At 70.8% G+C, this 227,601-nt stretch carries 204 protein-coding genes, 2 tRNA genes, 1 pseudogene and 1 riboswitch (1 of these 208 cut by a window edge); of the genes and pseudogenes, 131 read left to right on the top strand and 76 right to left on the bottom strand.

Annotated elements, in window-relative coordinates; translation table 11 throughout:
• Positions 1-2,394, top strand: partial view of a glycosyltransferase gene (locus J2Y46_RS09690; RefSeq protein ID WP_310241957.1) — the 3' portion only. It extends 483 nt beyond the left edge of the window; 2,394 of the gene's 2,877 nt are visible here — the last part of the coding sequence; its start codon lies off the left edge, out of view; the stop codon is at positions 2,392-2,394.
• Positions 2,391-3,797, top strand: a complete 1,407-nt coding sequence (locus tag J2Y46_RS09695) for a DUF5719 family protein (RefSeq protein ID WP_310241960.1) — start codon at positions 2,391-2,393, stop codon at positions 3,795-3,797. The genes J2Y46_RS09690 and J2Y46_RS09695 overlap by 4 nt, the downstream gene beginning before the upstream one ends.
• Before the next feature lie 15 nt (positions 3,798-3,812).
• Here J2Y46_RS09695 and J2Y46_RS09700 read toward each other — a convergent pair whose 3' ends face one another.
• Positions 3,813-4,253 carry a metallopeptidase family protein gene (locus tag J2Y46_RS09700; RefSeq protein WP_310241961.1) on the bottom strand — a complete coding sequence of 147 codons (441 nt, stop codon included), beginning with the start codon at positions 4,251-4,253 and terminating at the stop codon, positions 3,813-3,815.
• 190 nt (positions 4,254-4,443) lie between these two features.
• Between J2Y46_RS09700 and J2Y46_RS09705 the strand changes: the two genes are divergently transcribed.
• Together J2Y46_RS09705 and ahcY are read left to right on the top strand one after the other, a co-directional pair.
• Positions 4,444-4,650, top strand: coding sequence for a DUF3499 family protein (locus J2Y46_RS09705; RefSeq protein WP_045301176.1), 207 nt, complete (start codon positions 4,444-4,446; stop codon positions 4,648-4,650).
• Between the two features lie 46 nt (positions 4,651-4,696).
• A complete protein-coding gene (gene ahcY / locus J2Y46_RS09710; protein WP_045301078.1) occupies positions 4,697-6,196 on the top strand; it encodes an adenosylhomocysteinase in 1,500 nt (499 codons plus the stop codon).
• 16 nt (positions 6,197-6,212) lie between these two features.
• Here the strand turns inward: ahcY and J2Y46_RS09715 are convergent, their stop codons facing one another.
• Positions 6,213-7,058, bottom strand: a complete 846-nt coding sequence (locus tag J2Y46_RS09715) for an RDD family protein (protein ID WP_310241967.1) — start codon at positions 7,056-7,058, stop codon at positions 6,213-6,215.
• A 16-nt stretch (positions 7,059-7,074) separates the two neighbouring features.
• On the opposite strand from J2Y46_RS09715, the gene J2Y46_RS09720 reads away from it, so the two are divergent.
• From J2Y46_RS09720 to katG, 3 genes are all read left to right on the top strand, one after another.
• Positions 7,075-8,070 carry a stage II sporulation protein M gene (locus tag J2Y46_RS09720; RefSeq protein WP_045301081.1) on the top strand — a complete coding sequence of 332 codons (996 nt, stop codon included), beginning with the start codon at positions 7,075-7,077 and terminating at the stop codon, positions 8,068-8,070.
• Positions 8,071-8,133: 63 nt separating this feature from the next.
• Positions 8,134-8,622, top strand: coding sequence for a Fur family transcriptional regulator (locus J2Y46_RS09725; protein WP_310241968.1), 489 nt, complete (start codon positions 8,134-8,136; stop codon positions 8,620-8,622).
• A gap of 44 nt (positions 8,623-8,666) precedes the next feature.
• Positions 8,667-10,976: a catalase/peroxidase HPI gene (katG, locus tag J2Y46_RS09730; RefSeq protein WP_045301084.1), complete on the top strand. Its 2,310-nt coding sequence runs from the start codon at positions 8,667-8,669 to the stop codon at positions 10,974-10,976.
• A gap of 70 nt (positions 10,977-11,046) precedes the next feature.
• Here the strand turns inward: katG and aqpZ are convergent, their stop codons facing one another.
• From aqpZ to J2Y46_RS09760, 6 genes are all read right to left on the bottom strand, one after another.
• Positions 11,047-11,844 (bottom strand): aquaporin Z, encoded by a 798-nt coding sequence (gene aqpZ, locus J2Y46_RS09735; protein ID WP_045301086.1) that lies wholly within the window; start codon positions 11,842-11,844, stop codon positions 11,047-11,049.
• Positions 11,845-12,154: 310 nt separating this feature from the next.
• Positions 12,155-13,456, bottom strand: a complete 1,302-nt coding sequence (locus J2Y46_RS09740) for a DUF58 domain-containing protein (protein ID WP_310241972.1) — start codon at positions 13,454-13,456, stop codon at positions 12,155-12,157.
• Between the two features lie 5 nt (positions 13,457-13,461).
• The gene (locus J2Y46_RS09745; protein ID WP_310241974.1) at positions 13,462-14,478 is read right to left on the bottom strand and encodes a MoxR family ATPase; all 1,017 of its coding nucleotides are present in this window, start codon (positions 14,476-14,478) and stop codon (positions 13,462-13,464) included.
• Positions 14,475-15,719, bottom strand: coding sequence for a DUF4350 domain-containing protein (locus J2Y46_RS09750; protein WP_310241976.1), 1,245 nt, complete (start codon positions 15,717-15,719; stop codon positions 14,475-14,477). Before J2Y46_RS09750 ends, J2Y46_RS09745 begins: the two co-directional genes overlap by 4 nt.
• Before the next feature lie 118 nt (positions 15,720-15,837).
• Complete coding sequence (locus tag J2Y46_RS09755) at positions 15,838-16,524, bottom strand: DUF4129 domain-containing protein (protein ID WP_310241978.1); 687 nt, start codon at positions 16,522-16,524, stop codon at positions 15,838-15,840.
• Positions 16,515-18,188, bottom strand: coding sequence for a glycerophosphoryl diester phosphodiesterase membrane domain-containing protein (locus J2Y46_RS09760; RefSeq protein ID WP_310241979.1), 1,674 nt, complete (start codon positions 18,186-18,188; stop codon positions 16,515-16,517). The genes J2Y46_RS09755 and J2Y46_RS09760 overlap by 10 nt, the downstream gene beginning before the upstream one ends.
• A 243-nt stretch (positions 18,189-18,431) precedes the next feature.
• Here J2Y46_RS09760 and mtrA point away from each other — a divergent pair, with 243 nt between their 5' ends.
• From mtrA to J2Y46_RS09790, 6 genes are all read left to right on the top strand, one after another.
• Entirely contained in the window at positions 18,432-19,112 is a 681-nt protein-coding gene (gene mtrA, locus J2Y46_RS09765) for an MtrAB system response regulator MtrA (protein WP_045297395.1), read from the top strand.
• Positions 19,113-19,118: 6 nt separating this feature from the next.
• Positions 19,119-20,831 carry an MtrAB system histidine kinase MtrB gene (gene mtrB / locus J2Y46_RS09770; protein WP_045297396.1) on the top strand — a complete coding sequence of 571 codons (1,713 nt, stop codon included), beginning with the start codon at positions 19,119-19,121 and terminating at the stop codon, positions 20,829-20,831.
• Positions 20,828-22,537, top strand: coding sequence for a GerMN domain-containing protein (locus J2Y46_RS09775; protein WP_045297398.1), 1,710 nt, complete (start codon positions 20,828-20,830; stop codon positions 22,535-22,537). The genes mtrB and J2Y46_RS09775 overlap by 4 nt, the downstream gene beginning before the upstream one ends.
• Positions 22,538-22,629: 92 nt before the next feature.
• Entirely contained in the window at positions 22,630-23,292 is a 663-nt protein-coding gene (locus J2Y46_RS09780) for a phosphoribosyltransferase family protein (protein ID WP_310241982.1), read from the top strand.
• A 122-nt stretch (positions 23,293-23,414) separates the two neighbouring features.
• Positions 23,415-24,074: a ribosome hibernation-promoting factor, HPF/YfiA family gene (gene hpf, locus J2Y46_RS09785; RefSeq protein WP_045297400.1), complete on the top strand. Its 660-nt coding sequence runs from the start codon at positions 23,415-23,417 to the stop codon at positions 24,072-24,074.
• Positions 24,075-24,288: 214 nt separating this feature from the next.
• Positions 24,289-25,500: an amidohydrolase family protein gene (locus tag J2Y46_RS09790; RefSeq protein WP_045297402.1), complete on the top strand. Its 1,212-nt coding sequence runs from the start codon at positions 24,289-24,291 to the stop codon at positions 25,498-25,500.
• Positions 25,501-25,638: 138 nt separating this feature from the next.
• Here the strand turns inward: J2Y46_RS09790 and J2Y46_RS09795 are convergent, their stop codons facing one another.
• Entirely contained in the window at positions 25,639-27,012 is a 1,374-nt protein-coding gene (locus tag J2Y46_RS09795; RefSeq protein ID WP_045297403.1) for a hypothetical protein, read from the bottom strand.
• 205 nt (positions 27,013-27,217) lie between these two features.
• Between J2Y46_RS09795 and J2Y46_RS09800 the strand changes: the two genes are divergently transcribed.
• Complete coding sequence (locus J2Y46_RS09800) at positions 27,218-28,912, top strand: SulP family inorganic anion transporter (RefSeq protein WP_310241987.1); 1,695 nt, start codon at positions 27,218-27,220, stop codon at positions 28,910-28,912.
• Positions 28,913-29,020: 108 nt separating this feature from the next.
• Here J2Y46_RS09800 and J2Y46_RS09805 read toward each other — a convergent pair whose 3' ends face one another.
• The 7 genes from J2Y46_RS09805 to J2Y46_RS09835 all read right to left on the bottom strand — a co-directional run bounded on the left by J2Y46_RS09805 (position 29,021) and on the right by J2Y46_RS09835 (position 38,206).
• Positions 29,021-30,832, bottom strand: a complete 1,812-nt coding sequence (locus J2Y46_RS09805) for a DEAD/DEAH box helicase (protein WP_310242347.1) — start codon at positions 30,830-30,832, stop codon at positions 29,021-29,023.
• Between the two features lie 141 nt (positions 30,833-30,973).
• A complete protein-coding gene (locus J2Y46_RS09810) occupies positions 30,974-33,838 on the bottom strand; it encodes an ABC transporter permease (RefSeq protein WP_310241989.1) in 2,865 nt (954 codons plus the stop codon).
• A complete protein-coding gene (locus J2Y46_RS09815) occupies positions 33,835-34,551 on the bottom strand; it encodes an ABC transporter ATP-binding protein (RefSeq protein WP_045297408.1) in 717 nt (238 codons plus the stop codon). The genes J2Y46_RS09810 and J2Y46_RS09815 overlap by 4 nt, the downstream gene beginning before the upstream one ends.
• On the bottom strand, positions 34,548-35,165 hold the full coding sequence (locus tag J2Y46_RS09820; protein WP_045297409.1) for a PadR family transcriptional regulator: 618 nt from the start codon (positions 35,163-35,165) through the stop codon (positions 34,548-34,550). The genes J2Y46_RS09815 and J2Y46_RS09820 overlap by 4 nt, the downstream gene beginning before the upstream one ends.
• Before the next feature lie 22 nt (positions 35,166-35,187).
• Positions 35,188-36,396, bottom strand: coding sequence for an ABC transporter permease (locus tag J2Y46_RS09825; RefSeq protein ID WP_045297410.1), 1,209 nt, complete (start codon positions 36,394-36,396; stop codon positions 35,188-35,190).
• A complete protein-coding gene (locus J2Y46_RS09830; RefSeq protein WP_310241993.1) occupies positions 36,393-37,280 on the bottom strand; it encodes an ABC transporter ATP-binding protein in 888 nt (295 codons plus the stop codon). Before J2Y46_RS09830 ends, J2Y46_RS09825 begins: the two co-directional genes overlap by 4 nt.
• Positions 37,277-38,206, bottom strand: coding sequence for an HlyD family efflux transporter periplasmic adaptor subunit (locus J2Y46_RS09835; RefSeq protein ID WP_310241994.1), 930 nt, complete (start codon positions 38,204-38,206; stop codon positions 37,277-37,279). Before J2Y46_RS09835 ends, J2Y46_RS09830 begins: the two co-directional genes overlap by 4 nt.
• A gap of 299 nt (positions 38,207-38,505) precedes the next feature.
• Here J2Y46_RS09835 and secA point away from each other — a divergent pair, with 299 nt between their 5' ends.
• From secA to J2Y46_RS09850, 3 genes are all read left to right on the top strand, one after another.
• On the top strand, positions 38,506-41,340 hold the full coding sequence (gene secA / locus J2Y46_RS09840) for a preprotein translocase subunit SecA (RefSeq protein ID WP_045297412.1): 2,835 nt from the start codon (positions 38,506-38,508) through the stop codon (positions 41,338-41,340).
• Positions 41,341-41,423: 83 nt separating this feature from the next.
• Entirely contained in the window at positions 41,424-42,650 is a 1,227-nt protein-coding gene (locus J2Y46_RS09845; protein WP_045297413.1) for a pyridoxal phosphate-dependent aminotransferase, read from the top strand.
• Positions 42,651-42,723: 73 nt separating this feature from the next.
• Positions 42,724-43,080, top strand: coding sequence for a hypothetical protein (locus J2Y46_RS09850; protein WP_310241999.1), 357 nt, complete (start codon positions 42,724-42,726; stop codon positions 43,078-43,080).
• A 105-nt stretch (positions 43,081-43,185) separates the two neighbouring features.
• Here the strand turns inward: J2Y46_RS09850 and J2Y46_RS09855 are convergent, their stop codons facing one another.
• Positions 43,186-43,626, bottom strand: a complete 441-nt coding sequence (locus J2Y46_RS09855) for an Rv3235 family protein (protein WP_045297416.1) — start codon at positions 43,624-43,626, stop codon at positions 43,186-43,188.
• Positions 43,627-43,755: 129 nt separating this feature from the next.
• Between J2Y46_RS09855 and J2Y46_RS09860 the strand changes: the two genes are divergently transcribed.
• Complete coding sequence (locus tag J2Y46_RS09860; RefSeq protein ID WP_310242003.1) at positions 43,756-44,364, top strand: hypothetical protein; 609 nt, start codon at positions 43,756-43,758, stop codon at positions 44,362-44,364.
• A gap of 37 nt (positions 44,365-44,401) precedes the next feature.
• Here the strand turns inward: J2Y46_RS09860 and J2Y46_RS09865 are convergent, their stop codons facing one another.
• The gene (locus tag J2Y46_RS09865; protein WP_045297419.1) at positions 44,402-44,683 is read right to left on the bottom strand and encodes an excisionase family DNA-binding protein; all 282 of its coding nucleotides are present in this window, start codon (positions 44,681-44,683) and stop codon (positions 44,402-44,404) included.
• Positions 44,684-44,781: 98 nt separating this feature from the next.
• On the opposite strand from J2Y46_RS09865, the gene J2Y46_RS09870 reads away from it, so the two are divergent.
• From J2Y46_RS09870 to J2Y46_RS09880, 3 genes are read left to right on the top strand one after another with little or no spacing between them, the layout of a single operon-like run.
• On the top strand, positions 44,782-45,414 hold the full coding sequence (locus tag J2Y46_RS09870) for an SAF domain-containing protein (RefSeq protein ID WP_045297421.1): 633 nt from the start codon (positions 44,782-44,784) through the stop codon (positions 45,412-45,414).
• Entirely contained in the window at positions 45,411-46,724 is a 1,314-nt protein-coding gene (locus J2Y46_RS09875; RefSeq protein ID WP_310242006.1) for a P-loop NTPase, read from the top strand. Before J2Y46_RS09870 ends, J2Y46_RS09875 begins: the two co-directional genes overlap by 4 nt.
• A gap of 23 nt (positions 46,725-46,747) precedes the next feature.
• Positions 46,748-48,232, top strand: a complete 1,485-nt coding sequence (locus J2Y46_RS09880; protein ID WP_045297424.1) for a sensor histidine kinase — start codon at positions 46,748-46,750, stop codon at positions 48,230-48,232.
• 125 nt (positions 48,233-48,357) lie between these two features.
• On the opposite strand, the gene J2Y46_RS09885 is transcribed toward J2Y46_RS09880, so the two are convergent.
• Positions 48,358-48,606 (bottom strand): WhiB family transcriptional regulator, encoded by a 249-nt coding sequence (locus J2Y46_RS09885; protein WP_018171995.1) that lies wholly within the window; start codon positions 48,604-48,606, stop codon positions 48,358-48,360.
• 247 nt (positions 48,607-48,853) lie between these two features.
• On the opposite strand from J2Y46_RS09885, the gene J2Y46_RS09890 reads away from it, so the two are divergent.
• Complete coding sequence (locus J2Y46_RS09890; protein WP_045297428.1) at positions 48,854-49,273, top strand: hypothetical protein; 420 nt, start codon at positions 48,854-48,856, stop codon at positions 49,271-49,273.
• Here the strand turns inward: J2Y46_RS09890 and bcp are convergent.
• The 3 genes from bcp to aroA all read right to left on the bottom strand — a co-directional run bounded on the left by bcp (position 49,270) and on the right by aroA (position 52,265).
• The gene (gene bcp / locus J2Y46_RS09895; RefSeq protein WP_045297429.1) at positions 49,270-49,740 is read right to left on the bottom strand and encodes a thioredoxin-dependent thiol peroxidase; all 471 of its coding nucleotides are present in this window, start codon (positions 49,738-49,740) and stop codon (positions 49,270-49,272) included. The two genes, J2Y46_RS09890 and bcp, sit on opposite strands and share 4 nt — an antisense overlap.
• 9 nt (positions 49,741-49,749) lie before the next feature.
• Complete coding sequence (gene rsgA / locus J2Y46_RS09900) at positions 49,750-50,808, bottom strand: ribosome small subunit-dependent GTPase A (RefSeq protein ID WP_045297430.1); 1,059 nt, start codon at positions 50,806-50,808, stop codon at positions 49,750-49,752.
• 83 nt (positions 50,809-50,891) lie between these two features.
• Positions 50,892-52,265, bottom strand: coding sequence for a 3-phosphoshikimate 1-carboxyvinyltransferase (gene aroA, locus J2Y46_RS09905; RefSeq protein ID WP_310242017.1), 1,374 nt, complete (start codon positions 52,263-52,265; stop codon positions 50,892-50,894).
• A 62-nt stretch (positions 52,266-52,327) separates the two neighbouring features.
• Here aroA and J2Y46_RS09910 point away from each other — a divergent pair, with 62 nt between their 5' ends.
• Together J2Y46_RS09910 and J2Y46_RS09915 are read left to right on the top strand one after the other, a co-directional pair.
• Entirely contained in the window at positions 52,328-53,050 is a 723-nt protein-coding gene (locus J2Y46_RS09910) for a sigma-70 family RNA polymerase sigma factor (RefSeq protein ID WP_211255863.1), read from the top strand.
• On the top strand, positions 53,047-53,289 hold the full coding sequence (locus J2Y46_RS09915) for a zf-HC2 domain-containing protein (protein ID WP_045297433.1): 243 nt from the start codon (positions 53,047-53,049) through the stop codon (positions 53,287-53,289). The genes J2Y46_RS09910 and J2Y46_RS09915 overlap by 4 nt, the downstream gene beginning before the upstream one ends.
• A gap of 13 nt (positions 53,290-53,302) precedes the next feature.
• Here J2Y46_RS09915 and J2Y46_RS09920 read toward each other — a convergent pair whose 3' ends face one another.
• Together J2Y46_RS09920 and J2Y46_RS09925 are read right to left on the bottom strand one after the other, a co-directional pair.
• Positions 53,303-54,208: a diacylglycerol kinase gene (locus tag J2Y46_RS09920; protein ID WP_310242018.1), complete on the bottom strand. Its 906-nt coding sequence runs from the start codon at positions 54,206-54,208 to the stop codon at positions 53,303-53,305.
• Positions 54,205-55,869, bottom strand: a complete 1,665-nt coding sequence (locus J2Y46_RS09925) for an FAD-binding oxidoreductase (RefSeq protein WP_045297435.1) — start codon at positions 55,867-55,869, stop codon at positions 54,205-54,207. Before J2Y46_RS09925 ends, J2Y46_RS09920 begins: the two co-directional genes overlap by 4 nt.
• 34 nt (positions 55,870-55,903) lie before the next feature.
• Between J2Y46_RS09925 and J2Y46_RS09930 the strand changes: the two genes are divergently transcribed.
• The 3 genes from J2Y46_RS09930 to J2Y46_RS09940 all read left to right on the top strand — a co-directional run bounded on the left by J2Y46_RS09930 (position 55,904) and on the right by J2Y46_RS09940 (position 59,616).
• A complete protein-coding gene (locus J2Y46_RS09930; RefSeq protein WP_045297436.1) occupies positions 55,904-56,491 on the top strand; it encodes a TetR/AcrR family transcriptional regulator in 588 nt (195 codons plus the stop codon).
• Positions 56,488-58,047: a glycerol-3-phosphate dehydrogenase/oxidase gene (locus tag J2Y46_RS09935; protein WP_045297438.1), complete on the top strand. Its 1,560-nt coding sequence runs from the start codon at positions 56,488-56,490 to the stop codon at positions 58,045-58,047. Before J2Y46_RS09930 ends, J2Y46_RS09935 begins: the two co-directional genes overlap by 4 nt.
• A gap of 189 nt (positions 58,048-58,236) precedes the next feature.
• A complete protein-coding gene (locus J2Y46_RS09940; RefSeq protein ID WP_045297439.1) occupies positions 58,237-59,616 on the top strand; it encodes an APC family permease in 1,380 nt (459 codons plus the stop codon).
• 33 nt (positions 59,617-59,649) lie between these two features.
• Here the strand turns inward: J2Y46_RS09940 and J2Y46_RS09945 are convergent, their stop codons facing one another.
• Complete coding sequence (locus J2Y46_RS09945) at positions 59,650-63,384, bottom strand: multifunctional oxoglutarate decarboxylase/oxoglutarate dehydrogenase thiamine pyrophosphate-binding subunit/dihydrolipoyllysine-residue succinyltransferase subunit (protein WP_310242023.1); 3,735 nt, start codon at positions 63,382-63,384, stop codon at positions 59,650-59,652.
• Positions 63,385-63,561: 177 nt separating this feature from the next.
• On the opposite strand from J2Y46_RS09945, the gene J2Y46_RS09950 reads away from it, so the two are divergent.
• A complete protein-coding gene (locus tag J2Y46_RS09950) occupies positions 63,562-65,019 on the top strand; it encodes a GuaB1 family IMP dehydrogenase-related protein (RefSeq protein ID WP_045297440.1) in 1,458 nt (485 codons plus the stop codon).
• Between the two features lie 50 nt (positions 65,020-65,069).
• Here the strand turns inward: J2Y46_RS09950 and J2Y46_RS09955 are convergent, their stop codons facing one another.
• Complete coding sequence (locus J2Y46_RS09955; protein WP_310242026.1) at positions 65,070-65,945, bottom strand: LLM class flavin-dependent oxidoreductase; 876 nt, start codon at positions 65,943-65,945, stop codon at positions 65,070-65,072.
• A 135-nt stretch (positions 65,946-66,080) separates the two neighbouring features.
• Here J2Y46_RS09955 and J2Y46_RS09960 point away from each other — a divergent pair, with 135 nt between their 5' ends.
• Positions 66,081-67,409 carry a hemolysin family protein gene (locus J2Y46_RS09960; RefSeq protein ID WP_045297443.1) on the top strand — a complete coding sequence of 443 codons (1,329 nt, stop codon included), beginning with the start codon at positions 66,081-66,083 and terminating at the stop codon, positions 67,407-67,409.
• The gene (locus J2Y46_RS09965) at positions 67,406-68,464 is read left to right on the top strand and encodes a hemolysin family protein (RefSeq protein ID WP_045297445.1); all 1,059 of its coding nucleotides are present in this window, start codon (positions 67,406-67,408) and stop codon (positions 68,462-68,464) included. The genes J2Y46_RS09960 and J2Y46_RS09965 overlap by 4 nt, the downstream gene beginning before the upstream one ends.
• A 60-nt stretch (positions 68,465-68,524) precedes the next feature.
• Here J2Y46_RS09965 and J2Y46_RS09970 read toward each other — a convergent pair whose 3' ends face one another.
• Positions 68,525-69,589 (bottom strand): NADH:flavin oxidoreductase/NADH oxidase, encoded by a 1,065-nt coding sequence (locus J2Y46_RS09970; RefSeq protein ID WP_310242030.1) that lies wholly within the window; start codon positions 69,587-69,589, stop codon positions 68,525-68,527.
• A gap of 41 nt (positions 69,590-69,630) precedes the next feature.
• Between J2Y46_RS09970 and J2Y46_RS09975 the strand changes: the two genes are divergently transcribed.
• The 5 genes from J2Y46_RS09975 to J2Y46_RS09995 all read left to right on the top strand — a co-directional run bounded on the left by J2Y46_RS09975 (position 69,631) and on the right by J2Y46_RS09995 (position 74,321).
• Positions 69,631-70,497: an ADP/ATP-dependent (S)-NAD(P)H-hydrate dehydratase gene (locus J2Y46_RS09975; protein WP_310242032.1), complete on the top strand. Its 867-nt coding sequence runs from the start codon at positions 69,631-69,633 to the stop codon at positions 70,495-70,497.
• Between the two features lie 138 nt (positions 70,498-70,635).
• Positions 70,636-71,847 (top strand): glycosyltransferase 87 family protein, encoded by a 1,212-nt coding sequence (locus J2Y46_RS09980; protein WP_310242033.1) that lies wholly within the window; start codon positions 70,636-70,638, stop codon positions 71,845-71,847.
• 40 nt (positions 71,848-71,887) lie between these two features.
• The gene (locus J2Y46_RS09985; protein ID WP_310242035.1) at positions 71,888-72,214 is read left to right on the top strand and encodes a thiamine-binding protein; all 327 of its coding nucleotides are present in this window, start codon (positions 71,888-71,890) and stop codon (positions 72,212-72,214) included.
• A gap of 90 nt (positions 72,215-72,304) precedes the next feature.
• Positions 72,305-73,522, top strand: coding sequence for an MFS transporter (locus J2Y46_RS09990; protein WP_310242037.1), 1,218 nt, complete (start codon positions 72,305-72,307; stop codon positions 73,520-73,522).
• A 40-nt stretch (positions 73,523-73,562) separates the two neighbouring features.
• Positions 73,563-74,321: an NUDIX domain-containing protein gene (locus tag J2Y46_RS09995; protein ID WP_052676696.1), complete on the top strand. Its 759-nt coding sequence runs from the start codon at positions 73,563-73,565 to the stop codon at positions 74,319-74,321.
• A gap of 13 nt (positions 74,322-74,334) precedes the next feature.
• Here the strand turns inward: J2Y46_RS09995 and J2Y46_RS10000 are convergent, their stop codons facing one another.
• A complete protein-coding gene (locus J2Y46_RS10000) occupies positions 74,335-75,540 on the bottom strand; it encodes a homoserine O-acetyltransferase (RefSeq protein WP_045297452.1) in 1,206 nt (401 codons plus the stop codon).
• Positions 75,541-75,718: 178 nt separating this feature from the next.
• Entirely contained in the window at positions 75,719-77,041 is a 1,323-nt protein-coding gene (locus J2Y46_RS10005) for a bifunctional o-acetylhomoserine/o-acetylserine sulfhydrylase (RefSeq protein ID WP_045297454.1), read from the bottom strand.
• Between the two features lie 169 nt (positions 77,042-77,210).
• Between J2Y46_RS10005 and J2Y46_RS10010 the strand changes: the two genes are divergently transcribed.
• Genes J2Y46_RS10010 through J2Y46_RS10025 form a run of 4 tightly spaced genes read left to right on the top strand, consistent with a single transcriptional unit; the run spans position 77,211 to position 80,206 of the window.
• Positions 77,211-77,999, top strand: a complete 789-nt coding sequence (locus J2Y46_RS10010) for an SDR family oxidoreductase (protein ID WP_045297455.1) — start codon at positions 77,211-77,213, stop codon at positions 77,997-77,999.
• Positions 77,996-78,865, top strand: a complete 870-nt coding sequence (locus J2Y46_RS10015; RefSeq protein ID WP_310242040.1) for a metal-dependent hydrolase — start codon at positions 77,996-77,998, stop codon at positions 78,863-78,865. Before J2Y46_RS10010 ends, J2Y46_RS10015 begins: the two co-directional genes overlap by 4 nt.
• A gap of 1 nt (position 78,866) precedes the next feature.
• On the top strand, positions 78,867-79,559 hold the full coding sequence (locus J2Y46_RS10020) for a uracil-DNA glycosylase (protein WP_310242042.1): 693 nt from the start codon (positions 78,867-78,869) through the stop codon (positions 79,557-79,559).
• Between the two features lie 35 nt (positions 79,560-79,594).
• Positions 79,595-80,206, top strand: coding sequence for a GNAT family N-acetyltransferase (locus J2Y46_RS10025; RefSeq protein ID WP_045297460.1), 612 nt, complete (start codon positions 79,595-79,597; stop codon positions 80,204-80,206).
• A gap of 3 nt (positions 80,207-80,209) precedes the next feature.
• Here the strand turns inward: J2Y46_RS10025 and J2Y46_RS10030 are convergent, their stop codons facing one another.
• The 9 genes from J2Y46_RS10030 to J2Y46_RS10070 form a co-directional block, all read right to left on the bottom strand.
• Positions 80,210-80,632: a protealysin inhibitor emfourin gene (locus tag J2Y46_RS10030; protein WP_045297461.1), complete on the bottom strand. Its 423-nt coding sequence runs from the start codon at positions 80,630-80,632 to the stop codon at positions 80,210-80,212.
• Entirely contained in the window at positions 80,610-81,680 is a 1,071-nt protein-coding gene (locus J2Y46_RS10035) for a M4 family metallopeptidase (protein ID WP_045297463.1), read from the bottom strand. Before J2Y46_RS10035 ends, J2Y46_RS10030 begins: the two co-directional genes overlap by 23 nt.
• Positions 81,681-81,699: 19 nt before the next feature.
• A complete protein-coding gene (locus J2Y46_RS10040; RefSeq protein WP_052676697.1) occupies positions 81,700-82,143 on the bottom strand; it encodes a hypothetical protein in 444 nt (147 codons plus the stop codon).
• A 233-nt stretch (positions 82,144-82,376) separates the two neighbouring features.
• A complete protein-coding gene (locus J2Y46_RS10045; protein ID WP_045297555.1) occupies positions 82,377-83,126 on the bottom strand; it encodes an ABC transporter ATP-binding protein in 750 nt (249 codons plus the stop codon).
• A gap of 41 nt (positions 83,127-83,167) precedes the next feature.
• The gene (locus J2Y46_RS10050) at positions 83,168-83,956 is read right to left on the bottom strand and encodes an ABC transporter ATP-binding protein (RefSeq protein WP_045297464.1); all 789 of its coding nucleotides are present in this window, start codon (positions 83,954-83,956) and stop codon (positions 83,168-83,170) included.
• Positions 83,953-84,855 (bottom strand): ABC transporter permease, encoded by a 903-nt coding sequence (locus tag J2Y46_RS10055; protein ID WP_045297465.1) that lies wholly within the window; start codon positions 84,853-84,855, stop codon positions 83,953-83,955. The genes J2Y46_RS10050 and J2Y46_RS10055 overlap by 4 nt, the downstream gene beginning before the upstream one ends.
• Entirely contained in the window at positions 84,852-85,802 is a 951-nt protein-coding gene (locus J2Y46_RS10060; protein WP_045297466.1) for an ABC transporter permease, read from the bottom strand. The genes J2Y46_RS10055 and J2Y46_RS10060 overlap by 4 nt, the downstream gene beginning before the upstream one ends.
• A complete protein-coding gene (locus tag J2Y46_RS10065; RefSeq protein WP_045297468.1) occupies positions 85,799-87,313 on the bottom strand; it encodes an ABC transporter substrate-binding protein in 1,515 nt (504 codons plus the stop codon). The genes J2Y46_RS10060 and J2Y46_RS10065 overlap by 4 nt, the downstream gene beginning before the upstream one ends.
• 167 nt (positions 87,314-87,480) lie before the next feature.
• Positions 87,481-88,431: an alpha/beta fold hydrolase gene (locus tag J2Y46_RS10070; protein ID WP_245619520.1), complete on the bottom strand. Its 951-nt coding sequence runs from the start codon at positions 88,429-88,431 to the stop codon at positions 87,481-87,483.
• Positions 88,432-88,498: 67 nt separating this feature from the next.
• Between J2Y46_RS10070 and J2Y46_RS10075 the strand changes: the two genes are divergently transcribed.
• From J2Y46_RS10075 to J2Y46_RS10085, 3 genes are all read left to right on the top strand, one after another.
• Complete coding sequence (locus J2Y46_RS10075; RefSeq protein WP_045297469.1) at positions 88,499-89,008, top strand: carboxymuconolactone decarboxylase family protein; 510 nt, start codon at positions 88,499-88,501, stop codon at positions 89,006-89,008.
• Complete coding sequence (locus tag J2Y46_RS10080; RefSeq protein WP_045297471.1) at positions 89,005-89,760, top strand: tyrosine-protein phosphatase; 756 nt, start codon at positions 89,005-89,007, stop codon at positions 89,758-89,760. The genes J2Y46_RS10075 and J2Y46_RS10080 overlap by 4 nt, the downstream gene beginning before the upstream one ends.
• Before the next feature lie 73 nt (positions 89,761-89,833).
• Positions 89,834-90,310, top strand: a complete 477-nt coding sequence (locus J2Y46_RS10085) for an SIP domain-containing protein (protein ID WP_045297472.1) — start codon at positions 89,834-89,836, stop codon at positions 90,308-90,310.
• A gap of 145 nt (positions 90,311-90,455) precedes the next feature.
• Here J2Y46_RS10085 and J2Y46_RS10090 read toward each other — a convergent pair whose 3' ends face one another.
• From J2Y46_RS10090 to J2Y46_RS10105, 4 genes are all read right to left on the bottom strand, one after another.
• Positions 90,456-90,914, bottom strand: coding sequence for a Fe-S oxidoreductase (locus tag J2Y46_RS10090; protein WP_211255865.1), 459 nt, complete (start codon positions 90,912-90,914; stop codon positions 90,456-90,458).
• Complete coding sequence (locus J2Y46_RS10095; protein WP_045297473.1) at positions 90,911-91,747, bottom strand: arginase family protein; 837 nt, start codon at positions 91,745-91,747, stop codon at positions 90,911-90,913. The genes J2Y46_RS10090 and J2Y46_RS10095 overlap by 4 nt, the downstream gene beginning before the upstream one ends.
• Positions 91,748-91,901: 154 nt before the next feature.
• Positions 91,902-92,639, bottom strand: a complete 738-nt coding sequence (locus J2Y46_RS10100) for a PspA/IM30 family protein (RefSeq protein WP_045297474.1) — start codon at positions 92,637-92,639, stop codon at positions 91,902-91,904.
• Between the two features lie 99 nt (positions 92,640-92,738).
• The gene (locus J2Y46_RS10105) at positions 92,739-94,766 is read right to left on the bottom strand and encodes a TPM domain-containing protein (protein ID WP_310242051.1); all 2,028 of its coding nucleotides are present in this window, start codon (positions 94,764-94,766) and stop codon (positions 92,739-92,741) included.
• A gap of 184 nt (positions 94,767-94,950) precedes the next feature.
• Here J2Y46_RS10105 and J2Y46_RS10110 point away from each other — a divergent pair, with 184 nt between their 5' ends.
• From J2Y46_RS10110 to J2Y46_RS10160, 11 genes are all read left to right on the top strand, one after another.
• Positions 94,951-95,793 (top strand): DUF3097 family protein, encoded by an 843-nt coding sequence (locus J2Y46_RS10110; protein WP_310242053.1) that lies wholly within the window; start codon positions 94,951-94,953, stop codon positions 95,791-95,793.
• Positions 95,794-95,910: 117 nt separating this feature from the next.
• Positions 95,911-96,576 (top strand): tRNA (guanosine(46)-N7)-methyltransferase TrmB, encoded by a 666-nt coding sequence (gene trmB, locus J2Y46_RS10115; protein ID WP_396653173.1) that lies wholly within the window; start codon positions 95,911-95,913, stop codon positions 96,574-96,576.
• 155 nt (positions 96,577-96,731) lie between these two features.
• Positions 96,732-97,946, top strand: coding sequence for an MFS transporter (locus J2Y46_RS10120; protein ID WP_396653174.1), 1,215 nt, complete (start codon positions 96,732-96,734; stop codon positions 97,944-97,946).
• 35 nt (positions 97,947-97,981) lie between these two features.
• Positions 97,982-98,863 (top strand): CPBP family intramembrane glutamic endopeptidase, encoded by an 882-nt coding sequence (locus J2Y46_RS10125; protein WP_045297480.1) that lies wholly within the window; start codon positions 97,982-97,984, stop codon positions 98,861-98,863.
• Positions 98,864-98,920: 57 nt separating this feature from the next.
• Positions 98,921-98,985: riboswitch (guanidine-III (ykkC-III) riboswitch) on the top strand.
• A gap of 9 nt (positions 98,986-98,994) precedes the next feature.
• Complete coding sequence (locus tag J2Y46_RS10130) at positions 98,995-99,315, top strand: multidrug efflux SMR transporter (protein WP_310242055.1); 321 nt, start codon at positions 98,995-98,997, stop codon at positions 99,313-99,315.
• A 183-nt stretch (positions 99,316-99,498) separates the two neighbouring features.
• Entirely contained in the window at positions 99,499-101,040 is a 1,542-nt protein-coding gene (locus tag J2Y46_RS10135) for a M20/M25/M40 family metallo-hydrolase (protein ID WP_310242058.1), read from the top strand.
• Between the two features lie 320 nt (positions 101,041-101,360).
• Complete coding sequence (locus J2Y46_RS10140) at positions 101,361-102,197, top strand: mechanosensitive ion channel family protein (RefSeq protein ID WP_310242060.1); 837 nt, start codon at positions 101,361-101,363, stop codon at positions 102,195-102,197.
• 57 nt (positions 102,198-102,254) lie between these two features.
• The gene (locus J2Y46_RS10145; RefSeq protein WP_310242062.1) at positions 102,255-103,913 is read left to right on the top strand and encodes a SulP family inorganic anion transporter; all 1,659 of its coding nucleotides are present in this window, start codon (positions 102,255-102,257) and stop codon (positions 103,911-103,913) included.
• 39 nt (positions 103,914-103,952) lie between these two features.
• Positions 103,953-105,824 carry an alkyl/aryl-sulfatase gene (locus J2Y46_RS10150; RefSeq protein ID WP_045297487.1) on the top strand — a complete coding sequence of 624 codons (1,872 nt, stop codon included), beginning with the start codon at positions 103,953-103,955 and terminating at the stop codon, positions 105,822-105,824.
• Positions 105,825-105,956: 132 nt separating this feature from the next.
• Entirely contained in the window at positions 105,957-106,427 is a 471-nt protein-coding gene (locus J2Y46_RS10155) for a hypothetical protein (RefSeq protein WP_310242065.1), read from the top strand.
• A gap of 5 nt (positions 106,428-106,432) precedes the next feature.
• Complete coding sequence (locus J2Y46_RS10160; RefSeq protein WP_045297560.1) at positions 106,433-107,413, top strand: cation diffusion facilitator family transporter; 981 nt, start codon at positions 106,433-106,435, stop codon at positions 107,411-107,413.
• Between the two features lie 40 nt (positions 107,414-107,453).
• Here J2Y46_RS10160 and J2Y46_RS10165 read toward each other — a convergent pair whose 3' ends face one another.
• Complete coding sequence (locus J2Y46_RS10165) at positions 107,454-107,729, bottom strand: hypothetical protein (protein WP_310242067.1); 276 nt, start codon at positions 107,727-107,729, stop codon at positions 107,454-107,456.
• An 81-nt stretch (positions 107,730-107,810) separates the two neighbouring features.
• On the bottom strand, positions 107,811-108,149 hold the full coding sequence (locus J2Y46_RS10170; RefSeq protein WP_045297490.1) for a hypothetical protein: 339 nt from the start codon (positions 108,147-108,149) through the stop codon (positions 107,811-107,813).
• Positions 108,150-108,460: 311 nt separating this feature from the next.
• On the opposite strand from J2Y46_RS10170, the gene J2Y46_RS10175 reads away from it, so the two are divergent.
• Positions 108,461-108,766 (top strand): NIPSNAP family protein, encoded by a 306-nt coding sequence (locus tag J2Y46_RS10175; RefSeq protein WP_045297491.1) that lies wholly within the window; start codon positions 108,461-108,463, stop codon positions 108,764-108,766.
• Between the two features lie 43 nt (positions 108,767-108,809).
• On the opposite strand, the gene J2Y46_RS10180 is transcribed toward J2Y46_RS10175, so the two are convergent.
• Complete coding sequence (locus J2Y46_RS10180; RefSeq protein ID WP_310242069.1) at positions 108,810-110,405, bottom strand: carboxylesterase/lipase family protein; 1,596 nt, start codon at positions 110,403-110,405, stop codon at positions 108,810-108,812.
• A gap of 159 nt (positions 110,406-110,564) precedes the next feature.
• Positions 110,565-110,631: transfer RNA gene (locus tag J2Y46_RS10185), tRNA-Thr, on the bottom strand.
• A gap of 291 nt (positions 110,632-110,922) precedes the next feature.
• On the opposite strand from J2Y46_RS10185, the gene J2Y46_RS10190 reads away from it, so the two are divergent.
• The 11 genes and pseudogenes from J2Y46_RS10190 to J2Y46_RS10240 all read left to right on the top strand — a co-directional run bounded on the left by J2Y46_RS10190 (position 110,923) and on the right by J2Y46_RS10240 (position 122,514).
• Positions 110,923-111,858 carry a hypothetical protein gene (locus tag J2Y46_RS10190; protein ID WP_310242070.1) on the top strand — a complete coding sequence of 312 codons (936 nt, stop codon included), beginning with the start codon at positions 110,923-110,925 and terminating at the stop codon, positions 111,856-111,858.
• Between the two features lie 144 nt (positions 111,859-112,002).
• Complete coding sequence (locus J2Y46_RS10195; protein ID WP_310242071.1) at positions 112,003-112,848, top strand: MEDS domain-containing protein; 846 nt, start codon at positions 112,003-112,005, stop codon at positions 112,846-112,848.
• A 98-nt stretch (positions 112,849-112,946) separates the two neighbouring features.
• Positions 112,947-114,839: a molecular chaperone DnaK gene (gene dnaK, locus J2Y46_RS10200; RefSeq protein ID WP_310242352.1), complete on the top strand. Its 1,893-nt coding sequence runs from the start codon at positions 112,947-112,949 to the stop codon at positions 114,837-114,839.
• 32 nt (positions 114,840-114,871) lie between these two features.
• Complete coding sequence (locus tag J2Y46_RS10205; protein WP_310242072.1) at positions 114,872-115,354, top strand: nucleotide exchange factor GrpE; 483 nt, start codon at positions 114,872-114,874, stop codon at positions 115,352-115,354.
• Positions 115,355-116,320: a DnaJ C-terminal domain-containing protein gene (locus J2Y46_RS10210; RefSeq protein WP_310242074.1), complete on the top strand. Its 966-nt coding sequence runs from the start codon at positions 115,355-115,357 to the stop codon at positions 116,318-116,320. It abuts the gene before it with no gap.
• Positions 116,317-116,646, top strand: coding sequence for a chaperone modulator CbpM (locus tag J2Y46_RS10215; RefSeq protein ID WP_310242076.1), 330 nt, complete (start codon positions 116,317-116,319; stop codon positions 116,644-116,646). The genes J2Y46_RS10210 and J2Y46_RS10215 overlap by 4 nt, the downstream gene beginning before the upstream one ends.
• Positions 116,637-119,270 (top strand): ATP-dependent chaperone ClpB, encoded by a 2,634-nt coding sequence (clpB, locus tag J2Y46_RS10220; RefSeq protein ID WP_310242078.1) that lies wholly within the window; start codon positions 116,637-116,639, stop codon positions 119,268-119,270. Before J2Y46_RS10215 ends, clpB begins: the two co-directional genes overlap by 10 nt.
• A pseudogene (gene trxA / locus J2Y46_RS10225) lies at positions 119,267-119,763 on the top strand (thioredoxin). The gene clpB and the pseudogene trxA overlap by 4 nt, the downstream one beginning before the upstream one ends.
• Positions 119,764-119,783: 20 nt before the next feature.
• On the top strand, positions 119,784-120,038 hold the full coding sequence (locus J2Y46_RS10230; protein WP_310242082.1) for a UBP-type zinc finger domain-containing protein: 255 nt from the start codon (positions 119,784-119,786) through the stop codon (positions 120,036-120,038).
• The gene (locus J2Y46_RS10235) at positions 120,016-121,683 is read left to right on the top strand and encodes an FAD-dependent oxidoreductase (RefSeq protein ID WP_310242085.1); all 1,668 of its coding nucleotides are present in this window, start codon (positions 120,016-120,018) and stop codon (positions 121,681-121,683) included. Before J2Y46_RS10230 ends, J2Y46_RS10235 begins: the two co-directional genes overlap by 23 nt.
• A 192-nt stretch (positions 121,684-121,875) precedes the next feature.
• On the top strand, positions 121,876-122,514 hold the full coding sequence (locus tag J2Y46_RS10240) for a TMEM175 family protein (RefSeq protein ID WP_310242087.1): 639 nt from the start codon (positions 121,876-121,878) through the stop codon (positions 122,512-122,514).
• Between the two features lie 1,177 nt (positions 122,515-123,691).
• Here the strand turns inward: J2Y46_RS10240 and J2Y46_RS10245 are convergent.
• Genes J2Y46_RS10245 through J2Y46_RS10255 form a run of 3 tightly spaced genes read right to left on the bottom strand, consistent with a single transcriptional unit; the run spans position 123,692 to position 124,986 of the window.
• Entirely contained in the window at positions 123,692-124,141 is a 450-nt protein-coding gene (locus J2Y46_RS10245; protein WP_245619521.1) for a DUF6325 family protein, read from the bottom strand.
• A gap of 11 nt (positions 124,142-124,152) precedes the next feature.
• Positions 124,153-124,566 (bottom strand): hypothetical protein, encoded by a 414-nt coding sequence (locus J2Y46_RS10250; protein ID WP_045297495.1) that lies wholly within the window; start codon positions 124,564-124,566, stop codon positions 124,153-124,155.
• Positions 124,567-124,599: 33 nt separating this feature from the next.
• Positions 124,600-124,986: an SHOCT domain-containing protein gene (locus tag J2Y46_RS10255; RefSeq protein ID WP_310242090.1), complete on the bottom strand. Its 387-nt coding sequence runs from the start codon at positions 124,984-124,986 to the stop codon at positions 124,600-124,602.
• A 192-nt stretch (positions 124,987-125,178) separates the two neighbouring features.
• On the opposite strand from J2Y46_RS10255, the gene J2Y46_RS10260 reads away from it, so the two are divergent.
• Entirely contained in the window at positions 125,179-125,505 is a 327-nt protein-coding gene (locus tag J2Y46_RS10260) for a carboxymuconolactone decarboxylase family protein (RefSeq protein WP_045297497.1), read from the top strand.
• 7 nt (positions 125,506-125,512) lie between these two features.
• Here the strand turns inward: J2Y46_RS10260 and J2Y46_RS10265 are convergent, their stop codons facing one another.
• The 3 genes from J2Y46_RS10265 to J2Y46_RS10275 form a co-directional block, all read right to left on the bottom strand.
• Positions 125,513-128,008: a LuxR C-terminal-related transcriptional regulator gene (locus J2Y46_RS10265; protein WP_310242092.1), complete on the bottom strand. Its 2,496-nt coding sequence runs from the start codon at positions 128,006-128,008 to the stop codon at positions 125,513-125,515.
• A gap of 220 nt (positions 128,009-128,228) precedes the next feature.
• A tRNA-Arg gene (locus J2Y46_RS10270) sits at positions 128,229-128,304 on the bottom strand.
• Positions 128,305-128,348: 44 nt separating this feature from the next.
• Positions 128,349-129,173, bottom strand: a complete 825-nt coding sequence (locus tag J2Y46_RS10275; protein ID WP_045297505.1) for an SGNH/GDSL hydrolase family protein — start codon at positions 129,171-129,173, stop codon at positions 128,349-128,351.
• A 161-nt stretch (positions 129,174-129,334) separates the two neighbouring features.
• Between J2Y46_RS10275 and J2Y46_RS10280 the strand changes: the two genes are divergently transcribed.
• The 11 genes from J2Y46_RS10280 (at position 129,335) to J2Y46_RS10330 (ending at position 144,743) form a co-directional block, all read left to right on the top strand.
• Positions 129,335-130,189, top strand: a complete 855-nt coding sequence (locus J2Y46_RS10280; RefSeq protein ID WP_045297506.1) for a transglutaminase family protein — start codon at positions 129,335-129,337, stop codon at positions 130,187-130,189.
• Positions 130,190-130,235: 46 nt separating this feature from the next.
• The gene (locus tag J2Y46_RS10285) at positions 130,236-131,903 is read left to right on the top strand and encodes an arginine--tRNA ligase (RefSeq protein WP_310242095.1); all 1,668 of its coding nucleotides are present in this window, start codon (positions 130,236-130,238) and stop codon (positions 131,901-131,903) included.
• Positions 131,904-131,905: 2 nt separating this feature from the next.
• Positions 131,906-132,724, top strand: a complete 819-nt coding sequence (locus J2Y46_RS10290) for a DUF2993 domain-containing protein (protein ID WP_045297509.1) — start codon at positions 131,906-131,908, stop codon at positions 132,722-132,724.
• 149 nt (positions 132,725-132,873) lie between these two features.
• A complete protein-coding gene (gene lysA / locus J2Y46_RS10295) occupies positions 132,874-134,358 on the top strand; it encodes a diaminopimelate decarboxylase (protein WP_310242354.1) in 1,485 nt (494 codons plus the stop codon).
• A complete protein-coding gene (locus J2Y46_RS10300) occupies positions 134,355-135,668 on the top strand; it encodes a homoserine dehydrogenase (protein WP_310242098.1) in 1,314 nt (437 codons plus the stop codon). Before lysA ends, J2Y46_RS10300 begins: the two co-directional genes overlap by 4 nt.
• A 24-nt stretch (positions 135,669-135,692) precedes the next feature.
• Complete coding sequence (gene thrC, locus J2Y46_RS10305) at positions 135,693-136,781, top strand: threonine synthase (RefSeq protein WP_310242100.1); 1,089 nt, start codon at positions 135,693-135,695, stop codon at positions 136,779-136,781.
• Positions 136,778-137,725: a homoserine kinase gene (thrB, locus tag J2Y46_RS10310; RefSeq protein WP_045297514.1), complete on the top strand. Its 948-nt coding sequence runs from the start codon at positions 136,778-136,780 to the stop codon at positions 137,723-137,725. Before thrC ends, thrB begins: the two co-directional genes overlap by 4 nt.
• Positions 137,726-137,928: 203 nt before the next feature.
• Positions 137,929-140,205: a transcription termination factor Rho gene (rho, locus tag J2Y46_RS10315; RefSeq protein WP_310242102.1), complete on the top strand. Its 2,277-nt coding sequence runs from the start codon at positions 137,929-137,931 to the stop codon at positions 140,203-140,205.
• A 21-nt stretch (positions 140,206-140,226) separates the two neighbouring features.
• The gene (prfA, locus tag J2Y46_RS10320; protein WP_045297568.1) at positions 140,227-141,309 is read left to right on the top strand and encodes a peptide chain release factor 1; all 1,083 of its coding nucleotides are present in this window, start codon (positions 140,227-140,229) and stop codon (positions 141,307-141,309) included.
• Positions 141,310-141,481: 172 nt separating this feature from the next.
• A complete protein-coding gene (locus J2Y46_RS10325; protein WP_045297517.1) occupies positions 141,482-141,880 on the top strand; it encodes a phage holin family protein in 399 nt (132 codons plus the stop codon).
• 73 nt (positions 141,881-141,953) lie between these two features.
• Positions 141,954-144,743, top strand: coding sequence for an AAA family ATPase (locus tag J2Y46_RS10330; protein ID WP_310242103.1), 2,790 nt, complete (start codon positions 141,954-141,956; stop codon positions 144,741-144,743).
• Positions 144,744-144,806: 63 nt separating this feature from the next.
• Here J2Y46_RS10330 and epsC read toward each other — a convergent pair whose 3' ends face one another.
• The 3 genes from epsC to cysK (J2Y46_RS10345) all read right to left on the bottom strand — a co-directional run bounded on the left by epsC (position 144,807) and on the right by cysK (J2Y46_RS10345) (position 147,366).
• Entirely contained in the window at positions 144,807-145,391 is a 585-nt protein-coding gene (gene epsC, locus J2Y46_RS10335) for a serine O-acetyltransferase EpsC (protein WP_045297519.1), read from the bottom strand.
• On the bottom strand, positions 145,388-146,341 hold the full coding sequence (gene cysK, locus J2Y46_RS10340) for a cysteine synthase A (RefSeq protein ID WP_045297521.1): 954 nt from the start codon (positions 146,339-146,341) through the stop codon (positions 145,388-145,390). The genes epsC and cysK (J2Y46_RS10340) overlap by 4 nt, the downstream gene beginning before the upstream one ends.
• An 86-nt stretch (positions 146,342-146,427) precedes the next feature.
• The gene (cysK, locus tag J2Y46_RS10345; RefSeq protein ID WP_045297522.1) at positions 146,428-147,366 is read right to left on the bottom strand and encodes a cysteine synthase A; all 939 of its coding nucleotides are present in this window, start codon (positions 147,364-147,366) and stop codon (positions 146,428-146,430) included.
• Positions 147,367-147,514: 148 nt separating this feature from the next.
• Between cysK (J2Y46_RS10345) and prmC the strand changes: the two genes are divergently transcribed.
• The 13 genes from prmC to J2Y46_RS10410 all read left to right on the top strand — a co-directional run bounded on the left by prmC (position 147,515) and on the right by J2Y46_RS10410 (position 158,743).
• The gene (gene prmC / locus J2Y46_RS10350) at positions 147,515-148,393 is read left to right on the top strand and encodes a peptide chain release factor N(5)-glutamine methyltransferase (RefSeq protein ID WP_310242106.1); all 879 of its coding nucleotides are present in this window, start codon (positions 147,515-147,517) and stop codon (positions 148,391-148,393) included.
• Positions 148,394-148,451: 58 nt separating this feature from the next.
• Positions 148,452-149,213, top strand: a complete 762-nt coding sequence (locus J2Y46_RS10355; protein WP_310242107.1) for an L-threonylcarbamoyladenylate synthase — start codon at positions 148,452-148,454, stop codon at positions 149,211-149,213.
• Positions 149,210-150,418, top strand: a complete 1,209-nt coding sequence (locus tag J2Y46_RS10360) for an MraY family glycosyltransferase (protein WP_045297526.1) — start codon at positions 149,210-149,212, stop codon at positions 150,416-150,418. The genes J2Y46_RS10355 and J2Y46_RS10360 overlap by 4 nt, the downstream gene beginning before the upstream one ends.
• Positions 150,415-150,918: a hypothetical protein gene (locus J2Y46_RS10365; protein ID WP_045297527.1), complete on the top strand. Its 504-nt coding sequence runs from the start codon at positions 150,415-150,417 to the stop codon at positions 150,916-150,918. The genes J2Y46_RS10360 and J2Y46_RS10365 overlap by 4 nt, the downstream gene beginning before the upstream one ends.
• Positions 150,919-151,085: 167 nt before the next feature.
• On the top strand, positions 151,086-151,877 hold the full coding sequence (gene atpB / locus J2Y46_RS10370; RefSeq protein WP_245619524.1) for a F0F1 ATP synthase subunit A: 792 nt from the start codon (positions 151,086-151,088) through the stop codon (positions 151,875-151,877).
• Between the two features lie 46 nt (positions 151,878-151,923).
• Entirely contained in the window at positions 151,924-152,160 is a 237-nt protein-coding gene (atpE, locus tag J2Y46_RS10375; protein ID WP_045297529.1) for an ATP synthase F0 subunit C, read from the top strand.
• Between the two features lie 29 nt (positions 152,161-152,189).
• Entirely contained in the window at positions 152,190-152,747 is a 558-nt protein-coding gene (locus J2Y46_RS10380) for a F0F1 ATP synthase subunit B (protein WP_045297530.1), read from the top strand.
• Positions 152,747-153,538, top strand: coding sequence for a F0F1 ATP synthase subunit delta (locus J2Y46_RS10385; protein ID WP_045297532.1), 792 nt, complete (start codon positions 152,747-152,749; stop codon positions 153,536-153,538). Before J2Y46_RS10380 ends, J2Y46_RS10385 begins: the two co-directional genes overlap by 1 nt.
• A 60-nt stretch (positions 153,539-153,598) precedes the next feature.
• Complete coding sequence (atpA, locus tag J2Y46_RS10390) at positions 153,599-155,236, top strand: F0F1 ATP synthase subunit alpha (RefSeq protein WP_045297533.1); 1,638 nt, start codon at positions 153,599-153,601, stop codon at positions 155,234-155,236.
• Positions 155,237-155,257: 21 nt separating this feature from the next.
• The gene (locus J2Y46_RS10395; protein ID WP_045297535.1) at positions 155,258-156,154 is read left to right on the top strand and encodes a F0F1 ATP synthase subunit gamma; all 897 of its coding nucleotides are present in this window, start codon (positions 155,258-155,260) and stop codon (positions 156,152-156,154) included.
• A 36-nt stretch (positions 156,155-156,190) separates the two neighbouring features.
• Positions 156,191-157,639, top strand: coding sequence for a F0F1 ATP synthase subunit beta (gene atpD, locus J2Y46_RS10400; RefSeq protein WP_045297536.1), 1,449 nt, complete (start codon positions 156,191-156,193; stop codon positions 157,637-157,639).
• Positions 157,640-157,641: 2 nt separating this feature from the next.
• A complete protein-coding gene (locus J2Y46_RS10405) occupies positions 157,642-157,902 on the top strand; it encodes a F0F1 ATP synthase subunit epsilon (RefSeq protein WP_045297537.1) in 261 nt (86 codons plus the stop codon).
• A gap of 91 nt (positions 157,903-157,993) precedes the next feature.
• Positions 157,994-158,743: a peroxide stress protein YaaA gene (locus J2Y46_RS10410; protein ID WP_310242111.1), complete on the top strand. Its 750-nt coding sequence runs from the start codon at positions 157,994-157,996 to the stop codon at positions 158,741-158,743.
• Between the two features lie 3 nt (positions 158,744-158,746).
• Here the strand turns inward: J2Y46_RS10410 and J2Y46_RS10415 are convergent, their stop codons facing one another.
• Together J2Y46_RS10415 and J2Y46_RS10420 are read right to left on the bottom strand one after the other, a co-directional pair.
• Positions 158,747-159,475 (bottom strand): GNAT family N-acetyltransferase, encoded by a 729-nt coding sequence (locus J2Y46_RS10415; RefSeq protein WP_045297541.1) that lies wholly within the window; start codon positions 159,473-159,475, stop codon positions 158,747-158,749.
• A gap of 80 nt (positions 159,476-159,555) precedes the next feature.
• Positions 159,556-160,008, bottom strand: a complete 453-nt coding sequence (locus tag J2Y46_RS10420; RefSeq protein WP_310242112.1) for a DUF4282 domain-containing protein — start codon at positions 160,006-160,008, stop codon at positions 159,556-159,558.
• A gap of 186 nt (positions 160,009-160,194) precedes the next feature.
• On the opposite strand from J2Y46_RS10420, the gene J2Y46_RS10425 reads away from it, so the two are divergent.
• The 7 genes from J2Y46_RS10425 to J2Y46_RS10455 all read left to right on the top strand — a co-directional run bounded on the left by J2Y46_RS10425 (position 160,195) and on the right by J2Y46_RS10455 (position 171,362).
• Positions 160,195-161,001: a DUF5684 domain-containing protein gene (locus tag J2Y46_RS10425; protein WP_310242113.1), complete on the top strand. Its 807-nt coding sequence runs from the start codon at positions 160,195-160,197 to the stop codon at positions 160,999-161,001.
• An 87-nt stretch (positions 161,002-161,088) separates the two neighbouring features.
• Entirely contained in the window at positions 161,089-162,072 is a 984-nt protein-coding gene (locus J2Y46_RS10430; protein ID WP_310242114.1) for an aldo/keto reductase, read from the top strand.
• Positions 162,073-162,209: 137 nt separating this feature from the next.
• Entirely contained in the window at positions 162,210-163,943 is a 1,734-nt protein-coding gene (locus tag J2Y46_RS10435; RefSeq protein ID WP_045296395.1) for an ABC transporter ATP-binding protein, read from the top strand.
• Complete coding sequence (locus J2Y46_RS10440) at positions 163,940-165,985, top strand: ABC transporter ATP-binding protein (protein ID WP_396653164.1); 2,046 nt, start codon at positions 163,940-163,942, stop codon at positions 165,983-165,985. The genes J2Y46_RS10435 and J2Y46_RS10440 overlap by 4 nt, the downstream gene beginning before the upstream one ends.
• A 64-nt stretch (positions 165,986-166,049) precedes the next feature.
• On the top strand, positions 166,050-166,847 hold the full coding sequence (locus J2Y46_RS10445; protein WP_045296393.1) for a PP2C family serine/threonine-protein phosphatase: 798 nt from the start codon (positions 166,050-166,052) through the stop codon (positions 166,845-166,847).
• A gap of 66 nt (positions 166,848-166,913) precedes the next feature.
• Entirely contained in the window at positions 166,914-169,730 is a 2,817-nt protein-coding gene (locus J2Y46_RS10450) for an FtsK/SpoIIIE domain-containing protein (protein ID WP_310242118.1), read from the top strand.
• Positions 169,731-169,796: 66 nt separating this feature from the next.
• Complete coding sequence (locus J2Y46_RS10455; RefSeq protein WP_310242120.1) at positions 169,797-171,362, top strand: APC family permease; 1,566 nt, start codon at positions 169,797-169,799, stop codon at positions 171,360-171,362.
• An 18-nt stretch (positions 171,363-171,380) separates the two neighbouring features.
• Here the strand turns inward: J2Y46_RS10455 and J2Y46_RS10460 are convergent, their stop codons facing one another.
• The 3 genes from J2Y46_RS10460 to J2Y46_RS10470 all read right to left on the bottom strand — a co-directional run bounded on the left by J2Y46_RS10460 (position 171,381) and on the right by J2Y46_RS10470 (position 174,026).
• Entirely contained in the window at positions 171,381-171,761 is a 381-nt protein-coding gene (locus J2Y46_RS10460) for a DUF5655 domain-containing protein (RefSeq protein WP_310242122.1), read from the bottom strand.
• Positions 171,762-171,864: 103 nt separating this feature from the next.
• Positions 171,865-172,980 (bottom strand): alanine dehydrogenase, encoded by a 1,116-nt coding sequence (gene ald, locus J2Y46_RS10465; RefSeq protein ID WP_045296385.1) that lies wholly within the window; start codon positions 172,978-172,980, stop codon positions 171,865-171,867.
• Positions 172,981-173,036: 56 nt separating this feature from the next.
• Positions 173,037-174,026 carry an asparaginase gene (locus J2Y46_RS10470; RefSeq protein ID WP_310242125.1) on the bottom strand — a complete coding sequence of 330 codons (990 nt, stop codon included), beginning with the start codon at positions 174,024-174,026 and terminating at the stop codon, positions 173,037-173,039.
• Positions 174,027-174,078: 52 nt separating this feature from the next.
• Between J2Y46_RS10470 and J2Y46_RS10475 the strand changes: the two genes are divergently transcribed.
• On the top strand, positions 174,079-174,561 hold the full coding sequence (locus J2Y46_RS10475) for an OsmC family protein (RefSeq protein ID WP_310242127.1): 483 nt from the start codon (positions 174,079-174,081) through the stop codon (positions 174,559-174,561).
• A gap of 24 nt (positions 174,562-174,585) precedes the next feature.
• Here J2Y46_RS10475 and J2Y46_RS10480 read toward each other — a convergent pair whose 3' ends face one another.
• A complete protein-coding gene (locus tag J2Y46_RS10480) occupies positions 174,586-175,287 on the bottom strand; it encodes a 1-acyl-sn-glycerol-3-phosphate acyltransferase (RefSeq protein WP_157005271.1) in 702 nt (233 codons plus the stop codon).
• Between the two features lie 200 nt (positions 175,288-175,487).
• On the opposite strand from J2Y46_RS10480, the gene J2Y46_RS10485 reads away from it, so the two are divergent.
• The gene (locus J2Y46_RS10485; protein WP_045296380.1) at positions 175,488-176,453 is read left to right on the top strand and encodes an FKBP-type peptidyl-prolyl cis-trans isomerase; all 966 of its coding nucleotides are present in this window, start codon (positions 175,488-175,490) and stop codon (positions 176,451-176,453) included.
• Positions 176,454-176,493: 40 nt separating this feature from the next.
• Positions 176,494-177,579: a 1-deoxy-D-xylulose-5-phosphate reductoisomerase gene (dxr, locus tag J2Y46_RS10490; RefSeq protein ID WP_045296378.1), complete on the top strand. Its 1,086-nt coding sequence runs from the start codon at positions 176,494-176,496 to the stop codon at positions 177,577-177,579.
• 25 nt (positions 177,580-177,604) lie between these two features.
• Here dxr and J2Y46_RS10495 read toward each other — a convergent pair whose 3' ends face one another.
• The 3 genes from J2Y46_RS10495 to J2Y46_RS10505 form a co-directional block, all read right to left on the bottom strand.
• Positions 177,605-179,269, bottom strand: coding sequence for a Mur ligase family protein (locus J2Y46_RS10495; RefSeq protein WP_045296376.1), 1,665 nt, complete (start codon positions 179,267-179,269; stop codon positions 177,605-177,607).
• A 77-nt stretch (positions 179,270-179,346) separates the two neighbouring features.
• Entirely contained in the window at positions 179,347-180,066 is a 720-nt protein-coding gene (locus tag J2Y46_RS10500) for a YcnI family protein (RefSeq protein ID WP_045296375.1), read from the bottom strand.
• A gap of 134 nt (positions 180,067-180,200) precedes the next feature.
• Positions 180,201-180,764, bottom strand: a complete 564-nt coding sequence (locus J2Y46_RS10505) for a hypothetical protein (RefSeq protein ID WP_052676637.1) — start codon at positions 180,762-180,764, stop codon at positions 180,201-180,203.
• Between the two features lie 107 nt (positions 180,765-180,871).
• Between J2Y46_RS10505 and J2Y46_RS10510 the strand changes: the two genes are divergently transcribed.
• From J2Y46_RS10510 to J2Y46_RS10520, 3 genes are all read left to right on the top strand, one after another.
• Positions 180,872-182,167, top strand: coding sequence for a site-2 protease family protein (locus J2Y46_RS10510; protein ID WP_310242132.1), 1,296 nt, complete (start codon positions 180,872-180,874; stop codon positions 182,165-182,167).
• 103 nt (positions 182,168-182,270) lie between these two features.
• On the top strand, positions 182,271-182,636 hold the full coding sequence (locus tag J2Y46_RS10515) for a YciI family protein (RefSeq protein ID WP_045296370.1): 366 nt from the start codon (positions 182,271-182,273) through the stop codon (positions 182,634-182,636).
• Positions 182,636-183,889, top strand: a complete 1,254-nt coding sequence (locus tag J2Y46_RS10520; protein ID WP_310242359.1) for a DUF6596 domain-containing protein — start codon at positions 182,636-182,638, stop codon at positions 183,887-183,889. Before J2Y46_RS10515 ends, J2Y46_RS10520 begins: the two co-directional genes overlap by 1 nt.
• A 121-nt stretch (positions 183,890-184,010) precedes the next feature.
• Here the strand turns inward: J2Y46_RS10520 and J2Y46_RS10525 are convergent, their stop codons facing one another.
• Complete coding sequence (locus J2Y46_RS10525; RefSeq protein WP_310242134.1) at positions 184,011-185,963, bottom strand: chorismate-binding protein; 1,953 nt, start codon at positions 185,961-185,963, stop codon at positions 184,011-184,013.
• A 235-nt stretch (positions 185,964-186,198) separates the two neighbouring features.
• Here J2Y46_RS10525 and nhaA point away from each other — a divergent pair, with 235 nt between their 5' ends.
• Positions 186,199-188,100 (top strand): Na+/H+ antiporter NhaA, encoded by a 1,902-nt coding sequence (gene nhaA / locus J2Y46_RS10530; RefSeq protein ID WP_045296366.1) that lies wholly within the window; start codon positions 186,199-186,201, stop codon positions 188,098-188,100.
• A gap of 84 nt (positions 188,101-188,184) precedes the next feature.
• Entirely contained in the window at positions 188,185-189,336 is a 1,152-nt protein-coding gene (ispG, locus tag J2Y46_RS10535) for a flavodoxin-dependent (E)-4-hydroxy-3-methylbut-2-enyl-diphosphate synthase (RefSeq protein ID WP_211255836.1), read from the top strand.
• Between the two features lie 11 nt (positions 189,337-189,347).
• Here the strand turns inward: ispG and J2Y46_RS10540 are convergent, their stop codons facing one another.
• Complete coding sequence (locus J2Y46_RS10540; RefSeq protein ID WP_310242136.1) at positions 189,348-189,953, bottom strand: YdcF family protein; 606 nt, start codon at positions 189,951-189,953, stop codon at positions 189,348-189,350.
• A 48-nt stretch (positions 189,954-190,001) separates the two neighbouring features.
• Between J2Y46_RS10540 and J2Y46_RS10545 the strand changes: the two genes are divergently transcribed.
• From J2Y46_RS10545 to J2Y46_RS10555, 3 genes are read left to right on the top strand one after another with little or no spacing between them, the layout of a single operon-like run.
• A complete protein-coding gene (locus J2Y46_RS10545; RefSeq protein WP_310242138.1) occupies positions 190,002-190,886 on the top strand; it encodes an aminoglycoside phosphotransferase family protein in 885 nt (294 codons plus the stop codon).
• A gap of 45 nt (positions 190,887-190,931) precedes the next feature.
• Positions 190,932-191,552 carry a hypothetical protein gene (locus J2Y46_RS10550; RefSeq protein ID WP_045296365.1) on the top strand — a complete coding sequence of 207 codons (621 nt, stop codon included), beginning with the start codon at positions 190,932-190,934 and terminating at the stop codon, positions 191,550-191,552.
• A 31-nt stretch (positions 191,553-191,583) separates the two neighbouring features.
• Positions 191,584-192,813 (top strand): benzoate/H(+) symporter BenE family transporter, encoded by a 1,230-nt coding sequence (locus J2Y46_RS10555; protein WP_045296364.1) that lies wholly within the window; start codon positions 191,584-191,586, stop codon positions 192,811-192,813.
• A 33-nt stretch (positions 192,814-192,846) separates the two neighbouring features.
• Here the strand turns inward: J2Y46_RS10555 and J2Y46_RS10560 are convergent, their stop codons facing one another.
• Positions 192,847-193,122, bottom strand: a complete 276-nt coding sequence (locus J2Y46_RS10560) for a hypothetical protein (RefSeq protein ID WP_045296363.1) — start codon at positions 193,120-193,122, stop codon at positions 192,847-192,849.
• 114 nt (positions 193,123-193,236) lie between these two features.
• Here J2Y46_RS10560 and J2Y46_RS10565 point away from each other — a divergent pair, with 114 nt between their 5' ends.
• Positions 193,237-193,848 (top strand): TetR/AcrR family transcriptional regulator, encoded by a 612-nt coding sequence (locus J2Y46_RS10565; protein WP_045296362.1) that lies wholly within the window; start codon positions 193,237-193,239, stop codon positions 193,846-193,848.
• 13 nt (positions 193,849-193,861) lie between these two features.
• Here J2Y46_RS10565 and pcp read toward each other — a convergent pair whose 3' ends face one another.
• On the bottom strand, positions 193,862-194,497 hold the full coding sequence (gene pcp / locus J2Y46_RS10570; protein ID WP_045296361.1) for a pyroglutamyl-peptidase I: 636 nt from the start codon (positions 194,495-194,497) through the stop codon (positions 193,862-193,864).
• 9 nt (positions 194,498-194,506) lie between these two features.
• Positions 194,507-195,949 carry an RNB domain-containing ribonuclease gene (locus J2Y46_RS10575; protein WP_157005266.1) on the bottom strand — a complete coding sequence of 481 codons (1,443 nt, stop codon included), beginning with the start codon at positions 195,947-195,949 and terminating at the stop codon, positions 194,507-194,509.
• 90 nt (positions 195,950-196,039) lie between these two features.
• Here J2Y46_RS10575 and J2Y46_RS10580 point away from each other — a divergent pair, with 90 nt between their 5' ends.
• A complete protein-coding gene (locus J2Y46_RS10580) occupies positions 196,040-197,839 on the top strand; it encodes a proline--tRNA ligase (RefSeq protein WP_045296403.1) in 1,800 nt (599 codons plus the stop codon).
• Here the strand turns inward: J2Y46_RS10580 and J2Y46_RS10585 are convergent.
• Together J2Y46_RS10585 and J2Y46_RS10590 are read right to left on the bottom strand one after the other, a co-directional pair.
• Positions 197,826-198,458 (bottom strand): hypothetical protein, encoded by a 633-nt coding sequence (locus tag J2Y46_RS10585; RefSeq protein ID WP_310242143.1) that lies wholly within the window; start codon positions 198,456-198,458, stop codon positions 197,826-197,828. The genes J2Y46_RS10580 and J2Y46_RS10585 overlap by 14 nt on opposite strands.
• Positions 198,458-199,468 (bottom strand): hypothetical protein, encoded by a 1,011-nt coding sequence (locus tag J2Y46_RS10590; protein WP_310242145.1) that lies wholly within the window; start codon positions 199,466-199,468, stop codon positions 198,458-198,460. Before J2Y46_RS10590 ends, J2Y46_RS10585 begins: the two co-directional genes overlap by 1 nt.
• 184 nt (positions 199,469-199,652) lie before the next feature.
• On the opposite strand from J2Y46_RS10590, the gene J2Y46_RS10595 reads away from it, so the two are divergent.
• Together J2Y46_RS10595 and J2Y46_RS10600 are read left to right on the top strand one after the other, a co-directional pair.
• The gene (locus J2Y46_RS10595; protein ID WP_045296357.1) at positions 199,653-200,702 is read left to right on the top strand and encodes a TIGR00730 family Rossman fold protein; all 1,050 of its coding nucleotides are present in this window, start codon (positions 199,653-199,655) and stop codon (positions 200,700-200,702) included.
• Positions 200,703-200,904: 202 nt separating this feature from the next.
• Positions 200,905-202,932 carry a PhoX family phosphatase gene (locus J2Y46_RS10600; protein WP_310242361.1) on the top strand — a complete coding sequence of 676 codons (2,028 nt, stop codon included), beginning with the start codon at positions 200,905-200,907 and terminating at the stop codon, positions 202,930-202,932.
• 65 nt (positions 202,933-202,997) lie between these two features.
• Here J2Y46_RS10600 and J2Y46_RS10605 read toward each other — a convergent pair whose 3' ends face one another.
• The 3 genes from J2Y46_RS10605 to J2Y46_RS10615 all read right to left on the bottom strand — a co-directional run bounded on the left by J2Y46_RS10605 (position 202,998) and on the right by J2Y46_RS10615 (position 205,206).
• Positions 202,998-203,639 carry a GPR1/FUN34/YaaH family transporter gene (locus tag J2Y46_RS10605; RefSeq protein WP_310242148.1) on the bottom strand — a complete coding sequence of 214 codons (642 nt, stop codon included), beginning with the start codon at positions 203,637-203,639 and terminating at the stop codon, positions 202,998-203,000.
• Positions 203,640-203,762: 123 nt separating this feature from the next.
• On the bottom strand, positions 203,763-204,284 hold the full coding sequence (locus tag J2Y46_RS10610; protein WP_310242149.1) for a pyridoxamine 5'-phosphate oxidase family protein: 522 nt from the start codon (positions 204,282-204,284) through the stop codon (positions 203,763-203,765).
• 85 nt (positions 204,285-204,369) lie between these two features.
• Positions 204,370-205,206: a DUF1206 domain-containing protein gene (locus J2Y46_RS10615; protein WP_310242151.1), complete on the bottom strand. Its 837-nt coding sequence runs from the start codon at positions 205,204-205,206 to the stop codon at positions 204,370-204,372.
• 117 nt (positions 205,207-205,323) lie between these two features.
• On the opposite strand from J2Y46_RS10615, the gene J2Y46_RS10620 reads away from it, so the two are divergent.
• The 5 genes from J2Y46_RS10620 (at position 205,324) to rbfA (ending at position 212,027) form a co-directional block, all read left to right on the top strand.
• Positions 205,324-207,183: a lipase family protein gene (locus tag J2Y46_RS10620; protein ID WP_310242154.1), complete on the top strand. Its 1,860-nt coding sequence runs from the start codon at positions 205,324-205,326 to the stop codon at positions 207,181-207,183.
• Between the two features lie 132 nt (positions 207,184-207,315).
• Positions 207,316-208,305 (top strand): transcription termination factor NusA, encoded by a 990-nt coding sequence (nusA, locus tag J2Y46_RS10625; RefSeq protein WP_310242156.1) that lies wholly within the window; start codon positions 207,316-207,318, stop codon positions 208,303-208,305.
• Positions 208,306-208,339: 34 nt separating this feature from the next.
• A complete protein-coding gene (locus J2Y46_RS10630) occupies positions 208,340-208,591 on the top strand; it encodes a YlxR family protein (RefSeq protein WP_084695389.1) in 252 nt (83 codons plus the stop codon).
• A 91-nt stretch (positions 208,592-208,682) separates the two neighbouring features.
• Positions 208,683-211,526, top strand: a complete 2,844-nt coding sequence (gene infB / locus J2Y46_RS10635; protein WP_310242159.1) for a translation initiation factor IF-2 — start codon at positions 208,683-208,685, stop codon at positions 211,524-211,526.
• Positions 211,527-211,592: 66 nt separating this feature from the next.
• Positions 211,593-212,027, top strand: a complete 435-nt coding sequence (gene rbfA / locus J2Y46_RS10640; protein WP_045296353.1) for a 30S ribosome-binding factor RbfA — start codon at positions 211,593-211,595, stop codon at positions 212,025-212,027.
• A gap of 74 nt (positions 212,028-212,101) precedes the next feature.
• Here the strand turns inward: rbfA and J2Y46_RS10645 are convergent, their stop codons facing one another.
• The gene (locus J2Y46_RS10645) at positions 212,102-212,968 is read right to left on the bottom strand and encodes an A/G-specific adenine glycosylase (protein ID WP_045296351.1); all 867 of its coding nucleotides are present in this window, start codon (positions 212,966-212,968) and stop codon (positions 212,102-212,104) included.
• 58 nt (positions 212,969-213,026) lie between these two features.
• On the opposite strand from J2Y46_RS10645, the gene J2Y46_RS10650 reads away from it, so the two are divergent.
• The 10 genes from J2Y46_RS10650 (at position 213,027) to J2Y46_RS10695 (ending at position 221,384) form a co-directional block, all read left to right on the top strand.
• The gene (locus J2Y46_RS10650; protein WP_310242162.1) at positions 213,027-213,707 is read left to right on the top strand and encodes a uridine kinase; all 681 of its coding nucleotides are present in this window, start codon (positions 213,027-213,029) and stop codon (positions 213,705-213,707) included.
• Positions 213,707-214,594 carry a tRNA pseudouridine(55) synthase TruB gene (truB, locus tag J2Y46_RS10655; RefSeq protein ID WP_045296348.1) on the top strand — a complete coding sequence of 296 codons (888 nt, stop codon included), beginning with the start codon at positions 213,707-213,709 and terminating at the stop codon, positions 214,592-214,594. Before J2Y46_RS10650 ends, truB begins: the two co-directional genes overlap by 1 nt.
• On the top strand, positions 214,591-214,959 hold the full coding sequence (locus tag J2Y46_RS10660; RefSeq protein WP_045296346.1) for a hypothetical protein: 369 nt from the start codon (positions 214,591-214,593) through the stop codon (positions 214,957-214,959). The genes truB and J2Y46_RS10660 overlap by 4 nt, the downstream gene beginning before the upstream one ends.
• A gap of 68 nt (positions 214,960-215,027) precedes the next feature.
• Positions 215,028-215,447, top strand: a complete 420-nt coding sequence (locus J2Y46_RS10665) for a hypothetical protein (RefSeq protein ID WP_211255837.1) — start codon at positions 215,028-215,030, stop codon at positions 215,445-215,447.
• Entirely contained in the window at positions 215,444-216,415 is a 972-nt protein-coding gene (locus tag J2Y46_RS10670) for a bifunctional riboflavin kinase/FAD synthetase (RefSeq protein WP_045296343.1), read from the top strand. The genes J2Y46_RS10665 and J2Y46_RS10670 overlap by 4 nt, the downstream gene beginning before the upstream one ends.
• Positions 216,416-216,494: 79 nt before the next feature.
• Positions 216,495-216,887 (top strand): hypothetical protein, encoded by a 393-nt coding sequence (locus J2Y46_RS10675; protein WP_310242165.1) that lies wholly within the window; start codon positions 216,495-216,497, stop codon positions 216,885-216,887.
• 95 nt (positions 216,888-216,982) lie between these two features.
• A complete protein-coding gene (locus tag J2Y46_RS10680) occupies positions 216,983-217,927 on the top strand; it encodes a sugar-binding transcriptional regulator (protein WP_045297363.1) in 945 nt (314 codons plus the stop codon).
• A gap of 55 nt (positions 217,928-217,982) precedes the next feature.
• A complete protein-coding gene (deoC, locus tag J2Y46_RS10685) occupies positions 217,983-218,990 on the top strand; it encodes a deoxyribose-phosphate aldolase (protein ID WP_310242168.1) in 1,008 nt (335 codons plus the stop codon).
• Between the two features lie 37 nt (positions 218,991-219,027).
• Complete coding sequence (locus tag J2Y46_RS10690) at positions 219,028-220,524, top strand: aldehyde dehydrogenase family protein (protein ID WP_310242169.1); 1,497 nt, start codon at positions 219,028-219,030, stop codon at positions 220,522-220,524.
• Positions 220,521-221,384, top strand: coding sequence for an aldehyde dehydrogenase family protein (locus tag J2Y46_RS10695; RefSeq protein ID WP_310242170.1), 864 nt, complete (start codon positions 220,521-220,523; stop codon positions 221,382-221,384). Before J2Y46_RS10690 ends, J2Y46_RS10695 begins: the two co-directional genes overlap by 4 nt.
• Positions 221,385-221,407: 23 nt before the next feature.
• Here the strand turns inward: J2Y46_RS10695 and J2Y46_RS10700 are convergent, their stop codons facing one another.
• A complete protein-coding gene (locus J2Y46_RS10700) occupies positions 221,408-222,124 on the bottom strand; it encodes an NRDE family protein (protein WP_310242172.1) in 717 nt (238 codons plus the stop codon).
• 70 nt (positions 222,125-222,194) lie between these two features.
• On the opposite strand from J2Y46_RS10700, the gene coaBC reads away from it, so the two are divergent.
• The 4 genes from coaBC to J2Y46_RS10720 all read left to right on the top strand — a co-directional run bounded on the left by coaBC (position 222,195) and on the right by J2Y46_RS10720 (position 227,547).
• Positions 222,195-223,430, top strand: a complete 1,236-nt coding sequence (coaBC, locus tag J2Y46_RS10705) for a bifunctional phosphopantothenoylcysteine decarboxylase/phosphopantothenate--cysteine ligase CoaBC (protein WP_310242174.1) — start codon at positions 222,195-222,197, stop codon at positions 223,428-223,430.
• Between the two features lie 136 nt (positions 223,431-223,566).
• Entirely contained in the window at positions 223,567-224,406 is an 840-nt protein-coding gene (locus tag J2Y46_RS10710; protein ID WP_310242176.1) for a glycerophosphodiester phosphodiesterase family protein, read from the top strand.
• Between the two features lie 111 nt (positions 224,407-224,517).
• Complete coding sequence (locus J2Y46_RS10715; RefSeq protein WP_045297354.1) at positions 224,518-225,156, top strand: hypothetical protein; 639 nt, start codon at positions 224,518-224,520, stop codon at positions 225,154-225,156.
• Between the two features lie 237 nt (positions 225,157-225,393).
• Complete coding sequence (locus J2Y46_RS10720; RefSeq protein ID WP_045297353.1) at positions 225,394-227,547, top strand: DEAD/DEAH box helicase; 2,154 nt, start codon at positions 225,394-225,396, stop codon at positions 227,545-227,547.
• Positions 227,548-227,601: the final 54 nt, after the last annotated feature.

The following is a 227,601-nucleotide window of genomic DNA, read 5'->3' on the forward strand; positions in this document are numbered from 1 at the left end:
GACCAGGGTCAGCACGACGCGCGGGAGGACGTCCTCGGCGCCGACGTCCGCGGCATCCTGGTCCGCGCCGACGCCTGGAAACAGCTCGGCGGCCTCGATCGGGGACTCTCCGGCGCCGACGAGGGATTGGATCTCGGGGTGAGGGCCCGCCTGGCGGGCGGGCGCGTCTCGCTCGTGCCGAGTGCACTTGTCGCGACGGCGGGCGACGGCGTCGCGGGTCTGCCGACACCGCTCACCCCTCAGCGGCAGCGCCGTGCCGTGTATGCGGAGCGCGTCGCGCAGCTGCATCGGCGGCTCGTGTACGCGCCGGCGGTCGTCGCTCCGCTTCACTGGCTCACGATCCTTCCGCTCGCGCTGTGGCGCTCGATCGTGGATCTGGCCCGCAAGCAGCCCGGACGCATCGCCGCGGAGTGGGCGGCGGCCGCGGTCGCACTCGTGCGCCTCGTGCCGGTATGGCGTGGGCGCCGTCGCCTCGCACGCGCCCGCACCGCGTCCTGGGCGCAGATCGCGCCGCTGCGCACGACGCGGAGCGAATTGCGCGAACGGCTCGACGACGACCCTGAGGTCGCTCTCGGCGGCCACCGTCGGAGCGATCTGAAGTTCTTCGCGGGCGGCGGAGCATGGCTCGTCCTCGCAGCGCTCGCCGTCTCGGTCGCGACGTTCCCGGCCCTGCTGGCGTGGCCGGTCCTCGGTGGGGGAGCGCTCCAGCCGCTGGCCACCACGGTCGGCCAACTCTGGGACGACGCGATGTACGGCCAGCGGGCCCTCGGCATCGACACGATCGGTCCTGCCGATCCGTTCGCCGCCTTGGTCGCCCTGCTCGGCTCGCTCTGGGCCTGGGCGCCGTCTCGCGGGCTGGTGCTGCTCTGGGTGCTGGCGCTGCCCCTCGCCGCGCTCGGCGGATGGTTCGCGTCGACGCGGGTGACCGAACGGGCGAGCCTTCGACTTCTCGGCGGAGCGGTCTGGGCGTTGGCGCCCACGTTCCTCGTCGCCCTGACGCAGGAGCGACCGACCGGCGTGATCCTGCACCTGCTGCTGCCCTGGCTGTTCTACGCCGGCGCCGTCGCGCACCGCTCGTGGGCGGGCGCCGGTGCGGCGTCGATCCTCCTGGCGGGGGTGGTCGCCACCGCTCCTTCCCTCGCACCGGCGATGCTGGTCACATGGGTGGGCGCGGTGCTCGCCGCCGTCATCCTGCGCGCGGGCCGTGGTGTGGCCCGTCTGATCTGGACGCTCATCCCGTCTGCGGCGCTGGCGCTCCCGCTCGTCTGGAACGCGCTCGCGAACGGCCAGGCGTGGGGCCTCGTCGCCGACCCCGGCGTGCCGTGGGCAGGTCCGCAGGTGGCTGCGGACGCCGCCGGGCGCGCGCTGCTGGCGGCCGGCATCCCGACCCCCGATCTCGCCGGGTGGACGACGATCCTGCCCGACGGGCCGACGTGGTGGGTGCCGCTGCTCACCGTGCCGCTCGCGCTCCTCGCCCTCGCCGCACCCCTCACCCAGCGCTGGGCGGCCGGGATCGTGCTGCTCGTCGTCACGGCGCTCGGCCTCGGTACGGCGTTCGCCGCCGTGGGGATCTCGGTCGCGTTCGCGCAGTCGATCACCGTGCCGCTCTGGCCGGGCGCTGGGCTGAGCCTCGCGTGGCTCGGCGGCCTCGGCGGTGCGCTCGTGGCGCTCGACGCCGGGCTGGCCCCCCGCGTCGCCCTGATGCGAGGTGTGGCGGCGGCCCTCGTGTTCGCGGCCACGGTGGTGCTCGCGGTTCCCTCGCTCACCGCGTTCACGCGGGGAACAGCGACCGTCGCCGACGGGCCGGCGAGCACGCTTCCCGCCTTCGTCGCCGCGGAGGGGCGCGACGACCCCGATGTCGGGACGATCGTGCTCACTCCACAGGCGGACGCCGGTGTCGCCGCACAGGTGGTGTGGGGCGCGAGCGAGACCATCGGCGGGCAGACGACCCTGCTGTCGACGCGCACGGAGCCGACCCCGCAGGACACAGAGCTCGCAGGGCTCGCCGCCGACCTCGTCACTCCTTCATCGGAGGACGTCGTGGGGCAGCTTGCGGCCAGAGGCATCGGTTTCATCCTGCTCGCACCGAGCACGCAGCCGGAGACGGATGCCGCGCGCACGATGCGGCTCTCGGCCATGACGGCGCTCGGCCAGCGCGACACGCTCGTCGTGGTGGGCGACACCGCCAAGGGCGAGCTGTGGCGGGTCGTCGACGAGATCGCGCCGCGACCGGAGGAGGCGGCATCCGTGTCGATTCTGGGCCGTTGGATCGCGTTCGGACAGCTCGCGATCTTCGGCATCGCACTCCTGCTCGCCGTGCCGACTGCCGCTTCGATCCGCGAGGCGCGGCGCACCCCGCGCGTCGTGGGACCCCACTGGCAGGAGGGCCGATGAGCGACCGACGCGTGTTCCGGTGGGCGACGACGAGCGCCCGCCTGCTGATCGGCACGGCTGTCTCGGTCGCTGCGGTGGTCACGGTGGTGACCGCGGTCTCGGTGCCGTGGCCGACCGTCGTGCGCGAACCCCTCAGCATTCCCGCGACTCCGGCCCCGGCCGCTTCGGTGATCGCCTGCGACGGCGGGCTGCTGTCGATCGGGCGCAACCCCACCGCGGCGTCCACGGTGACCCTCGCGGCCCCGCAGTCCGTCATCGGCGGCACCGCCGACGGCGAAGGAGCTGCGGAACAGCAGCTGCAGACGACAGGTGTCGGGCCCGGCCCGCTCGCGTACACGGCTGAGCCGCGGGACGGCCACGCGGTCGACATCGCCGCGATCGGTGCGGCGACGGCGAACGCCGACGATCTCTCGGGGTTCGCGGTCTCCGCCTGCCGCCCGCCGCTGCTCGACTCGTGGCTGGTCGGCGGCTCGGGCGCCACCGGCGCGGCGGATCTGGTGCTTCTCGCCAACCCGGGCGCGGTCCCCGCCACCGTGCAGCTGACGGTCTACGGCGTGGACGGACCGGCGACGCCGCCGGGCGGCGCCGACCTCGTGATCGCGCCGGGAACGCAGCGCGTGGTGCCGCTCGCCGGCCTCGCGCTCGGCGAAGAGACGCCGGTCGTGCGCGTGTCGGCGGTCGGGGCACCCATCCACGCGTCGCTCCAGGCGAGCATCACCCGCACCCTGACCCCCGGTGGGGTCGATCAGGTCGGGCCCATCGCCCACACCGAGAACACGCAGGTGATCACGGGGATCACGGTCACGCGTCCGACCGACGCGGACGGCGCGACGAACGAGACGACGGTGCTGCGGATGCTGTCGCCCACGCTTCCCGCGACGGCACGGGTGTCGGTCAACTCCGCCGGCCGCACCGAGCCGGTCGGTGAGCCGCAGGAGCTGGCCCTCGAGGCCGGCAAGCCGCTCGAGCTCGCCTTGAACGCACTGCCCCCCGGTGCCTACACGGTCACGGTCGAGGCGGACGCCCCCGTGGTCGCAGCCGTGTGGCAGGCGACCGGCATCTCGGCCGGCGACGACTTCGCCTGGTACACGCCGGCGCCCGAGGTGACGGTGCCGTCGCTGTTCGCGACGCCCGGAGGCCCGACACCCTCGCTCACGGTGGTGAACCCTTCCGGCGACCCGGTGACGGTCGACGTGACCCCGGTCGACGGCGGGTCGGCCATCAATCTGACCGTTCCGGCGAACGGGTCGGTCGCGATACGCCTGGCGACGCGAACGCTGTACCTGTTCGATCCTGCGGCTCCGGTCCGCGCAGGGCTGTCGTTCGCGGGCGACGGTGCGCTCGCGGGCGTGCCCGTGTGGCCCGCGGACGTCGCGACGCCGGAGATCGTCGTCTACCCCTGACCCCGACCGGGGGTGTCAGAAGTATCTGAAGCGCTCCGGGCCGAGGTCCCACGGGTCGCGATCGAGATACTCCGCCGCCGCACGGAACACGGCGCCCTCCACGAGCATGCGCCGGTGCAGATCGTCGTCGCGATGCATGTGGCTGAGGCGCTCGATCGGCAGGCGGTAGAGGATGATGCGGCCCGCGTCCGGCAGCACCGTCCAGCGCGGGATCCCGTCGTCGTCGGTCGCGGCGGGCATGTCGGCGACCTCGAAGCGGACGTCGCGCAGTTCCGGCCAGGCCGACCGCAGGAACTCCGCCGCGGTGCCGACCGCCAGGTCGAACCGGTCGACCCGGGTGTCGAGCGGTGGCAGGGGCGGGCGGACGACGGAACTCCGCCCCTCGCGCCCGTGGCGTCCGTGACGGGACGCGCGCCGCGGCGCGCGCTCGCTGGTCTTGCTCCGACGCCACGCCATGTTCCCATCCTAGGTCTGCGAGGGGCGTCCTCAGCCGAGGGTCAGAGCCGAAATGAGGGGCGGCCCGCCGTGATCGGCTCCTCAGCTCGGCTCTCGTCCTCAGCTGAGGATCCGGCGACGCAGAACGCCCGCGACGTCGTGCGGCGCGGCATCCGTTCCCATGTCGGCCGCGCGCGATAGCGTCTACCCGATGCGCGAGAGAGTCTGCTCCAAGGTCGGATGCGCCCGCGAGGCGGTGTCCACGCTCACCTACGACTACGGCGACCAGATGGCGGCTCTCGGTCCGCTCGGCGCCGCCGGCGATCCGCACGCCCACGATCTCTGCGCGATCCATACCGACCGCCTGTCCGTGCCCAAGGGCTGGGTCGTCGTCAGACACGAGACCCTCCGCGCCTGATCCTGCTCTTCTCGTGGGCCCGCGGCGGGCGTGGGAGAATGGGCGGATGCCGACCCACACGCCCGTCGCCACGCCTGCTGCCACCGAGGTCACCGAGTCCCGCGAGGGCTTCGAGTACGAGGTCGCCGACCTCTCGCTCGCGGAAGCGGGGCGCCATCAGCTGCGCCTCGCCGAGAACGAGATGCCGGGGCTCATGGCGCTGCGCGAGGAGTTCGGCGCGTCGCAGCCGCTGAAGGGCGCACGCATCGCGGGGTCGCTCCACATGACGGTGCAGACCGCCGTGCTCATCGAGACTCTGGTTGCCCTGGGCGCGCAGGTGCGCTGGGCGAGCTGCAACATCTTCTCCACGCAGGACGAAGCAGCCGCCGCCGTCGTGGTCGGCCCGACCGGCACCGTCGACGCCCCCGCCGGAGTCCCCGTCTTCGCCTGGAAGGGCGAGACCCTCGAGGAGTACTGGCGTCTCGCTGACCGCATCTTCGACTGGACCGCCGAGGGCTTCGACGGCCCCAACATGATCCTCGACGACGGCGGCGATGCGACCCTCCTCGTCCACAAGGGCGTCGAGTTCGAGAAGGAGGGTTCGGTTCCGGATGCTGCGGCCGACGACTCCGCCGAGTACCGCATCGTGCTCGAGACCCTGCGCGCCAGCCTCGCGCGCGACCCGCAGCGCTTCACGCGCATGGCCGAAGGTCTCCTCGGCGTCACCGAGGAGACCACCACGGGCGTCCACCGTCTGTATGAGCTCGCGGCATCCGGCGATCTGCTGTTCCCCGCGATCAACGTCAACGACTCGGTGACGAAGTCGAAGTTCGACAACAAGTACGGCATCCGCCACTCGCTGCCCGACGGCATCAACCGCGCCACCGATGTGCTGATGGGCGGCAAGGTCGCGTTCGTGTGCGGCTACGGCGACGTGGGCAAGGGGGCCGCCGAGGCGCTGCGCGGGCAGGGCGCGCGCGTCATCGTCAGCGAGGTCGACCCGATCTGCGCGCTGCAGGCAGCGATGGACGGCTACCAGGTGGCGCGGCTCGCCGACGTGGCAGGGCAGGTCGACATCGTCATCACCGGCACAGGCAACAAGGACGTCGTCACCGCCGACGACCTGCTGAAGCTCAAGCACCTCGCGATCGTCGGCAACGTGGGTCACTTCGACAACGAGATCGACATGGCGGCCCTGGAGGCGATCGACGGCGTCGAGAAGGTCGAGATCAAGCCCCAGGTGCACGAGTGGCGCCTGCCGAACGGGCGCAGCGTGCTGGTGCTCAGCGAAGGCCGGCTGCTCAATCTGGGCAATGCCACGGGGCATCCGTCGTTCGTCATGAGCGCATCCTTCACGAATCAGGTGCTCGCGCAGCTCGAGCTGTTCACGAAGCGCGAGGAGTACCCGACGGCCGTCTACGTGCTGCCCAAGCACCTCGACGAGAAGGTTGCGCGCCTGCACCTCGACGCGCTCGGCGTGCAGCTCACCGAGCTCACCCCCGAGCAGGCGTCGTACATCGGCGTGCCGGTCGAGGGCCCCTACAAGCTGGAGCACTACCGCTACTGACCGCGGCGCCCCGGGCTCAGCGCTCGGGGAAGCCGCGCGGCGGCGCCGACACCGGACCCGCGAGCGAGTCCGCGCGTGCGGTCTCGAGCCGCAGCGCCCGCAGTTCGCGCTCGCGGCGGACGGCGACGACCCCGATGAGGAACGTCTCGGGGTCGGCGGACGGTACCGGTGAGACGTGCTCGGCGGCTTCACGGGCGAGGGATGCCGCAACCCGCGCGCGTGCGGACGGCTCCATGCTCGCCGCCGACCGGGCGAACTGCGCCAAGCGCCGCGAGAGGCGTTCGGGCAGTCGTGCGACGTCCGCGACGGCGGCCCACTCCGCGAGCTGCGGCGGGATCCCCAGCTGCGGGTCGGACAGGCGCGGTGTGCGCGTGCGCTCCGAGTAGGTCCCGGCGAGCAGGTCCCCGAGACGCTGCGACCGGGGAGTGAAGGCGCCCACGAGCGCGGCGACGGCGCCCACCGTGAACCACAGCTCGAACACGCCGACGAGGGCGCGGATGAAGGCGTGACGGAAGCCCGAGGCGCCGCCGTCGGCCCGCACGATGCGGCCGCCGACGGCCAGCTTGCCGAGGCTGCGCCCATGGCTGGTGGTCTCGACGACGGTCGGGATCACCACCATGACGAGCACGAGCAGGACGATCGTGAGGATCGGCATCACCGCCTCGTCCACGACACCGATCCCCGCGAGCCAGGTGATGCCCCACGCCAGCAGCAGGAACACCACGACGCCGAGGATCATGTCGATGATCACCCCGAGTGCGCGCATGAAGAAGCCGAGCGGCTGCACGTCGAGCGCGACGGCCTCGCCGGTGAGCACCTCGTCCTGGTGGATGTCGACGATCGCGGGCTGGTCGGCGGGCATGGCTACAGTAAAGCGCATGGACCTCGACGCGCTGACGGCGGCTCGGCGCGAGGAATGGGCGCGCCTCGACGAGCTCAGCCGCGCCCGTCGCCTGTCGGGCGCCGAGGTGGACGAGCTCGTCACCCGGTATCGCGCGGCCTCCGCCGACCTGGCCGATGCGAAGACGTCGGCGGGCCGCAGTGTCCAGGGCGATCACATCTCGACCATGCTGGGCCGCGCACGGCTGCGACTGACCGGGGCGCCCGAGAATGTCATGCGCCAGATCCCGCGCTTCTTCGCGCTGCAGCTGCCCGCCGCGCTCTACCGCGTGCGCTGGCCCACGCTCGCGATCGCTGTCGGCTTCGTCATCGTGATGGTCGTCGTCGCGCTGTGGGTCTCCGGTGACCCTGCGCTGATCGCGAGCCTCGGCAGTCAGGCCGAGCTCGAGAAGTACGCCGAGAACCAGTTCACGGACTACTACAGCGAGAATCCCGCGGCGGTCTTCGCCGGCACCGTGTGGACCAACAACGCCTGGATCGCCGCGCAGTGCGTGCTGTTCGGCATCACCGGCATCTGGCCGATCATGGTGCTCGTGCAGAACGCGGTCGGCGTGGGCACCGCAGCGGCGATCATGGCGGCGTTCGACCGTGGCGACGTGTTCGTGCTGTACATCCTCCCCCACGGCCTGCTGGAGCTCACGTGCATCTTCGTGGCCGGGGCGGCGGGGCTGCGGATCTTCTGGGCCTGGGTCGCTCCCGGACCGCGCTCGCGCGGCGAAGCCCTCGCCGAGGCGGGCCGTTCCCTCGCGACGATCGCGATAGGCCTCGTGATCGCGCTGGGCGTCTCGGGCGTCATCGAGGGCTTCGTGACGGCACAGCCCTGGCCATGGCCGGTCAAGATCGGCATCGGCGCGGCCGCGCTCGCCCTGTTCCTCGTCTACATGCTCGTGGTCGGCCGGCGTGCGCACCGGCTGGGGGAGACCGGCGATCTCACCGAGTACGAGGCAGGCACGCCGACGCTCGTCGCGGGCTGATTCCCGAGACGGATGCCGCATACCACTGTTTTGAACAACTCAAAACAACGCTAAGCTCAGGGTATGGCCCCGCACACCGACGTCGAAGCGCGAGCCGTCGACACGGCGGCCCGACTGCGTGCCGCTGGACTGCGGGTCACCGATTCGCGGCGCGCCGTCGTCGATGCGCTCATCGAGCGTCCTCACGCGAGCGCCGACGAGCTGTTCGCCGTCGTCGCCCGGACGCTCCCCGCCACGAGCCTGCAGTCGGTCTACAACGCCCTCGGCGACTTCGTCGATGCCGGCCTCGCGCGCCGCATCGAGCCTGCGGGCCGCCCCGGCCTGTTCGAGCTGCGCGTCGACGACAACCATCACCACCTGATCTGCTCGCGGTGCGGCGCCGTAGAAGACGTCGACTGCGTCGTCGGCGAGGCACCGTGCCTGACGCCCTCCGACGCGCACGGCTACGCCGTGCAAGTGGCCGAGGTGACCTTCTGGGGCGTGTGCCCGGCATGCGCGCAGGCGGCACCGGGCGACGACGAGCCTGCCGTCGCGGGGCTCGCGCGCTTCTGACGTCCTGTCCGACTTCGATAGCCCATCCCGATTGGAAGGAAGCCATGACCGACACCAACGACACGATCCCGGAGATCGGTGAGAACCCGACCGACGCCGATCAGGCGGTCACCCCGATCGACACCCCGGTCGACGAGCGCGAGGACGGCGAGACCCGCCCGCGCCCGAACGAGACGGAGGGCTGCCCGGTCATCCACGGCGGTCAGCCGCACCCGACCACCGGAAACGCCAACAGCGTCTGGTGGCCGAACCAGCTGAACCTCAAGATCCTCGCCAAGAACCCGGCGGTCGCCAACCCGCTCGGCGAGGACTTCGACTACAAGGCGGCCTTCGAGTCGCTCGACCTGGCCGCGGTCAAGGCCGACATCGCCGAGACGCTCACCACGTCGCAGGACTGGTGGCCCGCCGACTTCGGCAACTACGGCCCGCTCATGATCCGCATGGCGTGGCACAGCGCGGGCACGTACCGTGTGACCGACGGCCGCGGCGGCGGCGGTGCAGGCCAGCAGCGCTTCGCGCCGCTGAACAGCTGGCCCGACAACGTCAACCTCGACAAGGCGCGCCGCCTGCTCTGGCCGGTGAAGAAGAAGTACGGTCAGTCGCTGTCGTGGGCCGACCTCATGATCCTCGCCGGCAACGTGGCGCTCGAGTCGATGGGCTTCGAGACCTTCGGCTACGCGGGTGGCCGCGCCGACGTGTGGGAGCCGGACGCCGACGTGTACTGGGGTCCCGAGACCACGTGGCTCGCCGATGAGCGCTACTCGGGCGACCGTGACCTCGAGCGGCCGCTCGCGGCTGTGCAGATGGGGCTCATCTACGTGAACCCGGAGGGCCCGAACGGCGAGCCCGACCCCCTGAAGTCCGCGCGCGACATCCGTGAGACGTTCGGCCGCATGGCGATGGACGACGAGGAGACCGTAGCGCTGATCGCGGGTGGCCACACCTTCGGCAAGACACACGGCGCGGCACCCGACACGAACGTCGGTGACAACCCCGAGGCCGCCGGCCTCGAGGAGCAGGGCCTCGGCTGGAAGAACGGCTACGGCACCGGCCACGGCGACGACACCATCACGTCGGGCCTCGAGGTGACGTGGACGTACCACCCCACGCGCTGGGACAACGAGTTCTTCCACATCCTCTACGCCTACGAGTGGGAGCTCATGCGCAGTCCGGGCGGCGGCCACCAGTGGCGCCCGATCAACGGCGGCGGCGCCGACATGGTGCCCATGGCGCACTCGAACGGCCGTCGCGAGCCCCGCATGCTCACGAGCGACCTCGCCCTGCGCACCGACCCCGCGTACGACGCGATCTCGCGGAAGTTCAAGGACGACCCCGAGGCCTTCGCCGATGCGTTCGCGCGCGCCTGGTTCAAGCTCACGCACCGCGACATGGGTCCGATCGAGCGCTACCTCGGCTCCGAGGTCCCGTCGGAGGAGCTCCTCTGGCAGGACCGCGTCCCCGCGGTCGACCACGCGCTCATCGACGCGGCGGACGCGGCGGCGCTCAAGGCGCAGATCCTCGACAGCGGTCTGAGCGTGACCGAGCTCGTCGAGACGACGTGGGCGGCAGCATCCTCGTTCCGCGGCAGCGACAAGCGCGGCGGCGTCAACGGCGCCCGCATCCGCCTCGCTCCGCAGAAGGACTGGGAGGTCAACAAGCCCGCCCAGCTCGCCACGGTGCTCGCGAAGCTCGAGCAGATCCAGGCCTCCTTCAACGACGGCCGCACCGACGGCAAGAAGGTGTCGCTGGCCGACCTCATCGTGCTCGCGGGCAACGCGGCGGTCGAGAAGGCGGCGAAGGACGCCGGCGTCGACGCCGAGGTCGTCTTCCACCCGGGCCGCACCGACGCCACGCAGGAGCAGACCGATGTGACGTCGTTCGCGTTCCTCGAGCCGACCACCGACGGATTCCGCAACTACTACGGCCCGCAAGCGTTCATGCCCGAAGAGCACCACCTCATCGACCGCGCCAACCTGCTCACGCTGAGCGCGCCGGAGCTGACGGTGCTCGTCGGCGGCCTGCGCGTCCTCGGGGCGAACTGGGACGGCTCGGAGTACGGCGTGTTCACCGACCGCAAGGGCGTGCTCACGAACGACTTCTTCGTGAACCTGCTCGACCTGGGCACCACCTGGAAGCCGCTCGACCCGGGCGCCCACGCTTTCGCGGGCGTCAAGGACGGGTCGGGCGCGCCGGTGGGCATCGGCACGCGCGTCGACCTGCTGTTCTCGTCGAACTCCGAGCTGCGTGCCGTCGCCGAGGTGTACGCCTCGGACGACGCGAACGAGAAGTTCGTGCGCGACTTCGTGAAGGCATGGGGCAAGGTCACCGAGCTCGACCGGTTCGACCTCGTCTGACCTGCGCAGACGCAGAAGAGCGGCCCGTCCCCGGAAGGGGGCGGGCCGCTCGTCGTGGTGCGTGCGGTGACTACTTGACGCGTGCCTCGGCCTGGACCGGGGGCAGCGTGCCCTTGGGCTCGAAGAGCGCGCGGTGCAGGACGCCGGCGATGAGGCCGCCGACGATCGGGAACACGATGAACACCCACAGCTGCGACAGCGGCCCGGGGCCGCCGTAGATGGCCGCGGCGATCGAACGGGCGGGGTTCACCGACGTGTTGTCGATCGGGATCGAGATCAGGTGGATGAGGGTCAGCGTGAGGCCGATCGCGAGCGGTGCGAGCGCCGCCGTGCCTCGGGTCGAGTGCGTGACGCCGAGGATGATGAGCACGAAGATCGCCGTCAGCAGCACCTCGGCGATGATGGCGGCGCCGAGCTCGAAGCCGCCGGGCGAGCCGAAGTCGCCGGTGCCGTAGCCGTTGGACGCGAAACCGCTGTCCTGTGCGTTGGCGAGCCAGTTGTCGGTGCCGAAGATGCCGATCAGGACGATGAGCGTCGTGCCCAGGGCGCCGCCGATCACCTGGGCGATGATGTAGCCGATCGTGTTCTTCCACTCGAAGCGGCCCGCCGCCGCGAGTCCGAGCGTGATGGCGGGGTTGAAGTGGCCGCCCGAGATCGGTCCCCATGCGTAGGCGCCCGCGACGACGGTCAGTCCGAACGCCAGCGAGACGCCGACGAACGCGATGCCGAGCGGGTTGCCCTCGTCTCCGGCCGGGAAGTTGGCTGCGAACAGCGCCGCGCCGACACCGCCGAAGACGAGCAGAAACGTTCCCAGAGCCTCCGCGACGAGCCTGTTCACCGTGGTGGGCGGGATGGTGGTATCCGACATGGCGGACTCCTTTCCTCGCCGCGAGGCTAGCGGCATTTTCAGCGGTTTCCCAGGAACCGCACGCGGAGTGTCTGCGTATAACGCCTGATCTCCGCAAGTTTCCCCCGTGGTTCAGGCGATGGTTGCCACCCGTTTGCGGTGTCGGATGCTGTCGCCCGCGGCATCCGTCCCCTCCGCTGGTCCGCTCGGCGTGGCGTCGCCCGCGGTTTGGGGCGCACAGGCTGCGCTCGGGGCGCATCCGGTGCGCCCCGAACGCGCGGGGCGCGCCCCAAACCCGGAGACGCGGCTCAGGTGTGGCGAGTGCGGGGCCTCACAGGCGACCGGCCGCCTTCAGCGCGAGGTAGCGATCTGCGATGCGCGGCGGAAGGTCCTCGGGCGTCGCCGCGATCGCCTCGCCGCCGGCCCGGCCGATGGCGGCGGCGACGACCGCGGCGTCATGGGTGCTCTGCTCGACCGCGGCGGCACGGTAGACGTCAGCGGCATCCGGGCGCTCGGGGAGGGGTTCCTGCTCGTCGGTGACGGCGCCGACCAGCACGTGCGCGCCCCGCGCGAGCGCCGGGAGCGACCCGAGGAACCCTCGCGCCGCCTCGGCGGCGTCCTGCGCCGTCAGCAGCACGACCAGCGACGGGCGGGAGGTGAGAGCGCGCACCTGCGCGAAGGCGGCGTCCCAGTCGGTGTCGATCAGCTGCGGCTCGACCGGGGCCATCGCGTCGACCAGCGCGGGCAGCAGTCCGGGTCCGTCCACGCGCGTGACGCGGGCGCGGATCGTCCGGTCGAACATCAGGAGGTGGACGTGGTCGCCCGCCCGTGACGCGAGTGCCGCGAGCAGCAGCGCCGCCTCCATCGCGGCATCCATCCGCACGCCGTCGCCGACGCGTGCGGCGGCCGTGCGTCCGGTGTCGATCACGATCACGACGTGCCGGTCGCGCTCGGGGCGCCACGTGCGCAGCATCGTCGTGCTCGCGCGCGCCGTGGCGCGCCAGTCGATCGAGCGAACGTCGTCACCGCGCACGTATTCGCGCAGGCTGTCGAACTCCGTGCCCTGACCGCGCACCTGCACGCTGGTGTTGCCGTCGAGCTCGCGCAGCCGGGCGAGCCTCGAGGGCAGGTGACGTCGGGCGGTGAACGGCGGCAGCACGCGAAGCGCGCCGGGTTCGTCGAGACGAGCCTGGCGTCCGGCGAGACGAAGCGGTCCGTCGGCGCGCACGACGATGAAGCGTGAGCGCAGTTCGCCGCGGCGGCGGGGGAGCAGCGGGACGCCGACGGTCCGGGCCTCGCCGGGTGGGATGACGACGGCCGGCCGCTCCGGCGGAGCCCCCGCCGTCGGCTGCCACGCGTCGCGGATCCGGCCCCGCAGCGTGCGCTCGCCGAGGTTGCGCAGCACCAGTTCGGCGACCACGCGCTGGCCGAGGAGCACGCGCCCCGGAATCCTCCGCATGACCGCGATCCTGCGGGGGTCCGGTGCCGCCGCGGCGTCGCCGAGCATCGCGGCGAGGCAGAGCAGCACCCACCCCGCGGCCGCGATCCACGCGTCGACGCCTGCCGCGGAGAGCAGCAAGACGGGCAGCGCTCCGACGGCGAGCAGCAGCGGCAGACGACCGGTGACGTACATGCGGCTCAGATCGGGACGCGGGTCTGCTGCAGCACCGAGCCCAGCACGGCGTCGACGGACACGCCCTCGAGCTCCGCATCGGGACGCAGCCGGATCCGATGGCGCCACGTGGGCAGCAGCATCGTCTGCACGTGGTCGGGCGTGATCGCGGGGTACCCGCCGAGCCACGCCCACGCCTTCGATGCCGCCAGCAGGGCGGTCGCCGCGCGCGGGCTGACGCCGAGCTGCACCGAAGGGCTCCGGCGCGTGGCCTGCGCGAGATCGACCACGTAGCCGAGCACGTCGTCAGAGACGGTGACGGATGCCGCGGCCCGCTGCGCCGCGCGGATCTCGTCGGCGCTCGCGGCACGGCGCAGGCCTGCACCCGCGAGGTCGCGCGGGTCGAAGCCGCTCGCGTGTCGGCGCAGCACGGCCAGTTCGGCATCCCGTGCCGGTATCTCGACGATGAGCTTCAGCAGGAACCGGTCGAGTTGGGCCTCGGGCAGCGTGTAGGTGCCCTCGTGCTCGATGGGGTTCTGGGTGGCCGCGACGAGGAACGGGTCGGGCAGAGGCCGTGTCACGCCGTCGGTCGAGACCTGGCGCTCCTCCATCGCCTCGAGCAGAGCCGCTTGCGTCTTGGGCGGCGTGCGGTTGATCTCGTCGGCGAGCACGACGTTCGTGAAGACCGGGCCCTCACGGAACTCGAACTCGCCCGTCTTCGCGTCGTACACGAGCGACCCCGATACATCGCCGGGCATCAGGTCGGGCGTGAACTGGATCCGCTTCGTGTCGAGACCCAGCGCCGTCGAGAACGCCCGCACGAGGAGGGTCTTCGCGACGCCGGGAACCCCCTCGAGGAGCACGTGGCCGCGAGACAGCAGGGCGATCAGCAGGCCCGTCACCGTGCCGTCCTGCCCGACCACCGCCTTGCCCACCTCCAGGCGCACGCGGTTCATCGCCTCGCGCAGCGTGGCGTCGTCGAGGGGTGGGCGATCCGTCGCGGCGGGCGCCTCGGTGCTCGCGGTGGCGGGGGTGTCCGTCATCGGGGACTCCTTTCGGGGCGGACGGCCGTGCGAACGGCGTCCTCGAGGTCTCTCAAGCGGGTGCTCAGGGCGACGAGGTCCGCATCGCTGCGCGGGACGTCGTCGATCAGGATGCCGCGCACGGCCCTCCGGTCGAGCCCTGTGCGGCCGGCGGCGGCATCGGCGATGTCGGGAGCGGCCGCGTTCGCGGCGAGGCCGAGAAGCGCGGCGATGCGCCGCAGTGCGCCGATCCGGAGCCGGTCCGCGGCGTGCAGCGGATCGCCGGCGCGCGCGTAGAGGCGGGCGCGACCCTCGGTCGTCTCGGAGGCGCGCACCGTCACGGGCAGGCGCTCCGCGACGAGCGGACCGAACCTGCGGCCCCGCCAGACGCCCGCCGCGATGCCGGCGACAAGGAGGAGGACGATGACCGCGCTCACCCAGGGCGGTGTGAGGTCGCCGAGCGACGGGTTCGCGTTCGCGAGGTCGGTGTCGCCGGGGTTCGGCACGTACCAGACGACGAGCGGATGCCGCCCCAGCAGGTTCACCGCGAGCGCCGCGTTGCCGTTCTCGGCGAGGTGCTCGTTGGCGAAGAGCGGCCGGGCGTCGACCGCGGCGATGCGGCCGCCATCGGCGGAACGGACGAGGAGACCGTACCGGGCGTCCGCCGGGTAGCACGCCTCGGCATCACCTGCGCTGTAGACGGCCCCCGGGGCGAGGGCGCCGGCGCGGAGTGCGGCGTCGAGGTCGCAGTCGGGCCCGATCGCCGCGTCGGGGGCGACCCCGGCGGGGGCGGAGCCCGGGAGCAGCAGGTCGAGCGTGCGGGCGCGGGGCTCGACGAGCACGACGTCGGTCGCCCCGGAGGCGAGGTCGGCGATCGCGTCGTCCGAGAGCGCCGGCGCGTCCGGGAGGACGAGGGTTGCGGGCGCTGTGCCCAGAATCTCTGCGGCGGCCGCACGATCACGCACCACCCGCACATCGACGCCGTGGCCCCGCAGGATCTCGGCCAGCGCGCGGGTGCCGCCGGGGCCGGTCGAGTCCGGGTCGAGCGCGTCGCGCTGGGCCCACTGGTTCGCCGCCGACACCGCACCGCCGATCCCGCCGATCACGAGCAGGGCGAGGCCGATCGAGACCCACGCCGCCCACCGGCGGCCGCGCCGGGGACCAGCTGGACCCACGCGTCCGGAGGATCCGCCCGGCGCGCCGGCGCCGGGCGGAGGGGACGCGGGGACCGGAGTCGACGTGTCGAGCGCCGCCGCCGTCATGCGGTGCCTCGGCAGCTGGTGGCGGGTGCACAGAATCGGAGGCATTCGGCGACACGCCGCCCGGTGGTCGCGCCACACGGGGTGTCGACCAGAATCTCCGATTCTGTGTGCGGGAGTCTCATGCGGGGACCTGCTCCCGGGCGACCGGGCGGGCGGCGGCGACGGAGTCGTCAGCGGACTCGACGAGACGGTAGAGGTCTTCGCTCCCTGGACGGCGCAGGTAGCGGACGTCGTCGAACGCGGTGGCCGCCGCCTCGAGCCGAGGCTCGAGCGCGGGGAAGGCCGCGCCCGCGGCTCGAGCGAACGCATGCACGGTCGCGCCCGGCGGGGGGTCGACGACACCGCGTTCGAGGCAGCCGCGGGCGAGGGCGCGGAAGCGCAGCACGATCGCTGCGTCCCAGTCCGACGCGCGGGCGCGCTCGGCGGCGGCCGCGCGCAGTTCGGCGGCCGAGCGGTGCTCGGCCTCGCCGAACAGCAGCGGAGTCCGCGGCGCGGCACGCCGGGTCACCCGCGGCACGCCCCACAGCAGGAACGCCGCGATGATGACGACGGCGACGACGATCGCGGCGACGAGCGCGAACGTCGAGCCCCATCCGCCGGAGAGGTCGGGGTTCAGGAGCGTCGCGATGAAGTCGCCGACGGCGCGGGCGATGCGGTCGAACGGCGTCGGTTCGGCCACGTCGTACGCCGGGTCCGACAGTTCCTGCTCCGCCCACCGCCGTGCTTCGTCACCGTCCGGCGTGAGCGGCGGGACGGCGTCGGACGCGCGCGCGAGCGCGCGCACAGCGGCGCGGATCAGGCCCACGGCGACTCGCGGTCGGCGCCGTCGGGTGCGGCGCCGGGGGCGGTCCAGCGGGTGGGGGAGGGCTCGTCCGCGGGCGTGGGCGGTGCGGGGGCTGCGGCGGGCGTGGCCGCGGGCGGCTGCGCGGGCGCCGGGGCCGCGGGGCGGTCGGCGGGCGCACCGTAGGCGGGTTGCGCGGGCGCACCATACGCCGGCTGCGCGGGCGCACCGTAGGCAGGCTGTGCCGGGGCACCGTACGCCGGCTGCGCCGGCGCTCCGTACGCAGGCTGCGCCGGCGCTCCGTACGCAGGCTGGGCCGGCGCTCCGTACGCAGGCTGGGCCGGCGCGCCGTAGGCAGGCTGGGCCGGCGCACCGTAGGCAGGCTGTGCCGGGGCACCGTACGCAGGCTGGGCCGGCGCGCCGTACCCGGGCGGCACGCCGTAGCCCGGCTGGGCGGGGGCTCCGTACCCGGGCGGCACGCCGTAGCCCGGCTGCGGACCGTACCCCGCCGGCGGACCGTAGCCCGGCTGCGCCGGCGTCGTGGAGAACACCGCGCCGGCCGGCGTTGGGTACGCCGGGGTCGCATATCCGGCCGGGTACGGCGTGTAGCCGGGCACCGGGTATGCCCCGGGAACGCCCCGCGGCGCGATCTCGCGCCCGATGTGCTCGCGATACGGGTCGGCGAGGGCGCCGGCTCCGGCGTCGCGTCGCTCCACGTATGCGAGGAGGTCGAGGTCGAGCCCTTCGCGGCGCATGCGGCAGTCGATGTAGATGAGAGCGGTCGCGGTGGACTGCACGACGACGGCGACCGACTGCAGGAGCAGCGTGAGCACCTGCGTGAGGAGCGTCGCGGCGATGAAGCCGATGATGGCGGTCGGCTCGGGATCGCCCGTCGGCGCGATGATCGTCGTCAGCCCCATCGAGAGGAAGCTCATGGGCAGGCTCACGACCTGCGCGACGGCGGCGAAGATGACGCTGATCACCAGGATGATGCCGAGGGCCGGCCAGAAGCGCCGGCGCGTGAGGGTCCACGAACGCGACAGCGCCTGGAGGATCGTGGCGTGCTCGACGATGATGGCGGCCGGCACCAGCAGGAGCTTGATCATCAGCCACCACGTGAGGGGGATGGCCGCGAGGATGACGAGGATCGTGAGCAGGATCGCCGCCGGCGGGGCCGCGATCGCGATGCCGATGATCCCGAGCACGACCACAGCGACGACCGCGACGATCGCCAGGACGACGAGCAGCGAGTAGCCGATGAGGCGCCATGCGATCGGCTTGACCTGACGCCAGAGCGCGCCGAGGGTCTGCTTCTCGGCGACGGCGGCGTGCGTCACCTCGACGACGACGATGCCCTGCACGATGACGCTGAGCGCGCCCGCCGCGAGGGAGAGCACGATGCCGGCGACGGCGGTGAGCGCGATCGAGCCCGCCATGACGGTGTCGTACTCCTCGGTGCCGGGCCGCAGCGTGTCGAGGCGCGAGAACGACGCCCACCCGATGGCGAGCACACCGCCGAGGACGACGATGTACGCGAGCGTCTGCACGACGAGCGCGAAGCCCAGCAGCACGCGCGGGTTCTGCCGCAGCGCCGAGAACGAGCGGGCCAGGATCGTGCCGAACGACAGCGGGTGCAGCGGGATGATCCCGGGGCGTGACGCCGGCGTCCAGGCCGGGTATGCGGACACGATTCCCCTCTCGGTCGGCGGCGCGTCGCGGGGTGTGCGGCGCGTCGGCCGCGCCCTCAGGACGGCGCTTGCCCCTATCGTTCCATATCGAACGGATGCTGCAGCCGCCGTGTGGATGAGCCTCTCGGTGTCCGTTCGGGCGAGCTTCGGCCGGTCCACAGCCCCGGTCGACTACTCTGTGGGAAGCGCATGGGGACGCGCACGTCATCCTCTGCGCCTGGACAGAAGGAACGAACGCGCGCGATGACTTCACGCATCCTGGTGGTCGACGATGACACCGCCCTTGCCGAGATGATCGGGATCGTGCTGCGCACGGAGGGATTCGAGACGGTCTTCTGCGCGGACGGTGCCGAGGCCGTCGACGCGTGGCGCACCGAGCGTCCCGACCTCATCCTCCTCGACCTGATGCTGCCCGGCATGGACGGCATCGAGATCTGCACCCGGATCCGCGCCGAGTCCGGCATCCCGATCATCATGCTCACCGCCCGCACCGACACCGCCGACGTCGTGAAGGGCCTCGAGTCGGGCGCCGACGACTACATCGTCAAGCCGTTCAACCCGAAGGAGCTGGTCGCCCGCATCCGCACCCGGCTGCGCCCGGCGAGCCAGCCGGCGAACGACTCGCTGCGGATCGGCGATCTCACCGTCGACGTCGCCGCGCACGAGGTGCGCCGCGGCGACGGGCCGATCGCCCTGACCCCCCTCGAATTCGAGCTGCTCGTCGCCCTGGCATCCAAGCCCCAGCAGGTGTTCTCGCGCGAGATGCTGCTCGAGCAGGTGTGGGGCTACCACTACAAGGCCGACACGCGCCTGGTGAACGTGCACGTGCAGCGGTTGCGGGCCAAGGTCGAGAAGGACCCCGACAACCCCAAGATCGTGACGACCGTGCGCGGTGTCGGATACCGCGCCGGCGCCGTCGTCTAGACGGCCATGACGGCGCCCATCACGGCCGTGACGCCGGCGCGCGCCCGCGTCCGGTGGTGGCGCCTCTGGCGGGCTTGGCCGGGGGACATCGCGGGCCTCTGGCGGCGCTCCCTCCGGTTCCGCACGATCCTCGTCACGATCGGCCTCACGGCGCTGGCCGTCGTGGTCGCCTGCGTGTGGATGGCCCTCGCCATCCAGAACGACCTGTTCGCCTCTCGCAAGGATCAGGTGCTGATGGACGCCGAGCAGGCGCGCGCCGCGGCGCAGCGGACCCTCGACGCCTCGGTGCAGAACGACTCCATCCAGTTGCAGAACGTCATGACCCTGGCGTTCACGGCGCTGCGCGATCAGTCGTCCGCCGTGATCGTGGGCGCCTACCGCATCGGGCCCCTCGTGCCCAACGCGCCGCAGGACTTCAGCACCAACGAGGAGGTGATGAACGAGCTGCTCACGACGCCGATGCGGGCGCTCGTGCGCACCAACCCCGACCAGCAGATCTGGCAGCCGGTGGCCCTTCCCGACGGCGACGACACGACGGTCCCGGGAATCCTGGTCGGGCAGCAGCTCACCATCGATCGCGTCGCGTCGTACGAGCTGTACCTCGCGTACGACCTCGCGAACGCGCCCGAGACGCTCACCTTCGTTCAGCGGACGCTGTGGGTCGTCGGCATCGGCCTCGTGCTCCTGATCAGCGGCATCGCCTGGTTCGTCCTGCGATCCGTGACCACCCCGATCAGCGAGGCGGCCGACACGAGCGCGAAGCTCGCGGCCGGGCGTCTCGACGTGCGCCTGGAGGTGCGCGGCGAGGACGAGCTGGCGACCCTCGGCCGGTCGTTCAACGCGATGGCCGACAGCATGGAGTCGCAGATCAAAGAGCTCGCCGACCTTTCGCTGGTGCAGCAGCGCTTCGTCTCCGACGTGTCGCACGAGCTGCGCACCCCGATGACGACGATCCGCCTCGCCGCCGACATGATCAACGACCAGCGGGAGGACTTCGATCCGGCCACCGCGCGCGCGGCCGAGCTGCTGAACGCGCAGGTGCAGCGCTTCGAGACCCTGCTCACCGACCTGCTCGAGATCAGCCGGTACGACGCGGGCTCGGTGCAGCTCGAACTCGAGCCGACGAGCCTGGCCCACCTCGCCGAAGACGTGATCGGGTCGATGCAGCAGCTCGCCGAACAGCACGGCACGGACGTGCGCCTCGTGGCTCCCGGGGGATATTCCCCCGTGGACATGGACCCGCGCCGCGTGCGGCGCGTGGTGCGCAACCTGCTCGGCAACGCGATCGAGCACGGCGAGGGGCGTCCTATCGTCGTCAGCGTCGACAGCAACCAGCAGGCCGTCGCCATCGGCGTCCGCGACTACGGCATGGGGATGAAGCCCGAGGACGTCGAGCACGTCTTCGACCGCTTCTGGCGAGCGGACCCCTCGCGCAAGCGCACGATCGGCGGCACCGGCCTCGGCCTGTCGATCGCGCTGGGCGACGCGAAGCTCCACGGCGGCGAACTGGCGGTGTGGTCGGAGGTCGGCCGGGGCACGAACTTCGTCCTGACCCTCCCGCGGCAGGCGATGCCGCTCGGGGGGGAGTCGCCGATCCCGGTCGATCCGGGCGATGACGCGGTCGCCGCCCTCGACGACCTCGGCCTCACCGCGCCGATCGAGCTGCCCCGAGACGGCGCGAGCGACACGGATGCCGGCACCCGGGGAGGATCCGCATGACCCGGGTACGCGGCATCCTGGCCCTCATCCTCGCGCTGTGCGCGGTCGTCGTCACCGGCTGCGCCGGCTTTCCCACGAGCGGCCCGCCGGAGTACGGGCTCGAGAACGGCAACACCGGCAACGGCTCGCAGAACGTGGTGTTCATCCCGAACCGGCCGCAGCCGGGCGCCACGCCGCAGCAGATCGTCGAAGGGTTCATCGACGCCGGGTCGGGTCCCGGCGTGCGTGGCAACTGGGCCGTCGCCCGCGAGTTCCTGGCACCTTCGCTCGCCGAGACATGGAATCCGGATGCGGGGGTGATCGTCGACGAGCGAGCCGAGCGGGACTACGTCGAAACTGGCGAGGGCCTCGTCGATTTCGCCTCGGAGGTGGCAGGGACGGTCGACGACAGCGGCGCCTACCAGCGGGCGGACCTGTCTCCCGGGAACTGGACGTTCGAACTCGCACAGCAGGACGATGGCGAGTGGCGCATCACCGAGGCGCCTGACGGGGTCTGGCTCGACGAGGCCCAGTTCCCGCAGGTGTTCCACCGCTACCCGCTCATGTACTTCGACCCGTCCTGGCAGTATCTTGTGCCCGACGTGCGCTGGTTCCCGGTCACCAAGGCGGCGGGAAGCATCGCTCTGGCGCTGGTCAACAAGCCGAAGAGCGAGTGGCTGGCCGAATCGGTCGAGACAGCGTTCCCCGATGGAGTGTCAGCGGTCACAGTCGTGCCTACCGCCGACGAGGGCGTGTCCGACGTCGCGCTCACAGGCGAAGCGATGCTGGCCGCGAGCAGTGAAGCCCGCAACCGCATGCTGACGCAGCTCGAAGAGAGCCTGCGCGCCGCCGGCGTGGCCGAGGTCGTGATGACCGTGGACTCCGCCCCGATCGACGCGCAGCCCGTCGCGGTGCGCTCCACTCGCGTGCCGGCCACGCCCCTGGTGCTGACGGAGGCCGGGTTCGGATTCCTCACGGGCGATGAGATCGACAAGATCCCCGGCCTCTCGGCTGCGGTCGAAGCCGCGTCGCCGCTGAGCGTGCAGGTCGGGGCCGAGCGCGATCTCGCCGCGGCGCGCCTCGCCTCAGGGGCGGTGGTGAGGCTGAACTCGGCCGGGACCGAGCCCGAGGTGCTGGACACCCGGCCCGGATTGGTCGATCCCGTGATCGACCCATACGGAGTCGTGTGGAGCGTCCCTCAGGACGACCCGGCCGCGCTGCGGGCCTATCTGCCCAACGGCGATGTGATCGAGGTCGCCGAGGCGTGGGGCGAAGGGACGGCCATCGCCGGCATGGCGCTGTCGCGCGACGGGACGCGCCTGGCCGCGCTCGTGAGCGCCGGCGGCCGCTCGGTGGTGTCGGTGGCCGGAGTCATCCGTGACGACATCGCGCCTGTGCGCCTCGGGCAGCCGATGCAGCTCGCCGTCGCGGGCGGTGCGGTGATCGGCGTCACGCGCATCGGAGTCACGTGGATCGACGACGTCTCGGTCGGCGTGCTGACCAGCGGCGCCGACGCCGACTCGACGGTCATCGAGCAGGTGGTCGGCGCGCCGACCTCCACCTCGACGGCGCCTTCGGGCATGGCCTCGATCGCGGGCGGAAGCGGCATCTCGAGTCTGCGGCTTCGGGCCGAGGACGGCACGCTCTACGTCAAGCGCGGCACCAGCTGGCAGCCCACCGCGACGGGCGTCGGGGTCCTCGCGACCCAGCAGGGCGCGCCGCAGTAGGAGGTTCCTCCCCAGGCCGCCCACCGCGATGGCCGTCCACCGATGCGGGATGCCGGCACCGAGACCACCGCGCGCGCCGGGATGCTGAGGCGGTGATACCGGAGATCCTCGTCGCTGTGCGCGAGGCGTGCGCCGATGCGCTGGCGCTGCTGCTTCCCGTCTCGTGCGCGGGGTGCGACGAGCCCGACGTCGCCCTGTGCGAGCGCTGCGCGCTCGCCCTGGCTCCCGACCCCCGAACGCGGTTCATCGAGGCTCCGGGCGGCGTCGTCGCGGTGTGGAGCGGCCTCGCCTTCGAGGGGGTCGCGGCGCGGGTCCTGCGCGCGATCAAGGAGGAAGGGCGCACGAGCCTCGCCGAAGCGCTCGCTCCCGCCCTCGCGGCGGCGCTGGCCCACGCGGGCGCCGGAGACGCCGTGCTGGTGCCCCTGCCGACCTCGCGACAGTCGTATCGCCGGCGCGGCTACCGAGTGCCCGATCTGCTCGTGCGCCGCATCGGCCGGCGGCCGAGCCGCCTGCTCCGGTACGCCCGGCGCACCGCGGACCAGCGCGGGCTCGACCGCGACGCCCGGGCGCGCAACGTCGCGCGGAGCCTCGTGGCCACGGGCGGCGCGGGGCGGCGGGTCGTGGTCGTCGACGACGTCGTGACGACCGGTGCGAGCCTCGCCGAAGCGGTCCGCGCACTGCGTGCGGAGGGTGCCGACGTGGTGGCCGCGATCACCGTCGCGGCCACTCCGCGAAGGCGTCCCACGGGTCGGTGAACGGCTTCCCGACGCAATCGAAACTCACAGGTGACAGAGTCCGAACGCCCGGCTAGCGTGGGGGAGACAAGGCGACTGATGGTCCGCCCTTGGCCGGGCGGACCGGAACAAGGAGGTCAAGGATGGAAACCAGCATCGTCGGCGTGGGAGTGGGGATCACAGATCGCTTCCGCGGTGTCGTCGAGGAGAAGGCCCTCCGCATCGAGAACCTCGCGCCCCGCGCTCAACGCGTGGAGGTCAAGGTCACGCACCGTGCGTATCACAACGGTCGCATGGAGGATGAGACCGTCGAACTCACCGTCAACGGCAAAGGCCCCGTCATCCGGGCCGAGGCGACGGACGGCGACAAGTTCACCGCTCTCGACCTCGCGGTCGACAAGCTGTGCGAACAGCTGCGCCGCGCGAAGGACAAGCGCGTCGACGCGCGCAACCACCCCCGCGGCGCCAAGTTCGAGAAGGGCAGCGGAGCGCTCCAGGGGATCGATCTGCAGCCCGCATCCGTCGACGTGCTCCGCGCCGTCGCCACCGGCGAGATCCCGATCATCACGGGCAACGAGGAGGAAGAGGGCTACACGCCCGTCGTCATCCGCACGAAGGAATTCCACCCCGAATGGATGTCGGTGGAGGAGGCCGTCGACCGCATGGAGCTGGTCGGCCATGACTTCTTCCTGTTCATCGACGCCCGCACCGACCACCCCAGCGTCGTGTACCGCCGCAAGGGCTGGGACTACGGAGTGATCTCGCTGACCACGCAGGCTCAGCCGGACGAACTGGCATCCTGACAGATACTCCGAGGGGTGGGGGGGGGGGGGGGGGGCCCCCCCCCCCCCCCGGGGGGGGGGGGGGGGCGCCCCCCCCCCCCCCCCCACCCCTCGTGCATCTGCGGACGAGAACGGATGCCGCGGCCCGGCCGAACGTCGATGGTATTCGGTATACCATCGACGGGTCGCGCCGGTCTGGCCGCGGCATCCGCTCATCCGTCGAGAGGCACCACCCGTGATCATCCGCAACGCGCGCCCGTGGGGCGCCGGGCCCGCCGACATCGTTATCGAGGGCGACCGCATCGCCGAGATCCGCGCCCACGACGCGTCCGCTCCGACGGGCCCGGACGACGTCGACGGCCGCGGCCGGCTTCTGCTGCCGTCGTTCAGCGACGTGCACGTGCACCTCGACTCCTCGCGCATCGGGCTGCCGTTCCGCCCTCACACGGGTGCCCCCGGCGTGTGGGGCATGATGCTCAACGATCGCGACAACTGGCGTGACACCGACGTGCCGCACGCCGCGATCGTGGCGGGCACCCTCGAGCAGATGATCGCGAAGGGCACGACGCGCGTGCGCACCTACGCGCAGGTCGACGTCGACTGCAAGCTCGAGAAGTTCGACTCCGTGCTCGCCGCGAAGGAGAGGTTCCGCGAGCACGCGGACGTGCAGATCATGACGTTCCCGCAGGCCGGCATCCTGCGCGAGGCGGGCACGGTCGAGTACCTCGAGGAATCGCTGAAGCAGGGCGCCGACGTGATGGGCGGGATCGACCCGAGCCAGCTCGACCGCGATCCGGTCAGGCACCTCGACATCGTGTTCGGCCTCGCCGAGAAGTACCAGGTCGAGATCGACATCCACCTGCACGAGCCCGGCGCCCTGGGCGTGTTCAGCACCGAGCTCGTGCTGGAGCGCACGCGCGCGCTGGGCATGCAGGGCAAGGTCACCTTGTCGCACGCGTACGATCTCGGCTCGGTGTCGGAGTCCGTGAGCCGCCGCCTCATCGACGAGTTCGCCGAGCTCGACATCGCGATGGCCACGGTCGCGCCGTCGACCAGCGGGCATCTGCGACTCGTCGATCTCGTCGACGCCGGCGTGCGCGTCGGGCTCGGTGAAGACGGACAGCGCGACTACTGGAGCCCGTACGGCAACTGCGACATGCTCGACCGCACGTGGCAGCTCGCGTTCGTCAACGGCTTCCGCCGCGACGACCACATCGAGCTTGCGCTCGCCGTCGCCACGGTGGGCGGAGCCTCGATCATGAGTCACGCGTCGCCGCGCATCGCGGGCGTCGGCGATCGGCCGGGCGTCGCCGCCGGAGACCGTGCCGACCTCGTGCTCGTGGACGGCGAGACGCCGACGAGCGCGGTCATGGACCGCGGTGTCGATCGCACGGTGATCCACGACGGCCGGGTTGTGGCCGACGCGCTCCAGGTTCTCACCGTCTGAGACCTCGATTCCTCTGCCGAAGCACGGGTCGGCGAAACGACACGCCGGGAACGGATGCTGCGCCCCGGCGTGTCGTCGTGACCAGCCCGTGTTTCGGCAATCAGGCCTGGGTCAGAACCCGAACCGGTGGCGCCGCGGTCAGTCGAAGATGCCGTCGAGGATGCTGCCGATCACGAGGCCGCCGAGGATGCCGCCCATGACGTCCGAGCCGCCGCCGCGGCGACCGCCGCCCCAGCCGGGCTGTCCGTACCCCTGCTGACCGTATCCGGGCCCGCCCCACTGGTCGGGCTGCGGGCGGGCGGCGTCGATGTCGCGCTGTGCCAGCTGCAGCGCCTCGCTCGCGAGGAACGCGGCACGGCGGGCCATCGCGAACGCCTGCTCGCGGTGGTCCTCGTCGATCGCGGTGACCGCGGCGGCCGACGAGCCGAGGTATCGGTCGAGGTCGAGGCGCACGCGCTCGGCCTCGGCGAATCGCGTGCGCGCGTCGGCGCCGATCCAGCCGCGGTGCCCGGCGATCACGTCGCGCGAGACGGCGAGCTGGCGGTCGGCGTCGTCGATGGCGTGGCACACGTGCTCGAGGGGCGGGATGGGTCGGGCCGCGCGATCGCGCGCGGCCGCGATCGCGGCATCCAGTCCCGCGTTCGCCTCGCGCAGTCGAGAGAGCTGCTCGAAGGGGTCGGTGTTCACGCCGGCCGCGGGAAGAGCCGCCAAGGCCGCCTGCAGCTCCTCGATCGCGGTCTGCACCGCGGGGGAGTGCGGCTCCTTGAGAGCGACGACGAGGTCGCCGCGGGAGTCCTCGACGATCGCGGCGAGCGTCGACTCGGCGCGCAGCGCCTCGACCTCGAACGTCTCGACGGCGTCGATCAGCGTCTCGGCGCGGCGCACGGACTCGGTCGAGGCCTCGAGCGCCATGTTCGCCTGCTCGCGCTGGCCCGCCTCGCGGCGGCGCTCGGCGACGCCGGCGCTGTGCTCAGCGAAGCCCAGGAGCTGCTCCGCCTCAGCCGGGTTCGCCTCGATCTGCGACAGCGCGTGCGACGAGTAACGGATGGCCAGCCGGTCGACGGTGGAGCGGGCGTCGGGCAGGCGCAGGCGTAGGCGCGCGGCATCCGCCCGCACCTTCGCGATGATCTCGGGAGCGCGCCGCGCGCGCTCGATCGGCGCCGCGAGGGCCTCGGTGCGGTCGTCGAGGAGGTCTTCGGCCCACTCGCACAGCTGCACGATGCGGGCGTTCCGGGTCCGCAGCTCCTCGGGGGTGTCGGGAATCTCGTCGTGGTTGAGCTGGTGGAGGTGGAAGGCCTCCTGCAGGTGCGTCCGCACCGACGCGAGCGCTTCGCGCAGCTCGTTGGTGGGGCCGGGGCCCAGCTCGGCGTCGGCGAACGCCAGCTCGTCGGTCGTGAGTCGGATGCGCTCGTCGGCCGCCACCAGCGCCTGCTGCGCGCGACGCGCCAGGTCGGCGTCCTGCGTGTTCAGTTCTTCCTGCTCGCGCTTGCGTCTGCCCCAGAATCCGGCCATGAATCGATCCTACGGGGGCCGCTGGGAGCAGGCTGAGGCGAGCGGGCGCCACCGTGGATTGTTCGCGCAGAGCGTGGCTCTCGCGCACGCGTGCCCCGGTGCCCCAGAATGAGCGCACACGTCGCGTGACCGGGTGCCTGGGGCCCTCGCGGCACCTCTCGCCGACGCGAAGGGGCCGGCGCGATCCTCGCCCAAGGGAGTCGACATGGCCCTGCCCACGTTCCTCGTTCCGGTCTCGCTGCGCGGCTACAAGATGTCGTGGCTCTCCCGCGACGTCATCGCGGGCGTGACGCTCGCCGCCGTCGCGATCCCTGAGGTCATGGGGTACACCTCCATCGCGCAGACCCCGATCGTCACCGGTCTGTACACGATCCTGCTGCCGCTGCTCGCGTTCGCCCTGCTGGGGTCGTCGAAGCTGCTCGTGGTCGGGGGCGATTCCGCGACGGCGGCGATCATGGCGGGAGGCCTGCTGACCGCCGGCATCGCCGGACTCGATCCGGGCTCACCCCAATGGGTGGCGCTATGCGGGTTGACGGCACTCGTCTGCGGCCTGCTGCTCATCCTCGCCCGGGTGCTGCGGCTGGGCTTCATCGGCGACTTCCTGTCGGCCTCGGTGCTCATCGGCTTCCTCACCGGCGTCGGCATCCAGGTCGCGACGAGCCAGATCCCCGACATCCTCGGCGTGCCGAAGGGATCGGGCGACTGGTTCCAGCAGCAGTGGGCGTGGATCAGCGAACTCGGCCGGCTGTCGTGGCCGACGCTCGCCTACGGGGCGGCGACCATCGGCATCATCTTCGCCTTCAAGATCTTCCTGCCGAAGGTGCCCGGCGCGATCATCGCGGTGGTGGGCCTCCTGATCCTCGCCACGTTCACGAACGCATCGAGCTACGGCGTCGAGGTCATCGGCGCGATCCAGGGTGGTTTCCCGCCGATCGGCTTCCCGTCCGGAGTGTCATGGGGCGATGTGCCCGCGGTGCTCTCGACCGCGTTCGCCTGCTTCATCATCATCATCGCCCAGAGCGCGGCGACCTCGCGCAGCTTCGCGGCCAAGCACGGGGACCGCGCGGATGTGAATCGCGACATCGTCGGGCTCGCCGCATCCAATCTCGCCGCGGGCTTCAGCGGCACGTTCGTCGTGAACGGGTCGCCCACCAAGACGCAGATCCTCGACGGGCAGAAGGGGCGCACGCAGGTCGCCAACCTCACGGTCGTGGCGGTGACGCTCATAGTGCTGCTGTTCCTCACGAACCTGCTCACCGACCTCCCGAAGGCGGTGCTCGGCGGCGTGGTCTTCGTGATCGGCCTCGAGCTCATCGACATCCGCGGCCTCAGGCGCGTGTCGCGCGTGCGCCGGGGCGAGTTCTTCATCGCGCTCGCGACGGCCCTCACCGTGTTCATCGTCGGCGTCGGTGCGGGTGTGATCCTCGCGCTCGCGCTGTCGCTGCTCGACGTCGTGCGCCGGCAGTACCGCCCGCGCGACTTCGTGCTCGGCGTGCGCGGCAAGCAAGGGTACGAGTACACGACCGCGGCCGCCGGCGAGCAGACGGCGCCGGGACTCGTGGTGTTCCGATATGACGCCGACCTCTTCTACGCGAACGCGTCGCGGTTCGTCGACGACGTGCAGCAGGTCGTGCAGAACGCGCCCGACCCGGTGAAGTGGCTGGTGCTCGACTGCGCCGGCATCTCCGACATCGACTATTCCGCCGGGGTGGCGTTCTCGGGCCTCGTGGATTGGCTCGATGCCCGCGGCGTCCGACTCGTGCTCGCGCGTCCCGAGACCGCGGTCCTGGACGAGTTCACGGCTTACGGCATGGCGAAGCGGATCCCCGCCGACCGCATCTACAACGACCTCGAGGATGCGGTGCGGGCCTTCCCCGCGCAGCAGGGCACGTCCGGTTGACCCTCCTGAACCGCGGGGACGGGCCCCCACGCCACCACCCGGGGCCGGCGCGCCGCGCGGAGCCTCCGGGCGCGTGGGCCCGGCTGCGACCCCGGCGGCGCGGCCGGGTCAGCCGTCGCTGCGCTTGTGCCGGGGCTTGCGCGCCGGACGGTCGTCGCCGTAGGAGCCGCGCGAACCCGAGTCGCGGTACGAGCCGCGGCTCTCCGAATGGTCGCCGTAGGCGCGGTTGTCGCGGTACGACCCGCCCGTGGCGTCCTTGCGTCGCTGCGGACGCCCGCTGTCGGGACGCAGCTCGATGAGCTGACCCGAGATGCGCGTGTCGGCGAGGCGGTCCAGCGCGCCGGCGGGGAGGTTCGCCGGCAGCTCGACGAGCGAGAAGTCAGGCATGATCTTGATCGCGCCGAAGTCGTCGCGACGGAGGCCCCCCTCGTTCGCGAGCGCACCGACGATCTGACGCGGCTCGACGCGCTGACGCTTGCCCACGTTGATGCGGTAGGTGGCGAAGCCCTCGCGGGGCGTGCGGCGCTCGCCGCGCTCGGGACGATCGCCGAAGGCGGGGCGATCGCCGCGGTCGGTCCGCTCCGTGCGCTCGCGCCGCGGAGCCGGCTCGGGGTCGGCCTCCAGGAGGAGAGGGGTGTCGCCCTGCGCGACGACGGCGAGGGCCGCCGCCACATCCGCCTCGGGCACGTCGTGGTTGCGCACGTAGTGGGCCACGATGTCGCGGAAGGCTTCGATGCGCTCGGCTTCGCCGAGGGCCGCGGTGATGCGGTCGTCGAAGCGCGACAGGCGGGTCACGTTGACCTCGTCGACGCTCGGCAGCGGGATCTCGGTGAGCTCCTGGCGGGTGGCGCGCTCGATCATCTTGACGAGACCGCGTTCGCGGGGCGTCACGAAGCTGATGGCGTCGCCCGAACGCCCCGCGCGACCGGTGCGGCCGATGCGGTGGACGTAGGACTCGGCATCCGTCGGGATGTCGTAGTTGACGACGTGCGAGACGCGCTCGACGTCGAGACCTCGCGCGGCGACGTCGGTCGCCACGAGGATGTCGAGCTTGCCCGACTTCAGCTGGTTGACCGTCTTCTCGCGCTGCGGCTGGGCGATGTCGCCGTTGATCGCGGCGGCGGAGTAGCCGCGGGCGCGGAGCTTCTCGGCGATCTCCTCGGTGATCGAGCGGGTGCGGCCGAACACGATCATGCCGTCGAAGTTCTCGACCTCGAGGATGCGGGTGAGCGCGTCCATCTTCTGCTGCCATGCGGTGATGAGATAGCGCTGCGAGATGTTGGCCGAGGTCTGCGTCTTCGACTTGACCGTGATCTCTTCGGGGTCGTGCAGGTACTGCTGGGACATCCGGCGGATCGTGGCCGGCATGGTGGCCGAGAACAGCGCGACCTGCTTGGTGTCGGGCGTCTCGGCGAGGATGGTCTCGACGTCTTCGGCGAAGCCCATCTTGAGCATCTCGTCGGCCTCGTCGAGCACGAGGTACTGCAGCCCCGAGAGATCGAGCGTGCCCTTCTCGAGGTGGTCGATGATGCGGCCGGGGGTTCCGACGACGATGTGCACGCCGCGTCGGAGGGCCGACAGCTGCACGCCGTAGCCCTGTCCGCCGTAGACGGGAAGGACGTGCACGTCCTTCAGGTGGCCCGCGTACTTCTCGAACGCCTCGCACACCTGCAGGGCGAGCTCGCGCGTCGGAGCCAGCACGAGGGCCTGCGGGGTCTTCTGCGACAGGTCGAGCCGGTCGATGATCGGCAGCGCGAACGCGGCGGTCTTGCCGGTTCCGGTCTGCGCCATGCCCACGACGTCACGGCCGCCGAGCAGCGTCGGGATGGTGGCCGCCTGGATCGCCGACGGGGTCTCGTAGCCGATGTCCTTCAGCGCCTTGAGGACGGGCTGGCTGAGCCCGAGGTCGGAGAAAGTCATCGCTGCGGGCTCGGTCTGAGCCTCGGCTTCGATCTGGTCGGCGTTCGTGTGCACAGTTAAGCGTAGCGGGGTGCGCCTGTGAGGCGACAGGATGCCGCTTCTCTGCGCTCGTCCGGGTGCCGTCGCACGACGAGAGGCAGGTCAGGTGATCGCGGTGCGACGTGTGAGTTCGGGGCGCCGCGGCGGCGCCAGCCAGTTGGTCACCGCGATCGCAAGAGGAAGCGCCACGACCACCGCGGCGATCAGCCACCACGGGATGTCCGAGATCTGCAGCGCGCCCTCCGACTGGATCGAGAAGCCGATCGGCGCAAGCACGCCGACGGCCGCCCCGGCGAGGGCGCCGAGGCCGGCGATGATGAGCCCCTGCCAGAAGCCGATTCCGCGTCGGAGCGACCTCGTGCCGCCGACGGCGGCGATGGTCGCGTCGTCGGGGCGGCGCTCGAAGCGGGCAAGGCCCAGGGCGACCGCGCTCACTCCGAGTACGAGAACGGCCACCGCGGCCAGGAGCGGCACCATCCATGCCGCATCGCTCGGGGGCCCTTCCTCGACGCCCGGAGCGAGCGTGAAAGCGGCCCCGCTCAGGAGCTCCGCCTGCGCCTGCATGCGGTCCCGCTCGGCCCATGCCAGCGGTGCCGGAGTCGTCGCAACCACCCGTTCCGGCACGAGCACCATGCCCAGACGCTCTGCGGTGCTCGGGGCGACGGCGATCGCCACCGGCTGCAGCGGGGCATCGACGACGATCGCGTCCATCCGCGCGACGCGCACCGGATCGGCCGGCGGGGGAGAGCTGGACCGACGCTCCCAGATGTTGTCGGGGGTGCGCCCCTCGTAGACGTCGGCGCCCGCGAACGTCGCGACGTCGATCGCTCCGCCCGAGACGAACCGACCGTCGGCGACGAGTGCGGCACCGTCGCGGTACGCGGCGAGGGCGGATGCCGGCAGCTCCAGACCCATCACGACCCTCACGTCCTCGGCGGCCACGACGGAGATCGGATTGCTCGGGTCCTGGCCGAACGACGAGGAGTAGTCCTGCGCCTCGGGGTCGAGCAGGTGCTGTTCGCCGAGAAGCGCGATCGTGAAGGTCACGTCATCGGGCACCTCCTCGGCGGACGGGTACTCCCACACGGTGTTCAGCTGGCGGGACACGACCGCCGCCCGGTCTGCGCCCGCGTCGTGCGCGATCTGGAGGGCGGCGGTGGTGCCGGCCTCGGCGTCTTCGGGATCGAGCACGCCGGGAGAAGACGAGCCGGGCCAGATCGGGACGGCGATGCTCCCGGGCGGTGCGTCGTAGTACCACAGCCGGGCGGTCTGGGCCGTCTGCATCGAGGACTGGGCGAGCGCGAAGACTCCGATGAACACCGTCGCGGCGATCGCGGCGAACGCCGGAACCGTCCGTGAGGCGTTGGCTGCGGCATCCCTCGAGGCGAGCCTCGCCGCCATGCCGGCGTGAGAGAGCCCGCGCGAGGCGGTCCAGAGGAGCCACCGTCCCGAGAGCAGGATGCCGAACTGCGCGACGATCGGCCCGACAACGATCCCGTAAGCGGGCACATAGCGCATGAGCGAGTCGTAGCCGAAGAAGTCGGTGGCGTTGATGGCGGCGACCGCGAACGCGCACAGCAGGGTGATCGCGACCCCGGTCACGATCAGCACCGACCCCCAGATGGGGCGCGCGACGACGGGTCTCTGCGGGCGGCGCGCGCCGCGCAGCGCGCGGAGCGCATCTGTGCGACCGACCGCGCGGGCTGGCATCCATGCCGACACGGTGCCGACGATCACCGCGAAGACGAGCACCGCGGCGATGAGCTCCCACGGCACGTGGAAGCCCCAGAACATCGTCGTGCCGGCGCCGGAACCCAGAGCGATCACGAGGGCCGCGATGCCGATCCCTCCGGCGATTCCGATGGCGCCGCCCACGAGGCCGAGTGCGGTCCCCTGCAGCAGCACCACCCGCGAGAGATCCCGGCGATTCGCCCCCACGCTCGCGGCGACCGCGAGCGCTCGCTGCTGACGGCGCGCCGCGACGGCGAAGGCGGCACCGGCGAGCATCACCACCACATAGCCGGCGAACAGCGCCGCAACCGACAGCATGAGCACGAGCGGCCACATCTTCGCCCACCGCTCGGTCGAGGCCGACGAGTAGTAGCGGTTCGAGAACTCCGGCGGGTCGAACGCCACGGTGCGCGAATAGGCGACGACACCGCCTTCGTCGTTGAGCCGCTGCACGTCGGCCCACGAGAGCTCGAGCTCCGGGAGATACCACTTCTGGGTGCCCCCGACGGCTCTGCGTGCGTGCTCGGGAAGGAACACCGCCGCGACGCCGTCGGCGATGGCTGCGGCGTCGAGAGTGCCGGTCACCGTGAAGGCCGGGCCGTCCGACAGCCGGAGCGTGTCGCCGAGCTCGAGCCCGAGCCGTTCCAGCGCGGCGGGCGTGACCATCGCATCGCGAGCCTTGGCCGGGCGATCGCCCGCCACCAGGACGAACGCCTCCGCGAAGCGCGGATCCCATGTCGTCCCGGCCCACGCCGGGAGCACGGCCGCGCCGTCATCGGTGGCGACCGAGACCATGCCTCTCGAGACGGGGAGGACCTCGGTGCCGGCGGCCAGCAGACCGGTCGGATCGTCCAGCGGCTCGCCGTCCGGCATCGTCATGACCCCGTCCGCGTCGATCGGGTACCCGTTCCACTCCGGCTCTGTCGGCACCTGCCAGAACCCCGCGCCGGGGACGCCGGACGGCGCGATCCACGCCTCCATGTCGCCGAGCTCCGCGGCCGTGCGCTCCTCAGGGCTCGCGATGGCGCTCGCGGTGAAGATGAGGAATCCGGTCATCCCCGCGATGGGAAGCGCCACCAGCGTCGTGACGAGCACGCTCGACACCCACGCGCGTCGCAGCTGCCGCTGCGCCATCCGGACGGCGACCCGCCAGCGGGCAGCCCGCGAGACCGGACCGGGGCCGTGCGGGGCCGGGGGAGCGGACGCGTCGACCGTCCGCTCGAGGGTGCTGGTCATCGCGCCGCCAGCAGCGAGTCCGCCCCCGCGCGCCGGGACTCGTCGACGATGCGGCCGTCGCGCAGGAACACGATGCGGTCGGCGAAGGCGGCGTGGCGGGCCTCGTGCGTGACGAGGATGCCGGCGGCTCCGGCATCCACCCGCGCGCGCAGCATCTTCAGCACCATCTCTCCCGTCACCGAGTCCAGCGCGCCGGTGGGCTCGTCGGCGAGGATCAGCCGGCGCCCGCCGACGACGGCGCGGGCGATCGCGACGCGTTGCTGCTGCCCGCCCGACAGGTCGTCGGGGTACGAGCCGGCCTTGTCTTCCAGGCCGACCGACGCGAGGGCATCGCGTCCGGCGCGTCGCGCCACTCGGGATCGGAAGCCGTCGAGTTCGAGCGGCAGGGTGACGTTCTCGAGCGCGGTGAGCGTCGGGATGAGGTTGAAGTCCTGGAACACGAAGCCGAGCGAGCGTCGGCGGAGCCGTGCGAGCTGCGCCGGCGTCTGCTCGCTGAGGTACTGCCCCTCGACGATCACCTCGCCGGAGGTCGGGATCGCGAGACCACCGGCGATCGACAGCAGCGTCGACTTGCCCGAGCCCGACGGACCCATCACCGCGACCAGCTCGCCCTGGCTCACCTCGAAGTCGACGCCCGACAGCGCCGAGACCGCCGTCGCTCCGGTGCCGTACTGCTGCGTCACACCGATGAGACGCAGCACCGTGTCGGTCATCGCGCCTTCTCGGAGGCGACGGATGCCTCGGCTCTGGCCGGACGCCCGCGCTTGGGCTTGTCGGTCGAGAGTTCGAGCGCCATGGCGTGATGCGGGTGCAGCGCCAGGCGCTGCTCGGAGTGGTCGAGCCAGCGCACCTCGGCTTCGGCCGAGAAGATCATGGAGTCGACGACGAGCGACCACGCGAGCTCCTCCGGGCCGTCGGGGCTCGCGCCGGCGTATTTCGCCCGATTGAGCTCCTGCAGCTGTGCGAGCGAGGAGCGACGCTGCGTCTGGATGATGTCCGACACGTCCACGCCTGGCAGGGTCGCGGCGACCGCGAGCTTGATCGCGAGCTCGTCGCGGGTGCCCTGCGCACGCTGCACCGGCGAGGCCAGCCAGTCGCGCACCTCGGCGGCTCCGGCATCCGTGATCTCCCAGTAGACGTGACCGTGCTCGTCCACATCGCCCTTCTCGACGAGTCCGTCGCGTTCGAGGCGGTCGAGCGTGTTGTAGATCTGGCCCACGTTGAGCGGCCAGGTCGACCCCGTGCGCCGGTCGAACTCGGCGCGCAGCTGATAGCCGTAGCACGGGCCCTGATCGAGGATCGCGAGCAGACTCTGACGAACGGACATGGGATCTCCTTCGGGTGGAGGGTCAGAAGCGCAATGCGTCGATGACGTTGGAGCGCACCGCCATGAGCGCCGGGATGAAGCCGGCCAGCGCGCCGATCGCGACGGCTGCGACGAGCCCGGTGACGGCGGCGCGCACCGGGAAGGGCGGGATGTCCTGCATGCCGGAGAACATGTCCATGACGAACGGCGCCTTGAGCACCGCCACCGCGATCGCGATGCCGATCACGCCGGCGACCGCCGTCGCCACGACGCTCTCGAGCAGCACCGACGTGAAGATGCGGCCCTGCGTCGCGCCGAAGCTGCGGCGCACCCCGATCTCGCGGATGCGCTGGCGCATCGCCACGAGCTGGATGTTGACGAGCCCGAGACCGCCCAGCAGCAGCACCAGCCCGGCGATGCCTCCGGTGATCACCTCGAACGCGGCCATCGAGCTCTGCGCGTCCGGCCGCGAGGCCCAGTCCGTGCGGTTCACGCTGACCTGGATGTCGTCCTGTCCCGCGCGCAGATCCGCCGCGAGCGCGGGCCCGAGGTCGGCGACGCCGTCCTCCGGCACCCACGTCTCCCATGCGATCATGGCGTCGGCGGGGAGCGCGTCACGCCGCGCGGCGTACGAGTCGTACATGAGCGTCACGCGCTTCTCCTCGTCGCCGGCGTACTGGCGCGGCGTCACGCCGACGACCGTGTACCGGCCGGCGAGATCGCCCTGCAGACTCAGTGCGAAGCCCGGGCCGAGGGCGGGGCGGCCGTAGACGTCCCAGAGGGCCTCGGTGATCACCGCCGGGGGAGCGAGCAGCTCGGCGTCGGCGTCCTGGAACCAGCGGCCCTCGAGGACGGCGGACCGGTGGATCACGGCGTAGGCGGGGTCGACCAGACGCGCCATCACCGGTCGCACCTGCTCGGGCGTCTGCAGCTGCAGCTGCACCGGGTCGACGATGCGCGTGAGGTGCGAGAACGAGTAGCGCTCCGAGACACGGGCGAGGTGGGCGTCGAACGACTCCCAGTCCATCGGCGCGCCGTCGGTGCGCGACGCCGTGATCGACAGCGTCGCCGGCCGGCCGCCACTCTGGTCGGACTGCTCGGCCATCTGCTGACGCTGGTATTCGCTGAGGGCGACGACCGCCGTCAGCGCACCGACCGAGACCGCGATGCCGATGAGGCTCAGCAGCACCCGCAGCTTGTGATGGCGCAGCTCCGACCACGCCTCGCCCAGCGCTCCGACAAGACCGCTCACGGCGCCACCTCCGCGCGCTCCGGTTCGTCTTCGCGCCAGGCGGCCTCGACGGCCCCCACGCCCCCTCCGCCCTCCGCCGGCACGCCGGACGGAGCCTCCGGGCGCGTGGGCCCGGCCCCGGCCTCGACATCCGGCTCCTCCACGCTCGCGGCGAGTTCGGGTGCCGACGGGTTCGCCTCCGCCGGCGTCGGTGCGCCGCCGAGGTCGAACCGCGTGAGCACACCGGCGTCGAGGCGGTAATGCCGTCGGGCGCGGGCGGCGACGTGGAGGTCGTGCGTGATGGTCACGAGCGCGGCGTCGGCCTCCGAGGCGATGTCGTCGAGGAGCTCCATGACCGTCGCGCCGGTCTCGACGTCGAGGGCGCCCGTGGGCTCGTCGGCGAGGATCAGCGCCGGCCGGCGCACGAGCGCACGGGCGATCGCCACGCGCTGCTGCTCGCCCCCCGACATCTGCTCGGGCGTCGACTCGAGGCGGTGACCGAGGCCGACGCGCTCGAGCATCTCGGTCGCCGTGCGCCGGCGGCGCCAGAACTCGCGGCCGCTCGCGTAGCCGAGCGGCATCTCCACGTTCTCCAGCGCCGTGCGCCCGGCGAGCAGGTTGAACTGCTGGAAGACGAATCCGACGTTGCGGCCGCGGAGGCGATCGAGCTTGCCGCGCCGCATCTTGCGCACCGGGTCGCCGCGGAACCACACCGCGCCCTCGGAGGGGCGGTCCAGCATGCCCATGAGGTTCAGGAGCGTCGACTTGCCCGACCCGCTGCGTCCGACGATCGCGACGTGGTCTCCGGCGGCGACGGCGAGGTCGATGCCGCGGAGGATGTCGAGGCGGCTGTCGTCGGGGAGCAGGACGTGCTTGGCGACGCCCTCGAGGCGGACGAGGCTCACCAGCTCCACCCCGCGGGCTCGCAGTACTCGCCGCCCATGCCGTCGTCATAGCAGACCGGGTCGTCTCCGGCGAGGACGCCGGGCACGTACTGGCGCACCTGCTCGCCCTCCTCGAGGCCCGCGGTCACCTCGACGAAGGCGCCGTCGCTCACGCCGAGCGAGACGTCCCGCTCCTCGAGCTCGCCGGTGCCGGCGTCCACCCAGACGACGCCCGTGCCCGACCCGCCCTTGACCGCCGTGGTCGGCACGACGAGCACGTCGGACACCGTGCCGAGGTCGATGTCGAGCTGCGCCTGCAGCCCTGCGAACACGACCTGATCGGCCGGCACCGCGCACGTGACCGTCGTGGTGCCGTCCTCGGCGACCGACACCTTCAGCCCGGTGCAGGTGAACGGCGCGGGGCCGCCCTGGATGGTGACGGATCCCTCGGACGGGGCTCCCTGCAGTCGGTACAGCTGCACCGGATCGACCGTGGCCTGCACGTGGAACCGAGCGGGCGTCAGCGACGCCAGCTCGCCGCCGATCGATGCGGGCTGCCCCTTCACCACCGCGATCTCGGTCACCTCGCCCGCCTCCGGGGCCAGGACGTCGATGCTCTTGACCGGATCGGTCTGCTTGATGGTGAACAGCTTCTGCCCCGCCGTGACGGCCTGGCCCTCGCCCACGTGGACCGCGGTGACGGTGCCGTCGACCTCGGAGCGGACCGGGTAGGCGGCGTCCCGGGCGATGGTGCCCGGCAGGCTGAGCGCGTTGGTGACGGCGCTGCGCTCGACGGGGATGACCGGATCGGCGATCTGCGCCGACGGCTGCGCGGCGGCGGTGGGCGCCGTGTCGGGGAAGAAGGCGATCTTCACCAGAGCGGCCGCGGCGATTCCCATCACGAGCACCAGCAGGATCGGGAAGACCCATCGACGCCAGACAACCATGTGACACCTCTCCGTTGGGGGCATACCGAGTATGTAGTCACCGAGTATATGCATACCCGGCATGCATCCCAACGGATGCTCCGCCCCTGCGCGTGTCGCGCTCGTACGCCGCGCGGGCGGCGGTTTCACCCGCTCGTCGCGGAGTAGTCGGCGGTGCCGCAGTCGCCATGGACGAATGCACACCCAGCGCACACCAAGGTCACGGGTGGATAACATAGGCAGGTATGTCTGGGGTCATGCACCCCGGCGGCACTGGCGCCGTTGCGCCGCTCCCGAAAGCCTGAAGATGGAGACACTCCGTGGCCAACCCCCTCGAGAAACTGCTTCGCGCCGGTGAGGGTCGCATCCTCCGGCGGCTCCAGCAGGTGGTGAAGGCCGTCGGCGCGCTGGAAGAGGACTACGAGCACCTCACCGACGAAGAGCTTCGGGGTGAGACCGCGGAGCTCCGTGCCCGCTACCAGGCCGGCGAGACCCTCGACCACCTCATGCCCGAGGCGTTCGCGGCTGTCCGCGAAGCCGCGAAGCGCACCCTCGGGCAGCGCGCCTACGACGTCCAGATCATGGGCGGCGCGGCGCTGCACCTCGGCAACATCGCCGAGATGAAGACCGGTGAGGGCAAGACGCTCACCGGCGCCTTCCCCGTCTACCTCAACGCGATCGCCGGCGAGGGCGTGCACGTCGTCACGGTCAACGACTTCCTCGCGTCGTACCAGTCCGAGCTCATGGGCCGCATCTACCGCGCGCTCGGCATGACCACCGGCACGATCGTCGCGGGCCAGACGCCCGAGGTCCGTCGCGAGCAGTACAACGCCGACATCACGTACGGCACGAACAACGAGTTCGGTTTCGACTACCTGCGCGACAACATGGCGTGGCGCAAGGAGGATCTCGTCCAGCGCGGTCACTTCTACGCGATCGTCGACGAGGTCGACTCGATCCTCATCGACGAGGCGCGCACGCCGCTCATCATCTCGGGGCCGTCGTCGGGGGAGGCGAACCGCTGGTTCGTCGAGTTCGCGAAGATCGCGAAGACCCTCGAGCCCGGCGTCGACTACGAGGTCGACGAGAAGAAGCGCACCATCGGCGTGCTCGAGCCCGGCATCGAGAAGGTCGAGGACTACCTCGGCATCGACAACCTGTACGAGTCCGCGAACACGCCGCTCATCTCGTTCCTCAACAACTCGATCAAGGCGCTGGCGCTGTTCAAGCGCGACACCGACTACGTCGTGATGAACGACGAGGTCATGATCGTCGACGAGCACACCGGCCGCATCCTGGTCGGGCGCCGCTACAACGAGGGCATCCACCAGGCCATCGAGGCCAAGGAGGCCGTGCCGGTCAAGGCCGAGAACCAGACGCTGGCCACCGTCACGCTGCAGAACTACTTCCGCCTGTACGAGAAGCTCGCCGGCATGACCGGTACCGCCGAGACCGAGGCGGCGGAGTTCATGTCGACGTATCAGCTCGGCGTCGTCCCGATCCCGACGAACAAGCCCATGATCCGCAAGGACCAGGCCGACCTCGTCTACAAGAACGAGACGGCGAAGTTCGCTCAGGTCGTCGAAGACATCGCCAAGCGCCACGAGGTCGGCCAGCCGGTGCTCGTCGGCACCGTGAGCGTCGAGAAGAGCGAGTACCTGTCGCGCCTGCTCGCGAAGAAGGGCATCAAGCACGAGGTCCTCAACGCGAAGAACCACGCCCGCGAGGCCGAGATCGTCGCGCGGGCCGGTCGGCTGGGCGCCGTGACCGTCGCGACGAACATGGCAGGTCGAGGCACCGACATCATGCTCGGCGGCAACGCCGAGTTCCTCGCGGTGCAGGAGATGAAGACCAAGGGCCTCGACCCGGTCGAGACGCCCGACGAGTACGAGGCCGAATGGGACGCGGTCTACGAGTCGATGCGCGACCGCGTCGCGCAGGAGAGCACGAAGGTCGTCGAGGCCGGCGGCCTGTACGTGCTCGGCACCGAGCGCCACGAGTCGCGCCGCATCGACAACCAGCTGCGCGGTCGCTCCGGCCGTCAGGGCGACCCGGGCGAGAGCCGGTTCTACCTGTCGCTCACCGACGACCTCATGCGTCTCTTCCAGTCGGGCGCGGCCGAGGCCATCATCGCGCGGACGAACTTCCCCGACGACGTCGCGATCGAGTCGGGCATGGTCACGCGCGCGATCAAGTCGGCGCAGAGCCAGGTCGAGGCGCGCAACGCCGAGATCCGCAAGAACGTCCTCAAGTACGACGACGTCCTCAACCGCCAGCGCGAGGCGATTTACTCCGATCGCCGGCACATGCTGCAGGGCGACGACATCGCCGACCGCGTGCAGCACTTCATCGAAGACGCGATCAACGCCGTGATCGACGACCACACCGGCTCGGGCCACAGCGAGAACTGGGACTTCGACGCGCTGTGGACGGAGCTCAAGACCCTCTACCCGGTGGGTGTCACCATCGACGAGGTCGTGGCCGAGGCGGCGGGCCGCAAGGGCGGCATCACCGCCGAAGGACTCAAGCGCGAGATCCTCTCCGACGCCCGCATCGCCTACGACAAGCGCCAGGACACCCTCGGCGAGGCCGCGACGCGCGAGCTCGAGCGCCGCGTCGTGCTCCAGGTGCTCGACCGCCGCTGGCGCGACCACCTCTACGAGATGGACTACCTCAAGGACGGCATCGGCCTGCGTGCCATGGCCCAGCGCGACCCGCTCATCGAGTACCAGCGCGAGGGCTACCAGATGTTCCAGGCGATGATGGGGCAGATCAAGGAGGAGTCGGTCGGCTACCTCTACAACCTCGAGGTCGAGGTGCGCCGCCAGGGCGAGGCCGGTGCCGAGCAGGTCACCCAGGTCGAGGCCAAGGGCCTCGGCGCCCAGCCCGTCGAGGCCCAGCGCCTGCAGTACACCGCGGCGAACGACGCCGGGGAGGTCGAGGTGCGCAACGATCGCGGGCAGGTGCAGCAGGCGGCCACTCGTCTTCGCCAGGCGGCTGCCGCGGCCGCCGCGGCTCCCGCCCCGCAGCAGGCGCCCGTCGCCGAGCAGCAGCGCGGAGCCTTCGGCCAGCGGACGGATGCCGAGGCCCCGGCCGCGCCGGCGGCTCCGCTGAACCGCGCGCAGCGTCGCGCGGCCGAGCAGCGCAAGAAGTAGGACTCGCTCGCCAGGTGGCCCGCGCGCGAGCGCGGGCCACCTGGCGTCCATTGGCCCTCCTCGTCCGCCGATATCCTGAAGCGATGAGTCCCCTCCGCCCCCTCGATCAGTCGAGCAAGCTCCAGAACGTTCTCTACGAGATCCGCGGGCAGGCACTGGCAGAGGCCGACCGGCTGGAGGACGACGGGCACACGATCCTCAAGCTGAACACGGGCAACCCCGCCGTGTTCGGGTTCGAGGCGCCGTTCCAGATCGTGCGCGACATGATCGAGGCCGTCCCGCACGCCCACGGTTACAGCGACAGCAAGGGCATCATGTCGGCGCGGCGCGCGGTCGTGTCGCGCTACGAGCAGGTGCCCGGCTTCCCGCAGTTCGACCCCGACGACGTCTATCTCGGCAACGGCGTGTCCGAGCTCATCACGATGACGATGCAGGCCCTCCTCGACGAGGGCGACGAGGTGCTCATCCCCGCACCCGACTATCCGCTGTGGACCGCGATGACGAGCCTCGCCGGTGGCACACCCGTGCACTACCGCTGCGACCCCGATGCCGATTGGCAGCCCTCGCTGGAAGACATCCGCGAGAAGGTCACGCCGCGCACCAAGGCGATCGTCGTCATCAACCCCAACAACCCGACCGGCGCCGTCTACAGCCGGGAGGTTCTCCAGGGGATCGTCGAGATCGCGCGCGAGAATTCGCTGCTGCTGCTCTCGGACGAGATCTACGACCGCATCCTGTTCGACGAGGCGCAGCACATCCCGCTCGCGACGCTCGCGCCCGACCTGCTGTGCCTCACATTCAACGGCCTGTCGAAGACGTACCGCGTTGCGGGCTATCGCTCCGGCTGGCTCGTGATCACCGGTCCGAAGAAGCACGCGGCGGGCTTCCTGGAGGGCATCCAGCTCCTCGCGTCCACACGGCTGTGCCCCAACGTGCCGGCGCAGTACGCCGTCCAGGCCGCGCTGTCGGGCGTCCAGTCGATCGACGCGCTCATCGCGCCCGAGGGGCGCCTCCATGAGCAGCGGGATGCGGCGTGGGAGGGCCTCGAGCGCATCCCCGGCGTGACGTGCCTCAAGCCGAGGGGCGCGCTCTACGCGTTCCCGCGGCTCGACCCGAACGTGTACGAGATCCGCGACGACGCCAAGCTCGTCTACGACTTCCTCGTCGCCGAGCACGTGCTGCTGGTGCAGGGCACCGGCTTCAACTGGCCGACCCCCGACCACCTGCGCATCGTCACGCTGCCCGAGGCCCGCGTCCTCGCGGAGGCCGTCGAGCGGCTCGGCAACTTCCTCTCCTCGTACAAGCAGTAGCAGACGTCGGCTGCGAGTCGCGGCGTGCGTCAACCCCCTCGCGTGACGCGGCCGCGCGTCGTACTTTCGCGGCATGTCCATCGAACTGAACCAGCCGGCGCTGCGCCATGCGCGGGCGCTCATCCGGGACGGCAAGGTCGTGCGCGATGAACGCGACGATTGGTCGGAAGCCGCGCCGACAGCCGACGAGGAGAACTCGTACATCGAGCGAGAAGGATGGACGGAGTACTCCCACTGGCACATCGGCATCGACCATCGCGAGAACGAGGAGACGAAGCAGGCGTACTCGTTCCCCATGGGCGACTTCAAGAAGGTCCACCGGTCCGGGGTGATCTCGGCTGAGAGCCGCGCCGGACAGCATGGCCACTACGAGATCCGCGACGCGCTGCGGTCGCTGCTCGAGCTCATCGACGACCACGACAAGAGCTGACGACGGGACCGGCCGCATCGTCGGGGCCGGCTCCGTCGCCGGATCGTGGACGCCGTCGCCTCCCACGGCACCGTCAGCCGGGCGCGGGTGACGGCGGCGCGTGCGTCAGAGCAGAGCGAGCGAGGTCGCGCGCCAGCGGCCGTCCATGCCCTCCAGGCGCACGGCGAGGGCGCGCGTGCGCGCAGGCCCCCGCACGACGATGACCGCCTCGATGATGCCGTCGGCGGGGGAGGACTCGTGCACCGACATGATCGTGTGCACGGGGCGCCTCGCCGCCACACCCCGCGCGCTGCGCGCCCGCGTCGCGAGGTTCGCGCGCGTGACGAGCTTGCGGTAGGCGTCCTCGGTGAGCCAGCGAGCGAGCTGGTCGACTTCGCGGACGCCCGCGAAGACCTCGAGCACGCCGACCGTGAGGTTGCGCAGGAACGGCTCCGGAGCGGGGAGCGCGGTGGACGGCGTCCGCTGCGGCGCGAAGAACTCTGCGACCTGCGCGCTGCTGCGGGACGCATAGGGTACGCGGGCGGTGCCCGCGGGCGTCGTTGCCATGGGTGCCAATCTCGACAGGGGGATGTCTTCCCGGACAGTAGATCACACAGCGAACTCTCAGGAAAATCATGCCCGGTCGGCTGTGGATAACTCGTCGGCCGATCGGCCGCGGTGCCCTACTCTCGCTGAGTGCGCTGGGACCGCTTCTTCGACGACCTCGAGGATCAGCTCGCCTCCGAATGGGAGGCGGAGCGTGCCGCGCTCGACACCGAGGCCGAGCGCCTGCGGCTCTCCCGGGTGCAGCTGTCCGAGCGCCTCATGCTGCTCGCGGCCCGCGAGGGGGCCTCGCCGATCGTCGCGTCGTTCGACCTCGGCGATGGCGCCACGGTGCGGGCATCGGTGACCGGCGTCGGCGCTGACTGGGTCGCCCTGGCCCTCGCCGACGGACCGGGCGGCGCGGTGCTCGTGCCGTTCGCCTCGATCGGGGCCATCGGCCTGCCGCACGCCGACCTCCTGCGCACGGCGCGCCCTGCGCCGCCGCGGTCGTCCCTGGCCGACCGGCTCACCTTCGGCTTCGTGCTGCGCGACCTCGTCCGCCGCCGGGCGGGGGTCGCGGTGCACCTGGTGTCGGGGCGGGTCCTCACCGGCACGATCGATCGCGCCGGTGCCGACCACCTCGACCTCGCCGTGCACGACCAAGGCTCGCCGCGGCGCGCCGATGCGGTGTCGGGATACCGGCTGGTGCCGTTCGGGGCCATCGCCTGGATCCGAGCGGACGAGGCGCCGGCGATCCCCTGACCGCCGGGCCGATGCATCCGCGTGAGGGATGCCGCGCTCAGTCCGGGTGGCGTACGATGCTGCCGCCCCACAGCTCGGGGAAGCTGGCGGTCTGGGACTGACGCCACAGCGCCATGCGCCGCGCCTCCTCGGCCTGGTCGTCGAGGTAGTCCCCGACGCTCGCGGCGTCGATCCGCCAGCGTGCGGGCGCGCCGACACGCAGTCCACGAAGCCGCCCTTCGTGGACCAGAGCCATGACCTCGTCGACCGACACGCCGAGCACTTCGCCCACCTGGGCGGGTGCGAGCAGACGCACGTCGGACGTCGGGTCATCTGACATGCCCCCATTATGGACCTGCCTCCCCAGTGCGGGCTGGGCCCCCTCACCCCTGTGGATAACGCCCGACGGCCTCGCGCCGAGTCGGCGACGATGGACGCATGACCGCCGCCCACGACCCCCTCCGAACCCCGCGCCGAGCCTTCTGGGCAGACGCCCGGTTCTTCCTCGGCGTGCTCCTCGTGGCGGCATCCGTCGTCGGCGTGTGGCTCGTCGTGTCGGCCGCGCGCCAGACTGTCCCGGTCTACGCCGCAGCCCACACGATCGTCCCCGGCGAGGCGATCGGGACCGGCGACCTGAAGGTCGTCGACGTCGCGCTCGGGACCCTCTCCGGCACGTACCTCACGGCGGACGACCTCGACCGACCCGTCGTCGCGACACGCACGATCGAGGCGGGCGAACTGGTGCCCGCGGCATCCGTCGGCGATCCCTCCTCCGCACGCACCACAAGTGTCGTCGTGCGCAGCGCCGTCGATGTGCCGGCATCGGTCGAGGCGGGCAGCGTCGTCGAGGTCTGGTCGGCCCCGCTGCGGGAGCAGGGCGCGTACGACGAGCCGCGCATCCTGGTCGCCGACGCCACCGTGGTCTCGGTGACGCGCGACGACTCCATGATCGGCGGCGGTGCGGCCGCCCTCGAACTCGTGATCCCGCGCGCGGACGTGCCGGCCACGCTCGCCGCGATGGCCGACGAGTCCGCGCTCTCGATCGTCCCGACGACGGGCTCCGGCTCGTGAGGGTCGTCGTCGCCGTCGACGAGGCCCGCCTCCTCGTCGAGGGACTGCGGCGCGAGGGGATCGACGTGATCGCCGAGGTCGCGGCATCCGCTCCCGCCCTCGCGGCGGCGGATGGGATGCTGGGCGCCGACGCCGAGACGATGCTCCGGGCCCTCGCCGACGCCGACGCGCTGGTGGTCGCGGTGTCGCGCGCCACGATGTCGCCGACCGTCGTCGCACTCTGCGACCGTGCCGGCACGCGCGTCGTGCCGCTCGTCGAGGACGCGGCGGGGGAGCGGATCGCCGCATCCTGCGGACTCGAGACCCCGCTGAAGCTGCACACCGAGCCATGGCGCATCGCCGAAGCCCTCTCGGCGACGCCGCAGCCGCCGACCGCTGCCTCGCACGCGCGCCCGCAGCCGCGCGTGATCGCGGTGTGGGGTCCCGCCGGCGCTCCCGGACGCTCCACCGTCGCGGCAGAGCTCGCCGTCGAACTCGCGCGCGGCGGACGCCACGTCGCGCTGGTCGACGCCGACACGCACGCCCCGTCGCTCGCGCTGACGCTCGGGCTCGCCGACGAGGGCCCCGGATTCGCCGCCGCGTGCCGGCAGGCCGAGCTCGGCGGCCTCGACGCGCGCGAGCTCACCCGCATCGCGGTGCCGCTCGGCCGCACCGGCGTCGACGTGCTCACGGGCATCAACAGGCCCTCCCGCTGGCCCGAGCTGAGCGACCGGCGCGTGGGCGCCGCGCTCGCCGCCTGCCGCGAGTGGGCCGACTACACGGTGGTCGACGTCTCCTCGTCGCTCGAGCGCGACGAAGAGATCATGAGCGACCTCGACGGGCCACGCCGCAATGCCGCCACCCTCGCCGCGCTGCGCGCCGCGGACCTCGTGGTCGCGGTGGTGGCGGCCGATCCGGTGGGCGTCGCACGGTTCCTGCGCGGGCACGCCGACCTGCGCGCCACCGTCGGCGCGACCCCGGTGGCCGTCGTCGCGAACCGGCTCCGCCCTGGAACCCTCGGCATCGACGCCCGTGGGCAGGTGCGTCGCACGCTCGACCGCTTCGGCGGCATCGAGGACGTCTGGTTCGTGCCCCAGGACCCGAGATCGGCGGATGCCGCGATCCTCGCGTCGCAGCCGATCGCCGACGTGGCGCCCCGATCGCCCGTCACACTCGCGATGCGCCGGTTCGTGGGCGAGGCGATCGTGCCCGCTCCCGCGCCGCAGCGCGCCGTGAAGCAGCGGCGGCGGGGCGTCCACCGCTCCGGTTCCGGGCGACCCGCGCACGCCGACGCCGACGACATGCCACGTCTCGGCGAACGAGTCGTGTGATCAGCGCGCTCTAGGCTAGGTCCGTGTCGACCCTCAGCGATCTCGTTTACGCCCAGGGCCGCTCCAGTGAAGAAGACGTGGAGTGGCTGCACCGTCTCGCAGGAGACGGCCAGCTCCTCGCCGATCTGGCGTTCGCCGACATCGTGCTCTGGGTGCCGACCTCCGACGACTCCTTCGTCGCCGTCGCCCACACTCGTCCCGGCGGCGCGGCGACGCTCTTCTACCGCGACATCGTGGGCGACCGCGTGCGGCCGCAGTGGCGCACGCAGGTGCGCGAGGCGTTCCAGACGGGCCGCATCGTCGACTCGGCGTCGCCCGACTGGTTCGAAGAGACCCCCACCCGCGTGAGGGCGGTGCCGGTGGCCCGCAAGAGCGGGAAGGAGGCGACGGTGATCGGCGTGATCAGCCGCCACACGAACCTCGGCGAGGCCCGCACGCCCTCGCGGCAGCAGATCACGTTCAACGACTGCGCCGACGACCTCTTCGGCATGATCGCGTCCGGCGACTTCCCCGACCTGTCCGCGCCGACGTCGCCGCGCCGCGGCGCGCCGCGTGCGTCCGACGGCCTGGTCCGGCTCGACGTCGACGGCATCACGACCTTCGCGAGCCCCAATGCGCTGTCGGCGTTCAACCGCCTCGGCTTCGACGACGAGCTCGAGGGCGAGTCGCTCGTCGAGGTGGTGACCGGCATCCTGCCGACGAAGCGCCAGTTCGACGAGTCGCTCCCGGTCGTGGTCACCGGCCGTGCCCCATGGCGCGCCGATCTCGAGGCGCGCGGGGTGACGGTGTCGCTGCGCACCATTCCGCTGCGCGATCACGGCACGCGGATCGGCGCGATCGTGCTCTGCCGCGACGTGACCGAGATCCGCCACCAGGAGCAGGAGCTCATCACCAAGGACGCGACGATCCGCGAGATCCACCACCGCGTCAAGAACAACCTGCAGACGGTCGCGTCGCTGCTGCGGATCCAGGCACGTCGTTCCCACACCGAAGAGGCCCGCGAGGCCCTCACCCAGGCAATGCGCCGGGTGTCGGCGATCGCCGTGGTGCACGACACCCTCTCGGAGGGGCTCGCGCAGAACGTCGACTTCGACGAGGTGTTCGCGCGTGTGCTCAAGCTCGTCGCCGAGGTCGCCGCCGCCCCCAACACCCGCGCGAAGACGCACTCCACGGGTCGCTTCGGCACCCTGCCCAGCGAATACGCGACGCCCCTCGCGCTCGCCCTCACCGAACTCGTCACGAACGCCGTCGAGCACGGGCTCGCCGGTCAGGAGGGCGACGTCGAGATCATCGCCGAGCGCAGTGACGACCGACTCGAGGTGCGCGTGCGCGACACCGGCTCCGGCCTCCCCGAGGGTCAGGTCGGTCGCGGGCTCGGCACGCAGATCGTGCGCACCCTCATCCAGGGCGAGCTCGGCGGCACCATCGACTGGCACACCATCATGGGCAGCGGCACGGAGGTCACGATCGACATCCCGCTGCGCTACATCGAGCGCACCAAGAACTGACAGCGATGAGCGGTCCCCGCTCCTGCTCCGCGCGGCGCCGGCGCGCTGCGCGGAGCCTCTCGGGGCGGGGGTCCAGCCGCGGGTCGCGGCATCCGCTCATCGAATGCTGTGTGGCGTCCTGAGGATCAGGAGGCGCGGCGCGCGCGGGCGGCGCGGCGCTTGAGCGCGCGGCGCTCGTCCTCGGAGAGACCGCCCCACACGCCCGAGTCCTGACCGGTCTCGAGGGCGTACTGCAGGCAGATCTCGGTGACGGTGCAGCGTGCGCACACCGACTTGGCCTTCTCGATCTGATCGACGGCCGGGCCCGTGTTCCCGACGGGGAAGAACAGTTCGGGGTCGACGGTCAGGCAGGCGGCCTTGTCGCGCCAGTCCATGGTGGTGCTCCTTGTGACAGAGGGGTGGGGAGTAAGGGCCCGGTTCGGGTCCGGTACCCTGTGGGATGTGCGAGAAGAATCTCGCCCCACGTCGCTGTGGGAGCACACGGCTTCACCAATCGTCCCATAGCGGTTTACCTGAATCAAGGGTTCATCGGCGGGTTTGTGTAGGACTTGCTGAGTGTTCCCCAGCGGGTATGGAGAGTTCGCACAAACCGCTGTCGGTGGAAGAAGGAGTCGACGGAGAATGCGGACAAACCTGTCCGGAAGGATCGCCGCCGTGCTGGTGGGGCTCGAGGGACTCGGGCTCGCGGCGCTCACGGTGCGCGAGATCGTCGCGATCGCCTCGGGCGACACCGGCTCGATCGAGAGCGCGATCGCGCTGGCGGTGCTGACCCTCGTCGGTGCGGCCGCGGTCATCGCCTTCGCGTTCGCGATCTGGCGCGGCCAGTCGTGGGGGCGTTCGGGCGGCATCGTCACGCAGCTGCTGATCCTCGCGGTGGCCCTCGGAGCGGCGACGGGCGCGTTCGCCGATCCCGCGGCCGCGCTTGCGCTCGCCGCCCCGGCCGTGGTCGTCCTGGTGCTCCTGGTGCTCGCCGTGCGCGACGCCGGCAGGGCCGGGCGCGGGGAGCGCGACGAAGAGGCCGGCGGGCGGGCGGGCTCCTAGACGCCGAGGAGCGCGCGCACGCGCGCGACGTGGCCCGTCGCACGCACGTTGTACAGCGCGTGCGTGATGCGGCCCTTCTCGTCGAGGACGAACGTCGAACGGATGACGCCCATGAAGGTCTTGCCGTAGTTCACCTTCTCGCCCCATGCGGCGTACTTCTCGAGCACCTTGTGGCCGGGGTCGCTCAGCAGGTCGTACGTGAGGCCGTCGCGCTCCCGGAACCGGCGGAGCTTCTCAGGCTCGTCGGGGGAGATGCCGAGCACCGTGTAGCCGGCGGCCTGGAGCGGGGCGAGGCTGTCGCGGAAGTCGCACGCCTCTTTGGTGCACCCGGGAGTCATCGCCGCGGGATAGAAGAAGAGGATCACGCGTCCGCCCCGCAGATCTTTCAGCGTCACGGCCTGCTCGTCCTGGTCGACGAGCGTGAAGGCGGGGGCGAGGGAACCGGGTTCGAGGCGCGTCGTGGTCACCGTCCCACTCTAGGCGCCGGGCTCCTGGCCCTTCTTGGCGAACGTCTCGAGCAGTCGCTGCAGCGAGTCGAGGCGGGCGGCGCCGCCCGGGCCCAGGCGGCCCTCCTCGACGGCCTCGACGATGGCGCAGTCCGGCGCATCGGCGAGGTGCGTGCATCCGCGGGGGCACTCCTGGGCGATCGCGTCGAGGTCGGTGAAGGCCCGCAGGATGTTCGCGGGGTCGACGTGGCCGAGGCCGAACGAGCGCACGCCGGGGGTGTCGATGACCCAGCCGTTGCCTCCTTCGCCGCGGTAGCGCAGCGACACGGTCGAGCTGGAAGTGTGCCGCCCGCGACCGGTCACGACGTTGACGTGCCCGGTCGCGCGCTTGGCATCGGGAACGAGCGCGTTGACGAGCGTCGACTTGCCGACGCCCGAGTGGCCGACGAACACCGTCGAGTGGCCGACGAGCGCCGCCCCGATGCGCTCGAGCGGCATCTCCTCCCGCCCGCTCGTGAACACCTCGAGGTCGAGGCCGTCGAAGTGCGCGAGGAACTCCGCCGGGTCGGCGAGGTCGGTCTTGGTCACGACGAGGAGAGGACGGATGCCGGCGTCCAGCGCCGCGACGAGGTAGCGGTCGACGAGCCGCGGGCGCGGCTCGGGGTCCGCGGCGGCGACCACGACGAGCATCTGATCGGCGTTGGCGACGACGACGCGCTCGACCTGGTCGGTGTCATCGGCGCTGCGTCTGAGCAGCGAGGTGCGCTCCTCGATGCCGACGATGCGCCCGAGTGTGCCGTCGTCGCCGGACGCATCACCGACGACGCGGGCGCGGTCGCCGGTCACGATCGGCGTCTTGCGCAGCTCGCGCGCCCGGACCGCGAGCGCCGTGCGCTCTGTCGGCAAGTCCTCGTCGACGAGCACGGTGTACCGGCCGCGGTCGACGCCGAGCACGCGCGCGATCTCGGCGTCGCTGTGCGCCGGACGGCGTTTGGTCCGGGGGCGGTTGGCCTTCGGATTCGGCCGCACGCGCACGTCGGCCTCATCGAACTCCGGTTCGTCGTCGTCGAGGTCGTCGAGCCAGCTCACGGTGTCGTCCCGCTCATCGAGTCATCCCGGATCGGTTCACGCTGGTCATCCCGATCGCTCCGCGAACGTGTCCACGCGCCGCCTCACGAGGCGCGCATCGTCTCCTCGGGGAGCCCGCCATCGGCGTGCTCGCCGTCGAGCATCCGCTGCCAGATCTGCGGGAACTCCGGCATCGTCTTGGCGGTCGTGCCGATGTCGTCGACCTCGACTCCGGGCACCGCCAAGCCGATCAGGGCGCCCGTGGTCGCCATGCGGTGATCGTGGTACGCATGCCAGGTTCCGCCGTGGAGCGGGCGGGGGACGATGCGGATGCCGTCGGGCAGCTCTTCGGCCTCGCCTCCGAGGCCGCGCAGCTCCGCGACGAGTGCCGCGATGCGGTCGGTCTCGTGGCCGCGGATATGACCGATGCCGTGCAGGGTCGACGGGGAGTCGGCGAAGGCGGCCAACGCGAAGATCGTGGGGGTCAGCTCGCCGGCGGCCGACAGGTCGAGATCGACGCCCTGGATGCCCGCCCCTGCGGTGACGGTGAGCGCTCCTCCGCGGCGCACCACGCGGGCGCCCATGAGCGACAGGATCTCGGTGAGCATCGCACCGGGCTGGGTGGAGTGCGCGGGCCAGCCGGTGACCGACACCGAGCCGCCGGCCACCATGGCCGCCGCCAGGAACGGCGCCGCGTTCGACAGGTCGGGCTCGATCGCGACGTCCTTGCCGCGGATGGGGCCGGCAGGCACGATCCACTCGCCGATGCCCGGACGCTCGACGTGAACGCCGCGGTGCCCGAGGGCTTCGACGGTCATGTCGATGTGGGGAATGCTCGGCAGTCGCGCCCCGGAGTGACGCAGCTGCAGCCCGACGTCGAACCGCGGCGCCGCGAGCAGGAGCCCCGAGACGAACTGGCTCGACGCGCTGGCGTCGATCGTCACCTCCCCGCCGCGAACGTGGCCATGGCCGCGGATGATGAAGGGGAGCGCCCAGTGGCCGCCGTCGTCGATGTCGACGCCGACGTCGCGCAGCGCCGTGATCATCGCGCCCATCGGGCGGTGAAGCGCGCTCTCGTGCGCCGTGAGGGTGACGTCGCCGCGTGCGAAGCCGCCGAGACCGGCCACGAACCGCATGACGGTGCCCGCCTGCCCGCAGTCCACGACGGTGTCGCCGCGCAGCGGCCACACCGGTGTCACCTCGATGTCGTCGCCGTACGGCCCGGTGCCCTCGACGCGCTCGATGCCGACGCCGAGGGAGCGCAGCGCGTCGATCATGCGGGCGGAGTCGTCGGAGTGCAACGGCGCGATCAGGCGGCTGGGGGCGTCGGCGAGGGCAGCCAGGATCAGCTCACGGTTCGTCAGCGATTTCGAGCCGGGAACGGTCACCGTGGCGTGCAGCGCGCCGTCCGCGACGGGCGCGGGCCAGTGGCCGCGCTCGATCGGCGCGGAGGGCGGGGAATACGCGTCGGCTGTCATCGGGTTCTACCCTACTGAACCCGGTGGGCACGAGCCGGGAGCAACCTACCGAGCGGAGCCGGATGTTCGCCACCCTCGAGCGCCTCGATCACGACGCGCCCCTCCTCGCCGAGCGCGACCCGGGCGTCCCAGGCAGCCTGCAACCTGCCGCCGTAGACTGGCGCGTGATGAGCGAGTCGACCGACCAGGCTGCCGAGGCGGACCTCGAACAGGATCCCCGTGCGCAGTTCGAAGAGCAGGCGCTGCCTTTCATGGACCAGCTGTACGCCGCGGCCATGCGCATGACCCGCAACCCCGCCGATGCGGCGGATCTCGTGCAGGAGACATTCGTCAAGGCGTTCGCCTCGTGGAAGACCTTCACGCAGGGCACGAACCTCAAGGCGTGGCTGTACCGCATCCTGACGAACACCTATATCAACACGTATCGCAAGAAGCAGCGCGAGCCGTACCAGGGCACGATCGACGACCTCGAGGACTGGCAGCTCGGCGGTGCCGAGTCGACCACGGCGACGAGCACCCGCTCGGCCGAGGCCGAGGCGATCGACCACATGCCCGCGTCGGTCGTGAAGGACGCGCTGCAGTCCATCCCGGAGGACTTCCGGCTGGCGGTGTACCTCGCCGACGTCGAGGGCTTCGCCTATCAGGAGATCGCCGACATCATGAAGACCCCCATCGGCACGGTCATGAGCCGTCTGCATCGTGGCAGGCGCATGCTGCGTGAACTGCTGGCCGACTACGCAAAAGAGCGCGGCATCACCCCCGCCGCCACAAGGAGCACGAAATGACCGACTGCGGCTGTGAGAAGGCGCGGCGCGACCTGGAGGAGTACCTGCGCCACGAGGTCTGCAAGACCGAGCAGAGCGACATCGCCGAGCACCTGGCCAACTGTGAGGGCTGCCGAGACGAAGCACTCGTCGCCACCACGCTGACCGAGGTGCTTGCGCGGGCGTGCAAGGAGAGCGCGCCCGAAGAGCTGCGCGATCAGGTGCTCGCCAAGCTCCGGGCGGTCCAGGCGGCGCACTGACGCCTGCGCCGGATCAGCCGGCGGGCGTGAAGATCGTGAGCGCGCCGGGCACCACGTCGACTCTCAGCGGGAGCGCGCCGATCGGGTCGCCGTCCGCGTAGGCGGTGACCCCCGGTGAGGACAGGCGCACCGAGCGCACACGTCGCATCGCGACCTCGGGCACGCCCGCGTGCGTGCCCCGGTACACCCGGGGGAGCAGGCGGAGCAGGCGGAGCCTGCCGGCGGGACGCACGAGCACGAGGTCGAGCAGGCCGTCGGCCGGGTCGGCATCGGGACAGATCGGGATGCCGCCGCCGTACGTGCGCCCGTTGCCGACCGTCGCCATCACGAGGTCGCCGACCACGTGTTCGCGCGTGCCGTCGGCGAGCTCCAGCTCCACCTCGTACGGGATGCCGGCGAGCGTCAGGAACTCGACCAGGATCGCGATGTTGTATCGCGATCCGCCGCGCGGCCACCGCATCGCGTTGGCGCGGTCGTTGACCTTCGAGTCGAACCCGCTCGCGAGCACCGATCCGAAGTACCTCGTCGATCCGTCCGCGCGGGTGACGCGGGCCAGGTCGATCGCCCGGGTGACGCCCCCCGCGATCGCGTCGGCCGCCGCCGTGACGTCGAGCTCGCGCAGGCCGAGCGTCGCCGCGAAGTCGTTGCCGGTGCCTGACGGCACGATGCCGAGCGGGACGCCGGTGCCCCCGACCTCCTGGATCGCGAGGTTGACGGTGCCGTCGCCGCCGGCGACGACGACCGCGTCCACGCCGACCTCGATCGCGGTGCGCAGCAGCGCGGAGGACTCGGCCGCACTGCCGCCGCTCAGGATCGACGTCTGCACCCCGTGTGCGCGCAGGCGCTCGGCTGCATGGGTCGCGGCACCGGTGTGGGCGCCGGCACGCGCCGCGGGGTTGACGAGCAGGGCGACCCTCATGTCCGCTCCGACGTGTCGCCGACCTGCTCGACCAGAGCGCCCGGGTTCATGATCCCGCGCGGGTCCAGCACGTTCTTCACCGCGCGCAGGACCTGCACGCCGAGCGGTCCGATCTCCTCCTCGAGATAGGGCCGATGATCGCGCCCCACGGCGTGGTGATGGGTGATCGTGCCGTGGGCGTCGCCGATCGCGCGGGACGCCGCATCCTTCGCCCTCATCCACTGGGTCTGCGGATCGTCGGTGAGCGCGGCGACCACCGTGAAGTAGAGCGACGCGCCCGCCGGGTACACGTGCGAGATGTGGCACAGCACGATGGGCTTCGTGCCTGCGGCGGCGAGGCTCTCGGTGAGCGCCGCGGTGACGGCGGCTTTGAGGGCGGACAGGTTCGCCCACGTCGTCGCGGTCTCGAGGGTCTCGGCGAGGACGCCGATGTCCATGAGGGTGTCGCGCAGCGCGGGCGAGGCGAAGCGGCTGCGCTCCCAGGAGCGTGCCGGATCCTCACCGCGCGACGATGCGCCGTGCGCGCGGAAGACCGTGTCGAGCGCATCTCGTGTCGCCTCGGCATCGGCGGACGTCGCGCCCTCGAAGGTGGCGACGGCGAGGCATCCGCGCAGCCGCGTCAGGTGTCCGCCCATCGCCGCGTTCACCCGCGTCTCCGTCTCGTCGCTCAGCCGCAGGACGGTGGGACGGATGCCGCGCTGCGTGGCTTCGCGCAACGCCGACGCCCCCGCGGCGAAATCGGGGAACGACCACGCGCGGTACGCGGTCGCCGCTGGGACGGGGCGGATGCGCACGGTCACCTCGGTGAGGACGCCGAAGGCGCCCTCCGAGCCGAGGAACAGCTGGCGCAGGTCGGGGCCGGCCGCGCTCGCGGGGGAGCGCCCGAGGTCGAGATCTCCCGCCGGAGTGGACACGCGCAGCGCATGGACGAGATGGTCGAAGCGGCCGTAGCCGCGCGAGGCCTGGCCGCTCGACCGCGTCGCCGCGTATCCGCCGAGGGAGGCGTACGGGAAGCTCTGCGGGAAGTGGCCGAGCGTGTAGCCGCGTGCGCCGAGCAGCTCTTCGGCCTGGGGCCCGGTCGTGCCGGCGCCGAAGGTCGCGAGGAGCGATACCTCGTCGAGCGCGAGCAGTGCCGCGGCCCGGCTGAGATCGAGGGTGATCACGGCGCGCTGGGCGCCGCGCACGGGGTCGACGCCGCCCACGACCGAGGTGCCCCCGCCGAAGGGCACCACGGCGATCCCGCGGTCGGCGCACACGCGCAGCACGGCGGCGACCTCGGCGTGGTCGGCGGGGGAGACCACCGCGTCGGGCGCGGCCTGCAGGTCGTCGAGCCGCCGCCGCAGCAGGTCGGGAGTGCTCTTGCCGCCGAGGTGCAGCATGCGCACCGCATCGTCACGCGTCGCCGCGTCGGCCCCGACCACGGCCGCGAGCGCCGATAGGTCGTCGTCGGGGAGGAGCGACGGCGTCAGGACGGGCGCGGGTCGGTGCGGCACGGGGTGCGCCTTGCCTGGCAGCAGCGTCGCGACGATCGTCTTCGCGGCGGCCGGAAGGCGCGCGGGTTCGGACCCCCAGGCGTCCCAGTCGCCGCGCGGTCGGGGCGTCGGGACGGCGAGCGGACGCCCGGGGTCGGTCGGGGGATCGATGGGCACCGTCGCAGCCATGGCGACAGTATGACACATTCTGTATTGTTGTCACATGGCCGATGGAGTGCCCGACACCGAGACCGCGATCCTCGACGCCGCGCTCGCCGAGGTGCTGGCGCACGGCATCCGCCGGACGACGGCGTCCGACATCGCCCGGCGCTGTGGGATCGCCCGCCAGACGCTCTATCGCTACTGGCCCGACGCGCAGGCGGTCTTCGCCGCGCTCGTGACGCGCGAGCTCGTCGCGGCGCTTCCCGCCGAGGCGGGGGAGTCGGCCGACCTCGACGGGCTCGTCGCACTGCTCGTCGAGACCGCAGACCGCGTGCGGCGTCTGCCCCTGGTCGATCGGCTCCGCGACACCGACCCCGAGCTGTTCGCCCGGTACATCCTCGATCGGCTCGGGACGAGCCAGCGGGCGATCCACGCCGAGACCGCCCGGCGCATCGCCGCCGGCCAGCGCGCCGGCTTCGTGCGCACGGGCGGTCCGCTGCAGCTCGCGGCCATGGTGCTGCTCATCGTGCAGTCGGCGGTGCAGTCGGCGCCGCTCGTCGCCGAGTGGCTCCCCGAAGACGCGTGGCGCACCGAGCTCGCGCACGCGCTGCGCGGCTACCTCGCACCGGCCGCCGAGGAGCAGCGATGACGACGCGCGTCGTGGGGCGCACGCCCGGGCCGTCGGCGCTCTCTGCGGCCCGGCGCGCCCGCGAGCTCGACGCGCTCGCCGGAGGGGACGAGATCGACGTGCTCGTCATCGGCGGCGGCATCACCGGAGCCGGGATCGCGTTGGATGCTGCGAGCCGGGGCCTGCGCACCGTCCTGGTCGAACGGCACGACCTCGCGCACGGCACGAGTCGCTTCAGCTCCAAGCTCGTGCACGGCGGCCTGCGATACCTCGCGTCGGGTCAGATCGGGATCGCGCACGAGAGCGCGACGGAGCGGCACATCCTCCTCACCCGGACTGCGCCGCACCTCACGCGCGCGCTGGCGCAGGTCGTGCCGCTGCACGAGCCCGGCCACGTCGCACGCGGCGCGTACATCGGCATGGGGTACGAGCTCGGCGACGGCCTGCGTCGCGCGGTCGGAACGCCCGGATCGCTGCTGCGGTCACCAGGCCCGATCGGACGCGATGCCACCCTCGCCCTCGCTCCCGCCGTACGCGCCGAGGGTCTTCGCGGCGGCGTCCGCGGCTGGGATGGACAGCTCTTCGACGACGCCCGGCTCGTCGTCGCCGTCGCGCGGACGGCCGCCGGGTACGGGGCATCCGTCCTCACCCGTGTCGAGGCCGTCTCGGTCACCGGACGCGAGGCGACCCTCCGCGACCTCGTGACAGGCCGGACGATCCACGTGCACGCGCGCGCGGTCGTGAGCGCGACGGGCGTGTGGGCGGGGGAGCTCGACCATGACGTCCGGCTGCGGCCGAGCCGCGGCACGCACCTCGTCGTGTCGACGGCCCGCCTCGCCGGTTCGGACGTGTCGCTCACCGTGCCGATCCCCGGCTCGTCGAGCCGCTTCGTCTTCACACTGCCGGCGCAGCACGGTCGCACCTACATCGGCCTCACGGATGTGCCCGACGACGGGCCGATCCCCGACGTCGCGCACGCGACCGAGGCCGAGATCGACATGCTCCTCAGCACGGTCAACACCGTGCTGGAGGAGCCCCTCGTCCGCACCGACGTGCTCTCGACCTTCGCCGGCCTGCGGCCGCTCCTCGCGGGCGCCGACGACCACGACACCAGCGACCTGTCGCGCCGTCACGCGATCATCGAGTCCTCCAGCGGCGTGCTCAGCATCGTCGGCGGAAAGCTCACCACCTACCGGCGGATGGCGGAGGACGCCGTCGACGCCGTGATCCGGCGCGACCCCGGGTTCGCGTCCCGCCCGTCGGGAACGCGCTCCATCCCCCTCGTCGGCGCGTGGCCCCGGCACCGCCTCGGCGAGATCGCCGCGGCGCCGCGCCTGGTGCGCCGGTTCGGCGCAGAGGCGCCCTACGCGGCCGCCCTCCCGACAGGGCCGGCCGCCGCATGCGGCGTGACGGCCCAGGAGTTCCAGTGGGGGGTCGCGGTCGAGGGCGCCCTGAGCATCGCCGACCTCCTCGACCGGCGCACCCGCCTCGGTCTCGTCGAGACCGACCGCGAGCAGTCGACGGATGCCGCCGCCGCCGCCTTCGCCCGTGTCGGCGTCGACCCGATCGAGGGGTGAGCGGCCGTCGCGGCGAGGCTCCTGATCCGAGGATCTGAGCCGGGATGAGGGGCGAGACGCCGGATGCGCTCCGCATCTCGGCTCGCATCCTCGGATGAGGGGGAAACGGAGAGCGGGTTGGCAGGAATCCGCTCCAGGACGGCGGCGCAGACGGGTCGGGGTGTCGCACGTCCCCGTCACACTGGAACGGTGACTCGCAGCGCAACCCACGGCGGACTCGGCGTCGTGCAGGGCACGGCGCTGTACATCGCGTCGGTGCTCGGAACCGGGCTCCTCGTGCTCCCCGGCCTCGCGGCCGACGTGGCGGGTCCGGCGTCCATCGTCTCGGTGCTGGCCGTCATCGTGCTCGCCGTGCCGCTCGCAGGCACCTTCGCCGCCCTGGCCGCGCGCTACCCCGATCCGGGCGGCGTCGCCAGCTACGTGCGCCGCGCGCTCGGTCGCACGGCCGCCCGCGCGACCGGCTACTGGTTCTACTTCGGGGTGGCCGCCGGCTTCCCGGTGCTCGCGGTCCTCGGCGCCGAGTACCTGACCGCGATCCTCCATATCGACCGCGTCGCCGTGCCCATCCTCGTCTTCGCCATACTCATCCCGCCGTTCGCCGTCAACATGCTCGGCGTGCGCGTCGCCGGGTGGGTGCAGTTCGTCCTCACCGGCCTCCTCGTCGGGATCGTCGTCTTCGTCGTGGCCGCGGCCTTCCCCGCGGTCGAGGCGTCGAGCTTCACGCCGTTCCTGCCCCACGGCTGGGCGGGCGTCGGCACGGCGATCAGCCTCTTCGTGTGGGCGTTCGCGGGCTGGGAGGTCGGCACGCACATCTCGGGGGAGTTCCGCGACCCGCGCCGCAGCATCCCGATCGCCACCGCCATCGCGCTGGTCGTGACCGGCCTCGCGTACCTGCTGCTGCAGGTCGTGACCGTGGGCGTGCTCGGCGAGGACGCCGGCGCCGGCGCCGTGCCGTTGCTCTCGCTCGCTGAGGCGGTGGCGCCCGGGTTCGGTCCGACCGCGATCGGCGCCATCGCGGCCATCGTGGTGCTGGGCGTCATGAACGCCTATCTCGCCGCGTTCGGCAAGCTCGGGGCATCGCTCGCGTCGTCGGGCGATCTGCCCCGCGTGCTCGCGCCCGGTGCCGAGCCGGGCGGAATGCCTCGCCGCGCCCTGCTGCTGACGTTCGTGATCGCGATGGTCTACTGCACGATCGCGCTCGCGACCGGAGGCGACCTGCAGACGTTCATCCTGATCCACACCAGCAACATGGTGTCGATCTACGCCGCCGGCATGATCGCGGCGACGCTCATCCTGCCCCGCTTCACGGCCGGCTGGTTCATGGCAGTTGTCGCGGCCGTGCTGTCGGTCGGCCTGCTGCTCCTGGCCGGAGCGAATCTGCTTCCCGCCGCTGCACTCGCGCTCGCCGCGATCCTCGTGACGGTCTGGAAGCGGCTGCGGCGCCCGTCGCGGCGCGCGGACGCGCCTGACGGAGGAATCGTGGCCGCGGAGGCCGGGTCCAACGTCGAGGTGAAGACGACGGCGGTTCCGGCTGAACGCAGTTCGGCCCTGGACTCAGCGCGAAGCTGAGTTCTCCAGGGCCGAACCTGCGGAAAGCTCCGCCTACAGCGTGAGCGCCTGCTGCATGATCGCGGCCTGCTCGGCCGCGTGCACCTTCGGCGAACCGGTCGCGGTCGAAGCCGCCGACGCGCGCGAGACGCGACTGATGGTGCGACCATTGAGGTTCTTCACGACCTCGAGGGCGATGAAGGGCCACGCACCCTGGTTCTCGGGCTCGTCCTGCACCCACACCAGCTCGGCGTTCGGGTACGAGTCGATGACCGCATTGAGCTCGTCGATCGGGGCCGGGTAGTACTGCTCCAGGCGCACCAGCGCGATCTCGGGGTTCGGGTTCTTGTCGAGCTCGGCGCGCAGATCCCAGTGGATCTTGCCGGCGTGCAGCAGCACGCGCTTGACGGCCGACTTGTCGAGGCCGCGGTTGTCGTCGATCACCGGCTCGAACCGGCCGGTGAGGAAGTCCTCGACCGGGCTCGTCGCGCCGCGCAGGCGCAGCATCGCCTTCGGGGTGAAGACGATCAGCGGGCGGCGCGGACGCGCGTACGCCTGGCGGCGCAGCAGGTGGAAGTACGACGCCGGGGTCGACGGGCGCGCGACGGTCATGTTGTCCTGCGCGCACATCTGCAGGTACCGCTCGATGCGTGCCGACGAGTGGTCGGGTCCCTGGCCCTCGTAGCCGTGGGGGAGCAGCAGCACGACGCTCGACTGCTGGCCCCACTTCTGGTCGGCCGCCGAGATGTACTCGTCGATGACCGACTGGGCGCCGTTGGCGAAGTCGCCGAACTGGGCCTCCCACAGCACGAGCGAGTCGGCGCGCTCGACCGAGTAGCCGTACTCGAACGCCATGGCCGCGTACTCGCTCAGCAGCGAGTCGTAGACGTAGAAGCGGCCCTGGTCCTCGCTGAGGTTCGTGAGCGGGATCCACTCCTGGCCGTTCGCGCGATCGTGCAGGACGGCGTGGCGCTGCACGAAGGTGCCGCGACGCGAGTCCTGGCCCGCGAGGCGCACATCGGTCTTCTCGAGCAGCAGCGAGCCGAAGGCCAGCAGTTCGCCGAAGCCCCAGTCGATCGAGCCGTTGCGGCTCATGTCGAGCCGCTTGTCGAGCAGCTGCTGCAGCTTGGCGTGGACCGTGAAGCCGTTGGGCTTGTTCACGAACGTGTCGCCGATCAGGCTCACCATCTCGCGCGAGACGCCCGTGGTCGCCGGCTCGCCGGCGGCCGGCTGGATGTCTGCGTCGGGCACGAGGATGGGCGAGGAGCCGGTCTCGGCCGCGTGCGTCTCGGCGAACGCGATCTCGAGACGGTTCTGGAAGTCCTGCTTCGCCTTCTCGTACTCTTCCTCGGTGATGTCGCCGCGACCGACGAGAGCCTCGGTGTAGAGGCGGCGCACGGAGCGCTTCGCCTCGATGAGGTTCGTCATGAGGGGCTGCGTCATCGACGGGTCGTCGCCCTCGTTGTGACCGCGACGGCGGTAGCAGACGATGTCGACCACGACATCGCGGTGGAAGCGCTCGCGGTAGGCGAAGGCCAGCTGCGCCACGCGCGTGACGGCTTCGGGGTCGTCGCCGTTCACGTGGAAGATCGGCGCCTGGATCGTCTTGGCGACGTCGGTCGCGTACACCGAGGTGCGCGCATCGGTCGGCGTCGTGGTGAAACCCACCTGGTTGTTGACGACCACATGGACCGTGCCGCCGGTGCGGTAGCCGCGCAGCTGCGACATCTGCAGGGTCTCGACCACGACGCCCTGGCCGGAGAAGGCCGCGTCGCCGTGGACGAGGATCGGCAGCCACGTGAACGTGCCGATGGGCTTGCGGTCCTGCTTCGCGCGGACGATGCCCTCGAGCACGCCGTCGACGGTCTCGAGGTGCGACGGGTTCGCGGCGAGGTAGACGGGCAGCTCGGACTCGTTGTCGGCGACGAACGTGCCTTCGGTGCCCAGGTGGTACTTGACGTCGCCCGACCCGCTCTTCGAGCCGATCGCGACGGACCCCTCGAACTCGCGGAAAACCTGGCCGTACGTCTTGCCGGCGATGTTCGTCAGCACGTTGAGGCGCCCGCGGTGCGCCATGCCGATCGCGGCGCCGTCGAGGCCCGCCTGGGCCGCACCCTGCAGGATCTCGTCGAGGAGGGGGATCAGCGACTCGCCGCCCTCGAGGCTGAAGCGCTTCTGACCGACGTACTTGGTCTGCAGGAACGTCTCGAAGGCCTCGGCCTGGTTCAGCTTGTCGAGGATGCGCAGCTGCTCGTCGTGGCCGGGCTTCTGGTACTTGACCTCGACGTTCTCCTGGAACCACGCGCGCTGCGTCGGGTCCTGGATGTGCATGTACTCGATGCCGATCGTGCGGCAGTACGAGTCGCGCAGCACGCCGAGGATGTCGCGGAGCTTCATCTGGCGCTTGCCGCCGAAACCACCGGTGACGAACTCGCGGTCGAGGTCCCAGAACGTCAGTCCGTGCTGTTCGATCTCGAGGTCGGGGTGCGTGCGCTGCACGTACTGGAGCGGGTCGATGTCGGCCATCAGGTGACCGCGGACGCGGAACGAGTTGATGAGCTCCTGCACGCGAGCGGTCTTGTCGACGCGCTCGGCGAGGTCGACGTTGATGTCGGCCGCCCAGTGGATGGGCGCGTACGGGATGCGCAGCGCCGCGAAGATGTCGTCGTAGAAGCTGCGCTGGCCGATGAGCAGCTCGTGCACCTTCTTGAGGAACTCGCCCGACCCGGCACCCTGGATGACGCGGTGGTCGTACGTGCTCGTGAGCGTGATCGTCTTGCCGATCGCGAGCTCGTTGAGCGTCTTCTCGCTCGCGCCCTGGAACTCGGCGGGGTACTCGAGGGCACCGGCGCCGACGATGCAGCCTTGGCCCTTCATGAGGCGCGGCACCGAGTGGACGGTGCCGATGCCGCCGGGGTTGGTCAGCGAGATCGTCGTGCCCTGGAAGTCGGCCGCGGTGAGCTTGTTGTTGCGCGCGCGGGTGACGAGGTCTTCGTACGTCGTGAGGTACTCGTTGAACGTGAGCTGCTCGGCGCGCTTGATGCTCGGCACGAGCAGGGCCCGGGTGCCGTCGGGCTTCGGCAGGTCGATCGCGATGCCGAGGTTGATGTGCGCCGGCGCCACGAGCGACGGCTTGCCGTCGATCTCGGCGTAGAACACGTTCTGGCTCGGGAACTCCTTGAGCGCCTGGATGATCGCCCACCCGATGAGGTGCGTGAAGCTCACCTTGCCGCCGCGGGTGCGCGCCATGTGGTTGTTGATGACGATGCGGTTGTCGATCATCAGCTTCGCCGGCACCGTGCGCACGCTGGTCGCCGTGGGGACGGTCAGCGACTCGTCCATGTTGGCGGCGAGGGTCTTCGGCATGCCGCGCAGCGTCGTGACGACGTCGGCGTCGGCCTCGCCGTCGGCGGCCGACGGCTGTGCCTTCGGCGCCTGCGCCGGGATCGGCTGCGGGGCGGCGGGGCGCGCGGTGGTGCGCGCCACCGGCTGCGAGCCGATCACCGGGATCGGCGCCGTCACCGGACGGGGCTCGGAGGCCGCCGGCTGGGTCGTCGCCGCAGTCGCGGCCGCCGGGGCCGCGGCCGCCGGGGGCGCGGACGCCGCGGGGGCGGCCTGGGTGGGTGCTGCTCCGTCTGCGGGGTGGTAGGCCTCGAGAACGGGCCACCACGCCTTGTCGACGGAGTTCCGGTCGATCTTGAACTGTTCGTACAGCTCCTCGACGAGCCACTCGTTGGCTCCGAACTCTCCCTCGTTCGAAACCCCGACGCCCGTCACCTGGCTCGACACGCTGAATCGCCTGCTTTCATCGGTGAAGTTCTGGGATGCGCGCGGGGCTCGATCGCCCGCACACGCGACGGTTAAGCCTAGCCCAGTCTGCGCAGGCAGTTCCGGCCTCAGGCGGCTGCGAACCTGAAAGAACCCGCATGATTATCCGCACAGGAACTGTCACTAACCTTGGCGGTCATGGAGTTCTACGGCGAAACACCCGACGTCGACCTGACCTACTCTGACGTCTTCCTCGTTCCGCGGCGCTCGGCGATCACGAGCCGCCTCGATGTCGACCTCGCGCCCGGAGACGGCACGACGGCCACCCTCCCGCTCGTCTCGGCGAACATGAACTCCGTCACGGGTGCGCGCCTCGCGGCCACCCTAGCCCGTCGCGGCGGGCTCGGCGTCCTCCCTCAGGACATGCCGCTGCAGGAGCTCGACGCCGCGATCCGCTGGGTCAAGGCGCAGCCCACCGCGTGGGACACCCCGCTCGTGCTGCCACCGGATGCGACGGTCGCCGACGCGGCGCGACTGCTCCCCGCCACCGAGGGGCACGGCATCGTGGTCGCGGACGCCTCGTCCGGTCACGTCGACGCGGACGACATCCTCGGCATCGTCCCGGCGACCCGGCTGGGCACGGCCCTTCCCGACGCGCGCCTGGGCGACCTCGCGCGCGGGCGCGCCGCATCCGTCGATGCCGATGACATCGAAAGCGCGCGCCACGCGTTCGACGTGCTCGTCGCCGCCGAAGCCGAGACCGTGTGCGTGCTGCACCACGGGCACCTCGTCGGCACCCTCTCGCGCCGCAGCGCGCTGCGCTCGACGCTGTACCGCCCCGCCGTCGACGCGTCGGGCCGGCTCATCGTCGCCGCGGCCGTCGGCATCAACGGCGACGTCGCCTCGAAGGCGAAGGCGCTCGCGGGGGCGGGCGTGGACGTGCTCGTCGTCGACACCGCCCACGGCCACCAGGAGGGCATGCTCCGGGCCCTCCGGGCCGTCGCCGACCTCGACCTCGGGATCCCGATCGCCGCGGGCAACATCGTGAGCGCCGAGGGGGTGCACGATCTCGTCACCGCCGGTGCCACGATCCTCAAGGTCGGCGTCGGCCCCGGCGCCATGTGCACGACGCGCATGATGACCGCCGTCGGCCGTCCGCAGTTCTCCGCCGTCCTCGAGACCGCCGAGGCCGCCCGCATCATGGGTGCGCACGTGTGGGCCGACGGCGGAGTGCGCTATCCGCGCGACGTCGCGCTCGCGCTGGCGGCGGGTGCGGCATCCGTCATGATCGGCTCGTGGTTCGCGGGGACCATCGAGGCGCCCGGCGAGCTGCAGGTCGACGACGCCGGCCGGGCCTACAAGGAGTCGTGGGGCATGGCCTCGACGAAGGCCGTGCACGAGCGGTTCGGGCGTCTCGATCCGTACGAGCTCGCCCGCAAGGAGCTCTTCGCCGAGGGCATCTCGTCGTCGAAGATCTACCTCGACCCGCTCCGCCCCGGCCTCGAGGACCTGCTCGACATGATCACGTCGGGCGTGCGGTCCTCCTTCACCTACGCGGGCGCCTCGACGGTCGCCGAGTTCCACGACCGCGCGCGGGTCGGGCTGCAGTCGGCGGCCGGGTACGAAGAGGGCAAGGCGCTGCCGGTCAGCTGGTGAGGATGTTGCGGATGCTGCGGCCCGCGGCATCCGTGATGCCGAAGGCTCCGTCAGCGCAGGCGGGCGAGCGCGCGCTCGTGCACGGCCGGGTCGGAGTCCATTCCCGCCGGTGACTCCGGCGCGTACACGACGAGCTCGGTGAACCCGAGTGCCGCGGCGCGCTCGGCGGCGGTGAGGTACTCGTCGACGCTCGTCGTGGGGCGCACGCGGCCGAACCCCAGCAGCAGCGAGCGGCGCACCGCCGCCGGGTCGCGGTCAGCGGCCCGGCACGCCTCGTCGAATCCCCGCGCCTGCTGGGCCAGCAGCGCCCAGTACTCCTCGGCCTCGAGCTGCGTCGATCCGGGGCCGCCGTACGAGTTCCAGGTGTCCGCGTACGCGGCGGCGAGCGCGAGCGCGCGGGGTCCGTGGGCGGCGAGCAGGAGCTCCGGGCGGGCGACGCCCCCGGGTGCCGGCAGGGTCTCCAGACCGCGGAACGACGTCGTGCGACCCTCCCACTCGGTCGTCCCGCCGAGCACCGCCCGGTAGCCTCGCACCACGTCTGCGAAGCGAGCCGACATCTCGGCAGGGCTCTCGCGGGTGCCGTGGTCGGCCAGCGCGCACGTCGGCGCACCCATGCCGAGCCCGAGGACGAGCCGGCCGCCAGAGACGTCCTGCACGGTCATCGCGACGCGCGCGAGGGTGACCGGCGTACGGAAGACGGCCGATGCCACGAGCGTGCCGAGGCGGATGCGCTCGGTGACGGCCGCCGCCGCCGTGAGCGTGGTGAACGCCTCGCTCAGCCACAGCCCCGGCGCCGTCGCGTGCGTGAGGTGGTCGTAGGTGTAGACGACGTCGTAGCCGACCTGCTCGGCCCACCGGTACCACCGCTGCTGGTCGCGCCACGGTCCGACCGGGGGGATCACGAGGCTGATCCTGTCCAGTGTCATAGCGCCATGCTGGCACCTGAGCCCAGGATCGTGCGGGGATGCCTGCCGTAGACTTGTCGGCACGATGGACGACCCTCCTAGTTGCAGACAATCGCCCCACCGACCCGCCACCCCGATGAATGGGGGTGATGCGTGATGGATTACGTCATGTTGGGCGTGGGGCTTCTTCTCACAATCGGCACCGGCCTGTTCGTCGCCAGCGAGTTCGCGCTCGTGAACCTCGACCGAGCGGACCTCGAGGCCCGCGAGGCTGCCGGTGAAACCCGGCTCTCGCTGACGATCAGCGCGCTGCGCATCACCTCGACCCACCTCTCGAGCGCGCAGCTCGGCATCACCCTGACCACCCTGCTCACCGGTTACACGATGGAGCCGGCGATCTCGAACCTGCTCGCGCCGGTCTTCGACGCGTGGGGCATCCCGAGCGGGGTGTCCCGACCCCTCGCCGCCATCATCGGCGTCTCGATCGCGACCGTCTTCTCGATGATCATCGGCGAGCTCGTGCCCAAGAACTTCGCACTCGCGGTCCCACGTCAGACCGCCAAGCTCGTCATGCCGTTCCAGGTGGCGTTCACGACGGTGTTCCGTCCCGCGATCGTCGTGCTCAACGGCAGCGCCAACGGCGTGCTGCGCTCGGTCGGCATCGAGCCGAAGGAGGAGCTCTCCGGTGCCCGGACTGCGGAGGAGCTCTCGAGCCTCGTCCGCCGCTCGGCGAGCGCCGGTGTGCTCGAGGAGGACACCGCGTCGCTGCTGGACCGCAGCCTCACCTTCGCGCGGCTCTCGGCGGCCGACGTCATGACGCCGCGCCCGAGCATCCACGCCCTCGCGGCCGACGACTCCGCGGAGGACGTCATCCAGCTCGCCCGGCGCACCGGCCACAGCCGGTTCCCCGTCTACGGCGAGGACATGGACGACATCACCGGCATCGTTCACCTGAAGGCCGCGGTCGGCGTTCCCCGTGAGCGCCGGGCCGACGTGCCCGCCGCCGCGCTCGCGACCGAACCGCTGCGCTTCCCCGAGGCGGTCCACCTCGACGTGCTGGTCGCAGAGCTGCGTGCACGCGGGTATCAGATGGCCGTCGTCGTCGACGAGTACGGCGGCACGGCCGGCGTCGTCACCCTCGAGGACCTCGTCGAGGAGATCGTCGGCGAGGTGCTCGACGAGCACGACCGCCGCCGCGCGGGCATCGTCCGAGTGCAGGACACGGTCATCTTCCCCGGCGAGCTGCGGCCCGACGAGGTGCGCGACCGCACCGGCATCCGCATCCCCGAGGGCGATGTCTACGACACCGTCGGCGGGTACATCATGAGCGTGCTCGAGCGCATCCCCGTCGTCGGCGACAGCGTCGAGATCGAGGACGGCGCCATCGAGGTGCAGCGCATGGAGGGCCGCCGCGTCGACCGCGTGAGGTTCACACCCACGCCGATGCCCCACGAAGACGCGAACGAGGGAGGTGATCGCCGATGAGCGACTGGGCAGGAATCGCCTGGCTGGTGGTGCTCCTCATCGCCAACGCCTTCTTCGTCGGCGCCGAGTTCGCCGTCATCTCCGCACGCCGCTCCCAGATCGAGCCTCTGGCCGAGAAGGGCTCACGCGCGGCCAAGACCGCGCTGTACGCGATGGAGCACGCGACGCTCATGCTGGCGACGAGCCAGCTCGGAATCACGATCTGCTCGCTGCTGATCCTGAACGTCTCCGAGCCCGCCATCCACCACCTGCTGGCCGAGCCGCTGGGGCTCACCGGCTGGTCGGAGGCCGTCGTCGACGGCGTCGCCTTCGCCGTCGCGCTGATCGTCGTGTCGTACCTGCACGTGGTGTTCGGCGAGATGGTGCCGAAGAACCTCGCGTTCTCGGTGCCCGACCGTGCGGTGCTGATGCTGGCGACGCCCCTGGTGTGGGTGTCGAAGATCTTCCACCCGGTGATCGTGAGCCTCAACTGGACCGCGAACCACATCGTGCGACTCTTCCGCGTGGAGCCGAAGGACGAGGCCGCCTCGACCTTCACCCTCGAAGAGGTGGCGACGATCGTCAACCAGTCCCGCATCGAGGGCGTGCTCGACGACGCATCGGGCACGGTCGCCGCGGCCGTCGAGTTCACCGACAAGAAGGCGGCCGACGTCGCGGTGCCGCTCTCGCAGCTGGTGACGCTCCCGGTGGTCACGACGCCCGACGAGATCGAACGCGCCGTCGCAAAGCACGGCTTCTCGCGCTACGTGATCGTCGATCAGGCGGGCGTGCCGGTCGGCTATGTGCACCTGAAGGACATCCTCCGGGCGGCCGAGGGGCCGGATGCCGCGACCGACGTGGCCCTCCCGATCGCGACGAAGCGCATCCACCACATGGTGCCGGTGCTCGAGTCGACGGACCTGGAGGACGCGCTGGCCGTGATGCGGCGTGCCGGCCGCCACCTCGCACAGGTGCGCGACGAGTCCGGTCAGATCACCGCGGTGCTGTTCCTCGAGGACATCATCGAGGAGCTCATCGGCGAGGTGCAGGACGCCACGCGCCGTCGCGGCTTCTGACGAACGAGATGAGCGGATGCCGCGGCCCGGGGCCGCGGCATCCGCTCATCGCTTCTCGTGTCAGAGGCGGGCGCGGAGGTACTGCGCCGGCCAGTAGTCGATGTCGACGCCCAGCTCGGTTGCGGCGCGCAGGCCGTAGTGAGGGTCGCGCAGCCACTCGCGGCCGGCCATGACCGCGTCGGCGAGGTCTTCGGCGAGCACGCGCTCGGCGTGGGCGGCGTCGTCGATCATGCCGACCGCGTTCACCGGAACGCCCGCCTCGCGCCGCACGCGCGCCGCGAGCTCCACCTGGTACCCCGGCCCCGTCGTGAGCTTCTGGTGGGCGACGAGTCCGCCGCTGGAGATGTCGAAGAAGTCCGCTCCGCGCTCCGCCGCCCAGCGAGCGACAGTCGCGGTCTCGTCGGGGTTCCAGCCGCCGTCGGCCCAGTCGGTGGCGGAGAACCGCACGATGACCCCAACGCCGGGGGCGGCATTCGTCACCGCGTCCAGCACGCGCAGCAGCAGGCGCGCCCGATTCTCGAGCGAACCGCCGTACTCGTCGTCGCGCAGGTTCGACAGCGGCGACAGGAACTGGTGCAGCAGGTACCCGTGGGCGCCGTGCAGCTCGAGCACCTGGAAGCCGGCCCCGACGGCGCGGCGCGCGGCCGCCGCGAAGTCGGCCACGATGCGGTCGATGCCCGCGCGGTCGAGGGCGACGGGCTCGGCGTAGCCGTCGAATGCGATCGCCGACGGGGCGACGGTGGCCCATCCGCCATCCGCTGCGGCCACCGAGCCGCGGCGGCCGGAGAACGGCGACCAGGTGGAGGCCTTGCGGCCCGCGTGGGCGAGCTGCACGCCCGCGACGGCTCCGCGGCTGCGGATCGCCGCGACGATCGGCGCCCACGCGCCCTGCTGCGCGTCGTTCCACAGCCCGGTGTCCTCGGGCGAGATCCGGCCCTCGGGCGACACGGCCGTCGCCTCCGCCATGACCAGCCCCGCGCCGCCCGACGCGAACTGCGCGAGATGCGTGTGGTGCCACTCCTGCGGCACCCCGTCGACCGCGCTGTACTGGCACATCGGCGAGACCCAGAGGCGGTTGCGCACGGTGACGTCGCGCAGGGTGAGAGGGGTGAAGAGGCGGCTCATCGGGTCTCCGGATCGGATCGGGTGCGCGGTACTGTGGCCGCATGGTGAGGACGTGGACGCGCGCCGATGCCGCTCGCGCCCTGCGGAGGCCAACCGCCGACGACGACAAGTATTCCCGAGGCGTGCTCGGCATGCGGACGGGCTCCGACGCCTATCCGGGGGCGGCGGTCCTCGGTGTGGAGGCGGCGTGGCGCACCGGCCTCGGCATGGTGCGCTACCTCGGACCCGAGCGTCCCGCCGACCTGGTGCTCGCACGCCGGCCCGAGACGGTGACCGCCGACGGGCGCGTGCAGGCGTGGGTGATCGGGTCGGGAACGGATGCCTCGGCCCGCACGCCGTCCGACACCGCCGCGCTGCGCGCGCTGCTGTCCGACACCGACCCGGTCGTGGTCGACGCCGGGGCGCTGGACCTCGCCGCCGAGGCCACGGCCCCCCGCATCCTCACACCGCACGACCGCGAGCACGCGCGCCTGCGTGCGGCGCTCGGCCTCGGGCACACGCCGGCCGACCGCGTCGCCGCCGCCCGCGAGACCGCCGAGGCCACCGGCGCCGTCGTCCTGCTCAAAGGCGGCGTCACCGTGGTGGTGGCGCCAGACGGATGGGTCGCGACGGTCGAGTCCGGCACGCCCTGGCTCGCCACCGCGGGGACGGGTGATGTGCTCGCCGGTGTCATCGGAGCCCTCGTCGCCGGGGCGATGGCGCAAGAAGGACGCGCGGATGCCGCGACCCTCGCCTCCCTCGCCGCCTCCGGCGCGTGGCTGCACGGGCGGGCGGGCGCGATCGCCGCGCAGAGCGCGAGCATCGCGCGGGCGTCGAGCTCCCCGCCGTTCGGCGACGGGCCGATCACAGCTCTGGATGTCGCGGACGCCCTGCCTCGCGCCGTCGCCGAGGCTCTCGCGCACTCCTGAACCAGCCCCACTGCGGGCACAGAATCGGAGGTCGCGCGCGAAGCGCCGTGTCGCGGCATCCGTTTCCGGCGTGGCGGGCATCATTTCCGATTCTGTGCGCGTCCAGGACGTTCCGCGGGCGCTCCCTAGGATGAAGGGGTGTTGCGGCGGATGTGGGTGTGGATCGCGTTCGTCCTCGTCCATGCGGTCGTCATCTGGCTCGGCTTCGCCGGCGACCACGCCGCCTCGTGGGACGTCGATCAGCTGTACCGCTGGTGGGCCGGGCTCACGCTCGGCGGCGATGTCGTGCCGGGCATCACCGAGGACTGGATCTATCCGCCGCTGGCGCACCTGCCGATCCTTCTCGTCGGGGCGCTGCGCGGTGTCGTGGACTACACCCTGGGCTGGGGATTGCTCGTGACGGCGCTCGATGCCGCGGCCTTCGCAGTGCTCGTCGGCAACGGGCGCTCGCGCGGCCGCATGATCGCGGCGTGGTTCTGGCTGGCGGCGATCCTCGCGCTCGGCGGCGTGGGCATGTTCCGGCTCGACGGCGTGACGGTGCCGATCGCGGTCGCCGGTTCGCTGTTTCTCGTCGGCCGACCGTGGCTGGGCTCCGTGCTCCTCGCCGTGGCCACGTGGATCAAGGTGTGGCCGGCGGCACTGCTCGCCGCGGCGGTGATCGCGGTGCGTCGCCGGCTCGCGGTCGTCGGCGGCGCTGCCGCCGTCTCAGCGGTGGTCGTGGCGGTCGTCCTGCTCGCCGGCGGCGGCGCGCACCTGCTCGGCTTCGTGGGCGATCAGACCTCGCGGGGCCTGCAGATCGAAGCGCCGGTGAGCAGCGTGTATCTGCTGCTCGCTCTGGCGGATGTCCCCGGTGCGCGGATCTTCTACGACCCCGACCTGATCACGTTCCAGATCACCGGCCCGTCGGTCGACACCGTCATCATGCTGATGACCCCGGTCCTCATGCTCGGGATGCTCGCCATCGCGGTGATCGGCGCCGTCAAGGCCTGGCGGGGTGCGTCCTTCGTCGCGCTCTTCCCGCCACTGGCATTCGCGCTGGTGCTCGGCTTCATCGTCCTCAACAAGGTGGGGTCGCCGCAGTACATGACGTGGCTGATCGCACCGATGGTCGTGGGTCTCGCGATAAATCGGCGCCGGTGGCTGCGCCCCGCAGCGCTCACGGTGGTGATCCTCGCCCTCACCCAGTGGCTCTTCCCGTTCGCCTACGACTGGCTTCTCGTGCTGTGGCCCGCCGCCGTCTGGCTCGTCGTCCTGCGCAACGCCATGCTCGTCGCGCTGTTCGCGTGGGTCGTGGTGCGCCTGGTGCGGCTCCCGGTGCGCCAGCCGGTGCGGCTGCGCGTGCCAGAGTAGTGCTGGCCCTGCTCGTCCCCCTCGAGAACCGGAGGTTCCCATGCTCGTCGCCTTCTCTGTCGCCCCCAGCGGGACCGGCCGCGCCGACGGCTCGGTGCACGACGCCGTGGCCGCCGCCGTGCGGGTCGTGCGCGACAGCGGCCTGCCGCACCGGACGACCTCGATGTTCACCGAGATCGAGGGGGAGTGGGACGAGGTCTTCGACGTCGTCAAGCGCGCGACCGACGCCGTCGCACCATACGGCTCCCGTGTCTCGCTCGTACTCAAGGCCGACATCCGCCCCGGCTACTCGGGCGAGCTCGACGGCAAGATCGAGCGCCTCGAGGCCGCGATCGACCGCCAGGACGGCGACGCCGCCGCCGAGTGAGGCTCCGGGTCCCGGTGCGTTCATGACGCTCCGCGTCGACGCCCCCGAATCGATTCGACAGGATGCTGCGACCGCCGCTAGCATGACCGCGTGACCTCCTCGAATCTGACGAGGGGGGCGGCGACGTGGGCGCTCCTTTCCCTCGCCGTCGGCAGCTTCGGCATCGGCATGACCGAGTTCGTCGTCATGGGCCTGCTGCCGAACATCGGCTCCGACCTCCTTCCGTCGCTCTGGCAGCTCCGCCAGGAGGATGCGATCTATCAGGCCGGCTGGCTCATCTCGCTGTATGCCCTCGGTGTGGTCGTCGGTGCTCCGACGATCGCCGGCGCGGTCGCGAAGTATCCGCGCCACCGCGTGATGATCGGGCTCGCGCTCGCCCTCACGGTCTTCAACGCGCTCACGTTCCTGGCGCCGACGTTCGAGTGGGTCGCCGCATCCCGGTTCCTTTCGGGGCTTCCGCACGGCGCCTATTTCGGCATCGGTGCGCTCGTCGCCGCCGACGTCCTCGGGCCGGGCAAGCGGGCGAAGGGCGTCGCGTTCGTGCTGACCGGCCTCACTGTCGCGAACGTCGTCGGTGTGCCGCTGGGCACCTACCTCGGCCAGCAGCTGGGCTGGCGGGCGGCGTTCATGGTCGTCGCAGCCATCTTCGCGACCGCCACGGTGCTCATCGCGTTCTTCGTGCCGGAGCATCCGGGGGATCCCTCGCGCACGCTGCGGGCGGAGCTCAAGGTGTTCCGCATCGGTCAGGTCTGGCTGGCGCTCGGCGTCGGCGCGATCGGCTTCGGCGGGTTCTTCGCGGTGTACAGCTACGTCGCGCCACTCGTGACCGAAGTCGCGGGCTCGCCGGAGTGGGTCGTGCCGATCGTCCTCGTGCTCATCGGGCTCGGCATGACCGTCGGCAACCTCGTCGGCGGCCACCTCGCCGACGTCGACCTCAAGCGGACGCTCATCGGGGGTCTCGTGGGGCTCGCCGCGGTGCTCGCTCTGCTCGCGCTGACTGCGACCTGGATCTGGGCGCTCGCGTTCTTCGTGTTCGCGGTGGGGTTCGTGGCGTCCGCGCTCAGCCCCACCATCCAGACGCGGCTGATGGATGTCGCCGAGGACAACCAGTCGATCGCCGCGGCGCTGAACCACTCGGCCCTCAACATCGGCAACAGCCTGGGCGCCTTCCTCGGCGGCGTCGTCATCGCGGCCGGATGGGGCTTCGGCGCACCCGCGTGGGTGGGTGTGGGCCTGGCCCTCGCCGGGCTCGTGCTCGCGTCGGCGAGCCTCGTGCTCGAGCGGCGCCGGGCGCCCGTCGCGGTCTGAGCCCCGCGCCGCGGGCCGCCGCGATGGATAGAGTGTGCGGATGCCGGAACCGACGCCGTCCGCCGACCGTGCCCTACGGGCGCTGAGCGACTCGATCGGCGGCGCCCGGACGCGCCGCCCCGAGGACGCTACCGACCCGGCGATCCCCGTCGCCGCGACGGTCGTGCTGCTGCGCGACGCCGGCGACGGGCTCGAGGTGCTGATGATCGAACGGCCGGACCGCGGGTCGTTCGCCGGTGCGTGGGTGTTTCCCGGCGGCAAGCTCGAAGACGCCGACCGCTCCGCCGACGGCGAACCCGAGGAGGTCGTCGCCCGCCGCGCCGGCGTGCGCGAGACGCACGAGGAGACCGGACTCGCGCTGGACGCCGACGCTCTCGTGACGCTGTCGTGCTGGGACCCGCCGCCCGGTCTCGCGCTGCGCATCCGCACGTGGTTCTTCGTGGCGCCGGCCGCAGCAGGCGCACTCGCCCTGTCGGCCGACGAGGCCGTCGCCGCCGAGTGGCTGCGCCCCGCCGACGCGCTCGCGCGGCACGGGCGCGGCGGGTTCACGCTTTATCCGCCGACGTGGGTGACCCTGCACGGCCTGGCCGAGCACGCGGATCTGGATTCCGCGGTCGGAGCCGCGCGCCTCGGCGGCGTCGAGCGCTTCGAGACGGTCGCCCGCCGCGGCGGCGATGGCCCCGTCCTCATGTGGCAGGGAGACGATGAGTGGGAGGCCGACGCCGAGGGCGCAGCATCCGGGTCCCGTCATCGTCTCGAGATCGGCGCCCTCCCGTGGCGCTACGAGCGCACGGACTGAGACCTCCGGGGGTTCAGGCCTCGAGCAGCCGCCGCAGGTGCGAGCCGACGGCGTTCGTCTCGATGAGGAACCCGTCGTGGCCGAAGTCGCTCGACAGCACGACGGCGCGATCGCCGTCGAGCGTGTTGCGGATCCCGCGCGCGATGCGGTGCTGGCCGTCGATGGGGAAGAGCCGGTCGCTGTCGATGCCGAGCACGAGAGCCTTGGCGGTGATGAGGGCGAGGGCGTCCTCGACGCCGCCCCGGTCGCGGCCGACGTCGTGCGAGTTCATCGCCTCGACCAGCGTGATGTACGAGTTCGCGTCGAAGCGGCGCGTGAACTTGTTGCCGTGGAAGTCCAGGTAGGACTCGACGGCGAAGCGCCCGCCGTGCCCGAGCGGGCTCACGCCGGACTGCCACGTGCGCTGGAAGCGCTGGTTGAGCTCCGTGGGGGAGCGGTAGTTGAGCAGCGCCATCCGCCGGGCGAGCGCGAGCCCGCGGTTCGGTCCGTCGCCGTCGCCCGCGTCGTAGTACTCGCCGCCCTGGTACCTCGGGTCGATGCGGATCGCCTCGAGCTGCACCGAATTGAGCGCGACCTGGTCGGCCGTGTTCACCGGCGGCGACGAGAGGATGCCGACCCGCTCGACGCGATCGGGGAGCAGGATGGACCATTCGAGGGCGTGCATGCCGCCCATCGATCCACCGACGACGGCGGCCCATACGTCGATGCCGAGGGCGTCGGCCAGGCGCACCTGGGCCGCGACCTGGTCGCGGATCGTCAGGTACGGGAAGCGCGACGCCCACTCGTAGCCGTCGGGGCCGATGGATGCCGGACCCGTCGACCCCTGGCAGCCGCCCAGCATGTTCGGGGCGACGACGAACCAGCGATCGGTGTCGATGGGCGCGCCGGGGCCGACGATGTCGTCCCACCAGCCCGACGTCGGGTGCCCCGCGCCTGCCGGCCCGCGCACGTGGCTGTCGCCGGTGAGCGCGTGCAGGACGAGCACGGCGTTGTCGCGCGCGGCGTTGAGCTCGCCCCACGTCTCGTAGGCGAGGCGATAGGCGGGCAGCTCGCGGCCGCCCTCGGTGCGGAACGCCCCGAACGCCGCGAAGTGACGGGCGCCCACGGGATCGCCGTCGCGCCACGCACCGGTCGCCGGAGGGCGGCCCAGCAGCAGGCGCGCGTCGGCCTCCGTCACGGGCGCGCTCGGCACCGTGTCTTCGGAGGTCTGCCAGTCCATTCGTCCATTCTCGCCTGAGCATGCGTGGTGGTGCGGTCTGTTACACCGGGCGGGTGGCACGGGTGGGGAGCTGGCGGCCGACTTCGTGGCGGACGAGCCCGACACCGACCAGGAATGAAGGATGCCTCGTCCCGGCGCGGTGCGCCGGGACGAGGCATCCGTGTCCCGAGGAGGGGGATCAGGCGCGAGCGGCCTCCGACACCCGGCGGGCCGCCGCGAGCGCCTGCTCGAGGTCGGCCTTGAGGTCGTCGATGTTCTCGAGGCCCACCGAGAGGCGCACGAGGCCCGGCGTGACCCCGGTCGTGAGCTGCTGCTCGGGCGTGAGCTGCGAGTGCGTGGTCGACGCGGGGTGGATCACGAGCGAGCGCACGTCGCCGATGTTGGCGAGGTGGCTGAAGAGCGTCAGCGAGTTGACGAACTCGCGGCCGGCCTCGACGCCGCCCTTCAGCTCGAACGACAGCACCGCGCCGACGCCCTTCGGGGCGTAGGCGTTGGCGGCGGCGTACCACGGCGACGTGGGCAGGCCCGAGTAGTTGACCGAGGCGACGTCGGAGTGGTTCTCGAGCCACTCGGCGATCTCCTGCGCGTTCTGCACGTGGCGCTCGACGCGCAGCGAGAGCGTCTCGATGCCCTGGATCAGCAGCCACGCGCTGTTCGGCGAGATGGCCGAACCGAGGTCGCGCAGCAGCTGCACGCGCGCCTTGATGATGTAGGCGAGGCCGTCGCCGACCGCTGCCGTGTAGGAGGCGCCGTGGTACGAGGGGTCCGGGACGGTGAGGCCGGGGAACTTGTCGACGTTCTTGGACCACTCGAACGTGCCGCCGTCGACGATCACGCCGCCGATGGTGGTGCCGTGGCCGCCCAGGAACTTCGTCGCCGAGTGGACGATGATGTCGGCGCCGTGCTCGAACGGCTTGATGAGGTACGGGGTCGCGATCGTGTTGTCGACGATGAGCGGCACGCCGTTCTCGTGGGCGACATCGGCGACGCCGCGGATGTCGAGCACGTTGATCTTCGGGTTGCCGATGGTCTCGGCGAAGAACAGCTTCGTGTTCGGGCGGACCGCGCGGCGCCACTCCTCGAGGTCGTCCTGGTTCTCGACGAACGTGACCTCGATGCCGAGCTTCGCGAGCGTGTACTTGAAGAGGTTGTAGGTGCCGCCGTAGATCGAGCTCGACGACACGATGTGGTCGCCCGCCTCGGCGATGTTGAGCACCGCGAAGGTCGCGGCGGCCTGGCCGCTCGCGAGCAGCAGGGCGCCGGTGCCCCCCTCGAGCGCGGCGAGGCGCTCCTCGACGACGGCCTGCGTGGGGTTCTGGATGCGCGTGTAGATGTTGCCGAACTCGGCGAGCGCGAAGAGGTTGGCGGCGTGGTCCGCATTGTCGAAGACGTACGACGTGGTCTGGTAGATCGGCGTGGCGCGAGCCTTGGTCACCGGGTCGGGCTGGGCCCCCGAGTGGATCTGCTTGGTCTCGAAACGCCAGTTCTCGGGTGCGGACATGGCCTGCTCCTGCGGGATCGGATGCCGGGAGCGTGCCCCCCAGCCGGGTTCGAGAGTACGGAGAACCCGGGGTTGTCAACAACGTGGGGGAAATGTGACGTAACGCGATCGGGCCCCGGAATCCCGGTCGGGGAGTGCCGCCGGGCGCGACGTGGGTAGCGTTGTGGTCATGGCGAACAGACGTGCAGTGGTGACCGGGGCGAGCTCGGGGATCGGCGAAGCGGCGGTGCGTGCGCTGCGCGAGACCGGATGGGACGTGGTCGGCGTCGCGCGACGCGCCGATCGGCTCGCCGCCCTGGAGGCCGAGACGGGCGCCGTCGCGTTCGCGGCGGACCTCACGACCGACGCCGACGTCGAGGCGCTCGCCGCGTTCCTGGCGGACTCCGGCCCGGTGCACGCCCTCGTCCACGTGGCCGGCGGCGCACGCGGCACCGACCGCGTCGAGGCCGGCCGCGTCGAGGACTGGCAGTGGATGTTCGACGTCAACGTGCTGTCGGCACAGCGGCTGGTCGCGGCGCTGCTGCCTCAGCTGCGCCGGGCCGCGGCATCCGACGGTCACGCCGACACGCTCTTCCTCACCTCCACCGCCGCGCAGACCGCCTACGCCGGCGGCGCCGGCTACAACGCCGCCAAAGCCGGTGAGGCGATGATCGCGCATGCGCTGCGGCTCGAACTGAACGGCGAGCCGATTCGCGTGATCGAGGTCGCTCCGGGCATGGTGCACACGCCGGAGTTCACCCTCAACCGCCTCGGCGGCGACAGCGCGGCGGCCGAGCGGGTGTACGACGGCGTCGAGAACCCGCTGACCGCCCACGACGTGGCCGACGTCATCGCCTACGCGCTCAATGCGCCCGGTCACGTCAACCTCGACCTCATCACCATGCGCCCGGTCGCGCAGTCGGCGCAGTTCCTCCTCGCGCGCGGCCCGCTGCGCCCGCGCGGCGCGGAGGAACTGTGACCCCCGCCGACGGCACCGTCGTCACCTATCCGGCCGGCGCCACCTCCTCCCGCGGCACGGTCGTCCACGTCGCCGACGCCGGCGACGGGCGAACGGCCGTCGTCCTCGACGAGACTGCGTTCCATCCCGTCGACACCGCGTGGCCAGACCAGCCCGCCGACCGCGGCACACTGGGCGTGGGCGGCACCGAGATCGTCGTGGTCGACGCCGTCGTCGGCGCGACGCAGGGCGACACCTTGCTGCTCGGCCCCGACGTTCCCGTGCGCACCGGCACCGAGGGCTGGACGTTCGTCGTCGCGCACCTCGTCGACGACGGCGCCGCGGTCGCGGCGGGCGACGCGGTGATCGTGACGGTGGACGCCGCCTACCGCGCCGCGCTCTCGGCAGGGCACACCGCCTGCCACCTGGCCTCCCTGGCCCTCGACGCGGCACTCGCCGGCGCGTGGCGCAAGGACGCGCCGACCGATGCTCTCGGCGCCCCGGCGTTCGACGCGCTCGCGATCCAGGAGTCGCGGATCCTGCCCGACGGCTCGCGCGACGTGTACCGCATCGGCAAGTCGCTCCGGCGCAAGGGCTTCGATCCCGATGCGCTGGCCGACCTCGACGCACTGGCGGCCCAGGTCGACGCGCAGCTCGCGGAGTGGATCGCGGCGGGCGGCGCGGTGCGCATCGAGCGCGATGGCGACACGCTCGCGGACCGCCGCACGTGGGTGTGCGGGCTGCCGGGCGCCGAGGCGAGGATCCCGTGCGGCGGCACGCACGTCGCGTCCCTCCGCGAACTGTCGGCGGCGACCGTGGCGTTCACGTCCGCGACGGTCGAGGGCGGCCTCGAGCTCGTCATGACCACCACGGCGGAGCGCGTCTGAGATGGCGATGACCCTGCCCGAACTCGCCGACGCCGGACTCATCGACCCGGAGTGGTCGGCGGCGCTCGCACCTGTCGCTGTGGACATCGCCGCGCTCGGCGAGCGGCTTCGCGCCGAGGTCGCCGCCGGACGCCACTATCTGCCGGCCGGCGACCGCGTGCTGCGGGCGTTCCAGCGGCCGCTTCCCGACGTCAAGGTGCTCATCGTCGGGCAGGACCCGTACCCCACGCCGGGGCATCCGATCGGGCTCTCGTTCGCGGTCGACGCGCACGTGCGGCCGCTGCCACGCAGCCTCGGGAACATCTACCAGGAGCTGGAGTCCGACCTCGGCATTGCGCGCGCCCCGCACGGCGACCTGTCGGCGTGGAGCGACCAGGGGGTCATGCTGCTGAACCGCGTGCTCACGGTCGCACCAGGGGCGCCGGCATCCCATCGCGGCTGGGGATGGGAGAAGGTGACCGAGCATGCCATCCGCACGCTCGTCGCGCGCGACCGGCCGCTCGTGGCGATCCTGTGGGGCCGGGATGCCGCGAACCTGAGACCGCTCCTGGGCACCACGCCGATCATCGAATCGCCGCACCCGTCGCCACTGTCGGCGAGCCGGGGGTTCTTCGGCTCACGACCGTTCTCGCGCGCCAATGAGCTGCTCGCCCGACAGGGCGCCGACCCCGTCGACTGGCGGCTGCCCGCGTAGAGTCGCCGGCCGACCGCAGACATCCAGGAGAAGCCATGCTCGAAGAGGAATACGAGAAGGACCGCCGCAAGCTGCCGCGCCATCTGCAACGGCAGCCCGAGCCCGAGCGGCCCTTCACATTCACGATCCGGCCCGTCGAGGACCGCGACATCCCCGACATCCGCGAGATCTACAACTACTACGTCACCAACTCGGTCGTCACCTTCGACGAGGATGTGTGGTCGGTGGCGCAGTGGCGCAAGAAGCGCGCCGGCCTCGCGAAGCAGGGCCTCCCGTTCCTCGTCGCCGAGTCGCCGTCGGGTCAGATCCTCGGGTACGCGCTCGTCCAGCCGATGTCGAGCAAGTCCGCGTACCGGTTCTCGGTCGAGAACTCGATCTACCTCGGCCAGGCCGCCACGGGCAAGGGGCTCGGGCGCGCGCTGCTCGAAGCCCTCATCGAGGCGTGCGAGGCGGCCGGGATCCGGCAGATGGTCGCGGTGATCAGCGACAAGGGCGCCGAGGGGTCGGTCGCCCTGCACGAGAAGATGGGCTTCGTCGAGGTCGGCCGCATGGGCCGCGTCGGCTTCAAGTTCGGCCGGTGGCTCGGCACGATCTACATGCAGAAGGCTCTCAAACCCGTGAAGAAGAAGGGCCTCTTCACGCGCTGAGCGTCAGCCGCTCGACCGACCGGGGTCGACGCTCTGCCGGCTCCAGTCGCGCACGGCGTCGACGAGCTCGCGCCAGGCGCCCACGACCTCGTCGTCGGGCAGCTCGGCCTCGAGGGGGCCGGTCCCCGACCACGTCGCGCGGATCGACCACACGAAGCCATCGGGCATCGGCTCGCGGCGTCGCGTCGCCCGGTGCTGGGCAGCGGCTTCGACCTCGTCGTCGGGGTCCTCGCCTGCGGCGGCGCTCGCCTCACTCCACGGGCAGCGGTCGATGAGCGTGATCCACTCGGATGCCTCCGCCTCGGGCGGCTGCGCCGACCACCGTCGCGTCATGCCGGCGATGCCGCCGGTGCGCGCGACATCGACCTCGACCGCGGGCGGCCTCGCGGGCGGTGCGGTCGGGTCAGGACTCGGCGTCTCGGTCATCCGGGATCACGCCGACGCCCGTCCACCCGGTGCGGACGGCGTCGACCTCCTCCGACTCCTCACCGTACTCCGCGGCCGCCGCTGCGAGGGTGGCGCGTGCGAAGGTGGTGAAGTCGGCCGTCGACGGAAGCGTCCCCGACGTCAGGGCGCGGTACCAGATGAGCCCGGCGCGCTCCCAGGCGTGGCCGCCGAGCGCCTGCGCCGTGAGGTAGAACGCGTGGTTGGGGATGCCGGAGTTGATGTGCACGCCGCCGTTGTCGTCGCGGGTCTCGACGAAGTCGCGCATATGTGCGGGTTGCGGGTCCTTGCCGAGCACGTCGTCGTCGTAGGCTGTGCCGGGGGCCTTGAGCGATCGCAGCGCCACGCCCTGCACGGCGTCGGTGAAGATCCCCTCGCCGATGAGCCACGTCGCCTCGTCGACCGTCTGCCCATCGCGGTGCTGCTCGGCCAGAGCGCCGAAGACGTCGGCGATCGACTCGTTGAGTGCTCCGGACTGGCCGCGGTACAGCAGGCCGCCCTCGTCCTCGATCACGCCGTGCGCAAGCTCGTGCGCGATCACGCTGAGCGACCTGGTGAACCCGCGGAACACCTCGTCGTCGCCGTCGCCGAAGACCATGCGCTCGCCGTTCCAGAACGCGTTGTCGTAGTCGCGGCCGTAGTGCACGGTCGCCAGCAGCGAGCTGCCGGAGCCGTCGATGCTGTCGCGGGCGTACGCGTCCCACCAGAAGTCGTACGTCGCGCCGAGCCCGTCGAACGCCTCGTCGACGGACGCGTCGCCCGTCGCCGGGTCGTCCTCGCCGCGCACCCGGGTTCCGGGCAGCACTTCGCGGTGCTTCGCATCGGAGATCTCGCGGTCGGGTGCGGGCGTCGCCTCGGCGACGAGCGTTCCCGGCTCCTGGATCGACAGGCGCAGGCGGGAGAGCACCGGACGGTACTCTCGCGGCGCCGCGAGGGTGCGGTGCGCCGCGTCGGCGGCCCGAGCCCAGTTCTCCTCCTGCACGGCGGCGATGCGGGCGAGCAGGTACGGCGGGACGATTCCGGGGCTCATCCTCCGAACCTACTGGCCGTCACCGACAGGGTGGAGTGCCGACGCACGTGCGCGCGACGCGCCACGCAGCGGCGATGTCGACCGTGGCACGGTCGCCTGACGAGGGGCGGCGAGTCCAATGAACCTTCACTGCCGAGGGGTCGCCGGCGCCGGGGCGCCGCACAGCGTGGGCGGGAAGCTCGATGTGCAGGCGACCGTCGTCGCCCACGGGCGCACCACGGTGGCGCAGGGCGCTGAGACAAGCGAGCCGTCCGCCGAGACGCACCGCCTCCCGGACCGCAGCGTCGACACCCGGCGTGACGTACCAGCCGACCCGCACCCGCACCAGCAGCCCGTAGGACACGAACATCCGCACGTCGACGTCCGAGAGTCCGATGCGGCGCAGGTCACGGGTGGACGCGACGTGACCTGCGCGCCCCATCGCCATCTGCCAGGACATCACGACGCCATGATCGCGGCTCACGCGCGCGGTTTGCTCTGCCGGAGATGTTCCTGGGGATAAGGACGACCCGTCACACCCCGGGGAGGAAGCGGCCGCGGCATCACGGGGCGGTCTCCGCGATGGTCGCGGCATCCGTCTCTCGAGCAGCTCTCGCGGGTCCCGACCGGGCGTCCTTATCGGCAGGACTGTTTCTCCACGGACTCGTCGCGCGCAACACCAGCGGGGAGCGGCCGTACGAGGGGAGGCCTCCCCGACTACGTGCCGTTCTCGATGACAGGGATGGAGGCCAGCAGCCGCCGTGTGTACGAGACCTGGGGCTGCAGCAGCACCTTCTCGGTCGGGCCCTCCTCGACGATGCGGCCATCCTTCATGACGACCACTTCGTCGCACAGGTTCTGCACGACGCCGATGTCGTGCGACACCATCAGGAGCGTCAGGCCGTCGCGCACGCGCAGCTCGCCGAGCAGTTCGAGGATCTGCGCCCGGACCGTGACGTCGAGCGCCGACAGCGGCTCGTCGCCCACGAGCAGGCGGGGCCGGTGCACGATCGCGCGGGCGAGGGCGATGCGCTGCCGCTGGCCGCCCGAGAACTCGTGCGGGAAGCGGTCGGCCATGTCCGCCTCGAGGCCGACGTCCTCGAGCACCTCGCGCACACGCGCGCGACGGTCGCCGTCGATCCCGAGCGCCCACAGCGGCTCGCCGACGATGCGTCCGACGCTCATGCGCGGGTCGAGCGACGCATACGGGTCCTGGAACACGATTCCCGTCTGCTTGCGCAGCCAGTGCAGCGACCGTGCCGAGGCGCTCGCGTCGACCGGTCGCCCGTCGAACTCGAGGGCGCCGGCGGAAGGCGTGTCGAGCGCCAGCAGGAGGCGGACGAGCGTCGACTTGCCCGAGCCCGATTCGCCGATGAGGCCGACCGCAGAGCCTTCGCGCACGTCGATGTCCGCGTCCTCGAGTCCCGTCGTGAACGCCTGCTTCTCGAACAGGTGCGTCTTCGGCATGGGGTAGCGCCGGGTGAGCCCGCGGCCGCGGATCAGCACGCTCACTCCGCGCCCCCTGGCCGCCACAGCGTCGCCGTCGCGTCGCGCAGCAGCTCTTGAGTGACGACGGATGCCGGAGCCGACAGCAGCTGAGACAGCGGAGCCTCCTCGACGACACGTCCCTGCTCGAGCACGACACCGTGCGTCGCGATCTGCGACAGCACCGCGAGGTCGTGCGTGATGAAGACGAGGGACATGCCGTCGTCGCGCGCGAGCGACAGCAGCAGCTCGAGGATCTCGGCCTGGATGGTCACGTCGAGAGCCGTCGTCGGCTCGTCGGCGATCAGCAGTCGCGGCCGGCAGGCGAGTGACATCGCGATCGCGACGCGCTGACGCTGGCCGCCCGACAGCTGATGAGGGTAGCGGGCCACGATCCGGTCCGGATCGGGGAGGGCGACACGGGATGCCTCGGCGACCGCGCGGGCCGCAGCATCCCGTTTCGAGAGTCCCTCGTGGATGCGTATCGACTCGGCGATCTGGCGTCCGACGGTGCGGATCGGGTTGAGCGCGGTGCGCGGCTCCTGGAAGACGATGCCGATCTCGTCGCCGCGGATCTCTGCGAGCTCGCGGTCGGGCAGGCCGAGGATCTCGCGGCCGTTCCATCGCACGCTCCCCGACGCCGCCGCACCGTCGGGCAGGAGGCCCAGGATCGCGAGGGCGGTGAGCGACTTGCCCGACCCCGACTCGCCGATGAGTCCCACGCGGGCGCCGTCGGGCACGGCGAACGACACGCCGTCCACGACACGGCGGTCGCCGATGTCGATCGTCAGGCCCCGCACCTCCAGGCTCACGAGACCACCTCCGGGATGTGCAGCCGTGCGCGCCGGGTCGCAAAGGGACTGCGCGAGAGTGTCGGGTCGGTCGCTTCTCGCAGGGCGTCGCCGAGCAGGTTCAGCCCCAGCACGGTGATCGTGATGGCGAGACCGGGCCACACCACCGACAGCGGGTGCACGCCGATGAACTGCTGCAGTTGCGCGAGGAGCAGACCCCAGGACGGCTCGGTCACCGGCGCGCCGAATCCGAGGTACGACAAGCCCGCCTCCGCGAGCACCGCGACCGCCATGCCCCACGAGAGCTGCACGATGAACACCGGCGCGACGTTGGGGAGGAGGTGCCGCCACAGGTTCTGCGCCGGCGTGAGGCCGGAGGCGCGTCCGGCCAGCACGAAGTCGCTCTGCAGCACACGGCGCAGCTCGGGCCGCGTGACGCGGGCGATGTTCACGCCGAAGCCGATGCCGACCGCCCAGATCACGACCCAGAGCGACCCGCCCCACACCGCCGAGATCATCATCGCGATGATGAGCACCGGGAACGCGATCAGGATGTCGACGAACACCGCCACGGATTCGCGCACCCAGCGCGCGGTGAGGGCGCCGAGGGCCGCGAGCGAGATGCCGATCACGGTTGCGACGAGGCCGGCGCCGATCGCGACGAACACCGTGGTGCGGGCGCCCGCCATCAGGAGGCTCAGGATGTCGCGCCCCGATCCGTCGGTGCCGAGCAGGTGCGGCCAGCCCGGAAGGGCCCAGCGGTCGGCGATGTCGACCTTCTGCGGGTCGAACGGCGTCCAGAACCGCGCGACGATCGCGGTGACCGCCACGACGGCGACCACGATGAGCCCGAAGCGTCCTGTCGACAGCGCCCACAGTCGGCTGAGCCACGCCCAGCGCGAACGACGTCGCGTGCTCACGATGCCTCCCGCTGCCGGGGGTCGATGAGACGGTGCACGAGGTCCACGACGAAGCCGACGATGAGCACGAACCCGGTGAGGGCGAGGAGCTCGCCCTGGACCTTCGGCAGGTCGCGCGCGGCGACGTCGGCCACGAGCATGCGGCCGATGCCCGGGAGGGAGAAGAGCTGCTCGATGACGACGGCGCCGACGATGATGCCGGCGACCTGCAGGCCCAGCACCGTGATGACCGACAGCCCGACGACCGGCAGGCCGTGGCGGATCAGCGCCTGGTCGCGGGTGAGTCCCTTCGCGGCCGCGGTGCGCACGAAGTCCTGACCGACCGCCTGCAGCGTGGCGCTGCGCACGAACCGCAGCAGCATGGCGCCTTCGACGATGCCGATCGTGAGGGCGGGGAGGATGAGCGCGCGCAGCGCAGCCCACGGGTCGCTCCACCCCGACCTCGGGAAGCCCTGCGCGGGCAGCCACCCGAGCCACACTGCGAAGACGACGACGAGCATCATGCCCGCCCACACCACGGGCACCGCGGCGAGGGTCTGCGCGCCGACGCTGAGTCCCGTGCCCGATGCCCGCCCGCGCCGCATGGCCGAGAGGACACCGAGCGGCACGCTGATCACGACGGCGATCAGAAGGGACAGGATGCCGAGGGGCACGGTCACCTCCGCCTTCTGGGCGAGCTCGTCCACGACGCTCGTGCCCGTGAGCAGGGAGGTGCCGAGGTCGCCGCGGAACAGTCCGCCGATCCAAGTCAGGTACTGCTCCGGGAGGGGGCGGTCGAGTCCCAGCCGCTCCCGGATGGCGTCCTGCTGCTCGGGGGTGGATCCCACACCGGCGATGAGGTGCGCGATGTCACCGGGGAGCACCCGGAGCGTGAGGAAGATCAGCACGCTGGCGACGAGAAGCCCGAGCAGGAGCAGGGCGAATCGGGTCAGCGTGTATCGGATCACCCGTTGCTCTTGGCGATCTCGGCGACGTTGAGGCGCTCGTTCACGTTGATCGAGGGCATACCGGCGATGTTAGTGCCGACGGCGACGACGGAGGCCCCGTTGTAGAGCCAGTCGGCGGCGGCGTCCTCCGACACGATGCGGGCGGCCTGCTTCAGCAGGTCGGCGGCCTCGGCCTCGTCGGTGGCGGCCAGCGACTGGGCGTACAGGTCCTGAACCTCGGGGTTGTCGTAGGTGAAGTAGTAGTCGGGGTTCGCCCAGTTCTCGAAGTCGCGGGCCTCCGTGTGGAGCACGAAGCTCAGGTCGTAGTCGTGGTTCGTGTAGACATCGGTGAGCCACGTGGTGAAGTCGACCGAGTCCACGTCGAGGGTGATGCCGACCTCGTCGAGATCCGACACGAGGATCTGCGGGATCGTCGTCGAGTAGAAGCTCGGGATGGTCAGCGTGAGCTCGAGGTCTTCCTCGTACCCGGCCTCCTTGAGGAGCTTCTTCGCGGCCTCCGGGTCATACGGCGCGACGTCCGACAGGTCCTCGTAGCCGGGGTCGAGTTCGGGGATCGGACCGTACTGGGTCTGCCCCGACGCGAGGGCTTCGATGATGGCGTCGTGGTCGATCGCCTGGCGGATCGCCTGGCGCACGCGCTTGTCGGACAGCGGACCGGAGGTCTGGTTGAACGCGAGCGTGCCCTTGTCGGTCGACTTGCCGAGCACGAGCGCGAAGTCGCCGCTCTGCTCGACCTGCTCCTTCAGGTTCGCGTCGAAGCCGGTCAGCACGTCCACCTCGCCCGCGAGCGCCGCGTTGAGGGCGGCCTGATTGTCGGGGATGTATTCGAACACGACCTCGGCGGCGCCGGATGCGTCGCCCCAGTAGGCGTCGTTGCGCTCGAAGGTGATGCTGTCGCCCTGGCGCCATTCCGTCAGCACGAACGGACCCGTGCCGTTGGCCTTGGTCTTGTAGTCGACGGTGTCGCCCTCCTTGAGGACGATGCCGGCGCGGCCGGTGAGGTTCCACAGCAGGCTCGAGTCGGGCTCGGTGAGGGTCAGCGTGATGTCCTGCCCTTCCGCCGTGATCGAGGTGACGTTCGCCAGACGCGCCGCGTCGCGCCATGCCGGGGTGTCGCGACGCGTGGTGAGCGACCACACGACGTCCTGCGGGGTGAGCTCCTGGCCGTCGTGGAACGTCACACCCTCGCGGAGCGTGAAGGTGTAGGTGAGGCCGTCGGGCGAAACGGTCCAGTCGCGCGCGAGCGCGGGGACGATGTCCTGCTCGGGCGTGCGGGCGACGAGGCCCTGGTAGATGTTGTCGACGAGGATCTGGTCCAGCGCCGACCCTGCGGTCTCGCGGATGTCGAGGTTGCCGGGCTCGAGCACCAGCCGGACCGCGACCGACGCGTCGGGGTCGGGCTCCCCGGGCGAGGTGGGCGCGGCGACGCCCCCGCCACCGCTGCAGGCGGTGAGGACGAGCAGACCGGCGGCCAGCAGCGACGCTGCGGCGAGAGCGGTGCGACGGAGCATGAAGGTCCTTTCGGGGGGTCCCGGGTGTGCTGTGCGGGGCTCCGGGGCTGCCCAGGGGGTCGGGCTGCCGGATAGGTATCAGCCTAGGGATATCGCCGAGGCGGGCGGCGACTGCGTACTCGGAACGCAACAGAAGTGTTAATGCTTCCCGAGCGGTGCCGCAACGGTCACACGGCGGCCATGGCGCGCAGGCGCGCCCCCAGCTCCAGCGGGATCTCCTCCTGCACGTTGTGCCCCGATGCGACGACGGCGACGGATGCTGCGGGCACGCGTCGTGCGAACTCCGCTGCATCGTCGTCGGTGACGTAGCCGCGCTCGCCGCGCAGGAGGGTCGTCGGGGCCGCGACGGCGGCGAGATCCTCCCAGCCGGACTCGCCGAGCACCGAGGCGACGGCGTCCTGTCCTTCCACAGGCTCAGGGACCGTCGGCCCGGCGGATGCCGCGTTCGCGAGGCGCGCGAAGTGGTGCTTCCACTCCACCCGGCCGTCGGGGCGGATGCGGGAGTTGAAGTACACGCCGCGCTCGGCCTTGCGACGGGTGCCGCCGCCGAGTCCGAAGGCCAGCGCGCGCTCGACGAGTTCGTCGCGCGAGGCCCAGTCGGCGGGGCCGGCGAAGAAGTCCCGGATCTGCTGCGCCCCGGCGTTCGGGTCGAGGCCCGGCGTGATGTCGATGACCACCAGCTCGCGCACGAGATCGGGTCGGGATGCCGCCACCGCGGCGGCGGTCAGCCCGCCGAGCGACTGGCCGACGAGGAGCTGCGGAGCGTCCGTCCACGCGTCGACGCCGGCGGCGACGTCGGGGGCGAGCACACGCGCGACGTAGAGGGCGTCGTCGCGCCACGACGAATCCCCGTGGCCGGGCAGATCGACCGCGAGAGCGGGGAGCCCGAGCGCGAGGATCGTGGTGTCCCAGGTGTGCGCGTTGAGGCCCGCGCCGTGGAGGAATGTCACCACGGGGGCGGCGCCAGGCGAGTCCTCCGGGGTGTACCGCAGCGCGCTCAGCGTGCGTCCGTCGGCGAGCGTCAGCGACAGGCGCTCGCCGCGGGGCACGAGAGCCTGGATGCCGGCCTCCGCGGCCTGCTCGGGAAGGAACGAGAACTCGTCGATGGGGTCGCTCACCCGCTCATCATGCCGCACCGCGGCGGCGCCCGGCCCTGCCCGAGCCGGCCCTGGGTAGTCTGGCGTCATGACGGCAGAACACCGCGTGCATCTCTCGCGAGCGGCGCGACCCGCCTATCAGGCGCTCTCGGCCTTCTCGAAGACCGTGGGCGGCATCGCCGCCGAGAACGGCATCGACGACCGGCTCAAGGAACTCGTGCAGATCCACGCGTCGCAGCGCAACGGCTGCGCCTACTGCGTGCGGGTGCATGTCGAGCGGGCGCTCGCCGCCGGCGTCACGGCGGACGACATCGCGCAGCTGCCGGTGTGGCGCGAGTCGGGCGTCTTCTCCGACCGCGAGCGGGCAGGCCTCGAGCTCGCCGAGGCGTATGTCTACATCCACGAGGACGGGATCCCCGACGACGTCTACAACCGCATCGGCGGCGTGCTCAGCGAGAAGGAGTACGTCGCCCTCAGCTGGATCCTCGTGTCGATCAACGCGTTCAACCGGATCGCCATCGCGGGCCGGTACAGCACGCCGCCCCGCGACGACCTCGTCGGCGAAGACAAGGACGCCGCCGCGGGTGCCGCCTGGTGACCGTCCCCACACCCCCTCTCGATCCGGCACCGGCCGACCCCGTCGTACCGGGGGCGGTCAACCTGCGCGACGTGGGCGGCCTGCGCGCGGGCGACGCGGCCACGCGGTTCGGCGTGCTGTTCCGCTCGGGCAACCTCGCCCGGCTCGATCGGGCCGGCACGCGCGCACTCGCGGATCTTCACCTGCGGCGCATCATCGACCTCCGCGCCGACGACGAGGTCGCGCGCGAACCGAGCCGCATCGCCGGTCTCGACGTCGTCACGCAGCGGGTGCCCCTGTTCCTCGGATCGGTGGAGTCCTTCTTCCGCGACGACATCAGCCTCGACGAGATGTATCGCCGACTCGTCGACGACTCCTCCGAGGGCGTCACCGCGGTGGTCCGGGGCATCCTCGCCGACCAGCCGGTGCTCGTGCACTGCACCGTCGGCAAGGACCGCACGGGCGTGACGATCGCGCTCACCCTCGCGGCGGCCGGTGTCGACCCCGATGCCGTGGTCGCCGACTACGCCCGCACCGAGGGTCTGCTCCCGCCGCGGCGCAATCGCAAGATCGTCGAGATGCTGCGCGCGATGCATCCCGACGCCGTCCACCTCGAGGACCTCGCGACCAGGTCTCCGGCGCCGGTCATGCGCGCGCTGCTCGACGACGTCGCCCGGCGGTACGGGTCGGCGGGGGAGTACCTGCGCGCGCACGGCCTGGCCGACGACGAGATCGCCGAGTTGCGCCGCGTGCTGCTGCGCCGCAGCGCATAAAGACGAGGCGTCCATTCTCGCGGTCGGTGATGAGGTAAGGCAACCCTTCGTCAGCGGCTATAGTGGAAGGGTCATGGTCCAGAACATCCAGCCTCAGAGTGCCGCGCACAACGCGTCGGCGTGCCGTGCGTCGCGTCACACGCGCGTCCAGCACCTGATCACGGCCGACGAGTCGTCGCTGGCCGAGCTCGAGGCCGTGCTCGCGACCCTCCCGATCTGCTCGACGGGCCGGGTGTTCATCGAGATTCCGGATGCCTCGTGGCTGGCCGAGATCACCGCGCCGAGTCGCATGGTCGTGACGTGGCTCGACCGCTCGCAGCGATCGGGTGCGCCCGGCACCGGCCGTGGCTGCGCCTCGGGTGAGGCGCTCACGCGCGCCGTCACCGCGTGGGCCGACGAGATGCTGTGCGCTGAAGACGACGAGACCCGCATCCACCTGCTGGGCGGCTACCTCGGAACGGCCGACATCGTCGACCACCTGGTGGGGCTCGGCATCCGCACGGACGCGATCCACACTCCCGCGCAGTACGGCCTCGCCACCGCGCGCTGACGCCTCCCGCCGTCGTGGTCGGCCTCCGCCGCCGGATCTACCGCGTCTTCCGCGCCGCGGCGCCCGCGGCCTAGGGTATTGCGCCGGTACTCACCCTGCGGACGCGGCCGGGCCATCTCGGCCGCGTCCTCGTCGTCTCGTGCGATCAGGCCGCGCCGCGCGGCACGTAGTTGCCGTCGGCGAGGCCTGCCTCGATCTCGAACCGGTTGCGCAACGGGTTGCGGCCGGCCAGCAGGTAGAGCAGCGGCATGAGCAGCCCGTAGCGCTGCCACTGGCGCTTGTGCACGGCCTCGTGCCGCAGCAGCGCGTCCGTGATGCGCCCCTCGCCGGTGAGGAAGCACCCGCCGACGCATGAGCCGCCCCGCGGGAACGTCCAGCGGGGCATGCCGCGGAATACCCACAGGCCCTCGCGCTTCTCGACGCGGCCGGTGCTCCAGAGGGTGCCCCAGACCCATCCCACCGCGCAGCCGTACCAGTACCCGACGCGACTGATGGGCGAGTCCAGGAGGAACGCCGGAATCGCCTCGTCGATGCGCCGCCCCCGGATCACGGCGCGCTCGGCTGCGGCGCGCCACCCGGCGGGCGGCGTGGGGATGGGGCTCACGCGAGCGCCCCGATCACGCGCAGGATCGCGCCGAGGTCGTCGGTCGCCGCCGCGAGCGAGGCGGGTGAGTAGCCGGCAAGGGACGCGCCGACGAGCGGCACGCGTTCGCGAAGGCGCCCGACGGCGGCGGTGAGCTCGGCCACGCTGATGCCGAACGGCTCGGGATGGGCGTTCCCGCTGATCTCCGAGGGGTCGAGCGCGTCGATGTCGACGTGGATGTACACCGCCTCGGCGCCGGTCGCGAGCACCGCGTCGGCGAGCGCGTCGCCCGCCGCGAACTGGTCGACGGTGAGCGAGGTGATGCCGAGGTCGGCGACGACCTGGAGTTCGGAGTCGTCGAACGAGCGCGTGCCGCCCAGGACGACCCGCTCGGCGGCGACCGTGCCCGCCGGCAGCGACAGACCCGGGTCGCCGTCGCCGATGACGGCGCGCAGCACCATGCCGGCGAAGGCGCCCGACGGCGAGGAGTCGGGCGAGTTGAGATCGGGGTGCGCGTCGATCCAGACCACAGCGAGTCCGGGGGCGCGGCGGGCGGCGTGCGCGATCGGGGCGAGCGCGATGCCGCAGTCGCCGCCGATCGTGAGCACCGCCTCCTCCGGAGCGGTGACGTCGTGTGCGTCCAGGGCCTGCGCGACCATCCCGCGCACGCGCTGCAGAGCGCTGAGGCGATGGATGCCCGTATCCAGCGACTCGCCGGCCTCCATCGGCACGTCCAGCACCGTGGTCGAGGCCCGGGGCAGGTCTCCGGCGATCGCCTGGGCGCCATCGATGAGCTGCATCGCGCGGGAGGAGGGGCTTCCCTGCCATTGCGGGACAACCAGGTATCGCGTCATCCCTTCATCTTCGCCTAGACCGCGGCCCGTGGCATCCGTCACCGCCGATACAGAGCAGGTGCCGGAGAAGCCGGGATCAGGAAGCGCCGCCGCAGACACGGCGAAGGGCGCCGGATCCTCGCGGACCCGGCGCCCTTCGCGGTGAGCGGTGAGCTCAGTTCTCGATCGCGGCCTGCGTCGGCGCGCCGATCTTGAGGGCCGCGAGGCGAGCCTCGACCTCGGTCAGCTCGCCGACGTCCTCGAGGGCGTTGAACTGGGCGTCGAGGCTCGACGCGGCCAGCTCCTGCTTGCCGGCGGCGAGGGCCTCCTGGCGGCGGACCTTGTCTTCGAACCGGCCGAGCTCGCTCGTCGGGTCGAGCACGTCGATCGACTTGACGGCGTCGTGGACCTTGTTCTGGGCCTCGGCGGTCTTGGCACGCGCGAGAAGCTCGGAGCGCTTGGACCGCAGCTGCTCCAGCTTCTGCTTCATGCCATTGAGGCCCTCCTTCAGCTTGTCGACGACCTCGTTCTGCGTCGCGATGGTCGGCGCGATCGCCTTGGCCTCGTTCTCCTCGCTGATCTGACGCTGCAGCGCGATCTTGGCGAGGTTGTCGAACTTGTCGGCGTCGGCGGTGTTGCCGGTCCTGCGCAGCTCGTCGGCCTTGCGGCTGGCAGCGAGGGCCTTGTTGCCCCACTCGGCGGCCGCCTGAACGTCCTCCTGGTGGTCGCGCTCGAGCAGGCGCAGGTTGCCGATGGTCTCGGCGATGGCCGACTCGGCGTCGGCGATCGAGTTGGTGTAGTCGCGCACGAGCTGGTCGAGCATCTTCTGCGGGTCCTCAGCGGAGTCGAGGAGTGCGTTGATGTTCGCCTTCATGAGGGTCGAGATGCGACCGAAGATGGACTGCTTCGCCATCGGATTTCCTTCCTATCGGACTTCAGTTCTGAGTCGGTGAGTCTGGTCTGGAGACGGATGCCGCGGCCTGCTGCCCTCGGGCGGCCGGGCGATTTCGGGTCAGAAGCGGCCACCTCCTCGGCGCGCGCGCGTGCCCCCGCCTCCGAAGCTACCGGGTCGCATGCCGCCCGACGAGCGGCCAGGGCCACCGCCGCCCAGCATGCCGCCGAGTCCGCCGCCCATGCCTCCCGAGGAGCGGCCGCCGCTCAGCACGGAGTTCAGCACGATGCCGCCGAGGACGGCGCCGAGCATGCCCCCGCCGGACTGGCCGCCCTGCTGGCCTCCGCCGAACATGCCGCCCGAGCCGGCGTCGAACGCGCCGACGTCGTTCTGCGCGAGCTGGATCGCCTGCCCGGCGAGCTGGTCGGCACGCTGCGCCTGCTGCATCGCCTGCTGCGGGTCGCTCGCCTGCAGCGCCTGGGCGCGGGCGAGGGAGGCTCCGGCCTCGGCGAGGCGGGTGCGCGCCTGGGCGCCGACCGCGCCGCGTCGCGCGGTGATGTAGTCCTCGGCCGCCGAGACCTGCGCCTGCGCCTGCATCATCACCTGGCCGACCATCTGGCGTGCGCGCTCAGCCTGGGCCGCGGCATCACGGACGCCCTGCACGAGCGTGTCGATCTGCGTGTTGGCCGATTCGAGGCTCTGGAGCGCCGCGAGCGGGCGCTTGGCGGTGCCGCTGAGCTGGGCGCGCGCGGCGTCGAGCTGCTGGCGCGTCGACGCGATGACGCCCGCGATCCGCCCGTCGGCGTCGGGGAGGGCCGATGCTGCCGCGATGTCGGATTCGAGCTCGGCGACGAGGGCGGTGGCGTTGCGCTCGCCCTCGGCGAGATCGGAGTGGAGCTTGTCGATGGCGTTCTCGAGCAGCGTCGCCTGGCCGACCGCCTCTTCGGCGGCGCGGATCCCGACCGCGGCCTCCCCGCCGTCGCCCGCGCCGATGGCGGCCTGCGCGGCGGTGAGCTGCTCGTCGGCGAACGCGAGGCGCTGCCGTGCCTGCTCGGGGTTGTCGACGACGGTCGCGAGCGCCTCGGGCGCGTACGCCGTCTGCAGGCTCTGCAGCCGGGAGGTCGCCTGGTCGAGGGATGCCTCGGCCTTCGCCTTCGCGTCGTGCACGCGCGCGAGCGCCTCAGGGGCGTTCTGCTCGAGCTTGCGCAGCTCGTCGAAGGCGGCCGCCTTCTCGTCGAGGAGCGCGTTGGAGGCCTCGCACAGCGCGATGATCCGCTCGTTCCAGGCGCGGGTGTCCTGCTCGGAGTCGGGGATGTGATCGTCGAGTTTCTGCTTGAGCTCGAACGCCTCGTCCAGGCTCTGCTGCGCGGTCGCGAGGGCCGCCTCGAACTCGGTCGTCGAGGCGTCTCCGAACTGCGCCTTCGCGAAGCCGAGCTCCTGCCTGCTCGTCTTGATGGCGTCGTCGGTCTCGACGAGCAGCGACGACGCGCGCCGCTCGAGTTCCTCGATGCTCGGCTGCGGCGGACCTGCCGGTCCGGCGGTCACCGCGCCCTTCTTGCGCCGGCGAAGGAACATCACCAGCAGCACGATGCCGACGGCGACGACGACGATGACGAGCAGCCACGTGAACCACCCGCTGCCGCCGGAGTCGGTGGCAGGAGCGCCGGCGACGGCGTCGGTCAGGCCGTCGGCGGCCGCATCGATCGCTCCCAGCCAGTCGTCCCGGGCGAGGGCGGGCTGGACCTGCTCCTGCTCGATGGTCGCGAGCTGCTCGTCGCTGACGGGGCCGGTCGGATCGCCAGACAGGTAGTACGCGCGGCCCTGGGTCGCGACGGCGAGCAGGTACTGGCTGACGCCGAGGTTGTTGTCGTCGGCGGTCTGGTTCGCCCAGTCGGCGGCGCTTGCCGGGTCGGTGAACTCGTCGACGTAGACGACCCAGAGATCGAGTCCGGTGTCGGACTTGAGCTGTTCGAGTCGCGACTGCGCCTCCGAACGCTGCCCGGACGAGAGCACCCCCGACTCGTCGAGCACGTACTCCGCGCTCGAGCCGAGCGTGACCGGCGGAGTCGCGAGCGCCGCCCCACCGCCGATCGCCGTGACCGCGACCACCGCAGCGGACGCCAGCGCTGCCGCCCAACGCAGTCGCATCGATCCCCCTCCGGGACTCGTGTTCCCCTCCCGCGAGTCTATTCAGCCGCGGGGATACGACGATAGCCCACGGCCCGGACGCCGGTTGAGTGTTCGCCGAGAACGCACGAACGAGCCGTCGATGCGGGTCGCTCCCGCACTGGGAGCGGGTCGGCGGGTAGCCTTGCCGGTCCGGAGGAGGACCATGGACGATCGCTACGGCGCCGATGTGCTGGCCACAGGCTGGAAGGGCCACGGGGTGCGGGAGCTGCCGCGGGTGGCGGCATCCCGCGATCTCGTCGTGGAGGTCGCAGATGACGGCTTCTGCGGCGCCGTCGTCGCCGCGTCGGGTGGCATGGTCGAGCTCGAGGACCGCCTCGGCCGCCGCCGGCTGTTCCCGCTCGGGGCGGGCTTCCTCATCGACGGCAAGGACGTCGTGCTCGGTCCGCCCGCACCCGCCGCGGCGCCCACCGGGCAGAAGCGCACCGCGTCGGGCTCGTTCGCGACCGCAGACTCGCGCGCCCGCGTCGCGCGTGCCAGCCGCATCCTCGTCGAGGGTCGCCACGATGCCGAGCTCGTCGAGAAGGTGTGGGGTGACGACCTCCGGGAGGAGGGCGTCGTCGTCGAGTTCCTGCAGGGCATCGATCTGCTCGACGCCGCGCTCGACGAGGAGCCGCCGTCGGCCGAGCGCCGCTACGGGGTGCTCGTCGACCACCTCGTGCCCGGCTCGAAGGAATCGCGCATCGCCGACGCGATCGCGCGCGGCCGCCACGGGAAGCACGTGCTCATCGTGGGGCACCCCTGGATCGACGTGTGGCAGTGCGTCACCCCGCGGGCCGTCGGCATCGAGCGCTGGCCCGACGTGCCGCGCGGCATCGAGTTCAAGGTGGGCGTGTGCCGAGCACTCGGCTGGCCCGCGCGCGATCAGGCCGACATCGCCCGCGCCTGGCAGCGCATCCTCGCGTCGGTGAGGACCTACCGCGACCTCGAGCCCGCGTTCCTGGGCCGCGTCGAGGAGCTCATCGACTTCGTCACCGTCCCGAGGTAGGCCGTCGGCGTCTCTGCCCCTGGGTAGCCTGGAGGGGTGACGAACCCTGCCACGCCTGCGCCCGAACCCCGCACCTTCCGTGAGAAGCCGGTGTCGTTCGTCCGGCGCAGCGGCCGGATGTCGGACGCCCAGGAGCGCGCGTGGAGCGAGCTCGCCCCGCGGTACGTCATCGAGGTGCCCCGCGACCGTGCGGCCACCAGCATCCTGCCGGACTCGGAGATCGATCCCGCCACGGTGTGGGGCCGCGACGCGCCGCTCGTCGTCGAGATCGGGTCGGGGCAGGGGCACGCGATCGTGCACGCCGCGACGTCGCGCCCCGACACGGACTTCCTCGCGATCGAGGTGTTCCGCGCCGGGCTCGCCCGCACCATGCTCGACGCCGACCGCGCCGGGGCGCGGAACCTCCGCCTCGTCGAGGCGAATGCGCCCGAGGTGCTGCAGCACCTGCTGCCCGAGGCATCCGTCGACGAGCTCTGGATCTTCTTCCCCGACCCGTGGCACAAGAAGAAGCACACCAAGAGGCGCCTCGTCGCCGCGGGCTTCGGCGCGATCGCTGCACGGGTGCTGAAGGACGGCGGGACGCTGCGCCTCGCGACCGACTGGGAGGACTACGCGCTGCAGATGCGTGAGGTCCTGTCGGTCGCCGCTGACTTCCAGGCGACTTTCGAGGGGGAGTGGGCCCCGCGCTTCGACGGCCGCGTGCTCACGGCGTTCGAGCGCAAGGGCGCGCGCGTGGGACGCGACATCCGAGATCTGTCGTACCGCCGCGTCGCGAGGTCATGAGCGGACCCACCGGACCCCTCACCGGCCCGGTCCCGCTGCCGGGACCGGCGCCCGAGCCCGCGCGTGAGCCTCATGCCGAGCTCGACGCGGCGACCCCCGTGACGCAGCGCGACGCTTGGCGCTTCGTGCGCCCGCTCGGTCACCGCGACTTCCGGATGCTGTTCGGCGCCGTCGTGCTGTCGATCTTCGGCGCGGGGATGTGGGCCGTCGTCATGGTCTACACGGTCATCGGCGCGGGCGGCGGTCCGGTCGAGCTCTCGGCCGTCGCCGCGGCGAACGCCGTCGGTCTGCTGGCGTGCGCGATCCCGGGCGGCATCGCGGCCGATCGGGTGCCGCGCCGGCTCCTGCTGCGCCTCGTCGAACTGGTGAACCTGCTCGCGATCACGTCGGTCGCGGTCGCCGGGTCGTTCGGCGTCGTGACGATCCCGCACCTCGCGATCGTGGCCTTCGCGCTGGGCGCGGGGGCGGGCTTCTTCTTCCCGGCGTACAGCGCGATCCTTCCGCGCATCCTCCCGCCCGCACAGCTTCTCGCCGCGAACGGCCTCGAGGGCGCCATCAGGCCCGCGCTGCAGCAGGCCGCGGGTCCGGCGGCGGCGGGTGTCATCGTCGCCGCGGTGCTCGCACCGGCGCACGCCGCGTGGGGCGTGGTGGCGGCGCACGCGCTGGCGTTCGTGCTGCTCCTCTTCGTGCGCCCCGAGCCCCCCGCCGCGCCGGGTGAGCAGCGCGAGGCACCCGAGGGCGTGCGAGGAGTGCTCCACGACCTCCGCGAGGCCGTGGGCTTCACGATCCGCACGCCGTGGCTGCTGTGGACGCTGCTGTTCGCGACCGGATGGGTGCTCGTGTTCATCGGTCCCGAGGAGGTGCTGCTGCCCTTCGTCACACGAGACCGCGTCGGGGAGGATCCGCGCCTGTTCGGCTTCCTCCTCGCGATCTACGGCATCGGCGGCGTTCTCGGCTCGATCGTTGTGTCGTCGATGAAGCTCCCACGCCGGTACCTCACGGTGATGATGGGCGTGTGGGGCGTCAGCACGCTGCCGTTCGCGATCGTCGGCATCACCCACGAGTACTGGCTCATGGCGCTGTGCCTGTTCGTCGTGGGCTTCGGCTTCAGCTACGGCAACGTCATCTGGGGGACGCTCCTGCAGCGTCGTGTGCCCCGCCACATGCTCGGGCGCATCTCGAGCCTCGACTTCTTCGTGTCCCTCGCGCTCATGCCGCTGTCGATGGCGCTCGCCGGACCCCTCGCCGAGGTGGTGCCGATCGAGGCGATCTTCATCGCGGCCGGTGTGATGCCGCTGATCCTCGGCGCGCTCGCGTACGTCGTCGCGCGCATGGCGAAGGATGAGATCGAGCACCCCCTCGACCACTGACCCCGTCCGAACCGAACCGACCGGAGCCGCCGAGCATGCCCGCACATCCCGACGCCCCGCCCGCGCCGGCCGTCCGCACGTGGTCCTGGTCTCTGGCGCCCGCTCTCCTCGTCTGCCTCGCCGCGCCGGCGTTCTTCGTCGTGCGCGTGCCGTGGCTCGGGTGGGTGCTGCTGGCGGCGGGTCTCGCGATCGCGTCGGTGACCGAGCGGGCGGATGCTTCGACCCGGCCTGCCGCCTCGGACTCCAGCATCCGCCGGCCGTCGCTGGTGCGCGACCTCTCGCTCATCGCCGTGGGACTGCTCATCGTGAGCGCGATCCCGCTCAAGGCGGAGCTCGACAACCTCGCCATCCTGCGGTTCGCGATCGCCCTCGGCGGCGCTGTCGCGGTGCCGTACGTGATCTCACGGTGGGCGTACCGGGACCGTGCCATCCGCTTCCCGTGGCGCGGCGGTGGACGGTGGACGAGGTTCCAGTGGACGTGGCTCGTCGCCGTGCTGCTGCTCGGCTGGCTGATCCTGCCGTTCTACTTCATCACGTCGGGCGTCTACCTCAACTGGCCGGTGGTCGACACCCCGGAGCTCATCGCACGCCTGTTCGTCGGCGTCGGCGCGGTGGGCATCTGGGACGAGCTGTTCTTCATCTGCACCTGCTTCGCGCTGCTGCGGCGGCACTTCCCGTTCTGGCAGGCGAACATCCTGCAGTCGGTGGTGTTCGTCTCGTTCCTGTGGGAGCTCGGCTACCAGGCATGGGGTCCGGTGCTCACCATCCCGTTCGCGCTGCTGCAGGGCTTCATCTTCATGAAGACGCGTTCGCTCGCGTACGTCGTCACGGTGCACCTGCTGTTCGACGCTGTCGTCTTCCTCGTGCTCGTCCACGCGCACAACCCGGGGACGCTCGATCGGCTCTTCCTCGTCTGAGCCCGGCGGGACGGATCCCTGCCCAGGCCCTGCCCAGGGCGCGCGGCTAAGGTGGTCGACGGATCCCCGACCGGATCCCCGGACGACGGATCAGTACCCGGTACGCGACAAGACTGGCCAGGAGCGCAGCCATGTCGTGGGTCATCCTCGTCGTTTCCGGCATCCTCGAGGCCGTGTGGGCCACCGCGCTCGGCAAGACCGAGGGCTTCACGAAGCTCTGGCCGTCGGTGATCTTCGGGGTCGCGCTCATCGCCAGCATGGGCGGACTCGCCTGGGCGATGCGCGACATCTCCACCGGCACCGCGTACGCGGTGTGGGTCGGCATCGGCGCTTCGCTGACCGTCGCCTACGCCATGATCACCGGCGACGAGGCGTTCTCGCTCGTCAAGATGCTTCTCATCCTCGGCCTCGTAGGCTGCGTCGTCGGCTTGAAGCTCGTCGGCCACGAGTGACCTCCGGGCACCGGATGCCGCGATCCGGCGACCGCGCCGGGTCGCGGCATCCGTCCTGGTCGGCCTCGATCATGAGAGCTCGATGAGAGTGCCCCTCGTGGGACTGGCCGTGCCAACGCGGAGTATGTGAGCATCCCCGCAGGAAGCCGGTGCCAGAGGGGTCACCGGCGGAGAGGCACGACCATGCCCATGAGAACCAGGCGCGCCTGGGTTGTCGCTACCGCGACCGCCCTCGTCGCCACCGTCGCTCTCGCAAGTCCCGCGTACGCGGCACCGAACAACAACTCGGTGAAGAAGATCACGAAAGCCGTGACGCTCGACGCCGTCTTGGACCATCTCGAGGCGTTCCAGGACATCGCCGACCAGTACGGCGACCGTGCCGCCGGACGCCCGGGGTACAAGGCATCCGTCGACTACGTCGTGAGTCAGCTCACCGCCGCCGGGTACACGCCGCAGGTGCAGCCGTTCGAATTCGACTACGTCGAGGAGAACAGCGAGCTCATCCGCGTCTCACCGAACCCCACGGCGTTCGTCGACGAGTCGGACTTCCTCCGCAACAACTTCGACAGCGGCAGCCCCAAGGGCACCGCGACCGGGCCGCTCGTGCCCGTCGGCGTGGTCTACCCGTCCGCGGCGCTCCCGCCGAACAGCAACACCAGCGGATGCGAGTCGACGGACTTCGCCGGCTTCCCGGCGGGCGGCATCGCCCTGGTCCAGCGCGGGACGTGCGGATTCGCGGTCAAGGTCCTCAACGCGCAGGCGGCGGGCGCGGCCGGCGTGATCGTCATGAACGAGGGGCAGCCGGGCCGCACCGGCCTCGTCGGCATGATCGGCGACGCCACCGGGCTCAACATCCCGGCGGTCTTCGCGACCTCGGCCACCGGCGCGAACCTGCTCTCGTCGGCGAACTCGATCGTCACCGTGACGGTCGACTACGAGGCGGACACCCGCACCGCGTGGAACGTGCTCGCCGAGACCACGGCGGGCAACGACGCCAACACCGTCATGGCGGGCGCCCACCTGGACAGCGTCCAGGACGGCCCGGGCATCAACGACAACGGCTCGGGCAGCGCCGCGCTGCTGGAGACCGCCATCCAGATGCAGAAGACCAAGCCCAACAACACGGTCCGGTTCGCCTGGTGGGGCGCCGAGGAGAGCGGTCTGCTCGGTTCGGAGCACTACGTGGGCGCGCTGTCGGAGGAGCAGGCGGGCGACATCGCGCTCTACCTCAACTTCGACATGATCGGCTCGCCGAACTACTTCATGGGTGTCTACGACGGCGACAACTCGAGCGGGACGGCCGCACCCGGCTTCATCCCGGAGGGGTCCGCCCAGATCGAGGACGTCTTCGAGCACTACTACACGAGCGTCGGAGAGCCGTTCCAGGACACAGAGTTCTCGGGCCGCAGCGACTATGGACCCTTCATCGCCGTGGGCATCCCCGCGGGCGGTCTGTTCACCGGCGCGGAGGGCGTCAAGAGCGCCCAGCAGGCGGCGATCTTCGGCGGCACGGCCGGCGTCGCGTTCGACTCGTGCTACCACGCTCCCTGCGATGACATCGACAACCTCAACGCGCACGCGCTCGACGTCAACTCGGATGCGGTGGCCGCCGCCATCATGACGTTCGCGTTCGACACGTCGAGCGTCAACGGCGTCCGCGCTCCGGGCAAGTCGCACGGTGCGGGCAAGAGCATGGACGCGTTCACGGACGACGCCACGCAGTGATCGACAGGATGCTGCGTCCCGGCGACTGCGCCGGGGCGCAGCATCCCTCACCCTCAACCTCATGTCGAGATGACTTCTTCGTGAACTCTTGACGACGGGGTTCGCGAGGAGGAAATTCGATCTTGCGAACGGACAACAGGAACGTAGGACCCGAAAGGGATCCCGGAACACGGAAACCCAACATCGCATTGACGATCCCCCCGGCGCTTCGGCACCGAGGGGATCATCGTTTTGCGCCCGGCATCGTCGGGGCTCTTGTTCGAAGCCGGAGCCCCGGCGAGGCTCGCTCCGCCGCGGTGCGCCGCTCGTAGTCTGACGACGTGGACTTCAGCCAGTTCCTGAGCACGCCGATCACGTGGTGGCAGGTGCTGTGGGCGATCCTCGCCCTGCTCGCCGGGTGGATCGCCTCGCGCATCGCCAAGCGGGCCGTCACCGACCTCATGGGCCACGTGCCCACGGCGACCCCGGCCGCGACCAGGTTCGCCGCCCGTTTCGCCCAGTACACGCTGCTGCTCCTCGGCTTCGGGATCGCGCTCGCGTTCCTCGGCGCGAATGTGCAGCCGGTGCTGGCCGTCGTGATCGTGCTGGTCGTCGTCGCCGCGCTGGTGCTGCGCGGCGTCGCCGACAACTTCGCGGCGAGCGTGCTCATCGCCACTCGCAAGCCCGTCGTGCTCGGCGAGGAGATCACCGTCGAAGGGCCGGACGGCAAGCCCATCACCGGCACCGTCATCGAGCTCAACTCCCGCGCCGTGGTCTTCACCACTCCCGACGGGCGCACCGCGCACGTGCCGAACTCGAAGCTCCTCGCCGAGACCCTCGTCAACAACTCGCGCCACGGCGGCAGGCGCAGCGAAGTGCAGGTGCGCGTCGAGCGGGCCGGCGCCGGCGTCGACGAGGTCGTCGAGGCGCTCGCCGAGTCCGCCGCTGCTGCCGAGGGCGTGCTCGCCGATCCAGCGGCGGTCGGCGTGCTGGTCACCGCCGTTTCGGAGACCCGGATCACCGGGCGCGTGCAGTTCTGGCACGATCCCGCGCGAGGTCTGTCCGTCACGTCGGGGGTGGTCGCGGCGCTCACCGCGGGACTGGCGCGGCGCGGGTGGTCGGCAACGGTGACGAGCGAGGCGGTCGTGCCGCCCCTCGTGCCCGGCGATCCCGTCTGACACCGCTCGATCGTGCCAAGGTGGACACGACTGTGCCCCACGTATCCAGGAGCAGGTATGCAGCGACCCCTCGCCGGACTGACCAGGCACAACCTGGTCACGGAGCTCACGGCGGGCGTGACACTCCTCGCGATCGCGATCCCGCTCAACATCGGGTACGCGCAGATCGCCGGGCTCCCGCCGACGGCAGGGCTGTATGCCCTCGTCGTGCCCACGCTCATCTACGCGCTGGTCGTGTCGTCCCGTCAACTCGTGGTGTCGCCGGATGCGGCGGCGGCGGCTCTCGTTGCCTCGTCGATCGGCGGGCTCGCCACGGCCGGCAGTACGGACTATGCCACGCTCGCACTCGCGCAGGCGATCATCTGCGGGGTCATGTTCGTGCTGATGTCCGTGTTCAAGCTCGGCTTCCTCGCGAACTTCCTCTCCAAGCCGATCCTCGTCGGGTTCGTCGGAGGCCTCGCCCTCGACATCCTGGTCAGCCAGATCGCGAAGATGCTCGGGGTCAAGATCGACTCCGGTGGGGAGTTCGTCGACAAGGTGTTCGGACTCGTGGCCGACCTGGAGACGATCAACGCGTGGTCGGTGGCGATCTCGGCGGTGTCCGTCGCCGTCCTCCTGCTCGGCAAGAGGTTCCTGAGGGCCGTGCCCTGGGCGCTCGTGGTGCTGATCCTGTCCACGGTGCTGGTCGTGCTGACAGGTCTGGACCAGGAGGGGGTCGATGTGCTGGGGGAGATCCCCGCCGGACCGCCGACCCTCACCTGGCCGGTCATCGACTGGCGGATGTGGATGGCACTGATCCCGTCGGCGATCGCGTTGACGCTCGTCACGACGGCGGAGGGCCTCCTCGTCTCCCGGTCCTACGGTGAGAAGCACCGCTATCCGTTCCACGCCAACCGCGACCTCCTCGCGTTCGGCCTCGGAAACATCGCCGCCGGCGCACAGGGGAGCTTCTCGATGGGCTCGTCCACGTCGCGCACCGCCGCGATGGATCAGGCGGGATCCCGCACCCAACTCCCGTCGCTCGTGCTCGCGGCGGGCACGCTGCTGCTCCTCCTGTTCGGCACCACGCTGCTCGCCGACATCCCGTCACCGGCCATCGGCGCCGTGGTCGGCGTCGCGATCCTGCCGCTGCTCGGTGTCCGGGAGTTCCGGGTTCTCTGGCGCCAGGACCGCTTCGAGTTCGCGATCGGCGCGGTGTGCTTCCTCGTGACGCTGTTCGTCGGCGCGATCCCGGGCATCGTCGTGGCGTTCGTGCTCGCCCTCATCAACCTCGCCAAGCGCGCGGCGAACCCCGCGATCGACGTCCTCGCCGCCGACGACGACGCGAAGCAGTCGCTCCTCGAAGACGCGGCGGCCGGCGCGACGACCGCGCCCGGCGTCGTGGTGGTGCGGATGGCGGCGCCGTTGTTCTTCGCGAACGGCACGGTCTTCTCCGCCGCAGTGAAGCGCGCGGTGACCGGGGCCGACGAGCCGGTGAAGCATGTGGTCATCGACATGGAGGCCGTGACCGATATCGATGTGACCGGCGCCGAGGCGTTCGCATCGCTCGAGGAGTGGCTCGACGAGCAGGGCGTGAGCCTGGCGTTCAGCCGGGTGCGGGTCGCTACGAAGGCGCGCCTCGACGAGCTGGGACTGCTGTCGGGGCAGACCGTCTTCTCGACCAACCGCGAGGCCGTGGCCGCGCTTGCCGCCGCCGGCTCGACGCCGCAAGACTGAGGATTCCGGCCGCCGGGGCCGGTGCGAAGGGATATCACCATGCAACAGCGCGAACCCGAGGGGTCGATCCGCGAAGCCCATGCGAAGGCGCTCGTTTCACTCCCGTTCGCCGACGCGGACGACTTCGCGGCGGCGGACCGCGGATTCATCGGCACGCTCGACGATCCGAAGATCCGCAACGCCGATGGCGACGTCGTGTGGGACGCCTCGAGCTACGACTTCGTGCAGGGCGACGCGCCCGCGTCGGTCCACCCGAGCCTGTGGCGGCAGTCGAAGCTGGTCGCCAAGCACGGACTGTTCGAGGTCGTGCCCGGGCTGTACCAGGTGCGAGGGCTCGACCTCTCGGTGATGTCGATCATCGAGGGGGACACCGGCGTGATCGTCGTGGACCCGTTGATCTCGGTGGAAACGGCAGCGGCCGCGATGGGGCTGTACCGGGAGCACCGAGGCGAGCGGCCGATCCACGCGGTGATCCACTCGCACAGCCATATCGATCACTTCGGCGGCGTGCTGGGCATCGTCAGCCAGGATGACGTCGACTCCGGGAAGGTGCAGATCATCGTTCCCGAGGGCTTCCTCGAGCACTCGGTCGCCGAGAACGTGTACGCGGGCACGGCGATGGGCCGCCGTGCCGGCTACATGTACGGCGCAGCGCTCGATCGTGGACCTCGAGGCCAGGTCGGCGCGGGACTCGGCCAGACCACGTCCACCGGCAACCCGACGATCCTCCCGCCGACCCTCGAGGTCACCGCGACCGGTGAGACCCACACCGTCGATGGCGTCGAGTTCGAGTTCCAGATGGCGCCGGGCACGGAGGCGCCCTCCGAGATGCACTTCTACCTTCCGCGCTACCGCGCGCTGTGCATGGCCGAGAACGCGACCCACACGCTCCACAACCTCCTCACGCTGCGGGGTGCGCTCGTGCGCGACCCGCACATGTGGTCGCGCTACCTCACCGAGGCTCTCGAGCGCTACGGCGACGAGGTCGAGGTGGTGTTCGCGTCCCACCACTGGCCGACGTGGGGCACTGACGAGATCCGTGAGTTCCTGGGGATCCAGCGCGACCTCTACGGCTACCTGCACGACCAGACACTGCGACTGCTCAACCGGGGCTACAACGGCGTCGAGATCGCCGAGATGATCGAGCTGCCGCCGACGCTCGAAGCCTCATGGAGCACGCGAGGCTACTACGGCTCGGTCAGTCACAACGTGAAGGCGATCTACCAGCGCTACATGGGCTGGTTCGACGGCAACCCGGCGCGTCTGTGGCCGCACCCGCCTCAGGCTCAGGCGGAGCGATACGTCGCCGCGATCGGCGGCGTCGATCGGGTGGTCGAGCTCGCCCAGGAAGCGTTCGACTCGGGTGACTACCGCTGGGCCGCGACTCTTCTCGATCATGCGGTCTTCTCCGACGCCGATCATGCTGCAGCCCGCACGCTTTATGCCGACACGCTCGAGCAGCTGGCGTACGGCTCAGAGAACGGCACGTGGCGCAACTTCTTCCTGTCAGGTGCGACCGAGCTGCGCGAAGGCACCTTCGGCACGCCCACCCAGGCGGCCGCGCCGCTGATCATCGCCCAGCTCACGCCCGAGCAGCTCCTCGACGCCGTCGCCATCCGCGTCGACGGACCGAAGGCGTGGGACCTCGACCTCGCCCTCGACGTGACCCTCACCGACCTCGGTCGCACCTTCCACGTGACGCTGCGCAACGGGGTGCTCGTCTACGTCGAGCGGGAGGCCGATCCCGAGACCCCGTTGCAGCTCACGCTCTCGAAGCCGCGCCTCATCCGGCTGGCGGGGGGCGATACGGACTCCGAGGGCATCGAGGTCCGCGGTGACGCCGGGGTGCTGCGGCAGATCCTCGGTGTGCTCGACCAGGGCGACCCGGATTTCGAGATCGTCCTGCCGTAATCGCGTCGCACCGCTCGCCGGCACCGCCCCCGCAGCGCCGGCGGGCGACTGTGAGGGGGCATGCGGTAGCAGTCCGGCCGAGGAGGGTCAAGGCCGGTCCCGACCGTCGTGGGCCGGGGTGAGACTCGGGACATGAGCCGGTGGCGACGCCTGTGGAGCGTGCCCCTGCTGGTGCTGACGCTGTGCGTCGCTGGTTGCGCGATCACAGTGCCGAGCGATCCGCAGGGCACCCTCGACCGCGCGCGCGGCGGCGAGCTGCGAGCCGGTGCGTCTGCGTCGGGCGAGCTCGTGACCGTCGATGGGTCCGACGTCGGTGGTTCGCTCGCCGGCATCGTGGAGGAATTCGCCGATTCGATCGACGCGAAGGTCGTGTGGACCGTGGGCAGCGAGGAGGACCTCGTCGACGGACTGGAAGGCGGCGACCTCGATCTCGCGATCGGAGGGATGACCGATGCGACCCCGTGGTCGCAGAGCGTCGCTGTCACCCGCGGCTACGCGGGCGTTCCCGGGGCCCGCGGCCCGGTCGTCGTGCTGCTGCCCATGGGCGAGAACGCGTGGCAGGCGGCCATCGAGGCCTATCTCGACAGGGAGGTGACGCGGTGAAGACGATGGGCCGTACCGACCTTCCCGAGACCCAGCAGAAGGCGCTGCGCAGCGCCATCCGCTGGGAGTGGTTCACGATCGGCTACACGGTGGTGACGATCGGGCTTCTCGCCTTCGTGGTCGGCGGCTCGCAGGCGATGAGGACCGCGTGGATCGAGGACATGCTCTCGGTGATCCCGCAGATCGCCTTCCTGGTCGCGCTGCTGTTCATCCGACGCCCGCCCACGCGCGCCTTCCCCTTCGGGCATCACCGCGTCATGGGGGTCGGTCATCTCGTCGCGGGCGTCGCGCTGCTCGCGGTGGGGGGAAACCTGGCCTATGAGGCGATCGGTGGACTGGTGCGGGCCGAGCACCCGTCCATCGGCACGGTGTACCTGTTCGGCCGGACCATCTGGCTCGGCTGGTTCATGGTCGCGGTGATGAGCGTGATCGTCATCGGGCCGTTCTTCTACGGTCACGCGAAGGCGAAGCTGGCGCCGAAGCTGCACAACAAGGTGCTGTATGCGGACGCCGACATGGCAAAAGCGGACTGGACGTCGACGGCTGCTGCGATCGTCGGGGTGCTCGGCGTCGGCATCGGGCTGTGGTGGCTCGACGGCGCCGCCGCGCTGTTCATCTCGGCCGGGATCGTGTGGGATGGCTGGCGCAACAGCCGCGCCGCCATCCGCGACCTCATCGACCAGCGGGCGCGCACCGAAGACGACTCCCGACCCCATCCCCTCATCGCCCGGATCGCCGATCGGGTGGAGGAGTTCCCATGGGTGCGCGCGACTGCCGTGCGGATGCGTGACATGGGCCAGGTGTTCCATGTCGAGGTGTTCGTCGTGCCGGCGCACCACAACGTGCGCCTCAACGAGATCGAGGACGCGCGCGAGGCCGTCGCCGCGCTCGACTGGAAGGTGCAGGACGTCGTCGTCATCCCCACCTCGACGCTGCCGGACGAGGCGGAACCGGCGGGCGATCGCACATCGCGTCGCGACGCCTGAGCGGCCACTTCGCGTGGGCCGCAGCATCCGTTCCTGATGATCAGCCGACGAAGGGCGGACCACCGCTGGACCAGATCGCGTCCGGGCTGGGCGCAGGCAACTCGTCCGGGATGGGGATGATCGCGAGCGGAACCCCCGGCATCAGCAGCAAATGGGCGACCCGCATCTCGCCCTCGCCGTCGTTGACCTCGAGCCAGTAGGGGCCTGCGGAAATCCCCGCCTCGATCTCGTCACGCAGATCCTCGAAGCGGCGACCTCCGATGCTGTAGTGGTCCCCGCCGTAGTAGATGTCTATCCGCTTCATCACCACTCCCATCGCCGTCGCTCATCTCAGTGCCGTCGCGCACCGCCTGCGAAGCACCTTGACAGGCCGAACCACGCGGTCTACGCAGACGCGTCAGCCGGCGAGGTCGTGTTCCTCGACGCCCTCGGCGCGCGGCATCGCCGGCTCCGGCACGAGATACAGCCCCGTGGGGGAGTTCGCCGTGTACGCCAGCGCGTCGATCCATGCCGGATTCAGCTGCGGTTTGCGGCTGCCGTAGAACTTGTAGACCAGCGAGCATCTCGGATGGATCCACACCGTCGTCCGCCCGTCCCCGATACTCGCGTCGTCCCGCCACGTGAAGTGGAACGGTTCGCCCCGGCGCAGCTTGGTGCCGATCACCAGTTGAAGGTGTGCCAGGGTCCTGTCGTCGAAATCGACCTTGACGGTCCCTTCGTAGATCAACTTGCCCATGAGGGGCCTCCCTGGGGAGATGCCGACGGCCGAAGCGCTGGGGGTCGCAAAAAGGGAAGGACGTCGATCCGCTCCGCTTCCCATGCTCCTCTGGCGGGAGGATGCGAGCCAGCCCTTGACACCCGCCTCAGATCCCGTATGTGTCGGCATCTGCGACGTCGCACTGCGCCCGCCGCGACAGCACGAAGACGGCTCCTCTGCCAAGTTCTCGCGCTTTCTCCGCCACCTTTGCGCGCAGGAGCATCGATCGTCGTCGCGCCCACCTCTCGTCGGTGAGACTCGTCGGTACGGCTGAGTGCAAAGGAACCTCGATGATCACTGTTCATCTTCGCTACGAGATCGATCCTGAGAAGCTCGACGACTTCACCGAGTACGGCCGCGCGTGGATCCGACTCGTCGACAAGCTCGGCGGCACCCACCACGGCTACTTCCTGCCCAGTGAAGGCGACAGCGACGAAGCGTTCGCGTTGTTCACCTTCCCCTCGCTCGCTGAGTACGAGATCTACCGGAGCGCCTCGAAGACAGATCCGGAGTGCCAGGAGGCGTTCGAGTTCGCGCGCGCTACCGGTTGCATCCGCCGCTACGAGCGCCGCTTCCTCTCTCCGGTCTTCTCCTGACATCCGGCAGCCCCCTCGCGCGTGCGAATCCGCTGTGGCGCATTCACCCGATGTCGGGGAGGAACTGATGCCACGCGCGTCGTCGTTCGCGGCGGGGATCGTGCTCGACGCGATCGGTCTCGTCGATGATCAACGTGGACCGGTCGGGTTCGCGATAGGACGGCCACGTCTGCTCGGGCGGAGCACCGGCTGCGAATCGCAGCCACATGGTTCGCATGCGGTGACCGGCCGCCGCGTACTCCTCCGCGCCCCCGAACGCAGTGATGATCCGCGCCATCGCCAGGTCGGTGCGGGCGAAGAGTGCGAACATCTCGACGCCATGGGTGGCATCCAGGCCGAGGATCTCCAGTAGTCGTGGCGCCACGTCGAAGCGGTATGCCCATGTCGCCGCGAAGCGTGAGTGGTAGTCCGCGACCTGCGTGCTGGGGAACCAGAATCCGAAGTCCCCGCCGAAGTCCGCGGCGGCCCGTCGCGCGGGGAGCCCGGGATAGGCGGCGCGCATTCGGCGCCGAGAACCGGCGGGGGCGCGCGCGAAGAGCGCCTCGATCCGCGCTGGAGTCCGCGGCAGGATGTCCACACGGCCCCGGAAGATCGCGCCCTCGCGATTGTTCGTTCCGATGACGAGCGGAACGCGGTACGCGGTTCCGTCTCGGAACGCCCGCAGCGGATGGTGGGGCAGGAAGTCGCCATCGATGACCGGCGCGAGGCAGAACATGCCCGGGTAGGCGTCCGGTGTGCGCATCTGGAGAACAGTGCACGCTGCGACGAGAGCGCCCGGCGCCGCGGTCGTCAGCAATTCGCGCGCGGTGGTGTCGACGGGGAGTGCCTGGGCAGGCTCCTCCAGCTCGTGTCCCGCTCGAGACTCGAGCACCCCGCGCAGGATCTCGACGAACTCGCCCGCCCATCGCGCGCTCATCGAGGACGGGTAGACCGCGCCAGGTGGAGGGCTCTGGGCTATCGCCCGGGCGAAGAGCCCGCGCGCCGACGGCGTTGCCATCAGCGTCGTCACCGCGTTGCCACCCGCCGAGGCGCCGAACACCGTCACGTTCTCGGCATCGCCCCCGAAAGCACCGATGTTGTCTCGCACCCATCTCAGCAGCGCCACCTGATCGCGAAGCCCGAGATTGCTCTCGAACCGCCGATCACGGGTCGAGTAGCGGCTGAAGTCGAGGTAGCCGAGCGGCCCGAGGCGATAGTTGAAGCTGACGTACACGACATGGCCATCGCGGACGAAACCCTCACCCTGTCCCGAGAAATCCCGGGACGATCCGGCGCTGTAGCCGCCGCCGTGGATGTACACCATGACGGGCAGCGGGTTCGAGCCGTGATCGTCCCAGAGGGGCGCGTGCACGTTCACCGTCAGGCAGTCCTCGTCCGCTGCGATGACGTCCGCCGGCGTGTGGACGAGCGGATTGCGCAACGCCTGCGGGGCGGCTGAGCCGAAGTCGGACGCGTCGCGGATGCCCGCCCACGGCACCACAGCCGCGGGACTCGCGAATCGTCTCCTTCCGACGGGCGGCGCCGCATAAGGGATTCCGCGCCACGCGAGCAGTCCGCGTTCCCGCACGCCGCGCACCACGCCACCAACGATCTGCACGTCGACGGTCTCGTCGTCGTGCCATCGTCGGCGACCGATCACGATCGCACGCTGCTCACCTCTCCACCTCAGCCTGATCGGTCGGTGTCCGCAAGGGGCAGGCCGCTCTCGATCGCGGCCGGCGCGCCCCGGATGCTGTCACTTTGTCGTCAAAGAGAAAGGGATCGAGAGTCCTGATGACTCTCGATCCCTTGTCCCGACTGGTGCCCCCGACAGGAATCGAACCTGCGACCTTTGGTACCGGAAACCTCATTCGGGCCGCGGGAGCCGCATGCCAGTCACCGAAATCCGCGGAATTCCGGGCATTTTGGACCTCTGACAGTCCGGTCATGCGGCCGCGCGGTCGGCCGTTGCTGACGTAGGTGGTTCCGGGCTTAGGCCAGGCGTGCTCGATGAGGGGGTGCCGCACCAGCCTGCGCGTCGCGGGGATCGGGTCGATCGGCTCGCTTCCGTCTCCGTGCAGATTTCGGCGTGACCCTGGGTGTACGGTGCGGAAGTGATGTCCATCCGAGTGGGTATCGTGGCCGATCCGGCGTCCCCGACGGAAGTCGCGCGGCGGATGACCGACCTCGTCGCTCCCGACGGAGAAGATCGAATCGCGTGGCACGTCGAGCTGTTGAGCGAGCCGTTCACCCTCGGTTCAGAGGAGGTCGACGTCGCGCTGGCGCGACTTCAGGCTCATGCCGCCCTCCACGAGTGGGACCTCGTCGTCGGGGTGACCGAGCTTCCGCTGCGCGATGACAACGGCAGCTACCTGCTGGCCGCTCTCGACCCGCAGCGGCACGCGGCCGTGCTTTCGCTCCCCGCGCTCGGCGGGTTCCGTGTTCGCTCGCGCGCCCGTCGTGCCGTGCGTGGGCTCGTCAACGGCATGGCCGCACCCGCTTCGCCCGATGAACAGCGCGTGCCGATGCCCGGTCTCATCGCCGGTTGGCGGGTGCTCGTGGGCATGGTGCTCGCCAACCGACCGTGGCTTCTCGCGACCGGGCTCAAGGCCGCACTCGTGGCGGCACTGGCGACCGGGGCGGTGGCCACGGTCGACTCAACGGTCTGGATGCTCGCCGCCTCCCTCTCAGGGTGGCGACTCGGAGTCGCGACGGTCGTGTCCATCGCGATCGTCGTCGCCTGGATCGTCATCGACGGTGAACTATGGGACCGTCCCGAAGACAGTTCCCGCCAGGCCCGGGAGAGGTCCCGTCTCTACAACGCCTCGACGCTGCTGACGCTGGCAATCGGGGTCGTGATCGGTTACGCGGTGTTGTTCGTCGTGAACCTGGCCTGGGCACTGTTCGTCCTGGACCCCGCCCTGATGGGCGACTCGGTCGGAACCCCGCTCGGCTATGGCGATCTGATCGTGCTCGCGTGGTTCGTGGCGTCGGCGGCGACGATCGGCGGTGCCCTCGGCACGGGACTGGAGTCGGACGAGGCGATCCGCGCGGCTGCGTACTCGAAGCGGGAAGAGGAGCGCCGTGCCCGGCTGGCAAGCGAGCGGGCCTAGAACTCGGACTGCGCCGGGGCTGCCGTCGGCGCAGGTACCCGGCAAGCTCTGTGTACTCTTCCCCCCGCACCGTGGCAACCCCCGTGACTATTCGGTGAAATGGCAGCAGCCTGAACGCATGGCGCGAGTCGGGGCAGTGCCCTCATGAGTGACCTGCTCATGGGGATCCCTGGCGTCGGCGAGGTCTACCCGGGGGTTCACGTCTGCGCCCTCTTCTCCGGACCCGTCGAGCGCGACCGCCTGCTGGTGCAGTTCCTGCAAGAGGGAGTGCGCCACGGCGATCAGTGCGCCTGCTTCATCGATGAGATCGATCCCGCCAGCATGCGGCAGCGGGTGTACGGAGGAGCAGGTCACGCCGACGACCGCCGGTCGGGGCGAATCGACCTGCACTCAGCGCCAGACGCCCATCTCAACTCCAGCGCCCTGTCGCCCCAGCAGCGAATCTCGGACCTCGTCTCGCACCCGGCGTCATCCGCAGACGACAGACGTCCGCTGCTGCGCGCCGCCGGCCAGACACCTACCCACGCCTCCGGGGAGACCGGCGCGAGGGAGATCTTCTCCTATGAGTCGGCGGTGATCCGGATTCTGGCGGAGTTGCCGGCCGTGTTCCTCTGCTTGTACGACGTGCGGCATTTCGGGATGGGGGTGATCGCTGACGTCCTGAAGGTTCACTCCAGGGCCCTGCTCGGCGGAATTGTGCTGTACAACCCACATGGCGTCGCCCCGACCGCCCCGGCCGTTCGTGCGCATGAAGCGGACCCGTGGCGGTCGCTCACCGGCACCGAAATCCGGGTCGCCGGGCTCGTCGGCACGGGGATGACGAACCGCGCGACCGCGGTGGAGCTGATCGTGTCGCCCCACACCGTGGACGCTCACCTCAAGCACATCTACCAGAAGCTCGGCATTCACTCGCGAGCCGAGCTCGCCGTCCTGTCATTCCGCCACGGCTCGCCGGACGCGCAACGCCTGCCGACCGAGGCCGGTCACTGAGACTTCGACGTTCCGCAAGTTCACCCATTCACGGGATGCCCGAGTCAGGCGCCGGCGAGACCATGACCGGGGAAGCCTTCGAGCGAACGGAGCATCTCATGGGCAGAAGTGTCGGTATCGACCTGGGAACGACCAATTCGGTGATCGCGGTGATGGAGGGCGGCCAGCCCCAGATCATCCCCAATACCGAAGGAAGCAGGACGACGCCGTCCGTCGTCGCGTTCCTCGAAAACGGTGAACGTCTCGTGGGTCAGATGGCCCGGCGCCAGGCGATCATGAATCCCAAGGGCACGATCTACTCGGCCAAGCGATTCGTCGGACGCAAGTACGACGAGGTTCAAACCGAGATCCATACCGTCTCGTACGACGTGGTGTCCGGCCCGGACGGCGCTGTCAGGTTCTCGGTCCACGGCAAGCTCTACGCTCCGGAGGAGATTTCGGCGCAGGTCCTGCGCAAACTCGCGGAGGATGCAGGGAAGGCGCTCGGCGAGCGGGTCACCGAAGCAGTGATCACCGTGCCTGCGCACTTCAATGATGCTCAGCGGCAGGCCACGAAGGACGCGGGCAAGATCGCGGGCCTTGAGGTGCTCCGCATCATCAATGAGCCGACCGCTGCGGCCTTGGCCTATGGAATGCAGAAGCTCGAGAACGAGACCATCCTCGTCTTCGACCTGGGCGGCGGAACCTTCGATGTCAGTCTCCTCACCGTCGGTGAAGGGGTGGTCGAGGTTCGGTCCACAGCCGGCGACACTCACCTCGGTGGGGACGACTTCGACCGACGCATCGTCGATTACCTCGCGGAGGAGTTCAAGAAGGATGTCGGCGTCGACCTGCGGCAGGATCCGCAAGCCTTGCAGCGCCTGTTCGAAGCGGCCGAGAAGGCCAAAGTCGAGCTGTCGGCGGTCACCCAGACGGCGGTCAACCTGCCTTTCGTGACCGCGGATGCTTCGGGGCCGAAGCATCTGAATGTCAACCTCATGCGCTCGACGTTCGATCAGCTGACCGCGGACCTCGTCGAGCGTTGCATGGGTCCGGTGAAGCAGGCCCTGGAGGACGCGAAGGTCACCGCGGATGACATCGACGAGGTCATCCTCGTCGGCGGTTCGACCCGCATCCCCGCAGTGCAGGGCCTGGTCCGTCGACTGACCGGCGGCAAGGAACCCAACATGACGGTCAACCCCGACGAAGTGGTCGCGCTCGGCGCCGCCGTCCAGGCTGCGATCATCAAGGGTGACGTCGAGGATGTCCTGCTCCTCGACGTCACGCCGCTCTCGCTGGGGCTTGAGACGCAGGGTGGCGTGATGACCAAGGTCATCGAACGCAACACCACGATCCCGGCACGTCGAACCGAGGTGTTCAGTACCGCCGAGGACAACCAGCAGGCGGTCGACGTGGTCGTCCTTCAGGGGGAGCGCGAGCGCGCCAGCGACAACCGGGTGCTCGCGCGGTTCCGCCTTGAGAACATCCGGCCGGCCCCGCGAGGCGAGCCTCAGATCGAGGTCACCTTCGACATCGACGCCAACGGCATCCTGCACGTCTCCGCGAAGGACAAGGACACCGGAGCCGAGCAGCAGGTCACCATCAGCGAGACCTCGACGCTGACGCCCGAGGACGTCGAGCGCATGGTCTCGGACGCTGAGGCGCACCGCAGCGAGGATGCTCAGCTTCGCGAGTTCGTGGACGCTCGAAACGAGCTCGACTCCGTGGCCTACCAGGTGGAGCGCGCGCTGAAGGAAGCCGGCGACAATGTCGCAGAGCACGACCGTGCCCGGGCCGAGATGCTGGTGAGTGATGCGCGTGCTGCTCTCGACGCGCAGACGCCGATCGATCGCCTGCGCTCGCTGGCGGGGGAGCTGCACCAGATGGTACAGGCGCTGCGTGCATCCGTCGGGAGCCGGGCCGGCGCCGGTCCCGCGGGGGCATCGCCCGGCGAGGCCGGGGCGGGCGACGGCGCCGATGACGTGATCGACGCCGAGTTCACCGCTCACTGAGCGCCGCCATGATGTCCGGACACGAGGAGCCCGTGGATGAGGTACCCGCGGAGGCGGTGGCCGGGGGCGAGCATGAAACCGCCCAACGGATCGCCGAACTGCAGGACTCGTGGCGTCGCACCGCCGCAGAGCTCGACAACTTCCGCAAACGCAGCGCCAGAGAATTGATCCGTGCGCGCGAACAGGAGCGGGCCTCGGTGGCGTCCCGCTGGCTACCGGTCGTCGACAACCTCGAGCGCGCCCTCGACCATGCCTCCTCCGACTCCGATCTGATCGCTGAAGGGGTGCGGGCCGTGCACCAGCAGGCTCTCGCGGTGCTCGCCGACCTCGGGTTCCCCCGGCGTGACGATGAGACCGGGAAACCGTTCAACCCTGTCCACCACGATGCCGTCGGCACCGTCGCCGACGCGGACCTCGTGCCCGGTACCGTCGCGCATGTGGTCCGGCCAGGCTACGGTGCCGATGGCGAGATCCTCCGTCCGGCGTCGGTGATCGTTGCGACCAGGAGCGAGTAAATGGCACGGGACGCCTACGAGGTCCTCGGCGTCTCCCGCGATGCCGATCAGTCCGAGATCCAGCGGGCCTATCGCAGCCGCGCCCGCAAGCTGCATCCCGACATCAATAAGGATCCCGGGGCCGAAGACGAGTTCAAGGAGCTCTCCGAGGCGTATGACGTGCTCTCCGACCCCGACCAGCGCAAGCGATACGACGCGTTCGGACCGGACTTCCGCCGCGTCGGTGCAGACGTCGATCCCGAGGCTTACCGGCGGGCACGGGCCTACGCAGGCGCGGGCTTCGGAGGAGGGAGAGCAAGGGCGCGCCCCGGTACCGGTGCCCCAGGCGGATTCCAGTACTCCGGGTCGGTCGGTGATGTCGATCTGGAGGACCTGCTGGGCGGCATGTTCGGCTCACGGGGACGCGGTCGGGGCGGGTGGGGGCGGGTAGACGGCTCCGATCAGGAGACGGAGGTCGAGGTGAGTGTCGAAGAGGCGTATAGCGGAACCCGGCGCACCCTGTCGATCAGTGGTGCCGATGGCCAGCGCACGATTGACGTCGACATCCCCGCAGGTGTCGTGGATGGCCAGAGGATCCGGCTGCGCGCGCAGGGCGGCCAGGGGTCGGGTGGCGGAGCGCCGGGCGACTTGTACCTCATCGTGCGCATCGCGCCTCACCCCCGCTACCGGACGGACGGTCGAGATCTGCATGTGATGCTGCCCATCGCGCCGTGGGAGGCCGCGCTGGGTTCATCGTTGCCGATCGAGACTCCCGGCGGTCCTGCCACCGTCAAAGTACCGGCCGGCACCTCTAGTCACCGGCGACTGCGTCTGAAGGGCCGTGGGCTGCCGAACAGTCGGGGAAAGCCGGGCGACCTGTACGCCGAAGCGCAGATCAGGGTCCCCAAGGCCCTTTCGCAGCAGGAACGCCGACTGTTCGAGCAGCTCGGCAGGGAGTCGACCTTCGACCCGCGGAGTTCACCATGACCGACCTGACCGCGGGAACGCGGTGGCCACTGGCGCGTCCCTATCGACTGAGCCTGGACAGCTACGCCCGGATCACCGGTGTGCACCCCGACCTGATTCGCAGGCTGGTCGCGCTGGGCCTGCTCGAGATCACCCGGGACGCCGAGGGGAATCTCTGGTTCGACCCTGCCCAGGTTCGGGAGATGGCCAAGATCCAGCGGCTGCACCTGCGTCTGAACATCACCTACGCGTCGCTCGGCCTCGTGATGGACCTGCTTGACCGGATCTCCGATCTCGAGAGATCACAACGGCGCCCGCACTCAGAGAGGGGACGTCGATGGACCTGAACAGACTCACGCAGAAGTCGCAGGAGGCGCTGCACGACGCGCAGACCAAGGCGCTGCGGTTCGGACATCAGGAAGTGGATGGCGAGCACCTCCTGCTCGCCCTGATGGAGCAGAGCGACGGACTGGTACTGCCTCTGCTCGCCCGTGCCGGTGCTGACGTTGACCGGTTGAGGGAGGATCTGACGGCCGAGCTCGAGAAGCGACCGCGGGTCACCGGGTCGGGTGTCGAGCCCGGCAAGGTGTTCGTCACCCAGAGGCTGAACCGCATCCTGGACGCCGCCGATCAGGAGGCCCGCCGACTCAAGGACGAGTACGTCTCCGTCGAGCACCTGGTCGTCGCGCTCCTCGACGAAGGGTCCAGCTCGGCTGCGGGACGGCTGCTCGCGCAGCACGGCGTGACGCGCGACTCGTTCCTCGAGACCCTGACCGCAGTGAGGGGGTCGCAGCGGGTCACGTCCGCCACTCCGGAGGGAACCTACGAGGCCCTCGCGAAGTATGGTCGCGACCTGGTCGCCGATGCGGCAGCCGGGCGGCTGGAGCCGGTGATCGGCAGGGACGCGGAGATCCGCCGCACCGTCCAGATCCTCTCCCGCAAGAGCAAGAACAACCCGGTACTGATCGGTGAGCCCGGAGTCGGCAAGACGGCCATCGTGGCAGGGTTGGCCCAACGGATCCACCACGGTGACGTGCCCGAGGGCCTGCGCGGGAAGCGCGTCTTCGCGCTGGATCTTGCCTCCCTCGTCGCTGGTGCGAAGTACCGCGGCGAGTTCGAGGAACGACTCAAGGCCGTCCTCAACGAGGTGCTGGCAGCCGAGGGGAGCATCCTGCTGTTCGTCGACGAACTCCACACGGTGGTCGGGGCCGGCGCAACGGAAGGCGCGATGGACGCAGGCCAGATGCTCAAGCCCATGCTCGCCCGCGGTGAGCTGCACATGATCGGGGCCACAACGCTCGACGAGTACCGCACCCACATCGAGAAGGATGCGGCGCTCGAGCGCCGGTTCCAGCCGGTGCTGGTGGACGAGCCGAGTGTCGAGGACGCGCTCTCCATCTTGCGAGGGCTGCGCGAGCGGTTCGAAGTGTTCCACGGCGTCAAGATCCATGACGGTGCATTGGTGGCCGCCGTGAGCTTGAGCCACCGCTACATCTCGGAGCGATTCCTGCCCGACAAGGCCATAGATCTGGTGGATGAGGCCTGCGCGATGCTGCGCACTGAGATCGACTCGATGCCGGCGGAGTTGGACGAGCTCAGCCGTCGTGTCACCCGCCTCGAGATCGAGGATGCCGCCGTGGCCCAGGAGACGGATACCGCCAGCCTGCGTCGCCTCCAGGAGCTGCGCAAAGAACTGGCCGACCTCAGGGCTGAAGCCGACGCCATGCGGGCACAGTGGGAAGCGGAGCGTCAGGCGTTGCGCGAGGTGCAGGCGCTGCGGCGGGAGATCGAGCAGGTGCGACTGGAGAGCGAACGAGCCGAACGCGAGTACGACCTGAACAAGGCCGCCAGCCTGCGTCATGGCAAGCTCCCCGAACTGGAACGTCGCCTCAAGGCGAGCGAAGATCGACTCGAGAGCAAGCAGGGCGCGAGGCGCCTGCTGCGCGAGGTCGTCACCGCCGACGAAATCGCCTTGATCGTCGCCCAGTGGACGGGTATCCCGGTGAGCCGACTCCAGGAGGGCGAGCGCGCGAAGATCCTCCGCCTCGACGAGCTGCTCCACGAGCGGGTGATCGGCCAGGACGAGGCCGTGCAGCTGGTGACGGATGCTGTCATCCGGGCGCGCTCCGGCATCAAGAGCCCGACCCGTCCGATCGGCTCCTTCGTCTTCCTCGGTCCGACGGGAGTCGGCAAGACGGAGTTGGCGAAGGCGCTCGCGGAGGCGCTCTTCGACAGCGAGGAGAACATCATCCGGATCGACATGAGCGAGTACCAGGAACGGCACACGGTGAGCCGGCTCGTGGGGGCGCCGCCCGGATACGTGGGATTCGAGGAGGGCGGTCAGCTCACCGAGGCGGTTCGCCGCAAGCACTATTCGGTGCTGCTGCTCGACGAGATCGAAAAGGCACACGTCGACGTCTTCAACATCCTGCTGCAGGTGCTCGACGACGGCCGGCTCACCGACTCCCACGGGCGCACCGTCGACTTCCGCAACACCGTCATCATCATGACCTCGAATCTCGGCTCGGAGTACCTGCTCGAGGGGGTCACCCGAGACGGCGATGTGCTGCCGGAGGCCCGCGCGCAGGTGATGAGTGCGCTCCGATCGCATTTCCGGCCGGAGTTCCTGAACCGGATCGACGAGATCGTGCTGTTCAAGCCGCTCACGTTCGCTGAGATCGAACGCATCGTCGACCTCCAGCTCGACGAGCTGCGGCAGCGTCTGGCGGAGCAGCGGATCACCATCGAGGCCACCGAGCGGGCTAGGCGGTTCTTGGCGGAGGAGGGCTTCGACCCGGCGTATGGCGCGCGCCCGTTGCGGCGGTTCATCTCTCGTGAAGTGGAGACGCGCGTCGCGCGTGCGCTCGTACGGGGCGAGCTGTCGGATGACTCCACCATCGTGATCGACCTGGCCGACGGGGAACTCACCGTCGTGCCGAGGCGACCCGAGGATCATGAGGCGGCAGCATGAGCACTCCTCAGGAGGGGACGACCACGGTCGTGGTCTGCCCGCACTGCGGCACGAAGAACCGGGTGCCCGGCGTGGCCGCAGGGGCCCCCGGTGTGGAAACTGCCGACAGCCGCTGCCGTGGGTGGTCGACACGTCCGACGCGGAGTTCACCACGGTGGTCGAGAGGTCGAAGTTGCCCGTGCTCGTCGACGTGTGGGCGCCGTGGTGTGGTCCCTGCCGCATGGTCAGTCCGGTGCTCGAGCGGTTGGCGACCGAGCTCGCAGGAAAGCTGAAGCTCGTCAAGATCAACGCGGACGAGGCGCCGGAGGTGAGTCGCCGCTTCGAGATCCAGGCGATCCCGACGCTGATCCTCATGCACGAGGGACAGATGATCGCGAAACAGGTCGGCGCCGCTCCCGCACACGTCCTGCGTACCTGGCTCACGCAGCACCTGCCCAGCGGAGAGACGAAGCCGGCGGCGACGAACGACGCGAACGGCGGGGACCGGCGATGATCGCGGGCGCGGGACGGGTCATGCAGGATGCGCACCTGGTGCTCGTGCGGCCGGTGGGGCCGCCCAGAGCGCGAGGGTGCGAGGAATGCCTCCGCCTCGGCACCCCCTGGGTGCACCTGCGGCAATGCCTCACCTGTGGGGAGATCTGCTGCTGCGACTCGTCGCCGATGCGTCACGCGCGCGCTCACGCCGCCACCACGGGCCACGTGATCGTGCGTTCGATCGAGTCGGGAGAGAGCTGGAGGTGGTGCTATGCCGACGAGCAGTTCGTCTGAGTCCGAGCTCGCCGACCTGCCCGAGACACCCGACACGAGCGGGGCATACCCTCGGCTTTCCGACGAGCAGATCATGCTGCTCCGCCCCTACGGTGACCTCAAGCGGCTGGCCAAGGGCTCGATGCTGTTCTGCGCCGGAGACCGCGACTGCGGGCTGTTCGTCGTCCTGGAAGGGCGCGTCCGAGTCGTTCAGGAGGACGACCCGGACGGCCCTCCGCGAGTGATCGCCGTCCACGGGCGGGGGCGCTTCGTGGGCGATCTGTCGATGCTGATGGGCCAGGCCGTCTACGTCACGGCCGTCGCCCAGACCGACGTCGACGTCCTGGAGATCGCGTACGACCGGGCCAAGGAGGCTGTCGCCCAGAATCAAGCGATCGGGGATCTGATCCTGCGAGCCTTCATCCTCCGACGCAGCTTCCACGCGGGCCTCGGCATCGGGTTGCGGATCATCGGCTCACGGTTCTCTGCCGACACCCGGCGGCTGAGGGATTTCGCCAGCCGCAATCGTGTGCCCTACCGCTGGGAGGACCTCGAGGAGGACGCCGCGGCCGAGAGCACTCTGCGGGCGTTCGACATCTCGCCCGACCAGACGCCGATCGTCATCTGGAAGGGGCGGACGGTCCTGCGCAATCCCAGCAATACGGAGCTTGCCGAGCTTCTGGGACTTCGCGAGAAGGCGCCGCCGCACGCCGCGGTTGACATCGCGGTCGTCGGCGCGGGACCGGCGGGCCTTGCCGCCGCGGTGGCGGCGGCTTCGGAAGGACTGTCGACGGTCGTGCTCGACGCGATCGCGACGGGCGGCCAAGCGGGGACGTCGTCCCAGATCGAGAACTATCTCGGGTTCCCGGCTGGTATCTCGGGGGCCGAGCTCGCGGACAGAGCGGTGGTCCAGGCCCGGAAATTCGGTGCCACATTCATGATCCCCGGCGAGGCGGAGTCGCTCCAACGCTTCGATGGCCGCTTCGCCATCGAGCTGACCGACGGGGCTCGTGTCGAGGCACACACGGTGGTGGTCGCGACCGGAGTGCGCTTCCGCCGTCTCACCGTGCCCGGCATGGATCGGTTCGAGGGCCCCCACGTCTACTACGCCGCCACTGAGTTCGAGGCGCGGATGTGCCGGGCGAACCCGGTCCTCATCGTCGGGGGCGGGAACTCCGTCGGGCAGGCGGCCATGTTCCTGGCCCGGACCGCGACTGATGTCAATGTCGTGATCCGCCACGACGACCTGAGCCGCGACATGTCCCGCTATCTGGCGGAACGGATCAGGGCGGCCCCCCGGGTGCACGTGTGGAACAACTGCGAGGTCTGCGAACTGCGCGGCGATGAACGCCTGGAAGAGGTCGTTGTACGAAACGTGAGAACCGACGAGCGCCGATCCCTCAGAGCGACCGCCCTCTTCGTGCTGATCGGGTCCGAGCCGCACACCCGATGGCTCGAAGGCACAGTCGAACTCGACGAACACGGGTTCATCATGACCGGCGTCGGCCTGGGAGGCGCCGCGATGTTCCAGACCTCGACCGACGGCGTGTTCGCCATAGGGGACGTGCGCAGTGGGTCCGTGAAGCGGGTCGCGTCGGCCGTCGGTGACGGCGCAGTGGCCGTGCGCCTCGTTTACGAGCATCTCGTCCGAGCGGGAAGAAGGTGATTGCCTCTGAGGTACGGGAGGAGCGTTAGATCGAACGCGATCGCCGCGGTGGTCCGCCGTCATTGGCCGAGCCCTCACTCATCAGCAGGCCCCGGCACCGGCATCAGAGAGGACATGGCCGTGACAAGCGACGATGAACAGCCCCGGCGCCGGCGGCGGCGAGAGCCCCCGCGGGCGGACCCCAGTCGTGCGGTGGCCTTCAGCGATGCCATCATCGCGATCGTCATCACTCTCCTCGTGCTCGATCTCCGGCCGCCCGAGACCGAGCAGGGCGAACTGCTGTCAGGCCTGCTGAACGAGTGGCCCACATACTTGGCGTACGCGGCGTCCTACCTCTACCTCGCAGTGATCTGGATGAACCACAAGGCCGCCTTCACCCGGATCAAAGAGATGGACGTGGGCCTGCAGTGGGCGAACTTGGGGATCCTTGCGACCTTGGCCTTGGTGCCCTGGCCGACAGCGGTGATCGCCGAGACGGCACGAACCGGAGACCCCACCGACGAGAAGGTCGCGGTCGGGCTGTACGCCATCGTCGGGGCCCTCTTGTGCCTGTCGTGGCTGGTCTTCTTCTCCTACCTCGCGAAACATCCCGAACTCACCAAGGACGAAATCGAGGACTCCTACTTCGCGCGAGAACGCCCGCGCGCGCTCATCGGGGTCGTGCTCTACCTGGCGGCGGGCGCGGCCGGTGTCCTCGTTCACCCGCTCATCGGATCGGTGGTCTTCCTGCTCGTCCCCGCCTACTACGCCTTCACCAGCCACGGCCACGACCAGCAGCCGGCCATCCTTCACCGTCGTACCCCATCTGACAGCACCAACAGCGCGCGCTGATGCACCGCAAACCCCACCACTGGGGCGGAGGCCTCCGGGGTCGATGACCAGACGGCGGATGCCGAGCCGAGGCCGCCTGAGACGAGGCCGCTTACTCGGCGCACGCACGTGGATCCCACCGCGTTACCCGCACTGGCCGAGCTGGCGATGGGATCGCCGAGCTGCTGAGTGGATCGCGGTAGGCCAGGCGTGTCGCGGTGGTCCGTTGCATCGGTTCTGCTGATGGCCGGCGGTCACGAACTACTGCCGCCCTGCCTGTCAACCCTGTGCTTCCGTTGTCGTGCCGCGGGCAACTCGGCCGCAGTCGACGCCAGTGCTGCCGCGGATGCGGCGGGGAGGACACCAGCGTGACGTACCCGATCGAACAGCCCGACACGGCCGCGCTCCTGGACGCCCGGTACCTGCTGCACGAGCGTGTCGGTGAAGGTGGCATGGCAGAGATGTACCGAGCCGAGAACGTGGTCCTCGGTCGCCATCAAGCTGCTCAAGGACGACGCGCAGGTGCTCGACTCGCCGGTCCGCGTGCATCGAGAGGCGAGCGCGCTGGCTCAGCTCAATCACCCATCGTTGGCGACCCTGCTGGATGCAAGTCTGTCCCCCGAAGGGCCTCGTTACCTGGTGATGGAGTAGGTGGACAGTCGGAGCGCAGCAACGTCTTGCCGCGCTCTTCGCCGGTGACCGGATCATGTCCACTTAGCCATACCCGCAACGCGCCGCTCGACAGCTCGTCGGCGCGGATCGCTGCATGCTCGACAACGGAGCGCGTCACCGAACTGTATGTCACCTCGACAGGCTCGCGCGCCAGCTGGGCGACCGCTCAGGGACCGTCTGCGAAGTCGAGATCGCCTATGCGGGTCGGGACGCGGTCGGGAATGGATCTGCGCGGGTATGGCCGTGGTGCATCCGGGCTTGATGACGTCGCTCATGGTTCTTCGCTGGCCCGCCCGATGGGGCGCTGTCTGTGACGAAACGACCCGGGTCGAGGACCGCCGCCATGCCGGTGGCGGTCCTCGACCCGGGCGGTGTCAGCGGCGTTCGCGCCGGTCCTGTCGACGGTCTTGGCGGCGGTCCACGCCGTTCGAGACGACTTTCGCCGTCCCGACGACGGCGGCGGTACGCGCCACCGGTCGGCCGATCATTCCGACGCGACCCAGTCGTCCGATTCCGATAGGCATCGTCATTCTCCTTCTTTGGACATGGATGCGATGAGCGCCTGCGTGGGAATGCGCCCCGAGGCGATCAGCTGTCCGCCGCCTCGGCGCAACGCCACGGCGAACGGCGCGGCCCAGGTGTTCTCCCACACCAGCACGGCGGCGGCGCTGCCCGGATCCATCGCCGCGGCGATATCGATCAGGTCCTGCTCGGCGAGCACTTCGGCGAGCGTCGCCTCGATCTGCGCCAGGTCGCCGAGATCGTCGATGTCTTCGAACTCATCGACGTCGATCGAGCCGTCCTCGCCCTTGTAGACGATCATCAGATCGAGGACGCGGATGGTGTCGCTCGCGGCCAGAGCCACGAGCTCGGCGGCGGCCTCGCCCGTCAGGCGAGTCTGTCCCGGGGGGAACTCCACCACGAGGTAGTCGATGGGCCCAAGTTCGTCGTCCGGCCGGTTGTCGGTGTCTGTCAATTCTGCTCCGTTCATGCGTCGTGTCGGGCGCGGAGTTCGCGACCGTGAACCGTGAGTGCGTAGATCACGAGGATGTCGAGCACGAGCACGGTGATCGACAGCCACGGCTGAGCGGCCACCAGGGTGAGTTGGCCGATCGCATTGATGATCACCAGGATGATCGCGACCACCCGTGCCCACGTGGCACCGGCCAGCAGCGCGAAGCCCACCAGGATGAGCAACAGCCCGGAGATGAGGTGCCACCATCCCCAGCCCTGCACATCGATCGAGAACAGACCGGACTCTGCGAGGAAGTAGGCAGTGTCGGGCCCGATGAGAGCTTGAAGTCCATGCAGGACGTCGATGAAACCAGCGATCAGCAGGACGATCGCGGCGAAGACGCCCCAGCCCACCCAGCCGGTCACGGCGGTGTCGTTGCTGCTCATGATTCTTCCATTCGGTAGAGAGGATGGACGCGGTCAGCCCGCGAGAGCCTTCGTCTTCAGGGCGTCGAACTCGCTCTGCGTGATCGCGCCGGACGACAGCAGGCCTTGCGCACGCTCGATCTCGCCCGCGGGCGAGGACGTCGGCGTGCCGGCGACGCTGCGGATGTAGTCGGCGTTCGCCTGCGCAGCGGCCTGCGCGTCGCGCGCCTGACGCTGGGCCATCGAACCACCGCGGGCGATGAGGTAGATAATCGCGCCGAGGAACGGCAGCACGACGAGGAAGATGATCCACAGCGCCTTTGCCCACCCATTGAGGGTGTGGTCTCGGAAGATGTCGATGAAGATCCAAACGAAGATCCAGATGCAGATCACGACGAGGTAGATCCACAGCATCCACAGCAGGAAATCGAAGAAGCCCATGAAGTTCCCATTCTCAGCAGTAAGCAGAAGCGGCCACATGGCCGACGACCGCCACGCTAGCGAGGGCCTCATAGGGGTCGCATCATCCGAATCGCGTGAAGGTCACACAGTCTGAATGGTGCACGATCGGCATGGGAGACATGGAATTGCGGTGGATGCCGGCACACCTGCGCCACGAAAGGATGCGAGCACATGGACGCACCAGAGCTGCTGCGGCGCTACTGCATCAACGACCCGCGACTTGCCGAGCATCACGACCTGTCTCCGACGATGCAGCTGGACTGGCGCACCACGACGCTGATGCGGATCGCCGCGCTGATCGCCGTCTCGGCTCCCGAGGCCTCGATGCGCACCGCTGTGGACGACGCGATCGTGGCCGGTGTTAGCTCCGACGAGATCATCGCGGTCCTCGACGATCTCGTCAGGATCGTCGGACTTCCCCGGGCTGTCGCCGAAGCCCCGCGGATCGCACTTGCACTGGGCTACGCCGACGACCTCGGCATCGGCGAAGGCGACTGAGGCTGCTCTACTCGCCAAGCAACCCCAGTGCGACGGCCCGCTCGACGGCCTGACTGCGAGAGGTCACCGACAGCTTCCGATAGATCGAACCCAGCTGCGAGCTGACGGTGTTGCGCGACACGAAGAGCCGCTTGCCGATCTCGGCGATCGTGAGATGCGTCTGCAGGTACGGAAGCAGCCGCAGTTCGGCGGGAGTGAGCGGGACGGCCCCCGTCATGGGCGCGATCGCCAGCCCCAGGCGCAGCTCCTCCACCAGCGCCCCGGTCGTGCCCAGATCCGGTCGGATCCGCAGGATGTCGTCGCACTCGCGGAGGAGGTGCGCCGCGGCAGCGCGGTCGCCGAGCATCAGGTGCACCTTCGCGAGCTGCACCCGTACCCGCACCGACAGATAAGGCAGGAGGTGCGTGCAGCCGACGCGCGCCCGCATCCCCCGCGCCAGCAGCCGCTGGCCCGCTGGATGATCACCGCCGTGGACGGCGACCCGGGCAGCCACGGCGAGCGCGAGTGCCGTCGTCGGGTATCCCTCCATGTGGCTCGCATCGATCGCGTCGATGCCCCGCCGCGCATGGTCGGCTGCGTCGGCCCACCGCCCCTCGTCGATCGCGATCAGCGCGAGCTCGGGCTCGCTCAGGATCACCGTGTCGGGATTGCCCATCACCGTCGCGAGCGGGATGGCCTCCTCGAAGCTGACCCTGGCGGTCTGCTCGTCGCCGCGGAGAAGCGCCGCCATGCCGTAGAGGTGGAGCGCCTGATCGCGCCACGGACTGTTCGCCGGCTCATGCTCGAAGGCGAACGCGGCATCCGCGGCCGCTCGGTGATATCCGTGCTCGCACATCGCCGACCGAACCATCGCGCGCGCCGATTCGAACATCACCCGGTCGGTTTCCGGGAGCTCCTCGGCGCGAACGTCGTCCAAGGCGCGGGCCCACCGCTTGCCTGAGCGGACCTCACCCAGCAGTATCGCCGTCCAGGTCATCGAGATGACCAGCGCCGGATGCGCCAGCAGCACGTCGTCGCCGAGTTCGTGCAGCCACCGGCGAACCGTGGCGACCTGTCCCTCCCCGTACATGCCGAGGCCCAACTCGGCGACGAGCCCGCTGGCGCGTTCGTACTCCCCGGCCCGAATCCAGTGCTCGACAGCGTGGGCCGGCACCTGGTGCGCCTCGTGCCACGTCGCCGCGCGCCGGTGGAGCTCGGCGACCGCCGCCGCGCCCTCAACACGCTCCAGCTCGGCCAGGAGGAACTCCCGGAACAGCGCATGGAACCGGAACCAGGCACGGTTCCGGTCGGTGGGCGCGAGGAAGAGGTTCGCGGCCTCGACCCGATGGATGAGCGTGCGGGCAGTGTCAATCTCGAGCACGGAGTTGCAGATCTCGGGCGAGAGCTGATCGAGGATCGAACTGCGCCGCAGGAAAGCCGCCAGATCCTTCGGCAGTCGCGACAGGCACTCGCGATACAGATAGTCCGCCACGTACCGGTCGCTCCCGGCAGCCGATACGGGTCCCGTGGAGGACCGCGCCACGAGTGCGCAGAGGAAGAGTCCCGTCGGCCAGCCCTCGCAGCGTATGACAACCTCGGCCAGCTCGTCGTCGTCGACGTCCGTCGCGCCGGCGGCCTCGAAGACGGCTCGCGCTTCCGCGCGGTCGAACACGAGGTCGGTGGCTGACACGTCCCACGCGTCTCCGGTGCCGCGCAGCCGGGCAATGAGGGGCGACTCCTGCCGACTGGCCAGGACCACCTGCGAGCCGGTCGCGATGCGCGCCAGCACCACCTCGAGCGCGTCCTGGCACTCCTCCGAGCCGACCAAGTGCACATCGTCGATGAAGAGGACGAAGCTCACCGGTGTCGACGCGAGCGCCGCCGCGAGCATCGGAGCGGACCTTCCGAGCGCGCCTGCCCCGATGCCACGCATGTCGGCCATGACCGCGGCAGCCAACGGTGAGAAGGGCGAGCACGCCGCGGCGATGAGAGGCAGCAGAAGCGCCGGATCGTCGTCGGTACGGTCCACGGAGACCCACGCGACCCGGCGGCTCTCGGTCGCCGCCCACTCGCTGAGCATCGTCGACTTGCCGTAACCGGCCGGAGCAGCGACCGACACCACGCGCGCACCGCTGTCGCGCGCCTCACGGATCTGGCGGCTTCTGCTCACGGAACTCGCTCGGAGATGTGGGATCTGGGTCTTACTGTCCAGCAGGGCCGTGTGCAGTTCGGGTCCCCCCAGGACCACATTGCGGAGCATGTCCGGCATGCACCGAATACTAGGGCGGCGCCGTGAACGATGAGAAACTGACGCGGACGCAGACTCGTGCCACCCACGGGAAGTCCTCTCGTCCCGCACGGGGAGACCACGCACGTGAGGGGCCACCCCGAGTAGCAGGCCCGCGAGCGATAGTCGGGTGCGCACCGGCCACAGGTCCGCCCGGCCGCGCCTCCTACCAACTCCATCAGCCGCAAGCGAACGGGGCTGCGATGGGGCGAGGCGACCGCGCTTCGCGTCCGCCATCTCGATCCGGCTCGGCGCCGGGTGAAGGTCGAAGAGAACGCTGTGCTCGTCTCATTCGAGGTGCACGTGGGCACGCCGAAGACGCACCGGTCGCGGTGCGTCCCATATCCCGAGTTTCTGGCGACGCCACTTGACGCAGTAGCCGCCGGCAGATGTTGTCAAAGTGTTGTCACGAGAAAGGGATCGAGAGTCCTGATGACTCTCGATCCCTTGTCCCGACTGGTGCCCCCGACAGGAATCGAACCTGCGGCCTTTGGTACCGGAAACCAACGCTCTATCCCCTGAGCTACGGAGGCGTGCCGATCGAGACTACCATCCAGGCGCAGGTCGCCCGGCCACCTCAGGGCGCCGGGGGAGTGTCGTCGAGCGGTGCGTCGGCGACGATCGCCGGCTGCTGCTCCATGCGTTCGATCGCCGTCGCGACGCGGTCGGCGAGGTAGGCATGGCCGCCGGTCGAGGGGTGGTCGCGCCCGATGGGGCCGGTGTCGATGACATCGAGGTAATTGGCCTCGGTGATCCAGTCCTCGCTGATGGGGGAGATGTACCACCAGCCGCGTGCGCCGGCGAGCTCGCTGAGGGCGGCGTCGATCTTGCGCGTCGCGTCCTCTACCGGCAGCACCTGCGGCGACGGACCGAGGACCACGATCTCGGCGTCGGGGTAGCGGGCCTCGAGGGCGTCCCACGCGGCGGTGACGGCATCCCGGTATCCGGCCGGATAGAGCTTGCGGTCGTTGATCGACCCCTCGACGATGATGACGTCGGGGTCGAGGGACGGATCCAGCGCGCCGATGCGCTCGCCGTAGGCGGGGCCGTCAAGTCCGGGCTTGAGGTAGCCGCTGCCGCGCACGCCGTCCACGACGGTCTCGACGCCGAGCTCGTCGGCGAGGAGGTACGCGAAGCCGAGCGTCGGCACGGTCGCGGCCGAGCCGTAGACCCACGAGTCCCCGAAGACGAGAACACGCGCGTCGTCTTCCAACACCAGGGGAGCGGGAGGGACGGATGCTGCGACCGCCGGCTCGCCCTGGGCGACCGCCGCCGGCGCCACCGGTTCGGGCGCGCCCCACGGACGCAGAACGGCCACCGCGCACACCGCAGCGACGGCCAGCGTGGCGCTCACCAGGGGCAGCCACAGCTTCCGGGCTCGGGTACCGCCGGGCGCGTGCATAGAGAGAGGGTAAGTCATGCATCGACGAGGTCTTCCCCCAGGCCGTGAACTGGGGAAAAGAGGGCCGTGATCCTGAGGGTTGGAACCGCTTCCAGAACACTCGCAGCAAGAGGTTGTCAACCCCGCGCGAGCGAGCCCTCGCGGCATGCGAGGATACTTCGGTGCAACGCGTCGTGACCGCTGAGATGGACCTCGAATTGGGGGCATCCGTCGACCTCATCTTCCAGATCGCAGCCGCTCAGGCGGTGCCGATCTCGAGTGAGCATCTGACGTTCACCCAGGGCGATCGCGTGTACACCCCGACCGAGATCGTCGACCAGTCGGGAAGCAGGCTGCACCGCCTGACGGGCGAGCCCGGGCACCTCGAGATCCGTTACGAGGCGACCGTCGACGGGCAGGCCGCGAGCAACCGCACGAGCGATCTCGAGGCCATCACGTACCTGCGCCCGAGCCGTTACGCGCAGTCCGACGAGGTGTTCCAGCAGGCCCGCCGCCAGTTCAAGGGACTGTCGGGCCACGACCTCATCGCGGCCGTGTCGGAGTTCGTCTCCACGAGCACCACGTACACGCCGGGTCTCAGTCAGGGCACCGACAGTGCGGTCACGACGCTCATGACCGGCCAGGGCGTCTGCCGCGACTACGCGCACGTCGTCATCGCCCTGCTGCGCGCGATGGACATGCCGGCCCGCTATGCCGCGTGCTTCGCGCCGGGGCTGCGCCCGATGGACTTCCACGCCGTCGCCGAGGCGTATCTCGACGGCGCCTGGTATGTCATCGACGCGACGCGTCTCGCGAACCGCAACTCGCTGGTGCGCATCGCGACAGGTCGCGATGCCGCTGACTGCGCGTTCCTCAGCTACCACGGCGGCTACGTCGGCCTCAAGCGCCTGCGCGTCGACGCGTGGGTCGTCCCCGAGGCCGCGACCCTCGACGGACTCGACACCCTGCCCGAAGTGCTGCCCGAGGCATCCGATCCCGCTGCCGACGACTTCGGCGCGCTGGTGCAGATCTCCTGACCTCGCGCGGGGGCGGAGCGGGTCGCGCCCGTAGACTTGACGGGCTATGAATCCCGAAGCCCTCTCCGCCGCCCTGCTCGCCGTCGTCGCCCCGCTCGCGGAGGCGCGACGACCCGGTGCGGCCGAGGGGCTCACGGTCGCCGATCTGCCGCTCGAGCGGCCCAAGAACCGTGACCACGGCGACTGGGCTTCGAACGCGGCGCTGAAGTTCGCGAAGGCCGTCGGCGCGAACCCCCGGGAGTTCGCCGCCGACATCGCGGCCGGTCTCGCGCAGGTCGACGGTGTCGCCGATGTCGAGGTCGCCGGTCCCGGCTTCATCAACATCCGATTGGATGCCGCCGCCGCCGGTGCGCTCGCGAAGACCATCGTCGACGCGGGCGCGGCGTTCGGAACGAACGAGTCGCAGCGCGGCAACACGATAAACCTCGAATTCGTCAGTGCGAACCCGACGGGTCCGATGCACATCGGCCACACCCGGTGGGCAGCGCTCGGCGATTCGATGGCGCGACTGCTGCTCGCGAGCGGTGCGACGCTCGTCCGGGAGTTCTACGTCAACGACGCCGGCGCGCAGATGGACCGGTTCGGCCGCTCGGTGCTCGCCGCCGCAAAGGGCGAGCCGACCCCCGATGACGGCTACCCGGGTTCTTATATCGACGACCTCGCGCACCGTGTCCTCTCGGCGGTGCCAGAGCTGCTGACGCTGCCGGAGGACGAGCAGCTGAGGATCGCGCGCGACCGCGCCTACGAGCTGCAGCTCGGCGACCTGCAGTCGTCGCTCGAGAAGTTCAACGTGCACTTCGACGTCTTCTTCAGCGAGCGCACGCTGCACGCGAAGGGATCGGACGGCGAGCCGAGCCTCGTGGACGAGGCCGTCGACCGCCTGCGCGAGCAGGGCCACGTGTTCGACGACGAGGGCGCCGTGTGGGTGCGCACCACGGACTTCGGCGACGACAAGGATCGCGTCATCCGCCGCTCGAACGGCGAGTACACCTACTTCGCGGCCGACGCGGCGTACTACCTCAACAAGGGCGATCGCGGCTTCGCGCACAAGATCTACCTGCTCGGCGCCGACCACCACGGCTACGTGCACCGCCTCAAGGCGCTCGCGGGCGCGGCCGGCGACGACCCCGAGAAGGACATCGAGGTGCTCATCGGGCAGCTCGTGTCCGTCAACGGCGCACGGCTCTCGAAGCGCGCGGGGAACATCATCGAGCTCGACGACCTGCGGGACTGGATCGGCACCGACGCGCTGCGCTATTCGCTCGCGCGCTACCCCGCGGACTCGCCGCTCACGCTCGACCCCGAGATCCTGCGTAAGCGCACCAACGACAACCCCGTCTTCTACGTGCAGTACGCCCACGCGCGCACGCACAATGTGGCGCGAAACGCCCACGGTTCGGGCGTCGACCGCTCCGAGTTCGCCCCCGAGCTGCTGACCCACGAGACCGAGTCGGCTCTCCTCGGCGCGCTGCAGGAGTTCCCGCGTATCGTGGCGTTCGCCGCCGAGGTGCGTGAGCCGCACCGCGTCGCGCGATACCTCGAGGAGCTCGCGGGGCTCTACCACCGCTGGTACGACAACTGCCGCGTGATCCCGCTGGGCGACGAGCCGGTCGAGCCGGTGCACCGCACTCGTCTGTGGCTCAACGACGCCACCGGCCAGGTTCTGCGAAACGGGCTCGATCTCCTGGGTGTCACCGCACCGGAACGGATGTAGCAATGGCCAGAGGCGATGCGCAGGCGACCGAACCGATCCCCGACGGGACGCTGTCGACGGCACCGGCGCAGCCGCGCCGTGTGTGGCCGTGGATCGTGGCGTTCGCGATCGTCGCCGTGCTCGCCGTGGCCGCGTGGTTCGCCGCCGAGGCGATCGCCCGGCAGATCGTGACCGGCGTCGTCCGCGATCAGGTGCGCACCCAGCTGTCGCTGCCTGCCGACCACCCGGTCGACGTCGACGTCGCCGGCGCCGTCATCCCGCAGCTCATCTCGGGCTCGCTCGACGACCTCACGATCGCCTCCGACGATGTCACGCTCGGCGGTGTGAGCGGCGATGTCACGGTGACGGCACATGACGTCGCGGTGCGCGGCACGGGCGAGATGAGCGGCGCCACCGCGACGGTCTCGCTCGACGAGTCGCAGCTGCGCACGCTGCTGGCGACGGTCGAGGGCTTCCCCGCCGACACGGTGGGCCTGGCCGCGCCGAACGTGACCATGTCGCTCGACCTGCAGCTGTTCGGCGTGTCCGTCCCCGTCGGCGTCGCCCTGGCACCATCCGCGGCCGACGGCGCGATCGTGCTGGCGCCCGCGGCGCTCCGCCTCGGCGAGTCGGAGGTGACCGCCGATGCGCTGCGCAGCCAGTTCGGGAATCTCGCCGACATCGTCCTGCGCGAGTGGAACGTGTGCATCGCGCAGTACCTGCCATCCGGAGTGACCCTCACCGCCGTCGAGGTGACCGGCGACGCGCTCGTCGCCGACTTCGACGTCGACGGGGCCATCGCGACCGATCCGGCGCTTCAGGAGAACGGCACCTGCGCCTGAGCGGCCGCAGGGCGTCACACGGCGCAGGCCTCCGGAGTCGTGTGCCCTAGACTGCTACCACCGCCAGGCGCGTGACCCCCTCCGGCCTGGCAGAGCCGCACCCGGACTCCCGGACGGCCAGCGTCGAAGCTCCCACCGATTGGTCCACCGTGTCCGCCGACCCGCACCACCGTTCCGTCGCTCCCGCGTGGCTCGAACGCCCCGCCGACGCGAACGGGCTCGCTCCGGCCGTGTGGCCGGCGGCCGCGGCGCGCGATGCCGACGGCGTGCTGGAGCTCGGCGGCATCCCCGCGACCGCCTTGCGCGAGCGGTTCGGCACGCCACTCTACGTCGTGGACGAGGACGAGGTGCGCCAGGCCGCCCGCCGCACGCTCGACGCCTTCCGCGCGGCGGCGGCGCTTCACGGCGTTCAGGCCCGCGTCTACTACGCGGGCAAGGCGTTCCTGAGCACCGAGGTCGTGCGCTGGGTCACCGAAGAGGGGCTCGCCGTCGACGTGTGCAGCGGCGGAGAACTCGCCGTCGCACTCGCGGCGGGCGCCGACCCCGCGCGACTGGGCTTCCACGGCAACAACAAGTCGGTGGCCGAGCTCGAGCGGGCCGTCGAGGTGGGCATCGGCTCGATCGTCATCGACAGCCTCATCGAGATCGAGCGTCTCGCGGCGATCGTCGAGCGCCGCGGAGCGACCCAGGCCGTGCTGCTGCGGGTCAACAGCGGCGTGCACGCCGAGACGCACGACTTCCTCGCCACGGCTCACGAAGACCAGAAGTTCGGCTTCACGCTGACGGATGCCCCCGCCGCCGTCGCCCGCATCCGTGAGCTCCCCGGGCTCGAGTTCGTGGGCCTGCACTGCCACATCGGCTCGCAGATCTTCGGCACCTCCGGGTTCGAGGAGTCCGCCGCCCGCCTGGTCGAACTGCATGCCGAGCTTCGCGAAGGCGGTGAGCTGCCGGTCCTGAACCTCGGCGGCGGGTTCGGCATCGCCTACACGTCGGTCGACGACCCCACCCCGATCGAGCAGCTCGCGCTGGGCATCGCCGAGGCGGTCGCGCGGCAGTGCGAGGTGCGCGGCATCCCGATGCCGAACCTCGCGTTCGAGCCGGGCCGCGCGATCGTCGGTCGAGCAGGCGTGACCCTGTACGAAGTGGGCACGACCAAGCTCGTCGAGCTCGAGAGCGGCGACACCCGCCTGTACGTGAGCGTCGACGGCGGCATGAGCGACAACGCCCGCCCGGCCCTGTACGGCGCGCAATTCTCGGCTCGCATCGCGTCGCGCACCAGCGACGCCGAGCCGGCGCTGTCGCGCGTGGTGGGCAAGCACTGCGAGTCAGGCGACATCGTGGTCGATGCGGAGTACCTGCCGGGCGACGTCTCGCCCGGCGACCTGCTCGCGGTCCCCGCGACGGGCGCGTACTGCTTCTCGCTCTCGAGCAACTACAACTACGTCCCCCGCCCGCCCGTCGTGGCGCTGCGCGGGGGAGAGGCGCGCATCATCGTGCGGGGCGAGACGATCGATGATCTGCTCGCCCGCGACGCCGGCCTCAGCACCGTGCACGACGGGCGCGAGCTCGCCGGAGCACCGACGGAAGGAAACCAACGCATGCCCGTACTGAGCGAGCGAAGCGAGCCGAAGTGACCGACTACCGCCGCCTCCGCGTCGCACTCCTGGGAGCCGGAGCCGTGGGCTCGCAGGTCGCCTCGCTGCTGCGACAGCACGCCGACGAACTCGCCGACCGCGCGGGTGCGCGACTGGAGCTGGTGGGCATCGCGGTGCGTGACGTCGACGCCAAGCGCGACGTCGACCTGCCACGTGAGCTCTTCACGACCGACGCCGACTCGCTCATCGTGGGCTCCGACATCGTCATCGAGCTCATGGGGGGCATCGAACCGGCGCGCGAGTACCTGCTCCATGCGATCAACTCGGGTGCCGACGTCGTGACGGCGAACAAGGCGCTCCTCGCCACGCACGGGCCCGAGATCTTCGACGCCGCCGACCAGGTGGGTGCCGAGGTCTACTACGAGGCGGCCGCCGCGGGCGCGATCCCGATCATCCGCCCGCTGCGCGACTCGCTCGCCGGCGACCGCGTCCAGCGCATCATGGGCATCGTCAACGGCACGACGAACTACATCCTCGACCGCATGGACACCGAGGGCGCCGAGTTCTCGGACGTGCTCGCCGACGCGCAGCGCCTCGGGTACGCCGAAGCCGACCCGACGGCCGATGTCGAGGGCTACGACGCCGCCCAGAAGGCCGCGATCCTCGCGAGCCTCGCCTTCCACACCACGGTGCCGCTGGATGCGGTGCACCGCGAGGGCATCACGTCGATCGACAAGTCGATGATGGATGCCGCGCGCCACGCGGGGTACGTCATCAAGCTGCTCGCCGTGTGCGAGCGCCTGACCGAGGCATCCGGTGAATCCATCTCGGTGCGCGTCTACCCCGCGCTCATCGACCGCGCGCACCCCCTCGCGAGCGTGCACGGCGCCAACAACGCGGTGTTCGTGCAGGCCGAGGCCGCCGGCAACCTCATGTTCTACGGCGCGGGCGCCGGCGGCGTGCAGACGGCGTCCGCGGTGCTCGGCGACGTCGTTTCGGCGGCGCGCCGCCACATCGCCGGCGGCGTCGGCGTCGGAGAGTCGACGCTCGCGAACCTGCCGATCGTCCCCGTCGGACGCGTCACCACGCGCTACCAGATCACGCTCGAGGTCGACGACCAGCCGGGCGTTCTGGCGACGGTCGCGGGCATCCTGAGCGAAGGCCGCGTGTCGATCGCGACCGTCGAGCAGACCGTCGTCGAGTCGGCCGAGGGCGAGAGCGGCGTTGCCCGACTGGTGATCGGCACGCACAAGGCTTTGGAGCAGGACCTGAGCGAGACGGTCGACCGCCTCGCCGCGAGCGGCGTCGTCGAGCGCGTCGTCTCGGTGCTGCGCGTCGAAGGCAATTGAAGACTTTTCTGAAGGAGAACTGACATGGCACACGTTTGGCGCGGGGTCCTCCGCGAGTACGCAGATCGTCTGGGCGTCACGGATGCCTCGACCGTGGTCACCCTCGGCGAGGGCGGCACGCCGCTCCTGCCCGCCCCCGCGCTGTCGCGCCTTACCGGCACCGACGTGTGGGTGAAGTTCGAGGGCATGAACCCCACCGGCTCGTTCAAGGACCGCGGGATGACCGTCGCCGTCTCGCGCGCGATCGAGCACGGCGCGAAGGCCGTCATCTGCGCCTCGACCGGCAACACGTCCGCCTCGGCGGCCGCCTACGCGGCGCACGCCGGCATCACGGCGGCGGTGCTCGTGCCCGAAGGCAAGATCGCGATGGGCAAGCTCAGCCAGGCTGTGGCGCACAACGGCCGTCTCATCCAGATCCGCGGCAACTTCGACGACTGCCTCGAGATCGCGCGCGAGCTCGCCGACAACTACCCGGTGCACCTCGTCAACTCGGTCAACCCGGACCGCATCGACGGGCAGAAGACCGCCGCCTACGAAGTCGTCGAGCAGCTGGGCGACGCCCCGGACTTCCACTTCATCCCGGTCGGCAACGCGGGCAACTACACCGCCTACACGCGCGGCTACCGCGAGGAGGCCGAGGCCGGCGTCTCGACGCGCGTGCCGCGCATGTTCGGCTTCCAGGCCGCCGGCTCGGCGCCGCTGGTCACCGGCAAGGTCGTGAAGAACCCCGAGACCGTCGCCAGCGCCATCCGCATCGGCAACCCGGCGTCGTGGGACCTCGCGCTCGAGGCCCGCACGGCGACCGACGGGTACTTCGGCGCCATCGACGACGACCGCATCCTCGCGGCGCAGAAGCTCCTTGCGGGCGGGGTCGGCATCTTCGTCGAGCCGGCGTCGGCGATCAGCGTCGCGGGTCTCCTCGACCGGGTCGAGGCCGGCACCGTGCCCCAGGGCGCGCGCGTCGTGCTCACGGTCACCGGCCACGGCCTCAAGGACCCGCACTGGGCGCTGCGCAACGCCGACGGCTCGGAGGTCGAGCCCACCGTGGTCGACGCCACGACGTCGGAGGTGGCATCCGTCCTGGAGCTTGCTCCCGCGGCGGCGACCGCGTGAACGCAGCCGTCGCTCCGGCCCCCGGCCGCCGGGTGGTGGTGCGGGTGCCCGCGACGAGCGCCAACCTCGGACCCGGGTTCGACACCCTCGGTCTCGCGCTGAGCGTGTACGACGAGCTCGACGTCACGGCGCTGCCCGAGGGCGAGCTCGAGATCGAGGTGGAGGGAGCCGGTGCGGACGATGTGCCGCGCGACGCCTCGCACCTCGTGGTGCGGGCGATCGCGTACGCGTACGAATCGGTCGGGCGACGGATGCCGGGACTCCGCCTCGTCGCCAAGAACGTGATCCCGCACGGACGCGGCCTCGGTTCGTCAGGCGCGGCGGTGGTGTCGGGCCTGCTGGCTGCCAGAGGACTGCTCGAGGGCGATGTCGAGCTCGGACCCGACGCCCTGCTGCGCCTCGCGACCGAGCTCGAAGGTCACCCTGACAACGTGGCACCCGCCCTGTTCGGCGGCCTCACCATCGCGTGGGTGGACGAGGGCGGCCCGCAGCACAAGAAGCTGCTCGTGCACCGCGGGGTGTCGCCGCTCGTCTTCGTGCCCACGTTCACGATGTCGACCGAGCTCGCGCGCAGCCTCCAGCCGATGCATGTACCCCGTGAGGACGCTGTCTTCAACGTCTCTCGCTCCGCACTGCTGATCGCGGCGCTCACGCAGAGCCCCGAGCTGCTGCAGGCGGCGACGGAGGACAAACTGCACCAGAACTACCGCGCGAGCGCCATGCCCGAGACCGACGGTCTGGTGCGGGCGCTGCGCGCGGCGGGCTTCGCGGCGGTCGTGTCGGGGGCGGGACCGAGCGTGCTCGTGCTCGCCGACGGCCCGGGACGACGCCTCGAGGCGGCGGCGCTCGCAGCTGCCGCGACCGACACCCCGTGGGAGGCGCTCATGCTCGCCGTCGACTTCAAGGGTGGTACAGTGAGGGAGTACGCGGAGGGTTCCACGTAATACGTGAATCTGGCCTCCGTCGCAAATCTGCGAAACCACCGCACGGCATTCTGACCTGCCGACGTCCGCTGAGCACCCTCGCGGTCCCTCACCCCGTCGGCGGGTGTCTCGACAGGCGTGACAACTGATCGAGACAGGCAGACGCCACCCGGCAGCGCCGTGCGATCGTGCACAATCGTTCCGTTTTTCACAAGGGAGAACTCGTGGAGTCCATCTCCGAGATCCACGCCGACGTTCCGGCCGACGAGCGCGCGGAAGCGCCCGAGGCATTCGGAGACGCCGGCAGCGTCGAAGCCCAGGCCGAGGCCGTGGCTGAGGAAGCCGTCATCGAGGCCGTCGAGGCCGAGGTCGTCGCCGAAGAGGCCGTCGAGGTCGCCGAGGCGGCCGACGCCGTCGCCGACGAGGCCGTCGTCGAGGCGCTCGCCGCCGAAGAGGCCGCCGAGGAGGCGGTCGCCGAGGCGATCGTCGCCGAGGAGTCGGGTGACGCCACCGCCGCCGAGGTCGCTGAGGAAGCGGCCGAGGAGGCCGTCGCCGAGGCGATCATCGCCGACGCCGTCGCCGAGGAGGCGGTCGCCGAGGCTGCTGTCGCCGACGCGGTCGCCGAAGAGGCGGTCGCCGAGGCCGTCGTCGCCGAGGTCGTGGCCGAAGAGGTCGTCGCCGAGGTCGTCGCCGTCGAAGCGGCTGCCGAGGCACCGGCCGAGGCGCCTGCTGCGCCCGCGAAGGCCCCGCGCAAGCGCGCTCCCCGCCGTGCCAAGAGCACCGATGTCGCGCCGGCCGAGCCCGCCGCGCAAGCACCGGCCGAGACGCCGGCAGAGGCACCCGCCGAGGCCGGCGAGCAGGCTGCTGAAGAGGCATCCGCCCCCGCCGAGGCGCCCGCCGAAGGCACCGAGGCGCCCGCCGCCGACGCAGAGGCGCCCGCCGAAGGCACCGAGGCGCCCGCCGAATCCGGCGAGGGTGGCGAGCAGGCCGCCGAGGGCGAGGGCGCCGAGACGCCGTCGCGCAGCCGGAGCCGCAGCCGCAGCCGCAGCCGCAACCGCAACGCGCAGAACCAGAACGCCCAGGGTGGCCAGGCCGCACAGGGCCAGAACGCGCAGGGCGGCCAGGCCGCACAGGGCCAGAACGCCCAGGGCGGCCAGACCCAGAGCGCCCAGCCCGTCGCGGAGCCGGCGAAGGCCGACACGCAGGACGACGAGCAGCCGGCCCAGGGCAACGGCCGCGGCCGCCAGCGCAACAAGCGCCGTGGCACGCAGGCCGCCGCCGGCGGCGACGAGTTCGAGACCGAGATCGGCGAGGACGACGTCCTCATCCCGATCGCGGGCATCCTCGACGTGCTCGACAACTACGCGTTCGTGCGCACCTCCGGGTATCTGCCCGGCCCGAGCGACGTCTACGTCTCGCTCGGTCAGGTGAAGAAGTACAACCTGCGAAAGGGCGACGCGGTCGTCGGCTCGATCAAGCAGCCGCGCGAGGGCGAGCAGTCCAGCCGCCAGAAGTACAACGCGCTGGTCAAGGTCGACGCGATCAACGGCCTGTCAGTCGATGACGCCGCCGCGCGCGTCGAGTTCGGCAAGCTGACGCCGCTCTACCCGCAGGAGCGCCTGCGCCTCGAGACCGCGCCCGAGAAGCTGACGCAGCGCATCATCGACCTCGTCGCGCCGATCGGCAAGGGCCAGCGCGGCCTCATCGTCGCGCCCCCGAAGGCGGGCAAGACGATCGTGCTGCAGCAGATCGCCAACGCCATCGCGAACAACAACCCCGAGGTGCACCTCATGGTCGTGCTCGTCGACGAGCGCCCCGAAGAGGTCACCGACATGCAGCGCACCGTGAAGGGCGAGGTCATCGCCTCGACCTTCGATCGCCCCGCCGAGGATCACACCACGGTCGCCGAGCTCGCCATCGAGCGCGCTAAGCGCCTGGTGGAGCTCGGCCGCGACGTCGTCGTGCTGCTCGACTCGATCACGCGCCTCGGCCGCGCCTACAACATCTCGGCGCCGACCTCGGGCCGCGTGCTCACCGGTGGCGTCGACGCCTCGGCGCTGTACCCGCCCAAGCGCTTCTTCGGCGCCGCGCGCAACATCGAGAACGGCGGATCGCTCACGATCCTCGCGACCGCCCTCGTCGAGACCGGCTCCAAGATGGACGACGTCATCTTCGAGGAGTTCAAGGGCACCGGCAACAGCGAGCTGCGCCTGAACCGCCAGCTCGCCGACAAGCGCATCTTCCCGGCCGTCGACGTCAACGCGTCGTCCACGCGCCGCGAAGAGATGCTGCTCTCGCCCGACGAGGTCAAGATCACCTGGAAGCTCCGTCGCGCGCTGGCCGGCCTCGAGCCCCAGCAGGCCCTCGAGGTCGTGCTCGGCAAGCTCAAGGAGACGCAGTCGAACGTCGAGTTCCTGGTGCAGATGCAGAAGTCGATCCCCGCGCCCGCGAACGGGCACGGCGGTGGCCGCAGCCACGATCACGACAACAGCATCCGCTGATCCTCGATGCCCGAGCCCGCGATGTTTGATTCTGTCCGGGGTCTGATCGACGAGCACCGCGCGGTCCAGGAGGAGCTCTCCGACCCCGCGGTGCACGCCGATGCGGCGCGCGCCAAGCGGGTGAACCGGCGCTACGCCGAGCTGTCGCGCATCGTGAAGGCCCACGAGGACTGGGTGGCGGCATCCGATGATCTGGATGCCGCCCGCGAACTCGCCCGCGAGGACGACGCCTTCGCCGAGGAGGTGCCGGCCCTCGAGGCCGGGCTGGCCGAGGCGCAGGAGCGCCTGCGGCGCCTGCTGATCCCGCGCGATCCCGACGACGCCCGCGACGTGATCATGGAGATCAAGCAGGGCGAGGGCGGCGCCGAGTCGGCGCTGTTCGCCGCCGACCTCCTGCGAATGTACCTGCAGTACGCCGCCTCGAAGGGGTGGAAGACCGAGCTGCTCGAGCGCAACGAGTCCGACCTCGGCGGCTACAAGGACGTCCAGGTCGCGATCAAGGGCGCCTCGTCCGATCCCGCGCAGGGCGTGTGGGCGCACCTCAAGTACGAGGGCGGGGTGCACCGTGTGCAGCGGGTGCCGGCGACCGAGTCGCAGGGGCGAATCCACACGTCGACGACCGGCGTGCTGGTGTTCCCCGAGGTCGATGAGCCCGAAGAGATCCACATCGACCCGAACGACCTGAAGATCGACGTCTTCCGCTCGTCGGGCCCGGGCGGTCAGTCGGTCAACACGACCGACTCCGCGGTGCGCATCACCCATGTCCCGACGGGGATCGTGGTGTCGATGCAGAACGAGAAGTCGCAGCTGCAGAACCGCGAGGCAGGCATGCGCGTGCTTCGGGCACGCCTCCTCGCCAAGCAGCAGGAGGAGCTCGAGGCCGCGGCATCCGACGCCCGCAAGTCGCAGATCCGCGGCATGGATCGGTCGGAGCGCATCCGCACGTACAACTTCCCCGAGAACCGCATCGCCGACCACCGCACCGGCTACAAGGCGTACAACCTCGACCAGGTGATGGACGGCGCCCTCGAGCCGCTCATCGAGTCGGCGATCACCGCCGACGAGGAGGCCCGTCTCGCGGCACTCGGCTCCGACGACGCCTGACGCGCTGCCCGCGTTCGTCGTCAGACGCTGCCTCGCTCGCCTACGGCTCGCCGAGACACGCCGATGGCGGATGCCGCGCCTCGGAGTGTCTCGGCGACTCGAGCAGGCGGCACTGCGGGGCGGGCGCGCGGGCGCGTGCGGGGGACGGATGCTTCGCCGCTAGGCTTCGAGCGTGCTCACGCTGCTCATCCGCGCCCTCATCTTCCTGGTCTCGGCGGCGCTCGGACTTGTCGTCGCCGACCTGATCCTGCCCGGCTTCTACCTCCACTGGAACGACTGGTGGGGGATCCTCCTCGCCGTCGTCATCTTCGCCGTGCTGCAGAGCGTGCTCGCGCCCTGGCTGTTCAAGATCACGCGCCGGCACGCCAACGCGCTGATCGGGGGCATCGGACTGCTCTCGACGTTCGTGGCCCTGCTCATCGCTGTGCTCATCCCTGCCGCGGGTATCGGCATCGACGGCCCGGTCGCCTGGATCATCGGGACGCTCATCGTGTGGCTGGTCACCGCGCTCGCGACGTGGCTGCTGCCGCCGCTGTTCATCAAGAAGAAGGTGCAGGACCGCCGCGGCTGACGCCCGAGGATAGGGATTCCTCCCGATCCCGACCAGCCGCCTCAGTCACGAGGCTGGTGGGATGATAGGCGGTATGCAGATCGGCCGGGTGCCCCTCGTCGGCCGCCAGGCGGACCTCGACGCGCTGCGCGAAGAGGTCGACGCCGTCGGCGCGGAGGGCCGCGCCGTCGTCGTGTCGGGTGATGCCGGGATGGGCAAGACCCGCCTGCTCCGCGACTTCACCGAGACTCTCGACGGCGCCGTCGTCGTGCGGGGAGCCTGCGTCGACTCCGGTTCGGGGCCGGCACCGCTGACGGCGATCACCGACCTTCTGCGCGACCTCGTCGACGCGCTCGGTGTGGAGGCGGTACGCGAGGCCGCCGGCCCGGGCGCGGACGCGCTCGGCGTGCTCGTGCCGGCTCTCGCCGACAGCGCCGGCGACGCCGAGCGGCTCGCGGACGTCGTCGTCGAGCTGTTCTCCCAGCTGGCCCGCACGCACCGGCTGGTCGTCATCATCGAGGACCTCCACTGGGCTGACAGCACGACGTGCGACATCGCGGCGCGGCTCGTCCGCCGCGCGGCCGCGCTGCCTCTCTTCGTGCTGCTGTCGTACCGCACCGACGACGTCGGGCGGGCGCATCCGCTGCGTCCGGTCCTCGCCGAGCTCGATCGCGCGCGCCTGCTGACGCACCGTCCCCTCGCACGCCTCAGCCCCGCTGAGGTCGGCGCGCTCGCCACCGCCGTGCACGGCGATGCGCTCGCACCCGGTGTGTTGAACGACATCGCCGCTCGCAGCGAGGGGATCCCGTTCTACGTCGAAGAACTCGCGAGCTTCTCCGGCGCCCGGCTTCCGGTATCGCTGCGGGACGTGCTCCTGCTGAGGTACGAGCGATTGGATGCCGAGGCCCGCCGCTTCGCACGCGTGCTGGCGACCGGCGGTGTCGAGGTGGCGCACCCTGTGCTGCGCGATGTGTTCGCTGACAATGAGGCGGCCCTCGAAGAAGCCGTGCGCAGCGCGGTCGACGCGCAGGTCGTCGTCATCCGCGAGGATGCCTACGCGTTCCGCCACGCGCTCATGCAGGAGGCGGTCTACGCAGAGCTCCTCCCGACCGAGCGGACGCGGCTGCACACCGCGTACGCCGTCGCGCTCGAGAACTCGGCTCCGACGGCGCGCGTGCTCGCCGACATCGCCCACCACTGGCGCGCCGCGCGCGTGCCTGACCGCGCCCTGGCTGCCGGGGTGGCGGCGCAGCGCGCCGCGAGCGTCGCCTCGGCGTGGTCGACGGCGGCCGAGGCGGGGGAGCGGGTGCTCGAGCTCTGGGACGCGGTTCCCGAGCCGGAGGAGGTGTGCGGGATGCCGCGCGCCGAGGTGCTGCGGCGGACCTCCGCGGCGCTGGTGTCGGCGAACCGGAACGATCGAGCCCTCGCGTTCGCGCAGGAGGCTGTGGCGCTGTGGCCCGCGGACGACGTCGTGGGCCGCGCCGAGATGCTCGGAGACCTCGCCACCATCGAGTTCCAGGCCGGGGTGTCGGACGGGATCGAGAGCATCGAGCAGGCGCTCGCGATCCTCGGCGACGATCCGCGCCACGGCGTGCAGCGCGCCGGACTGCTGCTCAGCTCGGCGCGCGTGCACATGCTCAACGGGCGCCAGGTCCTCGGCGACGAGGTGGCCGCGCAGGCGCGCGCGACGGCACAGATGGCGGAGTCGGCCGGCGACCCTGCCGCGGCCGAGATCGTGGCGCAGGCTCTGCTCATCTCCGCGACCTGCCGCGCCAGTATCGGCGACGTGCGCGGCGTCGCGCTCTTCGACGAGGCGCGCGGGTACTCGACCGGGTTCGTGCGCGCGATGATGCGCTACTACATCAACTACTCGAACACGCTGATGCAGGTCGGCCGGTACGACGACGCGGTCGCGGTGGCGCAGGAAGGGCTGGAGTACGGGCGATCCCACGTCGCCGACGTGGGGCCCCTGGTCATGATCGAGGCCAACGTCATCGAGGCCCACATCTACGCCGGACGCCTCCGCGAGGCGGAAGAGCTCGGGGGACTGCTGCCGCTGGTCGAACCGGGGCTCTACTCCGCGTTCCTCCGTGAGCGGCTGGTCTGTCTCGCGATCTGGCGCGGTCGCATCGACGGCGCCGAGACGGCGCTGGAGGCGGCACGCCTCGAGCTCGACCGGTTCGGCGCCTACGAGTATCAGACGCGGTTCGGCATGGCTTACGACCTCGGCGAGCTCGCCCTCGCCCGCGGCGATGCGCACGAGGCGCTGGCGCACGCTCGCCTGGCGTGGGAGACGCCCGCCGGCGGCGTGCTCGCCCTGCCGCTGACCGCGATCGCGGCCCGGGCTGCCGTGATGCTGCGCGAACGCGGAGACGACACCGACATCGAGCCCTACCGTGAGGTGCTGGCGACCTTCGAGGACTGGCCGGTCACCCCGTTGTGGGCAGCGGTGTTCGCCGCCGAGCTCGGCGAGGGCCCGTGGGCGGCCGCGATCGACGCGGCGGGTCCCGCCTACATCCGCGCGTACGCACGATTGCGGCACGGCGAGACGCTGCTTGCGGCGGGCGAGCGCACCGCAGCGAAGGAGGCGCTCGCCGCCGCCACCGCGTACGCCGAGGAGCTCGGGGCGGACGGACTCGCCGCGCGCGCTCACGACGTGATGACCGATGCCGGCCTCGGCGAGGTCGCCCCGCGCTCGCTGCTGACCGCCCGCGAGGAGCAGGTGCTCGAGCTGGTCGCCGAAGGGCTCAGCAACGGACAGATCGCGCAGCGGCTCTACATCAGCGTCAAGACGGTGTCGGTGCACGTGTCGGCGATCCTGCGCAAGCTCGACGCGCCTTCGCGCACCGCCGCCGCCGCCATCTACCGTCGCAGCGCGGCGTAGACCCGGCCGGACCCGCGGCGCCGCGCCAGGCCGCGGACCGCGGCATCCGTCATCCCGGCCGCGTCAGATGTGGTACTCAGGCGTCGTGAGCAGGGCGCGGGTGTCGTCGCCGACACGGCGGGCGCGCGGCTTCGCGGGCACGCCGACCAGCACGCTGTCGGCGGGGGCGTCCTTGGTCACGACCGCGTTCGCGCCGACGACGGATCCCGCGCCGATCGTGATCGGGCCGAGGATCTTGGCGCCGGCGCCGACGGCGACGCCGTCCTCGATCGTGGGGTGGCGCTTGCCGCCCTCGCGCTGGCGGCCGCCGAGCGTGACGCCGTGGTAGAGCATGACGTCGTCGCCGACCTCGGCGGTCTCGCCGACCACGACGCCCATGCCGTGGTCGATGAAGAAGCGGCGGCCGATGGTGGCGCCCGGGTGGATCTCGATGCCGGTGAGCCACCGGGTGATCTGGGATCCGGCGCGCGCGACGAAGCGGAGGTCCCGCGTCCACAGGGCGTGCCACACGCGGTGCGCCCAGATCGCGTGCAGGCCGGGGTACAGCACGGCGATCTCGAGGCCGCCGCGCGCCGCGGGGTCGCGGAGCTTCGCCGCGGCGATGTCCTCCCGGGCCCGGGCGAAGAATCCGATGCGCTCGTCGGTCACTTGGTCTCGGCCTCCGGCTCGCGCAGGTGCTCGTAAAGCGCGGTCGACAGGTATCGCTCGCCGGAGTCGGGCACGATCACGACGATGCGCTGCCCGGCGGCCTCAGGGCGTGCAGCGATCTGCAGCGCCGCCCACACGGCTGCACCGGCCGACATCCCGGCGAGGATGCCCTCGCGGGTGGCGAGTTCGCGCGCGACCGTGATGGCGTCGTCGAACTCGACGTCGAAGATCTCGTCGACGACCGATCGGTCGAGCACCTCTGGGACGAAGTTCGGCCCGATGCCCTGGATGCGGTGGCCGCCGGCGCGGCCCTCCGTCAGGACGGGGGAGTCCTTCGGCTCGACGAGGACGATCTTGACGTGAGGGTTCCGCTCCTTGAGCACCTGGCCGACGCCGGTGATCGTGCCGCCGGTGCCCGACCCCGCGACGAACCAGTCCACGCGGCCCTCGGTGTCGCGCCAGATCTCCTCGGCGGTGGTCTTGCGGTGGATCGCGGCGTTCGCCTCGTGCTCGAACTGGCGCGCGAGGATCGCGCCGGGAGTCTCGGCGACGATGCGCTGGGCGGTCTCGACCGCCTCCGTCATGCCCTTGTACGGGTCGGTGAGCACGAGCTCGGCGCCGAAGGCCTTCAGCAGCGTGCGACGCTCCTTCGACATAGACGCGGGCATCGTCAGGATGACGCGATACCCGCGCGCGGCGCCGATCAGCGCGAGCGAGATGCCCGTGTTCCCGCTCGTGGACTCGACGATGGTGCCGCCCGGCACCAGCTCTCCGGCCGCCTCTGCGGCCTCGACGAGCGCGTAGCCGAGGCGGTCCTTGACCGAGGAGCCCGGGTTGTAGAACTCGAGCTTCGCGAGCACCTCGGCGCCGAGGCCCTCGGTGAGCGCGTTCAGCCGCACGAGCGGCGTCTCGCCGAAGGCGGTGGTGATGTCGGAATGGATCCCGGGCACGTGGTGCTCCCTCGATTAAGGCGCTGCGAACGACGACGGCGCGCCGACGCCCCAGGATGGTTGAGCCGGCGCGCCGTCGTGACGACTCAATCTTCGCGCAGATCCTCGTAGAGAGCGGTCGACAGGTACCGCTCGCCGAACGACGGGACGATGACGACGATGTTCTTGCCGGCGGCCTCGGGGCGTGCAGCCACCTGGAGCGCCGCCCAGATCGCCGCGCCAGACGAGATGCCGACCAGGATGCCGTCCTGCGCGCCGACGGCGCGTGCCGTCGAGATCGCGTCGGGGAACTCGACGTCGATGACCTCGTCGATGACGCCCTGGTCGAGGATCGCCGGCACGAAGTTGGGGCCGATGCCCTGGATCTTGTGCGGGCCGGGCGTGCCCTTCGTGAGCAGCGGCGAGTCGGCCGGCTCGACGGCGACGACCTTGGCGCCGGGCACGCGCTCCTTCAGCACCTGGCCGACTCCGGTGATCGTGCCGCCGGTGCCGATGCCGGCGACGAAGTAGTCGATCTGGCCATCGGTGTCGCGGATGATCTCCTCCGCGGTGGTCTTGCGGTGGATCTCGACGTTCGCCTGGTTCTCGAACTGGCGGGCGAGGATCGCGCCGGGGATGGCGGCGACGAGCTCCTCGGCCTTCGCGATCGCGCCCTTCATGCCGCCGGCGGGGTCGGTGAGCTCGAGCTCGGCGCCGTAGGCCTTCAGCAGGAGGCGGCGCTCGATCGACATCGACGAGGGCATCGCGAGGACCACGCGGTACCCGCGCGCCGCGCCGACCATGGCCAGCGCGATGCCGGTGTTGCCGCTGGTCGCCTCGACGATCGTGCCGCCCGGCTTCAGCTCACCCGAGGCCTCCGCGGCATCGACGATCGCGATTCCCAGACGGTCCTTCACGCTCGAGGCGGGGTTGTAGAACTCGAGCTTCGCCAGGACGTTCGCGCCGGCACCGTTGGTGACGCGGTTCAGGCGCACCAGCGGCGTGTTGCCGAATGCGGACGTGATGTCGGGATGGATGCCGGTCATGTCGGGACCTTTCGCGGGTTCTCGGCTGAATCGAGCACCAGCCTAGGGGGAGGTGTTCTCCGTGAGTCCTTCTGTGACGAAAGGGTGGCGGGCACGCGGTACCCTCCCGTGCGCCTCGCACGGAGCCGGCCCTAAAGTGGATGCGGTCATGGCTTCTCCCGACGAATCCCCCCTGCTCTCCGATTCCCTCCGCCGCGCCGCCGCGCGCCTGGCCGAGGTCGGCGTCGCCGATCCGTCCGTCGACGCCGAGCTGCTGGCCGCCTTCGTGCTCGGCTCCGGGCGCGGGGGAGTGCAGGCCGGCGCGATCCGCGGCGATCGCCTCACCGCCGCCCAGGCCTCCCGCCTCGACGAGTTGGTCGCCCGCCGCGTCACTCGCGAGCCGCTGCAGCACATCATCGGGACCGCGCCCTTCCGCCACCTGGAGCTGCGCGTCGGCCCCGGGGTCTTCGTGCCGCGTCCCGAGACCGAGGTCGTCGCGCAGCTGGCGATCGACGCGCTGCGGGCCGCGGCATCCGCGTCTCCCATCGCGGTGGATCTCGGCACCGGCAGCGGTGCGATCGCCCTCGCGATGGCGACCGAGGTGCCGCATGCGCGCGTCTACGCTGCCGAGAACTCGGTCGACGCGTTCGTGTGGACGAAGGAGAACTTCGCGAACGTCGGCGCCGACAACGCCTCGCTCGCGTTCATCGACCTCGCCCACGCGTTCGGTGAGCTCGACGGCACGGTCTCGGTGGTGGCATCCAATCCTCCGTATGTCCCGGATGCTGCGATCCCGAGGGATCCGGAAGTCCGCTTCTTCGATCCGCCCGCGGCGCTGTACGGGGGAGAGGACGGTCTCGACGTCGTCCGCGTGCTGAGCGGGGTGGGCCTGCGCCTCGCGCACCCCGGCGGCATGATCGTGATCGAGCACGGCGAGTGGCAGGGCGAGGCGATCCGCGGGATCCTCGAGGCCGACGGCTGGCGCGCCGCCTCGACCCACCCCGACCTCACGATGCGCGACCGCGCGACCACCGCCCTGCATCCCTGATCGCCCGTCCCGGTCTCGGAGCGTTCGTCCGGGGCCGCGCAACTAGACTTCCTCTGACATGTCCCCCATCTACGACTGCCGTGACGAGGCGCAGCTGCTCACCGGCATGCGCCAGGCGCGCCAGGCCATCGGCCGCGGCGAGCTCGTCGTCATCCCCACCGACACCGTGTACGGCGTCGCCGCCGACGCCTTCGACCACGCCGCCGTCGCGCGCCTGCTCGCTGCCAAGGGCCGCGGACGCCAGTCGCCGCCGCCCGTGCTCGTCGCAGGACTCACGACGCTGCGCGCGCTCGTCGCCGAGGTCCCCGAGCCCATCGAGCGCCTCGTGGAGGCGTACTGGCCGGGAGGCCTCACCATCGTGCTGCCGTCGCAGCCGTCGCTGTCGTGGGATCTCGGCGAGACCCGCGGCACGGTCGCCGTGCGCATGCCCGCGCACCGCATCGCCCTCGAGCTGCTCGAAGAGACCGGTCCGCTCGCGGTCTCGAGCGCCAACCTCACCGGCATGGCGGCCGGCATCACCGCCGAGGACGCGGAAGCGATGCTGAAGGACAGCGTCGCCGTCTACCTCGGCGATGGGCCGTCCAAGACCGGCATCCCCTCGACGATCATCGACGCGACCAGCCTCGTCGTCGGCGACGCGCCCCTGGTGCGCGTGCTGCGCGACGGCGCGGTCAGCCGCGAGCAGCTGCGCGACGTGCTCGGCGACCTCCTCGAGCCCGACCCGGGCTCCGAGCCCGACGCCGACGCCTCCGGGCCCGCGGGCCCGGCTCCGGCCGACGAGGCTGCGGCGCCCGGGGCGCCGGAACCCGACCGCTCGTGAAGCAGTACGTCTTCACGATCCTCCTCACGGCGGCCGTCACCTTCGTCCTGTCGTGGGCGGTGTGGCGACTCAGCCTCAAGTACAAGCTGTACCCGGGCATCCGCGAACGCGACGTCCACAAGACCCCCACGCCGCGCCTCGGCGGCATCGCCATGTTCATCGGCGTGCTGGCGGCGTTCGCGGTGTCGTCGCAGCATCCGTATTTCTCCATCGTCTGGGCGCAGCCCCAGCAGATGTACGCACTGCTCGGCGCGACCGCGCTCATCGTCGTGATCGGCGTGCTCGACGACCTGTGGGACCTCGATTGGATGATCAAGCTCGGCGCGCAGTTCCTCGCGGCCGGCGTGATCGCGTGGTTCGGGCAGCTCCAGATCTACACGCTGCCGCTGGGCGGCATGACGATCTTCTCGAGCTGGGCGAGCTTCACCCTCACCGTGTTCTCGATCGTCGTCGTCATGAACGCGGTGAACTTCATCGACGGCCTCGACGGCCTCGTCGCCGGCGTGTGCCTGATCGCGAACGCGGTCTTCTTCGCGTACTCCTACATGGTGTTCCGCGACATCGGCTCGAGCACCTACTTCACGCTGTCCTCGCTCATCGCCGCCGTGCTCATCGGCGCGTGCATCGGGTTCCTCCCTCTCAACTGGAGCCCCGCGCGCCTGTTCATGGGCGACGCCGGGGCGCTGATGCTGGGACTCTTGATGGCGTGCTCGGCGATCTCGATCACCGGCAACTTCGACCCCGCGATGATCGCCGACAACGACGCGTTCGGCCGCTCGCAGCTCCTGGGTGCGTTCATCCCGATCCTCTTGCCGGTCGTCGTGGTGCTGCTCCCGCTGCTCGACTTCGGCCTCGCCGTCGTGCGGCGCATGAGCCGAGGCAAGTCGCCGTTCTCGCCCGACCGCAAGCACCTCCACCACCGCATGCTCGATATGGGCCACACAGATCGTGACGCCGTGCTCATCTTCTACGCGTGGACGGCGCTGGTGAGTCTGTCGGTGCTGCTGATGTACATCGGCACCACCCTGCAGTGGCCGGGCGACTATCTGTTCGGCGTGTTCTACGGCATCGTCGGCATCGCCGCATGCCTCGTCGTCACGCTTCTTCCCTCACACCGCCGGCCCGTCTCCGCACCGGCGGCCCCCTCGGCTCCCGGACCCGAACCGCAGCCCGATCCCGCGCCCGCACAGGAGGACGCCCGATGAGCACCAGCCCGAATCCCCGCACCCCGATCTCCAGCACCCCGATCCTGCGCACCGTTCTGGTGTGGTCGGGCACGGTCACCGCCATCCTCGCGGTCGTCGGCGCGGTCGTCGGCTTCCTCGTCGCGGGCACGACGGGCCTCTGGAGCGCCCTGGCCGGCGTCCTGGTCGCCGCGGTGTTCCTCGGCATCACGGGGGCGAGCATCCTCATCGCGAACCGCTGGTTCGGCGACCCGCTCTACGTGCCGATCTTCTTCGGCATCGTGATGGGCGGGTGGATCCTCAAGTTCGTCGTGTTCATCGTGATCCTCCTCGTCCTGCGCGGTCAGCCCTGGATCGAGCCCAGGGTGTTCTTCGTCGCAGCGGTCGTGAGCGTGCTCGCCTCGCTGGCCGTGGACGTCGTCGTCATGGTGCGGATGCGGGTGCCGCACGTCAGCGATGTGGAGCTTCCGACCGACCCCGACGCGGGGGACAGGCGCGACGACGAGTCCGACGGATCCTGATCCGCCGCCGCGCGGATTCAGCGACCTCACAAGTTTGATAGGCTGAACGAGCGCCCGCCCACTCGCTCAGCGAGTACTTGCGGAGTGACGCTCATCGACCATCGTCGCAACGGTTCTCGACCGGTGCCCCGAAGCTGGAGCCAGCGCTGTCTATTCATGCTGCGACCCTGATCGCCCCCTTTGCCACGGATGAACCGCCCGTCTTCCACGGGCCCTCGATCGATGAGTTCTTCCCCGAGGTGCTCTTCAATCTGGCGGGTGTTCCGATCACTCGGATCCACCTCATCCAGTTCCTCGCCACGATCGCCGTCGTCGTGATCTTCTGGCTCGGCACGCGCCGCATGCGCGTCGTACCGGGTCGCTTCCAGAGCCTCGTCGAGATGGGACTGGACTTCGTCCGCGTCAACATCGGCGAGGACCTGCTCGGCAAGAAGGACGCTCAGCGCTTCCTGCCGATCCTCACGACGCTCTTCTTCATGATCCTGTTCATGAACATCACGGGCATCATCCCGTTCCTGAACATCGCCGGCACGAGCATCATCGCCGTGCCACTGACGCTCGCGGTCGTCAGCTACGTCACGTTCATCTACGCCGGCATCAAGAAGAGCCCGAAGAACTTCTTCAAGAACTCGCTCTTCCCGTCGGGCGTGCCGTGGCCGATCTACATCATCGTCACGCCGATCGAGCTGATCTCGACCTTCATCATCCGGCCGGTGACGCTGACCCTCCGACTCCTCATGAACATGATGGTCGGCCACCTGCTGCTGGTGCTGTTCTTCGCCGCCACGCAGTTCTTCATCTTCGACCTGGGCGGCTGGTGGTCGATCCTCGGCGCCGGCAGCCTCGCGTTCGGCTTCGTCTTCACCCTGTTCGAGATCCTGGTGGCTGTCCTCCAGGCCTACGTCTTCGCCCTTCTCACCGCGGTCTACATCCAGCTCGCGGTCGCCGAAGAGCACTGATACGGGACGGCTGGAAAGCCGCCCACAACTGAAAGGAAACACCCCCGTGGACGCAACTACGGTTCTCGCCGAGGTCACCGGATCCATCGCCACCGTCGGTTACGGCCTCGCCGCGATCGGCCCGGCCATCGGCGTCGGCATCGTCGTCGGCAAGACGATCGAGGGCGTCGCCCGTCAGCCCGAGCTGGCCGGCCGCCTGCAGGTGCTCATGTGGATCGGTATCGCCTTCACCGAGGCGCTCGCCTTCATCGGCATCGCGACCGGCTTCATCTTCGGCTTCTGACCGCGAACACCCAGTCGTAAGGAGACAGGATGCTGCACGCTCTTGTCACGTACGCCGCGGAAGAGGGTGCGGAGGCGCACAACCCCCTCCTCCCCGCGTGGTACGACATCATCTGGTCGTCGGTGTGCTTCATCGTCATCCTCGTCATCTTCTGGAAGGTCGCCCTTCCCCGGATGAAGAAGCTGCTCGACGAGCGTTCCGCCGCGATCGAAGGCAACATCGCCAAGGCCGATGAGGCCCAGCGCAAGGCCGAGGCTGCACTCGAGGAGTACACCTCGCAGCTCGCGGACGCGCGCAAGGAGGCCGGTGAGATCCGTGACGCCGCCCGTGAGGACGGCAAGAAGATCGTCGCCGAGGCCAAGGAGACCGCATCCGCGGAAGCCGCGCGTCTCACCTCGACCGCGCACGCCCAGATCGAGGCGGAGCGCCAGACGGCTCTCGTGTCGCTGCGCAGCGAGGTGGGCACGCTCGCCCTCGACCTCGCCGGCGGCGTGATCGGCGAGACGCTGTCCGACGACAAGAAGGCTCAGGCCGTCGTCGACCGCTTCCTCGCGGAGCTCGAGGAGTCCGAAGGGGCCAAGGCGTAATGGGCAGCGCGACCACTCAGGCCCTGGCGGCGACGACGGCGGCGCTGCGCGCCGCGTCGGGCGTCGACCTCGACGTGGCCGGCGAGCTGTTCGCCGTCGCGCGCGCCGTGGGCGACTCGTCGCAGCTGAGCGGCGCGCTCGCCGACTCCGCCGCGTCGGCCGAGGCCCGCCGCAAGGTCGTCGCCGACGTGTTCGGCGGGGCCGTGAAGCCCACGACGGCGTCGCTGCTGACGACCGCCGTCGCTCAGCGGTGGTCCTCGTCCGACGATCTCGTCGACGGCATCGAGGAGCTCGCCGTGCGCGCCGTCGCGGTCGCCGACGCGAGCGCCGACGTCGAGGCCGAACTCTTCGCGTTCACGCGGACCGTCGCAGACAATCCCGAGCTCGAGCTCGCACTGGGGAGCCGGCTGGGCGACTCCGCCGCGAAGGGCACGCTCGTCGAGAAGCTGCTCCAGGGCCGTGCGAGCGCAGGGGCGACGCTGATCGCGTCCGCTCTCGTCCGTCAGCCCCGTGAGCGCCGCGTGCGTCAGCTGCTCGCGCGCGCGACCCGGCTCGTCGCCGACCAGCGCAACCGCGCGGTCGCGACCGTCGTGGCGGCGGCTCCGTTGAGCGCTGCGCAGAGCGAGCGACTGGCCTCCGCCCTCACCAAGCGCTACGGCACGCCCGTCTCGCTGAACACCATCGTCGACCCGACCGTGGTCGGCGGCCTGCGCGTGCAGATCGCCGATGACGTGATCGACGCGAGCGTGTCGGCGCGTCTGGCCGACCTCCGTCAGCGGCTCGCCGGCTGACACAGACTTCCCGCGCAAGCGGAGATTTCGGGGCCGAGGCCCCTTGAACGAAGGAAAACAATGGCAGATCTCTCTATCAGCCCCGATGTCATCCGTGACGCGCTGAAGGACTTCGTCGCCGCCTACGAGCCCAGCGGGGCTGCGGCCACCGAGGTCGGCACGGTCGTCGACGCCGCTGACGGCATCGCGCACGTCGAGGGCCTTCCCGGTGTCATGGCGAACGAGCTCGTGACGTTCGCGGACGGCACGCAGGGCCTCGCGCTGAACCTGGACGAGCACGAGATCGGCGTGGTCGTCCTCGGCGACTTCTCCGGTGTCGAGGCGGGCCAGCAGGTCACCCGCACCGGCGAGGTGCTCTCGGTGGCCGTCGGCGACGGCTACCTCGGTCGCGTCGTCGACCCGCTCGGCAACCCGATCGACGGTCTCGGCGAGATCGCCACCGTCGGCCGCCGCGCCCTCGAGCTGCAGGCGCCGGGCGTCATGCAGCGCAAGTCGGTGCACGAGCCGCTGCAGACCGGCATCAAGGCCATCGACGCGATGATCCCGGTCGGCCGCGGCCAGCGCCAGCTCATCATCGGCGACCGGCAGACCGGCAAGACGGCCATCGCGATCGACACGATCATCAACCAGAAGGCCAACTGGGAGTCGGGCGACGTCAGCAAGCAGGTGCGCTGCATCTACGTCGCTATCGGTCAGAAGGGCTCCACGATCGCGGCCGTCAAGGGCGCCCTCGAGGACGCCGGCGCACTGGAGTACACGACGATCGTCGCGGCTCCCGCCTCGGACCCCGCCGGCTTCAAATACCTCGCGCCGTACACCGGCTCGGCCATCGGCCAGCACTGGATGTACGAGGGCAAGCACGTCCTGGTCATCTTCGACGACCTGTCGAAGCAGGCCGAGGCCTACCGCGCCGTGTCCCTGCTCCTGCGCCGCCCGCCGGGCCGCGAGGCGTACCCGGGTGACGTCTTCTACCTGCACTCGCGTCTGCTCGAGCGCTGCGCGAAGCTGTCCGACGAGCTCGGCGCCGGCTCGATGACCGGTCTTCCGATCATCGAGACCAAGGCCAACGATGTCTCGGCGTACATCCCGACCAACGTGATCTCGATCACCGACGGGCAGATCTTCCTCCAGTCCGACCTGTTCAACGCCAACCAGCGCCCCGCTGTCGACGTCGGCATCTCGGTCTCGCGAGTCGGCGGCGACGCCCAGGTCAAGTCGATCAAGAAGGTCTCCGGCACGCTCAAGCTCGAGCTCGCCCAGTACCGCTCGCTCGAGGCGTTCGCGATGTTCGCCTCCGACCTGGACGCGGCTTCGCGCCGCCAGCTCGCCCGCGGTGCGCGTCTGACCGAGCTGCTCAAGCAGCCGCAGTACTCGCCGTACCCGGTGGAGGAGCAGGTCGTCTCGATCTGGGCCGGCACCAACGGCAAGCTCGACTCGATCGAGGTCGAGGACGTGCTGGCGTTCGAGCGCGAGCTGCTCGACTACCTGCGTCGCAACACCACGATCCTCGACACCCTGCGCGACACGAACGTCCTCGACGACGACACCGTGGCCGAGCTGACGAAGAAGACCGACGAGTTCATCCTCGAGTTCCAGGCCGGCAAGGGCCAGTCGATCACCAAGCCCGGCCACGAAGAGGTCGCGGCTGCGCAGGCCGACGACGTGAACCAGGAGAAGATCGTCAAGGGCCGCCGCTAAGGCGGGCCTGGGCTAGCAGACATGGGCGCACAACTCCGGGTCTACAAGCAGAAGATCTCTTCTGCTCAGACGACCAAGAAGATCACGAAGGCGATGGAACTCATCGCGGCTTCGCGCATCCAGAAGGCGATGGCGCGTGTGCGCGCGTCGTCGCCCTTCGCGCGAGCCGTGACGCGTGCCGTCTCCGCCGTGGCGACGCACTCCAACGTCGACCACCCCCTGACCCTCGAACGAGAGACGATCCGCCGCTCCGCGGTCGTGATCTTCTCGTCCGACCGCGGTCTCGCGGGCGCGTTCAACTCGCAGATCCTCCGAGAGGGCCTCGAGCTCGCGCAGCTGCTGCGCGAGGAGGGCCGGGAGCCGGTGTTCTACCTGGTCGGTCGCAAGGCCGTCGGGTACTTCCAGTTCCGTCGCATGCAGAGCGCTGCGGAATGGACGGGCGACACCGACACCCCGCACTTCACAACGGCGGAGGAGATCGCGGCGACCCTGCTCGACGCGTACGACCGCGGCGGCGAGGAGAACGGCGTCGACGAGATCCACCTCGTCTACAACCGCTTCGTCAGCATGATGACGCAGACGCCCGAGACGGTGCGCCTGCTTCCGCTCGAGGTCGTCGAGGCCGAGGAGTCGTCCTCGGCCGCGGTGTACCCGCTGTACGAGTTCGAGCCGGACGCCGAGACCGTGCTCGACGCGCTCCTGCCGGTGTACATCCAGAGCCGCGTCTTCAACGCCCTCCTGCAGTCGTCGGCCGCGAAGCACGCCGCGACGCAGAAGGCGATGAAGTCCGCCAGCGACAACGCCGACAAGCTCATCACCGACTACACGCGCCTGCGCAACAACGCGCGCCAGGCCGAGATCACGCAGCAGATCGCCGAGATCGTCGGCGGCGCCGATGCGCTCTCGTCCGGCAAGTAGCGCTGCGACATCAGACCACACGAAAGAGAAGAAGCCATGAGCCTCACCGCTGACAAGACCGAGACGGCGGTCGTCGGGCGCGTCGCCCGCGTCACCGGCCCCGTCGTCGACATCGAGTTCCCGCACGACTCGATCCCCGACATCTACAACGCGCTGAAGACGACGATCGTGATCGGCGACGACGCGTCCGAGATCACGCTCGAGGTCGCTCAGCACCTCGGTGACGACCTCGTCCGCGCCATCTCGCTCAAGCCGACCGACGGCATGGTCCGCGGTCAGGAGGTGCGCGACACCGGCGGCCCCATCACGGTGCCCGTCGGCGACGTCACCAAGGGCAAGGTGTTCAACGTCACGGGTGACGTCCTGAACGGCGAGCCCGGTGAGACCATCGAGATCACCGAGCGCTGGGGCATCCACCGCCAGGCGCCGTCGTTCGACCAGCTCGAGTCGAAGACCGAGATGTTCGAGACCGGCATCAAGAGCATCGACCTGCTCACCCCGTACGTGCAGGGTGGGAAGATCGGCCTCTTCGGCGGTGCCGGCGTCGGCAAGACCGTCCTCATCCAGGAGATGATCCAGCGCGTCGCGCAGGACCACGGCGGTGTGTCGGTGTTCGCCGGTGTCGGCGAGCGCACCCGTGAGGGCAACGACCTCATCGGCGAGATGGAGGAGGCGGGCGTCTTCGACAAGACCGCCCTCGTCTTCGGTCAGATGGACGAGCCGCCGGGGACGCGTCTGCGCGTCGCCCTGTCGGCGCTCACGATGGCGGAGTACTTCCGCGACGTGCAGAAGCAGGACGTGCTGCTGTTCATCGACAACATCTTCCGCTTCACGCAGGCCGGTTCCGAGGTCTCGACGCTGCTCGGCCGCATGCCGTCCGCGGTGGGCTACCAGCCGAACCTCGCTGACGAGATGGGCGTCCTCCAGGAGCGCATCACCTCGACGCGCGGTCACTCGATCACCTCGCTTCAGGCGATCTACGTCCCCGCCGACGACTACACCGACCCGGCTCCGGCGACCACGTTCGCGCACCTCGACGCCACCACCGAGCTCTCGCGTGAGATCGCGTCGAAGGGTCTGTACCCGGCCATCGACCCGCTGACGTCGACGAGCCGCATCCTCGACCCGCGCTACATCGGTGAGGACCACTACCGCGTGGCCACCGCCGTGAAGCAGATCCTGCAGAAGAACAAGGAGCTGCAGGAGATCATCGCGATCCTCGGTGTCGACGAGCTCTCGGAAGAGGACAAGATCGTCGTCGCCCGTGCGCGCCGCATCCAGCAGTTCCTCTCGCAGAACACCTACATGGCGAAGAAGTTCACCGGTGTCGAGGGTTCGACGGTCCCGATCAAGGAGACCATCGAGTCGTTCGACGCGATCGTCAAGGGTGAGTTCGACCACGTCGCCGAGCAGGCCTTCTTCAACGTCGGCGGCATCTCCGACGTCGAAGAGCAGTGGGCGCGCATCCAGAAGGAGAACGGCTGATCATGCCGCTCAAAGTGAGCCTCGTCTCCGCGGACGCGGAGGTCTGGTCGGGAGAGGCGTCGCTCGTCGTCGCCAAGACCGTCGAGGGCGAGATCGGCTTCATGACCGGTCACGAGCCGGTGCTCGCGATCCTCGCCGAGGGTCAGGTGCGCATCACCGAGACCTCGGGCACGAAGATCATCGCCAACGCGCAGGACGGGTTCCTGTCGATGGAGGGCGATGACCTCACGATCGTGGCCGGAAACGCCGCACTGATCTCCTGATCAACCATCATTCGCACTCGGCCGGTCCCCTCGGGGATCGGCCGAGTCGTTTCATCCGGCGACTTCGCCCCGAGCCCCGCCACGGAGAGCCATGCTGATCCTGCTGCCCCCGTCCGAGACGAAACGGACCGGCGGCAAGCGCACGCCGCTGGATGCGGCAGGACTGGCGCTGCCGGAGCTGGCGCCGCAGCGCGAGGCGGTCGTCGCGGCCCTCGTCGCCCTCTCGGCCGACGAGGACCACGCCGCACGCGTCCTCAAGCTCGGCCCCAAGCAACGAGGCGAGGTCGCCGTGAACGCCGTGCTGCGCGACGCCCCGACGATGGCGGCGATCGACCGCTACACCGGTGTCCTCTTCGACGCGCTCGATGCAGCATCCGTCTCCGCCGCCGGACGGCGCTGGCTGGGAGCCCATGTCCTCGTGCACTCGGCCCCGTTCGGTCCAGTGGGCGCGCTGGATCCCATCCCGGCGTATCGTCTCGGCGCCGGCACGTCGCTTCCCGGTGTGCCGCCGCTGCGGCGACTCTGGGGCGCCGACGTGACCGCCGCCCTCGCTGCGCTCGACCCGCGCTTCGTGCTCGACCTGCGCTCCGAGGCGTACGTCGGCCTCGGCCCCGTACCGGCCGGCGTCGCCTCCCGGTATGTGCGCGTCGTGAGCGAGGGCGCCGATGGCGCCGTGCGCGCCCTCAACCACTTCAACAAGCATGCGAAGGGTGCGCTCGTTCGCCGTCTCGCCGAGGATCGCCCGCGGATCGGGTCTGCCGCGGCCTTCCTGACGTGGGCGGATGCTGCCGGCCTCCGCGTGCGGGAGTCCGGCGCCGGCGAGCTCGAGCTCTTCGCCTGAGCGCTACGCGGTCGGTGTGCGCACCGCCGAGAAGCGATTGCGGCGGCGCAGCGCGAAGCCGAGACGTTCGTACGCCGCGATCGCGCCGACGTTCGATGCCGCCGCGTGCAGCAGAGCGCGGTCGCCACGCTCCTGGATGTGGAATGCGACGTCGAGCACGAGGCGCGACGCGAGGCCCTGACGACGGTGGTCGGCGTCGACCGCGACGGCGCTGATCTCGGTCCAGCCCTCGGGGTGAAGTCGCTCGCCGGCCATCGCGACGAGGCGGCCCTCGCGGCGGATGCCGATGTAACGCCCGAGTTCGTACGTCCGCGGCCGGAACGGACCGGGTTGGTTGCGCTCGACGATCGCGAGCATCTCGGGAACGTCGTCAGCGCCCAGGAGGACTGCTTCCGGGTAGGGCTGCGGCCGAAGCGCGTCGGTCTCCACGAGCTGGACCCCCTCGCCCTGGCCGACGACCTCCCAGCCCTCCGGCACGTCGCCGTCGTAGCCCGAGAGCCCGATCTCGGCACCGGGACCCACGAGGTCGATGAGCGCCTGCCACACCGCCGGCTCGTCCCACGATCTCACCGCGACGAACGGCGCGACGTCTTCCGGGTAGCGGCGCACGAGGTCGTCGCCGATCGCGAACGAGGCGTGCGGACCGGTCAGCGAGTGCCAGGGGGCGTTGTCGAGCACGGTGGCGTCGGTGTGCGGGGCATCGAGGATGGGGGCGAGGGAGGCATCGGGCACCCGCCCACTCTGCGCCTGCGGCCCAGTCGGCGCAAATGCCCGGCGTCACCGCACGCAACACGTGCGAGAACGCCGCCCGGTCAGCGCTTCGTGTGCTCGGCGGTGCGCTCGGTGTTCTCGGCGATCGCGATGAGGGCGACGACCGCCTCGATGATGAACCTGAGCAGGATGATCGCGAGGAACGTCACGACCGGGACCACGATGATGGTCGCGATGAGCCCGGTGATGCCGGCGCCGACGTTCAGCCACATCACGGAGATCGCGCTCATGATGCCGCCGACGAAGTACACGATGAAGCCGATGGCGATCGCGATCAGGCCGACGAAGTAGAACACGCTCGCCAGGCGCCGCGTGATGAAGGTGCGGAACGAGAGGTCGAACAGCGCGGAGAAGAACCCTCGGCCGACCTCGTTGACCTCGCCGCGGACCGACGGGACGCCCGTGTCGTCGGGATCGGCGCCGCGCGCGGCGTCAGCGGCGGACTGCGGGGGCAGCGGCGGGGGAGTCGAGGAGGACGGAGTCTGGTCGGTCATGGGCAGCCCTTCGGTCGGGAGTTCTGCTCAGGCTATCCACCGCCGTCTCAGCGGGCCATCCCCTTGATATGGGCCGCCAATGCTGACAGGCAGCTGAGAGCGTCGCTAGCATGTGTCCAGCGGAGCAGGGGCTCCGTGGGCGCGAATCGACACGCCCCGAACCGACTCTCTCGGAGGTCGCTCCACATGGACTACAACGACGGCAGCGGAGCTGGGGCGCTCATCGCCTGGCTCGTGCTCGCTCCCTTCCTCTTCCTGCTCGCGATCGCCGGATACGTCATCGGGTCGTGGTTCCTCATGAAGATCTTCGACAAGGCCGGCGTGCAGGGTCGCTGGCGTGCCTGGGTGCCGGTCTACAACACCCTGATCTTCGTCAAGCTCGGCGACCTCAACCCGTGGTGGCTGCTGATCCTCTGGGGCGGCACCATCGTGCTCGGGTGGGTACCCGTGCTCGGCACCCTCATCGGCATCGCCGCCTTCATCTACACTCTCCTCGCCGCCTGGCGCGTGGGCCTGAAGCTGCAGAAGGAAGCCGTCTGGCTCATCCTCTACTTCTTCCTCGCGATCGTGTGGCTCGGCATCAACGCGTTCGACCGCTCCCGCTGGAACACGGCGATCCCCGCAGCCCCGTGGGCAGGCACCTTCCTCGCCGACAACACGGTGTGGTCGGGAATCCCCGCACAGGTGCCCGCCGGCGGCTACCCCGCCAACCCTGCGACCGCCCCCGGCTACGGCGCCCCCACGGGGTACCAGCCCCCGGCCGGGTATACGCCGCCGCCCGCGCCTCCCGCCGGCTACACGCCTCCGCCCGCGCCCCCTGCGGCGCCCGCTGCCCCGGTGCCGCCGCCCGCTGCCCAGCCGCCGGCCGCGCAGCCGCCGGCGACGCCGCCTCCTGCCGCCGAGCCGCCGGCGACAGAGCCGCCCACCGCGGAGCCGCCGGCGACAGAGCCGCCCACCGCGGAGCCGCCGGCGCCCGAGGCGCCCAAGCCGTAATCGAATCGACAGCCCCTCGCCCGACGGCGAGGGGCTGTCGCTTCGGCCGCGGGTGGAGGCATCCACATCCGGGGATAGCGTGGAGGCATGACCTCGACTGTTCCCCTGCGCCGTGTCGGCGCGTCCGGCCTGCTCGTCTCCGCCGTCGGCCTCGGCTGCAACAACTTCGGTCGCCCCGGCACCCGCACCGAGACGCTCGAGGGCACGAGGGAGGTGCTCGACGCGGCGATCGACGCCGGCGTGACGTTCCTCGACACCGCCGACATGTACGGCGGCGACCCTGGGCAGTCCGAGACGCTCATGGGTGAGGCGCTCGAGGGCCGGCGCGACCAGGTCATCCTCGCGACCAAGTTCGGGCATCCCGGTCGCGACATGGGCTACCCGGCGTCGGGTGCGAAGGGCTCGCGGTCGTACATCCGGCGGGCGGTCGAAGCATCCCTCACCCGCCTCAGGACCGAGTGGATCGACCTCTACCAGCTCCACGTGCCAGACAACGACACGCCGATGGAGGAGACGCTCGACGCGCTCGGCGACCTCGTCCGCGAGGGCAAGGTGCGCTACATCGGGCACACGAACTTCTCGGGCTGGCAGGTCGCAGAGGGCCACTTCACCGCGCTCATGCGCCATGGCGTGCCGTTCGTCTCGGCGCAGAACGAGTACAGCCTGCTCGCACGCGGGGCCGAGCGGAACGTGCTGCGGGCAGTCGAGCGCTACGGTCTCGGCTTCTTCCCGTACTTCCCGCTCCACAACGGGCTGCTCACCGGCAAGTTCACGCGGGATGCCGCGCCCGCCGACACCCGCATCATCCGGCAGCGCCGCCACATCTACGACGATGCGCCGTGGGATGCGCTCGAGGGGTATCAGGCGTTCTGCGACGAGCGCGGCGTCACGATGCTCGAGGCGACCTTCGGGTGGCTGCTGTCGCGTCCGGCCCTGTCGAGTGTCATCGCCGGCGCCACCACTCCCGAGCAGGTCCGGGCGAACGCGGCGGCGGCTTCGGTGTGGACGCCGACGGCCGCGGACCTCGCGGCGATCGACGTGCTGTTCCCCCCGCCGGAGGCTGCCGCCTGACGCCTCGACGCATCGCGTCGGGCGAGTTCGCCGACGGCGTAGGCGCCGGACTTTCGGCGGCGCGCACGCGGGCGTAGCGTCGCTATCCGTGCGCGGTCCGTGCGAACGGATGACTCCGCGCGCCGGAAAGGACCGTCGTGCTCGGAAAGCTCCTGGTGCGGTATCTGAGTCCCGCGTGGCCGCTCATCGTGGCGGTGGTCGTCTTCCAGCTCGCACAGTCGATCGCGTCGCTGTGGTTGCCGACCCTCAACGCCGACATCATCGACAACGGCGTCGTCACCGGTGACATCCCGTACATCTGGTCGACCGGCGGCGTGATGCTGATCGTGAGCCTCGTGCAGGTGGTGTGCGCGATCGTCGCGGTGTACTTCGGGTCGCGCCTCGCGATGGGCATGGGACGGGACCTGCGCGGCGACCTGTTCCATCGTGTGGTCGCGTTCTCCCAGCGGGAGGTCGGTCAGTTCGGCGCTCCGTCGCTCATCACCCGCAACACCAACGACGTGCAGCAGGTGCAGATGCTGGTGCAGGTGTCGGCGACGCTCATGATCTCGGCGCCGATGCTCGCGATCGGCGGCGTGATCATGGCGATCAGCCAGGACGTCGGCCTGTCGTGGCTGATGGCGGTGGCGATCCCGGTGCTGCTCATCATCGTCGGTCTCATCGTGTGGCGCATGGTGCCGGCGTTCACGCAGATGCAGAAGCGCATCGACCGCGTGAACCAGATCATGCGCGAGCAGCTGAGCGGCATCCGCGTCGTGCGGGCGTTCGTGCGCGAGCGCCAGGAGCGCGCCCGCTTCGAGGCCGCCAGCGAGGACGTGAAGGCGACGGGGCTGCGCGCCGGCAACCTGATGGCCCTGATGTTCCCCGCCGTGATGCTGGTCATGAACGTCTCGAGCGTCGCGGTCATCTGGTTCGGCGCCTTCCAGGTGCAGAACAACGGCGTGCAGATCGGCACCCTGTTCGCGTTCCTCACCTACCTGATGCAGATCCTCATGGGCGTCATGATGGCGACCTTCATGTTCGTGATGATCCCGCGCGCCGCGGTGTGTGCGAACCGCATCGGCGAGGTCCTCGAGACCGATCCGTCGGTGTCGGCGCCCGAAACGGCGGCGTCGGCTCCCGCCCCGACCGGGCGCATCGAGTTCGACCACGTCGACTTCGCCTATCCGGGCGCCGAGGACGCGGTGCTGCACGACGTGACGTTCACGGTCGAGCCCGGGACGACGACGGCGGTCATCGGCTCGACCGGCTCGGGCAAGACCACGCTCGTCAGCCTCGTGCCGCGCCTGTTCGACGTGACCGCCGGCAGTGTGCGCGTCGACGGCGTCGACGTGCGCGACTACGACCCCGACGAGCTCTGGACGCGTGTCGGACTCGTCCCGCAGCGCGCCTTCCTGTTCTCGGGCACGATCGCGTCGAATCTGCGCTACGGCGACCACGATGCCACCGACGAGCAGCTGTGGACCGCGCTCGAGCTCGCCCAGGCCGCCGACTTCGTGCGTGCCATGTCCGAAGGGCTCGAGGCGCCGATCGCGCAGGGCGGCACGAACGTGTCGGGCGGGCAGCGCCAACGCCTCGCGATCGCGCGGGCGCTCGTGAAACGCCCCGAGTCGTACATCTTCGACGACTCGTTCTCGGCACTGGATCTGAGGACGGATGCTGCGCTCCGCCGCGCGCTCGATACGCATCTGCCCGACGCGACCAGGCTCGTCGTCGCGCAGCGCGTGTCGACGATCCAGCACGCCGACCAGATCCTCGTGCTCGATCACGGGCGCATCGTCGGGGCCGGCACGCACGACGAACTCGTCGAGACCAATGAGACGTACCGCGAGATCGTGGAATCCCAGCTCGCGGCGGAGGCGGCGGCATGAGCGGCCCGGGGCGCGCTGCGCAGCGCATGCCGATCGGCCGCGGTCCGATGGGCCAGGCGACGGGCGGCGAGAAGGCCCGGAACTTCGGTCCGAGCGCGAAGCGCCTGCTCGCGACCCTGCGCTCGGATACGCCGCTGCTCGTCGTGGTGCTCGTGTTCAGCATCCTGTCGGTCACACTCTCGGTGATAGGCCCGAAGCTCCTCGGCGAGGGCACCAACATCGTGTTCGCCGGCTTCATCTCGCTGCAGATGCCCGCCGGGGCCACCAAGCAGCAGGTGATCGATCAGCTGGTCGCGTCGGGCAACCAGGACCAGGCGAACATGATCGCCGCGATGGACTTCGTGCCCGGCGCCGGCATCGACTTCGACCAGCTCGCGCGGATCCTGACCCTGGTGCTGCTCGTCTACGTGTTCTCGAGCCTGTTCGGGTGGCTGCAGGCCCGCATCCTCAACGGCGTGGTGCAGCGCGCGATGCATCGCCTCCGCCTGCAGGTCGAGGACAAGGTGCACCGGCTGCCGTTGTCGTACTTCGACCGCGTGCAGCGCGGCGAGCTTCTCAGCCGCGTCACGAACGACGTCGACAACATCGGCCAGACGATGCAGCAGACGCTGTCGCAGGTCGTCATCTCGCTGTTGACCGTGATCGGCGTGCTCACGATGATGTTCATCATCTCGCCGCTGCTGGCGATCATCGCGCTCGTGACGATCCCGCTCACGATCGTCATCACCGTGCTGGTGGCCAGGCGCTCGCAGAAGCTCTTCGTGCAGCAGTGGAAGACGACGGGCGTCCTCAACGCCCGCGTCGAGGAGACGTTCTCCGGCCACTCGGTGGTGAAGGTGTTCGGCCATCAGAAGGAGGTCGAGGCCGACTTCCGCGCCGAGAACGAGGAGCTGTACCGCTCGAGCTTCGGGGCGCAGTTCCTCTCCGGCGTGATCATGCCCGCCATGATGTTCATCGGCAACCTCGTGTACGTCGCGATCGCCGTCGTCGGCGGACTGCAGGTGGCCGCGGGGCTCATGTCGATCGGCGACGTGCAGGCGTTCATCCAGTACTCGCGCCAGTTCACGCAGCCGCTCAGCCAGCTGGGATCCATGGCGAACCTGCTGCAGTCCGGCGTCGCCAGCGCGGAGCGCGTCTTCGAGCTGCTCGACGAGGAGGAGCAGACGCCCGACGACGACCCCGCCCTGACGGCGCCGGACTCGGCGAGCCACCTCGAGTTCGAGGACGTCTCGTTCCGGTACACCGAGGACAAGCCGCTGATCGACTCGTTGACGCTCGCCGCGCGGCCCGGCAGCACGGTAGCTATCGTCGGGCCGACCGGCGCCGGCAAGACGACGCTCGTGAACCTCATCATGCGGTTCTACGACGTGGACGCCGGCCGCATCGTGCTGGACGGCGTCGACACCCGCCGCATGACGCGCGACGATCTCCGCGCGCGAACCGGGATGGTGCTGCAGGACACGTGGCTGTTCGCAGGCACGATCCGCGAGAACATCGCGTACGGACGACCGGAGGCGTCCGAGGAGGAGATCGTCGCCGCGGCGACGGCGGCCTACGTCGACCGCTTCGTGCACGCGCTGCCCGACGGCTACGACACGATGCTCGACGACGAGGCCACCAACCTCAGCGTGGGCGAGCGTCAGCTCGTGACGATCGCCCGGGCGTTCCTCGCCGATCCGCGCATCCTCATCCTGGACGAGGCGACCTCGTCGGTGGACACCCGCACCGAGCTGCTCATCCAGCGCGCGATGTCGCGGCTGCGCGAGGACCGGACGGCGTTCGTGATCGCGCACCGGCTGTCGACGATCCGGGATGCCGATCTCATCCTCGTCATGGAGAACGGTGCGATCGTCGAGCAGGGATCGCACAACCAGCTGCTCGCGCAGAAGGGTTCGTACCGACGCCTCTACAACGCCCAGTTCGAGGGCGCGGCCGAGGAGGAAGAGGCGGTCGAAGTGCCGACCGTGCCATTGCCGCCGCCGCCCACGACCGCGCAGATCGTCGTCGAAGCGCTCGCCGAGTCCGAGGACGCCGTCGAGTAACCCACTAGTATGTGAGGACGCCGGGGCGAAGGGTTCCGGCGTATTCCGACGGGGAGGACAGGGCGTGCCCGAAGTTTCCACCCAGTCTCTCGCCGTCCCGGTTCCCGGTGGCGTGCTCGAGCTCTCCTGGGCAGCCGTGACCGACACCGGACGACGTCGCGAGGTGAACCAGGATGCGATGTTCGCGGCGTACCCGCTGTTCGTCGTCGCCGACGGCATGGGCGGGCATGTCGGGGGCGAGATCGCGAGCGCCAGCGCGATCGAGCGACTCCGCGCCGTCGCCGACAGCGGCACGGTGACGCCGAAGACCATCGAGAAGGCGCTCGCGCGCGCCGTCAAGGACATCGCGTCGCACCCGGAGGCGACGGACGACGGCACGGGCACGACGGTGACCGGCGTGTTCCTCGACACCTCGGGGGACGCCGCCCACTGGGTCACGCTGAACATCGGCGACTCGCGCGTGTATCTGGTGCGCGATGGCGCGATCGTGCAGATCACCACCGACCACTCGGTCGTGCAGGAACTCGTCGCGGCAGGGCGACTGAGTCCCGAAGAGGCCGAGAGCCACCCCTACGGCAACGTCATCACCCGTGCCGTGGGGCCGAGCGAAGGCGTCACTCCCGACTACGTGCGGCTGGACGCCCTCGACGGCGACCGCTTCGTCATCTGCTCCGACGGGCTGACCAAGGAGCTCACCGACTACGGCATCCGCCACTTCCTCGAGGAGAACGCCGACGCGGGCGACGCGGCATCCGCCATGCTCGAGGCGGCGCTCGAGAACGGCGGCCGTGACAACATCACCATCATCGTCCTGGACGTGGGTCGCCCGGCCGACGCCGATTCCTCCCCAACCGAGGACTGACCGCCGAGATCCACAGATCCGGCTTTCCCGGATCTGTGGCGAGCCGGCCCGCGCTGAAGTGGGCGCATGCGCTCACCCGTTCCTTCGACGTTCTCGACCGGTGGCGTTCTCGACGATGAGCCGCTCGCCCTGCCGGCGGCGTGGGTTCCTCCTCCGCGCGCCCCGCTGCCGCTCGTGGCCGCGATCGTCCCCGTGGTCGGCGCCGTGGCGCTCTGGCTCGTCACCGGCTCGCTCTTCTCCCTCTGGTTCGCACTCCTCGGACCGCTGATCGCGGCGGCGACCATGCTCGACGCGCGCCGCGCCGCCCGCTCGGACGGGCGACACGCCGCAGCCGACGCGGTGCGTGCCCGCGACGAGGTCGCCTCGGCCGTGGCGGCGCGTCACGAGAGCGAGCGGGCGCTGCTGTGGGCGCGGCATCCCGATGTCGCGCGCCTCGTCACCCGCGAAGGGGAGATCTGGCGCGGCGGCCGCGACGCGTGCCTCGTGGTCGGCGAGGGCGAGCGTGCGAGCGTCGTCCGCGTGACCGGAGGAGACGGGGACCCGGATGCCGCGGACCTGCGTCGCCGCGCGGCTCGCGTCGCGGGGGCGCCGGTGACGCTCCCTCTCGCCGCGGGCGTGGTGATCGTGGGCGGCGAAACCCTCGCCGCCGCCGTCCAGCGGGCGCTCGTCCTGCAGGCGTGCCTCGCCTTCCCGCCGGACGAGCTGCGCGTCGGCCCGCCGCTCGGGCGCGGTCTCGACTGGGTGGAGGCGCTGCCGCACCGTGACGGCCAGGGCGGATCGCTGCTGGCAGTCGTCGGTCCTGGCGAGCTGGTCCCCGCGGACGCCGATCTCGTCATCGCGCGCGGCCGCCCCGGCGAGCCGCTGCCGCCGAGGTGCCAGGCGGTGCTCGCGATCTCCTCACCCGGCGTCGCCCGGCTCGAGCACGCCGGCGAGGCCGTCCCGGTCAGCGTCGAGGCGGTGGCCCGGGGTCAGGCGGAGGAGATCGCCGCCGAACTCTCCGCTCGCGCCGCGCACAGCCTGGGACTGCGGCGCGGGACGCCGGAGCCGATCGCCCTGTCGCCGCTCCTGGCCGCGGTGCCGGCCACGGTGGGCGGGCTGCCCGCGGTCCTCGGTGCGAGCCGAGGCGAGCCGGTGCTCGTCGACCTCGTCGCCGACGGACCTCACGCCGTCGTCGCGGGAGTCACCGGGGCCGGCAAGAGCGAGCTGCTGATCACCTGGATCCTCGCGCTGTGCACCACCCGCTCCGCAGACGAGGTGACGTTCCTGCTGGCGGACTTCAAGGGCGGCACCGCGTTCGACGGCCTCGCCGGGGTTCCCCATGTCAGCGGGGTCATCACCGACCTCGACGGTGCGGGCGCCCGTCGCGCCATCGAGAGCCTGCGGGCCGAGCTGCGCCGACGCGAGGCGGCGATCGCCGCGGCCGGCGCCCGTGACATCGCCGACCCGCGGGTGCGGCTGCCGCGCCTCGTGGTGGTGGTCGACGAGTTCGCCGCTCTGCTGGGCGATCACCCCGAACTGCATGGCCTGTTCGCCGATCTCGCGGCCCGCGGCAGGGCCCTCGGCATCCATCTCATCCTCGGCACCCAGCGAGCGGCGGGGGTGATCCGCGACAACCTGCTGGCGAACTGCCCGCTGCGGATCAGCCTGCGCGTGACCGATGCGGCCGACAGCCGGGCGCTGCTCGGCACGGAGGATGCCGCTCGCCTTCCCGGCGGGATCGCCGGCCGCGGGACGGCGTTCGTCCGTCGCGCCGGCGATCCGAGTCCGCAGCAGCTGCGCATCGCGCTGTCCGGCCCCGACGATGTGGCGGCGGCCGCGCTCAAGATCGGGCAGCGTGCGCCCAGTCGGCCCTGGCTGCCCGAGCTGCCGAGGCTGCTGACCCTCGACGATCTCGTGGATCGCTGCGCAGCGCAGCGGGATGCACCACCCGTCGGCGCCGTGCTCCTCGGGCTGGCCGACGAGCCCGAGCGCCAGCGGCAGCCGGTGGCGTTCCTGGGCGCGTCCGACCGCGGGCTGCTGGTGCTCGGCGGGCCGGCGTCCGGGGTGTCGAATGCGCTCGACCTCGTCGAAGCCCAGCTGCCTGGGGCGGCGGTGCGGCTGCCGACCCACCCGGAGCGGCTCTGGGACGCCGTCGCCGCGCTGCACGAGGAGCTGCCGCGCCCCGGCTCGGCGGTGCTCGTGGACGACCTCGACGTGGTCGCACTGCGGCTGCCCCCCGAGTACGCGCAGATCGTCACGGAGCGGATCGAGGGGATCGTCCGCCGGGCGGCCGATGCCGGAGTGCTGATGGTGGTGGGAGCGCACCGGCTGACCGGTCCCGTGTCGCGCGTCGCCGAGCTCTTCCCCCGACGCCTCATGCTGCCCTACGCCACCCGTGTCGATCATGCTTCCGCCGGGGGCGATCCTTCGGCGTTCGATCCGGCCGCGCCCGCCGGGCGGGGGCGACTCGACAGGCGGACGCTCCAGCTCGCGACGGCGCCGTTCGCGTTCCGCGAGCCGATCGAGCCCGAGGCGCCGTGGATCCCCTCCGCCGCGCTCACCGGAGTCGTGGCTCGGCGCTCGCCGGCCGGGCGACGGGCGCTCGCCGACTGGGAGGAGCGCGGTGTGCGGGTGCTCGGCGTGGAAGCCTACATGGCGGATCCCGGGGTCGCCGCCACGGGACGCGTGGTCGTCGTCGGCGAACCCGATGACTGGCAGCGACAGTGGCGCCTCCTCGCCGATGTGCGCGGCGACCACGACCTGGTGATCGACGCATCGTGCGCGTCGGAGCTCCGCGTCCTCACGGGATTCCGCGGTGTACCGCCGTACTGCGAGCCCGGTGCCGCGCGCGCGTGGCTCATCTCCGCCGGAGCCGATCCCGTGCGCATTGTCCTCCCGTCGTGAGATGTCCGGCCTGACCGTCGGGCAGGTGTCTTGACCCGTGCTTCTCGCACGCCATAGCGTCGCCATGTGGCTACATCCCCGATCGACCTGCACCGCCCCGAGGGCAAAGGACTCGCCGCGGGCACGCTGGGGCTGTGGGGTTCCACCGTCATCGGCCTCGCGTCGACCGCGCCCGTGTACTCACTGGTGGCGACCCTCGGGTTCGTCGTGCTGGCGGTCGGGGCGCAGGCGCCCATCGCGTTCGTCATCGCGTTCATCCCGATGCTCTTCATCGCCTTCGCCTATCGCGAACTCAACAACGACGTCCCCGACTGCGGCACCACCTTCACGTGGGGCACCAAGGCCTTCGGGCCATGGGTCGGCTGGATGGGCGGATGGGGCGTCGCCGTCGCCGGCATGGTCGTCCTGGCGAACCTCGCGCAGATCGCCGGAATCTACTTCTGGGCGCTCGTGGACGGCATCGTGGGCAACCCGGAGGATGCACTGCTCGCCGACAACGTCCCGCTCGTGACCGCGACGGGTGTGGTGTTCATCGCAGCGATGACGTGGGTGAGCTGGAGGGGGGTCGAGATCGGCGAGCGCATCCAGAACGTGCTGCTGGCGATCCAGTACCTCGCCCTTGCGATCTTCGTGGTGGCCGCGCTCTGGCAGTTCTTCGCAGGCACGGCGCCGGACCCGACGCCGTTCGACTGGTCGTGGTTCAACCCGTTCGCGTTCACCGAATGGAGCGGGTTCGTCGAGGCTGTGCTGCTCGCGCTCTTCATCTACTGGGGCTGGGACACGTGCCTCGCCCTCAACGAGGAGACCAAGGATCCCAAGCGCATCCCGGGTCGTGCGGCCCTGCTGACGACGGTCATCCTGCTCTTCACCTATGTCGGCGTGACGGTGGCTGCGATGATGTACGCCGGCCTCGGCGAGACGGGGACGGGTCTCGGCAACGAGGCGAACGCGGACGACTTCTTCCTCGCGATCAAGGACGGCCTGCTCGGGCCTCTCGGCTGGGTGCTCGTGGTCGCGGTGATGATCTCGGCGATCTCGTCGACGCAGACCACGATCCTGCCGACGGCGCGCGGCACGCTCTCGATGGCCGCCTACAAGGCGCTGCCCCGCCGGTTCGCCACGGTGCACCCGCGGTACAAGACGCCGTCGTTCTCGACGCTCGTCATGGGCGTCGTCGCGATCGTCTACTACGTCGGCATGACCTTGATCAGCGACAACATCCTGCAGGACTCCATCCTGTCCCTCGGGCTCGCGATCGCCTTCTACTACGCCATCACCGGCTACGCCTGCGTGTGGTACTTCCGGCGGGAGCTGTTCAACAGCGCGAGGAACTTCTTCTACCGGTTCCTCTTCCCGCTGCTGGGGTCGCTGATGCTGACGTACGCCTTCGTGCAGTCGGCCATCGACATGTACGACGTGGACTACGGGTACACCGTCCTGCTCGGCATCGGCGGCACGTTCGTCCTGGGCATCGGCTCGCTCGCGTTCGGCGTGCTGCTCATGGTGCTGTGGTTCCTGTTCCCCCGGGCGAAGGCGTTCTTCCGGGGCGAGAGCCTCAATCGCGACACCCCGGTGCTCGTCCCCGAGGACCCGGCAGACTTCGCCCGGTCGATCGACGGCGGGCTCGTCTGAGCCGGGGCGCCACGGCCCTCACGGACCGAGGTGCGCCCCGCAGCCGACGTCGTACGCCTCGCGCAGCCAGGCCGCGACGTGCTCGTCGAACTCGCCCCCGTCGGCGAGGCGGAACTGATGGACGAAAAGGCGTCGGCCGTACGGCGACGCGCTGAGCACGCGGGGGTCGGGCGGAAGCTCGCGCATGAGATCGAAGTAACCGCGAACCCCTGCACGCCACGGCCTGACGCCGGCGAAGCCGCGGCGCGGACCCTTGAACGTGATCGTCGTCTTCGCGACCGAGTGCGTCACCGGCCCGAACGACCGGATCAGCCCGTCGATGCGGTGCCACAGCTCGACCGCGGCGGGGTCCGCATCCCTGAGATGATCGTCCACCGTCCACACGTGCGCGTCCGTCACCACTCCAGTCTCGGCCAGGGCGCCGACACGCGCACCGCAGCAGACAGTCGGAAGCCCCCGACTCCCGAAGGAGTCCGGGGCTTCCTCCACCCCGCGAGCGCCGTCAGACCAGGGCGGCCTCCAGCGGAGCGAGCTCGAAGTCGTGCGCCGTCGCCACGCCCGCGTTGACCACGCGGCCGCCGACGGTGTTGAGACCGGCCGCTAGCGCGGCATCCGCTCGAAGGGCTTCTTTCCAGCCGCGACGCGCGATCTGGCGGATGTAGGGGAGCGTGGCGTTGGTGAGCGCCGAGGTCGATGTGTTGGGCACCGCGCCCGGCATGTTCGCGACGCAGTAGAAGATGCTGCCGTGCACAGGGAAGGTCGGATCGGCGTGCGTGGTGGGGTGGGTGTCCTCGAAGCAGCCGCCCTGGTCCACGGCGATGTCGACGAGCACGGAGCCCGGCCGCATGCGCGAGACCATGTCGTTGGTGACGAGCTTCGGCGCCTTGGCCCCCGGGATCAGCACGGAGCCGATGACGAGATCCGAGGCGGTGACCGCGCGATCGAGGTCGAGCGGGTTCGACGCGGCGGTCTTGACCCGGCCCTGGAAGTGGTCGTCGAGGTAGCGCAGCCGCTGCACGTTGGTGTCGAAGACGGTGACGTCAGCGCCCATGCCCACCGCGATCACCGCGGCGTTGGCGCCGGCGACGCCGCCGCCGATGACGGTGACCGTGGCCGGCCGCGTGCCCGGCACCCCTGACATGAGCAGGCCGAGACCTCCGGCGGATCGCATCAGCGTCGCCGCTCCGACCGTCGGGGCGAGACGCCCGGCGACCTCGCTCATGGGCGCCAGCAGCGGGAGGCCGCCGCCGGCCAGCTGGACGGTCTCGTAGGCGATCGCGGTGACGCCGTCGGCGACGAGGCGTTCGGTGAGCGGGCGGTCGGCCGCGAGGTGCAGGTAGGTGAACAGCACGAGGTCGTCGCGGAAGTAGCCGTACTCGCTCGCGATCGGCTCCTTGACCTTGAGGAGCAGTTCGGCGCGCGCCCACACCTCGGCGGCATCGTCGAGCAGCACCGCCCCCGCGTCCTCGTACTCGGCATCCGGCATCGACGAGCCTGCGCCTGCGCCGCGCTGCACGAGCACCTCATGGCCGGAGGCGACCAGGTCGTGCACGCCCGCGGGAGTGAGGGCGACCCGATACTCGTTGTTCTTCACCTCGGTGGGGACGCTGATCCGCATCGTGTGATCCTTTCCGCTCCGCCGTTGGAGCGCTCGGGCTCCTCGTGGGAGCGCCTCTAGAAGGCGGGGCGGATGGCCCCGACATCCTGTCCGCCGCCGGTGACGGCCAGCGGAAGCCTCGACATCGTGTCGGCGACGTCCGCCGACGCCAGCGCGCCGTGCCGCTCGAGCAGGCGCAGTGCGACGGCGGTGGCCGCGCGGCCGCTGCCGTCCAGCATCTTGAGCGTCACCGTCGTGCCGTTCGGGGCGACCATCACCATGACGCCTTCGGCGCCGCCCTTGGCGAACACGCCCAGCCGCTCGATGGCGATCGTGTCGGCGCGGCCGGGACCGTCGATCGTCCACGGGTCGGCGCGCACCGCGTCGACGAGTGCGCCGGCGCTGCGGTGCAGTGCGAAGGGTGACGTCGTCGAGGAGTTGCCGATCCGGTGGATCGCACGCGCGAGACCGAAGAGGGTCATCGCGTAGACCGGGGCGCCGCAGCCGTCCACGGCGGTCGCGGCGACCTTCTCGCCGATCAGGCGTTCGACGGTCTCACGGACGAGGATCTGCACCGGATGATCCGGCGCGAGGTAGCTCTCGGGGTCCCAGCCGTTCAGGACGCTGGTGAGGAGCATCGTGGCGTGCTTGCCGGAGCAGTTCATCCGGATCCGCGACGGCTGTCCCAGTTCACGCACCAGCTCGTCGCGGGTCGCCGTGTCGGCGGGCCAGGCGGCCGGGCATCCCAGTGCGTCCTCACCGAGCTCGGCGAGGGCCAGGATGTCGCGGACCACGGCGACATGACGGTCGGTGCCGGAGTGGCTCGCAGTCGCAAGGCCCAGTCGCTCACCCTCGAGAGGCGCGCCCGCCGAGAGGCACGCGAGCGCCTGCAGCGGCTTGAGGCTGGAGCGGGGGAGGATCAGTGCCGACGGATCACCGAGCCTCTCGGCGATGGTCCCGTCGGCGGCGAGCACGATGGCGATGCCGGCGTGGCGCGACTCGACGAAACCGCTGCGTTCGACGACGGCGAGCTCGACGGCGTCGGTCGCGGCGAAGGTCTGCGGCACCCCGACAGCCTACCGCCGGAGGGGCCCTGCGCCCGCATGACAGACTGTGCTCATGTGGGGCGAGCATCGATACTCCGTCCGGACGACGTGGACCGGTGATCGCGGCACCGGCACGTCGGGCTACCGGGACTACGACCGGGCGACGACCATCGAGATCGACGGCAAGCCGGCGCTGCTCGCCTCCTCCGACAAGCCCTTCCGCGGTGACCCGTCGCGCTGGAACCCCGAGGACATGCTGCTGGCGTCGCTCAGCGAATGCCACCTGCTGTCATATCTCCACGCGTGCGTGCAGGCAGGGGTCGTGGTCGTCGGCTACGAGGACGAGGCATCGGGTCTCATGGTGGAGGACGGCCGCGGCGGGGGCGCCTTCCGGGAGGTCGTGCTGCGGCCGCGCGTGACCGTCGCGGACGCTTCGATGACGGATGCCGCGACCGCCGCGCACGCGCAGGCGAACCAGTGGTGCTTCATCGCGAACTCGGTGAACTTCCCGGTGCGCCACGAGCCCATGATCCTGGTCGCTTCACCCGGTCGCTGAGCGAGCCTGCGGGTCGAGACGCCGTCAGCGGCGCTCGTGGGGGAGGACCTGCTTGATGCGGTCGATCGTGTTGTGCGCGGGGACCTCGTTGTAGGCGTTCGCGAGCTCCTGGCCCGAGAGTGCGTGGATCGCGGCCATGATCTCGTCGGTGGCGAGACGGCGTGCCTTGCCCGAGGAGGCCGGGCCGTGGTGGGCGAGGTCGAGCGGCTCGCCGAACTTGACCGTGATGCGGTGCTGGAACGACGGCTTCTTCGCCCCGACCGGCATCACCTTGTCGGTGCCGATGAGGCCGACCGGCACGACGCGCGCCCCCGCCTGCAGCGCGAGGAACGCGACACCGGTGCGACCCTTGTAGAGGCGGCCGTCGAGCGAGCGCGTGCCCTCCGGGTAGAGGGCGACGGCCTTGCCGTCGTCGAGAAGGGCGCGCTGCTGTTCGAGCGCGTCGAGCGCGGCCTGTCCGGCGCCGCGTTGCACGGGGATCGCACCGATCGACGTGAAGAACCATCGCGACGCCGGCTTGTCGAAGTAGCTCGACTTCGCCAGGAAGTGCACCGGACGCGGCGCTGCGACCGGGATCGCGATCGAGTCGATGAAAGACAGATGGTTGCTCGCGAAGATCACCGGGCCGGACTTGGGAACGTTGGCTTTGCCCTCGATGCGGGGGCGGTACACGATCCGGGCCAGGGGAGTCAGGATGCTGCGCCCCAGCGCGTACGTGAAGCCCATGCGGCGCGCCGGAGCGGCGGGGGATTCGGGCTCTTCCGCCGTCTCGTCGGCGGTGTCTTCGGCGCCGGGCACGAGGTCGGAAGTCACCCGTAGAGGGTACTCCCGATTGCATTCCGGTATCGGCATGCCGTTTCCCAGCGCGAACAGAGGAAAGATGCGAAAGGATGGAGGCTTCCCTTCCCCTGACTCGAGGTTGTTCCGTGCGCATTCGCCCGTTCGCCGCCCTGTCCGTCGTCGCCGCGGCGACTCTTCTGCTCGCCGGGTGCACCGGGTCGGCCGATCCGAACGCCACTCCGACGCCGACGTCGACCGCTTCGTCGGAGTGCGGTCTCGACCCGCAGGAGGGTGCCGACTCCGACGCGGTCACCGTCTCGGGCACGGCTCCCGAGCTCACCGCCGATGTGCCCACGGATCTGGAGTTCGCCGACCTTCAGCGCACCGTGGCGACGGCGGGCGACGGCGACGACCTCGCGGTCGGGCAACTCGTCTCCGGTCAGTACCAGATCATCGATCCCGCCACCGGGGAGGTCCAGCTGGACTCGGCGACGACGTCCGCGGACGACAGCGGCCTCGTCCCACTGATCGTCGACGCCAGCAGCATCGTGGGAAGCGCCGTGCTGTGCACGCCGCTCGGCTCCTCCACCGCGTTCACCATCCCCGGCTCGATGCTCGGTGACGGCGCTTCCAACGTCGTCGTGGTCGCGCAGTCCGTCGATGAGCTGCCGACTGCTGCCACAGGTGAGGACCAGGACCCCGTCGCGGGCATGCCCGAGGTCGAGCTCGCCGAGAACGGCGAGCCGACGATCACTGTCGCCGACGACTTCGCCGCCCCTGACACCACGCAGATCGCGGTCCTCAAGAAGGGCGACGGCGCGACGGTCGAGTCGGGCGACAACGTCTTCGTGCAGTACACCGGAATCCTCCCCGACGGCACGGTCTTCGACTCCAGCTGGCAGCGCGGCGCGCCCGCCCAGTTCCAGACCACCGGCGTCGTGCAGGGGTTCCAGAAGGCGCTCGAGGGCCAGACCGTCGGCTCGCAGGTGATCGCGGTGATTCCGGCGTCGGAGGGGTATGGCGACACCGCGCAGGGATCGATCCCTGCCAACTCGCCCCTCATCTTCGTCGTCGACATCCTCGGCGTGCAGCGCGCCGCCGCCCAGCAGTAACCCGGGGCGGCCGCATCCGGCCCGGCGATAGGCTGGCCGGATGCGGCGCGTCATCATCCTCGGCTCGACCGGCTCCATCGGCACGCAGGCGCTCGACGTCGTGCGGGCCAACCCGCGGCGGTTCGAGGTGGTGGGTCTCGCTGCGGGATCCGACCGCGACACGCTCGAGGCGCAGGCGACCGAGTTCGGCGTCGACAGCACCGCGCTCGGGGCCGTCGAGGCCGAGCAGCTCGTGCGCGATGTCGACGCCGATGTCGTGCTCAACGGCATCACCGGCTCCGTCGGCCTCGGTCCGACCCTCGCCGCGCTCGAGACGGGTCGCACGCTCGCCCTCGCGAACAAGGAATCGCTCATCGTGGGTGGCGACCTCGTCACGGCGGTCGCACGCCCCGGGCAGATCGTGCCGGTCGACTCCGAGCACTCCGCCATCGCACAGGCGCTGCGGTCGGGGGAGCACAGCGAAGTGCGCCGGCTCGTACTGACGGCATCCGGGGGTCCGTTCCGGGGCCGCAGCCGCGCGTCGCTGGAGGACGTGACTCCGGCCGAGGCCCTCGCGCACCCGACGTGGGACATGGGTCGCGTCGTCACGACCAACTCGGCGACCCTCGTCAACAAGGGCCTCGAGGTCATCGAGGCGCACCTTCTCTTCGCCGTGCCGTACTCCGAGATCGACGTCGTCGTGCATCCGCAGTCGATCGTGCACTCGATGGTCGAGTTCGTCGACGGCTCGACGATCGCGCAGGCCTCGCCCCCCGACATGCGCCTGCCGATCTCGCTCGGGCTCGACTGGCCCAACCGCGTCGCGGGCGTCGGCCGGCCGCTGGACTGGACCACCGCGACGTCGTGGACCTTCGAGCCGCTCGACCACGCCGCGTTCCCCGCCGTGCACCTGGCGAAGCAGGTCGGGCGTGCCGGCGGCACCTATCCCGCCGTGTTCAACGCCGCCAACGAGCAGGCCGTCGACGCGTTCCACGAAGGACGCCTGAGCTTCCTCGGCATCATCGACGTGATCGAGCGCGTGGTCGACAAGCACGACGCCCCTGACGCCCTCACCCGGGACGCTCTCGCCGACGCCGAGCACTGGGCACGCCGCAAAGCCGACAAGGTCATCGCCGCGGCATCCTGAGTCCCTGGGCCCCGCAGCGAGGGGCTCAGGATTCGGGATGGACCGGACGCAGGGGGTCGGATGCCGGGGTCTCGTGCTCCGGGTACGGCACCGGCCAGTGCGGCTCGGGCACGGGCCAGCCGGCCTCGCGCAGCGCGCGGCGGGCGAGCTCGCGCGCCGAGTAGGGCGTGCGGACGCCGCGGATGTCGCGGTAGTCCTGGTGACCGGGACCGGCCCAGAGGATCGCGTCGCCGTCGCCGACGAGTGCGACGGCCTCGATGATCGCGCGCTCGGGCGGCGAGAACTCGTAGATCTCGGCATCCGGCTGCGCGCGACGCGCGCCCTCGACGAGGGTCGCGCGGATCGAGTCCGGGTCCTCATGACGGGGGTGGTGGTCGGTGATGACGAGGATGTCGCTGCCCTCGACTCCGGTGCGGCCCATGTCGTGGCGCTTCGTGGCGTCGCGGTCGCCGTCGGCGCCGAACAGCATGACGACCTTGCCCGGCGTGACGCGGCGCACCGCCGAGAGCGTCTTCTCGAAGGCGTCGGGGGAGTGGCCGAAGTCGACGTACACGGCGGGGCCGGTCTCGCCCGAGACGAGCTCGGTGCGACCCGGCAGGTACGCCTCGATCCGGCCGCCGTCGAGGGCCTCGACCAGGCGCTCCCAGGTGTACCCGCCCTCGTGGATCATCACGATCGCGAGCCCGGCGTTGGCGGCCATGTGGCGGCCGATCACGGGGACGAGCGTGGTCAGCGTGCGCCCGTCGCGGGCGGTGAGGCGGAACTCGGTGCCGACCTGGCGCTCGTCGAGGATCTCGACCACCCAGTCAGCGGCGGCCGCGGCATCCGGATCCGACGCGAGGGCGGGCGTGCCCACGGTGACCGTCGGCACCTCGCTGCGTGCGACCACCTCGGCACCGGGCTCGGAATCGACGCACACGACCGCGCGGCGGGCACGGTCCGTGCGGAACAGCGGCAGCTTCGCCTCGAAGTACTCGCGCATGTCGGCGTAGTCGTCGAGGTGGTCGTGGGTGAGGTTCGTGAAGCCGGCGACGTCGAACACGATGCCGTCGACGCGGCGGCGGCTGAGCGCCTGCGCGCTCACCTCAACGGCGACGGCCTCGACGCCGCGCTCGCGCATGAGGGCGAGGAGGGCGTGCATCTCGTACGCCTCGGGGGTCGTCAGCCGCGACACGATGACCTGCCCGGCGATGTGGCGCTCGGCGGTCGAGGAGAGGCCGGTCGTCACGCCGAGCTGCCCGAGGATGCCCTCCAGCAGGTGCGAGACGCTCGTCTTGCCATTGGTCCCGGTCGTGCCGAACAGCGTGGGGAGGTCGTCGTCGCGGCCCGTGCTGTAGACCCAGGCCGACAGCTCGCCCAGTACCGCGCGCGGATTCTCGACCAGCACCACGGGCAGCCCGCTCGCTGCCGCGGCGTCGGCGCCGGCAGCATCCGTCACCACCGCGACAGCACCCTTCTCGGCGGCCGTGGCGGAGAACTCGGCACCGTGGCGGTTGACGCCCTGCACGGCGACGAACACGTCGCCGGGGCGGAGGTCGGCGGTCGCGAGGGTGAGGCCCGTCAGTGTGGCGTCGGCGACGTCACCGCGGACGTCGACGGCGAAGCGTGCCGCGAGGTCTGCGAGCGAGTGTGTCGGCGGCGCGTCGGGACGGAGTACCGGGGGCAGGTTCGAAGGCGCGTCGGTCGGCATGGCGCATCCATCTTCGCATGGGGCCGGTCGTCGAGCGGCGGGTGGTGCGCTCGCCCGACGACCGGCGGCGGTTCGCGTCAGGCCCTGCGGCGTCCGCGCACCAGCACGACCACGAGCGCCGCGATCCCCGCGGCGAGTCCGCCGGCCGCCAGCCAGCGCGCGACCGGGTCGGCGGAGGGGACGGATGCCGCGTCCCCGGCATCCGCAGCGGCCGCGGCTGAATCATCCGACGCATGGCCGGCGTCCTCGGCGTCACCATGTCCGGCGTCCGCGTCGTCCGCGACGGCGCCGACCGCGACCAGCGGCGCGGGTGCGTCGAGGTCGTGCGGGTCCTCGCCGTCCTCGGCGATCTGGGTCCACGCCGTCTCGCCCTCGGCGCAGGTCTGTGTCACCGGGAACGCGAGGGTCGAGTCGGCCGTGCCCTCGGCGAAGAGCACGTCCATCGAGACGGCGGCCTTCAGGCCGTCCTCGACCGGGGTGTCGGCGGTGTACACGACGCGCGTCGGCACGCCGTCGGCGCCGAGCTCGCGCGTGATGGTCCAGCCGCCCTGCACGACGGGAGTGGCGTTGCCGACGCCTGCGGGGATGTCGACCGCGAGGGCCGTCGTGGGGGAGCCGTCGCAGCCGTGCGAGAACGAGAACGTGAGTGTCGCGGTCGCGCCCGCGGACGCCGTCTCGGGAGTCACATGGACGTGGGCCGACGCGGCGAGCGGTGCGCCGATCGCGAGGGCGAGGCCGGCGGTGACGCCGATCACGAGGCGGCGGGTGCGAGAGGAACGGGAGATGGAATCGGTCATGGCTGTGGTGTCGTCTTTCGTCTGAGTCGTCGGCGGGATCGCCGATCGGGGCGCGCCGGCGGGAGCCGGGCGCGCAGGAGGGTTCCGGCGCGCGCATGGGCGCGGGCCGGCTGCGGTGCGGCGCGCGGCGCCGCTCAAACGAGAACGGGAGGACCGCGCCGCGAGACGTCCGACAGGACGATCCGCGCCGCGACGACCACCGGACCGGCCGGCGCCGGCGCGAACCGCGGCATCGGCGGCCGTGGCGCGATCGCGCGGGCGCGAGAGAAGAGCGAACGGATGCCGCGGCCCAGGGCACGCAGCATCCGTTCCCCGCCGTACAGCGCGGCAACGGTCGCGATCGCCGCGAGCACGTGCGCGGCGAGCATGGGGGAGTCGGGGAGGACGACGGCGCTCAGGTCGCCGCCGAGGTGCGTCACGTGGTGGCCGTGCAGCGCCGCGGGATCGGCGTCGGCGGTCACGGCGAAGGCGACGTGGAACAGACCCTGGCTCGCGAGCACCGTGGCGCCGACGCGCCACGCGGACAGCCGCCGGCCGACGAGGGCGACCGCGAAGGGAGCAGCGAGGATGCCGACCGCCGCGACGAAGGCGGGCGACGGTGCGCCGCCCCCGCTGAGGGTGTGCGCCGTGGCGGCGACCACCGTCGCGACCCACGCGGCAGCGGTGCCGCGCAGCGCGCGCACATGGCGTGGGGTCACGGCTCCTCCTCGCGTCGAGCCTACGGGAGCAGCGAGGCGCCCTGCGCCCGCCGACGGTGGGCGGTCGTCACACCCAACTCAAAGGCTGGCGCGGGTACCGTGAGCGTGTGGAGATCCTCGCGTTCGTCATCGGTGTCGCCCTCATGGTCGTGGGCCTCGCCGTGTCGATCGCGCTGCACGAGCTCGGCCACCTCTGGCCGGCCAAGAAGTTCGGCGTGCGCGTCGGCCAGTACATGATCGGGTTCGGCCCGACGCTGTGGTCGAAGCGCTGGCGCGGCACCGAGTACGGGTTCAAGGCGATCCCGCTCGGCGGCTACATCTCGATGGCAGGCATGTACCCGCCGTCGCCGCAGGCGGCCAGACGCGACGGCCGCGCCGCCGGGGGCTTCTTCGCGACGATGGTCCAGGACGCCCGGGACGCGAACGACGAGACGCTGCACGGCGATGACGACACGCACGTGTTCTATCGCCTGCCGATCCACAAGCGCATCGTCGTGATGCTCGGCGGCCCGCTGATGAACTTCTTCTTCGCCATCGTGCTGTTCTCGATCCTGCTCACCGGAATCGGTGTCCAGACCGCGACGACGGAGGTCGCCCGCCTGTCGGAGTGCGTCCCCACGACGAGCTCGACCGAGTGCACCGACGCGTCTCCCGCGGCTCCGGCCGAGGCCGCCGGCATCCAGCCCGGTGACGTCATCGTGTCGATCGACGGGGAGCCGGTCGCCGACTTCGCCGCGGCATCCGCCATCATCCGCTCCTCGCCCGGCGAGCAGCTGACCTTCGTCGTCGAACGCGACGGCAGCGAGCAGACGCTGCAGGTCACGCCGGCGACGATCCAGACCGAGGTGACGGCGGCCGACGGCACGACCACCACCCAGGAGGTCGGGTTCGTGGGCATCGGCCCCAACGTCGCGTACGTGCAGCAGCCGATCTGGGCAGGGCCGCAGATGGCTGTCCAGAACGTCGGCGCGGTCGCGGGCATCATCTGGCAGCTGCCTGCGAAGGTGTGGCAGACCGGCGTCGACCTCGTCACGGGGCAGCCGCGCGATCCGAACGGGCCGCTGAGCATCGTCGGCGCGAGCCGGCTCTCCGGTGAGGTCGCCGCCGCGGACTCGCCCGTGCTCAACCGCGTCGCGGGATTCCTGTCGCTGCTCGCATCGCTGAACATCGCCCTGTTCGTGTTCAACCTCATCCCGCTGCTGCCGCTGGACGGCGGCCACATCGCGGTGGCCCTCTGGGAGGGCATCAAGCGGCTGTGGGCCAAGCTCTTCCGGCGTCCGCCGCCCAAGCCGGTGGATGCGACCAAGCTCGTGCCGCTCACGTTCGCCGTGTTCGTGGCGCTGCTCGTGATGGGCGGCATCCTCATCCTCGCCGACCTCTTCAACCCCGTCACGCTCTTCTGACGCCCGCGGACCAGCCGAGAAGAATCTCGGTCGGTCGTGTCGAAATCGGTCTTGTCCGTTCGCTGTAGGGATGCAACGGTTCCACTGACGAAAGGACACGACCGTGAAGTACGTGATCATGTTCACCTCGACCCCCGAGCTCGACGCCGCCGTCCCGGATGAGCGACGCCAGGAGGTCTACGGGCGGATCTACGAATGGTTCCAGACCAACTCGGCCCAGATCTCCGACGGGGGCGCCGAGCTGATGCCCCTCTCGACGGCGACCACGGTGAAGTACGGTCCCGACGGCCCCGTCGTCGTCGACGGGCCGTTCTCCGAGGCCAAGGAGGTCATCGGCGGCTTCAGCGTGCTCGACGTGCCCGACCTGGACGCGGCCATCACCCTGGTGAAGACCTGGCCGTCGATGGAATTCCCCGGCATCGCGATCGAGATCCGCCCGATGGTGACCGACTACAGCCAATTCGAGTGATGTCCGCAACGGATGCTGCGACCCCGCGCGACCCGGAACACCCGGGCGGCGCCGGGGCCGCGGCATCCGATCGCCTCCTCGCCGGCGTGGTGCGCGAGGAGTCCGCCCGGATCACGGCGGCGCTGACCGTCTCGTTCGGAAGCTTCGACGTGGCGGAGGAGGCGGTCGCCGAGGCGGTGGAGGAGGCCCTGCGCGAGTGGCGCGGCCGGGGGATCCCGCCGAAGCCCGGCGCCTGGCTGATGCAGGCGGCGAGGCACAACGCCCTCGACCGCGTGCGGCGCGAGCGGGTGCTCCGGGACAAGGTCGCGCTGCTCGCACCTGAGCCGGCGGTCGACGGCGCGCCGGCGGATGAGCGGCTTCCGCTCCTCTTCGGATGCTGCCACCCCGCGCTCGCGCCCGATGCGCAGCTCGCTCTCACGCTGCGGGCGGTGTGCGGCCTCACGACCGCGCAGATCGCCCGGGCCACGTTCTCGACCGAGCCCGCCACCGGGCAGCGGATCTCGCGGGCCAAGCGCAAGATCGCCGACAGCGGCATCCCCCTGCGCGTCCCCGAGGGAGCGGACGCGGCCGCGCGGCTCGACCTCGTGCTCACGATCGTGTCGGTGATGTACAGCGAGGCCCACTTCGTGGCGGGGGCGGATGCCGCGGCCGACCGCGACCTCGCCGACGATGCGCTGTGGCTGGCCCGGGTGGTCGCCGAGGCTCTTCCTCACGCGGCGGAGGCGTGGGGACTGCTGTCGCTGCTGCGGTTCCACCGGGCTCGCGAGTCGGCTCGGTCGGTCGACGGCGAGCTCGTGCTGCTCGCGGAACAGGACCGCACGCGGTGGGACGCGGCGCTGCTCGCCGGCGCGCGCGACGCGCTCGGGCGGGCGGCGCGCCTGCGGCGGCCCGGACGCTGGCAGCTGCACGCCGCGATCGCAGCATGCCACGCGGATGCCGCCGACGCGGCGTCCACCGACTGGCTGCAGGTGCTCACGCTCTACGACATGCTCCTCGCGTACGACCGGTCGCCGGTGGTGAGGCTGAACCGCGCGGTCGCGCTCGCCCGGGTCGACGGTGCGGCCGTCGCGCTCGCCGAGGTCGACGCGCTCGAGGACCCGCTCGCACGATCGCATCTCTGGCACGCCGTGCGGGCGTCGCTGCTGCGCGACCTCGGACGCGACGACGAGGCGCTCGCCGCGGACCTGCGCGCCCTCGAGCTCACGGCCAACGAGGCCGAGCGCCGCCTGCTCGCCACCCGCGCGGGGCGCTGAGCCGCAGCATCCGTCGTCCCCTTCTGGTTTGGGGCGCATGTTGTCCGTTGGGGCGCAGAATCGACGCCCCATGGGAGCAAATGCGCCCCAAACCCGGAGACGAGGAGCAAGGGGGCGCGGGTCAAGCGGGGACGGGACTCAGCGCCTGCTCCACGAGCCGCTGGAGCGTCGTCATGCCGTCGCGCGACAGGATCGACTCGAGGTGTCCCTGCACCGAGGCGAACCCGGGACCGCGGAGCGCATAGACGTCACCTGCCGCGTCGGCGGCGACCTCCGCCTCGCCCGCGCGCGTCAGTCCGGCGGGGACGCGCGCGGTGAAGGTGTTGTAGAAGCCGATGGATGCCGGCACGCCGAAGACGTCGACCGACTTCTGCAGGCCCTGGTGCGGCGCGTCGAGCGGCGCGAGGTCGATGCCGAACGTGTCGGCGAGGATCTGGTGGCTCAGGCATACCGCGAGGAGCGGCCGGCCGGCGGCGCGGCGACGCGCGACGACCTCGCGCATACGACGGATGCGGGGGCTCGACACGTCGCGAGGGTCACCCGGCCCCGGGCCGGTCACGAGGAGCTCCGCCGCATCGATCTGGGCGTCGGTGACCTCGCTCCACGGCGAGATCTCCACCTCGAGCCCGAGGTGGCGCAGCTGGTGGGCGAGCATCGTGGTGAAGCGGTCCTCGGCGTCGACGACGAGCGCCGAGCGCCCCTCGAAGGGTCCGGGTTCGCCCGAGCCCTGCGGGTTGAGCCAGAACTCGGCCAGGCGTCCGTTGCGCGACGCCAGGAGGTCGGCGATCGCCGGGTCGTCGGCGAGGCGGCGCGGAGCCGCCGCGGGTGCGTCCTCGTCGATGACCTCGCTGCCGGCGGCCGTGGACTCGGCCTCGATGTCGCGGGGAACGGCGCCGATCGCGCCGAGCACGCCGGCGGCCTTGCCGTGGGTCTCGCCGACCTCGCCGTACGGGTCGGAGTGGCGCACGAGCGTTGCCCCGACCGGCACGCGCAGCCGGCCGTCCTGCAGGTAGGCGGTGCGGATGAGGATCGGCGCGTCGAGGTCGTGGGTCGCCTCGCCCGCCCCTCCGGGTTGCTGGGCTTGTCGAGGCACACGGGGAGTGAAGAGCGCCGCGACGCCCGAGTAGTAGCCGCGAGGGGTCGTCTCGTGACGCGTGATGACCGTGCACGCGTTCTGCATCGGCGAGCCGGTCACCGTCGGCGCGAACATCGTCTCGCGCAGGATGTCGCGCGGGTCGAGCCTGCTGCGGCCCCGCAGCACGTACTCGGTGTGGGTGAGCCGCGACATCTCCTTGAGGTGGGGGCCCGTGATGCGGCCGCCGTCCGAGCAGACGGCGCTCATCATCTTGAGCTCCTCGTCGACGACCATGAAGAGCTCCTCGGTCTCCTTCGTCGAGCGGAGGAACTCGCTGAGCGTCTCGGGGGTGGCCCCTCCCGCGGGGTGGCGGAACGTGCCGGAGATCGGGTTCATCGTCACGACACCGTCGCGCGCGCTCACGTGCGCCTCGGGGCTCGCGCCCACGGCGACATGGCCGGGGGTGACGACCGCAAAGGTCCAGTACGCGCCCCGCTCGTGCTCGAGGAGGGCCCGGAACCACGTCAGGGCGGCGGTGGCGGCATCCGTCGACACGCCCGCGGTGAAATCGCGACGGATGACGAAGTTGGCGCCCTCGCCGCGACCGATCTCATCGGCGATCACGCGCCGCACGATCTGGGCGTACTCCTCGTCGGCGATGTCGAAGCCGGGGTTCTCGAGGGCGACCGCGGCGGTCGGCAGCTGGGCCAGAGCCTCGTCGCGGGGGAGCGAGGCGCGATCCTGCACGATGAGGCAGCGCAGCGGTGCGCCGTCGTCGTGGCACTCGAACCCGCGCTCGCGCACCTGACGGAACGGGACCAGCGCGAGCACCTCGTTCGGCGCGCCGGACGCTCCGGTCAGCGGGATGTCGGCGAGGAGGTCGACGTCGACGACATCGCCGGTCAGCACCTCGACGGTGCGGTCGTCACGAGCGATGAGCGCGAACGGGAGTCCGCTCGCAGCGAGGTCGGGAAGGGACGGGGAGGCGGGCCCGGACATGTGCGTCGTCTTTCGTCGTGGGGCGGAGTCCCGTACGAAAAAGAAGACCGCCCCGTGGGCGGTCTTGGGGTCGCGCGAAACCCACCGCCTATGCGGTGAGCCACCAGGAGAGGTGCGCGGACATGCGCCGAACCTACCACACGCCCGCTCCCGCCATCGGCCCACCGGCCGTGCGTTACGCACCATACTGGGGCCAGCCCGTTTCCCACGCATCCCCGCGTCGCGAAGGTACGCCATGACCCAGCTGACCATCACCGAGCGCTCGCCCGAGCCCGCACGGCCGGAGCCGCGCCCTCGTCGCGGTCCGTCGATCGCCGACCGCATCCGCAACATGGGCGAACAGCGCACCGGCGCCCTGCTGCTGGTGCTCGCGACCCTCGTCGCGATCGTCTGGGCGAACATCTCCGCGACGTCGTACCACGACTTCTGGGAGACGGAGCTGACGATCGGGTTCGGCGACATCCATCTCGAGTTCACGCTGCATGCGCTCGTCAACGACGCGCTCATGGCCATCTTCTTCTTCACCGTCGGGCTCGAGGTGCGTCGGGAGTTCGCGATCGGCGAGCTCACGAGCTGGTCGCGCGCGATGATCCCTGTGATGGCCGCGATCGCGGGGCTGCTCGTGCCGGCAGGGCTCTTCCTCGCGATCGCCGCCGGGTCGGGCAGCGAGCACGCGTGGGGCGTGGTGATCTCGACCGACACCGCGTTCCTCGTCGGCGCGCTCGCCCTCATCGGGCCTCGCGCCTCCGGCCGATTGCGCGTGTTCCTGCTCGCGCTCGCCGTCGTCGACGACATCGGAGCGCTGAGCATCATCGCGCTCTTCTACACCGAGAACTTCACGCCGCTGCCGCTCGTGGTCGCGGCGGTCGGGCTCGCGGGCATCTACTTCACCCGCTACCTGCGCCGCGGTCGCGGCCCCATCTACGCGACCCTCTCGATCATCGTGTGGCTGGCGTTCCTCGCGTCGGGCGTGCATCCGACGCTCGCCGGTGTCGCCATCGCCCTGCTGATCCCCGTCTACCGGCCGAATCGCCGCGACGTCGAGCAGGCGCTCGAGCTCGCCCGGGTGTTCCGCCAGTCGCCGAACACCGAGTACGCCCGGCAGGCGGCGAACAGTCTGCGCGAATCGATCTCGATCAACGAGCGCTTGCAGTCGGCGTACTCCCCGTACGTGGCGTACGTCATCCTTCCGCTGTTCGCACTCGCCAACGCGGGCGTCGAGATCTCGGGGCCGATCCTCGCGGCGGCGGTGCAGTCGCCGGTCACGTGGGCGATCATCGTGGGGCTCGTCGTCGGCAAGTTCGTCGGCGTCTTCGGCGCGGCCGCGATCATGAAGGTGTTCAAGCTCGGCGAGTTCGGGCTCGGCCTCACCCTCGACCGCATCGCCGGCGGCGCGATGCTGTGCGGCATCGGGTTCACGATCTCGCTCTTCATCATCGATCTCGCGATCGACGACCCCGGCGTGCAGAACGAGGCGCGCGTCGGTGTGCTCGCAGCATCCGTCCTCGCGTTCATCCTCGCCGCGATCGTATTCCGCATCTCGGACGCCCGGCGGCCCGACGACGACGGCGGCCGCACCCTGGTGCGCGCGGTCGATCCCAAGCGCGACCACATCTACGGCGACGTGAACGCGCCGCTCACGATCGTCGAGTACGGCGACTTCCAGTGCCCGTTCTGCCTCAAGGCGTCCGGATCGATCGAGGAGGTGCGCCGGGAGCTCGGCGACCGGCTGCGGTACGTCTGGCGACACGCCCCCCTCGAGCGGCAGCATCCGAACGCGCTCGCTGCGGCGGAGGCCGCCGAAGCCGCGAATCTGCAGGGCAGGCTGCCGGAGTTCTCACGCAGCCTGTTCGCCGATCAGGACCACCAGCTGCCGTCCGACATCATCCGGCGAGCCCGCGAGCTCGGTCTCGACGTCGAGCGCTTCGAGGAGGACCTCAGCTCGCCGAAGGTGACCGAGCGGGTGCGAGACGACATGCTGGATGCCGAGGCGATGGACATCACGTCCGTGCCGACGTTCTTCATCAACGGCGTGCGGCACGTGGGGCCGTACGACGCGCGCACGCTGATCCGTGCCCTCACCGGCTCGGAGCCGGACCGGGCCGACGCCCAGCCCGCGCCCCGCGCCGACGCCTAGTCGCGCCTGCGGCGCTCCACGCTTGCTCGCTCGGCCCCGTCCGCAGGCGGCCGGGCCACACTCGCTGCGCGTAGGCTGTCAGACGTGCCAGCCGTCAACATCGGGATGCCCAAGGTCCCCGAAACGCTCGCCCCCCGTCGCAAGACCCGCCAGATCAAGGTGGGCAAGGTGCTGGTGGGCGGTGACGCCCCCGTCAGCGTCCAGTCGATGACCACGACGCCGACCACGAACATCAACGCGACGCTCCAGCAGATCGCCGAGCTCACCGCCTCGGGCTGCGAGATCGTGCGTGTCGCCGTCCCGTCGCAGGACGATGCCGATGTGCTGCACATCATCGCGGCGAAGAGCCAGATCCCGGTGATCGCCGACATCCACTTCCAGCCGAAGTACGTGTTCCAGGCGATCGACGCCGGCTGCGGCGCGGTGCGCGTGAATCCCGGCAACATCCGCAAGTTCGACGACCAGGTCGGCGCGATCGCGGCCGCGGCGAAAGCCGCCGGGGTGTCGCTGCGCATCGGCGTCAACGCCGGCTCTCTCGACAAGCGGCTGCTCGAGAAATACGGCAAGGCCACGCCCGAGGCGCTCGTCGAGAGCGCCGTGTGGGAGGCATCCCTCTTCGAGGAGCACGACTTCCACGACTTCAAGATCTCGGTCAAGCACAACGACCCGATCGTCATGGTCAAGGCCTACCGGCAGCTCGCCGAGCGCGGCGACTGGCCTCTGCACCTCGGCGTGACCGAGGCCGGCCCGGCGTTCCAGGGCACCATCAAGTCGGCGACGGCGTTCGGCATCCTCCTCTCCGAGGGCATCGGCGACACGATCCGCGTCTCGCTGTCGGCCCCTCCTGCCGAGGAGGTCAAGGTCGGCCACCAGATCCTGCAGTCGCTCAACCTGCGCGAGCGCAAGCTCGAGATCGTCTCGTGCCCGTCGTGCGGTCGCGCCCAGGTCGACGTCTACACGCTGGCCGACGACGTGACCGAGGGCCTCAAGGACATGACAGTCCCGTTGCGTGTCGCGGTGATGGGCTGTGTCGTGAACGGCCCGGGCGAAGCCCGCGAGGCCGACCTCGGCGTCGCGTCGGGCAACGGCAAGGGCCAGATCTTCGTGAAGGGTCAGGTCATCAAGACGGTGCCCGAGGCCGATATCGTCGCGACCCTCATCGAAGAGGCGAACCGCATCGCCGACGAGATGGGCCCCGACGCTCCGATCGGCACCGCGCAGGTCGTCGCGTCGTAGCGCCGCGCCGGTCATCGGTGCGCGGCCCGCCGCCGCGCGTGGTACCGGCCGGCGATGACGGCCGCAGCCACTTTGAGCAGCGGCGCCTCGCCGAAGCGGTAGTCCGCGCCTCGCGCGAGACGCGCGGCGAGATCCGGTCTCAGGCTCCAGAGGTGCTCGCGTCCGACCGCGGCGTGGGGCGGGTTCGACACGACCTTGATGGCGTCTGCGTCCTCGACCAGCGCGATCGCGTTCTCGATGTTCTGCTGCGTGGTCGTGCTCGTGGTGTCGAGCAGGATCCGTCCGGTGTACCCGCGGCTCTCGCGGGCGTAGCGCGCCATCAGCTCGGCCTCGGGGATGTCGCCGCCGACGCTGCCTCCGCACAGCACGAGCACGCTGTCGCGCGCCCGGGGACTCCGCGAACGCAGCCCCACGCGAACGCGGTACCGGTTGACGAAGTTCGCCTTCGGCCCTCGATCGCGGTAGCCCAGGACCACCACCGCCTCGATGCCCTCGGGGGCTGCGCTGTCGCCGAGCGCGCGGTAGGAGGCGCGCCGGTTCACGTACTCCGCCCACGCGAGCACGCTCAGGCCGGCCGCTGTCGCTGCAAGCGTGAACGCGGGGACGAGTCGACGCACAGACCGACCCTACGCGCACGATCCCCGCGGGCATGGCAGGATCCGAGGGTGCACCCGCCCGCGATGCCGCCTGCCGGCGCCGGCTTCGGCCGTCTGTCGCCGCGGCAGCGTGCCCTCGTCGCAGCGTGGCTCCCCGGCGCCGAAGTCATCGCGGACCTCAGCTGGAACCAGGTCGAGACCGTCGTGCTGCAGGTGCGCCAGGGCGATCGCGCGCTCATCGTCAAGGCGGGCGGCGACGCCGATCACCACCTCGGCCGCGAGCTCGACGCGCACGAGGGCGGGTACGTCTCCGCGTGGGCGGAGCGCGGTCACGCGGCGAGGCTGCGATGGGCCGATCGCCAGGCCCGCGTCCTGGTGCTCGACTGGCTGCCCGGCGAACTGGCGTACCGCACGGCCGCAGGCGTCGACCCCGAGGTCCATCGTCGTGCGGGCGCGCTGCTGCGGCAGTTCCATGCGCAGGCGACGCAGCCCTCTGCGGGGACGGATGCTGCCGCCACCCGCCGCGCGATCGCCTGGCTGGACTCGTCCGCCGCGATCGCGCCAGACGTCGAGCGCCGGCTGCGAAGCATGCTCGCCGCGCTGCCGCCGATCGAAGACGACCTCGTTCCCACCCACGGAGACTGGCAGCCGCGCAACTGGCTGGTCGACGGCGACGAGGTGCGCGTCATCGACTTCGGGCGCTTCGCGTTCCGCCCCGCTGCCACGGACTTCGTGCGGCTCGCCGCGCAGGAATGGTGTGAGAACCCCGCGTGCGAGAGGGCCTTCTTCGACGGCTACGGCCGGGACCCCCGGCATCCGTCTCGGTGGATCCTCTTGCGAGCGCGCGAGGCCATCGGCACGGCCTGCTGGGCGCATCAGGTCGGCGACACCCGGTTCGAGGCGCAAGGCCATCGCATGATCGCGGACGTGCTGTCGGAGTTCGACGCGCGCTGAGGCCCGCCGCACGGGGCCGTGCAAGGGCTCCGTTACTGTGAGCGCATGGTGCACTTGCGCAGGGTCGGCGATGTCGAGGTGTACGAGCGCCTGCGTTTCGTGCCGCTGACGGTCGGGGCGGGCGCCGCGGGCATCGTCCTCGTGCTGCTGCCGGTGTTCGACCCTCGCTACCTCGGATTCTCGGTCGGGCTGGGTCTGGTGGTGTGGCTGCTGTGGGCGTTCGCGGTGTGGCCCCGCGTGACGGTGGAGACCGACGCGGTGCACGTGCGGAACACGTTCACGACCACCACCTTCGCGTTCTCCGCCCTCGACGGCGTGGCATCGGGCTTCACGCTCGACTTCCTCCTCCGCGGCGGCCGGCGTGTGCGGGCGTGGGCTGTGCCGGGGCAGCAGAACCTCGGAATGGAGGCGATGCGATCCGCGGACGCGCACGCGAGCGGGTTCCAGCCCGTCAGGAGGGTGGCCGAGCTGACGGTCGGCAGCGCGACCACGCCCGCCGGCCGGGTCGCGGCGTCCATCGCGCGCAGACTCGCTGTGGCCGGTGCGGAGCGGGACGGCGTCGCCGATCCGGGGGATGCCGTCCGTCGGGTCAACGTGATCATGATCGTGGTGACCTGCCTGCTCGTGGCCCTCGCGGTCGCCGGCATCGCGGGCGGCGCATCGTGACCGCATCGCGAGGATCGCGACGGCAAGAGGCATGACCGAGGACTCCTCGACCGGCGCGGCGGCGTCGGATCCTTCGCCCGCTCCGCCCGAGGCCGCACCGCTGTCGCGGCCGATCGTCGCGGGCATCGTGACCGCTCTCGTCGGCGTCACGAGTTCGTTCGCCGTGGTGCTCACGGGCCTCGACGCCGTGGGGGCGTCGCGCGCGCAGGCGGCGAGCGGCCTCCTCGTGCTGTGCCTCACGATGGGTGCGTCGGCGATCCTCCTGGCGTGGCGCTATCGCATGCCGATCACCGTCGCGTGGTCCACGCCGGGCGCCGCGGTGCTCGCGGCCACTGGAGCCGTCGAGGGCGGCTGGCCGGCGGCGGTCGGCGCGTTCCTCGTGACCGCCGGCCTCATCCTGCTGACGGCGCTCTGGCCACAGCTCGGCCGGCTCATCGCGCGGATCCCCCCGTCGATCGCACAGGCGATGCTCGCCGGCGTGCTGCTTCCGCTGTGTCTCGCCCCGATCACCGGGCTGGTCCTGAACCCGTGGGGAGTCGTACCGGTCCTCGTCACGTGGCTCGTGTTCGTGCGGCTCGCGCCGCGGTGGGCGGTGCCGCTCGCGTTCGTCGCGGCATCCGTCGTCGTGGCGGTGGATGTCGTGGTCACGGGCGCGACGATCGATCCCGCGCTGCTCGTTCCCCGACTCGAGTTCACGGCGCCGACGCTCACCTTCGGCGCGGTCGTCGGACTCGCGCTGCCGCTGTTCCTGGTGACGATGGCGTCGCAGAACGTGCCGGGCATCGCGATCATGCGCAGCTTCGGCTACCAGGTGCCGTGGCGGCCCGCGATGCTCGTGACCGGTGTCGGCACCGCGATCGGCGCGACGGCCGGCGGACACGCGATCAACCTCGCCGCGATCAGCGCCGCGCTCGCCGCAGCACCGGACGCCGATCCCGACCCGAAGCGGCGCTGGGTGGCGGGCGTGTCGACGGGTGCGAGCGGCATCGTGCTCGGCGGGCTGTCGGCTGCGCTCGTCGCACTGGTGGTGGTGGCGCCGGAATCGGTGATCCCGGCGGTCGCCGGCATCGCGCTGTTCGGCGCCTTCGGCTCGGCGGTGCAGCAGGCGATCGACGATCCGGGGGAACGGCTGCCGGCCGTCGTGACGTTCCTCGTGGCCGCGTCCGGCGTCGCGATCGCGGGCGTGAGCGCCGCGTTCTGGGCCCTGGTCGCAGGTCTCGTCGTGCGGGAAGTGCTCCACTTCGGCCGCCGCTCGCGCTGACCGCGCCGCATCCGTGAGGAGGACGCGGCGGCCTCAGCCCTCGCGACGTGCGCGCCGCCGGCGAAGCGACGCGTAGACGCCGAGGAGACGCGGCACGACGACGTAGACCGCGAGCGGCACCACGACGGCGGTGAGCACCAGCGCCCGAAGGATGGGATGCCACGATTCCGACACAGGTCCCAGCAGCAGCATCCCCACCGACACGAGAGGGAAGATCGCCAGCCATGTGATGACGGCGCGGACGTGGACGGACGGCACGGGAACCGGGGCCTCGATGCGGACAGGCTCGGTGGTCGAAGAAACGGACATGTGCGGCATCCTTCCGAGAAGCCAACTGAATGGTTGCAACTGGCTGGTTGTAAGTGAATCACCGCGCAGACTATTCCGCAACCATCCAGTTGGATTCTTCGTTATCATCGGCACATGGCGTGGGACACCGAGCGCACCCGGCGGCTGCTCCTCGAAGCGGCGACGGCGGAGTTCAGCGAGCACGGGCTCGCCGGAGCACGTGTGGACCGCATCGCCGCCGCCGCCGGCGTGAACAAGGAGCGCATCTACCAGTACTTCGGCAAGAAGGACGAGCTCTTCGCCACGGTGCTGGCCGAGGCGCTCCAGGCCGCGCTGCAGGCGGTCCAGGTCGAGGGCACCGGGCCGCAGGCAGTAGGCGACTACGCCGCGCGGCTGTTCGACCACCACATGGCGAACGGCCACATCCCGCGCCTCGTCTACTGGGAAGGACTCGAACGCGGCATCGCGGCGGCCGCGAGCCCCGTGCGAGCCGAGTTCCACGCCGAGAAGGTCACACGCATCCAGCGCATGCTGCCGGGCGTGGGCCGCGTCGAGGCAGGGGAGCTCCTCCTCACGCTCGTGAGCCTCGTCAACGCCTGGCCGGTGCTGCCGCAGCTCGACGCCCTCATCGTTCCCGACGCGGGCGATGGCGCCGCACGCATCGCAGCACGCCGCGCCGCGATCGTCGCGACCGTGACCGCTGCCGCGGCGGCCGTGGCCGCGTCCGTCGAGCCCGCCGTCCGCTGACGCCCCAGCCTGCTCAGTGAAGCGTCCCGCCGGGCACGGCGGTGTCGGTCGTCACGTCGAGGCTCGTCCGCACCGCGATCTCGAGCGCACGGGCGATGTCCGAGAGGGGCAGGGCGGTCGCATCCGTCGAGGGCGCGAGCTCGGCAGACCACGGAACGTGCACGAATCCGGCACGGGTTCCGGATGCCGCCGCCTCGAGCGCCGTGAAGAACACGTGATTGCAGACGAACGTGCCCGCCGAGTACGACACCTCGGCGGGGATCCCGCAGTCGGCGATGCGCCGCGCGATCTCCTTCACGGGGAGCGTCGCGAAATGCGCGGGCGCGGCACCGGTCACGCTCGGCACGTCGACGGGCTGGTCGCCGTCGTTGTCGGGGATGCGCGCGTCGACGAGGTTGACCGCCACGCGCTCGACGCCGATGGCGGCGCGACCGCCCGCGAGCCCGGTGGCGATGACGACGTCGGGCTGATGCTCTGCCAGCAGTTCGCGCATCCGTTCCGCTGCGCCGGCGAACGTCACCGGCAGCACGGCGGTGACGAGCAGTTCCGGTCCTTCCCAGCGCGAAGCCACGAGGTTCACGGCCGCTCCCGACGGGTTGGAGGAGTCGCCGCCGAACGGCTCGAACCCGGTGAGCAGCACTGTCGTCATGCGACCACGCTATGCCGTGTGCTCGAGCACGACGGTGCCCGAGTCGATGTCGACGGTCTCGAGCCGCAGGCGCACGGTCGCCCCCGCGGCCGCGTCGAGCCCCGCGACCTTCGCGGTGACCGGCGGATCCGTGAGCTGCACGCGGGCGCCGTCGCCTCGCTGGCCGAGGACCACGGATTCGAAGACCTCGCCTTCGTGACCGGAAAGGAGTGCGGCCTCGACCCGATCGACGGTCGCCGCGCCGAGACGGTTCGCCACGCCGTCGCTGCGCGCCATGATCTTCGGCAGCGACGGAAGGCTCTCCCGTGCCCACGTGGGCACCTCCTGCCCGTTCGCGAGGGCCTCGCAGATCACGAGCGACCAGCGGTCGACGAGGCGCCGCAGCGGCGCGGTGGCGTGGGCATAGGGTGCGCCGATCGCCGCCTGCAACGGGTCGGCGGGCGGTGCACCGTCGAAGGTCGCGTAACCCGCGCCGCGGAAGAGGCCCGCCGCGGCATCCAGAATCGCGAGCGCGGCGGGCGAGTCGCGCTCGAGACCGCGCAGGTAGTCGCCGTAAGGGACGTCGGCAGGCCAGGGGATGCCGAGCGCCACCGTCTGGGCTCGGAACGCGGCGACGTCGTCGGCTTCGGCGGCGGGCATCGTACGCAGGATGCCCACGCGGCCCTTCAGCATGATGTCGGCGGCCGCCATGCCGGTGAGGAGGGAGACCTGCGCGTTCCAGTCCTCGATGGCGAGCGGCGCGTCGCGTTCGAGCCGATAGCCGCCGTCGTCGGCGACGATGCGGGCCTCCGGCACGTTCAGGCTCGCTCCGCCGCGCTCGGCCTCGCGTTCGAGCCGCAGCGGGCCGAACCAGGCGAGCGCCTCGAGGCTCGGGGGAGCGGTGCCGGCATCGACCGCGGCCTGGGCGTCGACGTAGCTCCATCGCGCCCGTGAGCGGATGATCGCGCGCCGCAGCGTCGTCTCGACCGGCCGTGCCCGGTCGTCGAGGACGAACCGCCAGACGAACGCCCGCCGGTCCTGATCCGGCAGCAGCGACGCCGCGTCCTCGCTGATGACGACGGGGTGCAGCGGGATCCGGCCGTCCGCCGCGTAGAGGGTCTGTCCGCGCAGCCGCGCTTCGGCGTCGATCGCGCCACCCGGGATCACGAAGGCGGGGACGTCGGCGATCGCATAGTGCAGCACCGCCCCGGTCCCGGTGCGTTCGAGGTGGAGGGCCTGGTCGAGATCCACCGACCCCTCAGGATCGATCGTCACGAAGTCGATGTCGCGCAGATCGTCGAGCTGCGCCGCGTCCGGATCGGTGGCGACGGCACTCGCCGCATGATGCGCCTCGGCCTCCACCTCGGCGGGGAAGGCGGCCGCAAGCTCCAGGTCCTCGCGCAGGTGCGCGAGCGACTCGACGAGCTCGTCGTGGGCTTGCGTGGGAGCGAGTCGGGGTCGACGTGCGGGCACCCGATCAGTGTAGGCACCGGTGCTCGTCGGAAGACCGGGATCGACATCGGCGAGGGGGCGCAGCATCCGTTCGCCCTAAACTTGACCCTCGTGGTCACCCGTCTGTCGCACTTCTTCCTCCGCACGCTCCGTGAAGACCCCGCTGATGCCGAGGTCACGAGCCACAAGCTGCTCGTGCGCGCCGGCTACATCCGGCGTCAGGCGCCTGGCATCTTCGCGTGGCTGCCGCTGGGTCTGCGCGTGAAGGCGAAGGTCGAGCAGGTCATCCGCGAAGAGATGACGAACGCGGGTGCGTACGAGGTGCACTTCCCGGCGCTGCTTCCGCGGGAGCCTTACGAGATCACCAATCGGTGGGAGGAATACGGCGACGGCATCTTCCGTCTGAAAGACCGCAAGGACGCCGACTACCTCCTCGCGCCCACGCACGAGGAGGTCTTCACGCTGCTCGTGAAGGACCTGTACTCGTCGTACAAGGACCTGCCGCTGACGATCTACCAGATCCAGGACAAGTACCGCGACGAGGCGCGCCCCCGCGCGGGCCTCCTGCGCGGCCGTGAGTTCACGATGAAGGACGCGTACTCGTTCGACTCCTCCGACGCCGGACTGGACGCGAGCTACATGGCGCAGCGTGACGCGTACGAGCGCATCTTCCAGCGCCTCGGTCTCGAATACGTCATCGTTCAGGCGGATGCCGGGGCGATGGGCGGTTCTCGTTCCGAGGAGTTCCTGCACCCGACCGCCGTCGGCGAAGACACCTTCGTGCGCTCGGCCGGCGGGTACGCCGCGAACGTCGAGGCGTTCACGACCGTCGCGCCCGAGCCCATCGCGCTCGACGGGCTCGGCGCCCCCGTGATCTTCGACTCGCCGAACACGCCGACGATCCAGACGCTCGTCGATCACTCGAACGCGCACCTGGAGGCGCCCGTCTCGGGCATCGCGGGTCCCGCCACCGACGGTGTCACCGAGTGGACGGCGGCGCACACCCTCAAGAACGTCGTGCTGGCGCTCACCCACCTCGACGGCACGCGCGAGCTCGTGATCGTCGGCGTGCCGGGCGACCGCGACGTGGACGACAAGCGCGTCGAGGTGGCGTTCGCCCCGGCCGCCGTCGAGCCCGCCACCGAGCAGGACTTCGCGGCGAATCCGCTGCTCGTGAAGGGCTACATCGGCCCCTGGTCGGAGACCGGCGCGGTGCTCGGTGAGGAATCGGCGACCGGTATCCGGTTCTTCCTCGACCCCCGCGTCGTCGACGGGACCGCGTGGGTCACCGGCGCCAACATCGACCAGAAGCACGTGCACACCCTCGTCGCGGGCCGCGACTTCACCGGCGACGGATTCGTCGAGGTCGCCAGTGTCCGTGCGGGCGACCCCGCACCCGACGGCTCGGGTCCGGTCGAGCTCGCCCGTGGCATGGAGATCGGCCACGTCTTCCAGCTGGGCCGCAAGTACGCCGATGCGCTGGGCCTCAAGGTCCTCGACGAGAACGGCAAGCTCGTGACCGTCACGATGGGCTCGTATGGAATCGGCGTGACCCGCATCCTCGCGATCATCGCCGAGCTGAACAACGACGACAAGGGCCTCATCTGGCCCGCCTCGGTCGCGCCGTTCGATGTGCATGTCGTCGCGGCCGGCCGCGAGCCTGTGATGTTCGATGTGGCCGCGCAGCTGTCGGCCGACCTCGAGGCCGCGGGTCTCGACGTGCTCTACGACGACCGGCCCAAGGTCTCGCCCGGCGTGAAGTTCGGCGACGCCGAGCTCGTCGGCGTGCCCAAGATCGTCATCGTGGGCCGCGGCGCCGCCGACGGCCAGGTCGAGCTCTGGGACCGCCGCACCGGCGACCGCGAGGTCGTCTCGGTCGCCGACGCCGTCGCCCGCCTCAGCGCCCGCTGAGCGGCGGCGGTTCCTCCGTCACGATGACTCCGGGACCGGGACCGGGACCGGGACCGGGCCCGGGACCGGGCTCGGGCACGGGCGGCGCCGGCGGGGGAGTGAAGCGCGGCCTCTTCCGGAAGTAGTGGCCGACGGGCCGCAGGAACGGCAGGATCGCCGCAGCGATCGCCGTGAGGAAGAGGGCGCCCACGACCACCCAGAACGTCGTGTCGCCGCCGACGTCGGGGCCGACGAACGCCACCGACGATGCCGCGGCCTGCCACGCCCACCACATGTTCGACAGGATCAGCATCGCGCAGCCCGCGCCCGGGAGCGCGAGGACGGCCAGCACCACACGCGCCACGCGGCTCGCGCGCCGCAGTCGCAGCACGAAGACCACCTCGACGACCACGAGCGCGAGGGTGGGCAGGCCGATCGGCACGTAGACGAAGAGGATGTCCCAGGCCGGACCGCCGACCTCGGCGGCCTGGCCGAAGACGAGTCCCATCCACGCGAGCCCGACGGACTGCACGAAGATCAACACCCACCAGAGGTAGAAGGCCGCGATCACGGGCCAGGGCGCGCGCGGCCGCGGAAGTTCGGCCGTCGCCGGCTGTTCCAGAGTGATCGGAGTGCTCATCACGGTGTCTCCGCCCAGAAGACCGACTTGATCGTCCCGTCGGGCTCGACCAGATCGAACTCGTATCCGCCGTTCGACACGTCCTCTTGCGAGACGTCGAAGATGTCGTAGTACGTGAAAGTGCCGTCGCCGTTGTCGCGCCCGCCGTCCTCGATGGTGGGATACCCGGGGATCGACACCGTCGTGTACTCCGTGTAGTCGCCGTCGTAGACGAACCAGTAGCTCGGAGGCGCAGTCCACGAGAAGCAGTCCAGCCCGCCGTCGGGCGTCGCCTCCATCGTGACGGGCACGGCGACGTACACCCCGTTCTGCGGCGGCGCCGCGGCCCTGTCGGTGACGTCCACGGGGGCATCCACCGTGAACGTCGCGATGTCGCGTGGTTCCATCGCGGCGGTCGGCGCGACCGTGATCGTCCTCCCGTACGGGAACGAGGGTTCGGCGATGGTGTCGACCCCCACCAGGTCCGGTGCGAAGAAGGCCGAGGAGTAGGCGTCGGCGTCGATGTCGATGTCGTCCGGCGGGGTTCCCGAGAGCAGCTGGCAGTCCGCGTAGCCGTAGACGTGGACGCCGAGATCGGGCTGCGGGATCGCGCTCGCGGCGCCGAACACGCCCGCGACCAGCGCCATCACCACCCCCGCGACTGCGGCCGCGGAGCGACGCCCGCGCCCTTCGAGCGCGACGATGCCCGCGGCGATCGCGGCGACGGCGAGAGCCACGGTGACCGACGGCCCCGCGGTCTGGCCCCACCCGTCGAAGAGCATGAGCAGGCACGAGAGCGCCGCCGCACCGCCGAGGGCGAGCGCGAGAACGGCGGGCAGCCGCGATCGAGCGGGCGCCGCCGACCCTCTGTCGAGGGCCGGCGGCGGACCGTCCGGGGGGATGACATATGCAGTCGAGGCAGCTTCTTCCTGCGGCGCCACCCCCTCGGCGGTCGCTCGTGGTGCGGGGCTGTAGCCGACGTCGCCGCCACCGGCGCCGCCGCCGCGGCGCCAGGGTTCATCAGCAGTCATGTCGCACCCCCAGTGGCATCCGCTCCCTCGCGCATGCCATGTGTCCCCACGCAGAATGATGCACCCGACCACCGTTCGGATACAACGGTGTATCTATATCGATCCGTCATGCTCCGCGCCGGCGTGACGAGATCGTTCACGCGTCGTCCACCGAACGGCGGCTCCGCGTGGCACTCTGGGCGTCATGGGCCCCAGCGACACCGGAACCATCCCGCATCCCGTGACCGAGGAGCTGCGCGCGACCATCGCCGCAGCGGGCATCACCGAGAGCACCGATCTGGTGGCCCGCATCCTCGCGACGGGCATCGGACTGGGGATCGACGACACCGAGCGCCTCGACCTCAAGATCACATCGGCCGCGCTCAGCGAGATGCGCGCCGCCTTCCGCCTGTTCGCGCCGTACCGGGGGACTCCGAAGGTCACGATCTTCGGCTCCGCGCGCACGCTGCCGGACGACGCGCTGTACCGCCAGGCGTCCGAGGCGGCGACCGCGCTCGCCGAGCGCGGGTGGATGGTGGTGACGGGCGCAGGACCGGGCATCATGCAGGCCGCCGCCGAGGGCGCCGGCCCCCACAACTCGCTCGGCGTGTCGATCCGCCTCCCGTTCGAGGAGAGGCCGAACGCGGTCGTGGGCGCGAACGCCCGCAGCGTGGCGATGAAGTACTTCTTCACGCGCAAGCTCATGCTCGTGAAGGAGTCGAGCGGCTTCGTCTGCGTTCCCGGCGGCTTCGGGACGCTCGACGAGATGTTCGAGCTGCTGACGCTGCAGCAGACCGGCAAGGCCGATCCGACCCCGATCGTGCTGCTCGACGCGCCCGGCGGCACGTTCTGGACGGGGCTGCGCCGATTCGTCGACGATCACCTGATTCCGTCCGGCGTGATCTCGAAGGGCGACTTCGATCGGGTGCTCATCACCGACTCGGTGACCGCCGCCGTCGACGAGCTCACCGGGTTCTACCGCAACTACGACTCGCTGCGGTGGGTCGGCAAGCGGCTCGTGCTGCGCGTGAAGGCCGAGCCGACGGATGCTGAAGTCGAGGCGCTCAACGCCGCGTTCGGCGACCTCGTCACCGAAGGCGGCATCGAGCGGCGCGGACCGCTCGCGGTCGAGATCGAGGACGACGACGAGCTGCAATGGCCGCGGCTGGTCCTGCGACTGGACCAGTTCCGCGTGGGCGAGCTGTACCGCCTCATCCGGGCGGTCAATTCGCTGGAATCCGCACCGGCAGGCTGACCGTTCGGCGTCCCGCCGACGGGGGATGCGGCATCCGTCTCGATGAAGCCGTTCTCATGTCCTCGTCGCCGGCCGTTCACCTCCGGTTCCGGTGAGCTTCGCCGCACGCGGCGAGGCTGGCGCCACCCCACGCCAGCCCGCTGTCATGCATGCCGAGAGGACGCTCGTGAGCATCATCGAAGGATTCCGCCGTTCCCTGCCCATGGCAGAGCACGCACGAGGCAAGCGCCTCGCCGTGACCTGCCAGTACAAGTGCGCCAACGCGTGCCTGGGCCCCGAGTGCAACTCGTCGCACAACGAGACCTTCCAGGAGGTCGCCGCGGCCGCGCTGTCGCGTCGCGCGCTCCTCGGACTGGGTGCCGCAGGTGCCGTCGCTGTCGCCGTCGGCGGACTCCGCGGGCAGACGCCGGTGTCCGGCGCGGGCTCGTCGGGTGTCGGGGGAGCGGGCGCCGCCTTCGCGCGGCCCGCGGGCGGCAGCCTCCCGTTCGACCCGATCGCGCCGGTGAACCGTCTGGTCGACGAGTTCACCGTCCCGGCCGGCTACACGTGGCGGCCGATCATCCGCTGGGGCGACCCGCTGTTCTCGAAGGCTCCGGCCTTCGACGTCAACGCCCAGACGCCCGCCGCGCAGGCCGTGCAGTTCGGCTACAACAGCGACTACCTCGACATCGTCGCCGACCCGAGCGGCAAGACCGGTGTGCTCGTGAACAACCACGAGTACGTCAACCCCGAGATCATGTTCCCGCCGACCACCGACGCCGCCGAGCTGCAGCGTCGGGGCGACATCTACAAGGCCGCGCAGGGCATGTCGGTCGTGGAGATCACCCGCAGGCGCACCGGCGAGCCGTGGTCGTACGTCGTCGACGGCAAGCGCAACCGTCGCATCACGGTCGAGACGGTGTTCGAGCTCACCGGTCCCGCCGCCGGCAGCGACCTCGTGAAGACCGCTGCCGACCCCGAGGGCCGCTGGGTGCACGGGACGCTCGGCAACTGCGCGGGCGGCACCACGCCCTGGGGCACGATCCTGTCGGGCGAGGAGAACTTCAACGGCTACTTCGCGTGGGCTGCCGACACCGCCGCGCAGAAGCGCTACCAGTCCTCATCCTCGACCTCGACATCGACAGGCTGGGACAAGTACGACCCCCGCTTCGACGCGCACAACGCCGACTACGTCAACGAGCCCAACCGCTTCGGCTACATCGTCGAGATCGATCCCCAGGACCCGACCTCGACCCCCCGCAAGCACACGGCGATGGGCCGGTTCAAGCACGAGGGCGCCAACGTCATCGTCGCCGAGGACGGCCGCGTGGTCGCCTACATGGGCGACGACGAGCGCAACGACTACCTCTACAAGTTCGTCTCGAAGAACAGGATCTCGGGCTCGCGCAAGAAGAACCTCCAGCTGCTGAGCGAGGGCGACCTGTACGTCGCCAAGTTCTCGGGCAACTCGCCGGCGAACCAGATCACAGGCGCCGGCGCGCTGCCGGCCGACGGCAAGTTCGACGGCTCGGGCACCTGGATCCCGCTCACCCGCAACGGAGAGAGCGTCGTCCCCGGGTTCACGACCGAGCAGGTGCTCGTCTACACGCGTCTGGCGGCGGATGCCGTGGGCGCGACCAAGATGGACCGCCCCGAGGATGTCGAGCCCAGCCCCAAGACCGGCAAGGTGTACCTCGCGCTCACGAACAACTCGGCGCGCTCGGTGGCGAGCATCGACGAGGCGAACCCCATCACCGGGAACCGCTACGGCCATGTGGTCGAGCTGACCGAGACGGCCGGGCAGGCGGGCACCACGTTCGGCTGGAGCATCCTGCTCCTGTGCGGCGACCCCGCGGTGTTCGGCAACTCGTACTTCGCCGGCTTCCCGAAGGAGCTCGTGTCGCCCATCTCCTGCCCCGACAACGTCGCGTTCGACTCCGCCGGCAACCTCTGGATCTCGACCGACGGCGCGCCGAGCACGATCGGCTACAACGACGGCCTGTTCCTCGTGCCGCTCGAGGGCGCTGAGCGCGGCCACGTGCAGCAGTTCCTGTCGGTGCCCCGCGAGGCTGAGACGTGCGGTCCCGTCATCCACGACAAGGACGGCCTCGTGTTCGTCGCCGTGCAGCACCCCGGTGAGGGCGGCACGTTCGCCGCGCCGACGTCCCTCTTCCCGGACTACGGCTCGACCGCGGCCGGCGCCGTCGCCACGGCGCCGCGCCCCTCGGTGGTGCAGGTCTACCGCGCCTGAACTCATCCACCGCATCGAGACGCCGCCCCGCCTTCCTCAGGCGGGGCGGCGTCCTCGTCGTGGCGTCAGGACTCCGAATTGGGATCACCGAGGATCCACGGCGGTCCCAGGGGCACGACGCGGCGCCCGATGGTCCGCCAGTAGAACTTCTCGACGAGCATGTAGGCCGCGAGCGCCGATGCCGCCATCAGCAGGATCGAGCCGGTGATCGCGAGGCCCTCCGTCGCGGTGAACGCCGCGACCGACTGGAGCCCCAGCCCGAGCGAGACGCTCAGCAGCGTGATCGGCAGCACGGAGTTGTGCACCGCACCCGCCGGCGTGAACAGCAGCGCCAGGATCGCGAACACGAGCGAGAAGAGGCCGCGCGCCTGCGCGGTGACCTCGAAGAAGCCGAGCTCCTCGCCGAGGAGGAACCCCGGGACCACGATCCAGTACCAGCCGAAGGCGTTGTACACGATGAAGTGGAAGTTGTCGCCCGCGAAGTACGACAGCATGCCCGCCGTCACCTGCACCACACCCCCGAACACGGCGCCCACCCAGAACACGGGCGCGTCGTCCTGAAGGCCGAGATGCGCGAGCTGCGCCGTGACGGTGGCGATCACGAAGCCCAGCAGGCCGATGAGACCGGGGTCCGCGACGCGCAGCCCGCCGCCGCGGGGAGCGGGCAGGGCGTCGGTGATCGCGATGTTCGTCGTGCCGTCGGTCATGCCCGTGCCCCCTGTGGATCGCCGCTGCCGCCTGAGTCGTGCACGGCCAGTATGGCGGAGCGCAGCGGGAACGAGCCGGTGTCCGCGCCGGTCCGCGGTGTGACGGCCTGCGCCCGGCGGGCGTCAGCAGCTGACTCTTCCGTGCGACATGGTGTCGTCGGGCGTGTCCCTCGTCACGAGCGCCTTGAGCATGCCTGCCGCCGTGACGAGCTTGCCGTGCCGGGGCTCCCAGAACTCGCATTCGACGGGCGTCACCCGAAGCAGCACGATGCCGGGGGTCTCGAGTCCGTTCTCGAACCAGATGTCGAGGCTGGGGGAGTACAGCTCCTTCATCTTCGCCGCGTCGCGCACGACCTGGGCCCGGCCGGCGACCGAGACATAGCGATGCCCCTTGGAATCGAGGTACGACAGGCCCACGTCGTGCTGCGGATCCGCCTGGCTCTCCGACACCTTCGCCGTGTCGGCGAGAGTGAAGAACCAGATGTCGCCGTTCCCATCCATCTGCCGCGTGCTCATCGGCCGGCTGACGAGATTCCCCGCGGGATCGCGAGTGGTCAGCATCGTGAAGTCGATGTCCTCGACGAGTTCCTTGACCCGCGCGATCGCTTCGGGGCCGGTGACGAGATCTTCCTCTGTGTGCGTCATGCGATCAGATTCCGCTCGGTCGCGCGCCTCTGCCAGGCCATTGACAGGACGGGTGCCGCGGGTCAACCTCGTGCCCGGGCCCCGGTCACATCCACGCGAAGCGGGCACGGGCGATCGTGAAGACGCCGTAGGCGAGCAGGCCCAGTCCGACCACCCATGCGAGCGCGGGACCGAGCGGCAGCTCGAGCACCGCGTCGACGGCGCCGTCGAGCCCGCCCGCGACTCTCGCGTCGGCGCGCACTGCCGCGACGCCGAGCAGCACCCCCACGATCAGGAGGGCGATGCCCTTCGCGACGAACCCGACGACCCCCAGCGTCGTGAAGCCCCGGCCGAGTCCGCCGTCCGGGATGCGGATGCGATTGCGGAAGCTCCTCCGGACGCCCATGACGACGAAGGCCACGCCGCCGACGCCGATCCCGACGCCGACGAGGCCGAGCACGATGTGCCCGCCTGGAATCTGCAGGAGACTTCGGCTGGCTCCTTCCGCGGTCTTCTCGCCGTCGGGTCGCGCCCCCATCGCCACGGCGGCCGAGATCCCGCCGAGTGCGACGAACACGGCCGCCTGGCCGAACTCCGAGAGGCGGCGACTCCACTTGCGGGCGGCGCCTTCGATGTCGTCCGACAGGTCACGCGCGAGGATGCCCTCGCTCACGTGCCACAGCGCGAGCGCCCACAGGCCGATCGCGATGAGCCACAGCACCACGAAACCGACCGGGGCCCCCGCGACCGCCTTCATGGCGCCCAGCTGATCGCCCTCACCGCGTCCGCCGGAGGCGATGACGATGACGATGGCGCCGATGAGCGCGTGGATGACGCCGTTGGCGACGTACCCGGCGCGCGCGAGCGTCTCGAAGGCGAAGCTCGACTCCGCCTCACGGGCGAGGTGCTTCGCGTTCGCCTTCACGCCGTCGCGGGTCTCCACATCCTCACGCTAGCCGTCGCCGTGCGGGCGAGCGGGGGGTTGACGCGCCCTCGCCGCGAGGGGACCCACTCCCACGCGTCGGGCGCCCTCATATGCGATCGATCTATCATGGGGCGGATGATCCGCGGGGGCCGTCGACCGCCGGCGACCGGCTGGAGCGTCGTACCTCGCCTCGTGCGCGGAGCGCCTCCCGCCGTGCTCGTCGTCGTGGGCGCGCTCTCGCTCCTGGTGGGGCTGCTCATCGTGACGCGGCCGCTCACCTCCCTCGTGCTGCTGACCGTCTACGTGGGCCTCAGTGCCGTCTTCTCAGGCCTCGCCCGCATCATCGCGGCGCCCGAGACACCGCTCTGGTCCCGGCTCGTGTTCGGCGGCCTGTGGATCGCGCTGGGCCTGGCGGTGCTCTTCGGTCTCGGCCGCACGCTCGAGCTGCTGCCCGAGATCATCGCGGTGCTCCTCGTGCTGGGCGGCCTCGCGTCGATCTACGACGCGGCGTCGCGCGGCAGTGTCAGCCAGCGCGTGCTCGCCGGGGTCTGGGGCGGCACCCAGATCGCGTTCGGCGTGCTCTCGTATGCGTGGCCTGATGTCACCGTCCTCCTCGTGGCGGTGATCTTCGGTGTCCGCACGATCGTGTTCGGTGCCACTCTGCTGGTCCGCGCCGTGCGCGCATTCGTGGAGGGAAGGCGCTCCGTTCCCGCGACAGGGCTGCCCGCAGCATCCGTTCCGGCGTCCACGACGCGTCGCCGCCGCGCCCGCGCCGTATGGCTGGCGGTGGGGCGCTACGCGCTCTCGGCTCTGCTGGTGGTGCTCGCGGCCGGCGGGTGGTGGGCGAACTCGTGGTTCGAGGACGGCGCCCAGGTGGTGGACGCGTTCTACGACCCGCCCGCCATCGTGCCGTACGACCACGGGCGCCTGATCCGCAGCGACGACTTCTCGGGGCAGAAGCCCGCGGGCGCCGACGTCCGCCGCATCCTGTACACGACCCGCGACGCCAATGGCCAGCCGGCGGTTGCGAGCGCGTTGGTCATCGTGCCCCAGGACCCGCCTCCCGGCCCTCGACCGGTCGTCGTGTGGAACCACGGCACCACCGGCGTCGCCCGCGGGTGCGCGCCGAGCCTGCGCGATGCGTCGGCGACGAAGTGGGCGATCCCCGGACTCGACCAGGCGATCGCGAACGGCTGGGTGGTCGTCGCGTCCGACTACTCGGGGCAGGGGGCGCCCGGCGTCTTCCCGTATCTGATCGGCCGCGGCGAGGCACGCTCGTCCCTGGACGCCGTCATCGCCGCGCGAGAGCTCGACGGCATCACGCTGTCGAGCCGCACGGCGGTCTGGGGACACTCCCAGGGCGGGCACGCGGCCCTCTGGACCTCGCAGATCGCCGACGACTACGCGCCCGATCTGGACGTGCGGGGCACGGCGCTGCTCGCGCCGGCCGCCGAGCCGGTCGCGCTCGCCGAGGAGCTCACCAGCGGCGACGCGAACGCCCTGCTGTCGATCCTCATCTCGTGGGTGCTCGTGCCCTACGCCGACACCTATGACGATGTCGACCTCAGCCGCTACATCGCTCCGGGATCGGAGGCGATCGTCCGCGAGATGACGCAACGATGCCCGTCCGAACCCGGCGTGATCGTCTCGGTCGCGACAGCGCTCGGCGTCTCGGAGGACCGCCCGCTCTTCGTCGGCGACCTCACCGCGGGAGCGCTCGGCCGCCGGCTCGAGGACAACACGCCGACGGGTCCCTGGACGCAGCCGATCCTCGTCGCATGGGGGGACCAGGACGAGGTCATCCCGCCCCATCTGCAGCGCGAGTTCGTCGACCGGCTGTGCGCTGAAGGGAACCAGGTGCGCAGCCTCGAGTACCGCGGCTACGACCATCTGCGCACGCTGCTGCCCGGATCGCACTTCGTGCCTGTGCTCATCGAATGGACAGACGCCCGGTTCCGCCACTCCGACACCCACGTCGACGACTGCTCCGGCTGAAGGCGGGCGGGGCGCCGGCCGCCGCGCGGGGCGTCGAGTCGACTCGCAGAACCGTGGGACGCGGCATCCGGTAATGTTGGAGGGTTCCGGCGCGCGTCGACGTGCCGGTGAGAGCTGAATACGGAGGCCACTGTGGACATCGATCTCGGACTGCTGCGGACTGTCGAGCGCGAGAAGGAGATCCCCTTCGACGAGCTCGTGCGCATCATCGAACAGGCGATCCTGACCGCGTACGCGAAGCACACCTCGCCCACGGGCGAGCTGCCGGAGGGTGCGCGCGCAGAACTCGACCGCAAGACCGGTCACGTGGCCGTGTTCATCCCGCTGCTCGACGAAGAAGGCGCCGTCGTCGGCGAAGAGGAGTCGACCCCCGAGGACTTCGGCCGCATCGCCGCGTTCGCCGCGAAGCAGGTCATCAGCCAGCGTCTGCGCGACATCGCCGACGACGCGGTGCTGGGCGAGTTCCGCGGCAAGGAGGGCGACATCGTCGCCGGAATCGTTCAGCAGGGCCCGAACCCGCGCATGGTGCATGTCGACCTCGGCTCCGTCGAGGCGATCCTGCCCCCCGAGGAGCAGGTCCCCAGCGAGGACTACGCGCACGGGGCGCGCATGCGCGTCTACGTGACGTCGGTCGCCAAGGGCACGAAGGGCCCGCAGATCACCGTCTCACGCACCCACCCGGGGCTCGTGCGCAAGCTGTTCGCCCTCGAGGTGCCCGAGATCCCCGCCGGTCTGGTGGAGATCGTCTCGCTCGCCCGCGAGGCCGGTCACCGCACGAAGATCGCGGTGAAGGCGAACGATCCGTCGATCAACGCCAAGGGCGCCTGCATCGGCGAGCTCGGCCGTCGCGTCCGTGCGGTCACCGAAGAGCTCGGCGGCGAGAAGATCGACATCGTCGACTACGACCCGGAGCTCGCGAAGTTCGTCGCGAATGCGCTGTCGCCCGCGAAGGTGACGTCGAGCTTCATCCTGGATGCCTCGAACAAGGCCGTGCGCGCCCTCGTGCCCGACTACCAGCTGTCGCTCGCGATCGGCAAGGAGGGCCAGAACGCCCGTCTGGCCGCGAAGCTCACGGGCGCGAAGATCGACATCCAGCCGGACTCCATCCTCGAGGAGGGCTGACCCGCGGCGCTGGCTCCCAGCCCCGGGGTGTAAGATGGACGCTGTACGAACGTGCGTCGGATGCCGCACGCGTGCTCTCCGGACCACCCTCCTCAGGGTGGTCGCCATCGATTCCCACCTCGTCGTCGACGAGCGTGCATCGATGCCCGGACGAGGCGCGTGGGTGCACGAGACGCCGGAGTGCGTGGATGCCGCCATCCGGCGCCGCGCCTTCGTGCGGGCATTGCGTGTGTCAGGCCCGCTTGACACGCAGACCATCGAAGAGCACATCCAGCGAAAAGGCTGAACGGCTATGGAAACAAAGTGAACGGCTCGAAATGAGACCCGTCCGCCAATAACGGTCTGCCCTGTCTGGGTGGACCCAGACAGGAGAATTTGTGGCTGCCAAACCACGCGTGCACGAGATCGCTTCCGAGCTCGGCGTCGACAGCAAGGTCGCGCTCGAGAAGCTGAAGGCGCTCGGCGAATACGTCAAGAGCCCCTCGTCCACCATCGAACCCCCCGTAGCGCGGAAGCTCCGTGCTGCGCTCGAAGCCGACGGCGCGGCCAAGTCCGCTGACGCGGCGCCCGCGGCGGCGAAGCCCGCTGCCGGGTCACCCGCCGCGCCGGCGGCGAAGCCCGGCGCACCCGCGGGTCGTCCCGGCCCGGCTGTGAAGCCCGGTCCGGCGCGTCCGGCCGCTCCGGCTGCCCCTGCGGCTGCGGCCTCCAAGTCCGCTCCGGCGGCCGCTGCCCCTGCGGCTCCCGCCGCGAAGGCCCCGACGGCACCGGCTCCCGCCGCGCCTGCCGCCAAGGCCGCTCCCGCCGCCACGGCGCCGGAGGCTCCGGCCGCGCCCGGTGCACCCAAGCCCGGCCCTGCCGCCGCGACGCCGCAGCCGCCGCGTCCGGGTGGCACCCCGCGCCCCGGCAACAACCCCTTCGCGTCCTCGCAGGGCATGGGCCAGCGTCCCGCCGGCCCGCGTCCGGGCAACAACCCCTTCGCGTCGGCGCAGGGCATGGGCCAGCGCCCGAGCCCCGGCAACATCCCGCGTCCCCAGGCTCCGCGCCCGGGTGCCCCCCGTCCCGGCGCTCCGCGTCCCGGTGGTGGTGGTCGTCCCGGTGGCGGCGGTCGTCCCGGTGCTCCGTTCCAGCAGCGTCCCGGCGGCCCCGGTCGTCCCGGCGGTGCCGGTGGCGGCGGCTTCCAGCGTCCCGGCGGCGCGCCCGGTGCGGGCGCACCCGGCGGCTTCGCCGGTCGTCCCGGTGGCGGCGGCGGTCGCGGCCGTGGTCCTGGCGGTGGTACCGCAGGTGCCTTCGGCAAGGGCGGCGGCAAGTCGAAGCAGCGCAAGTCGCGTCGGGCGAAGCGCCAGGAATTCGAGATGCGGTCGGCGCCGGTCGTCGGCGGCGTCAACGTCTCGAAGGGCAACGGCGAGATCATCCGCCTGCGTCGCGGCGCATCGATCGCCGACTTCGCCGACAAGCTCGAGGCCCTGCGCGGCTACACCGTGCAGCCCGGCACGCTCGTCACGATCCTCTTCAACCTGGGCGAGATGGCCACGGCCACCGAGTCGCTGGACGAGGCGACGTTCGAGGTGCTCGGCGCCGAGCTCGGCTACAAGATCCAGATGGTCTCGCCCGAGGACGAGGACAAGGAGCTCCTCGAGGGCTTCGGTCTCGACCTCGAGGCCGAGCTGGAGGCGGAGAACGAGGAAGACCTCGAGATCCGGCCTCCGGTCGTGACCGTCATGGGTCACGTCGATCACGGTAAGACGCGACTGCTCGACGCCATCCGCCAGACCAACGTGGTCGCGGGCGAGGCCGGCGGCATCACGCAGCACATCGGTGCGTACCAGGTGTGGACCGAGCACGAGGGCATCGAGCGCGCGATCACCTTCATCGACACCCCGGGTCACGAGGCGTTCACCGCCATGCGTGCCCGTGGTGCGCAGGTGACCGACCTCGCGATCCTCGTGGTCGCGGCCGACGACGGCATCATGCCGCAGACGGTCGAGGCCCTGAACCACGCGCAGGCGGCCAACGTCCCGATCGTGGTCGCGGTGAACAAGGTCGACAAGCCCGACGCCAATCCGGCCAAGGTGCGCCAGCAGCTCACCGAGTACGGCCTGGTGGCCGAGGAGTACGGCGGCGACGTCATGTTCGTCGACGTGTCGGCCCGTCAGGGCACCGGCATCCAGGACCTCCTCGACGCGGTGCTGCTGACCGCCGACGCGGGTCTGGACCTCACGGCCAATCCGAACAAGGATGCGCGCGGTGTCGCGATCGAGGCCAAGCTCGACAAGGGCCGCGGCTCGGTGGCCACGGTGCTCATCCAGTCCGGAACGCTGCGCGTCGGAGACGCGATCGTCGCGGGCACGGCCTACGGCCGCGTCCGGGCCATGGCGGACGAGAACGGCGACCCGGTCGCCGAGGCCTACCCCTCGCGTCCGGTGCAGGTGCAGGGTCTCAACTCGGTGCCGCGAGCCGGCGACACGTTCATCGTGACCGAGGAGGACCGCACCGCGCGTCAGATCGCCGAGAAGCGCGAGGCCGCCGAGCGCAACGCGCAGCTGGCCAAGGCCCGCAAGCGCATCTCGCTCGAGGACTTCACGCGTGCGCTCGAAGAGGGCAAGGTCGAGTCGCTCAACCTCATCATCAAGGGCGACGTGTCGGGTGCCGTCGAGGCGCTCGAGGAGTCGCTCCTCAAGATCGAGGTCGACGACTCGGTGCAGCTGCGCATCATCCACCGCGGTGTCGGTGCGATCACCGAGTCCGACATCAACCTCGCGACGATCGACAACGCGATCGTCATCGGCTTCAACGTCCGTCCCGACACGAAGGCGCGCGAGCGCGCCGCCCGTGAGGGTGTGGATGTCCGGTTCTACTCGGTCATCTACAACGCGATCGACGACGTCGAGCAGTCGCTCAAGGGCCTGCTCAAGCCGGAGTACGAAGAGGTCCAGTCGGGTGTGGCCGAGATCCGGGAGGTGTTCCGCTCTTCCAAGTTCGGCAACATCGCCGGTGTCATCGTCCGCTCCGGAACGATCACGCGCAACGCCAAGGCGCGCGTCATCCGCGACGGTGTGGTCCTCGCGGACGGCCTGGCGATCGAGTCGCTGCGCCGTTTCAAGGACGACGTCACCGAGGTCCGGACGGACTTCGAGTGCGGTATCGGCCTCGGCAAGTACAACGACATCCAGGTGGGCGACGAGATCGAGACCACCGAGATGGTCGAGAAGCCCCGCGCGTAAGTAGCGCAACGTGAGGGGCGTCCTGATCCGTCAGGGCGTCCCTCACGCTTCGAAAGGAGCATCATCATGTCTTCGGAACGTCAGGCCCGTCTGGGCGACCGCATCCGCGTGATCCTGGCCGAGAGGCTCGAGAAGGGTCTGCGCGACCCGCGCCTGGGCTTCGTCACCATCACCGACGTGCGCGTCACGGGTGACCTGCAGCACGCGTCCGTGTTCTACACGGTGCTGGGTTCTGCCGAGGAGCGCGAGGATTCCGCCAAGGCGCTCAAGGCGGCGACCGGGATGCTGCGCTCCGAGGTGGGCAAGCACCTCAACGTGCGCCTCACCCCGTCGCTCGAGTTCATCCCCGACGCGATCCCCGAGAACGCCGGCCACATCGCCGACCTGCTCCGTGAGGCGCAGGAGCGGGATGCGGCGGTGGCGGGCCTTGCGGCCTCGGCCACGTACGCCGGCGACGCCGACCCGTACCTCAAGCCGCGCGAACTCGACGAAGACGAGTAAGCGCGCCACAGCGCACGCAGAACGCCGCGACCGACATGATCGGTCGCGGCGTTCTGCGTATGCGGGTGCGTCGCTCAGACCGGGAGGCGCAGCAACCCGTCGACCGCCTCGGCGAGTCCGTCCGCGATGAGCGAGTCGATGGCGCGGTCGCGCTGCAGCCTGTCAGGCCAGTCCGGCACGACTTCGGCCAGAGGCACCGCGTGGGTCGCAGCATCCCTCAGCGCCTTGAGCACCGCGCCGCGCGCCTGCCGGTCGCTGCCCTCGTACCGCGCCTGCTTGCGGCGCTCGTCGCCGGTGTCGGGCCGGCCGGCGGCGAGCCAGGCGCACCGGTCGGTGAGAGGGCACACCTCGCAGCGCGGAACGCGCGCGGTGCAGACCGTCGCGCCGAGCTCCATCGTCGCCGCGTTCACGACGGCGGCCGTCGTGCGGTCCACGGGCAGGATCGCCTCCATCGCCCGGAGGTCGCGACGTGAGGGAGGACCCGGCTGCGACCTGCCGTCGATGACGCGGGCAAGCACCCTTCGCGTGTTCGTGTCGACGACGGGATGCCGGTCGCCATAGGCGAAGACCGCTACGGCCCGGGCGGTGTAGTCGCCGATGCCGGTCAGCGCGAGCAGCGCGTCCACGTCGCGCGGGACGACGCCGTCGTGGCGGTCGCGGATCTCCACCGCAGCGCGGTGCAGCCACAGCGCCCGGCGCGGGTACCCCAGGTTCGCCCACTGACGCACCGCGTCGGCGGGGGCGGCGGCGGCGAGGTCGGTGGGCGTCGGCCATCGCGTGAGCCACGCCTCGAGATGAGGGATCACCCGATTCACGGGCGTCTGCTGCAGCATGAACTCGCTCACGAGCACGCCCCAGGGCCCGAATCCGGCCCGCCGCCACGGCAGGTCGCGCGCGTTCGCCCGATACCACTCGACCAGGGGAGCGGCGAGGTCGGGCATGCCATCCAGCGTAGGCGTCCGGACGAGGCGCGGTGCCTGCGCGCCGTAGGCTTGAGGCATGCGCCTGCCCGTCACCCCGACCACGACGCTGTGGCGCGAGCTGCGCGACCGCGTGCGGCGGCGGTACCCCGCCGGCCGGGTGATCGTGGCGATCGACGGACTCGACGGCGCGGGCAAGACGGTGTTCGCCGACGGCCTGGCCGAGGTCTTCGCCGAGACCGGCGACGCCGTGTTCCGCGCGGGGATCGACGGCTTCCATCGCCCCCGCGCCGAACGGTACGCGCGCGGACGGCGCAGCCCGGATGGCTTCTACCGGGACTCGTACGACTACGCCACGTTCCGCCGCGTGCTCATCGACCCGTTCCGCGACGGCGCGCAGACCGCAGGCACGACCGGGTTCCAGCTCAGTGCATTCGACGTCGCGCGCGACGCCTCCGTCGAATCGCAATGGGTCACCGCTCCGCTCGACGCGGTGCTCGTCGTCGACGGCATCTTCCTCAACCGTCCCGAGCTGCAGGACCTCTGGGACTGGTCGGTGTGGCTCGATGTCCCCTTCGACCTCGCATACGCCCGCCTGGCGCTCCGAGACGGCTCGGATCCGGACCCCGATGCACCCTCGAACGCGCGCTACCGGCAGGGGCAGGAGATCTACGTGAACGAGGCGCACCCGCGGGACGCAGCATCCGTCATCGTCGACAACGCCGACCTCGCACACCCCCGGATCGTCGGGCGCAGCTGATGGCGGCACCCGGAATCCTGCTGGTCGACAAGCCCGGCGGCATCACCTCGCACGACGTCGTCGCGCGTGCCCGGCGCGCGCTCGGCACGCGCAAGATCGGCCACGCCGGCACGCTCGACCCGATGGCGACGGGCCTGCTGGTGCTCGGCGTCGAGGGCGCGACGCGTCTGCTGACCTTCGTGGTCGGGCTCGACAAGACGTACGAGGCGACGATCCGGCTCGGGGTCGCGACCGACACCGACGACGCGGAGGGCCAGACGGTCTCGACGACGGATGCCTCGTCCCTCGATGCCGCGGGGATCTCCGGCGGCATCGCCGCCCTGACCGGCCGCATCTCGCAGGTGCCCAGCACCTACTCGGCGATCAAGGTCGACGGGCGCCGCGCCTACGACCTCGCACGGTCGGGGGAGGACGTGCAGCTCACAGCCCGCGAGGTCACCGTGTCCCGGTTCGACGTGCTCGCGGAGCGCCGGTCCGCCGGCACCGTCGACCTGGACGTGGTCGTCGACTGCTCGAGCGGGACCTACATCCGCTCGCTCGCGCGCGACCTCGGCGCCGCCCTCGGCGTCGGCGGCCACCTCACGGCGCTGCGCCGCACGCGCATCGGCCCGTTCGACGTCGCGGAGGCCGCGGCCGTCGACGAGCTGGCCGACGCCCCGCTGCGCGGCCCTGCGGACGCGGCCACCGCCGTGCTCGGCCGGTTCGACGTCACCGCCGACGAGGCGCGCGACCTCCGCCACGGCAAGCGGCTGCTGGGCGCCGCGGAGCGGCTGCCCGCGAACCCGACCGCCGCGATCGATCCGGACGGCGTGCTCGTCGGCATCGTCGAGCGCCGCGGCGCCGATGTGAAGAGCGCGATGAACATGCCCGAGGAGGCCGCCCGATGATCCTGTGGTTCACGATCGCGCAGGTCGCCGTGGCCGTCGCAGCCGGGCTGTTCTGCGTGATCGCCGGCCTCGCGGGTCGTCGCCCCAGCGACTGGACGGTCGGCTCGCTGGCGCTGGTCGAGCTGCTGCTGCTGGTGCAGGTCGTGATCGCGATCGTCGCGCCGCTCACGGGCAACCCGCCGTCGGGGAGCCTGCTCGAGTTCTGGGTCTATCTCGTCTCGGCGGTGCTGCTGCCGTTCGCCGCCGTCGCGTGGGCGCTCCTCGAGCGCAGCCGCTGGAGCACGGTGATCATGGGGATCGCGGCGCTGTCGATCGCGGTGATGGTGTGGCGCATGTACGTCATCTGGACCGTCCAGGTCGCCTGAGAAGCCAGGGCCCCGGCGACACGAACTAAACTCGTCTGGTTATGTCGACCACTTCCGCTCGCCCCCGCATGACCGGTATCGGCCGCGTGCTCGTGATCGTCTACGCGATCATGGCCCTCGGTGCCACCGGTCGGTCCTTCGTGCAGATCGTCGAGCGCTTCGACGAAGCGCCGGTCGCCTACACGCTGTCTGCGCTGTCCGCCGTCGTGTACATCGTGGCGACGCTCGCGCTGGTGTTCGCGGGCCGCCGCGGCTGGTACGTCGTGGCGTGGGTGGCGATCGTGTTCGAGCTCGTCGGCGTGCTGGTCATCGGAACCCTGAGTCTCGTCATGCCCGAGCTCTTCGCGCACCCGACGGTGTGGTCGTGGTTCGGCATGGGCTACCTGTTCGTCCCGCTCGTGCTGCCGTTCCTCGGCATCTGGTGGCTCGCGACCCACCACCCCGCCGCAGAGGCGCAGACTCCCGCACCGGCGGCGGTCGCATCGTGATCGTCTTCCGGGACCCGAGCGAGGTGCCCGCGGGCTTCGGTCCCTCCGTCGTCGCGATCGGCAAGTTCGACGGCGTGCACTCGGGCCATCGCGCGGTCATCGACCGGGCGCGCGTGGATGCTGCGGCCTCCGGTGCTCGCGTCGTCGCGGTGACGTTCGACCGCAACCCGCTCGCGCTGCTGCGCCCCGAGATCTGCCCCGACAGCCTGGTCGGCGTCGAGCAGAAGCTCCGCCTTCTGGCGGACGCGGGCGTCGACGCGACGCTCATGCTCACCTTCGATCGCACACTCGCCGACCTGAGTGCACGCGAGTTCGTCGAGCACGTCCTCGTCGGCGCCTTGGGCGTGCGGATCGTGATGGTCGGTGCGGACTTCCGCTTCGGCCGCGGCGGCGCCGGCAACCCCGAGCTGCTGCGCGAACTCGGACCTGAGTTCGGCTTCGAGGTCGATGTCGTCGACGACGTGCGCGCGATCGACGCCGGCCGCCGCGTCTCGTCGACGTGGGTGCGCGAGCTGCTCGACGCCGGCGAGATCGCCGACGCGACGCGTCTGCTCGGCCGCTCGCATTCGGTCCGCGGCGAAGTCGTCCACGGGCTCAAGCGCGGACGTGAGCTCGGCTTCCCGACCGCGAACCTCTCAGCCGACCTCGAGGGCTTCGTGCCCGCCGAGGGCGTCTACGCCGGATGGCTGGTGGACGAGGGCATGCCTCGGGACGGAGCATCCGAGCCGCGCAGCAGCGTGCGGTACCCGGCTGCGATCAGCATCGGCACGAACCCCACCTTCGATGACGTGAAGGTGCGCCAGGTCGAGGCGTATGTGCTCGACGAGACCGACCTCGACCTCTACGGACACGTCGTCGAGATCGAGTTCGTCGGCCGCATCCGCGGCATGGTCGCGTTCGAGGGGATCGGGCCGCTCATCGCGCAGATGAGCGACGACATCGTGCGGGTGCGCCGCGAACTGACCTGACGCACCAGGCGGCGGCATCCGTCGCTCGTCGACGCCTCACCCGTAGACCCGCGCACCCGCCCGCCCCTACGATCGAGGCGTGCACGCGCTGGACCTGCTGGCGGCCGCTGCTGCCGCCGAGTCCCCCAACCTGTGGGGCGCGCTGGGGTGCGCGGTCGCGTATTCCGCCTCGCTGCTGGCGACCCTCGACGCATTCGCCGATCTCATCCTCGCGCGCGGCGACTCGCCGGCGGGCCGCCTGACGCCGGGCATCGGCATGAAGTTCGCGTCGAAGCTCATCGCTGCGGCGATCGCGGTCGTGTCGGCGGCGATCGTGCTGGCGCTCGATGACAACTGGTTCGCCTTCACGACACTGTCGGTCGCGTTCATCGTCGTGGTGGGCATCGGCGTCTTCGTCCTGCTGCGACACGCGAAGGTCGCCGCCTCGCCGCCGGCGGCCGCGGGTGGCGGAGGCATCCGTCCCGCCTCCTGACTCGAGCCGTCGTGCTCATGTGAGCAAAGTCTGTTCAGATGTTGGCGCGTGCGCCCGGTCTGTGTCAGCCTGGGGGAGACGACGAAGGGAGGATCGTGGACGCCGTCGACGAGCTTCTCTCGATCCGCGCAGCCGAGCTCTACTACGAGGAGAACCTCACTCAGGAGGAGATCGGCCGCAATCTCCAGATCACCCGCTGGAAGGTCGGGCGCCTGCTCACCCAGGCGAAGGAGGAGGGCTTCGTCCGCATCGAGATCCTCCACTCCCGCGCGCGCCGTCCGCAGCTCGAGCGACGTCTTCGCGACGAGCGCGGCCTGGCCGACGCCGTCGTGGTCTCGCGCGCGGGCGTCCGCAGCGAGGACGAGCTCCAGCAGCGGGTCGCCCAGGCGGCCGCCGACTACCTCGCAGGCCTCCGCCCGAGCCCGGGCGTGCTCGGCGTCAGCTGGGGACGCACCCTCTCCGACATCGCGCACCACCTGCGCGACGGCTGGTCGCGAGCCACCGATGTCGTGCAGATCAACGGCGGCGTCAGCATGAGTCAGCGTCCCGGCACCGCGGCGGCGACCGCAGTCAGCATCGCTCAGAAGGGCGGGGGCACGGCGGCGCTGCTTCCGAGTCCTGCGATCCTCGAGCAGCGGGCGACGAAGGAGGCCATAGAGGCCGACCGCGTCGTCGCCCGAGTGCGCGACGCGGCACGGTCCGCGAACGCGTACCTGTTCAGCGCGGGCGCCGCCGACCATGGCTCCGTCCACGTCGACAGCGGCTATCTGACGACCGCCGACATCGACCGACTCGTCGCGGCGGGCGCCGTCGGCGACGTCGTCGGGCGCTACATCGACGCCGACGGGCGCATCGTCGACGCCGATCTCGATGCCCGCACGGTCGGTCTCTCGCTCGACGATCTGCGTCGCGCAGACATCGCGATCGCCGCGATCACCGGCTCGTCCAAACGAGCGATCGCGGCCGCTGTCGTCGCCTCGCGCCTGTGCACCGTCCTCATCACCGACGAATCGACCGCGCGCCACCTCCTCGATGAGTGACTCACGGAGCCGGCGCCCCACGTCCCGAAACCCAGAACGAAAGTCAGGTCATGACATGTCAGGCACCTCCATCGTGACGCTGCCCGAGCGGGCCGTCGAGCTGCTCGGCGGGCAGCCCGACGACACCACGCTGCGGCGCTACCTCCATGGGCTCCCGGGCGTCGACGCTGTCGGGCTCGAGCAGCGCGCCGCGGACCTCGGCACCCGCTCCATCAAGACGACATCGAAGTCGTGGGCGCTCGACAAGATCATCGAGCTCATCGACCTCACCACGCTCGAAGGCGCCGACACGCCCGGCAAGGTGCGCTCGCTCGTCGCGAAGGCGCTGAACCCGGATGCCTCCGACCCGACCTGTCCGCGCGTGGCCGCCGTGTGCGTCTACGGCGACATGGTGCCCTACGCCGTCGAGGCGCTGGGCGCCGCGCACGGAGACCCCGACGACGGGGGAGTGAGTGTGGCCGCCGTCGCCACGGCATTCCCGAGCGGCCGCGCGTCGCTCGAGATCAAGCTCGCCGACACCGCGGAAGCCGTCGCGCACGGCGCCGACGAGATCGACATGGTCATCGACCGCGGGGCATTCCTCGCCGGTCGCTACGGTCTCGTGTTCGACCAGATCGCCCGCGTGAAGCAGGCGTGCCGCCGTGCCGACGGCACCTACGCGTCGCTCAAGGTGATCCTCGAGACCGGTGAGCTCAGCACCTACGACAACATCAAGCGCGCGTCGTGGCTGGCGATCCTCGCCGGCGGCGACTTCATCAAGACGTCGACGGGCAAGGTGCAGCCGGCCGCGACGCTGCCGGTCACGCTCCTCATGCTCGAGGTCGTGCGCGACTGGCACCGTGCCACCGGCGAGAAGGTCGGCGTGAAGCCGGCCGGCGGCATCCGCACCTCGAAGGACGCCATCAAGTATCTCGTCACCGTCGCCGAGATCGCGGGCGAGGAGTGGCTGCAGCCGCACCTGTTCCGGTACGGGGCATCCAGTCTCCTCAACGACGTGCTCCTGCAGCGGCAGAAGCTCAAGACGGGGCACTATTCCGGCGCCGACTACGTGACCATCGACTGATGCTTCGACAGGCTCAGCAACCGAAAGAGATGCACTCATGAGTTTCCTCGAGTACGCACCGGCGCCCGAGTCCCGCGCCATCCTGAATCTGCGCGACGAGTACGGGCTGTTCATCGACGGCGACTTCCGTCCCGGCACGGGCGAGTCGTTCGTGACGATCTCGCCGGCCGACGAGACGCGCATCGCGACCATCGCCTCGGCGAGCGAGGCGGATGTCGACGACGCCGTCGCCGCCGCGCGCCGCGCCTACGACAAGACGTGGTCGAAGATGAGCGGCCGCGACCGCGGCAAGTATCTGTTCCGCATCGCCCGCCTCGTGCAGGAGCGCGCCCGCGAGCTCGCCGTCGCCGAGAGCCTCGACAACGGCAAGCCCATCAAGGAGAGCCGCGACGTCGACGTGCCGCTGGTGGCCGCGTGGTTCTTCTACTACGCGGGCTGGGCCGACAAGCTCGACTACGCGGGGCTGGGGTCCGACCCGAAGCCCCTCGGCGTCGCGGGCCAGGTGATCCCCTGGAACTTCCCGCTCCTCATGCTCGCGTGGAAGATCGCGCCGGCGCTCGCGGCCGGCAACACGGTCGTGCTCAAGCCCGCCGAGACGACGCCGCTCACCGCGCTCCTGTTCGCCGAGATCCTGCAGCAGGCCGACCTTCCGCCGGGCGTGGTCAACATCGTGACGGGGGCCGGCGCGACGGGGGCGGCGCTGGTGCGGCATCCCGACGTCGACAAGGTGGCGTTCACCGGCTCCACCGCCGTCGGCCGGGAGATCGCGAAGGCGGTCGCCGGCACCGACAAGAAGGTGACGCTCGAGCTCGGCGGCAAGGCGGCGAACATCATCTTCGAGGACGCCCCGATCGAGCAGGCCATCGACGGCATCGTGACGGGGATCTTCTTCAACCAGGGTCAGGTGTGCTGCGCGGGGAGCCGCCTCGTGGTGCAGGAATCGATCCACGACGAGGTCGTCGACCGGCTCAAGGCGCGCCTGTCGACGCTGCGTCTCGGCGACCCGCTCGACAAGAACACCGACATCGGCGCGATCAACTCGCTCGAGCAGCTCAACCGGGTGCGCGAGCTGTCGCGCATCGGCGACGAGGAGGGCGCCGAGCGCTGGACGGCCGACTGCGTGATCCCCGACAAGGGGTTCTGGTTCGCGCCGACCATCTTCACGAACGTCCAGTCGAGCCACCGCATCGCACGTGACGAGATCTTCGGTCCCGTGCTGTCGGTCCTCACCTTCCGCACGCCCGACGAGGCGATCGCGAAGGCGAACAACACCCCCTACGGCCTGTCAGCGGGTGTGTGGACCGAGAAGGGCTCGCGCATCCTTGCCGTCGCCGACAAGCTGCGCGCGGGCGTCGTGTGGGCGAACACGTTCAACCGGTTCGACCCGTCGTCGCCGTTCGGCGGTTACAAGGAGTCCGGCTACGGCCGCGAGGGTGGCCGTCACGGCCTGGCCGCGTACCTCAAGGGAGCCTCGGCGGGCGATGCCGCGCGGCGCGTCGAAGCCGGCCGTTCGAAGAAGGAGGTCTCGGCATGAGCAAGCGACTGACCGTTCCCAAGACGTACAAGCTCTACATCGGCGGCGCCTTCCCGCGCAGCGAATCGGGCCGCACGTACGAGGTGGCGACGCCGAAGGGCGACTTCCTTGCGAACGCCGCGCTGGCCTCCCGCAAAGACGCACGGGATGCCGTCGTCTCGGCGCGCGGCGCCGTGAAGGGCTGGTCGGGTGCCACCGCCTACAACCGCGGTCAGGTGCTCTACCGCGTGGCCGAGATCCTCGAGGGCCGCCGTGCCCAGTTCGTGGACGAGATCGTGCAGCAGACCGGCGTCTCGGCCGCCGTCGCCGGCGCCGAGGTCGACGAGTCGATCGATCGCTGGGTCTGGTACGCCGGCTGGTGCGACAAGTTCGGCCAGGTCGCCGGAAACGGCAACCCCGTCGCCGGTCCGTACTTCAACATCTCGGTGCCCGAGCCGACCGGGGTCGTGGGGGTCATCGCCCCGCAGGACACCGCTCTCGTCGGCCTCGTCTCGGCGATCGCGCCCGCGCTCGTGACGGGCAACTCCGTCGTGGTCATCGCCTCGCAGCGCTACCCGCTGTCGGCGATCTCCCTCGCCGAGGTGCTCGCCACCAGCGACGTGCCCGGGGGGGTCGTGAACGTTCTGACCGGCTCACCCGCCGAGATCGCGCCGTGGCTGGCGTCGCACCCCGACGTGCACGCGCTCGATCTCGTCGGCGCGGGCGAGCTCGACTGGATCGACCTGCAGATCGCCGCGGCCGAGACGCTCACTCGTGTGCTCCCTCCCGAGAACGGTACGGATGCTGCGGCCCCGAGCCTGGCCAGGATCACGGCGTTCACCGAGACCAAGACCGTCTGGCACCCGAAAAGCCTGGTCTGACCCGACCGGGGCGGGCCTCGGGTTCAGCGGAGCTCGAGGCCGCCCCACCGGCCGGGCTCGCGGAGCTCGCCGTAGTGCACGTCGACGTCGCCCTGCGACACCGAGGCGACGCATGCCAGGAGCGACAGGGTCGGGTACCCGAGCGGGCGGTTGTCGCGGATGATCGCGCCGTCGTCGGTGGGCGCGAGCTCGGCCGAGCGCTCGAGCACCTCGACCCACGGCATCCACCATCGTCCGTCCGTGGCAGGCTCGGTCGACTGGAACTCGCCCAGCCACCGGGCGATGCGGGGTGTACCGCTGTCGTCGACGTCGTCGTGGGCGATCATGTGCGTGCCGGGCGCCAGTTCCGTCGTGCGGAGGGCGACGCCGTCCCACGTGAGCACGCGGGCGTGGGAGCCCTCGACCTCCACGAGGTTGAAGCCGTGCGTCGCGGGCTCGCCCGCGGGGGAGCGGCCGGCCACCGCGTCGAGCACGATGCCGCCACGCGAGACGAGCTCGGACTCGGGGCGCGTCGACTCGTCGGCGCGGTTGAGGAGCACCCCGAGGCGGCCGGCAGCCGGATCGGCCGCGAGCCACGCGCCGCCCGCGCGCACATCGCGCACGCCGACGACGCCGTCGTGCGCCTCGGGCCACCAGCGGCCGAGCGGGTTCCACGGCCGTTCGGGATCCTCGTCGCGGATCGCGAGCACGCGCGTGGGCTCGTCCGGCGACTCGGGTACGCGGATCACGACGGTGCACATCGCGGCACTCCTCGGGTGGGTCTTGCGGCCGGTGGGCCGGGTGCTCGGGCAGTCGTGCCAAGATCGGAAGGTGTTCGTCGTGGTCGGGGTCACCGGTGGCATCGCCGCCTACAAGACGGTTCAGCTCGTGCGCCTGCTCGTCAAGGACGGGCATGAGGTCCACGTCGTTCCCACGGAGGACGCGCTGCGCTTCGTGGGGATGCCGACCTGGGAGGCGATCAGCCGCCATCCCGTGACGACCTCCGTCCACGACGACGTCGCACGCGTTCGTCACGTCGCGCTCGGCCAGGCGGCCGACCTCGTGATCGTGGCGCCCGCGACGGCGAACACGCTGGCGAAGATGACCGCGGGACTCGCGGACGACCTCCTCGGAACGACCCTACTCGCCACCACGGCACCCGTCGTCGTGGCCCCGGCGATGCACACCGAGATGTGGCGCCACCCCTCGACGGTCCACAACATGGCGGTCCTGGGCGAGCGTGGCGTCATCGTGGTCGGCCCGGAGGACGGCGAGCTCACCGGCGGCGACAGCGGACCGGGGCGGATGTCGGAGCCCGAGGTCATCTTCGAAGCCGCTCTGGCCGCGACCGCAGGCGGCGCCGGTGACCTGCACGGACTGCGGGTCGTCGTGAGCGCGGGCGGGACGCGCGAGCCGATCGATCCCGTCCGCTACATCGGCAACCGCTCCAGCGGGCGGCAAGGTGTCGCCGTCGCGCTGTCGGCGGCGGAGCGTGGAGCCGACGTCGTGCTCGTCGCCGCCCATGTCGACGACGGGGTGCTGGCCGCGGCATCCGCTCGTCCGGGGCTGAGGGTGGTGCGCGCGGGCACCGCGGCGGAGCTCGGTGAGGCCGTCACCGCGGAGGCGGGTGCGGCCGACGTCATCGTGATGGCCGCCGCCGTCGCCGACTACCGCGTGGCCGAGGTGTCGCCGCTCAAGCGCGCGAAGGAGTCCGCGCCGGTCGGGGGGATCACGCTCGACCTGATCGAGAACGACGACATCCTCGCGGGGCTCGTCCGGCGTCGGCGCGAGGGGCAGACCATCGTCGGATTCGCGGCCGAGATGCCGGGTGACGGCGAGACGCTGCTCGACAGAGGGCGCCGCAAGGCGGCGCGCAAGGGAGCTGATCTGCTCGCGGTGAACGAGGTCGGCTGGTCGAAGGGATTCGAGGCCGCGGACAACGCGGTCACGATCATCGGAGCCGACGGCGAGGTCATCGGTGCGCGGCGGGGGAGCAAGGACGACGTCGCCGAGGCGCTCTGGGACGCCGTCCGCATGGTGCGCGAAAGCCAAGCCAAAACAAAGTAACGAATAAGTAACGGCGCATGTAGAGTGGTCCGCACCACGTCGACGATGACGTGGGTACGACCCCCGGAGGACATGCCCGATGCCCTACTCCGCGGCATCCGATCGCTCACGCGACCGGATCCATGCTCTGTCCGTCATGTGCGTCCTCGCGATCGCGAGTCTGGTGATCGCCGTCCTCGGTGCCACTCCTGCGCGCGTGAGTTCACGCGAGCTGATGGGTGACGAGCGGACGCCCGGGGAGGCCGCGTTCATCGCCAGTCATCGCGGGGGAGCGGCGACCGCGCCCGAGAACACCCTGCCGGCCATCACCGCCGCGCTGGCGGCCGGGTTCGACTACGTCGAGGTCGATGTCGCGCTCACCGCCGACCGGCAGCCGGTGCTCATGCACGACAAGACCGTGGACCGCACCACCGACGGGCACGGGCGGCTCGCCACCCTCACGCTGGCCGATGTGAAGGCCCTCGACGCCGGCGCCTGGTTCGACCGCAGCTACGCCGGCACGCCTGTCCCCACCTTCGTGGAGTTCCTCGACGCGCTCGTCGCCGCCGACGGGCGCGCGATCGTGGAGCTGAAGGGCGAATGGGATGCCACGGCCGTCGACACGGCGGTCGCCGAGGTCGCCGCGCGCGGCCTCGAACGTCGCATCGTCTTCGCTAGCTTCGATGCGCGGACGCTCGCGCTCGCCGCGGCCGGGTCGGACGTGCTGTCGCGGCTGCTCATTCTGAAGCAGGTCCCGTCGGACGTCGTGAGTGCGGTCGCCGAGGCCGGAGCGCGGGGCGTCGTCGTGAACCGCAAGGCGGTGCTCGCACGGCCGGGCATCGTCGATGAGCTGCACGCCGCCGGTGCGCGCGTGGTCGTGTACACGCTCAATGACGACTCCCAGTGGGACGAGGTCACGGCCCTCGGCGTCGACGGCATCGTCACCGACGACCCTCACACCCTGTCGGAGTGGCAGAGCGCCTACGCCGGACCGTGACGCCTGTGCTCGTGCGCGCGGCGTGGCCCGCGGCATCCGTCCTTCCGCCTCGTTAGGGTCGAAGGGCGCGCCGCCTCCCGTCTTCCGCGGCGCGCGAGAGGTGGCGTGGGGATGGTCGTGCAGAGCCGGCTGACACGGATCGTGATCGGGTGCGTCGCGCTCACGGCCCTGGCCGGGGTCGTGACCGGATGCCGGCCCGAGTCCGAGGCGACGCCATCGAGCAGCCCCTCCATCACGATGAAGGACCAGACGCCGGGTCCGTCGGCGACTCCGGTCGAGACTGAGAAGCCCCAGGCCGACTTCGAGGTGCCGGGCGCGTGCGAGGAGATCTACTCCGCCGCGATGCTGGCGCAGCTGGAGTCGGCGAACCCTCCCCTCAACGACCCGGGCGTGACCATGCTGTCGACGGAGAACGCAGACCTGCTCGAGATCATCCACGGCGGAGCGCCGACGCTGCGCTGCTCATGGGGGCAGCCGAGCGAGTTCGGGCTCGCGACCAACGTGACCGCGGTCGACGTCGATCAGGAGACGGCGGTGCTTGCGGCGCTGCCCGCGGCGGGCTTCGGCTGCGAGGCGCTCGGCGACGGCACCGTCTGCCGCATCGAGCAGAAGGGCGTGACGCTCGACGACAAGGAGTACACCCGCGGCGAGACCCACTACGTCGGCGGCGGCGGACTGGTGACGACGGCGTGGATCAACTTCGCCCCCGAGGGGTACACCGAAGACATCGTCGCGACCGTCTGGGGCTGAATCTCCGCTTCTCTCGCGCCCGCGTCCCCCGTTCCGGAGCCTGTTCCCCTAGAATGGTGGGCGGGGAACCGTTGACGATGTCGCAGCTCGCAGAAGCGAGTGCCCGCGACCGTCGGCGGCGAATCCCTGGTCCCGCGTTCGCGACGGCGTTCGCGCCGCCCGCGGGAGCACGCAGAACCATCGGTGTCATCCGATCCCCGCCGGACCCCCTATCCGGCATTCACGCTCAGGAGGAGCATGCCGACCACGGCACCCGCCCAGACGGCGCAGCGTCGCCGCAAGTCCTCGTCCGCGCGCCGCGACGACGAAGCCCCCATCATCCCGATCCTCGCCCGCAAGGTGCGCGAGGTCGAGGCGAAGGCCCAGCGCGGCAAGCTCGGGCCGACCAACCGCGTCAAGTTCCAGGTCATCGCATTCCTGGTGCGCGAGGAGCGCGCGCGGGTGAAGGGCGACACCGAGCTGACGGATGCTTCGCGCGCTGAGCTGCTGAAGCGCCTCGACGGCGTCGCGACCATTCTCGCCAAGACGGCCGCGCGCGACACGTCGCTCATCCAGCTTCTCGAGGTCGACCAGGCCACGTCGCCCGTCGCACGCCGGATGCGCCGCGACTGGCTGCTCGAGTCGGGTGCCGAGCTCGCGCCCGACGAGCTCATCATCACGGACGTCGCCCCGGTGGTCGCGCCCGTCGTGCCCGCCGCCCTCGCTGAGCGCCAGGTGGTGCCGCCGCAGGTCGAGGCCCGTCGCGACTCCAACCCGTTCCTCGCCCCCGACCTCACGATCCGCGCCCCGAAGCAGACGCCTCGCCGGCGTCTCGACAGCTGGGAGCTCATGGGCCCGCTGTACAAGGCGTTCGAGACCGGTGCCGGCGGCGCGACCGCCTCGATGGAGCTCCCGCCTGTTCCGGAGTTCGACCGCCTGTCGCCCAAGGGCCTCGAGGTCATGCCGCACCAGTCGCGCTTCCTCGAGTCGGTGCGCGCCGGGCACCGCACGTTCCTCCTCGCCGACGAGCCGGGCCTCGGCAAAACGGCGGAGTCGGTGCTCGCAGCATCCGTCGCGAACGCGTATCCGCTCCTCGCGGTCGTGCCGAACGTCGTCAAGATGAACTGGGCGCGCGAGGTCGAGCGCTGGACGCCCCAGCGTCGTGCGACCGTCATCCACGGCGACGGCGAGAACATCGACGCGTTCGCCGACGTCTTCATCGTCAACTACGAGATCCTCGACCGTCACCTGTCGTGGCTCAGCTCGATCGGCCTCAAGGGCATGGTCGTCGACGAGGCGCACTTCATCAAGAACCTCACGTCCCAGCGTTCGCAGAACGTGCTGGCGCTCGCGACGCGCATCCGCGAGCAGGTGCCCAACCCTTTGCTGCTCGCCCTCACCGGCACGCCGCTGATCAACGACGTCGAGGACTTCGACGCGATCTGGCGCTTCCTCGGCTGGACCACCGGCGAGAAGCCCGGCCCGGTGCTCATGGAGAAGCTCGACGAGACCGGGCTCACGCCCGCCGACAAGTCGTTCTACCCCGAGGCGCGCGATGCGGTGATCTCGATGGGCATCGTGCGGCGCAAGAAGAAGGATGTCGCGGCCGACCTGCCCGACAAGCTCATCGCCGACCTTCCCGTGGAGCTCGACGACGAGTTCGGCCGGTCGATCCGGCAGGCCGAGCGCGAGCTCGGCGAGCGGCTCGCCGCGAAGTACCGCCGCATCATCGATGCGCGCGGCGACCGCGGGTACGGCCCCGGCCACATCGACGAGGACATCATCCGCCTCGTCGCGCACAACGAGCTGGAGGAATCGAAGGCCGCCGGCACGGGGTCCGAGAACGTCTTCACGATGGTGCGCAAGATCGGCCAGGCCAAGGCCGTGCTCGCCGCCGACTACGCCGTGCAGCTGCAGCGCTCGGTCGGCAAGGTCGTGTTCTTCGCCAAGCACATCGACGTCATGGACGCCGCCGAGGCGCACTTCGCCGCCGCAGGGCTCAAGACGGTCTCCCTGCGCGGCGACCAGGCCACCACGGCCCGCCAGCAGGCGATCGACGCGTTCAACAGCGACCCCGAGGTCGGCATCGCAGTCTGCTCGCTCACCGCGGCAGGCGTCGGCGTGAACATGCAGGCGTCGTCGAACGTCGTGCTCGCCGAGCTGTCGTGGACGGCCGCCGAGCAGACGCAGGCGATCGACCGCGTGCACCGCATCGGCCAGGACGAGCCCGTGACCGCGTGGCGCATCATCGCCGCGCACACGATCGACACCAAGATCGCCGAGCTCATCGACTCCAAGCAGGGTCTCGCCGCCCGTGCGCTCGACGGCGAGGCCGTCGACCCGCAGTCGAGCGACTCCGTGCAGCTGTCGGCGCTCATGCACCTGCTGCGTCAGGCACTCGGCGCCGCCTGACGCGCGGTTCGACGGGGGCGGTGCGGGTTCGCACTGCCCCTCGGTCGTTCCACA

Source organism: Microbacterium sp. BE35 (assembly GCF_031457705.1).
Taxonomy (GTDB): domain Bacteria; phylum Actinomycetota; class Actinomycetes; order Actinomycetales; family Microbacteriaceae; genus Microbacterium; species Microbacterium trichothecenolyticum.

Excerpts from the sequence above, each read along its gene's own strand:
- J2Y46_RS09695 (WP_310241960.1), top strand. The coding sequence starts at position 2,391 with ATGAGCGACCGACGCGTGTTCCGGTGGGCGACGACGAGCGCCCGCCTG.
- J2Y46_RS09700 (WP_310241961.1), bottom strand. The coding sequence starts at position 4,253 with ATGGCGTGGCGTCGGAGCAAGACCAGCGAGCGCGCGCCGCGGCGCGCG.
- J2Y46_RS09705 (WP_045301176.1), top strand. The coding sequence starts at position 4,444 with ATGCGCGAGAGAGTCTGCTCCAAGGTCGGATGCGCCCGCGAGGCGGTG.
- ahcY (WP_045301078.1), top strand. The coding sequence starts at position 4,697 with ATGCCGACCCACACGCCCGTCGCCACGCCTGCTGCCACCGAGGTCACC.
- J2Y46_RS09715 (WP_310241967.1), bottom strand. The coding sequence starts at position 7,058 with ATGCCCGCCGACCAGCCCGCGATCGTCGACATCCACCAGGACGAGGTG.
- J2Y46_RS09720 (WP_045301081.1), top strand. The coding sequence starts at position 7,075 with ATGGACCTCGACGCGCTGACGGCGGCTCGGCGCGAGGAATGGGCGCGC.
- J2Y46_RS09725 (WP_310241968.1), top strand. The coding sequence starts at position 8,134 with ATGGCCCCGCACACCGACGTCGAAGCGCGAGCCGTCGACACGGCGGCC.
- katG (WP_045301084.1), top strand. The coding sequence starts at position 8,667 with ATGACCGACACCAACGACACGATCCCGGAGATCGGTGAGAACCCGACC.
- aqpZ (WP_045301086.1), bottom strand. The coding sequence starts at position 11,844 with ATGTCGGATACCACCATCCCGCCCACCACGGTGAACAGGCTCGTCGCG.
- J2Y46_RS09740 (WP_310241972.1), bottom strand. The coding sequence starts at position 13,456 with ATGTACGTCACCGGTCGTCTGCCGCTGCTGCTCGCCGTCGGAGCGCTG.
- J2Y46_RS09745 (WP_310241974.1), bottom strand. The coding sequence starts at position 14,478 with ATGACGGACACCCCCGCCACCGCGAGCACCGAGGCGCCCGCCGCGACG.
- J2Y46_RS09750 (WP_310241976.1), bottom strand. The coding sequence starts at position 15,719 with ATGACGGCGGCGGCGCTCGACACGTCGACTCCGGTCCCCGCGTCCCCT.
- mtrA (WP_045297395.1), top strand. The coding sequence starts at position 18,432 with ATGACTTCACGCATCCTGGTGGTCGACGATGACACCGCCCTTGCCGAG.
- mtrB (WP_045297396.1), top strand. The coding sequence starts at position 19,119 with ATGACGGCGCCCATCACGGCCGTGACGCCGGCGCGCGCCCGCGTCCGG.
- J2Y46_RS09775 (WP_045297398.1), top strand. The coding sequence starts at position 20,828 with ATGACCCGGGTACGCGGCATCCTGGCCCTCATCCTCGCGCTGTGCGCG.
- hpf (WP_045297400.1), top strand. The coding sequence starts at position 23,415 with ATGGAAACCAGCATCGTCGGCGTGGGAGTGGGGATCACAGATCGCTTC.
- J2Y46_RS09795 (WP_045297403.1), bottom strand. The coding sequence starts at position 27,012 with ATGGCCGGATTCTGGGGCAGACGCAAGCGCGAGCAGGAAGAACTGAAC.
- J2Y46_RS09800 (WP_310241987.1), top strand. The coding sequence starts at position 27,218 with ATGGCCCTGCCCACGTTCCTCGTTCCGGTCTCGCTGCGCGGCTACAAG.
- J2Y46_RS09805 (WP_310242347.1), bottom strand. The coding sequence starts at position 30,832 with ATGACTTTCTCCGACCTCGGGCTCAGCCAGCCCGTCCTCAAGGCGCTG.
- J2Y46_RS09810 (WP_310241989.1), bottom strand. The coding sequence starts at position 33,838 with ATGACCAGCACCCTCGAGCGGACGGTCGACGCGTCCGCTCCCCCGGCC.
- J2Y46_RS09815 (WP_045297408.1), bottom strand. The coding sequence starts at position 34,551 with ATGACCGACACGGTGCTGCGTCTCATCGGTGTGACGCAGCAGTACGGC.
- J2Y46_RS09820 (WP_045297409.1), bottom strand. The coding sequence starts at position 35,165 with ATGTCCGTTCGTCAGAGTCTGCTCGCGATCCTCGATCAGGGCCCGTGC.
- J2Y46_RS09835 (WP_310241994.1), bottom strand. The coding sequence starts at position 38,206 with ATGGTTGTCTGGCGTCGATGGGTCTTCCCGATCCTGCTGGTGCTCGTG.
- J2Y46_RS09845 (WP_045297413.1), top strand. The coding sequence starts at position 41,424 with ATGAGTCCCCTCCGCCCCCTCGATCAGTCGAGCAAGCTCCAGAACGTT.
- J2Y46_RS09850 (WP_310241999.1), top strand. The coding sequence starts at position 42,724 with ATGTCCATCGAACTGAACCAGCCGGCGCTGCGCCATGCGCGGGCGCTC.
- J2Y46_RS09855 (WP_045297416.1), bottom strand. The coding sequence starts at position 43,626 with ATGGCAACGACGCCCGCGGGCACCGCCCGCGTACCCTATGCGTCCCGC.
- J2Y46_RS09865 (WP_045297419.1), bottom strand. The coding sequence starts at position 44,683 with ATGTCAGATGACCCGACGTCCGACGTGCGTCTGCTCGCACCCGCCCAG.
- J2Y46_RS09870 (WP_045297421.1), top strand. The coding sequence starts at position 44,782 with ATGACCGCCGCCCACGACCCCCTCCGAACCCCGCGCCGAGCCTTCTGG.
- J2Y46_RS09885 (WP_018171995.1), bottom strand. The coding sequence starts at position 48,606 with ATGGACTGGCGCGACAAGGCCGCCTGCCTGACCGTCGACCCCGAACTG.
- J2Y46_RS09890 (WP_045297428.1), top strand. The coding sequence starts at position 48,854 with ATGCGGACAAACCTGTCCGGAAGGATCGCCGCCGTGCTGGTGGGGCTC.
- aroA (WP_310242017.1), bottom strand. The coding sequence starts at position 52,265 with ATGACAGCCGACGCGTATTCCCCGCCCTCCGCGCCGATCGAGCGCGGC.
- J2Y46_RS09910 (WP_211255863.1), top strand. The coding sequence starts at position 52,328 with ATGTTCGCCACCCTCGAGCGCCTCGATCACGACGCGCCCCTCCTCGCC.
- J2Y46_RS09915 (WP_045297433.1), top strand. The coding sequence starts at position 53,047 with ATGACCGACTGCGGCTGTGAGAAGGCGCGGCGCGACCTGGAGGAGTAC.
- J2Y46_RS09920 (WP_310242018.1), bottom strand. The coding sequence starts at position 54,208 with ATGAGGGTCGCCCTGCTCGTCAACCCCGCGGCGCGTGCCGGCGCCCAC.
- J2Y46_RS09925 (WP_045297435.1), bottom strand. The coding sequence starts at position 55,869 with ATGGCTGCGACGGTGCCCATCGATCCCCCGACCGACCCCGGGCGTCCG.
- J2Y46_RS09930 (WP_045297436.1), top strand. The coding sequence starts at position 55,904 with ATGGCCGATGGAGTGCCCGACACCGAGACCGCGATCCTCGACGCCGCG.
- J2Y46_RS09935 (WP_045297438.1), top strand. The coding sequence starts at position 56,488 with ATGACGACGCGCGTCGTGGGGCGCACGCCCGGGCCGTCGGCGCTCTCT.
- J2Y46_RS09950 (WP_045297440.1), top strand. The coding sequence starts at position 63,562 with ATGGAGTTCTACGGCGAAACACCCGACGTCGACCTGACCTACTCTGAC.
- J2Y46_RS09955 (WP_310242026.1), bottom strand. The coding sequence starts at position 65,945 with ATGACACTGGACAGGATCAGCCTCGTGATCCCCCCGGTCGGACCGTGG.
- J2Y46_RS09960 (WP_045297443.1), top strand. The coding sequence starts at position 66,081 with ATGGATTACGTCATGTTGGGCGTGGGGCTTCTTCTCACAATCGGCACC.
- J2Y46_RS09965 (WP_045297445.1), top strand. The coding sequence starts at position 67,406 with ATGAGCGACTGGGCAGGAATCGCCTGGCTGGTGGTGCTCCTCATCGCC.
- J2Y46_RS09970 (WP_310242030.1), bottom strand. The coding sequence starts at position 69,589 with ATGAGCCGCCTCTTCACCCCTCTCACCCTGCGCGACGTCACCGTGCGC.
- J2Y46_RS09975 (WP_310242032.1), top strand. The coding sequence starts at position 69,631 with ATGGTGAGGACGTGGACGCGCGCCGATGCCGCTCGCGCCCTGCGGAGG.
- J2Y46_RS09985 (WP_310242035.1), top strand. The coding sequence starts at position 71,888 with ATGCTCGTCGCCTTCTCTGTCGCCCCCAGCGGGACCGGCCGCGCCGAC.
- J2Y46_RS09995 (WP_052676696.1), top strand. The coding sequence starts at position 73,563 with ATGCCGGAACCGACGCCGTCCGCCGACCGTGCCCTACGGGCGCTGAGC.
- J2Y46_RS10000 (WP_045297452.1), bottom strand. The coding sequence starts at position 75,540 with ATGGACTGGCAGACCTCCGAAGACACGGTGCCGAGCGCGCCCGTGACG.
- J2Y46_RS10005 (WP_045297454.1), bottom strand. The coding sequence starts at position 77,041 with ATGTCCGCACCCGAGAACTGGCGTTTCGAGACCAAGCAGATCCACTCG.
- J2Y46_RS10010 (WP_045297455.1), top strand. The coding sequence starts at position 77,211 with ATGGCGAACAGACGTGCAGTGGTGACCGGGGCGAGCTCGGGGATCGGC.
- J2Y46_RS10020 (WP_310242042.1), top strand. The coding sequence starts at position 78,867 with ATGGCGATGACCCTGCCCGAACTCGCCGACGCCGGACTCATCGACCCG.
- J2Y46_RS10025 (WP_045297460.1), top strand. The coding sequence starts at position 79,595 with ATGCTCGAAGAGGAATACGAGAAGGACCGCCGCAAGCTGCCGCGCCAT.
- J2Y46_RS10030 (WP_045297461.1), bottom strand. The coding sequence starts at position 80,632 with ATGACCGAGACGCCGAGTCCTGACCCGACCGCACCGCCCGCGAGGCCG.
- J2Y46_RS10035 (WP_045297463.1), bottom strand. The coding sequence starts at position 81,680 with ATGAGCCCCGGAATCGTCCCGCCGTACCTGCTCGCCCGCATCGCCGCC.
- J2Y46_RS10045 (WP_045297555.1), bottom strand. The coding sequence starts at position 83,126 with ATGCCGAAGACGCACCTGTTCGAGAAGCAGGCGTTCACGACGGGACTC.
- J2Y46_RS10065 (WP_045297468.1), bottom strand. The coding sequence starts at position 87,313 with ATGCTCCGTCGCACCGCTCTCGCCGCAGCGTCGCTGCTGGCCGCCGGT.
- J2Y46_RS10075 (WP_045297469.1), top strand. The coding sequence starts at position 88,499 with ATGACGGCAGAACACCGCGTGCATCTCTCGCGAGCGGCGCGACCCGCC.
- J2Y46_RS10085 (WP_045297472.1), top strand. The coding sequence starts at position 89,834 with ATGGTCCAGAACATCCAGCCTCAGAGTGCCGCGCACAACGCGTCGGCG.
- J2Y46_RS10095 (WP_045297473.1), bottom strand. The coding sequence starts at position 91,747 with ATGACGCGATACCTGGTTGTCCCGCAATGGCAGGGAAGCCCCTCCTCC.
- J2Y46_RS10100 (WP_045297474.1), bottom strand. The coding sequence starts at position 92,639 with ATGGCGAAGCAGTCCATCTTCGGTCGCATCTCGACCCTCATGAAGGCG.
- J2Y46_RS10105 (WP_310242051.1), bottom strand. The coding sequence starts at position 94,766 with ATGCGACTGCGTTGGGCGGCAGCGCTGGCGTCCGCTGCGGTGGTCGCG.
- J2Y46_RS10110 (WP_310242053.1), top strand. The coding sequence starts at position 94,951 with ATGGACGATCGCTACGGCGCCGATGTGCTGGCCACAGGCTGGAAGGGC.
- trmB (WP_396653173.1), top strand. The coding sequence starts at position 95,911 with ATGTCGGACGCCCAGGAGCGCGCGTGGAGCGAGCTCGCCCCGCGGTAC.
- J2Y46_RS10120 (WP_396653174.1), top strand. The coding sequence starts at position 96,732 with ATGCTGTTCGGCGCCGTCGTGCTGTCGATCTTCGGCGCGGGGATGTGG.
- J2Y46_RS10125 (WP_045297480.1), top strand. The coding sequence starts at position 97,982 with ATGCCCGCACATCCCGACGCCCCGCCCGCGCCGGCCGTCCGCACGTGG.
- J2Y46_RS10130 (WP_310242055.1), top strand. The coding sequence starts at position 98,995 with ATGTCGTGGGTCATCCTCGTCGTTTCCGGCATCCTCGAGGCCGTGTGG.
- J2Y46_RS10135 (WP_310242058.1), top strand. The coding sequence starts at position 99,499 with ATGCCCATGAGAACCAGGCGCGCCTGGGTTGTCGCTACCGCGACCGCC.
- J2Y46_RS10145 (WP_310242062.1), top strand. The coding sequence starts at position 102,255 with ATGCAGCGACCCCTCGCCGGACTGACCAGGCACAACCTGGTCACGGAG.
- J2Y46_RS10150 (WP_045297487.1), top strand. The coding sequence starts at position 103,953 with ATGCAACAGCGCGAACCCGAGGGGTCGATCCGCGAAGCCCATGCGAAG.
- J2Y46_RS10155 (WP_310242065.1), top strand. The coding sequence starts at position 105,957 with ATGAGCCGGTGGCGACGCCTGTGGAGCGTGCCCCTGCTGGTGCTGACG.
- J2Y46_RS10160 (WP_045297560.1), top strand. The coding sequence starts at position 106,433 with ATGGGCCGTACCGACCTTCCCGAGACCCAGCAGAAGGCGCTGCGCAGC.
- J2Y46_RS10165 (WP_310242067.1), bottom strand. The coding sequence starts at position 107,729 with ATGGGAGTGGTGATGAAGCGGATAGACATCTACTACGGCGGGGACCAC.
- J2Y46_RS10170 (WP_045297490.1), bottom strand. The coding sequence starts at position 108,149 with ATGGGCAAGTTGATCTACGAAGGGACCGTCAAGGTCGATTTCGACGAC.
- J2Y46_RS10175 (WP_045297491.1), top strand. The coding sequence starts at position 108,461 with ATGATCACTGTTCATCTTCGCTACGAGATCGATCCTGAGAAGCTCGAC.
- J2Y46_RS10190 (WP_310242070.1), top strand. The coding sequence starts at position 110,923 with ATGACCGACCTCGTCGCTCCCGACGGAGAAGATCGAATCGCGTGGCAC.
- J2Y46_RS10195 (WP_310242071.1), top strand. The coding sequence starts at position 112,003 with ATGAGTGACCTGCTCATGGGGATCCCTGGCGTCGGCGAGGTCTACCCG.
- dnaK (WP_310242352.1), top strand. The coding sequence starts at position 112,947 with ATGGGCAGAAGTGTCGGTATCGACCTGGGAACGACCAATTCGGTGATC.
- J2Y46_RS10210 (WP_310242074.1), top strand. The coding sequence starts at position 115,355 with ATGGCACGGGACGCCTACGAGGTCCTCGGCGTCTCCCGCGATGCCGAT.
- J2Y46_RS10215 (WP_310242076.1), top strand. The coding sequence starts at position 116,317 with ATGACCGACCTGACCGCGGGAACGCGGTGGCCACTGGCGCGTCCCTAT.
- clpB (WP_310242078.1), top strand. The coding sequence starts at position 116,637 with ATGGACCTGAACAGACTCACGCAGAAGTCGCAGGAGGCGCTGCACGAC.
- J2Y46_RS10230 (WP_310242082.1), top strand. The coding sequence starts at position 119,784 with ATGCAGGATGCGCACCTGGTGCTCGTGCGGCCGGTGGGGCCGCCCAGA.
- J2Y46_RS10235 (WP_310242085.1), top strand. The coding sequence starts at position 120,016 with ATGCCGACGAGCAGTTCGTCTGAGTCCGAGCTCGCCGACCTGCCCGAG.
- J2Y46_RS10250 (WP_045297495.1), bottom strand. The coding sequence starts at position 124,566 with ATGAGCAGCAACGACACCGCCGTGACCGGCTGGGTGGGCTGGGGCGTC.
- J2Y46_RS10255 (WP_310242090.1), bottom strand. The coding sequence starts at position 124,986 with ATGGGCTTCTTCGATTTCCTGCTGTGGATGCTGTGGATCTACCTCGTC.
- J2Y46_RS10260 (WP_045297497.1), top strand. The coding sequence starts at position 125,179 with ATGGACGCACCAGAGCTGCTGCGGCGCTACTGCATCAACGACCCGCGA.
- J2Y46_RS10265 (WP_310242092.1), bottom strand. The coding sequence starts at position 128,008 with ATGGCGGACGCGAAGCGCGGTCGCCTCGCCCCATCGCAGCCCCGTTCG.
- J2Y46_RS10275 (WP_045297505.1), bottom strand. The coding sequence starts at position 129,173 with ATGCACGCGCCCGGCGGTACCCGAGCCCGGAAGCTGTGGCTGCCCCTG.
- J2Y46_RS10285 (WP_310242095.1), top strand. The coding sequence starts at position 130,236 with ATGAATCCCGAAGCCCTCTCCGCCGCCCTGCTCGCCGTCGTCGCCCCG.
- J2Y46_RS10290 (WP_045297509.1), top strand. The coding sequence starts at position 131,906 with ATGGCCAGAGGCGATGCGCAGGCGACCGAACCGATCCCCGACGGGACG.
- thrC (WP_310242100.1), top strand. The coding sequence starts at position 135,693 with ATGGCACACGTTTGGCGCGGGGTCCTCCGCGAGTACGCAGATCGTCTG.
- prfA (WP_045297568.1), top strand. The coding sequence starts at position 140,227 with ATGTTTGATTCTGTCCGGGGTCTGATCGACGAGCACCGCGCGGTCCAG.
- J2Y46_RS10330 (WP_310242103.1), top strand. The coding sequence starts at position 141,954 with ATGCAGATCGGCCGGGTGCCCCTCGTCGGCCGCCAGGCGGACCTCGAC.
- cysK (WP_045297522.1), bottom strand. The coding sequence starts at position 147,366 with ATGACCGGCATCCATCCCGACATCACGTCCGCATTCGGCAACACGCCG.
- prmC (WP_310242106.1), top strand. The coding sequence starts at position 147,515 with ATGGCTTCTCCCGACGAATCCCCCCTGCTCTCCGATTCCCTCCGCCGC.
- J2Y46_RS10355 (WP_310242107.1), top strand. The coding sequence starts at position 148,452 with ATGTCCCCCATCTACGACTGCCGTGACGAGGCGCAGCTGCTCACCGGC.
- J2Y46_RS10365 (WP_045297527.1), top strand. The coding sequence starts at position 150,415 with ATGAGCACCAGCCCGAATCCCCGCACCCCGATCTCCAGCACCCCGATC.
- J2Y46_RS10380 (WP_045297530.1), top strand. The coding sequence starts at position 152,190 with ATGCTGCACGCTCTTGTCACGTACGCCGCGGAAGAGGGTGCGGAGGCG.
- J2Y46_RS10385 (WP_045297532.1), top strand. The coding sequence starts at position 152,747 with ATGGGCAGCGCGACCACTCAGGCCCTGGCGGCGACGACGGCGGCGCTG.
- atpA (WP_045297533.1), top strand. The coding sequence starts at position 153,599 with ATGGCAGATCTCTCTATCAGCCCCGATGTCATCCGTGACGCGCTGAAG.
- J2Y46_RS10395 (WP_045297535.1), top strand. The coding sequence starts at position 155,258 with ATGGGCGCACAACTCCGGGTCTACAAGCAGAAGATCTCTTCTGCTCAG.
- atpD (WP_045297536.1), top strand. The coding sequence starts at position 156,191 with ATGAGCCTCACCGCTGACAAGACCGAGACGGCGGTCGTCGGGCGCGTC.
- J2Y46_RS10405 (WP_045297537.1), top strand. The coding sequence starts at position 157,642 with ATGCCGCTCAAAGTGAGCCTCGTCTCCGCGGACGCGGAGGTCTGGTCG.
- J2Y46_RS10410 (WP_310242111.1), top strand. The coding sequence starts at position 157,994 with ATGCTGATCCTGCTGCCCCCGTCCGAGACGAAACGGACCGGCGGCAAG.
- J2Y46_RS10420 (WP_310242112.1), bottom strand. The coding sequence starts at position 160,008 with ATGACCGACCAGACTCCGTCCTCCTCGACTCCCCCGCCGCTGCCCCCG.
- J2Y46_RS10425 (WP_310242113.1), top strand. The coding sequence starts at position 160,195 with ATGGACTACAACGACGGCAGCGGAGCTGGGGCGCTCATCGCCTGGCTC.
- J2Y46_RS10430 (WP_310242114.1), top strand. The coding sequence starts at position 161,089 with ATGACCTCGACTGTTCCCCTGCGCCGTGTCGGCGCGTCCGGCCTGCTC.
- J2Y46_RS10440 (WP_396653164.1), top strand. The coding sequence starts at position 163,940 with ATGAGCGGCCCGGGGCGCGCTGCGCAGCGCATGCCGATCGGCCGCGGT.
- J2Y46_RS10450 (WP_310242118.1), top strand. The coding sequence starts at position 166,914 with ATGCGCTCACCCGTTCCTTCGACGTTCTCGACCGGTGGCGTTCTCGAC.
- ald (WP_045296385.1), bottom strand. The coding sequence starts at position 172,980 with ATGCGGATCAGCGTCCCCACCGAGGTGAAGAACAACGAGTATCGGGTC.
- J2Y46_RS10475 (WP_310242127.1), top strand. The coding sequence starts at position 174,079 with ATGTGGGGCGAGCATCGATACTCCGTCCGGACGACGTGGACCGGTGAT.
- J2Y46_RS10480 (WP_157005271.1), bottom strand. The coding sequence starts at position 175,287 with ATGGGCTTCACGTACGCGCTGGGGCGCAGCATCCTGACTCCCCTGGCC.
- dxr (WP_045296378.1), top strand. The coding sequence starts at position 176,494 with ATGCGGCGCGTCATCATCCTCGGCTCGACCGGCTCCATCGGCACGCAG.
- J2Y46_RS10495 (WP_045296376.1), bottom strand. The coding sequence starts at position 179,269 with ATGCCGACCGACGCGCCTTCGAACCTGCCCCCGGTACTCCGTCCCGAC.
- J2Y46_RS10500 (WP_045296375.1), bottom strand. The coding sequence starts at position 180,066 with ATGACCGATTCCATCTCCCGTTCCTCTCGCACCCGCCGCCTCGTGATC.
- J2Y46_RS10520 (WP_310242359.1), top strand. The coding sequence starts at position 182,636 with ATGTCCGCAACGGATGCTGCGACCCCGCGCGACCCGGAACACCCGGGC.
- J2Y46_RS10525 (WP_310242134.1), bottom strand. The coding sequence starts at position 185,963 with ATGTCCGGGCCCGCCTCCCCGTCCCTTCCCGACCTCGCTGCGAGCGGA.
- nhaA (WP_045296366.1), top strand. The coding sequence starts at position 186,199 with ATGACCCAGCTGACCATCACCGAGCGCTCGCCCGAGCCCGCACGGCCG.
- J2Y46_RS10550 (WP_045296365.1), top strand. The coding sequence starts at position 190,932 with ATGGTGCACTTGCGCAGGGTCGGCGATGTCGAGGTGTACGAGCGCCTG.
- J2Y46_RS10555 (WP_045296364.1), top strand. The coding sequence starts at position 191,584 with ATGACCGAGGACTCCTCGACCGGCGCGGCGGCGTCGGATCCTTCGCCC.
- J2Y46_RS10560 (WP_045296363.1), bottom strand. The coding sequence starts at position 193,122 with ATGTCCGTTTCTTCGACCACCGAGCCTGTCCGCATCGAGGCCCCGGTT.
- J2Y46_RS10565 (WP_045296362.1), top strand. The coding sequence starts at position 193,237 with ATGGCGTGGGACACCGAGCGCACCCGGCGGCTGCTCCTCGAAGCGGCG.
- pcp (WP_045296361.1), bottom strand. The coding sequence starts at position 194,497 with ATGACGACAGTGCTGCTCACCGGGTTCGAGCCGTTCGGCGGCGACTCC.
- J2Y46_RS10585 (WP_310242143.1), bottom strand. The coding sequence starts at position 198,458 with ATGAGCACTCCGATCACTCTGGAACAGCCGGCGACGGCCGAACTTCCG.
- J2Y46_RS10590 (WP_310242145.1), bottom strand. The coding sequence starts at position 199,468 with ATGACTGCTGATGAACCCTGGCGCCGCGGCGGCGGCGCCGGTGGCGGC.
- J2Y46_RS10595 (WP_045296357.1), top strand. The coding sequence starts at position 199,653 with ATGGGCCCCAGCGACACCGGAACCATCCCGCATCCCGTGACCGAGGAG.
- J2Y46_RS10600 (WP_310242361.1), top strand. The coding sequence starts at position 200,905 with ATGGCAGAGCACGCACGAGGCAAGCGCCTCGCCGTGACCTGCCAGTAC.
- J2Y46_RS10605 (WP_310242148.1), bottom strand. The coding sequence starts at position 203,639 with ATGACCGACGGCACGACGAACATCGCGATCACCGACGCCCTGCCCGCT.
- J2Y46_RS10610 (WP_310242149.1), bottom strand. The coding sequence starts at position 204,284 with ATGACGCACACAGAGGAAGATCTCGTCACCGGCCCCGAAGCGATCGCG.
- J2Y46_RS10620 (WP_310242154.1), top strand. The coding sequence starts at position 205,324 with ATGATCCGCGGGGGCCGTCGACCGCCGGCGACCGGCTGGAGCGTCGTA.
- J2Y46_RS10630 (WP_084695389.1), top strand. The coding sequence starts at position 208,340 with ATGGACGCTGTACGAACGTGCGTCGGATGCCGCACGCGTGCTCTCCGG.
- rbfA (WP_045296353.1), top strand. The coding sequence starts at position 211,593 with ATGTCTTCGGAACGTCAGGCCCGTCTGGGCGACCGCATCCGCGTGATC.
- J2Y46_RS10645 (WP_045296351.1), bottom strand. The coding sequence starts at position 212,968 with ATGCCCGACCTCGCCGCTCCCCTGGTCGAGTGGTATCGGGCGAACGCG.
- J2Y46_RS10650 (WP_310242162.1), top strand. The coding sequence starts at position 213,027 with ATGCGCCTGCCCGTCACCCCGACCACGACGCTGTGGCGCGAGCTGCGC.
- truB (WP_045296348.1), top strand. The coding sequence starts at position 213,707 with ATGGCGGCACCCGGAATCCTGCTGGTCGACAAGCCCGGCGGCATCACC.
- J2Y46_RS10660 (WP_045296346.1), top strand. The coding sequence starts at position 214,591 with ATGATCCTGTGGTTCACGATCGCGCAGGTCGCCGTGGCCGTCGCAGCC.
- J2Y46_RS10665 (WP_211255837.1), top strand. The coding sequence starts at position 215,028 with ATGACCGGTATCGGCCGCGTGCTCGTGATCGTCTACGCGATCATGGCC.
- deoC (WP_310242168.1), top strand. The coding sequence starts at position 217,983 with ATGTCAGGCACCTCCATCGTGACGCTGCCCGAGCGGGCCGTCGAGCTG.
- J2Y46_RS10690 (WP_310242169.1), top strand. The coding sequence starts at position 219,028 with ATGAGTTTCCTCGAGTACGCACCGGCGCCCGAGTCCCGCGCCATCCTG.
- J2Y46_RS10695 (WP_310242170.1), top strand. The coding sequence starts at position 220,521 with ATGAGCAAGCGACTGACCGTTCCCAAGACGTACAAGCTCTACATCGGC.
- J2Y46_RS10700 (WP_310242172.1), bottom strand. The coding sequence starts at position 222,124 with ATGTGCACCGTCGTGATCCGCGTACCCGAGTCGCCGGACGAGCCCACG.
- J2Y46_RS10710 (WP_310242176.1), top strand. The coding sequence starts at position 223,567 with ATGTGCGTCCTCGCGATCGCGAGTCTGGTGATCGCCGTCCTCGGTGCC.
- J2Y46_RS10715 (WP_045297354.1), top strand. The coding sequence starts at position 224,518 with ATGGTCGTGCAGAGCCGGCTGACACGGATCGTGATCGGGTGCGTCGCG.
- J2Y46_RS10720 (WP_045297353.1), top strand. The coding sequence starts at position 225,394 with ATGCCGACCACGGCACCCGCCCAGACGGCGCAGCGTCGCCGCAAGTCC.